This is a genomic window from Streptomyces rugosispiralis (genome assembly GCF_024505145.1).
GTDB lineage: Bacteria > Actinomycetota > Actinomycetes > Streptomycetales > Streptomycetaceae > Streptomyces > Streptomyces rugosispiralis.
In genome coordinates this window covers 514,089-742,224 of record NZ_JANIAA010000001.1, presented here as the reverse complement: position 1 = coordinate 742,224, position 228,136 = coordinate 514,089, and the positions used below count along the sequence as shown (strand labels likewise).

Annotated in this window: 209 protein-coding genes and 3 pseudogenes (2 of these 212 only partly in view); 97 read left to right on the top strand and 115 right to left on the bottom strand. The window is 71.6% G+C overall.

Features of this window, described 5'->3' with window-relative positions:
- The 4 genes from NP777_RS03350 to NP777_RS03335 form a co-directional block, all read right to left on the bottom strand.
- Positions 1-1,754, bottom strand: partial view of a glycoside hydrolase family 2 TIM barrel-domain containing protein gene (locus NP777_RS03350; RefSeq protein ID WP_256648475.1) — the 5' portion only. The gene continues 1,363 nt to the left of window position 1, outside the view; 1,754 of the gene's 3,117 nt are visible here — the first part of the coding sequence; it begins with the start codon at positions 1,752-1,754; its stop codon lies off the left edge, out of view.
- A 217-nt stretch (positions 1,755-1,971) separates the two neighbouring features.
- Positions 1,972-2,217, bottom strand: coding sequence for a hypothetical protein (locus tag NP777_RS03345; protein WP_138912926.1), 246 nt, complete (start codon positions 2,215-2,217; stop codon positions 1,972-1,974).
- A gap of 91 nt (positions 2,218-2,308) precedes the next feature.
- Positions 2,309-3,538 (bottom strand): cation diffusion facilitator family transporter, encoded by a 1,230-nt coding sequence (locus tag NP777_RS03340; protein WP_256648474.1) that lies wholly within the window; start codon positions 3,536-3,538, stop codon positions 2,309-2,311.
- Between the two features lie 177 nt (positions 3,539-3,715).
- Positions 3,716-4,315, bottom strand: coding sequence for a hypothetical protein (locus NP777_RS03335; RefSeq protein ID WP_256648473.1), 600 nt, complete (start codon positions 4,313-4,315; stop codon positions 3,716-3,718).
- 159 nt (positions 4,316-4,474) lie between these two features.
- Here NP777_RS03335 and NP777_RS03330 point away from each other — a divergent pair, with 159 nt between their 5' ends.
- Complete coding sequence (locus NP777_RS03330; protein ID WP_256648472.1) at positions 4,475-6,445, top strand: amino acid transporter; 1,971 nt, start codon at positions 4,475-4,477, stop codon at positions 6,443-6,445.
- Positions 6,446-6,526: 81 nt separating this feature from the next.
- On the opposite strand, the gene NP777_RS03325 is transcribed toward NP777_RS03330, so the two are convergent.
- Positions 6,527-7,864: a radical SAM protein gene (locus tag NP777_RS03325; RefSeq protein WP_256648634.1), complete on the bottom strand. Its 1,338-nt coding sequence runs from the start codon at positions 7,862-7,864 to the stop codon at positions 6,527-6,529.
- A 263-nt stretch (positions 7,865-8,127) separates the two neighbouring features.
- On the opposite strand from NP777_RS03325, the gene NP777_RS03320 reads away from it, so the two are divergent.
- From NP777_RS03320 to NP777_RS03305, 4 genes are read left to right on the top strand one after another with little or no spacing between them, the layout of a single operon-like run.
- A complete protein-coding gene (locus NP777_RS03320; RefSeq protein WP_256648471.1) occupies positions 8,128-9,249 on the top strand; it encodes an NAD(+)/NADH kinase in 1,122 nt (373 codons plus the stop codon).
- Between the two features lie 2 nt (positions 9,250-9,251).
- Positions 9,252-9,878, top strand: coding sequence for a 2Fe-2S iron-sulfur cluster-binding protein (locus NP777_RS03315; protein WP_256648470.1), 627 nt, complete (start codon positions 9,252-9,254; stop codon positions 9,876-9,878).
- Positions 9,875-10,873: an FAD binding domain-containing protein gene (locus NP777_RS03310; protein WP_256648469.1), complete on the top strand. Its 999-nt coding sequence runs from the start codon at positions 9,875-9,877 to the stop codon at positions 10,871-10,873. The genes NP777_RS03315 and NP777_RS03310 overlap by 4 nt, the downstream gene beginning before the upstream one ends.
- Positions 10,870-13,008, top strand: coding sequence for a xanthine dehydrogenase family protein molybdopterin-binding subunit (locus tag NP777_RS03305; protein ID WP_256648468.1), 2,139 nt, complete (start codon positions 10,870-10,872; stop codon positions 13,006-13,008). The genes NP777_RS03310 and NP777_RS03305 overlap by 4 nt, the downstream gene beginning before the upstream one ends.
- Before the next feature lie 123 nt (positions 13,009-13,131).
- On the opposite strand, the gene NP777_RS03300 is transcribed toward NP777_RS03305, so the two are convergent.
- The 8 genes from NP777_RS03300 to NP777_RS03265 all read right to left on the bottom strand — a co-directional run bounded on the left by NP777_RS03300 (position 13,132) and on the right by NP777_RS03265 (position 21,791).
- Positions 13,132-14,370 (bottom strand): S1 family peptidase, encoded by a 1,239-nt coding sequence (locus NP777_RS03300; RefSeq protein ID WP_256648467.1) that lies wholly within the window; start codon positions 14,368-14,370, stop codon positions 13,132-13,134.
- Between the two features lie 110 nt (positions 14,371-14,480).
- A complete protein-coding gene (locus NP777_RS03295; RefSeq protein WP_256648466.1) occupies positions 14,481-15,506 on the bottom strand; it encodes an ABC transporter ATP-binding protein in 1,026 nt (341 codons plus the stop codon).
- Positions 15,503-16,561 (bottom strand): ABC transporter ATP-binding protein, encoded by a 1,059-nt coding sequence (locus NP777_RS03290; RefSeq protein WP_256648465.1) that lies wholly within the window; start codon positions 16,559-16,561, stop codon positions 15,503-15,505. Before NP777_RS03290 ends, NP777_RS03295 begins: the two co-directional genes overlap by 4 nt.
- Positions 16,539-17,462: an ABC transporter permease gene (locus tag NP777_RS03285; RefSeq protein ID WP_256648464.1), complete on the bottom strand. Its 924-nt coding sequence runs from the start codon at positions 17,460-17,462 to the stop codon at positions 16,539-16,541. The genes NP777_RS03290 and NP777_RS03285 overlap by 23 nt, the downstream gene beginning before the upstream one ends.
- The gene (locus NP777_RS03280; protein ID WP_256648463.1) at positions 17,459-18,478 is read right to left on the bottom strand and encodes an ABC transporter permease; all 1,020 of its coding nucleotides are present in this window, start codon (positions 18,476-18,478) and stop codon (positions 17,459-17,461) included. The genes NP777_RS03285 and NP777_RS03280 overlap by 4 nt, the downstream gene beginning before the upstream one ends.
- On the bottom strand, positions 18,475-20,064 hold the full coding sequence (locus NP777_RS03275) for an ABC transporter substrate-binding protein (RefSeq protein ID WP_256648462.1): 1,590 nt from the start codon (positions 20,062-20,064) through the stop codon (positions 18,475-18,477). The genes NP777_RS03280 and NP777_RS03275 overlap by 4 nt, the downstream gene beginning before the upstream one ends.
- A 366-nt stretch (positions 20,065-20,430) precedes the next feature.
- Positions 20,431-21,384 (bottom strand): DsbA family oxidoreductase, encoded by a 954-nt coding sequence (locus NP777_RS03270; RefSeq protein ID WP_256648461.1) that lies wholly within the window; start codon positions 21,382-21,384, stop codon positions 20,431-20,433.
- Positions 21,381-21,791, bottom strand: coding sequence for an RrF2 family transcriptional regulator (locus tag NP777_RS03265; protein ID WP_037959306.1), 411 nt, complete (start codon positions 21,789-21,791; stop codon positions 21,381-21,383). The genes NP777_RS03270 and NP777_RS03265 overlap by 4 nt, the downstream gene beginning before the upstream one ends.
- A gap of 96 nt (positions 21,792-21,887) precedes the next feature.
- Here NP777_RS03265 and NP777_RS03260 point away from each other — a divergent pair, with 96 nt between their 5' ends.
- Together NP777_RS03260 and NP777_RS03255 are read left to right on the top strand one after the other, a co-directional pair.
- Positions 21,888-22,394, top strand: coding sequence for a cupin domain-containing protein (locus NP777_RS03260; RefSeq protein ID WP_256648460.1), 507 nt, complete (start codon positions 21,888-21,890; stop codon positions 22,392-22,394).
- Between the two features lie 109 nt (positions 22,395-22,503).
- The gene (locus NP777_RS03255) at positions 22,504-22,740 is read left to right on the top strand and encodes a hypothetical protein (RefSeq protein ID WP_256648459.1); all 237 of its coding nucleotides are present in this window, start codon (positions 22,504-22,506) and stop codon (positions 22,738-22,740) included.
- Positions 22,741-22,765: 25 nt separating this feature from the next.
- On the opposite strand, the gene NP777_RS03250 is transcribed toward NP777_RS03255, so the two are convergent.
- Positions 22,766-23,362 carry a helix-turn-helix domain-containing protein gene (locus NP777_RS03250; RefSeq protein WP_256648458.1) on the bottom strand — a complete coding sequence of 199 codons (597 nt, stop codon included), beginning with the start codon at positions 23,360-23,362 and terminating at the stop codon, positions 22,766-22,768.
- A gap of 88 nt (positions 23,363-23,450) precedes the next feature.
- Between NP777_RS03250 and NP777_RS03245 the strand changes: the two genes are divergently transcribed.
- Entirely contained in the window at positions 23,451-24,098 is a 648-nt protein-coding gene (locus NP777_RS03245) for a class I SAM-dependent methyltransferase (RefSeq protein ID WP_256648457.1), read from the top strand.
- A gap of 44 nt (positions 24,099-24,142) precedes the next feature.
- Here NP777_RS03245 and NP777_RS03240 read toward each other — a convergent pair whose 3' ends face one another.
- The 3 genes from NP777_RS03240 to NP777_RS03230 form a co-directional block, all read right to left on the bottom strand.
- Positions 24,143-25,195: an acyltransferase family protein gene (locus NP777_RS03240; RefSeq protein WP_256648633.1), complete on the bottom strand. Its 1,053-nt coding sequence runs from the start codon at positions 25,193-25,195 to the stop codon at positions 24,143-24,145.
- Positions 25,196-25,409: 214 nt separating this feature from the next.
- A complete protein-coding gene (dhaL, locus tag NP777_RS03235; protein WP_256648456.1) occupies positions 25,410-26,111 on the bottom strand; it encodes a dihydroxyacetone kinase subunit DhaL in 702 nt (233 codons plus the stop codon).
- A 67-nt stretch (positions 26,112-26,178) separates the two neighbouring features.
- A complete protein-coding gene (locus tag NP777_RS03230; RefSeq protein WP_256648455.1) occupies positions 26,179-27,177 on the bottom strand; it encodes a dihydroxyacetone kinase subunit DhaK in 999 nt (332 codons plus the stop codon).
- Positions 27,178-27,491: 314 nt separating this feature from the next.
- On the opposite strand from NP777_RS03230, the gene NP777_RS03225 reads away from it, so the two are divergent.
- From NP777_RS03225 to NP777_RS03215, 3 genes are all read left to right on the top strand, one after another.
- The gene (locus NP777_RS03225; RefSeq protein ID WP_256648454.1) at positions 27,492-28,499 is read left to right on the top strand and encodes a 1-aminocyclopropane-1-carboxylate deaminase; all 1,008 of its coding nucleotides are present in this window, start codon (positions 27,492-27,494) and stop codon (positions 28,497-28,499) included.
- Between the two features lie 207 nt (positions 28,500-28,706).
- Positions 28,707-29,504, top strand: coding sequence for an SDR family oxidoreductase (locus NP777_RS03220; RefSeq protein WP_256648632.1), 798 nt, complete (start codon positions 28,707-28,709; stop codon positions 29,502-29,504).
- A gap of 293 nt (positions 29,505-29,797) precedes the next feature.
- On the top strand, positions 29,798-30,970 hold the full coding sequence (locus NP777_RS03215) for a sialidase family protein (RefSeq protein ID WP_256648453.1): 1,173 nt from the start codon (positions 29,798-29,800) through the stop codon (positions 30,968-30,970).
- A 31-nt stretch (positions 30,971-31,001) separates the two neighbouring features.
- Here the strand turns inward: NP777_RS03215 and NP777_RS03210 are convergent, their stop codons facing one another.
- The gene (locus NP777_RS03210) at positions 31,002-31,619 is read right to left on the bottom strand and encodes a TetR/AcrR family transcriptional regulator (RefSeq protein ID WP_256648452.1); all 618 of its coding nucleotides are present in this window, start codon (positions 31,617-31,619) and stop codon (positions 31,002-31,004) included.
- A 79-nt stretch (positions 31,620-31,698) separates the two neighbouring features.
- Between NP777_RS03210 and NP777_RS03205 the strand changes: the two genes are divergently transcribed.
- Together NP777_RS03205 and NP777_RS03200 are read left to right on the top strand one after the other, a co-directional pair.
- Entirely contained in the window at positions 31,699-33,249 is a 1,551-nt protein-coding gene (locus tag NP777_RS03205) for a nitrilase-related carbon-nitrogen hydrolase (protein ID WP_256648451.1), read from the top strand.
- Positions 33,250-33,570: 321 nt separating this feature from the next.
- Positions 33,571-35,589 (top strand): spermine/spermidine synthase domain-containing protein, encoded by a 2,019-nt coding sequence (locus NP777_RS03200; RefSeq protein ID WP_256648450.1) that lies wholly within the window; start codon positions 33,571-33,573, stop codon positions 35,587-35,589.
- Between the two features lie 94 nt (positions 35,590-35,683).
- Here the strand turns inward: NP777_RS03200 and NP777_RS03195 are convergent, their stop codons facing one another.
- Both NP777_RS03195 and NP777_RS03190 read right to left on the bottom strand, forming a co-directional pair.
- A complete protein-coding gene (locus tag NP777_RS03195; RefSeq protein ID WP_256648449.1) occupies positions 35,684-36,751 on the bottom strand; it encodes a hypothetical protein in 1,068 nt (355 codons plus the stop codon).
- A gap of 261 nt (positions 36,752-37,012) precedes the next feature.
- Positions 37,013-37,990 carry a D-2-hydroxyacid dehydrogenase family protein gene (locus NP777_RS03190; protein WP_256648448.1) on the bottom strand — a complete coding sequence of 326 codons (978 nt, stop codon included), beginning with the start codon at positions 37,988-37,990 and terminating at the stop codon, positions 37,013-37,015.
- Between the two features lie 306 nt (positions 37,991-38,296).
- Here NP777_RS03190 and NP777_RS03185 point away from each other — a divergent pair, with 306 nt between their 5' ends.
- On the top strand, positions 38,297-39,100 hold the full coding sequence (locus NP777_RS03185; protein ID WP_256648447.1) for a prephenate dehydrogenase: 804 nt from the start codon (positions 38,297-38,299) through the stop codon (positions 39,098-39,100).
- An 8-nt stretch (positions 39,101-39,108) separates the two neighbouring features.
- On the opposite strand, the gene NP777_RS03180 is transcribed toward NP777_RS03185, so the two are convergent.
- Together NP777_RS03180 and NP777_RS03175 are read right to left on the bottom strand one after the other, a co-directional pair.
- Positions 39,109-39,801 (bottom strand): response regulator, encoded by a 693-nt coding sequence (locus tag NP777_RS03180; RefSeq protein ID WP_256648446.1) that lies wholly within the window; start codon positions 39,799-39,801, stop codon positions 39,109-39,111.
- Positions 39,798-41,483: a sensor histidine kinase gene (locus NP777_RS03175; protein ID WP_256648445.1), complete on the bottom strand. Its 1,686-nt coding sequence runs from the start codon at positions 41,481-41,483 to the stop codon at positions 39,798-39,800. The genes NP777_RS03180 and NP777_RS03175 overlap by 4 nt, the downstream gene beginning before the upstream one ends.
- Before the next feature lie 240 nt (positions 41,484-41,723).
- On the opposite strand from NP777_RS03175, the gene NP777_RS03170 reads away from it, so the two are divergent.
- From NP777_RS03170 to NP777_RS03160, 3 genes are all read left to right on the top strand, one after another.
- Positions 41,724-42,536 (top strand): ABC transporter ATP-binding protein, encoded by an 813-nt coding sequence (locus NP777_RS03170; RefSeq protein WP_037959268.1) that lies wholly within the window; start codon positions 41,724-41,726, stop codon positions 42,534-42,536.
- Positions 42,529-43,404, top strand: coding sequence for an ABC transporter permease (locus tag NP777_RS03165; RefSeq protein ID WP_256648444.1), 876 nt, complete (start codon positions 42,529-42,531; stop codon positions 43,402-43,404). Before NP777_RS03170 ends, NP777_RS03165 begins: the two co-directional genes overlap by 8 nt.
- Positions 43,405-43,534: 130 nt before the next feature.
- On the top strand, positions 43,535-44,560 hold the full coding sequence (locus NP777_RS03160; RefSeq protein WP_256648443.1) for an ABC transporter substrate-binding protein: 1,026 nt from the start codon (positions 43,535-43,537) through the stop codon (positions 44,558-44,560).
- A 401-nt stretch (positions 44,561-44,961) separates the two neighbouring features.
- On the opposite strand, the gene NP777_RS03155 is transcribed toward NP777_RS03160, so the two are convergent.
- A complete protein-coding gene (locus NP777_RS03155) occupies positions 44,962-46,071 on the bottom strand; it encodes an MGDG synthase family glycosyltransferase (protein ID WP_256648442.1) in 1,110 nt (369 codons plus the stop codon).
- A 135-nt stretch (positions 46,072-46,206) separates the two neighbouring features.
- Here NP777_RS03155 and NP777_RS03150 point away from each other — a divergent pair, with 135 nt between their 5' ends.
- Genes NP777_RS03150 through NP777_RS03140 form a run of 3 tightly spaced genes read left to right on the top strand, consistent with a single transcriptional unit; the run spans position 46,207 to position 48,698 of the window.
- The gene (locus NP777_RS03150; RefSeq protein WP_391858445.1) at positions 46,207-47,025 is read left to right on the top strand and encodes an SDR family NAD(P)-dependent oxidoreductase; all 819 of its coding nucleotides are present in this window, start codon (positions 46,207-46,209) and stop codon (positions 47,023-47,025) included.
- Between the two features lie 6 nt (positions 47,026-47,031).
- Positions 47,032-47,967 carry a DMT family transporter gene (locus NP777_RS03145; RefSeq protein ID WP_256648441.1) on the top strand — a complete coding sequence of 312 codons (936 nt, stop codon included), beginning with the start codon at positions 47,032-47,034 and terminating at the stop codon, positions 47,965-47,967.
- Positions 47,964-48,698, top strand: a complete 735-nt coding sequence (locus tag NP777_RS03140; protein WP_256648440.1) for a polysaccharide deacetylase family protein — start codon at positions 47,964-47,966, stop codon at positions 48,696-48,698. The genes NP777_RS03145 and NP777_RS03140 overlap by 4 nt, the downstream gene beginning before the upstream one ends.
- Before the next feature lie 2 nt (positions 48,699-48,700).
- Here the strand turns inward: NP777_RS03140 and NP777_RS03135 are convergent, their stop codons facing one another.
- The 3 genes and pseudogenes from NP777_RS03135 to NP777_RS03125 form a co-directional block, all read right to left on the bottom strand.
- Positions 48,701-50,173 (bottom strand): class II fumarate hydratase, encoded by a 1,473-nt coding sequence (locus NP777_RS03135; RefSeq protein WP_256648439.1) that lies wholly within the window; start codon positions 50,171-50,173, stop codon positions 48,701-48,703.
- 129 nt (positions 50,174-50,302) lie between these two features.
- Positions 50,303-50,701: pseudogene (locus NP777_RS03130) on the bottom strand (isocitrate/isopropylmalate family dehydrogenase); the annotation flags it as partial.
- A gap of 107 nt (positions 50,702-50,808) precedes the next feature.
- Positions 50,809-51,759, bottom strand: coding sequence for a sensor histidine kinase (locus NP777_RS03125; protein ID WP_256648438.1), 951 nt, complete (start codon positions 51,757-51,759; stop codon positions 50,809-50,811).
- 152 nt (positions 51,760-51,911) lie between these two features.
- Between NP777_RS03125 and NP777_RS03120 the strand changes: the two genes are divergently transcribed.
- From NP777_RS03120 to NP777_RS03110, 3 genes are all read left to right on the top strand, one after another.
- On the top strand, positions 51,912-52,793 hold the full coding sequence (locus tag NP777_RS03120; RefSeq protein WP_256648437.1) for an alpha/beta fold hydrolase: 882 nt from the start codon (positions 51,912-51,914) through the stop codon (positions 52,791-52,793).
- Positions 52,794-53,014: 221 nt separating this feature from the next.
- Positions 53,015-53,338 (top strand): hypothetical protein, encoded by a 324-nt coding sequence (locus tag NP777_RS03115; protein WP_256648436.1) that lies wholly within the window; start codon positions 53,015-53,017, stop codon positions 53,336-53,338.
- 52 nt (positions 53,339-53,390) lie between these two features.
- The gene (locus NP777_RS03110) at positions 53,391-54,224 is read left to right on the top strand and encodes an SAM-dependent methyltransferase (RefSeq protein WP_256648435.1); all 834 of its coding nucleotides are present in this window, start codon (positions 53,391-53,393) and stop codon (positions 54,222-54,224) included.
- 48 nt (positions 54,225-54,272) lie between these two features.
- On the opposite strand, the gene NP777_RS03105 is transcribed toward NP777_RS03110, so the two are convergent.
- From NP777_RS03105 to NP777_RS03095, 3 genes are all read right to left on the bottom strand, one after another.
- The gene (locus tag NP777_RS03105; RefSeq protein WP_256648434.1) at positions 54,273-57,050 is read right to left on the bottom strand and encodes an AfsR/SARP family transcriptional regulator; all 2,778 of its coding nucleotides are present in this window, start codon (positions 57,048-57,050) and stop codon (positions 54,273-54,275) included.
- Between the two features lie 169 nt (positions 57,051-57,219).
- Positions 57,220-58,155 carry a TauD/TfdA dioxygenase family protein gene (locus NP777_RS03100; protein WP_256648433.1) on the bottom strand — a complete coding sequence of 312 codons (936 nt, stop codon included), beginning with the start codon at positions 58,153-58,155 and terminating at the stop codon, positions 57,220-57,222.
- Positions 58,156-58,506: 351 nt separating this feature from the next.
- A complete protein-coding gene (locus NP777_RS03095) occupies positions 58,507-59,415 on the bottom strand; it encodes a LysR family transcriptional regulator (protein ID WP_256648432.1) in 909 nt (302 codons plus the stop codon).
- A gap of 88 nt (positions 59,416-59,503) precedes the next feature.
- Between NP777_RS03095 and NP777_RS03090 the strand changes: the two genes are divergently transcribed.
- The 6 genes from NP777_RS03090 to NP777_RS03065 all read left to right on the top strand — a co-directional run bounded on the left by NP777_RS03090 (position 59,504) and on the right by NP777_RS03065 (position 64,908).
- Positions 59,504-59,941, top strand: a complete 438-nt coding sequence (locus NP777_RS03090; protein WP_256648431.1) for a YybH family protein — start codon at positions 59,504-59,506, stop codon at positions 59,939-59,941.
- The gene (locus NP777_RS03085) at positions 59,941-61,152 is read left to right on the top strand and encodes a flavin-dependent oxidoreductase (protein WP_256648430.1); all 1,212 of its coding nucleotides are present in this window, start codon (positions 59,941-59,943) and stop codon (positions 61,150-61,152) included. The genes NP777_RS03090 and NP777_RS03085 overlap by 1 nt, the downstream gene beginning before the upstream one ends.
- A 203-nt stretch (positions 61,153-61,355) precedes the next feature.
- Positions 61,356-62,498: an inorganic phosphate transporter gene (locus tag NP777_RS03080; RefSeq protein WP_256648429.1), complete on the top strand. Its 1,143-nt coding sequence runs from the start codon at positions 61,356-61,358 to the stop codon at positions 62,496-62,498.
- A 33-nt stretch (positions 62,499-62,531) separates the two neighbouring features.
- A complete protein-coding gene (locus NP777_RS03075; RefSeq protein WP_256648428.1) occupies positions 62,532-62,771 on the top strand; it encodes a hypothetical protein in 240 nt (79 codons plus the stop codon).
- A 78-nt stretch (positions 62,772-62,849) separates the two neighbouring features.
- The gene (locus tag NP777_RS03070; protein ID WP_256648427.1) at positions 62,850-63,692 is read left to right on the top strand and encodes a pentapeptide repeat-containing protein; all 843 of its coding nucleotides are present in this window, start codon (positions 62,850-62,852) and stop codon (positions 63,690-63,692) included.
- 40 nt (positions 63,693-63,732) lie between these two features.
- A complete protein-coding gene (locus tag NP777_RS03065; protein WP_256648426.1) occupies positions 63,733-64,908 on the top strand; it encodes a damage-control phosphatase ARMT1 family protein in 1,176 nt (391 codons plus the stop codon).
- Positions 64,909-64,988: 80 nt separating this feature from the next.
- Here NP777_RS03065 and NP777_RS03060 read toward each other — a convergent pair whose 3' ends face one another.
- Together NP777_RS03060 and NP777_RS03055 are read right to left on the bottom strand one after the other, a co-directional pair.
- Positions 64,989-65,234 (bottom strand): hypothetical protein, encoded by a 246-nt coding sequence (locus NP777_RS03060; protein ID WP_256648425.1) that lies wholly within the window; start codon positions 65,232-65,234, stop codon positions 64,989-64,991.
- A gap of 207 nt (positions 65,235-65,441) precedes the next feature.
- Positions 65,442-65,705, bottom strand: coding sequence for a hypothetical protein (locus tag NP777_RS03055; RefSeq protein ID WP_256648424.1), 264 nt, complete (start codon positions 65,703-65,705; stop codon positions 65,442-65,444).
- Positions 65,706-65,942: 237 nt separating this feature from the next.
- Here NP777_RS03055 and NP777_RS03050 point away from each other — a divergent pair, with 237 nt between their 5' ends.
- Positions 65,943-66,611 (top strand): pentapeptide repeat-containing protein, encoded by a 669-nt coding sequence (locus NP777_RS03050; protein WP_256648423.1) that lies wholly within the window; start codon positions 65,943-65,945, stop codon positions 66,609-66,611.
- A 37-nt stretch (positions 66,612-66,648) separates the two neighbouring features.
- On the opposite strand, the gene NP777_RS03045 is transcribed toward NP777_RS03050, so the two are convergent.
- From NP777_RS03045 to NP777_RS03035, 3 genes are all read right to left on the bottom strand, one after another.
- A complete protein-coding gene (locus NP777_RS03045; protein ID WP_256648630.1) occupies positions 66,649-67,410 on the bottom strand; it encodes an ArsR/SmtB family transcription factor in 762 nt (253 codons plus the stop codon).
- An 87-nt stretch (positions 67,411-67,497) separates the two neighbouring features.
- Entirely contained in the window at positions 67,498-68,004 is a 507-nt protein-coding gene (locus NP777_RS03040) for a mycothiol transferase (RefSeq protein ID WP_256648422.1), read from the bottom strand.
- Positions 68,005-68,091: 87 nt separating this feature from the next.
- The gene (locus tag NP777_RS03035) at positions 68,092-68,913 is read right to left on the bottom strand and encodes a maleylpyruvate isomerase family mycothiol-dependent enzyme (protein WP_256648421.1); all 822 of its coding nucleotides are present in this window, start codon (positions 68,911-68,913) and stop codon (positions 68,092-68,094) included.
- Positions 68,914-69,091: 178 nt separating this feature from the next.
- Between NP777_RS03035 and NP777_RS03030 the strand changes: the two genes are divergently transcribed.
- The 5 genes from NP777_RS03030 to NP777_RS03010 all read left to right on the top strand — a co-directional run bounded on the left by NP777_RS03030 (position 69,092) and on the right by NP777_RS03010 (position 74,194).
- Positions 69,092-70,075 carry an ABC transporter substrate-binding protein gene (locus NP777_RS03030; protein ID WP_256648420.1) on the top strand — a complete coding sequence of 328 codons (984 nt, stop codon included), beginning with the start codon at positions 69,092-69,094 and terminating at the stop codon, positions 70,073-70,075.
- A complete protein-coding gene (locus NP777_RS03025) occupies positions 70,072-70,881 on the top strand; it encodes an ABC transporter permease (RefSeq protein WP_256648419.1) in 810 nt (269 codons plus the stop codon). The genes NP777_RS03030 and NP777_RS03025 overlap by 4 nt, the downstream gene beginning before the upstream one ends.
- Positions 70,878-71,702, top strand: a complete 825-nt coding sequence (locus NP777_RS03020; protein WP_256648418.1) for an ABC transporter permease — start codon at positions 70,878-70,880, stop codon at positions 71,700-71,702. Before NP777_RS03025 ends, NP777_RS03020 begins: the two co-directional genes overlap by 4 nt.
- A gap of 73 nt (positions 71,703-71,775) precedes the next feature.
- The gene (gene mdlC, locus NP777_RS03015; RefSeq protein ID WP_256648417.1) at positions 71,776-73,410 is read left to right on the top strand and encodes a benzoylformate decarboxylase; all 1,635 of its coding nucleotides are present in this window, start codon (positions 71,776-71,778) and stop codon (positions 73,408-73,410) included.
- 7 nt (positions 73,411-73,417) lie between these two features.
- Entirely contained in the window at positions 73,418-74,194 is a 777-nt protein-coding gene (locus NP777_RS03010) for an ABC transporter ATP-binding protein (protein WP_256648416.1), read from the top strand.
- Here the strand turns inward: NP777_RS03010 and NP777_RS03005 are convergent.
- On the bottom strand, positions 74,191-76,875 hold the full coding sequence (locus NP777_RS03005) for a carbohydrate-binding protein (protein WP_256648415.1): 2,685 nt from the start codon (positions 76,873-76,875) through the stop codon (positions 74,191-74,193). The two genes, NP777_RS03010 and NP777_RS03005, sit on opposite strands and share 4 nt — an antisense overlap.
- A 287-nt stretch (positions 76,876-77,162) precedes the next feature.
- Here NP777_RS03005 and NP777_RS03000 point away from each other — a divergent pair, with 287 nt between their 5' ends.
- From NP777_RS03000 to NP777_RS02985, 4 genes are all read left to right on the top strand, one after another.
- Complete coding sequence (locus tag NP777_RS03000) at positions 77,163-77,780, top strand: TetR/AcrR family transcriptional regulator (RefSeq protein ID WP_256648629.1); 618 nt, start codon at positions 77,163-77,165, stop codon at positions 77,778-77,780.
- Positions 77,777-77,977, top strand: coding sequence for a ferredoxin (locus tag NP777_RS02995; RefSeq protein ID WP_256648414.1), 201 nt, complete (start codon positions 77,777-77,779; stop codon positions 77,975-77,977). Before NP777_RS03000 ends, NP777_RS02995 begins: the two co-directional genes overlap by 4 nt.
- The gene (locus NP777_RS02990; RefSeq protein ID WP_256648413.1) at positions 77,974-79,164 is read left to right on the top strand and encodes an NAD(P)/FAD-dependent oxidoreductase; all 1,191 of its coding nucleotides are present in this window, start codon (positions 77,974-77,976) and stop codon (positions 79,162-79,164) included. The genes NP777_RS02995 and NP777_RS02990 overlap by 4 nt, the downstream gene beginning before the upstream one ends.
- An 81-nt stretch (positions 79,165-79,245) precedes the next feature.
- Positions 79,246-80,481 (top strand): cytochrome P450, encoded by a 1,236-nt coding sequence (locus tag NP777_RS02985; protein ID WP_256648412.1) that lies wholly within the window; start codon positions 79,246-79,248, stop codon positions 80,479-80,481.
- Here NP777_RS02985 and NP777_RS02980 read toward each other — a convergent pair.
- Genes NP777_RS02980 through NP777_RS02970 form a run of 3 tightly spaced genes read right to left on the bottom strand, consistent with a single transcriptional unit; the run spans position 80,448 to position 82,855 of the window.
- Entirely contained in the window at positions 80,448-80,750 is a 303-nt protein-coding gene (locus NP777_RS02980) for a non-oxidative hydroxyarylic acid decarboxylases subunit D (RefSeq protein WP_256648411.1), read from the bottom strand. The two genes, NP777_RS02985 and NP777_RS02980, sit on opposite strands and share 34 nt — an antisense overlap.
- 55 nt (positions 80,751-80,805) lie before the next feature.
- Positions 80,806-82,230, bottom strand: coding sequence for a non-oxidative hydroxyarylic acid decarboxylases subunit C (locus NP777_RS02975; RefSeq protein ID WP_256648410.1), 1,425 nt, complete (start codon positions 82,228-82,230; stop codon positions 80,806-80,808).
- Between the two features lie 31 nt (positions 82,231-82,261).
- Entirely contained in the window at positions 82,262-82,855 is a 594-nt protein-coding gene (locus NP777_RS02970) for a non-oxidative hydroxyarylic acid decarboxylases subunit B (protein ID WP_308404993.1), read from the bottom strand.
- A gap of 151 nt (positions 82,856-83,006) precedes the next feature.
- Here NP777_RS02970 and NP777_RS02965 point away from each other — a divergent pair, with 151 nt between their 5' ends.
- Positions 83,007-83,897: a helix-turn-helix transcriptional regulator gene (locus NP777_RS02965; protein WP_256648408.1), complete on the top strand. Its 891-nt coding sequence runs from the start codon at positions 83,007-83,009 to the stop codon at positions 83,895-83,897.
- A 94-nt stretch (positions 83,898-83,991) separates the two neighbouring features.
- On the opposite strand, the gene NP777_RS02960 is transcribed toward NP777_RS02965, so the two are convergent.
- Complete coding sequence (locus NP777_RS02960) at positions 83,992-86,052, bottom strand: phosphocholine-specific phospholipase C (protein ID WP_256648407.1); 2,061 nt, start codon at positions 86,050-86,052, stop codon at positions 83,992-83,994.
- Positions 86,053-86,444: 392 nt separating this feature from the next.
- On the opposite strand from NP777_RS02960, the gene NP777_RS02955 reads away from it, so the two are divergent.
- Both NP777_RS02955 and NP777_RS02950 read left to right on the top strand, forming a co-directional pair.
- Entirely contained in the window at positions 86,445-87,251 is an 807-nt protein-coding gene (locus tag NP777_RS02955) for a SigB/SigF/SigG family RNA polymerase sigma factor (RefSeq protein WP_256648406.1), read from the top strand.
- Between the two features lie 81 nt (positions 87,252-87,332).
- Complete coding sequence (locus NP777_RS02950; protein WP_256648405.1) at positions 87,333-88,445, top strand: CapA family protein; 1,113 nt, start codon at positions 87,333-87,335, stop codon at positions 88,443-88,445.
- A gap of 59 nt (positions 88,446-88,504) precedes the next feature.
- Here NP777_RS02950 and NP777_RS02945 read toward each other — a convergent pair whose 3' ends face one another.
- Genes NP777_RS02945 through NP777_RS02925 form a run of 5 tightly spaced genes read right to left on the bottom strand, consistent with a single transcriptional unit; the run spans position 88,505 to position 93,695 of the window.
- Positions 88,505-89,512: a lysylphosphatidylglycerol synthase transmembrane domain-containing protein gene (locus tag NP777_RS02945; RefSeq protein WP_256648404.1), complete on the bottom strand. Its 1,008-nt coding sequence runs from the start codon at positions 89,510-89,512 to the stop codon at positions 88,505-88,507.
- A 21-nt stretch (positions 89,513-89,533) separates the two neighbouring features.
- Positions 89,534-90,751, bottom strand: a complete 1,218-nt coding sequence (locus tag NP777_RS02940; protein WP_256648403.1) for a glycosyltransferase 87 family protein — start codon at positions 90,749-90,751, stop codon at positions 89,534-89,536.
- A complete protein-coding gene (mptB, locus tag NP777_RS02935; protein ID WP_256648402.1) occupies positions 90,748-92,238 on the bottom strand; it encodes a polyprenol phosphomannose-dependent alpha 1,6 mannosyltransferase MptB in 1,491 nt (496 codons plus the stop codon). The genes NP777_RS02940 and mptB overlap by 4 nt, the downstream gene beginning before the upstream one ends.
- 21 nt (positions 92,239-92,259) lie before the next feature.
- Positions 92,260-93,501 (bottom strand): NAD(P)/FAD-dependent oxidoreductase, encoded by a 1,242-nt coding sequence (locus tag NP777_RS02930; protein ID WP_256648401.1) that lies wholly within the window; start codon positions 93,499-93,501, stop codon positions 92,260-92,262.
- A complete protein-coding gene (locus NP777_RS02925; protein ID WP_256648400.1) occupies positions 93,498-93,695 on the bottom strand; it encodes a ferredoxin in 198 nt (65 codons plus the stop codon). The genes NP777_RS02930 and NP777_RS02925 overlap by 4 nt, the downstream gene beginning before the upstream one ends.
- Positions 93,696-94,044: 349 nt before the next feature.
- Between NP777_RS02925 and NP777_RS02920 the strand changes: the two genes are divergently transcribed.
- Positions 94,045-95,973, top strand: coding sequence for an FUSC family protein (locus NP777_RS02920; RefSeq protein WP_256648399.1), 1,929 nt, complete (start codon positions 94,045-94,047; stop codon positions 95,971-95,973).
- Positions 95,974-95,979: 6 nt separating this feature from the next.
- On the opposite strand, the gene NP777_RS02915 is transcribed toward NP777_RS02920, so the two are convergent.
- Together NP777_RS02915 and NP777_RS02910 are read right to left on the bottom strand one after the other, a co-directional pair.
- Entirely contained in the window at positions 95,980-98,355 is a 2,376-nt protein-coding gene (locus NP777_RS02915; RefSeq protein ID WP_256648398.1) for an NlpC/P60 family protein, read from the bottom strand.
- Between the two features lie 163 nt (positions 98,356-98,518).
- Complete coding sequence (locus NP777_RS02910) at positions 98,519-100,030, bottom strand: AlkA N-terminal domain-containing protein (RefSeq protein WP_256648397.1); 1,512 nt, start codon at positions 100,028-100,030, stop codon at positions 98,519-98,521.
- 359 nt (positions 100,031-100,389) lie between these two features.
- On the opposite strand from NP777_RS02910, the gene NP777_RS02905 reads away from it, so the two are divergent.
- Positions 100,390-100,815 carry a VOC family protein gene (locus NP777_RS02905; RefSeq protein WP_256648396.1) on the top strand — a complete coding sequence of 142 codons (426 nt, stop codon included), beginning with the start codon at positions 100,390-100,392 and terminating at the stop codon, positions 100,813-100,815.
- 171 nt (positions 100,816-100,986) lie between these two features.
- The gene (locus NP777_RS02900; RefSeq protein WP_086885525.1) at positions 100,987-101,223 is read left to right on the top strand and encodes a hypothetical protein; all 237 of its coding nucleotides are present in this window, start codon (positions 100,987-100,989) and stop codon (positions 101,221-101,223) included.
- Between the two features lie 70 nt (positions 101,224-101,293).
- Here the strand turns inward: NP777_RS02900 and NP777_RS02895 are convergent, their stop codons facing one another.
- The gene (locus tag NP777_RS02895; RefSeq protein ID WP_391858444.1) at positions 101,294-101,620 is read right to left on the bottom strand and encodes a LysR substrate-binding domain-containing protein; all 327 of its coding nucleotides are present in this window, start codon (positions 101,618-101,620) and stop codon (positions 101,294-101,296) included.
- Positions 101,621-101,722: 102 nt separating this feature from the next.
- Between NP777_RS02895 and NP777_RS02890 the strand changes: the two genes are divergently transcribed.
- A complete protein-coding gene (locus NP777_RS02890) occupies positions 101,723-102,709 on the top strand; it encodes a diaminopropionate ammonia-lyase (protein WP_256648627.1) in 987 nt (328 codons plus the stop codon).
- 36 nt (positions 102,710-102,745) lie between these two features.
- Positions 102,746-104,026 (top strand): M20 family metallo-hydrolase, encoded by a 1,281-nt coding sequence (locus NP777_RS02885; RefSeq protein ID WP_256648395.1) that lies wholly within the window; start codon positions 102,746-102,748, stop codon positions 104,024-104,026.
- 12 nt (positions 104,027-104,038) lie between these two features.
- On the opposite strand, the gene NP777_RS02880 is transcribed toward NP777_RS02885, so the two are convergent.
- The gene (locus NP777_RS02880; RefSeq protein WP_256648394.1) at positions 104,039-104,779 is read right to left on the bottom strand and encodes a type 1 glutamine amidotransferase domain-containing protein; all 741 of its coding nucleotides are present in this window, start codon (positions 104,777-104,779) and stop codon (positions 104,039-104,041) included.
- Positions 104,780-104,870: 91 nt separating this feature from the next.
- A complete protein-coding gene (locus tag NP777_RS02875) occupies positions 104,871-105,698 on the bottom strand; it encodes an endonuclease I family protein (protein WP_256648393.1) in 828 nt (275 codons plus the stop codon).
- A 226-nt stretch (positions 105,699-105,924) separates the two neighbouring features.
- Here NP777_RS02875 and NP777_RS02870 point away from each other — a divergent pair, with 226 nt between their 5' ends.
- Positions 105,925-106,632, top strand: a complete 708-nt coding sequence (locus tag NP777_RS02870; protein WP_256648392.1) for a ribonuclease H family protein — start codon at positions 105,925-105,927, stop codon at positions 106,630-106,632.
- A 13-nt stretch (positions 106,633-106,645) separates the two neighbouring features.
- On the opposite strand, the gene NP777_RS02865 is transcribed toward NP777_RS02870, so the two are convergent.
- Together NP777_RS02865 and NP777_RS02860 are read right to left on the bottom strand one after the other, a co-directional pair.
- Complete coding sequence (locus NP777_RS02865; RefSeq protein WP_256648391.1) at positions 106,646-107,539, bottom strand: maleylpyruvate isomerase family mycothiol-dependent enzyme; 894 nt, start codon at positions 107,537-107,539, stop codon at positions 106,646-106,648.
- A gap of 85 nt (positions 107,540-107,624) precedes the next feature.
- The gene (locus NP777_RS02860) at positions 107,625-108,587 is read right to left on the bottom strand and encodes a zinc-dependent alcohol dehydrogenase family protein (protein WP_256648390.1); all 963 of its coding nucleotides are present in this window, start codon (positions 108,585-108,587) and stop codon (positions 107,625-107,627) included.
- Between the two features lie 167 nt (positions 108,588-108,754).
- Between NP777_RS02860 and NP777_RS02855 the strand changes: the two genes are divergently transcribed.
- A complete protein-coding gene (locus NP777_RS02855; protein WP_256648389.1) occupies positions 108,755-109,390 on the top strand; it encodes a TetR/AcrR family transcriptional regulator in 636 nt (211 codons plus the stop codon).
- An 81-nt stretch (positions 109,391-109,471) separates the two neighbouring features.
- Positions 109,472-110,380: a phytoene/squalene synthase family protein gene (locus tag NP777_RS02850; protein WP_256648388.1), complete on the top strand. Its 909-nt coding sequence runs from the start codon at positions 109,472-109,474 to the stop codon at positions 110,378-110,380.
- 27 nt (positions 110,381-110,407) lie between these two features.
- Here NP777_RS02850 and NP777_RS02845 read toward each other — a convergent pair whose 3' ends face one another.
- Entirely contained in the window at positions 110,408-111,082 is a 675-nt protein-coding gene (locus NP777_RS02845) for a hypothetical protein (protein WP_256648387.1), read from the bottom strand.
- Between the two features lie 126 nt (positions 111,083-111,208).
- Positions 111,209-111,865, bottom strand: a complete 657-nt coding sequence (locus NP777_RS47995; RefSeq protein WP_256648386.1) for a TetR/AcrR family transcriptional regulator — start codon at positions 111,863-111,865, stop codon at positions 111,209-111,211.
- Between the two features lie 111 nt (positions 111,866-111,976).
- Here NP777_RS47995 and NP777_RS02835 point away from each other — a divergent pair, with 111 nt between their 5' ends.
- From NP777_RS02835 to NP777_RS02820, 4 genes are all read left to right on the top strand, one after another.
- Entirely contained in the window at positions 111,977-113,488 is a 1,512-nt protein-coding gene (locus NP777_RS02835) for a serine hydrolase domain-containing protein (RefSeq protein WP_256648385.1), read from the top strand.
- Positions 113,489-113,648: 160 nt separating this feature from the next.
- Positions 113,649-114,884, top strand: coding sequence for a cytochrome P450 (locus tag NP777_RS02830; protein WP_256648384.1), 1,236 nt, complete (start codon positions 113,649-113,651; stop codon positions 114,882-114,884).
- Between the two features lie 80 nt (positions 114,885-114,964).
- A complete protein-coding gene (locus tag NP777_RS02825; RefSeq protein WP_256648383.1) occupies positions 114,965-115,615 on the top strand; it encodes a TetR/AcrR family transcriptional regulator in 651 nt (216 codons plus the stop codon).
- Positions 115,616-115,796: 181 nt separating this feature from the next.
- Entirely contained in the window at positions 115,797-116,942 is a 1,146-nt protein-coding gene (locus NP777_RS02820; protein ID WP_256648382.1) for a zinc-binding dehydrogenase, read from the top strand.
- 84 nt (positions 116,943-117,026) lie between these two features.
- On the opposite strand, the gene NP777_RS02815 is transcribed toward NP777_RS02820, so the two are convergent.
- Positions 117,027-117,827: an aminoglycoside adenylyltransferase domain-containing protein gene (locus NP777_RS02815; RefSeq protein ID WP_256648381.1), complete on the bottom strand. Its 801-nt coding sequence runs from the start codon at positions 117,825-117,827 to the stop codon at positions 117,027-117,029.
- 107 nt (positions 117,828-117,934) lie between these two features.
- On the opposite strand from NP777_RS02815, the gene NP777_RS02810 reads away from it, so the two are divergent.
- Entirely contained in the window at positions 117,935-119,311 is a 1,377-nt protein-coding gene (locus NP777_RS02810; protein ID WP_256648626.1) for an MFS transporter, read from the top strand.
- A 22-nt stretch (positions 119,312-119,333) separates the two neighbouring features.
- Here the strand turns inward: NP777_RS02810 and NP777_RS02805 are convergent, their stop codons facing one another.
- The 4 genes from NP777_RS02805 to NP777_RS02790 form a co-directional block, all read right to left on the bottom strand.
- On the bottom strand, positions 119,334-119,840 hold the full coding sequence (locus NP777_RS02805) for a hypothetical protein (protein WP_256648380.1): 507 nt from the start codon (positions 119,838-119,840) through the stop codon (positions 119,334-119,336).
- Between the two features lie 102 nt (positions 119,841-119,942).
- Positions 119,943-122,174, bottom strand: a complete 2,232-nt coding sequence (locus NP777_RS02800) for a xanthine dehydrogenase family protein molybdopterin-binding subunit (protein WP_256648379.1) — start codon at positions 122,172-122,174, stop codon at positions 119,943-119,945.
- A 127-nt stretch (positions 122,175-122,301) separates the two neighbouring features.
- Positions 122,302-123,285 (bottom strand): FAD binding domain-containing protein, encoded by a 984-nt coding sequence (locus tag NP777_RS02795; protein WP_256648378.1) that lies wholly within the window; start codon positions 123,283-123,285, stop codon positions 122,302-122,304.
- Positions 123,282-123,851, bottom strand: coding sequence for a 2Fe-2S iron-sulfur cluster-binding protein (locus NP777_RS02790; RefSeq protein ID WP_256648377.1), 570 nt, complete (start codon positions 123,849-123,851; stop codon positions 123,282-123,284). Before NP777_RS02790 ends, NP777_RS02795 begins: the two co-directional genes overlap by 4 nt.
- Before the next feature lie 287 nt (positions 123,852-124,138).
- Between NP777_RS02790 and NP777_RS02785 the strand changes: the two genes are divergently transcribed.
- The 4 genes from NP777_RS02785 to NP777_RS02770 all read left to right on the top strand — a co-directional run bounded on the left by NP777_RS02785 (position 124,139) and on the right by NP777_RS02770 (position 129,099).
- On the top strand, positions 124,139-126,691 hold the full coding sequence (locus NP777_RS02785) for an ATP-dependent Clp protease ATP-binding subunit (protein ID WP_256648376.1): 2,553 nt from the start codon (positions 124,139-124,141) through the stop codon (positions 126,689-126,691).
- Positions 126,692-126,835: 144 nt separating this feature from the next.
- A complete protein-coding gene (locus NP777_RS47590) occupies positions 126,836-127,189 on the top strand; it encodes a DUF6480 family protein (protein ID WP_305889226.1) in 354 nt (117 codons plus the stop codon).
- A gap of 99 nt (positions 127,190-127,288) precedes the next feature.
- Positions 127,289-127,807 carry a DUF6328 family protein gene (locus NP777_RS02775; protein ID WP_256648374.1) on the top strand — a complete coding sequence of 173 codons (519 nt, stop codon included), beginning with the start codon at positions 127,289-127,291 and terminating at the stop codon, positions 127,805-127,807.
- Between the two features lie 278 nt (positions 127,808-128,085).
- Positions 128,086-129,099: an iron-containing redox enzyme family protein gene (locus NP777_RS02770; protein ID WP_256648373.1), complete on the top strand. Its 1,014-nt coding sequence runs from the start codon at positions 128,086-128,088 to the stop codon at positions 129,097-129,099.
- On the opposite strand, the gene NP777_RS02765 is transcribed toward NP777_RS02770, so the two are convergent.
- Positions 129,079-130,635: an MFS transporter gene (locus tag NP777_RS02765; protein ID WP_256648372.1), complete on the bottom strand. Its 1,557-nt coding sequence runs from the start codon at positions 130,633-130,635 to the stop codon at positions 129,079-129,081. The genes NP777_RS02770 and NP777_RS02765 overlap by 21 nt on opposite strands.
- Before the next feature lie 86 nt (positions 130,636-130,721).
- Here NP777_RS02765 and NP777_RS02760 point away from each other — a divergent pair, with 86 nt between their 5' ends.
- Both NP777_RS02760 and NP777_RS02755 read left to right on the top strand, forming a co-directional pair.
- Complete coding sequence (locus tag NP777_RS02760; protein ID WP_256648371.1) at positions 130,722-131,474, top strand: TetR/AcrR family transcriptional regulator; 753 nt, start codon at positions 130,722-130,724, stop codon at positions 131,472-131,474.
- Positions 131,471-132,520, top strand: a complete 1,050-nt coding sequence (locus NP777_RS02755; protein WP_256648370.1) for an acyl-CoA dehydrogenase family protein — start codon at positions 131,471-131,473, stop codon at positions 132,518-132,520. Before NP777_RS02760 ends, NP777_RS02755 begins: the two co-directional genes overlap by 4 nt.
- Positions 132,521-132,591: 71 nt before the next feature.
- On the opposite strand, the gene NP777_RS02750 is transcribed toward NP777_RS02755, so the two are convergent.
- The 4 genes and pseudogenes from NP777_RS02750 to NP777_RS02735 all read right to left on the bottom strand — a co-directional run bounded on the left by NP777_RS02750 (position 132,592) and on the right by NP777_RS02735 (position 136,102).
- Entirely contained in the window at positions 132,592-133,458 is an 867-nt protein-coding gene (locus tag NP777_RS02750; protein WP_256648625.1) for a sugar phosphate isomerase/epimerase family protein, read from the bottom strand.
- An 87-nt stretch (positions 133,459-133,545) separates the two neighbouring features.
- Positions 133,546-133,886: pseudogene (locus NP777_RS02745) on the bottom strand (Gfo/Idh/MocA family protein); the annotation flags it as partial.
- 23 nt (positions 133,887-133,909) lie between these two features.
- The gene (locus NP777_RS02740) at positions 133,910-135,142 is read right to left on the bottom strand and encodes a sugar porter family MFS transporter (protein ID WP_256648369.1); all 1,233 of its coding nucleotides are present in this window, start codon (positions 135,140-135,142) and stop codon (positions 133,910-133,912) included.
- A gap of 9 nt (positions 135,143-135,151) precedes the next feature.
- On the bottom strand, positions 135,152-136,102 hold the full coding sequence (locus NP777_RS02735; RefSeq protein ID WP_256648368.1) for a TIM barrel protein: 951 nt from the start codon (positions 136,100-136,102) through the stop codon (positions 135,152-135,154).
- A gap of 219 nt (positions 136,103-136,321) precedes the next feature.
- Between NP777_RS02735 and NP777_RS02730 the strand changes: the two genes are divergently transcribed.
- Positions 136,322-137,317, top strand: a complete 996-nt coding sequence (locus NP777_RS02730) for a LacI family DNA-binding transcriptional regulator (protein WP_256648624.1) — start codon at positions 136,322-136,324, stop codon at positions 137,315-137,317.
- A 115-nt stretch (positions 137,318-137,432) separates the two neighbouring features.
- Positions 137,433-138,149 (top strand): aminotransferase class I/II-fold pyridoxal phosphate-dependent enzyme, encoded by a 717-nt coding sequence (locus NP777_RS02725; protein WP_256648367.1) that lies wholly within the window; start codon positions 137,433-137,435, stop codon positions 138,147-138,149.
- Positions 138,150-138,414: 265 nt separating this feature from the next.
- Here NP777_RS02725 and NP777_RS02720 read toward each other — a convergent pair whose 3' ends face one another.
- Complete coding sequence (locus NP777_RS02720) at positions 138,415-138,702, bottom strand: YiaA/YiaB family inner membrane protein (protein WP_256648366.1); 288 nt, start codon at positions 138,700-138,702, stop codon at positions 138,415-138,417.
- A 77-nt stretch (positions 138,703-138,779) separates the two neighbouring features.
- Positions 138,780-139,370: a TetR/AcrR family transcriptional regulator gene (locus tag NP777_RS02715; RefSeq protein ID WP_256648365.1), complete on the bottom strand. Its 591-nt coding sequence runs from the start codon at positions 139,368-139,370 to the stop codon at positions 138,780-138,782.
- A gap of 166 nt (positions 139,371-139,536) precedes the next feature.
- On the opposite strand from NP777_RS02715, the pseudogene NP777_RS02710 reads away from it, so the two are divergent.
- Positions 139,537-140,555: pseudogene (locus tag NP777_RS02710) on the top strand (aldo/keto reductase).
- Here NP777_RS02710 and NP777_RS02705 read toward each other — a convergent pair.
- The 3 genes from NP777_RS02705 to NP777_RS02695 all read right to left on the bottom strand — a co-directional run bounded on the left by NP777_RS02705 (position 140,538) and on the right by NP777_RS02695 (position 142,872).
- Positions 140,538-141,221: a hypothetical protein gene (locus NP777_RS02705; protein WP_256648364.1), complete on the bottom strand. Its 684-nt coding sequence runs from the start codon at positions 141,219-141,221 to the stop codon at positions 140,538-140,540. The pseudogene NP777_RS02710 and the gene NP777_RS02705 sit on opposite strands and share 18 nt — an antisense overlap.
- Complete coding sequence (locus NP777_RS02700; RefSeq protein WP_256648363.1) at positions 141,218-141,958, bottom strand: MerR family transcriptional regulator; 741 nt, start codon at positions 141,956-141,958, stop codon at positions 141,218-141,220. The genes NP777_RS02705 and NP777_RS02700 overlap by 4 nt, the downstream gene beginning before the upstream one ends.
- Before the next feature lie 548 nt (positions 141,959-142,506).
- Positions 142,507-142,872: a hypothetical protein gene (locus NP777_RS02695; RefSeq protein ID WP_256648362.1), complete on the bottom strand. Its 366-nt coding sequence runs from the start codon at positions 142,870-142,872 to the stop codon at positions 142,507-142,509.
- Positions 142,873-143,037: 165 nt separating this feature from the next.
- On the opposite strand from NP777_RS02695, the gene NP777_RS02690 reads away from it, so the two are divergent.
- On the top strand, positions 143,038-144,048 hold the full coding sequence (locus NP777_RS02690; protein ID WP_256648361.1) for an acetylserotonin O-methyltransferase: 1,011 nt from the start codon (positions 143,038-143,040) through the stop codon (positions 144,046-144,048).
- 53 nt (positions 144,049-144,101) lie between these two features.
- Here NP777_RS02690 and NP777_RS02685 read toward each other — a convergent pair whose 3' ends face one another.
- The 4 genes from NP777_RS02685 to NP777_RS02670 all read right to left on the bottom strand — a co-directional run bounded on the left by NP777_RS02685 (position 144,102) and on the right by NP777_RS02670 (position 148,217).
- Complete coding sequence (locus tag NP777_RS02685; protein WP_256648360.1) at positions 144,102-144,920, bottom strand: class I SAM-dependent methyltransferase; 819 nt, start codon at positions 144,918-144,920, stop codon at positions 144,102-144,104.
- Between the two features lie 168 nt (positions 144,921-145,088).
- On the bottom strand, positions 145,089-146,300 hold the full coding sequence (locus tag NP777_RS02680; RefSeq protein WP_256648359.1) for a globin domain-containing protein: 1,212 nt from the start codon (positions 146,298-146,300) through the stop codon (positions 145,089-145,091).
- 122 nt (positions 146,301-146,422) lie between these two features.
- Positions 146,423-146,872 (bottom strand): RrF2 family transcriptional regulator, encoded by a 450-nt coding sequence (locus NP777_RS02675; RefSeq protein WP_256648358.1) that lies wholly within the window; start codon positions 146,870-146,872, stop codon positions 146,423-146,425.
- A gap of 130 nt (positions 146,873-147,002) precedes the next feature.
- Positions 147,003-148,217, bottom strand: coding sequence for an AI-2E family transporter (locus NP777_RS02670; protein ID WP_391858443.1), 1,215 nt, complete (start codon positions 148,215-148,217; stop codon positions 147,003-147,005).
- Positions 148,218-148,455: 238 nt separating this feature from the next.
- Here NP777_RS02670 and NP777_RS02665 point away from each other — a divergent pair, with 238 nt between their 5' ends.
- A complete protein-coding gene (locus NP777_RS02665; RefSeq protein WP_256648357.1) occupies positions 148,456-149,676 on the top strand; it encodes a cysteine desulfurase-like protein in 1,221 nt (406 codons plus the stop codon).
- A gap of 28 nt (positions 149,677-149,704) precedes the next feature.
- Here NP777_RS02665 and NP777_RS02660 read toward each other — a convergent pair whose 3' ends face one another.
- The 3 genes from NP777_RS02660 to NP777_RS02650 all read right to left on the bottom strand — a co-directional run bounded on the left by NP777_RS02660 (position 149,705) and on the right by NP777_RS02650 (position 151,932).
- Positions 149,705-150,274 (bottom strand): TetR/AcrR family transcriptional regulator, encoded by a 570-nt coding sequence (locus NP777_RS02660; RefSeq protein ID WP_256648356.1) that lies wholly within the window; start codon positions 150,272-150,274, stop codon positions 149,705-149,707.
- A gap of 70 nt (positions 150,275-150,344) precedes the next feature.
- Positions 150,345-151,736 carry an amidase gene (locus NP777_RS02655; RefSeq protein ID WP_256648355.1) on the bottom strand — a complete coding sequence of 464 codons (1,392 nt, stop codon included), beginning with the start codon at positions 151,734-151,736 and terminating at the stop codon, positions 150,345-150,347.
- Complete coding sequence (locus tag NP777_RS02650) at positions 151,723-151,932, bottom strand: hypothetical protein (RefSeq protein ID WP_256648354.1); 210 nt, start codon at positions 151,930-151,932, stop codon at positions 151,723-151,725. The genes NP777_RS02655 and NP777_RS02650 overlap by 14 nt, the downstream gene beginning before the upstream one ends.
- A 112-nt stretch (positions 151,933-152,044) precedes the next feature.
- Here NP777_RS02650 and NP777_RS02645 point away from each other — a divergent pair, with 112 nt between their 5' ends.
- Both NP777_RS02645 and NP777_RS02640 read left to right on the top strand, forming a co-directional pair.
- Positions 152,045-152,950 (top strand): MBL fold metallo-hydrolase, encoded by a 906-nt coding sequence (locus NP777_RS02645; protein ID WP_256648353.1) that lies wholly within the window; start codon positions 152,045-152,047, stop codon positions 152,948-152,950.
- Positions 152,951-153,112: 162 nt separating this feature from the next.
- A complete protein-coding gene (locus NP777_RS02640) occupies positions 153,113-154,267 on the top strand; it encodes an acyltransferase family protein (RefSeq protein ID WP_256648352.1) in 1,155 nt (384 codons plus the stop codon).
- 23 nt (positions 154,268-154,290) lie between these two features.
- Here the strand turns inward: NP777_RS02640 and NP777_RS02635 are convergent, their stop codons facing one another.
- From NP777_RS02635 to NP777_RS02625, 3 genes are all read right to left on the bottom strand, one after another.
- The gene (locus NP777_RS02635; RefSeq protein ID WP_256648351.1) at positions 154,291-155,391 is read right to left on the bottom strand and encodes a winged helix DNA-binding domain-containing protein; all 1,101 of its coding nucleotides are present in this window, start codon (positions 155,389-155,391) and stop codon (positions 154,291-154,293) included.
- Complete coding sequence (locus tag NP777_RS02630) at positions 155,388-156,428, bottom strand: aldo/keto reductase (protein WP_256648350.1); 1,041 nt, start codon at positions 156,426-156,428, stop codon at positions 155,388-155,390. The genes NP777_RS02635 and NP777_RS02630 overlap by 4 nt, the downstream gene beginning before the upstream one ends.
- A gap of 97 nt (positions 156,429-156,525) precedes the next feature.
- Positions 156,526-157,104: a DinB family protein gene (locus NP777_RS02625; RefSeq protein ID WP_256648349.1), complete on the bottom strand. Its 579-nt coding sequence runs from the start codon at positions 157,102-157,104 to the stop codon at positions 156,526-156,528.
- 98 nt (positions 157,105-157,202) lie between these two features.
- On the opposite strand from NP777_RS02625, the gene NP777_RS02620 reads away from it, so the two are divergent.
- Positions 157,203-158,294 (top strand): helix-turn-helix transcriptional regulator, encoded by a 1,092-nt coding sequence (locus NP777_RS02620; RefSeq protein ID WP_256648348.1) that lies wholly within the window; start codon positions 157,203-157,205, stop codon positions 158,292-158,294.
- 75 nt (positions 158,295-158,369) lie between these two features.
- Here the strand turns inward: NP777_RS02620 and NP777_RS02615 are convergent, their stop codons facing one another.
- From NP777_RS02615 to NP777_RS02580, 8 genes are all read right to left on the bottom strand, one after another.
- Complete coding sequence (locus tag NP777_RS02615) at positions 158,370-159,125, bottom strand: FadR/GntR family transcriptional regulator (RefSeq protein ID WP_256648347.1); 756 nt, start codon at positions 159,123-159,125, stop codon at positions 158,370-158,372.
- Positions 159,126-159,281: 156 nt separating this feature from the next.
- On the bottom strand, positions 159,282-160,298 hold the full coding sequence (gene denD / locus NP777_RS02610; protein WP_256648346.1) for a D-erythronate dehydrogenase: 1,017 nt from the start codon (positions 160,296-160,298) through the stop codon (positions 159,282-159,284).
- Entirely contained in the window at positions 160,295-161,086 is a 792-nt protein-coding gene (gene otnI / locus NP777_RS02605; RefSeq protein WP_256648345.1) for a 2-oxo-tetronate isomerase, read from the bottom strand. Before otnI ends, denD begins: the two co-directional genes overlap by 4 nt.
- 33 nt (positions 161,087-161,119) lie before the next feature.
- Positions 161,120-162,427: an MFS transporter gene (locus NP777_RS02600; RefSeq protein WP_256648344.1), complete on the bottom strand. Its 1,308-nt coding sequence runs from the start codon at positions 162,425-162,427 to the stop codon at positions 161,120-161,122.
- Between the two features lie 99 nt (positions 162,428-162,526).
- Positions 162,527-163,201: a class II aldolase/adducin family protein gene (locus NP777_RS02595; protein ID WP_256648343.1), complete on the bottom strand. Its 675-nt coding sequence runs from the start codon at positions 163,199-163,201 to the stop codon at positions 162,527-162,529.
- Entirely contained in the window at positions 163,198-164,478 is a 1,281-nt protein-coding gene (otnK, locus tag NP777_RS02590) for a 3-oxo-tetronate kinase (protein ID WP_256648342.1), read from the bottom strand. Before otnK ends, NP777_RS02595 begins: the two co-directional genes overlap by 4 nt.
- Position 164,479: 1 nt before the next feature.
- The gene (ltnD, locus tag NP777_RS02585) at positions 164,480-165,397 is read right to left on the bottom strand and encodes an L-threonate dehydrogenase (protein WP_256648341.1); all 918 of its coding nucleotides are present in this window, start codon (positions 165,395-165,397) and stop codon (positions 164,480-164,482) included.
- A 362-nt stretch (positions 165,398-165,759) separates the two neighbouring features.
- Positions 165,760-166,401: an MBL fold metallo-hydrolase gene (locus tag NP777_RS02580; protein WP_256648340.1), complete on the bottom strand. Its 642-nt coding sequence runs from the start codon at positions 166,399-166,401 to the stop codon at positions 165,760-165,762.
- Positions 166,402-166,506: 105 nt separating this feature from the next.
- On the opposite strand from NP777_RS02580, the gene NP777_RS02575 reads away from it, so the two are divergent.
- Both NP777_RS02575 and NP777_RS02570 read left to right on the top strand, forming a co-directional pair.
- A complete protein-coding gene (locus NP777_RS02575; protein ID WP_256648339.1) occupies positions 166,507-166,932 on the top strand; it encodes a MarR family winged helix-turn-helix transcriptional regulator in 426 nt (141 codons plus the stop codon).
- Between the two features lie 134 nt (positions 166,933-167,066).
- Entirely contained in the window at positions 167,067-168,461 is a 1,395-nt protein-coding gene (locus NP777_RS02570; protein ID WP_308404992.1) for a 3-phosphoshikimate 1-carboxyvinyltransferase, read from the top strand.
- On the opposite strand, the gene NP777_RS02565 is transcribed toward NP777_RS02570, so the two are convergent.
- The 3 genes from NP777_RS02565 to NP777_RS02555 all read right to left on the bottom strand — a co-directional run bounded on the left by NP777_RS02565 (position 168,462) and on the right by NP777_RS02555 (position 170,202).
- Complete coding sequence (locus tag NP777_RS02565; RefSeq protein WP_256648337.1) at positions 168,462-169,430, bottom strand: LysR family transcriptional regulator; 969 nt, start codon at positions 169,428-169,430, stop codon at positions 168,462-168,464.
- Between the two features lie 167 nt (positions 169,431-169,597).
- Entirely contained in the window at positions 169,598-169,963 is a 366-nt protein-coding gene (locus NP777_RS02560) for a hypothetical protein (protein ID WP_256648336.1), read from the bottom strand.
- 95 nt (positions 169,964-170,058) lie between these two features.
- Complete coding sequence (locus NP777_RS02555; protein WP_256648335.1) at positions 170,059-170,202, bottom strand: hypothetical protein; 144 nt, start codon at positions 170,200-170,202, stop codon at positions 170,059-170,061.
- Positions 170,203-170,316: 114 nt separating this feature from the next.
- On the opposite strand from NP777_RS02555, the gene NP777_RS02550 reads away from it, so the two are divergent.
- A complete protein-coding gene (locus tag NP777_RS02550; protein ID WP_256648334.1) occupies positions 170,317-171,267 on the top strand; it encodes an aminoglycoside phosphotransferase in 951 nt (316 codons plus the stop codon).
- On the opposite strand, the gene NP777_RS02545 is transcribed toward NP777_RS02550, so the two are convergent.
- The 5 genes from NP777_RS02545 to NP777_RS02525 all read right to left on the bottom strand — a co-directional run bounded on the left by NP777_RS02545 (position 171,236) and on the right by NP777_RS02525 (position 174,928).
- On the bottom strand, positions 171,236-172,117 hold the full coding sequence (locus NP777_RS02545) for a fructosamine kinase family protein (RefSeq protein WP_256648333.1): 882 nt from the start codon (positions 172,115-172,117) through the stop codon (positions 171,236-171,238). The genes NP777_RS02550 and NP777_RS02545 overlap by 32 nt on opposite strands.
- Positions 172,114-172,578, bottom strand: coding sequence for a low molecular weight protein-tyrosine-phosphatase (locus NP777_RS02540; RefSeq protein ID WP_256648332.1), 465 nt, complete (start codon positions 172,576-172,578; stop codon positions 172,114-172,116). Before NP777_RS02540 ends, NP777_RS02545 begins: the two co-directional genes overlap by 4 nt.
- 65 nt (positions 172,579-172,643) lie before the next feature.
- A complete protein-coding gene (locus NP777_RS02535; protein WP_256648331.1) occupies positions 172,644-172,985 on the bottom strand; it encodes a hypothetical protein in 342 nt (113 codons plus the stop codon).
- Positions 172,986-173,056: 71 nt separating this feature from the next.
- Positions 173,057-174,244: a GDSL-type esterase/lipase family protein gene (locus tag NP777_RS02530; RefSeq protein WP_256648330.1), complete on the bottom strand. Its 1,188-nt coding sequence runs from the start codon at positions 174,242-174,244 to the stop codon at positions 173,057-173,059.
- Between the two features lie 114 nt (positions 174,245-174,358).
- Complete coding sequence (locus NP777_RS02525) at positions 174,359-174,928, bottom strand: TetR/AcrR family transcriptional regulator (protein ID WP_256648329.1); 570 nt, start codon at positions 174,926-174,928, stop codon at positions 174,359-174,361.
- Positions 174,929-174,999: 71 nt separating this feature from the next.
- On the opposite strand from NP777_RS02525, the gene NP777_RS02520 reads away from it, so the two are divergent.
- On the top strand, positions 175,000-175,491 hold the full coding sequence (locus tag NP777_RS02520; RefSeq protein WP_256648328.1) for an FBP domain-containing protein: 492 nt from the start codon (positions 175,000-175,002) through the stop codon (positions 175,489-175,491).
- An 84-nt stretch (positions 175,492-175,575) separates the two neighbouring features.
- Here NP777_RS02520 and NP777_RS02515 read toward each other — a convergent pair whose 3' ends face one another.
- A complete protein-coding gene (locus NP777_RS02515) occupies positions 175,576-175,989 on the bottom strand; it encodes a spore-associated protein A (RefSeq protein WP_391858453.1) in 414 nt (137 codons plus the stop codon).
- A 388-nt stretch (positions 175,990-176,377) separates the two neighbouring features.
- Here NP777_RS02515 and NP777_RS02510 point away from each other — a divergent pair, with 388 nt between their 5' ends.
- Positions 176,378-176,620 (top strand): hypothetical protein, encoded by a 243-nt coding sequence (locus tag NP777_RS02510; protein WP_256648326.1) that lies wholly within the window; start codon positions 176,378-176,380, stop codon positions 176,618-176,620.
- Between the two features lie 90 nt (positions 176,621-176,710).
- Here the strand turns inward: NP777_RS02510 and NP777_RS02505 are convergent, their stop codons facing one another.
- Positions 176,711-177,232: a YceI family protein gene (locus NP777_RS02505; protein WP_256648325.1), complete on the bottom strand. Its 522-nt coding sequence runs from the start codon at positions 177,230-177,232 to the stop codon at positions 176,711-176,713.
- Between the two features lie 132 nt (positions 177,233-177,364).
- Positions 177,365-178,252: an NAD(P)-dependent oxidoreductase gene (locus NP777_RS02500; RefSeq protein ID WP_256648324.1), complete on the bottom strand. Its 888-nt coding sequence runs from the start codon at positions 178,250-178,252 to the stop codon at positions 177,365-177,367.
- 55 nt (positions 178,253-178,307) lie between these two features.
- Here NP777_RS02500 and NP777_RS02495 point away from each other — a divergent pair, with 55 nt between their 5' ends.
- The 3 genes from NP777_RS02495 (at position 178,308) to NP777_RS02485 (ending at position 180,687) form a co-directional block, all read left to right on the top strand.
- Positions 178,308-178,658 carry a winged helix-turn-helix transcriptional regulator gene (locus tag NP777_RS02495; protein WP_210946670.1) on the top strand — a complete coding sequence of 117 codons (351 nt, stop codon included), beginning with the start codon at positions 178,308-178,310 and terminating at the stop codon, positions 178,656-178,658.
- A 410-nt stretch (positions 178,659-179,068) separates the two neighbouring features.
- The gene (locus NP777_RS02490) at positions 179,069-180,118 is read left to right on the top strand and encodes an MFS transporter (protein ID WP_391858442.1); all 1,050 of its coding nucleotides are present in this window, start codon (positions 179,069-179,071) and stop codon (positions 180,116-180,118) included.
- Positions 180,119-180,201: 83 nt separating this feature from the next.
- The gene (locus NP777_RS02485; protein WP_256648323.1) at positions 180,202-180,687 is read left to right on the top strand and encodes a MarR family winged helix-turn-helix transcriptional regulator; all 486 of its coding nucleotides are present in this window, start codon (positions 180,202-180,204) and stop codon (positions 180,685-180,687) included.
- 105 nt (positions 180,688-180,792) lie between these two features.
- Here the strand turns inward: NP777_RS02485 and NP777_RS02480 are convergent, their stop codons facing one another.
- Positions 180,793-181,536: a class I SAM-dependent methyltransferase gene (locus NP777_RS02480; RefSeq protein WP_256648322.1), complete on the bottom strand. Its 744-nt coding sequence runs from the start codon at positions 181,534-181,536 to the stop codon at positions 180,793-180,795.
- Between the two features lie 213 nt (positions 181,537-181,749).
- Here NP777_RS02480 and NP777_RS02475 point away from each other — a divergent pair, with 213 nt between their 5' ends.
- Positions 181,750-181,956 (top strand): hypothetical protein, encoded by a 207-nt coding sequence (locus NP777_RS02475; protein ID WP_256648321.1) that lies wholly within the window; start codon positions 181,750-181,752, stop codon positions 181,954-181,956.
- Positions 181,957-182,024: 68 nt separating this feature from the next.
- Here the strand turns inward: NP777_RS02475 and NP777_RS02470 are convergent, their stop codons facing one another.
- The gene (locus tag NP777_RS02470) at positions 182,025-183,026 is read right to left on the bottom strand and encodes an alpha/beta hydrolase (RefSeq protein WP_256648320.1); all 1,002 of its coding nucleotides are present in this window, start codon (positions 183,024-183,026) and stop codon (positions 182,025-182,027) included.
- Positions 183,027-183,229: 203 nt separating this feature from the next.
- On the opposite strand from NP777_RS02470, the gene NP777_RS02465 reads away from it, so the two are divergent.
- The 3 genes from NP777_RS02465 (at position 183,230) to gap (ending at position 189,922) form a co-directional block, all read left to right on the top strand.
- Positions 183,230-187,783, top strand: coding sequence for a 5'-methylthioadenosine/S-adenosylhomocysteine nucleosidase (locus tag NP777_RS02465; protein ID WP_256648319.1), 4,554 nt, complete (start codon positions 183,230-183,232; stop codon positions 187,781-187,783).
- Positions 187,784-187,844: 61 nt separating this feature from the next.
- Positions 187,845-188,792 carry a GlxA family transcriptional regulator gene (locus tag NP777_RS02460; RefSeq protein ID WP_256648318.1) on the top strand — a complete coding sequence of 316 codons (948 nt, stop codon included), beginning with the start codon at positions 187,845-187,847 and terminating at the stop codon, positions 188,790-188,792.
- A gap of 131 nt (positions 188,793-188,923) precedes the next feature.
- The gene (gene gap, locus NP777_RS02455; RefSeq protein WP_256648317.1) at positions 188,924-189,922 is read left to right on the top strand and encodes a type I glyceraldehyde-3-phosphate dehydrogenase; all 999 of its coding nucleotides are present in this window, start codon (positions 188,924-188,926) and stop codon (positions 189,920-189,922) included.
- A gap of 109 nt (positions 189,923-190,031) precedes the next feature.
- Here gap and NP777_RS02450 read toward each other — a convergent pair whose 3' ends face one another.
- Positions 190,032-190,883, bottom strand: a complete 852-nt coding sequence (locus NP777_RS02450) for a helix-turn-helix transcriptional regulator (RefSeq protein WP_256648316.1) — start codon at positions 190,881-190,883, stop codon at positions 190,032-190,034.
- A gap of 460 nt (positions 190,884-191,343) precedes the next feature.
- Between NP777_RS02450 and NP777_RS02445 the strand changes: the two genes are divergently transcribed.
- The 5 genes from NP777_RS02445 to NP777_RS02425 all read left to right on the top strand — a co-directional run bounded on the left by NP777_RS02445 (position 191,344) and on the right by NP777_RS02425 (position 198,960).
- A complete protein-coding gene (locus NP777_RS02445) occupies positions 191,344-192,516 on the top strand; it encodes an ATP-grasp domain-containing protein (RefSeq protein ID WP_256648315.1) in 1,173 nt (390 codons plus the stop codon).
- 247 nt (positions 192,517-192,763) lie between these two features.
- Positions 192,764-195,502: a non-ribosomal peptide synthetase gene (locus NP777_RS02440; protein ID WP_256648314.1), complete on the top strand. Its 2,739-nt coding sequence runs from the start codon at positions 192,764-192,766 to the stop codon at positions 195,500-195,502.
- Positions 195,503-195,545: 43 nt separating this feature from the next.
- Positions 195,546-196,502, top strand: a complete 957-nt coding sequence (locus NP777_RS02435; RefSeq protein ID WP_256648313.1) for an NAD-dependent epimerase/dehydratase family protein — start codon at positions 195,546-195,548, stop codon at positions 196,500-196,502.
- A gap of 22 nt (positions 196,503-196,524) precedes the next feature.
- On the top strand, positions 196,525-198,492 hold the full coding sequence (locus tag NP777_RS02430; RefSeq protein WP_256648312.1) for a pyridoxal phosphate-dependent aminotransferase: 1,968 nt from the start codon (positions 196,525-196,527) through the stop codon (positions 198,490-198,492).
- A 30-nt stretch (positions 198,493-198,522) separates the two neighbouring features.
- A complete protein-coding gene (locus NP777_RS02425) occupies positions 198,523-198,960 on the top strand; it encodes a hypothetical protein (RefSeq protein ID WP_256648311.1) in 438 nt (145 codons plus the stop codon).
- A 40-nt stretch (positions 198,961-199,000) separates the two neighbouring features.
- On the opposite strand, the gene NP777_RS02420 is transcribed toward NP777_RS02425, so the two are convergent.
- Entirely contained in the window at positions 199,001-200,782 is a 1,782-nt protein-coding gene (locus NP777_RS02420) for a carbamoyltransferase family protein (RefSeq protein ID WP_256648310.1), read from the bottom strand.
- Positions 200,783-201,013: 231 nt separating this feature from the next.
- Between NP777_RS02420 and NP777_RS02415 the strand changes: the two genes are divergently transcribed.
- Positions 201,014-201,514, top strand: coding sequence for a GNAT family N-acetyltransferase (locus NP777_RS02415; protein WP_256648309.1), 501 nt, complete (start codon positions 201,014-201,016; stop codon positions 201,512-201,514).
- Positions 201,515-201,545: 31 nt separating this feature from the next.
- Here the strand turns inward: NP777_RS02415 and NP777_RS02410 are convergent, their stop codons facing one another.
- Complete coding sequence (locus NP777_RS02410) at positions 201,546-202,235, bottom strand: flavin reductase family protein (RefSeq protein WP_256648308.1); 690 nt, start codon at positions 202,233-202,235, stop codon at positions 201,546-201,548.
- Between the two features lie 376 nt (positions 202,236-202,611).
- Between NP777_RS02410 and NP777_RS02405 the strand changes: the two genes are divergently transcribed.
- Positions 202,612-203,703: an HAD-IIIC family phosphatase gene (locus NP777_RS02405; RefSeq protein WP_256648307.1), complete on the top strand. Its 1,092-nt coding sequence runs from the start codon at positions 202,612-202,614 to the stop codon at positions 203,701-203,703.
- A 184-nt stretch (positions 203,704-203,887) separates the two neighbouring features.
- Here the strand turns inward: NP777_RS02405 and NP777_RS02400 are convergent, their stop codons facing one another.
- The 7 genes from NP777_RS02400 to NP777_RS02370 all read right to left on the bottom strand — a co-directional run bounded on the left by NP777_RS02400 (position 203,888) and on the right by NP777_RS02370 (position 212,985).
- Positions 203,888-204,913, bottom strand: coding sequence for a Leu/Phe/Val dehydrogenase (locus NP777_RS02400; RefSeq protein ID WP_256648306.1), 1,026 nt, complete (start codon positions 204,911-204,913; stop codon positions 203,888-203,890).
- Between the two features lie 108 nt (positions 204,914-205,021).
- Entirely contained in the window at positions 205,022-206,578 is a 1,557-nt protein-coding gene (locus NP777_RS02395; RefSeq protein WP_256648305.1) for an amidohydrolase, read from the bottom strand.
- A 101-nt stretch (positions 206,579-206,679) separates the two neighbouring features.
- Positions 206,680-207,522: a mycofactocin-coupled SDR family oxidoreductase gene (locus NP777_RS02390; RefSeq protein WP_256648304.1), complete on the bottom strand. Its 843-nt coding sequence runs from the start codon at positions 207,520-207,522 to the stop codon at positions 206,680-206,682.
- Between the two features lie 19 nt (positions 207,523-207,541).
- The gene (locus NP777_RS02385) at positions 207,542-209,146 is read right to left on the bottom strand and encodes an APC family permease (RefSeq protein WP_256648303.1); all 1,605 of its coding nucleotides are present in this window, start codon (positions 209,144-209,146) and stop codon (positions 207,542-207,544) included.
- A 97-nt stretch (positions 209,147-209,243) separates the two neighbouring features.
- Positions 209,244-210,107, bottom strand: coding sequence for an amidohydrolase family protein (locus NP777_RS02380; RefSeq protein ID WP_256648302.1), 864 nt, complete (start codon positions 210,105-210,107; stop codon positions 209,244-209,246).
- 210 nt (positions 210,108-210,317) lie between these two features.
- Complete coding sequence (locus tag NP777_RS02375) at positions 210,318-211,610, bottom strand: cytochrome P450 (RefSeq protein ID WP_256648301.1); 1,293 nt, start codon at positions 211,608-211,610, stop codon at positions 210,318-210,320.
- 19 nt (positions 211,611-211,629) lie between these two features.
- Entirely contained in the window at positions 211,630-212,985 is a 1,356-nt protein-coding gene (locus NP777_RS02370; protein WP_256648300.1) for a glutamine synthetase family protein, read from the bottom strand.
- Positions 212,986-213,314: 329 nt separating this feature from the next.
- On the opposite strand from NP777_RS02370, the gene NP777_RS02365 reads away from it, so the two are divergent.
- The 9 genes from NP777_RS02365 (at position 213,315) to NP777_RS02325 (ending at position 221,879) form a co-directional block, all read left to right on the top strand.
- A complete protein-coding gene (locus NP777_RS02365) occupies positions 213,315-213,503 on the top strand; it encodes a ferredoxin (RefSeq protein WP_256648299.1) in 189 nt (62 codons plus the stop codon).
- A gap of 4 nt (positions 213,504-213,507) precedes the next feature.
- Positions 213,508-214,716: an NAD(P)/FAD-dependent oxidoreductase gene (locus NP777_RS02360; protein ID WP_256648298.1), complete on the top strand. Its 1,209-nt coding sequence runs from the start codon at positions 213,508-213,510 to the stop codon at positions 214,714-214,716.
- 12 nt (positions 214,717-214,728) lie between these two features.
- On the top strand, positions 214,729-215,535 hold the full coding sequence (locus NP777_RS02355; protein ID WP_256648297.1) for an acetoacetate decarboxylase family protein: 807 nt from the start codon (positions 214,729-214,731) through the stop codon (positions 215,533-215,535).
- Positions 215,536-215,570: 35 nt separating this feature from the next.
- A complete protein-coding gene (locus NP777_RS02350; RefSeq protein WP_256648296.1) occupies positions 215,571-217,034 on the top strand; it encodes an aldehyde dehydrogenase in 1,464 nt (487 codons plus the stop codon).
- On the top strand, positions 217,027-217,953 hold the full coding sequence (locus NP777_RS02345) for a 3,4-dihydroxyphenylacetate 2,3-dioxygenase (RefSeq protein WP_256648295.1): 927 nt from the start codon (positions 217,027-217,029) through the stop codon (positions 217,951-217,953). Before NP777_RS02350 ends, NP777_RS02345 begins: the two co-directional genes overlap by 8 nt.
- A 10-nt stretch (positions 217,954-217,963) precedes the next feature.
- Positions 217,964-218,809, top strand: coding sequence for a fumarylacetoacetate hydrolase family protein (locus NP777_RS02340; RefSeq protein WP_256648294.1), 846 nt, complete (start codon positions 217,964-217,966; stop codon positions 218,807-218,809).
- 28 nt (positions 218,810-218,837) lie between these two features.
- Positions 218,838-219,452, top strand: coding sequence for a TetR/AcrR family transcriptional regulator (locus NP777_RS02335; RefSeq protein WP_256648293.1), 615 nt, complete (start codon positions 218,838-218,840; stop codon positions 219,450-219,452).
- Between the two features lie 220 nt (positions 219,453-219,672).
- Complete coding sequence (locus NP777_RS02330) at positions 219,673-221,163, top strand: aldehyde dehydrogenase (protein WP_256648292.1); 1,491 nt, start codon at positions 219,673-219,675, stop codon at positions 221,161-221,163.
- Positions 221,160-221,879: a gamma-glutamyl-gamma-aminobutyrate hydrolase family protein gene (locus tag NP777_RS02325; protein ID WP_256648291.1), complete on the top strand. Its 720-nt coding sequence runs from the start codon at positions 221,160-221,162 to the stop codon at positions 221,877-221,879. Before NP777_RS02330 ends, NP777_RS02325 begins: the two co-directional genes overlap by 4 nt.
- 68 nt (positions 221,880-221,947) lie before the next feature.
- Here the strand turns inward: NP777_RS02325 and NP777_RS02320 are convergent, their stop codons facing one another.
- The 6 genes from NP777_RS02320 to NP777_RS48415 all read right to left on the bottom strand — a co-directional run.
- On the bottom strand, positions 221,948-223,483 hold the full coding sequence (locus tag NP777_RS02320; RefSeq protein ID WP_256648290.1) for an MFS transporter: 1,536 nt from the start codon (positions 223,481-223,483) through the stop codon (positions 221,948-221,950).
- Positions 223,480-224,034: a TetR/AcrR family transcriptional regulator gene (locus NP777_RS02315; RefSeq protein WP_256648289.1), complete on the bottom strand. Its 555-nt coding sequence runs from the start codon at positions 224,032-224,034 to the stop codon at positions 223,480-223,482. Before NP777_RS02315 ends, NP777_RS02320 begins: the two co-directional genes overlap by 4 nt.
- Positions 224,035-224,082: 48 nt before the next feature.
- The gene (locus NP777_RS02310; protein ID WP_256648288.1) at positions 224,083-224,637 is read right to left on the bottom strand and encodes a cation:dicarboxylate symporter family transporter; all 555 of its coding nucleotides are present in this window, start codon (positions 224,635-224,637) and stop codon (positions 224,083-224,085) included.
- A gap of 27 nt (positions 224,638-224,664) precedes the next feature.
- A complete protein-coding gene (locus NP777_RS02305) occupies positions 224,665-225,639 on the bottom strand; it encodes an Lrp/AsnC family transcriptional regulator (RefSeq protein ID WP_256648287.1) in 975 nt (324 codons plus the stop codon).
- A gap of 219 nt (positions 225,640-225,858) precedes the next feature.
- Positions 225,859-227,430: an MFS transporter gene (locus NP777_RS48420; RefSeq protein WP_391858441.1), complete on the bottom strand. Its 1,572-nt coding sequence runs from the start codon at positions 227,428-227,430 to the stop codon at positions 225,859-225,861.
- A gap of 7 nt (positions 227,431-227,437) precedes the next feature.
- Positions 227,438-228,136: the 3' portion of an MFS transporter gene (locus tag NP777_RS48415; RefSeq protein WP_391858440.1), read on the bottom strand. The gene runs 186 nt beyond the window's last position; only the last 699 of its 885 coding nucleotides appear in the window; the start codon falls outside the window, past its right edge; its stop codon occupies positions 227,438-227,440.

Genomic DNA, 228,136 nt, shown 5'->3' with positions numbered 1-228,136 from the left:
CTCCGGTCCCGGTCCTTCTTCAGCCCGTACTCGCCGCTCATCGTCCAGGAGGCGAGGTTGTTGTCGTAGCTGGAGGTCTCGCGCCTGCCGGGGGTGTGGTTCTCGCCCGTGTTGAGGTGCTCGGGCTCCTGATAGGCGCCGCGGGTGGAGGTTTCCGAGGACGACTCGGACTCGAAGAGGAACAGATGCGGATAGCGGGCGTGCAGCGCGTCCACCGAGGCGGCGGTGTTGTAGTTGAGGCCGAGTCCGTCCAGCTTGGCCAGCATCAGATCGGCGGGGGAGCCCTCGGCGGGCAGCGCGCGGTACTTGTCCGAGCCGATCACCACGGGCCTGGTGTCATCGGCCGCGCGCACGGCCTCGATGAGCCGCTGGGCCATCCCCAGCCCCGGGGCGCTGGTGGAGTCGGGGATCTCATTGCCGATGGACCACATGACGACGGCGGTGGAGTTGCGGGCGGCGCGCACCATCTCGGTGATGTCCGCGTCGCAGTGCTCGTCGAAGAAGCGCCCGTAGTCATAGGTGTTCTTGCCGGTGTGCCAGCAGTCGAACGCCTCCACCAGCATCACGATGCCGAGCCGTTCGCAGATCTCGATCAGCTCCGGCGCGGGCGGATTGTGCGAGGTGCGCAGGGCGTTGACGCCCATGCTCTTCATGATGGTGAGCTGGCGCAGCACGGCGTCGGCGTTGACGGCGGCGCCGAGCGCGCCCAGGTCGTGGTGGAGATCGACGCCCTGGAGCTTGGCGTACCGGCCGTTCAGCGAGAATCCGTGGTCGGGGTCGAAGGTGGCGTGGCGGAGCCCGAAGGGGGTGCGGTACCGGTCGGTGGTGTCCTGGCCGACCCGCAGTTCGGTCTCCAGGACATAGCGCCGCGGCGTGTCGAACGACCACAGCAGCGGCCGGTCGACCCTGAGCTCCTGGGTTGCGGTACGGGTGTCACCCGCCCCGACGGTGAGGGTGGAGTGCGCCTGGACCACCATGTGCCCATCGGGGTCCTTGACGGTGGAGACCACGGTCACCGGCTTCCGGCCGTCGGAGTCGTTGACCACGAGGGTCCGCGCCCGCACGGTGGCATGGCCGGCCCGCAGGGTGGTGGCCAGGCCGGGGGTGGTGACGTACGTACCCCACCGGGCCACATGGACCGGGTCGGTGACCACGAGCCGGGCGTGGCGGTAGATGCCGCTGCCCGAGTACCAGCGGCTGCTGGGGAGCCGGTTGCGCACCTTGACGGCGAGGACGTTGGGGGTGGCGCCGTCGGTGTGGGCCACCTCGGTGAGGTCGAGGGCGAAGCCGGTGTATCCATAGGGGTGTTCGCCGATGAGCCGTCCGTTGCAGTACACGGACGAGTCCATGTACACGCCGTCGAATTCGACGGAGATCCGCTTGCCCGCGAGGGCGCGGGGCAGGGTGAACGTGGTGCGGTACCAGCCGAGGCCGCCGGGCAGGAAGCCGGTGCCACCGCTGGTGCCGTGGTCGGTGGTGGGGGTGAGCTCGATGCTCCAGTCGTGCGGAACCGCGACCTCACGCCAGGCCGAGTCGTCGTACGCCGGGTCATGGGCGTGTCCGTACGCGCCGGTCGGGTCGGTGATGCCGCCGGGGTTGACGAGGGCGAAGCGCCAGCCGTCCGTGAGCGGGACGGTCCGGCCTCCCATGGCGCGGGACGCGGCGGCGGCCTGGGCGGGAGCGGCCGTGACGAGTGCCCCGGCCATCGGGGCGGCGGTGCCTGCGATCAGTAACGATCTGCGAGTGACCGCCATCGCGATCCCCTTCTCTTCGATTGTGTGGTGTGCAAGAGCTTGCATGGCACTAGGGCCGTTGACCGACCACAACAGCCCTTTGCGCAACAGATTCTGACAGTTTCAAACAGGGAACTGTCAAGGGTCCCGCAGGGGCCGGGAGTTCGGCGTCCTGGCGCGCAGAGTGGCCCCCACCCGTGGTGGGGGCCACCTCGCCGGAAAGGGGACTGGCCGGCGCTCAGTAGTCGTAGTGGTGGTGGTGCCGGTGATGGTCGGGTTCCTCGACCACCGGGGGTGCCACGGCGCCCGGCTCGACGACGCGCCGGCGCTTGTAGACGCTCACATACGCGCATGTGCCGATGATGCCGACTGCCATCAGAATCAGGCCGACCAAGTGGACGTTGAAGCCGTTGGCGTTCCAGTCGGTGGCGAAGGTGAGAATCCCTCCCACCGCGATCATCAAAATGCAACCGCCGAGGCCCATCAGTTCTGCCTCCGTACATGAGTTCGCTGTTGTGGGCTGGTTTTCACCGAGTACCCAAGCCCGCCGGGGCCAATCTCACGCCCCGTCGTCCTCACGCCCCGTCGTCCTCGCGCTCCACGGCCGCCACCGTCTCCTCCAGCGCCTGGCGGTCCGCACGCGCTTTCGCCCGGTCCTTGGCCGAGGCGTCGGTGACATCGAGGAAGATCTGGTCGGCGTGCGGCCAGAGCTCCGCCATCGCCGTCTTGACGCGTACCAGGACCTCCTCGACCTCCTCGCTGTCGAGTCCGGGGACGAGGTCGACCCGGGCCGCCACCAGCGTCGAGTCATTGCCCAGACGCATCGTCAGCAGCGTGGTCACGGTGTCGATATGCGGCCGCGCCTCGAGGAACCGGCGGAGCTCCCGGCGCTGGACCGGGTCGATCGCCTCACCGATGAGCCGCCCGCGCGACTCCCTGGCCAGCCGGTAGGCCACATAGACCAGCAGCGCCCCGATCAGGAAGGAGGCCGTGGCCTCGTAGACCACCTGGCCGGTGACCATGTGCAGCCACATGCCGAGCAGCGCGAACACCACACCGAGACAGGCGGTGGAGTCCTCGGCCAGAACGGTGCGCAGTGTGGGGTCGTCCCCCCTGCGCAACTCGGCCATCATGCCGCGGCGCGCCTCCCGGGCGTGCCCGCGCACCTGGACCAGCGCCCGGACCAGCGAGGAGCCCTCGGCGATGAGCGCCACGCCCAGGACCGCGAGGCCCACCAGATAGCCGCTGTGGTCCTCGGAGCTGCCCGCGCTCAGCGCCTCGGCGCCCTGGAAGAAGGAGAAGCAGCCGCCCATGACGAAGATGCCGACGGCGGCCAGCAGCGCCCAGAAGTAGCGCTCCTTGCCGTAGCCGAACGGGTGCCGGTCGTCGGGGGCCCGCCTGCTGCGTTTGAGGGAGGCGAGCAGGAACACCTCGTTGAGGCTGTCCGCGACGGAGTGAGCGGCCTCCGAGAGCAGCGCGGGGGAGCCGGCGAAGATCCCGCCGACGGCCTTGGCCAGCGCGATCACCAGATTGGCGCCGAGGGCGACGAAGACGGTGACGGCGGTCCGGGAGTCCTGGCCCTGGCCCTGCCGGGCGCCGGATCCGTCCGGCTCGTGGTCGCTGCCCGGGGTGTCCGGCGCGTCCGGGGTGTCCGGCGCGTGCGGGGTGTCCTGCGCGTCCTGCGCGTCTGGTGTTTCCTGCGCGTCCGGCGCACGCGAGGTCTCCGGCGGGTCCGGCGGGTCCGGCGTATGCGGCGTACGCGGTGTTCCGTGCCGGTCGGAGGAGTGCGTGGTGGAACGGCTCATCGGCGGGAAACTCCCTAGGGGAAGTCCGTGCCGTCCTGATGGCCCTCTGCGCCGGGGCGGCCGGACGGCCTGTCCCCTTCGCGGGTGTCCCGATGTCGGGACCTCAATCGTGACACGCCCGCCGAGGGAGCGCGCCCCGCCCGATCCATCCGGGTCCCGGGGCGCGCTCGGATGGGGTCAGCCGGCGGGGGCGTTCGGGGATGCGGGCACCTTCGGCAGGTCGCTGAAGATGTCGAGCCCCATGGCGGCGGCGATCAGCAGACCGATCACGCCCAGCGCCACCGCTCCCCAGGCCACCGCGGTCACCCAGGGTGCCCCGGTCGCGACGGGCCGCCGCTGCCGCAGCAGCACCACGGCGGCGATCACCACGGCGGCCAGCGCGAACAGCCCGTTGACGAGGGCCGTGGTGTGCCACGGAGTGCCGTACACCGCGGAGATCTGATCGGCGGCCGCCCCGGACTGGGCCTTGATCTGGCCGGTCAGCTGCTTGCGCTCCTGGAGCATGGTGCCCAGCCAGGTGCCGGAGAGCGAGGCGAGCCCGAGGCCCGCGGCGACGACCGAGGCGGCGCCGGGGAGGACGCCCGGTGTGGTGGCCGGGGGAGGGGCCGCGATGTCGTCGGTGGGGTCGTGTGCTTCCAGCGAGTCCGGGGCTTCCTTCGGGTCCGGGGTTTCCTGCTGGTCCGAAACAGCGTTCGGGACACCCTCCGCCGTGGCTTCCTCGGCTTCTGCGGGCTGCGCTGCGGTGTCGGTCGGTTGGTCGGTCTTGGTGGTGTCCATGTGCCGCAACCGTACGGACCGAAGATGAAAACCCACTGAGAAAGCGATGTCCTTCGGCCGGCGGCTCCGGCCGGGTGGTGGCCGGCCGCGCCGCATACGCTGACCGAAGGGTCTCACCGATGGCCGGGGACCCCTCTCGCCGTACGACGGGAGTACCCCGTGGTCTCCTCCACCTCTGGCGGTGCCGCCTCCGACGGCGGGGCACGGCACCGGCTGCGCGCATGGCTGCTGGAGGGCCTGACCGACATCGCCAAGCGGCAGCCCGGCCCGCACGCCGAACCGGAGGGCGCGCACCTGGGCCGGCCGTGGTGGCGGGTGATGTGTCTGACCGGTCTGGACTACTTCTCCACCCTCGGCTACCAGCCCGGAATCGCCGCCCTGGCGGCCGGGCTGCTCTCCCCCGTGGCCACCGTGGTGCTGGTGGTGGTGACCCTGGTGGGCGCGCTGCCGGTGTACCGCAGGGTGGCCGAGGAGAGCCCGCACGGCCAGGGCTCGATCGCGATGCTGGAGCGGCTGCTGACCTTCTGGAAGGGCAAGCTGTTCGTCCTCACCCTGCTGGGCTTCGCGGCCACCGACTTCCTCATCACCATCACCCTCTCCGCCGCCGACGCCACCGCCCATCTGGTGGAGAACCCGCATTTCACCGCGGCCCTGCGCGGCCATGAGGTGGCCATCACCCTGATCCTGGTGGGAATGCTCGGGGCGGTGTTCCTCAAGGGGTTCACCGAGGCCATCGGGATCGCGGTGGCGCTGGTCGCCGTCTATCTGCTGCTCAACGCCGTCGTGGTGGTGGTCGGGCTGTGGCATGTGTGCACCGCGCCCCATGTGATCCCCGACTGGACCCGGGCGCTGGTGGCCGAGCGCGGCAGTCCGCTGGTGATGGTCGGCGTGGCGCTGGTGATCTTTCCGAAGCTGGCCCTCGGGCTGTCCGGGTTCGAGACGGGCGTGGCCGTCATGCCGCATATCGAGGGCAGACCGGGCGACACCGAGGAGCGCCCCGCCGGACGTATCAAGGGCGCCCGGAAGCTGCTGACCACCGCCGCGGTGATCATGAGCGTCTTCCTCATCACCTCCAGCTTCATCACGACCCTGCTGATCCCGCAGCGGGCGTTCGAACCGGGCGGCGAGGCCAATGGGCGCGCCCTCGCCTATCTCGCCCATGAGTATCTGGGCTCGGCGTTCGGCAGCGTCTATGACGCCTCCACCATCGCCATCCTCTGGTTCGCCGGGGCCTCGGCCATGGCCGGACTGCTCAATCTGATGCCGCGCTATCTGCCGCGCTACGGCATGGCACCCCACTGGGCCCGCGCGGTCCGCCCCATGGTGCTGGTGTTCATCGTCATCGCGTTCCTGGTGACCTGGATCTTCAAGGCGGACGTGGACGCCCAGGGCGGCGCCTACGCCACCGGGGTGCTCGTGCTCATCACCTCGGCCGCCATCGCCGTCACCATCGCCGCCCGGCGGGCCCGGCAGCGCGGCTGGACCCTCGGCTTCGGTGTCATCTCGCTGATCTTCCTGTACACCACCGCGGTCAACGTCATCGAGCGGCCCGACGGCGTCAAGATCGGCGCCTGCTTCATCGCGGGCATCATGGCCGTATCGCTGCTGTCCCGGGCGGCCAGGGCGTTCGAGCTGCGGGTCACCAGCGTGACCTTCGACGCGCTGGCCGAGCGGTTCGTCCGCGACACCGCCCACCGCAGGATCCGCCTCATCGCCAACAAACCGGAACGCCGCGACCTGGCCGAATACCGCGAGAAGCAGCAGCAGATCAGGGCGGACAACGACATCCCGCCCGAGGACGACATCATCTTCGTCGAGGTCACGGTGGCCGATCCGTCCGAGTTCGAGAGCGACCTGCGGGTGTGCGGCGAGGTGGTGCACGGCCGCTACCGGGTGCTGACCCTGCAGAGCGCCACCATCCCGAACGCGCTGGCGGCGCTGCTGCTGCGGGTGCGGGACATGACCGGGCAGCGTCCGCACATCTACTTCGAGTGGACGGAGGGCCATCCGCTGGCCCACTTCCTGCGCTTCTTCCTCTTCGGCCAGGGAGAGGTCGCCCCCGTCACCCGCGAGGTGCTCCGCGAGGCGGAACCCGACCGCGGCCACCGCCCCCACGTCCACGTCGGCTGAACGGGTCCCGCCGAGCCGGGGCGGCCGCCGCGTCAGGGGGCCGTCAGGGCGCCGTCGGTGTCAGCGCGCCGTCGATGACGGTCAGGGCGCCACCGGCGCCGGGTCCGGATCGGTGGCGGGCAGGCTGTCCATGAACGAGCTCACCGAGAACACCGCCCGCCCCGGCCCCGGTGGGCCGTAGCCGGGCGGCGAGGACAGCCCGAAGTCCTCGAGCGTCGCCCGGTAGGTCTCCAGCAGCCGGATGTGGTACTCCAGCGGGGCGCCCTGCGGGTTCTCCTTGCCCAGCGGTGTCGTCGGCTCGGGGCACCAGGTGGTGAACCGGGGCACGACCCCGTGCGACATGAAGAACCGCAGCCCCTCGGCGGTCGAGTCGATCGCCTCGGCCACGGTCGCGAAGCCGAGCGGCTGGGCCATCTCCACGCCCGCCACGAAGTTGGGGATCACATTCCGGGCGCCGAACACCTCGGCCGAGTCCAGGATCCGGCGGTGCCACTCGTCCCGGCCGATGTAGCGCTCCTTGCCCGGGCAGTACAGCTCGAACAGCCGCCGGTCCCACACCTCGAAGTTGGGGTGGTAGATCCGCACCCCGTAGTCGTGGAACCGCTGTACATCGGCCTTGGGCAGCGCCTGCGCCACCACCTTGCCGATCCACCGGCCCGGGAAGCGCTCCTCGATGGCCTTCGCGTACTGGCCGTAGAAGTCGGCCTCGTCACGGCCGCCCACATGCGAGGTGATCGCGCCACCGGTCAGGGTGTACGCCTGGGAGGTGCGGGCGGTGTCATGGCGGTCGATGATCTCCAGCGCCTCCAGCACCTCCTCGACCGGCTTCACCCCGGTGTACGGGCGGCCCGCCGCCTTGTGCTGACGCCAGTTGTGATTGATGTCGCAGTACTGGCACTCCTCCTTGGCGCCGAAGTACTGGCACACCCGGAAGACCGTCAGATAGACCAGATAGCCCCACTGGATGGTCGGCGCGACCTCCATCACCGACTTGCCGTTCGACAGCGTGTGGCGGTAGTAGTCCGGCATCGGCGGCAGCCCCACGTCGGCGATGCGCGCACCGTCCAGAAACAGCCCCAGCGCACCGTCCTCCCCGGCCCGGACCACATACGGCGAGGCGGGGTTGACGCGGACGGACACCACGGTGCGGCGCAGGTCGTACGGCCCGCCGGTGAGCACGATCTCCTCGGGCGGCCGGTTGAGGGCCGCGGCGCCCAGCTCCGGCAGGGTGCGGTGGTCGAACGAGAAGATGAAGTACGACTTCGGCTTGACGTCGCCGTCCTCGTTGCCGCTGAGCGCGGACTCGTCGAAGGCCATGCCGCCGCGCAGCAGGTCCTCCTTGAGCACGGCCTCCCGGGGCACCTGGGGGAAACGCCCCATCAGCCCCTCGACCAGCGCGGTTCGTCTCTCGCTCGTCATCTGCTGCACCATCCCCCTGGCTCCATACGGACGTGGTGTGGTTCCCACGTGGGTCTCTGTGCCGCCGAACACCATAGATCAGGACGGATATTCGACTCCAGGGCACCCGGCCCGTGTCCGCCCGCGCCCGGCCCGCGCCCGGCCCGTGTCCGCCCGTGTCCGCCCCGCGCCCGCCCCGCGCCGGCTTCGCGCCCGCCCCGATGTGGCGCCTCCCGTCCGCCCGATGGGCGCTTCGGGGCCGGCCGATCTACGGTGGAATGGCCATGGCTGTCAACCGGCTCGGCATGGTCGTCCACCAGGCCCGCCCCACCGCCGTCGCGGCGGCGCGCACCGCCCGCGCATGGGCCGCTGCCCATGGCATCTCCTGCTTCGAGCTGGACGTCTGGCGCGGCGATCAGCCCCGGCGCAGCGCCCAGGAGGAGTCCGCGGCCGCCGGCCACCCCGATCTGATCGTCACCTTCGGCGGCGACGGCACCTTTCTGCGCGGCGCCCGGCTCGCCGCCAGGAACGGGGCCGCGGCGCTGGGAGTGAACGTGGGGCGGGTCGGCTTCCTCACCGAGATCAGCGTCGACCAGGTGGAGGACGCGCTGAACGCCGTCCACGAGGGCCGTGCCACGATCGAGGAGCGCATGCTGCTCACCCTGCGGGCGTCCCGGCCGCTGGAGATGCCCGAGGGCATGGAGGCGCTGCTGCGCTACGGGCGGGGCCCGGTACCGCCCCCGCCCAAGGTCCGCCCCGGCCGCGGCGCCGAGGAGGTCGGCTGGGGCATTCCGCTGGATGTCAACGCCGTCAACGACGTGGTCTTCGAAAAGCTCGCCCGCGACCGCCAGGCCGGTCTCGGCGTGTATGTGTCCGCTCAGCTGCTCGCCTCGTACTCGGCGGACGCGGTCGTCGTGGCCACTCCGACCGGCTCCACCGCCTACAGCTTCGCCGCCGGCGGGCCGGTGGTCTCCCCGTACCTGGACGCGGTGGTCTTCACCCCGGTCGCCCCGCACATCGCCTTCGACCGCACCGTGGTGGCCGCGGTGGACGAACCCGTCGCCGTACGGGTGCTGCCGACCTCGGGGCAGGTGGCGGTCAGCCTCGACGGGCAGCTGCGCGGGGTGCTTAATCCGGGCGACTGGGTGGCGGCCTACCGGGCACCGGCCCGGCTGCGGCTGGTACGGCTCGCGCCGACGCAGTTCTACCACCGGCTGCGGGAGCGCTTCCGGCTGGCCGACTCGCCCGCCGCCGACCCGGCCCCGCCGTTCTACCGCCCCAGCGCCCCGATCCCGCCGGACCTGGCGCATCTGCGGTTCCCCCCGGCGCCCGACGACCCGCCGGGGCCGGACTCCGACGACCCGCCGGGGCCGGACTCGGACCGGGGGTCGGACGACCGGCGCTGAAGATGCGGGGCGCCCGCCCCGATGCCAGGCTGACGGGTGTGACAGCTCACGCGTTTCACAGCGACTTCGCGCTGCGTGTCAACGGTGCCGACCGCCCCCTCACCCTCGACCACCGGGTGACCCTGCTGGACGCCCTCCGCGAACACCTGGCGCTGACCGGGGTCAAGAAGGGGTGCGACCACGGGCAGTGCGGGGCCTGCACCGTCCTGATCGACGGGGAGCGCGTCAACAGCTGCCTGGTGTTCGCCGTGGCCGCCCAGGGGCGGGACATCACCACCATCGAGGGCGTGGCCGGGCTCGCCGCCCCGGAGGAACTCCACCCGCTGCAGCGGGCGTTCCTGGAGCACGACGGCTTCCAGTGCGGCTACTGCACACCGGGCCAGATCTGCTCCGCCCTCGGCGTGCTCGCCGAGGCCGCGCGCGGCTGGCCCAGCCATGTCACGGAGGACCTGGCGGCCGGGGTCGGCGCGCCGGGTGAGCTGGACGCCGACGAGATCCGGGAGCGGATGAGCGGCAACCTGTGCCGCTGCGGGGCGTACCCCGGCATCGTGGCCGCCATCCGCGAGGTCGCCGGGGCCGACGGGGGCGGGGCGCCCGCCACCACCGGCGTGGCGGGAGGGACGCGATGAAGCCCTTCGGCTACGAGCGCGCCACCGACCCCCAGGCCGCCGCCACGCTCGTGGCCGACTCCACCGGGGCGGTGTACCTGGCCGGGGGCACCAACCTGGTGGACCTGATGAAGCTCGGGGTGACCGAGCCCGCCCTGCTCGTCGACATCACCGGGCTCCCGTACGACTCCGTGGAGCACCGCCCGGACGGCGGGGTGCTCATCGGCGCGCTGGTCCCGGGCAGCCGCCTCGCCGGGGACCCCGGCATCCGCGAACGGTTCCCGGCGCTTGCCGAGGCGCTGCTGTCGGGGGCCTCCGGACAGCTGAGGACCGTGGCCACCACCGGTGGCAATCTGCTGCAGCGCACCCGGTGTGTGTACTTCCAGGACGTGACCAAGCCCTGCAACAAGCGGCGGCCGGAGACCGGCTGTTCGGCCGTCCAGGGCCTCCACCGCGACCTGGCCGTGCTCGGCACCTCCGACTTCTGCGTGGCCGGCCACCCCTCGGACATGGCGGTGGCGTTGGCCGCGCTCGACGCGGTCGTCCATCTGCGGCGGGTGAAGGGCAGCGCCCGTACGGTGCCGCTGAACGGCTTCTATCTGCTGCCCGGCGACACCCCGCACCGCGAGACGGTGCTGCAGCCCGGCGATCTGATCACCGGTGTCGAGCTGCCACCGCCGCCCGAGGGCGCCGCCATGTCCTACCGCAAGGTCCGCGACCGCTGGTCCTACGCGTTCGCCCTGGTGTCGGTGGCCGCCGTCGTGGCCACCGAGGCCGACGGCACGCTGCGGGAGATCCGGCTGGGGCTCGGCGGAGTGGGCGCCCGCCCCTGGCGGGCCCGCGAGGCCGAGCGGCTGCTGACCGGCCGGCAGCCGACCGAGGAGCGCCTGCGGGAGGCGGCACGGGCCGAGTTCGCCTCGGCGCGCCCGCTCCCGCAGAACGCGTTCAAGATCGATCTCGCCGTGGATGTCATCACCGCGGCCGTGCGCGACCTCGTGGGAGGGCAGCGGCGATGACCACGCTCCAGCGGACCGTGGGCGCGGAGGTGACCCGCGTCGAAGGGCGCGAGAAGGTCACCGGCGCGGCGCTCTACGCGTACGAGTACCCGGTGCCCGACGCCCTGTACGCGTGGGCGGTGCAGTCCACCGTTCCGCGCGGCACGGTGCGCGCCGTCGACACCGTCGCGGCGCTGTCCCTGCCGGGCGTGGTGGCCGTGCTCGACAGCCGTAATGTGACCCGGCTGCGCCCGACCGACACCCCCGAACTCGCCGTTCTGCAGTCCCCCGAGGTCGCCTACCGGGGGCAGATCGTCGCGGCCGTGGTGGCCGACACCTTCGAGACGGCCCGTCAGGCGGCGGCCGCCGTGCGGGTCGAGTACGACGTGGACGACCACGACGCCGAGCTGATGGACGGCGATCCGCGCATCTTCGTCCCCGAGACGGTCAACGGCGGCTACCCGGGGCATGCGGAGACCGGCGACGTGGAGGCCGCCCTCGCCGCGGCGCCGGTCGTCCTCGACGCCACGTACACCACGCCCCCCGAGCACACGGCCACGATGGAACCGCATGCCACCATCGCCGTCTGGGACGGGGACACGCTGACTCTCTACAACGGCGACCAGGCCCCCTGGATGACGGCCGCCAGGGTGGCGGAGCTGTTCGGCCTGCCCGAGGGCGCCGTCCGCATCGTGGCCGACCACACCGGCGGCGGGTTCGGCTCCAAGGCGATTCCCCGCCCGCCCACGGTGCTCGCCGCGCTGGCCGCCCGCGCCGTGGGCCGCCCGGTCAAGGTGGCGGCCACCCGGCAGCAGATGTTCACCATGGTCTCGTACCGCACGCCCACCCTGCAGCGCATCCGGCTCGGCGCCGAACGGGACGGCAGGCTCACCGCCATCTGGCACGACGCGCTGCAGCAGAGCTCCACGCTCACCCCGTACTGCGAGCAGACGGTCACCTGCACCCGCGTCATGTACGCGGCCCGCCACCGCCGGACCACCCACCGGCTGGCGCAGCTGGATGTGCCGACGCCCTCGTGGATGCGCGCCCCCGGCGAGGCGCCCGGGATGTTCGCGCTGGAGAGCGCGATGGACGAGCTCGCCGTGGCGCTTGGCATGGACCCCATCGATCTGCGGGTGGCCAACGAACCGTCCGTGGACCCCGGGACCGGCCATCCCTTCAGCAGCCGCAATCTGGTGGCCTGTCTGCGGGAGGGCGCGGCGCGCTTCGGCTGGGCGGGCCGCGACCCCGCGCCGGGCCGCCGCCGGGAGGGGGAGTGGCTGCTCGGCACCGGAGTGGCGGCGTGCAACTACCCCGCCCTCACCTGGCCCTCCACCGCGAACGCCCGCGTCGAGCCCGGCGGAGGCTTCACCGTACGGATCGCCGCGGCCGACATGGGCACCGGCGCCCGCACCGCGCTGACCCAGGTGGCGGCGGACGAACTCGGTGTGGAGATCGACCGGGTCACCCTCGACATCGGCCGCAGCGCCTACGGCCAGGCACCGTGGGCGGGCGGCTCGATGGGCCTCAGCTCGTGGGGCTGGGCGGTGTCCAAGGCATGCCGGGCGCTGACCAAACGGCTGGACGAGGTCTCCGGCGCGATCCCGCCCGGTGGACTGGAGGAGCGGGCGGACACCGCCGAGGACGTCGAGGCGCGCCGGGCGTTCTCGCGCCACGCCTACGGCGCCCAGTTCGCGGAGGTGCGGGTGGACGCCGTCACCGGCCAGGTGCGGGTCGACCGGCTGCTGGGAATGTTCGCCGCCGGACGCGTCATCAACCCCCGGACCGCGGGCTCGCAGCTGCGCGGCGGTATGTGCATGGGGCTGTCGATGGCGCTGCACGAAAACCTGGAGCCGGACCCGCGGTTCGGCGACTTCGCCAACCACGACCTCGCCACGTATCACATCGCGGCCAGCGCGGATGTGCGCGATGTCCAGGCGCACTGGCTCGAGGAGACCGACGACGAGCTCAACCCGATGGGCAGCAAGGGCATCGGGGAGCTGGGCATCGTCGGCACGGCGGCGGCGATCGCCAACGCGGTGTACCACGCCACGGGGGTGCGGGTCCGCGATCTGCCGATCACGGTGGAGCGGGTGCGCGCGGGGCCCCCCGCGGGGCCGTCCGCCGGGCTCTCCGCGGGGCCGTCCGCCCGCTGAGCGTCCGCCCGGCCGTCGCGGCTCCAGGCTCCGGCGCGGCTCCCGGCTCCGGCACGGCTCCCGGCCCGTCGCGGCTCCCGGGGTGTCCCGCGGTGACGGCGCGGGACACCCGGTCGCGTGGGATCAGCCCTTGTCGGCCGCCCCACCGGCGCCGTCCGCGCCCGCGCCGTCACCGGCGGCCCCGGAGCCGTCAGCGGCGCCGCCGTCCGCCGCGCCACCATCGTCCGCCGCGCCGCCGCCTCCGGCCGCGCCGCCGTCCCCGATCTTCGCGCCGACCGCCTCCAGCGCGGTCGTCACCGGCTGGAAGAAGGTCTCACCGCCGGAGGTGCAGTCACCGCTGCCGCCGGAGGTCAGGCCGATGGCCTGGCCGTCCGCGCTGAACAGCGGGCCGCCGCTGTCGCCGGGCTCCGCGCAGACATCGGTCTGGATGAGCCCGCTGACCGTGCCCTCGGGGTAGTTGACCGTCGCGTCGAGACCGGTGACCGAGCCGTCGTTCAGCCCGGTGGTGCTGCCCATGCGCTGCACCTGCTGGCCCACCGTGGCCTCGCCCGCCCCGACAATGTCCACGGTCTGGTCGCCGGTGTTCACCGTGCTGGGGGCCTCGGTGTTGGCGTCGTCGTAGGTGACCAGCGCGAAGTCCCCGTCACCGGGGAAGGTGGCGTCCTGCACGGTGCCGATCGCCGCGCCGTTCTGCGCGTCCGACCACTGCTCGGCGGCCACGCCGCAGTGACCGGCGGTGAGGAACGCCGGGGCGCCGCTGTCCGTGGTGACGTTGAAGCCGAGCGAGCAGCGTGCGCCGCCGCCGAAGATGGCGTCGCCGCCCGCGACGAAGGGCTTGAACTCGCCCGTGGACTTCTTCAGGGTGGCCATGCCCTCGCCCAGCGACTTCACGGTGGACTCGAGAGTGTCCCACTTCGCCCCGGTGACCGTGGAGTCCGCGGTGACCCGCAGTTCATTGGTCTTGGGGTCCACCGACCAGGAGGTGCCCGGGATGGTCGCCTCGGTCTTGAGGGTCTTGGCGGCGGTCTGCAGCGCCTTGGTGCTGTTGTCGACCTTTCTGGCCACCGCCCCGGCGCTCTTGACCTGGACGTTCACATTGTTGTTGTCGCCCACGACATTGACGATGACCTGCTGCTTGTCCTTGTCGTAGTAGGCCCCGCCGAACGCCTCGCCCAGCCGTGAGGCGAGCTCCGCGGCGATGTCCGCCGCCGACGCGGCGTCCACCTTCTTGGGCTGGGCCGCCTCGGCCTTGTCGTCCTGTGAGGCGTTGGCGTTGGGCAGGATGATCGCGGCTGCCGCCACGGCGGCGGCCCCGGCCCCCGCGAACACGATCTTTCGCTTGGGTACCCGTTTATGGCTCAACTCATGACCTCCTGTTGGGGGGTTACGGGATCCGCTCATCCATGACGAGCACGACCCGGCAGTGGATACGGGCGGGGCATGAGTTGCGTTCAGCGCGATTTAGGAGATCTTTACGGGGCCGCCTTCAGCAGCCCGGTCTCCGGCGCCCCCTGTGCGATGACCGGGTCGGCGATCAGCTCACGCCACTCGGGCGCCCGGTGGCAGGCGGCCGTGCGCCCCCGGCCCACCGGGGCGGGTGCGGGCGCGGTGCGGCAGGCGTCGGTGACGAACGGGCAGCGGTGGGCGAAGACACAGCCCTCCCGTGCCGTCCAGCCGGGCGGTTCGGCCGACGGGCGCAGCGCCGCCGCGCCCGGCCCGCCCTCGGCCCGTACGCTCGGCGCGGAGGCGATGAGCAGCGCGGTGTACGGATGCAGGGGCCGGCCGAACACCTCCCGTACGGGCCCCTGTTCCACCACCCGGCCGCGGTAGAGCACCGCCACCCGGTCGGCGATGCCCGCCAGCGAGCTGAGGTCGTGCGAGATGACCACGACGGCCATCCCGCGCTCGGCGCGCAGCCGGTCCAGCAGCCGCAGCACCCGATTGCGGTTGGAGGCGTCCAGAGCGCTCACCGGTTCATCGGCGATCAGCACCCGGGGCCGGGTGACGATCGCCCGCGCGAGCAGCACCCGCTGGCGCTGACCGCCCGAGATGGCGCCCGGCAGCCGGTCGCCGAGGCGCGCCGCGTCCAGGCCCACCGTCTCCAGCGCCTCGTCCACGCGGGCGGCGATCTCCGTGTCGCCGATGTCCCCGGCCACGGTCAGCGGCTCGGCCACGGCCCGCCGCACCGTCAGCTCCGGGTCCAGCGCCCGCAGCGGATCCTGGAACGCGTAACTCAGCTGCCCCGAACGGCGGAACGCGCGCAGCGCCCGCCCCCGCAGCCCGGAGATCTCGCGCCCGTCGAAGACCACCCGGCCCGAGCGCGGAGGGACGAGGCCCACGGCCGTACGGGCCAGGGTGGTCTTGCCGGAGCCGGTCTCCCCGATGACCCCGACGATCTCCCCCTCGCCCACGGACAGCTCCACGCCATCGAGCACCGGCCGCGCGCCCCGCCGGCCGAAGGCCACGGTCAGCCCCGAGAGCTCCAGCAGCCCGCTCATACCGCCACCTCCCGGGTGCCGTGCGCACCGGCCCGCGACAGATCGAGCTCCTCGCCGCGGACACATCGCACCCGCCGCCCGTCGGCGGTCTGCCGCAGTGGCACCGGACCGCTGAGGCACTCGGGCGCGGCGAACGCGCAGCGGTCGGCGAACCGGCAGCCCGGCAGCCGCGCGCCCACCTCGGGCGGCGCGCCGGGAATCACCTCCAGCTCGCGCCGCTCCCAGTCGCCGACCGTGGCCACGCGCAACAGCGCCTCGGTGTACGGATGCAGGGGGTCGTTCAGCACCCGATCGGCCGGGCCGTCCTCGACCAGCTCCCCGGCGTAGGCCACCAGAACGCGGTCGCACACCTCGGCGATCACCGCCAGGTCATGGCTGACCAGCAGCAGCGCCAGATCCTGCTCGGCGCGCATCCGGGCCAGCAGCTCCAGGACCTCGGCCTGGACCACCACATCCAGCGCGGTGGTCGCCTCGTCGGCCACCAGCAGATCCGGTGCGCAGGCCACCGCCACGGCGATCAGCACCCGCTGCAGCATTCCGCCGGACAGCTCGTGCGGATGGCGCCGGGCCACCTCGGCGGGGTCGTGCAGCCCGACGGCGGCGAACAGCTCGACGGCCCGCGCGTCGGCCCGCGCCCGGTCAAGACCCAGCTTCACCCGCAGCACCTCGGTCAGCTGACGGCCCACGGTCAGCGAGGGGTTGAGATACGAGGCGGGGTCCTGGAAGACGGCGCCCACCCGGGTGCCCCGTACGCGGTCCCACTCCCGGCGGGACAGCCCGGTCAGCGCCTCACCGGCCAGTGTGATCTCGCCCTCGGACACCGCGCAGCCCGGCGGCAGCAGCCCGAGCACCGACCGGCAGATGAGGGTCTTGCCGCTGCCGGACTCGCCGACCAGGCCGACGGCCTCACCGCGGCCCACGGTGAACGACACATCGCGTACGGCCGTCAGCCGCCCGGACGAGACGGTGACGCCGAGCCCCTCGACCGACAGCGCGGCCGACGGATCAGTGGGCGCGCCGGGCGCGGCGGGGTCAGACGACGGGGAGTGCGGCATCGGCCCGCTCCTTGGTGGTGTCGGGGGAGTCCGAGATGGCGCCGGGGGAGCCTGTGGCCGGGTCCGGAGCGCCACCGGGCAGCAACTCCTCCGCCCCGGCGTCCCGTACGGCGTCGGCCAGCAGATTGAGCGCCCCGGCGGTGATGACGATCAGCGCGGCCGGGAACACCGGCGCCCAGATCTGCTGGGTGAGGAAGCCCAGATCGGTGGCGAGCATGCCGCCCCAGGTGGCGGCGGGCGGCTGCACACCGACCCCGAGGAAGGTCAGCGAGGAGACCACCAGCAGACAGGTGGCCAGCGCGTGGGCGGCCGTGACGATGACCGTCGGCAGGACCTTGCTCCAGATGTGGGTGCGCAGCACCCGCCCCACCGAGGCGCCGAACAGCTCGGCCGACTCCACGTACTGGGCGTGCCGCAGGCTCAAGGCGGCGGCGCGGGTCATCCGGAAGAACAGCGGGGCGTAGAGCACCCCGAGCGCCAGCATGGCCTGGTGCATCCCGTTGCCCAGCGCCCCCACCACCGCGATGGCGAACACGGTGAACGGGAGCGTCATCAGCGCGTCGACGGCGCGCTGCGCGAGCCACTCGCCCACCCGCCCCATCCACAGCGAGGCCAGCCCGGTCGGCACCCCGACCACCATCGCGGCGGCCACCGCCTCCACGGCGCCCGCCACCGAGCGGCCACTGCCCTCCAGCAGCCGGCTGAGCACATCACGGCCCAGATAGTCGGTGCCCAGCAGGTGGCCTGGGCCGGGGCCGCGCAGCATGTTCCGGGGGTTCTGGGCCAGCGGGTCATGGGGGGCGAGCCAGCCGCCGAACACCGCCAGCAGCGCGATGGCCAGCAGCACCAGCAGCGCCACCTTGGCGGAGGCCGGCCGCCACGCCCGTCGCAGGGTCCTCATCCGCGCGTCACCTCCCGGCGCCGGGCGGCCGGATTCAGCGCGAGCAGCGCCGCGTTGACGGCCACATTGACCACCAGCACCACCGCGATGGTCACCAGCAGCGTCCCCTGGATCACCGGGATGTCGTGCTGCTCCGCCGACTGCAGGGTGAGCTGGGCGAGTCCGGGCAGCGCGAAGATCTGCTGGGTGACCACCGCACCGCCGAGCAGCATCGGCACGCTCATCCCGAGCGCCGTCAGCGCGGGTCCGGCGGCGTTGCGCAGAGCGTGGCCGAACACCACCCGCCGGGCGGGCAGTCCGCGCATCACCGCGCCCGTCACATAGTTCTCCCGCAACGTCCCCACCAGCGAGGTGCGCAGCTGACGGGCGATGGCGGCGGCGGCCTCCAGGCTCAGCGCGAACGCGGGCATCACGGTGTACCGCAGCCACTGCGCGGGGTCCATGTCCAGCGGCACATAGCCACCGGACGGCAGCCACCCCAGCTTCAGCGAGAACACCGTGACCAGCGCGATGGCCACGACGAAACCGGGCAGGGTGCCGAGCAGCGCGCACAGCGCGGTGACCGCGCGGTCCAGCCGTCCGCCCGCCCTGAGCGCGGCGGCGACACCGGCGGCCCCGCCCAGCACCACGGCCATCAGCAGCGCGAGCCCGGCGATGGACAGATCCACCGGAATGGCCTGCCGGATGCTCGTGGTCACCGGGACCGTGGTGAACCACGAGCGGCCCAGGTCCCCGGTGAAGGCATGCGCGAGCCAGGACACGTACTGCTCCCACAGCGGCCGGTCGAGGCCGAACTCGTGGTTCATCCGGGCGATGTCGGCGGGCGTCGCCGTCTCGCCGAGCACGGCCGCCGCCGGATTGGCCCCGGAGAGCGCGCCGAGACCGAAGGTCAGCGCGGAGGACAGCAGGAACACCGTGCCCGCCGTGGCCAGGACCCGGCCGAGCGAGCGCGGCAGCCGGGCCGGGCGTACCGCCTTTCGGCGCGTGCGCGCGAGGTGCGTGGCCAGCGTGGTCATCCGGCCGTCACCCCCTCGAACCGCTGCACCACCGGGAGCGAGGGGATGGCGGAGACGGACGACGTACGGGCGAGGGCGCGCGGCACCGTATAGAGGAACACATTCGGCATCGTGCGCACCGCCATCGCGGTGGCCGCCCGCAGCACCTCCGGATAGCGCGGTGACTCCAGCGGGGTGCGGCGCACCGCGGCCACGGCCGCGTCCAGTTCGGGCGTGGTACGGCGGGAGGGGTTCATCAGACCCTCCGCGCCGAAGAGCACCTGCATCGCCTGTACCGGTGACTCCCGCCCGGCGAACTGGTCGATGTACAGGGCGCGGGAGTGCTGGACGTACACCACCTGCGACGTCCGCCCCTCGGGGATGACCTCGATCCGGGCCCGGAACCCGACGCGGTTCAGCTGAGCCTGCAACTGCTCGGGCGCGCCCTGCGGCTGGGCGGTGGTGATGGTCACCTGGACGCCGTCGTGGTATCCGGCCTCGCGGAGCAGCGCGCGTGCCCGCTCCGGATCGTGCCGGTACACCGCGCCGAGCGACGGGTCGAAGCCCGTGTAGCCCGGCGGGAAGGGCTGATGGTCCACCTCGCCATGGCCGAACTGCTCACTGTCCAGCAGGGCTTGGCGGTCCACCGCGTACTTCAGGGCCTTGAGGACGGCGGGGTCGTCGAAGGGCTTCATGGCGGTGTTCACATCCAGGACGCGCACCACCATCGACGGGATGAGCTGCACCGTGAAACCGGCCTCCCGCGCCGCCTCGACCTGGCTGAACGGGATCTGGGCCACATTGAGCCGCCCGGACTGGAGCGCGGCGAGCGCCGTGGTCTCATCGGGCTTGGGAAACGCCTCGAACCGCTCGACGGCGATGTGCCCGGCGTTCCAGTAGCCGGGGTCGCGGCGCAGGCTCGCCATGGAGTTCTGGGTGTACGACACCAGCCGGAACGGACCGTGGCCGACCGGCCTGGTGGCCAGCCGCGCCTCGTCCTTCCCGAACGCGGTGGGGCTCACCACCATGCCGGTCTTCCCGGCCAGCAGCGCGGGCAACTGGTAGTCGGCCTCGGTGAGTTCGAGGACCACGGTGTGCGGGTCGGTGGCCCGTACCGTGTCGATGGTGGTCAGCTGGGAGGCGATCAGGGACTTGGGGTGGTTCTTGCCGCGTTCGAGGCTCTTCTTGACGGCTTCGGCGTTCACCGGTGTGCCGTCGGAGAACCGCAGGCCCCGGCGGAGGGCGAAGGTGAGCCGCCGGCCGTCGTGGGAGTAGCGCCAGGAGGAGGCGAGCGCGGGCTTGGCGCCGCCCTCGGCGTCGAGTTGGGTCAGCCCGGAGTAGACGAGCGAGAGCAGATGGACATCCCAGCCCTTGGAGGAGAACACCGGGTCCCAGGTGGAGGGCAGGTCCCAGCCCCAGCGCAGGGTCTCGCCCCCGCCGCCCGCGCCGGTGGTCGCCACCCCGCCGCAGGCGGCCAGCAGCAGGGAGCCACCCGCCCCCAGGGCCAGCCCGAGCACGGAGCGCCGGTCCGGTGCGGGGACCGGTGCGGGGCCCGGTGGCGGATCGGGCGGACGGCGGACGGGAGGTGGCGGGGCGGCGGGAGTCATGGCTGGACGTCGCCTTTCGTGGTGTCAACTGCCCCCGGACGGCCAGGATTTACGGCCCAGCACGGCAGCGAGGGCGCGCGGACGGGCAGCGGTCCTGAAGGCCGGAAGCGATGAGGTCCGGGGAGGAAACGAGGAAAACCAGGGGATACGAGCGGCATGGGGCGCTCGGGACGCGGCGGATCGTGGCGGAACGCGGCGATCGCGGAACGGGAAAGAGGCGATCAGCGACAGATGGCGCTGGCGGTGCGCCGGAAGTCCACGTATCGGCACACCACACCGGGGTGCGTCGTCAGCATGTGTCCATGGTGAGGGGCGAGGACCGGCGAAGTCAATGGACACCTTTTTGTGTCTCATTCGCCAAGACGGCTACGACCTGGGACTTTTCGGCTCCGCGGCGGCGATGAGCGCCGGATGGCCGGCGGCCTCGTCCGGGTGCAGCCACAGCGGCCCGCCCGCCGTGTCGACCCGTACGGCCGTGCGCGGGGGAGTGGACCCGCCCGTCAGCAGCGACAGATCGGGCCCGGTCAGGCTGCGGTACGCGACCAGGGCCGCCTCGGGGCCGATCGGTGCCGCCTCCCAGAGCTGACGGGGAGCCACCGTGCGCAGCGCCGTCAGATACTCGGTCATGCTCCGCCACCCCGGCGCGGCCACGCGCCCGCCGGGGCCGGAGAACACCAGCGTGGGCAGCGCGTAGCGCACCCCGTCGTCGGTTTCCTTCACCCCCGTGCCATGCGGCCCCGGGGCGTGGAAGGCGCACGCCTCCGGGATGGGGTCGCGGGCCTCGGCGTGGTCCCGCCGGACCGCCGCCACCACCTCCGGGTCGCCCATCTCCGCGCCCAGCCGCCCCACATCGACACCGTCGAGTCCGGCCAGGGCGCCGAGCGCCCGCTCCGCCGTATCGGCCGGAGTGCCCAGCACGAAGGTGGTCTCGCGCAGCCGCCGCAGCACCCGCTCCGCGGCCGTCGCGCCCTGCCGCTCGGCCGCCTTCGCGGCGAGCGAGGCCGGCCGGCTGGTGGCCGCCACCCAGTGCAGCCGGTGGGCGCAGGGCGCCCGGGTATGGCGGGCGATATCGGCGACATAGCGGCCGTACCAGGCGGTCTCCGCGGCCGGATCCGGTGCCGGATCGTCGTCCTCGTCGAAGAGGATGCCGAACACCCGGCGCCAGCGGGCCCGCCCCGCGGTGAGCGCCCGCAGCAGGCGGAACGCGGGCTCGGAACCCCATGCCCACGGGCAGGCCGGATCGGTGTACTCCACGATCTCGACGACCCCGTCGCCGTCCGCCTCGGGGCTCCGGGGCGGGTCGGGGCGTACGGACGTCATGCGGCCAGCCGTTCGCGGACCAGATCGCTCAGGGCGGTGGAGGTCAGCACCTGGCGCACATGGTCCTCCATCCCGCGCCACACCCCGGGCAGCCCGGCCGCCGGGCCGCGGTAGCCGAGGTCGTCCAGCCGCTCGCCGCGCAGCGTCAGGAACGCCCCGTCCACCGCGAGCACGATGTCCGCGAGCGTGGTCTCGGCGGGGTCGCGGGCGAGCCAGTAGCCACCCTCGCAGCCACGCTGGCTGCGCACCAGACCGGCCTGGCGCAGATCGCGGAAGACGGCCTTGAGGAACCGGAAGGGGATGTCCTGGGAGGTCGCTATCGCCTCGCAGGTGAGCGGCCTGCCGGTGTCCGCGGCCAGCTCCGCCAGCGCCCGGACCGCGTAGTCCGCCTTCGCCGAGATCTGCATACGGCCATTATGCAGGGTGGATTTCGCGGTGTTGTGCCTGGTGAGCGAAAGGACACCTGTTGACATCCATTGCCGGTGCTTTCTACGGTCGATGGCATGACGACGCCCGGCGGCGAACCCGCTCAGCAGCACGACGCGTTCCATCCGCATCTGAACGCCACCGCCCCCGACGGCCCGTTGCGGTCGCGTCTGCACCACATCCGCACCGAGGACGTCGACCCCGGCACCGCCCAGACCGAGGGCATGCGGCGGTTCGCCGCGATCAGCGGCCAGTCGGTGGGGTCCGAGCGGCTCTGGATGGGCCAGACCCATGTGGCGCCGGACACCGCCTCCGCCAACCACCACCACGGCGAGTCCGAGACGGCCATCTTCGTGGTGCGGGGCCACCCCGAGTTCGTCTTCGCCGAGGAGCGGGACGGACACGTCGAGGAGGTCCGGCTGCGCACCCGGCCGGGCGACTACATCTTCGTACCGCCCTATGTGCCGCACCGGGAGGAGAACCCGGACCCCGACGACGAGGCGGTGGTGGTCATCGCCCGCAGCACCCAGGAGGCCATCGTGGTCAACCTGCCGGAGCTGTATGTGCTGGAGGGCGGGGAGTAACCGGCCGCCCGCGCGGATGACCGATCGGACCGGCCGACCATGCATCCACCCGGCGCTCGTGGGTAATCGCCTCTGCTGTGCCCCCTCCATCGACGAAAGGAGCGGCATCGTGAGCGACGACCGGCGACCGGAGGAACGCGAGGAGCGGGGCGGGATCCCCAGGGACCTCCCCGACCAGCAGGCGCAGGAGGGGCCCGACCACCTGGACGTGGCGGGCGCCGGGCACGAACCGGACGATGTGGACGACATCCCCGAGACGGACGAGTCCGGCACCGGACGGCGGGGCAGGCCGCAGACCGGGAGCGTGCACCCCGAGCAGCCCGTCCCGGACGAGCCCTCGGGGTGAGCGCCCCGGGCGCGACGGGGGCGGGTCAGGTACCGGCGGGGCGGGCGCGGACATGGATGCGCTCGCCCTGCGCCCCGAACAGGGAGAGGAACTCCACCGGCTGGTCCCCGGCGTTGGCGAAGCCATGGGGGGTGCGGGTGTCGAATTCGGCGGCCTCACCGGCCGCGAGCACCAGATCGTGCTCGCCCAGCGCCAGCCGTAGCCGCCCGGAGAGCACATAGAGCCACTCATAGCCCTCGTGCACCCGCTGCTCCAGCGGTTCATCGCTCCTGCCTTGCGGCCGGGGCGGCATGATCTGCTTGTACGCGTGCAGCCCGCCCAGATAGCGGGTCAGCGGAATGAATGTCTGGCCGTGCCGGGTGAACGGCCGCGGATGGACCCGGGGGTCCCCGGTGGCCGGCGCCCCCACCAGCTCGTCCAGCTGCACTCCGTACGCCTTGGCCAGCGGCAGCAGCAGCTCCAGGGTCGGCTTGCGCTGCCCCGACTCCAGCCGGGACAGGGTGCTCAGCGAGATGCCCGTCGTCTCGCTGAGCTGGGCGAGGGTGGTGCCGCGGGTGCGCCGCAGCGCCCGCAGCCGGGGACCTACGGCGGTCAGCACCTCGGTGAGGTCTTCGTCAGCCATGCCTTCATTTGCCACCCCGGCAAAGAAGTTTGTCAAGTGGCCACGGCCGGACGCACTCTCTTGACCCAACGAAGGGAGCACATCCGACATGGCCACCAAGCCGCACGACATCTCGCCCGACACCACGCCCGGGGAGTTCTGGGACAACTTCTACGGCGCCGAGGACCGCGTCTGGAGCGGCCGGCCCAACGCCGCCCTGGTGCGCGAGGCCGCCGGGCTGACCCCCGGCCACGCACTGGACCTGGGCTGCGGCGAGGGCGCCGACGCCATCTGGCTCGCCCGGCAGGGCTGGCGGGTCACCGCCGTCGACGTCTCCCAGGTGGCCCTGGACCGCGGCGCCGGACACGCGGCGTCGGAAGGCGTCGGCGACCGCGTCGAATGGCAGCCGCACGACCTGTCCGTATCCTTCCCGGCCGGCACCTTCGACCTGGTCTCCACCCACTTCCTGCACTCCTGGCTCGAGCTGCCCCGGGAGCGGATCCTGCGCAGCGCCGCGGCCGCCGTCGCACCGGGCGGAGTGCTGCTGATCACCGGACACGCCGGATTCCCGTCCTGGGTGACGGACCCCGATCCGGACGTCCACTTCCCCACCCCCGAGGAGGTGCTCACCGGGCTGGACCTCGCGGACGGGGAGTGGGACGTCCTCGTCAGCGGGGTGCACGAGGAGAAGGTGACCGACCCCGAAGGAAATCCGGCCACCCGCACCGACAACACCGTGGAGGTCCGCCGCCGCTGACGGCGATGCCCGTTCGCCGACGAGGAAGCGCCTCGCCGCCCCTCTCAGGAAGTGGCTGACGAACCGGTGCGCCGGAACGCCCAGTCCATGCGTGGCTCCACCAGAGGGCGCAGGACCCGTCGCACCGGTTCCGTGCACAGTGCGGTGATCATGAGCACCGCGGCCGCCGTGACGGTGAGCTCCCCGAGCGGGGTGTGCAGCCACGGATGGTCGTACCAGTCCCAGAAGCGGGACGACTTGATGATGAAGCCGTGCAGCAGATAGCCGTACAGCGTCCCGGAGCCGAGCGTGGTGAACCAGGTCCTGCGCCCCGGCACCCAGGCCAGGAAGCAGGCCGTCAGCACCAGCGCCAGACCGAAGAGGGCGGGCGTGGTGAGCAGACCGGCCCAGGACGGTACGCCGTCCAGCTTGGCGACGCTCTTGCGGTGGTAGAACCACTCCGCGTCCATCCAGGGCGCCACCGCGTACGCCGTGCACAGGGCGAAGGCCGCCACCGGCAGGGCGACCAGCCGGGCCCGCCGGGTCCGCAGCCGGGTGAAGTGGTCGGGGCGCAGGGTGAGCCCGGCCACGAAGAAGGGGAGGAACGCCAGCACCCGCTGGAGGCCGAGATCCCCGCCGGCCTCCGGCGAGATCGAGGCCAGCGCCGCCACCGCGAGCGCGACCGGCACCGGATGGCGCAGCGCGAGCCACAGCGGGGTGGTGATCCGCCAGATGAACAGCGCGGCCAGGAACCACATCACATACCAGGGGTCGAGCAGGCTGATCGGATAGCCCGGATCGTCCTGCGCCCAGCGGTAGAAGAGCGTGTACGCCACCTCGAACACCACGTACGGCACCACGACGCCCGTGAGCAGCCGCTTCACCCGCCCCGGCGCCATGTCGAAACTCCGCGAGAAGTAGCCCGATATGAGGGCGAACGCGGGCATGTGGAACGCGTACACCGTCAGATAGATCGCGGTGGCCGCCCGGCTGCCGTAGGTGAGTGGCTCCCACGCGTGGCCACATGCCACCAGCACGATGGTGAGGTACTTCGCGTTGTCGAAGTACGGGTCGCGCGTCCGGCCTCCGGACGCGCCGCCATCGCGCGGCCGTGGCATGGCCGGTGGCGTGGTCACACGGGCGGCGGTCTCCTGCTGCACAGATTCTCCCGGACACCTTCGATCGAGCCGACAGTCGAATCCTGGTCGTCTGCCCCGCTCTGCTCCTCTCATGCGACCAGGATCCGGATCCCAGTACGTGCGGACCGGCCGCGGCGTTCACCGGCGGGCGGCACCTCCCGGGGATCCCCGGCCGGCCTCGGCCTTCCTGCCTTCAGGACACGGGGAGCCGGCTGAGCGAGGTGAGCTCGGCGTGTGCGGAGGCGAACAGCAGGGCCACGGCCAGGGCGCCCGGGTCGGGGACGCCGCGCGAGTGGTCGCCGGTGTAACTGGCCCGCCCGCGGCGGGCGCGCAGATCGGTCGTGGAACGGGCACCCCGGTGGGCCGCCACCGCGGCCACATGGAGCGCGTGCGCGGGGTCGGCGGTGGGTTCGCAGGAGGCGAGGGCCCGCGCGGCGGGGACGAGGGCGTCCACCATCGTCTTGTCGCCCACCTCGGCCTCGCCGACCCGCTGGATCGCGGCCGCGCCCGCGGCGGTGCCGAGGGCCAGCGCCGAGGTCCCCGGCGGGTCCGCGGCCATCCCCAGCGCGTCCGCGAGCTCCTGGAAGAGCAGCCCGAACAGGGGGCCGCTGGTGCCGCCCACGTCGTCGAGGAAGACCCGCGCGGCAGCGTCCAGCGGTGCGTCCGGGCCCCGCCGGTCCCGCTCGCCGTTCCCCGCGCCCGCCGCCAGGGCGTCCAGCGCGCGGCGGACACCGTCCATCCCGGTGACGAGATTGGCGCCGAAGTCCCCGTCGCCCGCCTTCTGGTCGAGCGCGGTGAGCTCGGGCTCCACGGAACGTACGGTGGCGGCGAACCGCGTCATCCAGTCCATGACGGCGGTGTGGGTGAGGCCCTTGGGGCCGGGCTGGTCGGGCATGGGCGGGGCAACTCCTCGGGGCGGTGGCGGGGTCACAGGGGCCGGCGGGGGAGAGGGGCCGGACGGATCACAGGGGCCAGGCGGGGGTGCGGGCGGGGGCGTCCCACAGCCGCAGCGCCTCCGCGTCGGTGGCGAACAGGGTCAGCGAGAAGCCCCGCATGTCCAGGGCGCTCACGAAGGTGCCGGTCAGGGAGCGGTCGAGGCCGACACCGCGGTCGTCCAGGGCCTTGGCGACCGCGTGGCGGATGCCGTACAGCTCCAGCGAGGTGATCGAGCCCAGCCCGTTGACCAGGGCGAGCACCCGTGTCCCGGTGCTGTCCGGCAGCGCGGCCAGCAACTGGTCGGTCATGGTCTCGATCAGCTTGCCGAGCGGTGCGTGCGGGGTGGTCCCCTCGGCCCGCTCGCCGTGGATGCCGACCCCGAACTCCAGGACGTTGTCGGGCAGGGTGAAGGCCGGTGTCCCGGACTGGGGCGTGGTGTGGGCGGCCGCGGCGACGGCGAGACTGCGGGCCCGCCGGGTCACATCGGTACCGAGCGCGACCAGGTCCTCCAGGCCCCGCCCCTCGTCGGCCGCGGCGCCGAGGATCTTCTCGACGATCAGGGTGGCGCCGGTGCCGCGGCGGCCGACCGCGATGTCGTCGGAGTCGGTGGCGAGGTCGTCGTCGATGAGGACCCGGGCGCAGCGGATGCCCTCGTGGGCGAGGCGCTCGGCGGCGATGCCGAAGTTGATGCGGTCGCCGGTGTAGTTCTTGACGATGTGCAGCACCCCGTCGGCCCGGGCGACCGCCCGGCTGGCCTCGAAGATCTGCCGGTTGTGGGGCGAGGCGAAGATCCGGCCGGGGCAGGCGGCGTCCAGCATCCCCGTACCGAGGAAACCGGAGTGCAGCGGTTCATGGCCGGAGCCGCCGCCCGAGACCAGCCCGACGCGGCGGGCGGGCGCGATGTGGCGGGTGTGGAAGTACCCGTGGTCGGGGTTGTAGGCGACGAGATCGGCATGGGCGGCGGCGAAGCCCGCGAGCGCGTCGGGAACGAGAGACTCGGGCGAGTCGCGGAAGTACTGGGGCATGGTCTCGGCTCCCTGGGCGAGTGGGGCGGACGGGTGGGCTCGGCGGTCGAGCGCCGTCTCGGCGGTACGAGGGCTCAGGCACAGATAGTCGCCGCGTCCCGGCGGCAGGGTGCTCAGGCTGGACAGCAGCGGGACTCCAACGGCCTACTGGCATACGCCGGTCGGGTACTGACGGGGGCGGCCGGGGAGGGTTCGGCGCGTGTCCCGACGGGACGCGCGTGTCCCGACGGGACGGTGGAGCGGAATCGTGTGCCGAGGGGGAGGGGCGGGGTAGGGATCGGCGGACATCCGGCACCACCCACAAGGAGTCACCCATGTCCCTCGATGACTTCGAGCGCCACCCCCTGCTGTTCGGCCCCAGCCCGATCCACCCCCTGGACCGGCTGAGCGAGCGTCTCGGCGGGGCGCGCGTCTGGGCCAAGCGCGAGGACTGCAACAGCGGACTGGCCTTCGGCGGCAACAAGACCCGCAAGCTGGAGTACCTCGTGCCCGACGCGCTCCGGAAGGGCGCGGACACCCTGGTGAGCATCGGGGGTGTGCAGTCCAACCACACCCGCCAGGTCGCCGCGGTGGCGGCGAAGCTGGGGCTGAAGGCCGTCCTGGTGCAGGAGAGCTGGGTGGACTGGCCCGACTCCGTCAATGACAAGGTGGGCAACATCCTGCTCTCCCGGCTCATGGGCGCGCGGGTGAAGCTGGTCGACGCCGGATTCGGCATCGGCTTCAAGGACAGCTGGAGCCAGGCCCTGGAGGACGTCCGGGCCGCGGGCGGCACGCCGTATCCGATCCCCGCCGGGGCCTCGGACCATCCGCTGGGCGGTCTGGGCTTCGCCAACTGGGCGCGGGAGGTCCAGGAGCAGGAGCGGGAGCTGGGGGTCTTCTTCGACACCATCGTGGTGTGCAGCGTCACCGGCTCCACCCAGGCGGGCATGATCGCGGGCTTCGCGGGCCAGGACCGCCCCCGCCGGATCCTGGGCATCGACGCCTCCGCGAAACTGGCCGAGACCCGTGCCCAGGTGGAGAAGATCGCACGCGAGACCGCCGGTCTGATCGGCCTCGGCCGGGAGCTGCGCGATGCGGAGATCACCGTGCTGGAGGGCTGGGCCGGGGACCTCTACGGCATCCCGGTCGATTCCACCATCGAGGCGATCCGGCTCACCGGAAGCCTGGAAGGGGTGATCCTCGACCCGGTCTACGAGGGCAAGTCCATGGCCGGGCTCATCGACCTCGTCCGCGACGGCGACATACCCAAGGACTCCAACGTGCTCTACGCCCACCTCGGCGGCCAGCCCGCGCTCAACGCCTACAGCGGCGCCTTCCACTGAGAAGTCCGCCGAGAGGTCCAGTGAGAAGCCCACTGAGAAGTCCGCCGAGAAACCCACTGAGCACTGAGAAGTCCGCCGAGAAGTCCGCCGAGAAGGAAGGACGGGGGCGATAGGCGGCCTCCGCCGGGGTACCCGATCCACACCCCGGGCCACGCGACCCCGTGGCCTCCCCACCCCACGTAAGACCAGGGAGCCTGGGTGACGGATATGAACACCGGGAACGACCGGCACACCGGAGACACCGCGCCCTCCTACGGCCCGCTGTCGGGCTGCGTGGCGCTGGTGACCGGCGCGTCCAGCGGTATCGGAGCGGCCACCGCCGTGGCGCTGGCCCGGCAGGGAGCCGATCTCGCACTGGTGGCCCGCCGTACCGAACGGCTGGAGGACCTGGCCGCCACCGTCCGGAAGGAGGGCCGCTCCTGCGCCGTCCTCACCGCCGATCTGCGGGACACGGCGCGGGCCCGCCAGTGTGTCGAGGACGCCGTCGAGCAGTGCGGACGGCTCGACGTGCTGGTGAACAACGCCGGCTTCGCGGTGCCCGGCAAGGTCGAGGAGAGCGACCCCGAGGGCTGGGAGCGGATGCTCGACCTCAACGTCAGGGCCGTGCTGCACATCTCCCAGCAGGCGCTGCCGCATCTGCTGCGGACGGCGTCCGACGGCCCGCGCGGGGTGGCGGACCTGGTGAACGTCAGCTCGGTGGCCGGCCGGCTGGTACGGCCCGGCAACGGCGTCTACTCGGCATCCAAACACGCGGTGGGCGCCTTGAGCGAGGCGATGCGCCATGAGGTGACCGCCCGCGGTGTCCGGGTGGGGCTGGTCGAGCCGGGCGTGGTCGCCACGGAGCTGACGGCCGACAGCGCGGTCGCCACCGCCGCGCGCGGCATGCCGCGCGAGTCCTGGCTGCACCCCGAGGACATCGCCCGCGCGATCGCCTTCATGGTGACCCAGCCCTCGCACGCCGCCGTCAACGAGATCATGGTGCGCCCCACCGCCCAGGAGCACTGACCACCCCGCCCCGACCGCCCCGTTACACCACGGCGTAACGGAGCGCAGGCGTGCGCCGCCCTCGGCCCGGTGCCCCGGCCGAGGGCGGTACCGGTCCTGGGCACTTCGTGGAAGCGCGGGCCCCGTCCCGTCCCCGCCCCGGCCCGCGCGGAAGCCTGCGCGAGGGATTTACAACGTTGGAAATTCTCTCTAGCGTTGCGCCACGCAGGGCCCGGGGCGCCACGCAGGGCCCGGGGCGCCACGCAGGGCCCGGGCCCCTCTCCCCCTTCACCACTCCTCCCGAGGGAGCGTGCATGACCACGCCGTACCGAAGACACCTCCTGCCCACCCTGCTGACCCTCCTGGCCGTCCTGGGCGCGCTCCTGGCCGTGCAGGCGCCCCCGGCCGCGGCCGCCTCCGGGACCCTGCTGCGCGACGGCACCGGCCTCTACCCCCGCGCCCTGCGCCTCCAGCACAACGGCGCCGCCAACGGCCGCGTCCTCGCCTCGGTGGTCACCTTCCGTGGCTCGGACGGGCTCGGTGCCATCTACGAGAGCACCGACGACGGCGCCACCTTCCGGCAGGTGGGCGAGGTGGCCGACCCCGAGGCGTCCGGTGGACAGGGCGAATGCTGCGCCACCCTGTACGAACTGCCGCGGGCCGTCGGATCCATGCCCGCCGGGACCCTGCTGTGGGCGGCCTCCATCGGTCAGGACGAGCCGGACCGCCGGATGGCCATCCGGGTCTTCCGCAGCAACAACCAGGGCCGCACCTGGTCCTATCTGTCCACCGTGGCCACCGCCCCCAACACCAGGGGGCTGTGGGAGCCCGAGTTCTCCATCGACTCCAGCGGACGGTTGGTGGCCCACTACTCGGACGAGACCGACCCCGCGCACAGCCAGAAGCTGGTCGCCGCCCGCAGCGCGGACGGGATCACCTGGACGGGCCACCACGCCACCGTCGCCAGCAACCTCGCCTCCGACCGGCCCGGTATGCCCATCGTGCGCAAACTGCCCGACGGCCAGTACTTCATGGCATACGAGATCTGCGCCGCCCAGGGGCAGTACTCATGCGTGGTCCACTACCGGACCTCGTGGGACGGCTGGAACTGGGGCGACCCCGCGCACCTCGGCTACCGTCCCGAGACCGCCGACGGGAAGTACTTCACCCATACGCCGAACCTCGCCTGGGCCCCTGAACCCGGAAACCCCCGGGGCAAGCTGTTCCTCGTCGGCCAGGTCCTGAACAACGCCGACGGCACCACCGCCGCCGGCAGCGGTGCCACCGTCTGGACCAACAGCAACGGCGGCACCGGAGCCTGGCGTTCGATCTCCGCGCCGGTGCGGGTGGATTCCAAGGTGGTCGACTGGTGCCCCAACTACAGCTCGGCGCTGCTGCCCTCGGCGGACGGCAGCCGGGTGCTGGAGATCGCCACGGACTACGTGGGCACCGTGTGCAAGCCGTTCTACGCCACCGGGAGGAGCTGACCCGGTGAACGCCCGCTGAGCGGCGCGGCGTTCACCCGGCCGGGGATCCCCCGTCCGGCCGTTCGGGGCCGGCGCCCAGCATGGTGCGTACGACTGTCTCCACCAGGGCGTCGGCCTCGGCGCGCGTCGGTGTGCCGAGCTGTTCGTCGAGCAGCAGTGTGCTCAGCCCGTGGACGAGGGCCCAGAGCCCGACCCGCAGTGGCTTGCGCCGCTCCGGTTCCGCGACGACCGCGATGCGCTCCGCCACGATGGCGATCGCGGCGTCGGAGGCGGCGATGGTGTCGGGGTGGCTGCTGCACGCCTGCCCGAACATCAGGCGGTACACCCCGGGGTGGTCCAGCGCGTAGTCCACCGCCGCGCACGCCATGGCGATGACCTCGGCGTCGGGGTGCTCCCCGGGGGCGACCCCGGCGAGGCGTTCGCCCAGTTCCGTGAAGCCCCGGGTGGCGAGGGCGGCGAGCAGCGCCTCCTTGTCGCGGTAGTGGCGGTAGGGGGCGTTCGGGGAGACCCCGGCGTGCCGGGCGACCGCGCGCAGCGACAGCTCACCCGGGCCCTCGGTGTCGAGGAGCGCCAGAGCGGAGTCGAGCAGGGCCGCCCGCAGATCCCCGTGGTGGTATCCCGAACCAGTGGATGTTGACAGTGTCCACACCTCCATCCTTCAATGTGGGCATCGTACACATCGATGCGGGCCGGTCCATGGGGACGCGGCCCGCGCACAGGAGTGCCCGATGACCGAACGACTCGCCCCGCCCGCTCAACGCCCCTGGCTGTGCCTGTGGGCCGGCGCCGCGGCGTCCCTGCTGTCGGTCGGCGGCCGGTTCGACGTGCCCCTGGCCGCATGGGTGGCGCCGCTGCTCCTCCTCCGCTTCCTGCGCCACACCCGCCCGCTCGTGGCCCTGCCCGCGGTGTTCGCCGTGACGGTGGCCTCGGCCGCGGTGTGGATGGCCGAACTCGCCGTGCCCATCACCTGGCTCACCTTCCTGGGCGACGTGGCCTTCGGAGTGGCCTACGGGCTGCCGTATGTGGTCGACCGGCTGCTCGGCCCGCGCGCCGGCACCCTCGGCCGGGTGCTGCTGTTCCCGGCCGCGGCCATGTCCGTGGAATTCCTCCTCGGCACCTACGGCCCGTTCGGCACCGCGTACGGCATGCGGGCCGCGTCCCAGCACACGAGTACCGCACTGCTGCAGATCACCGCGCTGACCGGGCCGTATGTCATCGCCTTCGTCATCGGGGCGGGAGCGACGGTCGGCAATCTGGTCTGGGAGCGGGGGCCGCACCGGTCCGCGCCGCGCTGGGCCGCCGCCTACGCCACGGCCGTCGCGCTGATCGTCGTCGGCGGTCAGCTCCGCACGATGTCCACGGACGCGGGCGGCGCCACCGTCAAAGTGGCCGGCGTCAATCCGAGCCACGCGGCCATCGACGCCGAGACGGCGGTGCACGGCGCCTCCCGGCTCGCCGTCACCGACCCGCGCCGCGTCGACCGGGCCGATGTGCGCCGGGCCATGCGGCCGCTCCTCGACGACCTCTTCCGCCAGACCGCGCGGGCGGCCGCGGCCGGTGCGCGGATCGTCGTCTGGTCGGAGAACGCCGCGCGGGTGGCCGACGAGGACCACCGCGCGTTCCTGCGGCAGGCATCGGCGACCGCGGACGCGCACGACGTCTATCTCCTGGTGGCCGACCTGACCTATCTGCCGGACGCGCCCCACGGCAGGGACGAGACCCATCTCTTCGGCCCCGACGGCAGGAAGCTGTGGGACTACGAGAAGGCCCGGCCCATCCCCGGGCTCGAGATCTACACCCCCGGCGACGGCCATGTGCCCGTCGTCGACACCCCGTACGGCCGGCTGGCGAACGTCATCTGCTACGACGCCGACTTCCCGGCGGGCAACCACATCGACGCCGACATCGTCTTGGTCCCCGGCGGCGACTGGCCCGAGATGGGGCGCACCCACACCGCCATGGCCGGACTGCGCGCGATCGAGAACGGCTACGCGCTGGTCCGGCAGGACTTCAACGGTCAGTCCAGCGCCTACGACGCCACCGGACGGCTGCTGTCCACGCAGGACACCACCACCGACGCGGGCGTCTGGTACGCCGACGTTCCCGTCCACGGCTCGCGCACTTTGTACTCCCGCACCGGCGACATCGTCTCCTGGAGCGTGCTCGCCGGCACCGTGGCCGCGGCGGTGGTTCTCGCCAGGCGCACCCGGCGCCACCCCGCTCCGCCATCCGGGTCCGCCTCCGCCGCGCGGGCGTCCGCCGTTGGCCCGAGCAGGTGACGGACACCGGCCGGGCCATGACTCGAACGCCGTACGGCGGTGGCCGGGGGAGCGGACCCCGGACACCTGGCACGGTGTGACCACCCCACCCCGTACGGCCGTCGCACCGCACCCCGAGCCACGCCGCTGACCTGCACCGACGGCCGCGGCGGTGGTGCGGTGGCGGGGCATCGCGCGGCCGGAAGACGAGCGGCCGGGGCCACTTTCCGATGCGCCGGACGCCCGCCATCCGGCCGACGGCACGGGCCGTGCGGGTGCTCGACCTGCCCCGTCCCGGATGACAGCGTGGCCGTCATGGAGCACAGCCCAGGACCGCAAAACGTGCGCGCGAGGCTGCTGCTGGCCAGCGCCACCATGCTCTTCGTCGAGCTGGCGCTGATCCGGTGGACCGGCGCCAATATCGTCCATCTGAGCTATTTCTCGAACTTCATCCTCTTGGGCTCGTTCCTCGGGATCGGCCTGGGATTCCTGCTGCCCGCCGACCGTGGGCAGTGGCTGACCCGCTGGACGCCCGTCCCGCTCGCCGTTCTCGTCGTGCTGGTGCGCGAGTTCCCCGTGCAGGTGCGGCAGACCAGCGGCGAGGTCATCTACTTCACCGCCGTGAAGACCACCGGTCTGCCCCAGTGGGTGACCCTGCCGGTGCTCTTCGGGCTGACCGCGCTGATCATGATGGCCATCGGCAAGATGACGGCCGATCAGTTCCGTCGGCTGCCCTCGCTGGAGGCGTACCGCTTCGACCTGCTGGGCTCGCTCACCGGCTCGGTGTCCTTCGCGCTGCTGTCCTGGCTGCGCGCACCGTCGGTGGTGTGGGGGGTGATCGCCGCGGTGGCGCTGCTGACCCTCGGCGGCCGCCGCAACACCATCAGGTACTCGGTGCCGCTCGCGCTGATGGTGGCCATCCTCGCGCTGGAGACGGCGGCCAGCGGCATCTCCTGGTCCCCGTACTACAAGATCGAGGTCACCAGGCCGACCTCCGGCAGCCGCGACTACAAGATCTCCGCCAATGGCGTACCGCACCAGTCCATCGCCCCGCTGAAGGTGCTCAGACGCCCCGACTCCCCGTACGAGCAGCCCTACCGCGAGACCCCGCGCAACTCCCACCGCCGGGTGCTGGTCATCGGGGCGGGCAACGGCAACGACGTGGCGATGGCGCTCGCCCACGGTGCCCAGTCGGTGGACGCCGTGGAGATCGACCCCCGGCTCCAGGAGATCGGCGCGTCCCTGCACCCGGCCCGGCCCTACGCCAACCCCCGGGTACACGTGCACATCAACGACGGCCGGGCCTTCCTCGAGCGCACCAAGACCCGCTACGACCTGGTCGTCCTCGCCCTGCCGGACTCCCTGACCCTGGTGTCGGGCGCGAGCAACCTGCGCCTGGAGAGCTATCTGTTCACCCGGCAGGCGTTCGAGGCGGCACACCGCCACCTCGCCCCCGGCGGCGCGTTCGCCATGTACAACTACTACCGGCAGAACTGGCTGATCGACCGGTTCGGCTCCACGCTCACCTCCGTCTTCGGCCACGCCCCCTGCATCACCCACTACGGAGGCAAGAAGGCGGCCATCCTGGTGGCCGGTGTCACCTCCGGCGACCAGTCCTGCACCGCCTCCGTGTGGCGCCCCTCCGGCCCGGTGCCCGCGGCCGCCAGCGACGACCATCCCTTCCCGTATCTGCTGCACCGCACCATCCCCACCCTCTACATCGGGGTGCTCGGCGCGATCCTGCTGGTGACGCTGGTGTCGGTTCGGCTGACCGGGGTCCGGCTGAGGCGCACCGCCCGATACGTGGACATGTTCCTGCTCGGCGCGGCGTTCATGCTGCTGGAGACCAAGAACGTGATCGGGTTCGCCCTCTACTTCGGCACCACCTGGCTGGTCAACGCGATGGTTTTCGCGGGGGTGCTGCTCGCCGTGCTGTGCGCGGTGGAGGTCCGCCGCAGGCTGCGCCGGGTCAATCAGCTGGTGCTGCAACTGATGCTCTTCTCCAGCCTCGCCATCGCCTGGCTGGTCCCGTCCCATGTGGTGCTGGGGCTGCCCTTCGCCCCCCGGCTGGCCGCCGCGATCGCGCTGGCCTTCGCCCCCATCTTCTGCGCCAACCTCATCTTCTCCGACCGGCTGGCGGCGGCCGCCGACCCCACGTCGGCGTTCGGCGCCAACCTGCTGGGCTCCCTGTTCGGCGGCACCCTGGAGTATCTGGCCCTGCTCACGGGCTATCAGGCGCTGCTGCTGGTGGTGGCGGTGCTGTACGCGGGTGCCTGTGTGGCCATGCGCTTCACCCGCCGCGGTCCCGGCGACGTCGCCACCCAGGAACCCCTCAGCGTGCAGACGGCACCACGCCCCTGAGCGTTCCCTCCCCAGCCGCCCCCGGCCGCCCTCCGGCCGGGGGCGGCCGCGCGCGTGGCGCGAGCCGCCGGATGCGTGGCGCGGGCCGCCGCGGTCACTCGAACATGACGTAGTCCGGGCGCGGCCGCAGGGCCAGCACCTCCTCCGGCGTCATCAGCCGGCTCCCCTCGGTGTCCTCCTCGTAGAAGAGCTTGAAGCCGGTGCGCACCCCCTCGGGCTGGTTCCTGACCAGCTGCCGCCAGGTGTCCCGCTTCATCCCCGGCGAACCTATGCCGTCCGCGCTCTTGATGAGCACCACACCGGGCTGCGGGCGCAGCGCGGACTGGTCGCGGACGACGGAGACGGCCACCTGGTGGAAGACGAGCGGCTTCTGCGGCAGGTCGTGTTCGTCGACGATCCCGGAGAGATAGCGGGCCACGTCGGTGAGCTCCTGGCCGCTGGTGTGGCCGTAGGTGTTGCCCGGCACCTCGCCCGGACCCATCTCCCACTCCGGGTCCAGGGCTATGCCGACATCGGGGTGGACCAGCCATTCGCGCAGTGCCTTGACCTCGCCCAGGACCGGGGCCCGGCCCGGCTGGATGTTCAGCAGCAGCAGGGCACGGTGGCGCTTGGCCGCGTCGTGGAAGCGGCGGATCGTGTCGGGGGAGGTGCGTGAGCGGTAGGTGCCGTCGGGGCCCGCGCTGCTGTTGGCGACGGTCGCGAGGAGTTCGAGCACCGGCTGCGGTTCACGGTCCGAGGCGTAGGCGCGGGCGGTCTTCTCGATCTGCCGCACCTGGTCGTCGAGGTCCCCGATGCCGAGCCGGCCGAGCGCGGCGGCGCCGGGCAGCCCGCAGTAGCCCACCAGCCGGTAGCGGGACAGCTCCCGGCCGCCCCGCGGCAACTCGGGCCGCGGTTTGGGGGTGGGGGAGGGCTTGGACGGGGTGGCGGACGGTGAGCGCTCCGCCTTCGCGGACCCCTGCGGGTCAGCTCCGGAGGTGGAGCCGGCCGACTCCTCGCCGCAGCCGGCGAGCAGGCCGAGCCCGGCCGCCGCGGCCACCGAGAGCATGCCGCGCCGGGTCGGTGGCGGGGTTCCCGAACCTCCGCCGCCGTCGCCGTGCCGCAGGGCGTCCCGCCCGGCCGATGCCCCGTCGGTCGTCGGCTTTCCGGATGTGCTGTGAGCCACGTTCCCTCCGTCCGCGGTGCCGGGTCGGTGGACCGGGCACCGGTCTGTTGTGCGGGCCGATGGGTTGTCCGTGCCAGGCAGCCTGTCCGGTATGACGAAGGCGAAACGGAATAGTGTCCACCGGGCGGAGGGCATGCGTCGCTTTCAGTCCGGGCAGACGAAACAGTGGTGGGTACGGGACGTTCGAACGAGGTCGGCGAGGTCGCCGACCGGCTTCAACGCGTCCCCGAAAAGGCCCCGTTGGCGCTTCTCGGGGTCGAGTCAGCCGGCCGGAGCGGGCGGGCTCAGCCGGCGGATCGGCGCGCCCTGAAGATAGGCGCTGATGTCCTCCACCACTTCCCGGTAGAACCGCTCGTAGTTGGCCCGGGTGACATAGCCGAGATGCGGAGTGGCCAGCAGATTCGGCAGCGTACGGAACGGATCGCCCGGCGGCAGCGGCTCCCGCTCGAACACATCGACCCCCGCGCCCGCGATCCAGCCGTCCCGCAGCGCCCGCGCGAGCGCGGCCTGGTCCACGATGGCGGCGCGGGAGGTGTTCACCAGGAGCGCCGTGGGACGCATCCGCCGCAGCTCCGGCGCGCCCAGCAGCCCCCGGGTGCGGTCGCTGAGCACCAGATGCACCGAGACGATGTCACTGGTCTCCAGCAGTTCCTCCTTGGAGTCCGCCGCCCGGACCCCCTCCGCCTCCGCGCGCCCGGCCGTCAGGTTCTCGCTCCAGGCGGCCACCTCCATGCCGAAGGCCCGGCCGACCCGTGCCACCTGGGTGCCGATCTTGCCGAGACCCAGCAACCCCAGACGGCGGCCGTGCAGATCGGTGCCGACGGTGCTCTGCCACGGTCCGCCGTCCCGCAGCGCCGTGCTCTCCGGCACCAGATGGCGGGCGAGCCCCAGGATCAGCGCCCAGGTGAGCTCGGCGGGTGATTGCGAGCCGCTGCCCGTGCCGCACACGGTGACGCCGTGGCGGGCGGCGGCCTCCAGGTCCACCGACGCATTGCGCATCCCCGTGGTGACCAGCAGCTTCAGCCGTGGCAGCCGGGCGAACAGCGACGCGGGGAAGGGGGTGCGCTCCCGCATGATGACCACGATCTCGCAGTCCCCGACCGCCTCGGCCACCGCGTCCTCACCGGCGATGTACTCATGGACCGGCACCACGTCCACCGCGTCGAGCACCCCCGACCAGTCGGCCGCCGACAGCGCCACGTCCTGATAGTCGTCGAGCACGGCGCAGCGCAATTTCATGGGGCTACCTCGACTACCTCGGTTTCCTCGGACAGGTACGGTGTTTCTACCACCCGTGTGAAGCCACCGCGGAAACGGGGGCCTGACACGTCGTCACCGCGTTTGCGGCGCCACCCTTCCGGATGACATCCGCCGCGCGGGCGTGGTGGCGCAGACGTGTTTTTTCACCGAAAGTTGGCCTCTCATGGGGTGCTGAGACATGTGTGGTTGTTTTGCGTAGTGGCACACAGGGCACCGCACACCACTGACAGCAGGCATAATCGCTGCTGCGATGGGCGCAGACGCCCAGAAAGGGGACGAAGTGAAGTGAACGCGTTGAGCGCGGACAGCAGTGTCGGTTCGACCATCGAGGTACTCGAGGCCGAACTCCCTCAGCTGCAGAAGCAACAGGAGGCACTCAAGGGTGATTTGGAGGCCGTCACCAAGCGGCTGGAGGCGGTCAGCACCGCCCTGAGCAGCCTTCAGACGCTCTCCACCTCGGCGGTGCCCGAGCAGGGCGGCAACGGCGCCCCGGTGGCGGTGGCGCAGTCCGTGGCCCCGGCCACCGACGCCAAGCCGGCCGCGGAGCCGGCCGCCGAGGCCACGACCGAGGCCGCCGAGCCGGAGTCCGCCGAGGACACGGCCACCACCGGCCGTACCTCCGCCGCCACCCGCAAGGCCGCCATCGGCCGTCAGCGCAGTGGTGGCAAGGCGGGCAAGGCACCGGCCACCGGACGGGCCACCAAGGCCGCGGCCAAGAAGACCGCCGCCAAGAAGACCGCCACCAAGGCCGTGGCGAAGGCTCCCAAGTCCGCCAAGGCCACGGTGAAGGCCACCAAGGCCACGGCCAAGACCGCCAAGAGCACCAAGGCCGCGGAGAAGCCGGCGGAGAAGGCCACCAAGGAGACGGCCACCGCCTCCGAGCGCTCCACCGGGCTCGCCGACAGCGTGCTGACCGCGCTGCGGAAGGCCGGCCGCCCCATGCGGGCCTCCGAGGTCAACGAGGCCCTGGGCCGCGAGGAGTCCCGCACCAATGTGAACTCGGTGCGCAACACTCTCGAGCGGCTGCGCTCCTCGGACCGGGCCCAGCGCTCCGGCCGTGGCCTGTACGAGGCCACGGCCACCAGCTGAGGGTGCCGTCAGTTCACCGCCACCCATGTGTAGCGGTGTTCGGGGCGGCCGGTGTCGCCGTACTTGAGCGTGAGGCTGATACGGCCCGCATGCTCGAGGTACTTCAGATAGCGCTGGGCCGTGGAGCGGCTGATGCCGGTGCGCTCCGCCACTTCGTGGGCGGAGAGCGGGTGGTCGGCCTGGTCCAGGACCCGGCGTATGAGGTCGACGGTGGGCGCGGAGTGGCCCTTGGGGAGGGTGGGACCGGAGGTGTCGGCGGCCGCGAAGGCGCCGAAGATCCGGTCCACCCTCTCCTGGCCGGTCTCGCCGCGCCCGCCGACGCCCTCGAGGGTGCGGCGCAGTCCCGCGTAGCCGTCCAGCTTGGCCCGCAGCCCGGCGAAGCTGAACGGTTTGACCAGGTACTGCAGTGCGCCATGGCGCATGGCGGCCTGCACGGTGGCCACATCACACGCCGCCGTCACCATGATGACGTCGGCGTGGTGGCCGAGCTGGCGCATCCGGCGCACCAGTGTCAGCCCGGTCTCGTCCGGCAGGTAGTGGTCGAGCAGGACCAGGTCGACCGGGGTGCGTTCGAGGGTCGCGAGGGCCTGGGCGGCGGTATGGGCGCGGGCGGTGACCCGGTAGCCGGGCACCTGGGCCACATACGCAGCGTTGATCTCGGCGACGTGGAAGTCGTCGTCCACGACAAGAACGTCGATCATCGTGACTCTCCTGCTGCGATGAACTCATGAGTGGGTGTGTCGTCCTCGGTGAGGGCCTCGGGCAGGACGACGGTGAACACCGCCCCGCCACCCGCCCGGGCGGTGACCCGGGCCATGCCTCCGTATCGCTCGGCCAGCCGCCGTACCAGGGCCAGTCCGATGCCCCGGCCGCGCGGCGACACCGCGGCGGACCCCTCGTGGGCGTCGGGGCCGTCCGGGGAGCCGGGAGGGGCGGGCCGTTTGGTGGACCAGCCCTCGGTGAAGATCTGTTCGCGCATCCCCGGTGGCACCCCCGGACCGGTGTCGCTCACCCGCAGCACGGCGGTGGTGCCCTCGGCCCTCAGCTCGACCTCGATGAACGGGGTGGGCGGGCGGTGTGCGGCCACCGCGTCCAGCGCGTTGTCGATGAGGTTGCCGAGCACGGTCACCAGATCGCGCGGATCGACCACCCGCCCCGGCAGCAGCGTGGCGGGGGAGATCCGCAGGGCGACCCCGCGCTCGGCCACGATGGCCGACTTGCCGACCAGCAGCGCCGACAGCATCGGATCGTGCACCCGTTCGGAGATCTGCTCGGCCGAGGCGCGCCGGGCGTTGGTCAGCTCGCCCACGAACTGCGCCGCCCGTTCGTGCAGTCCGAGTTCCAGCAGCCCCAGCAGGGTGTGCAACCGGTTGGCGTGTTCGTGGTCCTGGGCGCGCAGCGCGTCCAGCAGGCCGCGGGTGCTGTCCAGCTCGCGGCCCAGCAACTCCAGCTCGGTGCGGTCCCGCAGCGTCGCCACCGCCCCGCCGTCCTTGGTCGGCATGCGGTTGGCCACCAGCACCCGGCCGCCGCTGACGGTCAGCAGATCCGCCCCGTCCACCCGCCCGGCCAGCACATCGGTGGTACGGCCCGGGGGCAGCGACTCCTCCAGGGTACGGCCGGTGGCGTCCGGCTGGATCCCGAGCAGCCGTCCGGCCTCGTCGTTGACCAGGCGGATCCGGCCCCGCCGGTCGAAGGCCACCACCCCTTCGCGGATGCCGTGCAGCATCGCCTCCCGCTCGTCGAGCAGCGCCGAGATGTCCGCGAACGCCACACCGTGGGTGCGGCGGCGCAGGCGGCGCGAGACGGCGATCGCCGCGAGGACACCCACCGCGAGTGCCGCCCCCGCGTACAGCAGCAACCGGGGCACCGCCGCCAGCAACTGGTCGCGCACGCTGCCGTAGCCGATGCCCACCGACACCGCCCCGATGATCCGGCCGTCCCTGGTCCGCAGCGGCACCTTGGCGCGGGCCGAGCGGCCGAGCGTCCCCACGTCGATCTGCAGCACCTCCCGGCCGGAGAGCGCCTCGCGCGGATCGGTGGAGACGTGTTCGCCGATCCGCGCGGTGGTGGTGTGCGACCAGCGCACCCCCCGGGAGTCCATCACCACGATGTACAGCGCCCCGGTGGACCGGCGGATCCGCTCCGCCGCCCGCTGCACCGGACCCGACGGGGTGGGCTTCGTGGCGGCGAGGTCCCGGGCGATGTCCGGATCCGCCGCGGTGGTCTGGGCGATGGCGAGCGCCTGGTGCATCGCCTGGTTGTCGATCTCGGAGCTGAGCGGGGCCAGGAACAGCGCGGTCGCCAGCACCATCACCCCGGCGGTGATGGACAACTGCGCGGCGAGTACCTGACCGGAGACACGCCGGGGCCCTCGGATACGCATGATGGGCCCCCTGTCTCCCGTCTCGAGGTCCCGTGTGGTCCCGTACGCGAGCGGTAGTACTTCATCCGTTTACGGTGCTGTGAAGGCACCGTAAATGCGCCCGGGGCGTATGCCCAGTCTCCGTAGCGTTTTCGTTGTGCGGGCGCGAGCAAAACGAGCAGAACGCGGTTTGTGAGCGCAAGGGCGCGTTGTGCTCACAAGGCTGCCGCTGTGGTGCGGGTCACTCCTAGCCTCCCGGCCATGAGCAGCCACACCAGCCCCGCCATCGAGCTGCGGGGAACGAGCAAGGCGTTCCGGACACCGTCCGGGGCCCTCCATACCGCGGTCAGGGATCTGGACCTGACCGTCGGACACGGTGAGTTCGTCGCCGTCGTCGGGCCCACCGGCTGCGGCAAGTCCACGACACTGACGCTGGTCAGCGGGTTGGAGGAGCCCACCGAGGGCGATGTGCTGGTGGCCGGTGAGCCGGTGCGCGGCATCGCCTCCAACGTCGGCTTCGTCTTCCAGCAGGACGCGGTGTTCCCCTGGCGCAGCGTGCTGTCGAACGTGATGGCCGGCCCGCGCTTCCGCGGTGTGCCCAAGGCGGAGGCGAAGGAGCGGGCCCGTGAGTGGCTGGCCCGGGTCGGCCTCACCTCCTTCGAGGACCGCTATCCGCACCAGCTCTCGGGCGGCCAGCGCAAGCGCGTGGCGCTCGCCTCCACCTTCGTCAACGACCCCGAGATCCTGCTCATGGACGAGCCGTTCTCGGCGCTCGACGTCCAGACCCGCGCGCTGATGTCGGACGAACTCCTGGAGCTGTGGGCGGGGACCGGCGCATGCGTCGTCTTCGTCACCCACGACCTCGAGGAATCCATCGCCCTGGCCGACAAGGTCGTGGTGATGACGGCCGGACCGGCCACCGTCAAGGAGGTCTTCGAGATCGATCTGCCCCGGCCCCGCAAGGTGGAGTCGGTACGGCTGGAACCGCGGTTCGTGGAGATCTACCGGGAGATCTGGTCCTCGCTCGGCGAAGAGGTCCGCATCACCCGTGAGAGGGGTGCCGTCGATGCCTGAGACCATCTCCGCCACGGCCGCCCCTGCCGTCGGCAAGACACCCGGTACGGAGCGCTCCAAGGCCCGGGCACGCGCCGCGCGCAACCGCGCCATCCTCGTCCAGAGCACCCGCGCCCTGGTGCTCCTCGGAGTCATCGGGCTGTGGGAATGGCTGGCCCGCACCTCCGTCATCGACCCGTTCAACTTCTCGATGCCCTCGAAGATCTGGGAGCAGCTCAAGCAGTGGGCGCTGCACGGCACCGCGCAGGGCTCGCTGTGGGAGCAGATCTGGTACACGCTCTACGAGGCGCTCCTGGGCTGGGGCATCGGCGTCGTGGCCGGTGTGGTCCTGGGGATCGCGTTCGGCCGGATCGCCTTCCTCGCCGATGTGCTCGGCCCGTACATCAAGGTGCTCAACGCGCTGCCGCGGATCGTGCTCGCGCCCATCTTCCTCATCTGGTTCGGCCTCGGACCGGCCTCGAAGGTGGCCTCGGCCGTCGTCCTGGTCTTCTTCCCCGTCTTCTTCAACGCCTTCCAGGGCGCCCGGGAGGTCGACCGCAACCTGGTGGCCAACTCCCGGATCCTCGGCGCCAGCAACCGCCAGGTCACCCTCCAGGTGGTGATTCCCTCCGCCACCTCATGGATCTTCACCAGCCTCCATGTCAGCTTCGGCTTCGCCCTCATCGGCGCCATCGTCGGCGAGTACATCGGCGCCACCAAGGGGCTCGGGCTGCTGGTGTCCTCCTCGCAGGGCACCTTCAACGCCGCCGGTGTGTACGCCGCCATGGTGATCCTCGCCGTGGTGGCCCTGCTCGCCGAGGGGCTGCTGACCTTCCTGGAGAAGCGGCTCTTCCGCTGGAAGCCCGCCCAGCCCGGCGAGGACCGCTGAGCCCCGGCTCCTGCCTCCCGGCTCCTGCCTCCCGCCGGCGCCGGCCGAGCCCTCGCCCTCTGCTTCCCCGGCTCCCGCTGAGCCCCGCCCCCTTCTCCCAGCTCATCACCGCTCACAAGGACGTGACCTCATGCGCAGCAGTGCCAAGTTCTCCGCGGCCGCGGTCGCCGCGGCGCTCGCTCTGACCACCCTCACCGCCTGCGGCGGCGACTCCAGCGCCTCCGGGGACGGCAAGGTCAAGATCATGGTGGGTGGCCTGGACAAGGTCATCTACATGCCCGCGATGCTCACCCAGCGGCTCGGCTACTTCAAAACGGAGGGCCTGAAGGTCCAGCTGCTCACCGAGCCCGCCGGGGTGCAGGCCACCACCTCGCTGGTCGCGGGCGACGTCCAGGGTGTCGTCGGCTTCTACGACCACACCCTCGATCTGCAGGTCAAGGGCAAGCAGGTGGAGTCCGTCGTCCAGCTCGCCCAGGCCCCCGGTGAGGTGGAGGTGGTCTCCAACAAGGCGGCCGGCGAGCTGAAGTCGCCCAAGGACTTCAAGGGCAAGAAGCTCGGTGTCACCGGTCTGGGCTCCTCCACGGACTTCCTGACCAAGTACCTCGCGGTCGACAGCGGCGTGCAGACCAGCGAGTTCACCCCGGTGGCGGTCGGCGCCGGCCAGACCTTCATCTCGGCCCTCAAGCAGGGCTCCATCCAGGGCGGTATGACCACCGATCCGACGGTCGCCCAGATCGTGGAGCAGAAGATCGGCAAGGTCCTGATCGACATGCGCACACCGGAGGGCTCCAAGCAGGCGCTCGGCGGTCTGTACCCCTCCTCCTCGCTCTACATGAACACCGACTGGGTGAACGGCCACAAGGACACGGTGCAGAAGCTGGCCAACGCCTTCGTGAAGACCCTCAAGTGGATGTCCACCCACTCGGCCGAGGACATCGCCGCCAAGATGCCGAGCGACTACGCGCAGGGCGGCGCCAAGCTCTACGCGGAGGCCATCAAGAGCACCCTGCCGATGTTCACCAAGGACGGGGTGATGCCGGCGGACGGCCCGGCGACCGTCGAGCGCGTCCTCAAGGCGTTCAATCCCAATCTGAAGAACGCCACGGTGGATCTGAAGAAGACCTACACCACCGAGTTCGTCAAGAAGGCGGGCTAGGTCCCGGGGCCGGTCGCGCGGATCGACAGTCCCGCGCCCGTGGCGGGCGGGTGTTTTCTCCCTGGTCACGAAGATGTGCCGGGTGGCCGGACGGAAGGCCGGTGCGGCGCCACTCCGCATCCCTTCCGGGGAGGAACACCGCATGGCCCGACGCGGAAGCAGACGCGTCACCGCGCCGCCGGCCTGTACCGCGGCCTCACCGGTGCCGACCTCAGCACCGGTGAGGCCGCGCAGGCGACGGCACCGACGGCCACCACCTGCACCGACCCCGAGACCGGCGTCCCGTTCACCGCCACCATCGCGGGGGACAAGAACGCCAACGCCATCTGGGGTAATCATCGCGTGCGCGGAAATTCACCCCGCGGCCGTCCGGGCGACTGACCTCGCCGCCGTTCGGGAGCTCACGTCGCCGCCGTTCGGGCGGCCGCGTCGGTCAGCCGGACGGCGGCGTCGTCGGCGAACAGCCGGCGGCCCGCCGCGATACGGCGCTCCCGCCACGCGGAGGGCTCGGTGAGCGCGTCGAGCAGCCGCAGCAGCTCCCACGAGTCCCGCGCGTGGTCCGAGAGCCCCAGCGCGGCCATCCGCCGGACGCCCTCGCGGCCATGGCCCGGGATGGGGCGGTAGCCGATCACGGGCACCCCGGTGGCCAGCGCCTCCAGCGCGGTCTGCCCGGCCGCGTTGTCCACCACGGCCCGTACGGCGCCCAGCAGACCCGGCATGTCCGGCTCCCAGCCGAGGGCCGCCACCTCCGGGCGGCGCGACAGCTCGGCGCGCAGCCGTTCGTCCCGGCCGCACAGCACCACCGGCAGATACCCCGCCCCGGACACCAGCCGCGCGGTGTCCGCCACCCGTGTGCCCGCGCCCCACGCCCCCACGGACAGCAGTACCGGCGGCCTCCCGGGCGCGAGCGCGCCCAGGCGCCGCCGCCACCGCGCCGCCCCCCGCGCCGGGCCGAAGAAGCGCGCCGCCACCACCGGTCCGGTGGCCACCGACGGGCGGCCCAGCGCCCGGCGCACCGTGTCCGCGGCATCCGGGGTGACACACAGATGCAGATCGTTGCCCGGGTGCAGCCACTGGCGGTGCACCGCGAAATCGGTCACCACCACAGCGCTGGGCACCCGCAGGGCCCCGCGCGCCCGCAGCCTGCCGGTCAGCTGCGCGGCCAGATGGAACACCGGGACGACGACATCCGGCCGCTCCCGTTCCACCAGGGCCAGCAGCCGGTCCTCGGCGAGCGCGGCCAGCGGGGCGCTGCCCGGCCGGGGACCCCTGCCGGGGCGGAAGAACGCCCGGTAGATGCCCTCGTACAGCACCGGGGCGCGGCGGATGGTCGTCCGATAGAACGAACGCAGCCCCGCCCCGATCCGGTGCGGCAACAACTCCAGCACATCCACCCGGCCGGCCCCCTGCCCACGGTCCTCCAGCCTGCGGACCAGCTCGGCGGCGACCGCGTCATGCCCGGCTCCCATCCCGGCGCTGACAACGAGAAAGTGTGCCGACAGCGGGTGCATGACCACCTCCGATGGTGCGAGGCGCGGCTCCTCATGGCTCACTGGAGGTATCCGCTCCGCATGCCGTCAAACCGCGCGCTCGACGGCCGGTGACCCAGGACCAGCGGCCGGTCGGCGGCGAGACAGGGAGATGCCATGATCCGCCCCCTCCCGGACACCCCCCTGGACCGCGGCCGGATGCGGGACACCGGGCATCCGGCAGCCACCGGGACGCGGGTCGCGCTGGTGACCGGCGCCTCCTCGGGCATCGGGGCCGCCATCGCCGACCGGATCGCGGCCGAGGGCGGATGGCGGCTGCTGGTCAGCGGCCGCCACCGGGAACGGCTCGACCACGTGGCCGCCCGGACGTCGGCCCTCGCCCTCCCCGTCGACCTGGCCGCGCCGGAGGGCCCGGAGGCGCTCGTCCAAGACGCCCTCCGTGCCGCCGGACGGGTGGATCTGCTGGTCGCGGGGGCGGGCGTGGGCTGGGCGGGTCCCTTCGCCACCATGCCGCCCGCCGCCATCGACCAGGTGGTCCGCGTCGATCTGCTCGCCGCGATGCGCCTGGTCCGCATGGTCGTTCCCCGGATGGAGGCCGAGCGGCGCGGACACATCGTGCTGATCGGCTCGGTGGCCGGGACCGTCGGGGTGCGCGGCGAGGCGGTGTACTCCGCGGCCAAGGCCGCGCTCGGCGTCTTCGCCGACGCCCTGCGCCACGAGCTGAGCCGGGCCGGGGTACGTGTCACCCATGTGGTCCCCGGTGTGGTGGACACTCCGTTCTTCGCCCGGCGCGGTGCCCCGTACACCCGTCGGCTGCCCCGCCCGCTGCCGCCCGAGCGGATCGCCGACGCGGTCTGGGACGCGGTCGAGCGCGGGCGGGACGAGGTGTACGTACCGGCCTGGATGCGGCTGCCCGCGGTGGTCCGGGCCCTGACCCCCCGGCTGTACCACCGGTTGGCCACACGCTTCGGGTGACCCCCGGTGAGCGCCCTGACCGTCGTGCTGGCCCTGCTGTCCGCCCTGGGCAACGGCGCGGCCTCGGTACTGCAGCGGCGGGCCGCGATGGACCAGGTCCGGGAGGAGCGGGGCGACGGCGGGCCGATGCGGAGCCTGCTGCGGCTGGCGCGGCTGCTGCGCCGGCCGTTCTGGCTGGCCGGGTTTGCCGCGATGGTGGTGTCGGCGGTGGCGCAGGTGGGCGCGCTGGCGGTCGGGCGGCTCTCGGTGGTCCAGCCGCTGCTGGTCAGCGAGCTGCTGTTCACCCTGGTGGTCGGCAGTCTGGTGTTCCGCCACCGCCCGGACGGCCGGACCTGGCTGTCGTTCGTGATGCTGGCCGCCGGGCTCGCGCTCTTCCTGGTGGCGGCGGACCCCTCCAGCGGCTCGCCCACGTCGCGCAACGGCCGCTGGCTGCCCGTGGGCGTGGTGGTGGCCATCGCCGTGGGCTCCCTGATCGCGGTGGGCCGGGTGCTGCGCGGGGCCACGCGCGCCGTCGCCCTGGGCAGCGCCACCGCCGTCTGCTTCGCCTGTACGGCGGCGCTGATCAAGGAGTTGACCGGCCGGTTCGTCGGTGGAGTGGTGGCGGTGCTCACCGACTGGCCGCTGTACGCGGTGTGCGCCGTGGGGTTGTTGAGCTTCCTGCTGCTGCAGGGCACCCTGCGCGCGGGCACCCTGGCCGCCTCGCAGCCCGCGCTCACCCTCGGCGACGCCCTGGTCAGCATCGCGCTGGGCTGGGTGCTGTTCGGGGAGCGCATCGACCTGGGGCTGCGCATCGTGCCCGAGGTGGCCGGAATCCTGCTGATGGCGGCCGGCATCGTGGGCCTGACCCGCTCGCCCGCCATGTGCGGCGGCTGGGACCAGGCCGTCCCCCAACCGTCGCGTAACACCGGGACACCGCTTCCCGGTGGCGAGGGAGCACCATGAGCGTCCGCCACCGCTCCGGTGTCCTGGTGCGCAACGCCGCGCTGCTCGCGGCGGCCGCCCACATCGCACCCGCCGGTACCTGGCTGTCCGGGCCCCGGCGCGCCCTGTTCCCCGCCCTGGCGGGCCGTGGGCGGCGCGACCACGTGGCCCTCACCTTCGACGACGGACCCGATCCACGCACCACCCCGCGCTTCCTCCAGGTGCTCGACGAGCTCGGTGTCCGCGCCACCTTCTTCGTCCTCGGGGACGGCGTGACGCGCTTCCCGCACACCACCCTGGAGATCGTCCGCCGGGGCCATGAGCTCGCCGTCCACGGCTGGACCCACAGCCGTCCCTGGCTGCCCACGGTGTCCCGGGACGCCCATGAGGTGGCCCGGACCGCCCGCGCGATCCGGCTGGCCACCGGCGCGGTGCCGCGGTGGTACCGGCCGCCGTACGGCATCCTCACCGGCGGCCGCTGGCTGGCGGCGGCCCGTGCCGGGCTCACCCCCGTCCTCTGGTCGGCCTGGGGGCGCGACTGGACCGAGGGCGCCACACCGGGTTCGGTGGCCGCCGCCGTACGGCGCGATCTGCGCGGCGGGGCCACCGTTCTGCTGCACGACACCGACCGCGCCGCGGCCACGGGCTGCTGGCGCGCCACGCTGGCCGCGCTGCCCGTGGTGGTGGCGGAGTGCCGGACCGCGGGTCTGGAGGTGGGACCGCTGGCCGAGCACGGGGTACGGCGCCGATGAGTTCAGCCGTCGCGCAGGCGGGCCATCTTCCGGGGGTCCACGATCCGGTCGAAGTCCTCGGCACCGATGTGGCCGCTGGCGATGGCCGCCTCGCGCAGGGTCGTTCCCTCGGCGGCGGCCTTACGGGCGATCTCGGCGGCCTTGTCGTGGCCGATCCGCGGGGACAGCGCGGTGACCAGCATCAGCGAACGGGCCAGATGCTCGTCGATCCGCTCGCGGTTCAGCTCGATGCCCTCCACGCAGTACGCGCGCAGCTTCTCGCAGGCGTCGGCGAGGATGCCCGCGGAGTGCAGGAAGCCGCTGATGACCAGCGGCCGTGCCGCGTTGAGCTGGAAGTTTCCCCGGGTGCCCGCGTGTGCCACGGTGGCGTCGTCGGAGAGCACCTGGGTGCACACCATCATCATGGCCTCGCACTGGGTCGGGTTGACCTTGCCGGGCATGCTGGAGCTGCCGGGCTCGTTCGCGGGCAGCTCCAGCTCCCCGATCCCGCCGTGCGGGCCGGAGGCGAGCCAGCGGATATCGTCGGCGATCTTCATCAGGGGGACGGCGAGGCCCCGCAGCCCGGCGGAGGCGGCCACCATGGTGTCCACACCGCTCTGCGCCGCGAAGGAGTTGGACGCCACCTTGAACGGATGGCCGGTGGCCACGGCGATCTCCCGCGCCACCGCGGGTCCGAAGCCCTCCGGGGCGCCCAGACCGGTGCCGACCGCGGTGCCGCCGATGGCGAGCTGGTACAGATCCGGCAGGGTGGCCCGCAGCCGCTCCAGCGCATCGGAGAGCTGGGCGGCGTAGCCGGACCACTCCTGCCCCACCGAGAGGGGGACCGCGTCCCGCAGATGGGTCCGGCCGGTCTTGACGATGTCGTACCAGGCCCGGGACTTGGCGGCGATGGCCTCCTGGAGCAGGCTGACCTGCGGCAGCAGTGGGTCGTGCAGGAAGCGCACCGCGGCGATGTGCATGGCGGTGGGGAAGGTGTCGTTGGAGGACTGGCCCAGATTGACGTGGTCGTTGGGGTGCACCGGCTCCTTGCTGCCCACGACACCGCCGACCAGCTGGATCGCGCGATTGCTGATGACCTCGTTGACGTTCATGTTCGTCTGGGTGCCGGAACCCGCCTGCCACACATACAGCGGGAAGTGGTCGTCCAGGGCGCCCGAGACCACCTCGTCGGCCACATGCGCGATCAGATCCGCCTGCCACCCGGCCAGCCGCCCCTCCCGGCCGTTGACCAGCGCGGCGGCCTTCTTCACATAGCCGTACGCGTGGTAGACCGCCGTGGGCATACGGTCGTCACCGATCGCGAAGTGGACCAGGGCCCGCTGGGTCTGGGCGCCCCAGTACCGGTCGGCCGGGACCTCGACGGTCCCCAGCGCGTCCGTCTCCCGTCGGGTGCCGGTGGCGTCGATGCGGGTGGGCAGGTCCCGCCGCACCCTCGGGGTGCCCTGGGCGCCCCGGCGCCGGTGGGGCGTGTTCATCGCGTGCTCTCCCAGACGGATGGCAGCCCATCCATACGCACACTCCGCATCACGGCTGTTGCCCTCCCCAGCCAGTGTCGCCCCGCACCGCCCCGGCCGCATCCGGCGGATGCGACCGTCAGGCGGACATCAGCTCCGGCCCGCGTCGCCGTGGCGTGCGCCGAGCCACTCGAAGAGCATCGCCCCGGAGAGGATCATGGCGACCGGGTTGGCGAGGTTCCGCCCGGCGATATCGGGGGCGGAGCCGTGCGACGCCTGGGCCATGGCGGTGGTGGCGGAGGCGTTGATGGAGGGGGCGGTGCCCAGCGAGCCGGACAGCTCACCGGCGAGGTCGGAGAGGATGTCGCCGAACATGTTCTCGGTGACGATGACGTCGAAGTCCTGGGCGCGGCGCACCAGATGGACGGTCATGGCGTCGATGTGGAAGTCGTCCACCGCCACGTCCGGGTACTCCTGGGCGACCTCCTGGCACACCGTGCGGAACAGCCCGGTGGTGAGCTTGAGGACATTGGCCTTGTGGACGATGGTGAGCTGCGCTGGGGCGTGCCCGTCCCCTCGGCTACATCGCCTTCGCCGTCCTCACCGGGGCCATCACCGTCATCTGACCCCGGCCATCGGCCCAGCCCTCCGGGAGGTCAGATCCGGGTGCGCAGCCGGATGAGGGTGCCGTCCGCGTCGGCCTGCATCTGCACCACGTCGCACAGCATGCGCACGCCCCACAGCCCGAACCCGGGCTCGCTGTCGGCGGGCGGGGTGAAGCCCCACAGCGCGTCCGGGTACCAGTGGCCGGGCCCGGAGATCTCGCAGACCAGATCGCCGTCGTGGACCCAGGTGCCCAGCCGCGCCGGGGCCCCGCCGTGCCGGATCGCGGTGGTGGACACCTCGCTCACGGCCGCGACCATGTTGCGCAGCGCGTCATGGGCCATGCCGTGCCGGCTCCCCCGCTCGGCGACGAAGGTGCGCACGGCGTCCAGATCGGTCGAGACGATCGACACGGACTCGGCCGTGCGCGGGGCGGACGGCAGGGGGCGCCGGTCGCAGGTGGCGCTGAACGGGCCGGGGTCGGTGTAGGCGTCGCTCTTCTCCGGCCCGTGGCCGTCGATGATCTCGGGGTGGGTCTGGCGCGCGTAGGCGAGGATCTCGGGGTGCAGCAGGCGGCGGTCGTAGCAGCAGATGGCGCGGGCGCCGGAGTGGGCGAAGGCCGCGTTGACGATCGACTCGTAGCGCGCCCACTCCACCACCTCGAGCGGGGTGCGGCCCTGCCACACCGGTTCGGCGATCACCCGGACCCGGCGCGGCTTCTCGGCCTTCACGAAGGAGTCGTAGGCGGCGATGGTCTTGACCGGGTGCTGGTACCAGCTGAGCGCCTCCTCGAACTGCACCGCCTTGGCGTCCTGCCCGAGCGCGTCCCGCAGCGCGTCGATGTTGGAGGTGGCCGCGACGACGGCCACGGCGTCGTCCGCCGCCAGGCCCTCGCGGAGGAACGGGACGCAGATATCGACCACTTCCTCCTCGTCGCGGTAGAGGAATCCGCGGTGCATCATCGCATCGCGGTGGTCCGCGACGGGGCTGCTCGGGCTGGTCATCGGGCCTCCCTGGGGCTCGGCCGGCGAAAACACGCGGTGCGTCATCGAATTTCCGGACGGTATAGCGCAGTCTGCCACTTCTCCGGCCCGGCGCGCAGCCCGTTCCGGCCATACATGGACGCCATCCTGACGGTGCATTAGCATCCTCGGGCGTGACAGAGCTGAAGAACATCAACGCAAATGGACTTGATTTCGGGTATTTCGAAGCGGGCCCGGCGGACGCCCCATTGGCGCTCTGCTTGCACGGCTTCCCGGACTCCGCACACTCCTGGCGTCATCTGCTGCCCGCGCTCGCGGACGCGGGCTACCACGCCGTGGCGCCCTTCATGAGGGGCTACGCGCCCAGCGGCATACCCGCCGACGGCGCGTACCAGGCCGGTGCGATCGCCGCCGACGCCAACGCGCTCCACGAGGCGTTCGGCGGCGACGGCGACGCCGTGCTCATCGGCCACGACTGGGGCGCCATCGCCGCGTATGGCGCCACCGGCAGCGCCCCCGAGCGCTGGCGGCGCGCGGTCACGATGTCGGTGCCCCCGCTGGGCGGGGTGCTGGCCGACTTCTTCAACTATGACTACGGCCAGTTCAAGCGCTCCTTCTACATCTTCCTGTTCCAGACGCCGCTGGCCGAGGCCGGGGCGGCGGCGCACGACATGGCCCTGATCGACGGCCTGTGGCGCGACTGGTCGCCCGGGTACAAGGACGCCGCCGAGGACATCGCGCACGTCAAGGAGAGCCTGCGGGACCCGGCCCACCTCGCTGCCGCGATCGGCTACTACCGGGCGCTGTTCGACCCGTCGCGCCATGTGGCGGCGTACGCGGCCGAGCAGGAGGCCATTACCGCGACCGGGGAGGTCCCCATCCTCTACCTCCACGGCGGCGACGACGGCTGCATCGGCGCCGATGTCGTCCAGGGGGCCGAGGACCACCTCCCCGCGGGCTCGCGCATGGAACTGATCGACGGCACCGGGCACTTCCTCCACCTGGAGCAGCCCGAGCGGATCAACCGGGAGGTCCTGGCCTGGCTCGCCGGGTGACCGGGCGGCCCTGGACCGGCGCCATGCCGTCATATGGTGCGTGACCAGGGCCCTTTCCAGCGCGGAACGCGATGCGGCCGCGGCGGTGCCCCGACCGGGGCGGACCCGGTCGAGCCGCCGCGGCCGTCGCTTTACCGCCGGTATACCGCCGCTGATCCGCCCTCTTCCATGCTGGACGCATCGCTACAGCCGCCCGGTAGGGACGCGTCTGGAGAGGGCCTGTGAACGTCGACCAGCAGCATCAGCCTCAAGTCGAGGACGAACCCCTCTACGCCTGGAGCACCTTTCAGCTCTGCGGCGGGGTGGAGGGGTCCGGCCCGAGCGGCACCTGCCGGGCCGAACGTACCGCCCGTGCCTGTCTCGAGGCGGCGCTCCAGGCCACCGCGGCCCACTCCGGGGCGTACTCCTGGGGCCAGCTCAGCCGGGTCTCCGCGGATGTCGAGCTGCCCTTCCACCTATGGGCGCGGGATCCGGTGGCCTGGGCGGAACCGGGGCCGAGGAAGACGGTCACGTGGCGTCCGGGCGCGGCTCCGCACCCGCAGTGATCCGGAACCGTCGGGGGTGAGGCGAGGCAGTGCTAGTGGTAAGGGAATCACCATGAAGAGCAGCGGACCCGGCATCGGGCTCAGGACGAGGGAGTGGCGGCCGGCCGACCACGGACGTCTTGCGGTCAGCGAGGCGAACCCGGCCAGGGTCTACAACTATCTCGTCGGCGGCAAGGACAATTACCTCGCCGATTACGAGCAGGCCCAGCGATTTCTCGGTGTCGCCCCGGAAGTCCGCGACACCGCGCTCTCCAATCGGAGATTTCTGCACCGGGCCGTCCGCCATCTCGCCGCCAATGGCATCAGCCAATTCCTGGATATCGGCGCTGGATTGCCGGCGACCCCGAATGTGCATGAAATCGCCCAGGCCGTGAATCCCCGGGCCCGGGTGGTCTACGCCGACAACGACCCCATCGTGGCGAGCCACGGCCAGGCCCGGCTCTCCGTCTCCGGCACCACGATGATCAAGACTGACATCCGCTCGCCCGAGGACCTCCTGGGCCATGAGGAGCTGCGGCGGCTGCTCGACCCCGCACAGCCGGTCGCCATCCTGCTGACGCTCGTCCTCGACTACATCGAGGACCTGGCGAACCCCGTCGGCATCGTCCGCCGGCTCATGGACTGGGCCGCGCCGGGCAGCTGTCTGGTCCTCTCCCACGCCACCGGCGACTTCACCCTGGACACCGACCGGGACTGGGAGGTCATCAGCTTCGAGGGCCCGGTGTCCCTGGTCGCCCGCGACCATGCCGGGATCATGGAGTTCTTCACCGGGCTCGACCTGCTCGCCCCGGGCCTGGTGCAACTGCCCTCCTGGCGTCCCGGCATCGGCGCCGAGTCCGACCCGAGCCGGGTGTGGGCCTACGGCGGGGTGGCCCGCAAGCCGTAGCCCCGACCGCGCCCTCGCCCGGCGTCCACATGCGCCCCGGATCCCGCCTCAGCGCGGGCCGGGGCCGATCTGCAGGGTCATACAGGCGGGGAAGAGCCCGCTCCAGGTGTGCCCGCGCCAGCTCTCGTACGTACCGGGGCGCTTCCACACCGGCAGGGCCTGGTCCATATGGGCCCGGCCCTCGGGGAACCTGCCCTGCTCCATATAGGTGATGCCGATCTCGTAGAGGGCGAAGCCCTCATGGTGGATGTTGCCCGTCCGGCGGGCCTGCTCCAGGCTCTCCTTGAAACAGGTCAGGGCGTCCTCGGGACGGCTCAGGCCCCGGTGGGCCCGGCCGAGGTTGCCCAGGCCGATCACCTCGGCCGGCAGATCCCCGGCCTCCCGGGCGAGGGCGAGCTGCCGCTCCTGCACCGTGATGGCCTCCTCGTACAGGCCCAGTTCGCACAGCGCGTCCGCGAGATTGCACGCGGTGCGCAACTCGCCCTCCCGGTGGTCCAGTTCGCGCCAGATCTCCAGCGCCGACTCCAGGGTGGTGCGTACCTCGTCGTAGCTGTGCTGCAGCCAGTACGCGGCGGAGAGGCCGTCCAGCGCCCATGCCTCGCTCACCGGGTCGCCCAGGTGGCGGGCGGTCTCGAGGGCCAGCTCGTTGACCGTCTGGAGATCCTGGGCGTGGGCCCGGGGGAAGAGGAACCACTGGAGCGCCCGCGCCAGCCGCAACCCCAGGCGCGCTATCGCCTCGGGCTGGGTGGGCTCGGCCGCCTGGGCGACGGCGGCCAGCAGATTGGGCAACTCGTCCTTCAGCCAGCTCTCCGCCTCGTCCTGGCCGCTCAGCGGCACCGTCGGGCCCTCGACCGGGTGCCGGGGCCAGGGGCGGAGCGGGCCGAGCAGGGTGACCGCCCGCTGGGCGGTGGCCGCGTAGCAGGTCAGCGCCCGCTCCAGCGCCGCCGCGCGCTCCGCCTCGGGCTCCTCCTGCTGCGCCTGCTCCGACGCGAACAGCCGCAGCAGATCGTGCATGTGGTAGCGGACGGAGTCCCGGCTCTCCAGGAGCTGGGCGTCGACCAGCCGCTCCAGCGCGTTCTCGGTGCGGTCGGCGGGCAGGTCCAGCAGCGCGGCGGCCACCGGCAGGCTCACATCGTGTCCGTGCACCACGCTGAGCAGCCGGAAGGCGCGGACCGCGTCCAGGTCGTCGGAGCGCCGGCCGAGCCGGAAACCCTCGTAGCTCACCTGGAAGCTGACGCGGACGGCCAGATCGCCGAAGCGCAGCTCGTCCAGCCGGCCCCGGGCGTCGGTCAGCTTGGTCACCAGGGTGCGCAGCGGCCACGCGGGGCGGGCGGCCAGCCGGGCACCGGCGATCCGCAGCGCCAGCGGCAGCCAGCCGCACAGCCGGGTGATCTCCTCCGCCTCGGCGGGCTCCGCCCGCACCCGCTCCGCGCCCACGACCCGTTCCAGCAGCGCCACCGCCTGGTCCTGCGGGAGCACATCCAGATGCAGATGGGTGGCGCCCTCCAGAGTGGTCAGCATCTCGCGGCTGGTGATCAGCGCGGCGCAGCCCGGCCCGGCGGGGATCAGCGGCCGCACCTGGTCCACACTGGCGGCGTTGTCGAGGATCACCAGCAGTCTCCGGCCCGCCGCCAGCGAACGGAACTGCGCGGACGCCTCGTCGGTGTCGCTCGGCACGTTGGAGCCGTCCACGCCGAGGGCGCGCAGAAACCGGCCGAGCACCTCGCCGGGGTCCAGGGCCGACTGCCCGGCGGTCGCCCCGTACAGATCCACATAGAGCTGACCGTCGGGGAAGCGGTCGGCGAGCTGGTGGGCGGTGTGGATGGCCAGGGTCGACTTGCCGACCCCGCCGGTGCCGTCGATGGCGGCGAGCACCACCGACCGCCCGCCCTCGCCCGCCTCCGGGTCCCCGGCCGTGTCCATCAGCGCCCGGATCACCGCGACCTCGCCGTGGCGGCCGGTGAACGCGGGGCTGGCGGGCGGCAGTTGGCGGGGCCCCCGGTGGGCCTTGCGGGCAGCGGCGGCGGGGTCGGGCCGGTCCGCCTCCAGGGCGGGCGCGGCCATCAGGGAGGCGTCGGCGTTCAGGATCCGCTCGTGGAGGTCGCGCAGCGGCGGGGTCGGCTCGACCCCCAGCTCCTCGCTCAGCAGCCGGCGCAGCTCGCGGTAGGCGGCCAGGGCGTCGGCCTGCCGCCCGGACCGGTACAGCGCCAGCATCAATCGGCCGCGCAACTCCTCGCGGAACGGATGCTCGGCGGTCAGTGCCTCCAGCTCGCGCAGTACGGCCGTATGGCGCCCGCACCGCAGGTCCGCGTCGATCCGGGCGTCCACGGCCTGCAGCCGGCACTCCTCGAGCCGGGTGGCCTCCGCCGTCACCGCCGGGGTCGGGGGCACATCGGCGAACGGGGTGCCGCGCCACATCGCCAGCGCCTCGCGCAGCCGCTCAGCCGCGGCCTCGGGCGCCTCCCGGTCGAGCGCCCGCCGCCCCTCCTCGACCAGCTGCTCGAAGCGGTGGGCGTCGAACTCGGCGGCCTCCACCGCCAGTCGGTAGCCCTGCGCCTTGTAGCCCTGCTTCTCGGTGATCAGGGTCTGCCCGGCCTCGTCGCCCATGGTCTGGCGGAGCCGGGAGACATAGGTCTGCAGCAGCTTGGTGGCGCTCTGGGGCGCCCGGTCCTCGCCCCAGAGCTCGTCCAGGAGCCGTTCGGTGGAGACGGTCTGGTTGGCGTGGCACAGCAGCACCGCGAGCAGCGTCCGCCACTTCGCCGGCCCCAGGGAGGCCCACCCCTCGCCGGTGCGCAGCTCAAGCGCCCCCAGGACCCGGTATCGCACCCGTCCCCTTCCATCGGCTCGTCAACTGACCACTCCGCAATGGTTATACCTCCGATGTGGCCGCTGCCGCGCATCGTTTCATCCGCCGGGAACAAGCCCGCGCCGGGTACGGGCCCCGCCCGGATGGCCGAAAATCGTCATATCGGAGGTCGTGGCGGAGCGGCCGGGGTCAGAACGGCCGGTCGCCCTCGATGGCGACGCGCTCGGCGACCCTGCGGTGCGGGGCGTAGTCGTTGACCGCGTAGTGCTGTGTGGCGCGGTTGTCCCAGAACGCGATGTCGCCCGGCTGCCAGTGGAACCGCACCTGGTACTCCGGGACGTGCGCCTGACGGCACAGGAAGCTCAGCAGCCGGTCGCTCTCCTCCCGCTCCAGCCCGGTGATCCGGGTGGTGAAGGAGGTGTTGACGAACAGCATCCGCCGGCCGGTCTCCGGATGGCTGCGCACCACCGGATGCTCCACCGGCGGGAACATCTCCTGGAACGGGGCCAGCCGCTCCGGTCCGTAGAAGCGGACGAAGCCGGGGATGACGTCGTGGACGGCGGTGGCGCCGTCGATGCGCTCCTTCACCTCCGCCGGGAGGTTGTCGTACGCCGCCGCCATGTCGGCCCACATGGTGTCCCCGCCCACCGGCGGCACCTCGCGCAGCTGGAGTACGGCGCCGAGCGCGGGCCGGGCGCGGAAGGTGACGTCGGTGTGCCAGATGTTCTCGAAGGTCGGGGTGGCGCCGGACGCCTTGTCGAAGCGGACCACATCCTCGCTGGACCCGGCGGCGAGCAGTGGATTGGTCTCCAACTCGCCCCAGTTCCGGGCGAATCCGCGCTGCTGCTCCGAAGTGAGGTGCTGACCGCGGAAGAAGATCACCTTCCACTCCAGCAGGGCACGGTTCAGCTCCTCGCGCAGCGCGGGCTCCAGTGGCCGGGAGAGGTCCAGGCCGCGGATCTCGGCGCCGATGACACGTCCGAGTGGCACGATCTCGAACCGCTCGTACGGACGCTCCTCCCATCCCTCGGGCAGCCGCCGCAGAACGCGCTCGCCCTCGTACATGCCGTCCGGCGGGATGGCGGCTTCGCGCAGAGTCGTGGGTGGGGTGTCGACGACGGTCATGGCATCTCCTCGTGCGTGACGGCGGACAGGGGGGCAGGCGGGGGGTGGGGAGGTGCCCTCGTGCCGCGGGGGAGACCACGGAAGTGTTGTCCGGAGCGTCGCGATGTGCGGGTCGTCAGGGGCTGACCGGCGATCGCGGGAGGAATGACCGGCGTGGCTTCGGGGCGCGGGGGCGGTGGCCGCGGGACGCGGAGAATCCCGGTTAGAGGCCCGAGCGCTCACACCCGGTCCGGTCCGGGGCGCGTAGGAGTCCCGTCGCGTCGAACCGGTGCCTGATCATGAGCGCAATTGTGGGATCCGCCCTGGTGAGCTGTCAACGGGGGGTGCGGTGTGGGTACGGAGGACCAGCGCTCACCCGGTGGCGCGCTCGGGGGCCGAGGCGGCCGCCAGGGCGGTGCGGGCGCGCTCGACCAGGGCCCGGCCGGCCGGGCCGCTCGGGCCGTCCGCCCGCCAGGCGAAGGCCAGCCGCCCCCGCAGGGCCGGCCGGTCGATGCGGACCGACCGCAGCCGGTCCGACCGCGCCTCGGCGAACGCCCCGGGCAGGATCGCCGCGCCCAGCCCCCGCTCGGCGAGCTGCGCCAGCACCTCCGGATCGCTGGCCTCGAAGGCGATGTGCGGGGTGAAACCGGCGGCCGCGCACGCCTCGTCGATCCGGGTGCGCAGCCCCGTGCCGCGCGGCAGGCTGATCAGCGCGCGGCCCCGCAGGGTGTCCAGCGAGATGGCCGAGTGCACGGCGAGCTCATGGTCGGGGCTGACCGCGGCCACGATCGGCTGATCCGTGATCACCTCCAACTCGACCCCGGCCGGGGTCGTGGCGCCCACGCTGACGATCGCCGCGTCGAGCCGTCCCGTGCGCAGACCCTCCAGCAGTTCGTCCGACGTGGCCTCGATGAGGGTGATCTCCACCGCCGGATGGGCGTCGTGGAACTCCGCCAGCAGCCCCGGCAGATCCACGCTGTGCGAGGTGACCGTCCCGACCGCCACATGCCCGCGCAGCAGTCCGGTCAGCTCGTCCACCGCGAGCCGGGCGCCCGCCACCGCCGCGAGCGCGGCCCGCGCGTAGGGCAGCACGGCCGCCCCCGCCTCGGTCAGCCGCACCGAGCGGCCCGAGCGGTCCAGCAGCTGCTCGCCCAGCTCGCGCTCCAGCCGGCGGATCTGAGCGCTGACCCCCGGCTGGGCCACCCGCACCTTCTCCGCGGCCCGGGTGAAGTTCCGCTCCTCGGCCACCGCCACGAAGTACTCAAGCTGCCGCAGTTCCATAAGCGATGATTCTAGCAACCAGACCAACCATCTCTTGGACTTCTGATCGCGCCCGCTGGAGGGTGGAGGCGGACGAAAGGAGTCGACCATGACCGAGACCCGTGCCCGCGCCACCACCCCCGAGGATCTGGCCCGGCTGTTCGTGGAGCGTGCCAACGCCGGGGACGCCGAGGGGCTGGCCGAGCTCTACGAGCCCGACGCGGTGCTCGCCTACCCGCCGGGTGCCACGACCGTCGGCCGCGAGGCGATCCGCGCCGTCTGCGAGCGGATGCTGGCGCACGCCCCGCGCCCGTTCCGGGTGGAGGAGGCGCTGCCGACCGTCCGCTACGGCGAGCTGGCCCTCACCTCGACCCGCCCCGCCGACAACACCGGCGGCCGGGTGCAGGTGGCCCGCCGCCAGCCGGACGGCACCTGGCTGCGCATCATCGACCGCCCCGAGATCCGTCCCGGGGTTCCCTCCGGGGACCACCCCGAGGTCCGTTCCGAGGCCCCCTCCGAGATCCGTCCCGGGGCCGGAGCCGAGTGATGCGTGTGCTCATCGCCGGGGGCGGGATCGGCGGGCCGGCCACCGCCCTGAGCCTCCACGCGGCCGGGGTCGAGGCGGCGGTCGTCGAGAGCGCCCGCGAGATCCGGCCGCTCGGCGTCGGGATCAATCTGCTGCCACACGCCGTGCGCGAGCTCGTCGAACTCGGCCTCGGCGACGAGCTCGCCGCCATCGGCGTGGCCACCGCCGAGAACGTGTACTGCGACCGGTTCGGCACGCGGATCTTCACCGAGCCGCGTGGCCTGGCCCAGGGCTACCGCTGGCCGCAGTACTCGGTGCACCGCGGGGAGCTCCAGCGACTGCTCCTCGCGGCGGTCCGCGAGCGCCTGGGCGCGGACGCGGTCCGCACCGGGGCGCGGGTGGTGGGATTCGACGACTCGGGGCAGCGCGAGAGCGTACGCGTCCGCATCCTCGACCGGGCGACGGGGACGGTCGAGGAGACGGCCGCGCGGGCGCTCATCGGCGCCGACGGGCTGCACTCCGCGGTCCGCGCCGCGCTGCATCCGCAGGACGGCCCGCCGCTCTGGTCGGGGATCCGGATGTGGCGCGGCACGACACCGGCCGAGCCGTTTCTGACCGGGCGCTCGATGGTGATCGTGCGCGACGGGGACGCCGAGCTGGTCGCGTATCCGATCGGCGGCGGCCGGGTCAATTGGGTCTGCCAGGTGCGGATGTCCGAACCCGGGCCGCTCACCGGGGACGCGGCCTGGAACCGGCCGGGGCGGCTCGCCGATGTGCTGCCGTACTTCGAGGACTGGCGGCTCGGCTGGCTCGATGTGCCCGGTCTGCTGACCGGCTGCGCGGAGATCCTCGAATACCCGATGGCCGACCGGGAGCCGCTGCCGTGGTGGGGGAGCGGCCGGGTGACCCTGCTCGGCGACGCCGCGCATCCGATGTATCCGGTGGGGGCCAACGGCGCGTCCCAGGCGGTCGTGGACGCCCGCGTCCTCGCCCGCGAACTCGCGCGGGCGGACGATGTGCCCACCGCGCTGGCCCGTTACGAGACCGAGCGCCGCGAGGCGACGGCGGCCGTCGTACGGGCGAACCGGGCCATGAACCGGGACGGTGCGCGGACCCCCGAGGAGCTCGCCCGCGTCACCGACACCTACCGGGACACCACGGGGGGCGATGTGCGCACGCTCAACGCCCGCGCCTCCCTCAGCGCCGGTGAGCCGTCCGACAGCCGCCGGTGAGCCGTCCGGCCGGCGGGAGCGGTACGGCGCCCGAACCGGGCCGGGCCGTGTGCCACGGCGCCGAACCGGCCCGGCCGTTGGGCCGGGCGCCAGCGTTGGCGCCCGCCTGACACCGCGCTTAGCGTGGACATCAGACAGCGGTCTTCACGAGACGGTCCGACGCGAACGATGTGCCGGACCACTCCTGGTGCGGGAGGTCGGGAATGGACTCCGTCTCCTTCCTTCTGGTGGCCGTCATCCTCACGGCACTGGCCTTCGACTTCACCAACGGCTTCCACGACACCGCCAATTCGATGGCCACGTCCATCGCCACGGGGGCGCTGTCGCCCCGGCTCGCCGTCCTCGTCGCCGCGGTGCTCAATCTGGCCGGGGCCTTCCTCTCCACGGAAGTGGCCAAGACGATCTCCAACGGCATCGTCGACGACGCCAAGGTCTCCCCGGTCATGATTTTCGCGGGGCTGATCGGGGCGATCCTTTGGAATATGATCACCTGGCTCGCCGGGCTGCCGTCGAGTTCCTCGCACGCCCTGTTCGGCGGGCTGATCGGCGCGGTGTGGGTGGGCGCCGGGGAATCCGCGGTGCGCTTCACCGCGATCGTCGAGAAGATCGTGATCCCGGCGGTCGCCTCACCGGTGGTGGCCTGTGTGGTGGCCATGCTGGCCACCTATCTCGCGTATGTGATCACCCACCGCGCGGCCGCCCGCGTGGCGCGGAAGGGCTTCCGCGCGGGCCAGGTGGGATCCGCGTCCCTGGTGGCCCTCGCCCACGGCACCAACGACGCGCAGAAGACGATGGGGGTCATCACCCTCACCCTCATCGCCGGTGGCGTGCTCGGCCACGGCTCAGGGCCCCCGTGGTGGGTGGTGCTCAGCGCCGGTCTGTCGATCTCGCTGGGCACCTATGTCGGCGGGTGGCGGATCATCCGGACCATGGGCAAGGGGCTGACCGACATCCAGCCCCCCCAGGGCTTCGCCGCCGAGACCAGCGCCACCGCGGTGATCCTGGCCTCCTCACACCTGGGCTTCCCGCTGTCCACCACCCAGGTGTGCACGGGCAGCATCCTGGGCGCCGGGCTCGGCCGCAGGCTGGCCCATGTGCGGTGGGGGATCGCCGGACGGATCGCGGTGTCCTGGCTGCTGACCCTGCCCGCGGCGGCGGCCGTGGGAGGGGTGGCGGCCTGGGTGGCGGGCCAGGGCAACGCGGGGGTGGCCCTGGTGGCGTGCGTCGCCGTCGCGGCGGCGGCGGGCTTCTACGTGCTCTCCCGCCGGCGCCCGGTGAACCCGGACAACGTCAACGAGCCGCGCGTCCCCGAGCCCGCCGAGCGCACCCTGGACACGACCGCCTGACCCGGCCACGACCCCGTCGAGGAGCTGATCCGTATGGGCACCACCTGGGGCACGATCGGCGGGGTCTTCGGGGTCAGCCTCGGGGTCACCGTCCTGGTGGTCGTCATGTTCTCGCTCGGCGTCGCCGCCTGGCCTCGCGCCGGCGGCGGCACATCGCGCCACGGGGCGCGCCGCGGCCGTCTCGACACGGTGGCGGCGGCCGCGGCGGTGGTGTGTTTCGCCGCGTGCCTGGCGATCGCCGCCTATGGAATCGAGCTGATCATTCCCGGTTGAGCCCGCTTGCGACAATGGAACGCCACCGAGCACCGCCCCGCACCGCGGTGCTCCTGTCCACGCGGGAGACCACGCACGGTGTCAGATACGACCGAAACCCCCTCCGCCGGCCCGGCCGCCGCGGACCGCCCCGCCCTGCGGGCCGACTGCGGCAACTGCTTCGGGCTGTGCTGTGTCGCCCTGCCCTTCACGGCCTCCACGGACTTCGCGCTCAGCAAGGCCGCGGGGGAGCCCTGCCGCAACCTCCGGGCCGACTTCCGCTGCGGTATCCACTCCCGGCTGCGCGAGGAGGGCTTCCCGGGCTGCACGGTCTACGACTGCTTCGGCGCCGGTCAGAAGGTCTCCCAGCTCACCTTCGAGGGCCGGGACTGGCGGCGGCACCCCGGGACGGCCTCCGAGATGTTCGCCGTCTTCCCCGTCATGCGCCATCTGCACGAACTGCTCTGGTACCTCACCGAGGCGCTGGCCCGGCCCGCCGCCCGGCCCGTCCACGGTGCCCTGCGCGAGGCGCTGCGGGAGACCGAGCGGCTCACCCTCGGGAGCGCGGCCGAGCTGAGGGAGCTCGATGTGGCGGCCCACCGGGATCGGGTCAACCAGCTGCTGCTGCGGACGAGCGAGCTGGTACGGGCCCGGATCCCGGGCAGGAAGAAGAACCGCAGGGGAGCCGATCTCATCGGCGCCGACCTGGGGGGAGCCGATCTGCGGGGCGCCAACCTCCGCGGTGCCCGTCTCATCGCGGCGAACCTCACCCGGGCCGATCTGACGGCGGCCGATCTGATCGGCGCCGACTTCCGGGATGCCGACCTGAGCGCGGCCGACCTGCGGGAAGCCGTCTTCCTCACCCAGGCCCAGCTGAACGCGGCCAAGGGCGACGCCGCCACCCGGCTGCCGCCGTCCCTCACCCGCCCCGCCCACTGGTGATCCCCGCCGCGCCACCGCGCGGTGTGCGACCCTGGCTGCCATGTCCGACACCGCCGACGCGCCCGTGATCCGCAGCGATGAGCCCGGATCGTTCGCCCGGAGTGTGCTGGCCGAGCGCCATCCCGCACTGATCGAGAAGGTGCGCGCCGCCTTCCCGTACGGCCCCGGGCAGCACCGCGCCCTCGACGCGCTGCGCGACAACGCCGCCGAGGGCACCATCGCCCCGCTCCCGCCCACCGCGTACGACCACGACCGGTGGGCGGTGTGGGGCCGGGAGCACTTCGGCCGGTCCTGGTTCGACGTGCCGTTCCTGTGGGCGGAGAGCTACTTCTACCGGCGGCTCCTGGAGGCCGTGGGCTACTTCGCGGACGGCCCCTGGCGGGGTGTCGACCCGTTCCGCCCCTTCAAACAGGCCGAGCTGGACACCCCCGATACCGAGGCCGAACTGGCCACGCTCGACGACATCCTGCGCGGGCCCGCCGGGGAGCAGGCGGACGCGCTGGTGCACGGCTCACTCTGGGGCAACCGCGCGGACCTGGGCTTCCGCATCTCCTCATCGGCCGCGGACGCGCCGGGCGCCGACACTCCGCCGCTGGTCGCGGACGACTCGGGGGCGCTGTGGTCGCTGCTGCCCGCCGGCTCCCCGGGCACGCTGTGCGTGGTGGCGGACAACGCCGGGCGGGAACTGCTCCCCGACCTCGTCCTCATCGACCATGTGCTTCACCACGGGCGCGCCGAGCGGGTGGTGCTCCAGGTGAAGCCGTATCCGTACTACGTCTCCGACGCCACCACCGAGGATGTCGTGGACTGTCTGCGCCGTCTGGCGCGGGCGGAGGGCGCGGCGGCCGGGACCGGCGGACGGCTGTGGGCCGCCATGGGCGACGGCCGGCTCACGGTGCGGGCGCACGACTTCTTCCGCGCCCCGCTGCCGTACGAGGAGATGCCGGGCGATCTGCGGAGCGAGTTCGCCGGGGCCACGCTCACCGTCATGAAGGGCGATCTGAACTACCGCCGCCTCGTCGGCGACCGGCTGTGGACCCCGACCACCTCCTTCGCCGACCGCACCGGGTACTTCCCCGGCCCGGTGGCCGCGCTGCGCACCCTGAAGTCGGATGTCGTCGTCGGGCTCGACGAGCGGACCGTGGCCGCGCTGGACGCGAACGAGGACCACTGGCGCACCAGCGGTGCCCATGCGCTGATCCAGGTACGGCGGTGAGACACGCGCTCCCCCCGACCCGGTGGGCCGGGGGGAGCGCGGTGGGCCGGTGACCGTGGTCGTCGGCCCCTGCCCCTGCGTCAGCCGCCGATGAAGTTGACGCAGTTGCTGCCGATGGTCATGTCACCGCTCGGGCCGACGCCGCCGATGGAGCTGGTGGTGCCAGTGGAGGTGTTGCAGTGGTTGTCCTGGAAGATGACGCTGGACAGCTTGAAGCTGGTGGGAACGTCGGAGCCGTAGCCGTCGGCGGCCGCGGTGCCGGTGCCGAGGAGCGCAAAGGCGCCGGCGGTCGCGGCCAGCAGGGCGGCCTTCTTCGCGATCTGCATGGATTCCTCCGTGTCGGGTCGCAGAACGAATAATCTGACGGTCCGATTTAACGGAGGAATACCGGGAGAAGTCGGGTAAGCGCACCGGAGAGTGGCCCGTTCGGCGTACCAAGCCGTCGAGCCGGAACGGGCGCGCTCCCCCCGCCCGGTAGGAGCGGGAGGAGCGCGGTGGGCCGGTGACGGTGGTCGCCGGCCGCTGTCCCTGCGTCAGCCGCCGATGATGTTGGCGCAGGTGCTGCCGATCTTCATCTCGCCCGTCGGACCGGCGGTGGCGGTGGAGAGGGTGGTGCCGGTGCTGGTGTTGCAGTGGTTGCTCTGGAAGATGAAGCTGCTGATGTCGAAGCTGGTGGGGGTGGAGGTGTTTCTTTCGGAGCCGCCGCCGTAGCCGTTGGCGGCCGCGGTGCCGGTGCCGAGGAGCGCAAGGGCGCCCGCGGTCGCGGCTACCAGGGCGGCCTTCTTCGCGATCTGCATGGATTCCTCCGTGTCGGGTCGCAGAACGAATAAAACTGACGGTCCGATTTAACGGAGAGAGTTCCGGGGAAATGCGCTCAGCACACCGGAGAGTGGGCCATCCGGCGTACGTAATCGCCCTCTGGTGAGCGTACGGCGGTCCGGGGGGCGTCCCTCCGGCGCTCCCGGCGGGGCTGTCGGTGGCGGATGGCAGTATCGGCCCCGTACGCGGTCCGTCCCCAGGAAAGTGAGCCTCGCATGGTGCCGTCCCCCCGTGAACTCGCCGATCTGCCCTTCGCGGACCATCTGCGGCCGTTCGACGGGGAGCTGACGGAGGAAGGCGACTACGACACCGTTCATCTGGACGGGGACTCCTTCGACGGGGTCGTGTGCGACCACGCCCGGTTCCTCGAGTCCGCGTTCTCCTCGGTGACCTTCACCGGGGGCCGTGGCCGTGGGGCCCGGTTCAACGAGGTGTGGCTGGACGGGGTGCGATGGGTGGGCACCGACCTGGCGGACACCGACTGGCTCGACGGTGAGCTGGGTGGCTGTGTGCTGGCCGGTCTGGAGATGTTCTCCGCGCGGCTGCGCCGGGTGACCTTCCACCGGTGCAAGCTGGAATCGGTGAACCTCCGCACCGCCACGCTGCGGAACGTCACCTTCGTGGACTGTCTGCTGCGCGATGTGGACCTCGGTGGCGCGGGGCTGACGGAGGTGGCGTTTCCGGGGTCGGCGCTGGAGGGCGTGCGATTCGGCAACGCGCGGCTGGCGAAGGTCGATCTGCGCGGGGCCACCCGGCTGGAGATCACCGACGGTTATGACGCGCTGGGCGGCGCCACCATCGGCAGCGGTCAGTTGATGGAGCTCGCGCCGATGCTCGCCGACGCCTTGGGGATCGCGGTACGGGACGATGGGGCCGCGCGGTGAGCCACGGTGAGCCCCCACGTCGCACGGTGGCCGAGGATCACTGAGGGATCGACCAGGGCTGCTGCGGCAGCGGGCTCCCCGTCTCGATCAGCGACTTCAGATTGGACAGCACCGCGGCCCAGCCACCGGCCGCCGCGGTCCGCTCGGCCTCGTCGGCCAGGTTCTCATGGGTCACGGTCAGCCGGACGATGTCGCCGTGCGGCTGGATGTCGAAGGTGACCCGGGAGGGCTCGGCGGTGGCGTCGGCGTCGGGCGCGGCCCAGGTGGTCACCAGCCGGGTGGGCGGTGAGCTCTCCACGACCGTGCCGACGACATCGGCGGTGCCGGAGCCGTCCGTCCGCCGATGCTCCCACGGGGAGCCGACCCGCCAGTCCGACACATTGCGGTGGCCCCAGTACTCGGCCGTGACGTCGGCGTCGGTCAGCGCGTGCCAGACCTTCTCCGGGGTGGACTCGATGTAGATGACGTACACGAACGCCGGCTTGTCGGCCATCGCTTCCTCCGCTTGTCGCTTCACCAGGCTCAGCGCACGCAGCCGCGGGCGCTCGAACTTGTCGATCCAGCGCTCCTGGATCTCGTTGAGGGGGACGGGGTTGAGGTAGTGGAGTTTCTCGCGGCCCCGCCGCACCGTGCTGACCAGATTGGCCGCCTCGAGAACGGCCAGATGCTGGGTCGCCGACTGGCGGGTCATCTCCAGCCGTCGGCACAACTCGCCCAGTGTCTGGCCGTTGTGCTCATGCAGCCGGTCCAGCAGATACCGCCGGGTCTGGTCGGCCAGCGCCTTGAAGACCTTGTCCATCTCTGAGCTCACACCGAACGTTATGCAGGCAATTGCCTGCATGTCAATGCGCGCGATGCGAAGGCCTCCGTTCCCGGTGATGTCGCGCTATCGCCTGCGGACCGCGCCGCGGATGAACGCCGCCTGCCCGGTGTGCTGCAGATCGTCCGCGACCACACTGACCAGCCGGACACCGAGGGTCACCGCCGGGGTCCACCGCTCGTCCACGATCCGGTCGAGATCGGAGTCGCGCAGGCCGCGCACGAACGCCAGGGTGTTCTCATGGACGGCGTCGTAGTACCCGGTGAGCAGCTCGGCGTCCGCCCGCACCGCCGCCACGTCCTTGCTCCGGTGGCCGTAGCCGGTGGCCTCGGGCGGGAACGGCAGGCCGAACCGCTCGGCCCAGCCCTCGGACGTCCACAGCTGCTCGGTGCCCGCGGCGTCGGCGATGTGGTCGTCCTGGACCCGGGTCAGATGCCACACCAGCCAGGCGATCGAGTTGGCCCCGCTGTCGAGCCGTACGGCCAACTCGTCCTCCGAGAGCCCGTCCACGGCCGACCGCACCTCCTCGCGCACCCGCTCGAAGGCGTCGGCCAGCAGATCGGCGCTGTTCATTCGCGGCTCCCTCGCTCGTGGTCAGCTCCCGGCCAATGGTCGCACCCCGCGGCCCCGGCCGCGGGGCGCCGACTCGCCGGACGCGGTTCACACGGGCGGGACGAGGGTGAAGTAGCGGTCGAGCACCGCCTGGTCGCCGGTCACCTTGTCGAGCCGGTCCGCGGGGAGCCGCTGCCACAGGAACAGCATCAGGTCCGACGCGGTCCCGGCCAGCTCGACATCGCGGGACGCCTCGTCGGCGTCCTCGTCCGCGGCGCCGGTGGTGAGCCGTACGTCGCCGCCGTCGAAGCGGACCGTCCACAGGTCCGGACCGTCGGTCCGGCGGAACCGGAACGACTCGCCCGCCCCGGGCGGGGCCTCCCGCCACGCCCGCCGGGCCGGGGCCATCACCTCGAAGGTCTGGGCCACGGCGTCCACCGCGAGGTCGGGCTCCACCGGCCGGGCCGGTCCGCCGAGCGCCCGCTCGGCGTCCCAGCGGTGCAGGGCCGCCTCGATGGTCTGCATCCGCAGCCAGAAGCCAGCGGTCCGCTCCGCCGACCACGTCCACACCGCCAGCCCCGGACCCTCGCTCCGGAACAGCGCCTCCAGCCGCGCGGCCCCCTCGGCGAACCAGTCGACGAGACTCACCGGCACCGGCCCGTGATGCGGCCCGCCCGTGGGCGCGGGCCAGCCCGCGCGGTCCTCGGGAAGTTCGAAGAGGGCGGGGTCCGTGATGTCCGGCTGCCGGTCGAGCCGCTCCCGGACGACACGGGCGACCAGGCGATGCACCCCGCCCAGGTGCAGCACCAGATCCGACATCGTCCACTCGGGGCAGGAGGGGATCAGCGGCGCGTCCGCCCCGTCGGCGGCGCGGCGGGCCGCCTGCTCGAACGCCACGATCTCACGGTGGAAATGGGCTGAATAGTCCATGGACCGCACTCTGCCAGGCGCCGACCGCCGCTGTCAGCTTCCCCCATCCCCCCCGGTCGAGCGGCGTCTGCCACCACCGGCCCTCCGCCGAACGGGCCTGGTGGGCCATGCTCGACCTGTTCGACGAGGCGTTCCCGGCCATGGTGTGAACCGCGCACGGCCCCTATCGTGAAATGCCATGAGAGACCAACTGCGCTTCCCCCCGGCAAAGTTGGCCGCGGCCGCCACGGTCACCGCCGTGCTTCTCGCCGGATGCGGCGGCTCGGACGAGGGCTCCGGCGGCGGGCGCGGGCCGGAGAAGAAGACGATCACGGTGGCCGGACTGCCGCTCGCCGATGTGGCCGCCCTGCACATCGCCATGGACCGCAAGCTCTTCGCGAAGGAAGGGCTGAACGTCCGCGTGCAGCCGGTCCAGCAGAGTGTCCAGGCGCTGCCCGCGCTCGCCCACGGCCAGGTGGACGTCATCGGCGGCGCCAACTTCGTGACGTTCCTCCAGGCCCATGAGAAGGGCACCCTGGCCACCCGGGTGCTGGCCGAGGGCGCACGCAACGCCCCGCACATGATGGATGTGCTGGTGCCCGCCGACTCCAAGATCAAGACGCCGCGGGACCTCGAGGGCAAGAAGGTCGCGGTCAACATCCTCAACAACATCCAGTCACTCACCCTCAACGCCACCCTCGGCAAGGCCGGGGCCGGTCGGCCCGAGTACCGGCAGGTGCCGTTCCCGCAGATGGGCTCGGTGCTGGAGCGGGGCCAGGTGGACGCCGTGCATGCCGCCGAGCCGTTCGTCACCGCGCTCAAGCGCGAGCTGAAGGCCCGTACGGTGGTCGACGGCAACGCGGCGCCCGTCGCCGGACTGCCGCTCAGCGGCTATGTCACCACCGACACCTTCATCGACAAGTACCCCAAGACCGCCGCCGCCTTCCAGCGAGCCATCTCCGCCGCCCAGGCCGTGGCAGCCAGGGACCGCGGCGCCGTGGAGAAGGCGCTGCCCGGCTATACCAAGATCAAGCCGGAGGAGGCCGCCGCCATCGGCCTGCCCGAGTATCCGGCCACCTCCAGCGCCGCCCAGCTGAAGCGGCTCATCTCGCTGATGCGGGCGCAGAAGCTGCTCACCAAGGACCTCGACTCCGCCGCCGTCCTCTACCAGCCCGCCGAGTGAGCCCCGCGACGGCCGGGCGGAAGCGCACCGGGCGGGCCAGGAGCGCGCTGCTCGGCGCCGTCGGCGTGCTCCTGGCCTTCGCCGCCTGCGAGGCCCTGGGCCGCTCCGGGCTGGTGCGGAGCGCCTTCCTGCCGCCCGCCTCCGAGGTGCTGGTACGTGCCGTCGAACTCGGCGGCGACACCGCCTTCCTGAACGGCGTCGGCGCCACCCTCGAGGCATGGGCCACCGGGCTCGCCCTCGCCTGCGCCCTCGCGATCCCGCTCGGGCTGCTGCTGGGCAGTGTGCCGACGGCCGCGCAGGCCGCGCGGGTGCTGATCGAATTCCTGCGCCCGATGCCGTCGGTGGCGCTCATCCCCCTGGTGTCGCTGCTGCTCGGCGCCGGCAGCGAGACCACGGTCGCCCTCGTCACCTACGCGTGTGTCTGGCCCGTGCTGTTCAACACCGTCTACGGGCTCGGCGAGACCGATCCGCTGGCCAAGGACACGCTGCGCGCGTTCGGCTTCGGTCGGCTCGCCGTCCTGCTGAGGGCCGGTCTGCCGTCGGCCGCCCCGTTCATCGCCGCCGGGGTGCGCATCGCGGCGGCCACCGCCCTGATCCTCGCCGTGGCCAGCGAGATCCTCGCCGGATTCGGCGAGGGGCTCGGCACCTTCATCGCCCAGGCGGGCATGGCCACCGACGGCACCCGCGACGTGCTGGCCGGAGTGGTGTGGGCGGGAGCGCTCGGCCTCGTCATCAACCTGGCGCTCACCGCGGTCGAACGGCGGCTGTTCCCCTGGGCGCCCGAGCACCGCGGGAGCCGCGCATGACCGCGCAAGCCACCCCGCTCGGGGCCGCACGGCGGCTGCCCCGGACCCTCGCGCTGCGGCTCGGCGTCCCGGTGGTGGCGGTGGCGCTGTGGCAGCTCGCCGCCCGGGCCCACGGCAGCGTCTTCTTCCCGCCCCCCGCCCGGATCGTGGAGCACGGCTACCACCTGTGGTTCTCCGGCCCCGCCGAACGGGCGTTCCTCACCGACGCGGCGGTCCGCGATCTGCTGCCCAGCCTCGGCCGGGTGCTCGCCGGATTCGCCCTCGCCGCGGCCGGTGGCATCGTGCTGGGGCTCGTCCTGGGCCGCTCGCGCACCGTGTACGCGCTGTGCGATCCGGTGCTGCAGTTCGCCCGCGCCGTGCCCCCGCCCGCGCTGGTGCCCGTCTTCGTCGTGGTCTTCGACCTCGGCACGCCGATGCAGCTCGCCTCCATCGTCTTCGGCGCCATCTGGCCCGTACTGATCAACACGGCCGAGGGGGTCCGCGGCATCGACCCGCTGCGGCTGGACGTCGCCGCCACCGTACGGATGCGGCCGGCCGAGCGGATCGTGCTGCTGTATCTGCCCGCCGCGCTGCCGCGCATCTTCGCCGGACTGCGGCTGAGCCTGTCGCTCTCGCTCATCCTGATGGTCTTCTCCGAGCTGCTGCCCGGTACCGCCGACGGCATAGGCTTCTCGCTCACCGACGCGCAGACCCGCTCCGATCTGCTCACGGTGTGGGCGGTGATGGTGCTGCTCGGCGCGCTCGGGCAGCTGCTCAACAGCGCGCTGCTCGCCGTCGAGCGCCTGGCCCTCGGCAGACACCGTGCGGCCCACCGCACCTGACCACCCGTACGCGGGACACGCCCCATCCGGCAGAAGCAGGACCCGCCCCCACACCAGCAGAGGAGGTGGCCCCATGGCCGAGCCCACCGCCCACCCCCCGACCACCACGGTCCGCGAGGCGGTGCTGGCACTGTGCCGCGCCACCGGGATGACGACCGTCTTCGGCAACCCCGGCTCCACCGAACTGCGGATGTTCCGCGACTGGCCCGAGGACTTCCGCTATGTGCTCGGCCTTCAGGAGTCCACCGCCGTCGCGATGGCCGCGGGCCACGCCCTGGGCACCGGGCGGGCGGCGCTGGTCAGCCTGCACTCCGCCGGGGGATTGGGCCACTCCCTGGGAGCGGTGTTCAACGCCTACCGGGACCGGGTGCCGGTGGTGATCATCGCGGGGCAGCAGTCCCGTGCGCTGCTGCCGCTGCGGCCCTTCCTCGGCGCCGACGAACCGGCCCGCTTCCCGCGCCCGTACGTGAAGTTCAGCAGGCAGCCGGAGCGGGCCGCCGATGTGCCCGCCGCGCTCGCCGAGGCCCACCGCGTCGCCATGAGCCACCCCCGGGGCCCGGTCTTCCTCTCCGTACCGGAGGACGACTGGGACCGCCCCGCCGGGCCGGTCGCCCCGCGCACCGTCCACGGCGGCTACACCGCCGACCCCGCCGCGCTCACCGGCCTCGCGCGGGCACTCGACGCCTCGGCGCGCCCCGCGCTGGTCGTCGGGCCGGGCGTGGACGACGAGCGCGCCGTACGGGACGTGGCCGAACTGGCCGAACGGCTGCGGGCCGCGGTGTGGATCAGCCCCCTCTCCGGACGCTCCGGCTTCGACGAACGCCACCCGCTCTTCCAGGGCTTTCTGCCGCCCGTCGCCGACCAGCTGGCGGAGCGGCTGGCCGGCCACGATGTGGTGGTCGCGCTCGGCGCCCCGCTGTTCACCTACCACGTGCACACCGAGGCCCCGCCGCTCGCCGACGGCACCGAGCTGTACCACCTCGACTGCGACCCCGCGCAGGCCGCGTGGCTTCCGGTGGGCACCAGCATCGTCACCACCCTCCGCCCGGCCCTGCGCACCCTCACCGATCTCGTCCGGCCCGCCGACCGGCCCGCGCCACCGCCGCGGCCCGCCCCCGAGCCGCTGCCGGCCACTTCGGCGGAGGAGATCTCCCCCGAGCTGGTGATGGACCTGCTGCGCGAGCGGCTGCCCCGGGACACCGTGCTGGTCGAGGAGACCCCCAGCCACCGCGACGCCCTCCACGCCCGCCTCCCCATCAGCGGCGAGGGCCGCTTCCTCACCACCGGCAGCGGCGCGCTGGGCTGGGGGCTGCCGCTCGCGGTCGGACGCGCTCTCGCGGACGGCGAACGCGTGGTGTGCGTCGTCGGCGACGGCTCGGCGCTCTACTCGGTGCAGGCCCTGTGGACCGCGGCCCGGCACCGCGCCCCGGTGAGCTACGTCCTGCTCGACAACGGCGGCTACAGCGCGGTCAAGGCGCTGGGCCACCGCATCGGCATCGCCCCCGTGCCGGGCACCGACATCGGCGGCATCGACTTCGCCGCGCTCGCCGGGTCCTTCGGCTGCCCGGCCGAACGGGTCGAGCACCCCGACCGCCTCCCCAAGGCGCTCGACCGGGCCCTCGCCCTCGGCCGTGACGACGGCCCGCTGCTGCTCCAGGTCCGGGTCCCCGCCGACGACTCCCCGGCGTACGAGCCCTGGGCCCGGTGAGGCGGACATGCTGCGGATCAACCGGCTCAGCCATCGCTACGGCGACGGCCCCGAGGTGCTCCTGGACATCGAACTCACCGTCCCCGACGGGCAGTTGCTCACCCTGGTCGGCCCCTCCGGCTGTGGCAAGTCCACCCTGCTGCGCTGTGTCGCGGGCCTCCTCCGCCCCTCCGCCGGGCGGATCACCCTGGACGGGGAGGTGGTGGACGGCGTCCCGGACCGGCTCGGAGTGGTCTTCCAGGACTACAGCCGCTCGCTCTTCCCCTGGCTCTCGGTGCGGGAGAACGTCGCCCTTCCGCTGCGGCGGCGCGGACTGCCCCGCGCGGAACGCCATGCGGCGGCGGTGGCCATGCTGGAGCAGGTGGGCCTGGCCGACGCCGCTCGCCGCCATCCCTGGCAGCTGTCCGGCGGCATGCAGCAGCGTGTCGCGCTCGCCCGCGCCCTGGCCGCCCGGCCCGCGCTGCTGCTGATGGACGAGCCGTTCGGTGCCCTGGACGCCCAGACCCGGGAGGACCTGGAGGATCTGCTGCTGCGGCTGCACCGGGCCGAGGGGATGACGATTCTGCTGGTCACCCATGACATCGACGAGAGCGTCTATGTGGCGGACCGGGTGGTGGTGCTGGCTCCGGAGCCGGGCCGGGTGCGGGCGGATCTGCCGGTGGCGCTGCCCGCCGAACGCGACCAGATCGCCACCCGGGCACTGCCGGAGTTCATCGCGCTGCGGACGGAGGTGGGGCGCGCGGTACGCCAGGGCGCGGCCGCGCACCCACCTCCTGGTGCCTAACGCAACGTCAGCCAGTCCACGGCGGCCACCCGGTGGCCGCCCGTGGCGACGAGATGGACATCGTGGAAGCCGGTCACCGTACGGGGGAGGCGCACCGAACGCACCCGCCACCGGTCGGTGCCACCGGTCCCGCGCACCGGAAGCGTGGCCACCACCGGTCCCTCGGGTGAGTCCAGGCGCAGTCGCAGGGCGCAGTCCCCGCAGCCGCCGGACGCCAGCCGTACCGTCAGTGTGTCCGCGCCCGCGCCGAACCGCACGCCCCGGAAGCCGATCGCGTCCCCCATACCGAGGACCGAGGTGGCCGCCTCGCCGCGCTCGACGCCCCGGACCACCTCGGCGCGCTCCGCCTGCAGGGTGGCGGCCGCGTCGGGGCCGTCGGCGTAGAGCCGGATCTCGTTCACCGCCCAGGGGTTCTCGCCCGGCCGGGTCAGCTCGATCCGCAGATAGCGGGCGGTGCGCTGCCCGAAGACCGCGTCCTGGGTGAAGGAGCGGCCGCTGACCCGGGCCACCGGCGTCCCCCAGTGCTCACCGTCGCGGCTGACCGAGACGGTGAAGCCATAGGGGTGTCCGGTGGCGTCAAGACCCGCGTCGATCGCCAGCCGCCCGAAGGTCTTCGCGGTGCCGAGATCGACGGTGAGCGACTGACCGGCGGCCTGGGGAGCGTCGCCCTTCCACTGGGTGGTCTGCACCCCGTCCACGGCCGCCGAGGCATCGGCGCCACCGGAGGCGGTCGCCTTCCAGCCGTCGTTGCGGACCCGGGTCTCACAGCCCGCCAGCCGGCAGCCGGACGACCAGATGGGCTCGCCGTACTCGTACGCGCCCTGGTCCGGCCCGTCGCCCCGGACCTCGCCGGTCACCCCGTCGACCCTCTCGCCCGCGTCGATGGCGGGGGAGTCCGGGCGCGGCCACAGCTCGCCGTTGCGCGCGTCGGTGTAGCGCGGATCGGTGGGCGGCAGCAGGTTGTCCCGTACCACGGGGGCGGGGTCGCCGGGGCCGGAGATCTCCATCGGGGTGAGCGCCACGTCGTTGCTCACATACGTCCCCGTGGCGTCGGTGGCGCCGCTCAGCCGGACGGCGGCGGTGGAAATCCCCGTGCCGTACGAGGAGTTGTGGTCGCGGTTGCCGAGGCTGACACCGCTGTGGCCGTTGAAGAAGGTGCCGCGGGTACCGGTGTTGTACGCCACGTTGTGGTGCAGCAGGAAGTTGCTGGAGGAGTTGTCGATGTAGTAGCCCACCTGGCCGTCCGCGTCGTGCACGGTGTTGTGGTCCACGCTGGTGCCCGTGGCGTCCAGGTTGCAGCACACATAGAACGGGCTGCCGTCACGTGAGGTGCGCATCGCCTCGGAGAGGTCGTTGTAGGCGATCCGGTTGTCGTGGAACGGCACACCGTTCAGCTGCCAGGCGGTGTCGATGCTCGCCCGGCCGGTGCGCCGGATGGTGTTGTGGGTGACGGTCTGGCCGCTGCCGTTGACCTCGATACCGGGGGTGTAGCTGCCCATCCAGCCCACGTCGTGGATGTAGTTGCCGGTGACGGTGTTGCCACTGCCGCGCAGCAGCACACCCGTGCCCGCGGAGTAGCCGATGTCGCTGTCGCGCAGGGTGTTGCCGTGGCCGAGGATCTGGACACCGGAGTTCAGCACCCGCGAGGCGACGATGTGGCCCTCGCCGGGCGGGATGGCCAGTTCGTCGTCGCGTGGCATGGGGAGCGTGGAGAACTCCGAGATGTAGCGTGCCCGGACCCGCTCGACCAGCACGCCGGTGCTGTCGGCGCCGGTGCGCAGCGAGGTGCCCCACAGATCGAGACCGCGCACGGTGACATGGGAGCTGTGCGAGAGGTCCACGCCCCAGCTCTCGTACTTCGCGGTCACGGTGTGGCCCGTGACACCGCCCTTGGGCGGGACCAGATAGAGGCGGCGCGCGTCCTTGTCGTAGTACCACTCACCGGGCTGGTCCAGCGTGGCCTTGGCGCCGACCAGGTAGTAGTTGCGGTAGTTCTGGTCGCCCATGCACAGCGGGGTGCAGCGGTAGTTGCCACCCTTGAAGTCCAGGGCGCCGTCCGACGTGGCGGTCACGGTGCCGGTCTGCTGGCTCCACGGATTGGAACCCGCCCACAGATGGACGGTGGCGCCGGTGAAGTCGCCGTCCGGCAGATCCGGGTCGTCGATGTGCTGATCGGTCGAGGAGCGCTCGGCCACCGCCCAGGACGGATTGAGCGGATCGGAGCCGGAGTTGGGCCAGCGGCCCTCCATGGCGCGCTCGCCGTCCAGGAACAGCGCGTTCTCGCCGCGGTCGAGCGGAAGGTCCACATCGGCGGCCACCAGACCGCCGCCCGCGTCCTTCCACCCGGTCACCGCCCGCGTCCCGTCGACGGTGACCGGCCCGTCCCCGTACGCCGCCAGGGTGATCGGGGCGTCGGCGCGGCCCGAGGGCGGGGCGACCCGCTCGGGGTAGTTCCCACGGTGGATCAGACAGGTGTCCCCGGGCCCGACCCGCTCGGTGCAGCGGCCGATGGTGCGGAACGGATGGCGCGAGTCGCCGCTGTCGCGGTCGGTGCCCCAGGTGGCGACGTGATACGTACGCCCCTGGGGCCCCTGGGCCGTCGCGGTGCCCGGTAATGCCGCGGTGAGGACGGCCATCGCCGCGACGGCGGCCAGGGATATGCGCCTGAGCGTGGATCTCATCTACCGCCTCCAGTGTTCAGGGTCGACCGAAACCTAGGAGAGACATCGGATGTTGTCAACGGAAGGGGGTAAACCACAGCTCTGAGTGCGAAAGTTCCGCAAGATAGATCCGATGTATCTTCCGTCAGTCGCCCATTGAACTCTTCAAACAGTTGCTTTATTTAATTCACGCGTTTTAGAGTGGCGGCGACAGCTCACAGGAGCCACGGAGACAGGAACCACGGAGACTGGAGGCCACGGTGACCGACGCACGCACCGTCCGCTCCGCCGGGACCCGCGAGGCCATCATGGCCGCCGCGGAGCGGCTCTACGCCGAGCACGGCCTGGTCGCGGTGTCGAACCGGCAGATCAGCGAGGCGGCCGGGCAGGGCAATGTCGCGGCGGTCGGCTATCACTTCGGCACCAGGGCCGATCTGGTGCGCGCCATCATGCGCAAGCACTCCGCGGCGATCGAGGAGATCCGGCTGCGGATGGTGGAGGAGACCCATGGCAGCGAGGAGGTCCGGGACTGGGTCGGCTGCCTGGTGCGGCCCGCCACCGAGCACCTGGCCACGCTGGGCGTCCCCTCCTGGTACGCCCGGTTCGCCGTCCAGGTGATGACCGATCCCGTGCTGCGGGCGATCGTCACCGACGAGGCCCTCACCCGGGAACCGCTGCGGGAGACCCTCTACGGCCTGGGCGGCTGCCTGGACGCCCTGCCCGCCGAGGTACGGGCCGAACGCGGCGACATGGCCCGCCAGTTGATCACCCACACCTGTGCCGAACGGGAGCGCGCCCTCGCCGCGGGGACCAGTACCCGCCAGCCGTCCTGGGACGACACGGGAGGCGCGCTCACCGACGCCATCACCGGTCTGCTCCTCGCCCCCGTCACCCGCCGTTCCCCAGCCAAGGAGGCCCGGACATGAAGATCACCGTCGACGAGGAGAAGTGCTGCGGCGCGGGCCAGTGCGTGCTCATCGCGCCCGAGGTGTTCGACCAGCGCGAGGAGGACGGCATCGTCGTGCTGCTCGACGCCGAGCCCGCCGACGGGCACCACACGGCCGTCCGGGAGGCCGCGAGCGTCTGCCCGGCCGCCGCGATCCGGCTGAGCGAGTCCACGTGACCACGCCCTCGAGCGTGGTGGTGGCCGGTGCCTCCGCCGCCGGGCTCGGCACCGCCGAGGCGCTGCGGCGCAAGGGCTATCGGGGGCGGCTCACCGTGCTGGGCGCCGAACCGCATCCGCCCTACGACCGGCCGCCGCTGTCCAAGCAGGTGCTCGCCGGTACCTGGACGCCCGAGCGGGCCCGGCTGCGGACCCGGGAAGCCCTGGACGCGCTGGACGCCGAGTTCCTGCTCGGCGATCCGGCCGTCGCCCTGGACGTGGCGGCACGCACCGTCCGCACCGCGTCCGGGCGCACGGTCCACGGGGGTGCCGTGGTCATCGCCACCGGGCTGCGTCCCCGCACGCTGCCCGGACCGGACGGCCTGGCCGGGGTGCATGTGCTGCGCTCACTGGACGACGCCCGCGCGCTGCGGGCGGAACTGCGGTCCGCGGAACGGGCCGTGGTCGTCGGCGACGGTGTGCTCGGCGCCGAGATCGCCGCCACCGCGCACACCATGGGCGTGGCCGTCACCCTGGTCGGCCCCCAACCCGCGCCCATGGCACGCCAGTTGGGGCCCACGGTCGCCGAGCTGCTCGCCGCGCTCCACCGCGAGCACGGTGTACGCCTGCGGCTCGGCGCGGCGGTCGACGCGCTGACGGGCCACGGGGGCCGGGTCGACGGTGTGCGCCTGGGCGATGGTGAGGTGCTGCCCGCCGAGGTGGTCGTGGTCGCGGTCGGCGCCGTACCGGACACCGCATGGCTCACCGGCAGCGGTCTGACGCTGGACGACGGTGTGGTGTGCGACGCGTACTGCCGGGCGGCGGACGGGATCTACGCCGCGGGCGATGTGGCGCGCTGGCACCATCCGGGCCTCGGCGAACCGCTGCGGCTGGAGAACCGGACCAACGCCGTGGAGCAGTCGGCCGCCGTCGCCGGGAACATCCTCGGCGAGGCGAGGCCGTACGCCCCGATCCCGTACTTCTGGACCGACCAGTTCGACGCCAGGATCCATGTGCACGGCAGACCGCTGCCCGGCGCCGAGATGACCGTCGTGGACGGGGCCGTGGCGGACCGCCGCTTCGTGGCCCAGTACCGCCATCGGGGCCGGGTCGTCGCCGTCCTCGGCTGGAACATGCCCAAACAGGCCCGCGCGCACCGCCAGGCCCTGCTCGCCGAGCCCATGGACGCATTCGCCGTCCCCTCGTGACGGACCGCTCCGGACCGGTCGAAGGCTCACGCCCGACCGATCAACGGGGACCCACTCCCGACCGACCCTCGGAGGAAGACCATGACCACCTCGCCCGTGGCCGACGACGCGTCGGCCGAGATCCCCGCCTTCCCGCAGCCGCGCGCCGCGGTCTGCCCCTTCGACCCGTCCCCGGAACTGCGCGGGCTGGCGAGCCGGGGCCCGCTGACCCGGGTCCGGTCCTGGAACGACAGCACCCCCTGGGTGGTGACCGGCCACGCCGAGCAGAAGACCCTGCTCTCCGACCCCCGGCTGAGCGCCGACTTCTCCCATCCCGGCTTCCCGAGCCCCGTTCCCCACACCGGCGGCGAACGGCAGTCCACCGACCTGAGCTTCGTCGGCATGGACGATCCGGAGCACGCCCGGCTGCGCCGCATGGTCAGCGGCGCCTTCACCATCAAGCGGGTCGAGGCGATGCGCCCGGTCGTGCGGGAGATGGTGGACGACTTCATCCCCCGCATGCTGGCCGGGCCCAAACCGGCCGACCTGGTGCAGGCACTCGCGCTGCCGCTTCCGTCGCTGGTGATCGCCGAGCTGCTGGGCGTCCCGTACGAGGACCATGAGTTCTTCCAGACCAACAGCAAGGTCCTCGTGTCCGCCGTGGCCACGCCCGAGGAGCGGGCCGCCGCGCACACCAACCTGTACGGATATCTGGACCAGTTGGTGGGGGAGAAGCTCGCCCGGCCCGGTGAGGATCTGCTCTCCGGGCTCGCCCGGCAGATCACGGCCGGCGAGCTGACCCGCCGGGAGGCCGCGGCGATGGGGGTGTTGCTGCTGCTCGGCGGCCATGAGACCACGGCCAACATGATCACCATGGGGACGCTGCTGCTGCTCCAGCACCCCGAACAGCTCGCCCGCGTCCGCGAGGCCGACGACCCCAAGGTGATCGTCTCCGCGGTGGAGGAACTCCTGCGTTACCTCAGCGTCGTCCACCTCGGACGCCGCCGGACGGCCCTGGAGGACATCGAGATCGAGGGCCGGACCATCCGGGCCGGTGAGGGGGTGATCCTCCTCGGCGAACTGGCCAACCGGGACCCGGCCGTCTTCCCGGACCCGGACCGGCTGGACATCGGCCGGGACGCCCGCCACCACCAGGCGTTCGGCGCGGGCACCCACCACTGCCTCGGCCAGCCGCTGGCCCGGATGGAGCTCCAGGTGGTCTACCCCGCCCTGTTCCGCCGCGTCCCCACCCTGCGGATGGCGGCGGACCTGGCGGACATCCCCTTCAAGTACGACGCGGTGATCTACGGGGTGTACGAACTCCCCGTCACCTGGTAGCCGTTCCGGCCTCGGGCCTTGAGCAGCGGCGGAACGGCCGGGACCTCCGGCGCGGTGCCGATGTCCTCGGGCGTCAGCATGAACTCCTCGGGGTAGGCGTCGCGCCGGGTGCGCCGTGCGGGCTCGCTGGTGCGCCACATGTACAGGCACCGCGCGCACTGGAGCACCTCCCAGACGCCGGGGACGGGGGAGCCGGTGATGTGCTCGATCGTCTCGTGGGCACAGCGCGGGCACAGGGCGGCCGGGCACGGGGGAGTGGTGTCGGACATTCGAAGTCCTTCCGTGAGGTGAGGTGGGATAGGGCGGCGGGGTGGGGTGGGGTGGTCAGCCCGCGGCGGCGAGCTGCCGCAGCCGGGCCAGCCACCCGGCCGTCTCGGGCAGATCGCGCACCTGGGTGCCGTAGGTGCCGCGGTTGTCGGGGGCGACGGGGGTGGTGGCGTCGATGATGAGCTTGTCGGTGATACCGGGCGTGATCGCCTGCGGGGCCAGCTCCAGCACCGACAGATTGGGGATCCGCACCAGATCGCCCGCCGGGTTCATCTTCGTGGACAGCGCCCACATCACCTGGGGGAGGTCGAACGGGTCGACGTCCTCGTCCACCACGATCACGGTGGCGGCGTAACCGAGGCCGTGCGGCGTGGTCAGCACCCGCATGCCGACGGCCTTGGCGAAGCCGCCGTAGCGCTTCTTGGTGGAGACGATGACCACCAGCCCGTGGGTGTACATCGCGTTGACCGCCTGGACCTCGGGGAAGTCGCGGCGCAGTTGCTTGTACAGCGGCACACAGGTGTTGGCGGCGATCAGATAGTCCACCTCGGTCCACGGCATGCCGAGGTAGAGGTGCTCGAAGATCGGGGCCGAGCGGTGGGAAATCCGGTCGATGCGGATGACCGGCATGTTCCGGCCGCCGGAGTAGTGGCCGGTGAACTCGCCGAACGGCCCCTCGATCTCCCGCTTGCGGCCCTCGATGACACCCTCGACGACCACCTCGCTGCCCCACGGCACGGGCAGTCCGGTGAGCGGGGCCCGGGAGATCGGGGCGGGGGCGCCGCGCAACGCGCCGGCCAGCTCGTACTCGTTCTGCTCGTACTCCATGGGGGTGGAGGCCACGATGGAGATCACCGGCTCGTTGCCGAGCGCGATGGCCACGGGCAGGTCCTCGCCCCGCTCCTCGGCGGTGTGCAGATGCTGGGCGATGTCATGCATCGGCACCGGCTGGATGGCGAGTGTGCGCCTGCCCTTGACCTCGATGCGGTAGATGCCGACGTTCTGCTTGCCGCTGTGCTCGGGGTCGGCCGGGTCCTTGGAGATCACGGCCGCCTTGTCGATGTAGAAGCCGCCGTCGCCGTCGTTGAGCCGGATCAGCGGGAGCACCCGGAAGATGTCGGCGTCCTCGCCCTCCAGGGTGTTCTCCGCCCAGACCGGGTTCTCGCGCCATTCGGGGGCCACCGGGAAGGCGTCCCAGCGGCGGATGAACTCCTCCACCTGTTCCTTGGTGCCGGTCTCCTTGGGCAGGCCGAGCGCGAGCGCGTGATTGGCCCATGAGCCGTGCACATTGAGCGCGATCCGCGCGTCGGTGAAGCCCTTGACGCGGTCGAAGTACAGGGCGGGGGCGTGGCCCCCCAGGCGCGGGGCGGCGTTCGCGGCGGCGGCGATGTCCGGCTCCGGCATCACCTCGTCCTCGATGTGCAGCAGTTGCCCCTCCTTCCGGAGGGCGTCGAGGAAACCGCGGAAGTCGTCGTAGACCATGGAAACTCCAAGTGGGGGAGGGGTGGGGGAATCAGGCGGCGGTCGGCTTCGGGCCGCGGGCGGCGCGCATGCCCTCCCACCGCCTGGCGGCGGGCGCGGGCAGGTCGAACTGGTCGAGGAGGCGGGCCGTGAGGTGGTCGACGATGTCGTCCACCGACTGGGGGTGGTTGTAGAAGGCGGGCATGGGCGGGACCATCCGCACGCCCATCCGGGAGAGCGCCAGCATGTTCTCGAGGTGGATCTCGCTGAGCGGGGTCTCCCTCGGTACGAGGACGAGCCGGCGCCGCTCCTTGAGGACGACGTCCGCGGCGCGGCCCACCAGTCCGTCGGCGTATCCGGCGCGGATCCCGGCGAGGGTCTTCATCGAGCACGGCGCGATGATCATGCCGTCGGTGCGGAAGGAGCCGGAGGAGATGGTGGCGCCCTGGTCCTCGGGGGAGTGGGTCACATCGGCGAGTCCGGCCACCTCACGGGCGGACCGGCCGGTCTCCAGCTCGATCGTGGTGCGCGCCCAGCGGCTGAGCACCAGATGGGTCTCCACCTCCGGCAGCTCGGCCAGCGTCTCCAGCAGCCGGACGCCGAACACGGCACCCGTTGCTCCTGTCATGCCCACGATCAATCGCACGTCGGCGCGCTCCCTCGGCTGCTTCGGATGGAATGTTCTCGGTGGAAGGGGAAGCGGTGATCATGGGGACTCTTTCGGTCACCCGTTCACCACAACGCACTCCACGCTAGATGCGGACCAGCACACACCAGCCGTACACTGAAGACGCGCTATGGACAGAAACGGACACCGTGATGTCACCGAGGTTCCGTTCCGGCCCTCCGTGGGAGCCCCGCCGGGAGCGGCCGTCCTGGACTTCCCCGGACTCGCCGCCCGCGCCCGGAGCCATGGCCTCGATGTCCACGCCCCGATGCGGCTCGCCTTCCACCAGCTGATCACCGTGCGCTCCGGGACGCTGCGCTGCTCGGTGGACTTCACCGAGCACGAGCTGACCGAGGGCGGCTGGATGTGGGTGCGCCCCGGGCAGATCCACCAGTTCCGGTCCGCCCTCGGCGCGGCGGACGGCGCCGCCGTGCTCTTCCCGCCCGGCTATCTCGGCGCCGCCACGGCGGCGGTCGCCCGGCTGGACCGGCCCGCGTCGCGGTCCCCGCTGGTGGTGCCCGAGGGCGCCGACGCCGAGGCCGTGCGTGGCGTCCTGGACCTGCTGGAGAGCGAGTACCGGACGGTGGCCGGGCCGCTGGAGGCGCATGTCGAGGTGGTGCGCCACCTCGTCGCCGTCCTCGTGCTGCGGCTGGCCCATCTGCCCGGCGCCCGGAGCGGGGACACGGCGGGCAGCGAGGCGTTCCGCCGCTTCCAGCAGGCCGTGGAGCGCGACTACACCCGCACCCACCGGGTCGAGGACTACGCGGACCGGCTGGGCTACAGCGTCCGCACGCTGACCCGGGCCACCCGCGCCGCCGTCGGATGCGGCGCCAAGCGGTTCATCGACGACCGGGTGCTGCTCGAGGCCAAGCGGCTGCTGGTGCACACCGATCTGTCCGCCACGGCCATCGGCGAGCGGCTCGGCTTCCCGGACGCCACCGTCTTCACCAAGTTCTTCCGGCGGCGCTCGGGCGAGACCCCGGCCGGGTTCCGCGTCCGCGCCTCGGGCGCCCGGCGCTGACGGCCCGAGCGCCACATGTGAGGCGGGGGAACGCGCCGCGCGCCCGCCCGGCGGGGAGCCGGACGGGCGCGCGACGAGAGGCGGTGGCGGAGGCTCAGTCCGCCGAGAGCGCGGGGTCGCTCATCCCCGCCCGGCCGGTCTCCACATGCCCGGTCAGCCGGCGCAGATAGCCGCTGTCGTGGTCGGAGGCCACCGACAGGTCGTACCACTGGTGGCTGCGCCCGGTCCGCGCGGTGTGCACCACCCGCGCGCCCGGCCGGAGCCGGTAGTTCGCCGGCTTCTCCTTGTGGTAGCCGTCCGTGACGGTGAGCCGCACCGTCGCGTCGCCCCGGTTGACGAGGGTCAGCTTGACCTCCCCGGTGGCCCGGTCGTGACGGGCGGTCACCTCGGGGCCCTCACTCGCGGCGTGGCCGGTGAAGTGGCGCAGGAAACCGGCCGGACCGTGCACCTGGAGGTCATAGGCGCCGTTGTCCGCCGAGGAGCGCTGCCAGCTGCCGGACAGCCGCTTGCCCGCCTCGACGGTGTAGCCCCACGGCCCGCCCTGATGGCTCGCGGAGGTCACGTGGAAGTGCGCGGCGGTGCCCTTGCCGTGGTGGACGAAGTCGACCCGCAGAGCGCCGTCGGCGCCGGTCGTGGCGTCGGCCGACAGGTCGTACGGCAGCGGCCTGGCCGGGCGCAGCCCGGACTCCTGCCGGGGCAGCGAGGGGTTCGCCGGGAGCGCCGGCACGTAGTCCGGGTGCCGGTCGTTGTCCTTGGGCCGGTAGCCGCTGGTGTCCGGCAGGGCGGGGACCTTCACATCGGTCCGGGAGAAGTCGAAGGCCTCGGTCAGGTCGCCGCACACCGCCCGCCGCCACGGCGAGATGTTCGGCTCCTCGACCCCGAAGCGCCGCTCCATGAGCCGGATGACCGAGGTGTGGTCCAGCGTCTGCGAGCACACCCAGCCGCCCTTGCTCCACGGCGACACCACCAGCATCGGCACCCGCTGCCCCAGCCCGTACGGGCCCGCGGGCTGCGAGGATGAACCGGCGTACAGCTCCCCGGTGGTGTCCACGGTCGAGGCGCCCCGCTTGGCGGCGGGCGCGTACGGCGGCACCACGTGGTCGAAGAAGCCGTCGTTCTCGTCGTAGGTGATGAGCAGCGCGGTCTTGCTCCACACCTCGGGGTTGGAGGTGAGCGCGTCCAGCACCTGGGCGATGTACCAGGCGCCGTAGTTGGCCGGCCAGTTGGGGTGCTCGGTGAAGGCTTCGGGCGCCGCGATCCAGGAGATCTGCGGCAGCTTCCCGGCCTTCACATCGGCCCGCAGCACGTCGAAGAAGCCGTCGCCGTGCTTGGCGTCGGTACCGGTGCGGGCCTTGTCGTACAGCGGGTCGCCGGGCTTGGCATCGCGGTACTGGTTGAAGTACAGCAGCGAGTTGTCGCCGTAGTTGCCGCGGTAGGCGTCGTCGATCCAGCCCCAGCCGCCCTTGGCGTCGAGCCCGTCGCCGATGTCCTGGTAGATCTTCCAGGAGATCCCGGCCTTCTCCAGGCGCTCGGGGTACGTGGTCCAGCCGTAGCCGGCCTCCGCGTTGTCCAGCACCGGGCCGCCGCCCTTGCCGTCGTTCCCGGTGTAACCGGACCACAGGTAGTAGCGGTTGGGGTCCGTGGAGCCGATGAACGAGCAGTGGTAGGCGTCGCAGATGGTGAAGGCGTCGGCCAGCGCGTAGTGGAACGGAATGTCCTCGCGGGTCAGATACGCCATGGTGGTGGCCGACTTCGAGGGCACCCACTTGTCGTACGCGCCGTCGTTGAACGCCACATGGCCGTCACCCCAGCCGTGCGGCAGGTCCTGGAGGAACTGCAGCCCGAGGTCGTTCACCTCGGGGCGGAACGGCAGGACCTCCTTGGAGCCGTCGGACTGGTGCCACACCGGCTTGCCGTTGGGCAGCCGCACCGGCCGCGGATCGCCGAATCCCCGTACCCCGCGCAGGGAGCCGAAGTAGTGGTCGAAGGAGCGGTTCTCCTGCATCAGCACGACGATGTGCTCGATGTCGCGCAGGCTTCCGGTCCGGCGGTTCGCCGGGATCTCCGCGGCGCGGGCGATGCTGGCGGAGAGGAGGGACATGGCCGTGCCGGTGCCGGCAAGTTGCATGAATCTTCGACGGTCTATGGAGGTCATGGCGCTCCGGTCTCCTGTGGCGTTCGAAGGGAAGCGGGGGAACCGGTGCAGTCTCGTCCGCCAAGGCGGTACGGACAACGGCACATAGGCGAAACGGCGGGAAAGCCTCCGTAAATCTTGATCGTGGGCCGAATCCTTGTCGCTCCCCTCCCACATGCCCATACGGGTCACGCAGCGGGCCGATGTGACGCACGACGCACCGGACGGACCGCCATCCGTGGAGATGAACTCCGTTTCGCCACGCCGAGGACGGGCACGCGGACAGTGTGCTTCGGACCGGAGGCACGCCAGGGGAGCAGCCCGGCTGCGGAAGGCGTGTTCACGGTCGCCCGAGTTGTCCGGATTGCCAGAACCTGTGGTGACACTGATGACAGCACAAGGGAGACCGGCCCATGACGTCCGCACGAGCACACCCCCGAACACACCCCAAGCACGCACACGACGACGCCCCCGACACCTCCGCCGACTTCCGCCGGATCGCCGATCTGCCGGACGGTCAGGAGAAGGAGATCCTGCGGCAGGATGTCGTCCGGGCCTGGATGCCGATGGCCGAGCGCATCGCCTCGCAGTTCCGCAACCGCGGTGAAAGCTCCGAGGATCTGCGGCAGGTGGCCATGGTCGGCCTGGTCAAGGCGGTCAAGCGCTATGAGCCGGACCGGGGTTCGGCCTTCGAGAGCTACGCCGTCCCGACCGTGGTCGGGGAGGTCAAGCGGCACTTCCGCGACCATATGTGGGGCCTGCACGTCCCGCGCCGGGTCCAGGAGCTGCGCAACCGGGTCCGCACCGCCATCCAGGAGCTGACCCGTTCACCGGACGACCGTTCGCCCAGCGTCAAGGACATCGCCCGGCACACCGGAATGACCGAGGAGGACGTCCTCGTCGGCATGGAGGCGCTGGACAGCTTCCGCACGCTGTCGCTGGACGCCGCGCTGCGTGGTGCGGACGACGGCTACGCGCTGGTGGACACCCTCGGCTCGACCGAGTCCTCCTACGAGCGGGTGGTCCAGCGCGAATCCCTCAAGCCGTGCCTGCGCAGGCTTCCCGCGCGCGAGCGGGAGATCCTCTACCTGCGGTTCTTCTGCGACGAGACCCAGAGCCGGATCGCCGATCGGCTCGGCATCTCCCAGATGCATGTCTCCCGGCTCATCAACCGCACCTGCGCCCGCCTGGGGCAGGAGGTCGGCGCCCGTGCCGCGTGACGCCCACGCCCCCGGCGGCCGCCCCCGCGGGTCCCGGCCCGGCCACGGCCGCTCATGGCGACGCACGCCTATCGTTGAGGTATGCACGACACGGCGGTGACGCTGTTCCTCTGCGGCGATGTGATGCTCGCCCGCGGGGTCGACCAGATCCTGCCGCATCCGGGCGATCCGGAGCTCCACGAGCCCTACATCCGCGACTCCCGGGCCTATGTCGAGCTGGCGGAGCAGGCGAACGGCCCGATCCCGCGCCCGGTGGACTTCTCCTGGCCCTGGGGCGACGCCCTGGCGGTGCTGGACGAGGAGGCGCCCGAGGTGCGGGTGCTCAACCTGGAGACGAGCGTCACCCGCAGTGATGAGTTCGCCCCGGGGAAGGACGTCCACTACCGGATGAGCCCGGACAACCTCCCCTGTCTGACCGCGGTCCGGCCGGATGTCTGCGTGCTGGCCAACAACCATGTGCTCGACGGCGGCCGGCGCGGGCTCGACGAGACGCTCGACTCCCTGGCCGCCGCCGGGCTCCGGGTGGCCGGAGCGGGCCATGACGCGGCCGCCGCGCGGCGCCCCGCCGCCGTCCCGGCCGGGGACCGGCGCCGGGTGCTGGTCTTCTCGTTCGGCGCGGCCTCCAGCGGCATCCCGGGCCGGTGGGCCGCGGCCGAGAACCGGTCCGGGGTCGACTTCCTGCCCGAGCTGTCGGACGCCCGCGCGTACGCGATCACCGTCCGCGTACGGCAGCTCAAGCGCCCCGGCGACCTCGCCGTCGCCTCGGTCCACTGGGGCGGCAACTGGGGGTACGGCGTCTCCCCGGACCAGATCCACTTCGCCCACGCCCTGATCGACGGCGGTGTGGACCTCGTCCACGGCCACTCCTCCCACCACCCCCGCCCCCTCGAGGTGTACCGCGGCAAGCTGGTCATCTACGGCTGCGGCGACATGGTCGACGACTACGAGGGCATCGGCGGCTACGAGCGGTACCGCGACGATCTGCGGCTGCTCTACTTCCCCGAGCTGGACCCGGACACCGGTCGCCTGATGAGCCTGCGCATGGTGCCCCTGCGGTCACGGCGGATGCGGCTGGAGCGCACCGGCCACGAGGACGCCGCCTGGCTGGGCGGAACCCTCGACCGGGTCGGGGCCTTCCTCGGCTCGCACATCGACGTCCGGCCCGACGACGTCCTCACCCTGCGCGGGCCCTGACCCGGCCGGGTGCCCCGATCCGCCGGGTACCGATCCGCCGGGTACTCCGATCCGCCAGGTCAGACGATCTTCCAGCGCACCAGCCCGCCCAGCACCAGCGCTCCGGGGATCAGCGGCAGCCACACCGTGATGAAGCGGTACGCCAGCACCGTGGACGTGGCCGACTCGACCGGCGCCCCCGCCGCCACCAGCGCGATGACCAGCGCCGCGTCGACCGAGCCGATACCACCGGGGGCGGGGACGACGGCGGCCACCGCCGTGGCGGCCAGATACGCGAGCATCACATGCGCCGGCCGCACCTCGAGCTCAAGCGCCAGCGCGACCGCCACCAGCCCCGCCGCCTGCAGCAGCGGAAACGCCAGCGAACCACCCCACAGCGCCAGCGCCCTGGACGGCCGCATATGCAGCGAACGGGCGTCGGCCAGCGCGGTGCGCAGGAACGTCACCACGAGCCGGCGCACCGGACGGATCAGCGCCACCCCGGCCACCAGCACCCCGGCCGCCGCCACCACCCCGGTCACCACCATCCCGCTCACCGAGTCCGGGAGCAGCGGGCCCAGCCGCAGCGCCTCGGGGAACGCCATGAGCAGCACCAGCAGCAGCCCCACCCGGGCCGTGGCCTCGGCCAGGAAGTACAGGGCCAGCGCCGCCGAGGAGCGGGCGGGCGGCAGCCCGCAGCCCGTCATGAACCGGATGTTGACCGCGCCGGCACCGATCCCCGACGGCAGCAGATGATTGGCCGCCCCCGCGGCGAACTGGGTGGCGAACAGCCGTCTGGCCGGCAGCCGCTCCAGCACCGTGCCCTGCCGGGCGAACGACACCGCCACCCAGCCGAGGCCGGTCGTCGCCACCGCCGTCAGCAGCCAGTACGGATTGGCGGTGAACATCTGACGGGCACCGGAGCCGATCAGCGACCGGTGCTGGACCACCCAGACACCCACGACGAGCAGCGGCAGCAGACACAGGATCTGGCGCAGCGGCAGCCGCCGGTACAGGGGCCGGCGCTCCGCCCGCTCCGCGGGCCGGTCCAGGGGCTGCTCCGCGGGGCGCGGCATCGCTTCGGGCATCGGTCCGGACACTCCTGTCGGTCATGGGATACGTGCCGGATACGGCTCTTGGCTCAGCATCGTCGCGGAACGCGCACCGCGCAGCGGGAGCGCGATCAGCAGGCCGAGGCAGATCCACACGTAGGTGTTGCTGCCGAGGAAGCCGTCCACCCCGGTGGAGTCGAACCGCCACAGCCACACCACACTGCTGCACAGCAGCACGTACACCAGCGCTCCGACCTGGAGCAGCAGCCTGCGCCGGGCCGGTGGGGCGTCCGGCCGCAGCCCGCTGTCGACCAGCACCGCCAGCGCCGGAATCAGCCACACCAGATGGTGCACCCAGGTGATCGGGCTGATCAGACAGGCCGCCACCCCGGTCAGCGCGAACCCGGCCCGCTCGTCCCCCACGGCCACCGCGCAGCGCACCCGGTGCGCCCAGACGGCCAGCACGGCGAGCACCCCGAGCGCCCACACCATCCCGCTCGGCGGCACCGGATCGACCAGCCGGGCCAGCACCCCTTCCCACGACTGGTTGGAGACGTAGGAGAGCACCCCGATCCGGTCGGTGTCCCACAGCGCCTCGGTCCAGTAGACCCGCGAGGCTCCCGGGGCCACCGCCAGGGCCAGCAGGGTGGCGGCCGCGGCGGTGCCCGTGGCGGTCGCCGCGGCGCGCCACCGCCGGGTGATCAGCAGATAGCCGATGAAGATCGCCGGGGTGAGCTTGATGGCGGCGGCGAGCCCGATACCGCAGCCGGCGAACCGGCCGCGCCCCGTGGACAGCAGCCAGGCGTCGAAGAACACCAGCACCAGCAGCAGCAGATTGACCTGCCCGAAGCTGAAGGTGTCCCGCACCGGCTCCAGCAGGACGAACAGACAGGCCGCCACCACGAAGGCGAACCACTTGTTCCAGCCGTGCCGCTGGACGATCGGCCCGATCAGCCAGATGAGCAGGGTGGCCGAGGCGGCCACGTTGAGCACCATGCTGAGAGTGATCGCGGCCGGCCAGGTGAACAGGGCCATCGGCAGCATGCACAGCGCGGCGAAGGGCGGATAGGTGAAGCCGTAGTCCGCCCCGTCCGCGCCGGGGATGGTGAAGTCGTAGATGCGGCCGTCCCGCACCCAGTGGCCCACGGCGTCGTAGTAGACGTTGAGGTCGAACCAGTGCCGGTGCAGCGGGACGAAGGCCAGGAACAGCGCCACCGCCACGGTGAGGGTGAGCGCCAGCGCCAGCCGGCCGCGCGATGTGGTGGGCCCCGTCATGCCGAACGCTCCGATCGATGGCCGCCGGAAACGGCGGGCAGCGCGTTGCCGGTGGCGAACCCCGGCGCATGCCGTACGCACCACAGCGCGCAGACCGCCAGCGCGCCCCCGCACACGGCGTATGTCAGCTGCCGCGAATCCGGCGCGAACCCGTTGGGCAGCACGGCCAGCGCGAGCACCCCGCTCCCGGCCACCACCGCCTTGCGCACCGTTCCGCCCGGACCGGCCGCCGCGATCACGAACAGCCCCCACAGCACATACCAGGGCCGGATCGCCGGGCCGAGCACGGCCACCGCGATCAGGCTCAGCCCCAGCGCGTACACCGGCCGGGGGCGGGGCCGGCGCAGCCAGGCGACCCCGATGGCCACGGCGGTGGCCAGCAGCCCAAGACCGTGCCACGCGGGCGCGGCCAGCGGGGCCAGACCGCTGCCGACGGCCTCCAGCAGGGCGCCGGTGGCGCGGCCGAGGGTGCTGGTCAGCGCCCAGTTGTCCGGTGAGGCCGGGGTGGTGAGCGCGGAGATCCAGCCGTAGCCGGTGCCGGTCACGGCCGTCGCCACTCCGGTGGCGGCCAGGGACAGCGCGGCGGTGGCCGCCACGGCGCCGACGCGGCGCCTGCGGCCCTCCACCCGGCGCGCCCACAGTGTGGCGACCGCGAGCAGCCCCAGCGCCGCCGGGGCCTTGACCAGGGCGGCGAGCGTGACCAGCACCGCGCCACAGGCCGGCCAACGACCCGTCGCGGCCACCAGTCCGGCCCCGAGCAGCCCAAGCATCACGGCATCATTGTGCGCCCCACCCACCAGATGCAGCAGCAGGAGCGGGTTGAGGCCGCCCAGCCACAGGGCGGCGCTCGGGTCGGTGCCGCAGCGGCGGGCCAGAACGGGCAGCGCGAGCACCATCAGCGCCACCCCGAGCAGCGCGATCAGCCGCAGCCCGATCACCCCGAGCGACGGCTCGGCGCGCGAGGCGTGGGCGATGGCCGATTCGAAGGCCAGCGAGACCGGGCCGTACGGCGTCGGGGTGTGCTGCCACACCGGCGCCACTTCGTCGGCCAGCGGTCCGCCGAGGCGGACGGGGCCGTGGGTGTAGACGTCGATGCGGGCGTGCACCATCGCGCCCTGGGCGAGATAGCTGTACACATCCCGGCTGAACAGCGGCGGTCCGGGCAGCAGGGGAGCCGCCCAGGTGGCGAGCGTGATCAGCAGGGAGCGGGGGCCGGGCGGTTTCGGTCCGCGCACCTCGCGCCCCAGCAGCCACCACGCCGCGATCAGCAGCACCAGCCCGAAGTAGGTGCTGATCAGCCCGAGCGCCTCTCTCCCGGAGTCAGGGGTGAGGGCGTCCCCCACCGGTAGCGCTCCGGCCGTCGCCCCACCCGCTGCCAGGGCCACCGACCCGGCGAGCCCTAGGAGCCGACAGTGACCAGGAGCGACGGCGACACGTTGCGGGAGAAGACGTCGGACCAGCACCCGGCCAGCCTCGCGAGAGCGCATGGCCGGAAATTGACGTCGCGGTCACCGGAGACTGGCCGAGAGGTGTCGGCCGGGCCACACTGCCCGGGGAGCGGGCAGGATCGCTGCCCACGGTGCCCGGTCAACCACGAGTTGACGCAGTTTGCGCAGCTCGCACGGGCTGTTCCAGCCGAGCACCCCGACCACCCGGCCCCGGTGTCCGTAGGCGACGACGAAATGGCCGCCCTCGAGCTCGCCATGGAGCACGGCGAGCTCGGCGTCGGCGGGAAAGATGCCGTACGCCTGGATATGGGCGTCGTACTGATCGGTCCAGAAGTACGGCACGGGGGCGAACGGCTCGTTCTCGCCGAGCACATTGTGGGCGACGGCCCGCGCCTGTTCCGTGGCGTTCAGCCGGTGTTCCAGCCGCATCCGGCAGCCGAAGTGGTTGTTGTGCCACGACGCGACATCACCGGCCGCGTAGACGCCGGGCGCCGCTCGGCAGGTGGGATCGCATTCGACCCCGTTGCCCAGCTCGAGGCCGGACCCGGCCAGCCAGCCGACCGCCGGGGCGGCGCCGATGGCGACCACCACGACATCGGCGTCCAGCAGTGTGCCGTCCGTGAGTTCGAGCCCGGTCACCCGGCCGCGGGACTCGAAGAACCGCCGCACCCCGGTGCCACAGCGCATGGACACCCCGTTCTTCTTGTGCAACCGCCCGACCAGGCCGGCTATCCGATCGCCGAACTGCCGTCGCATCGGCACCGGCCGGGGGTCGATCATGGTGACGTCCAGCCGCATCCTGCGGGCCGCCGCCGCGGCCTCCGAGCCGAGGAAGCCCGCGCCGACCACCGCCACCTTCACACCGGGCTCGCGGCGCAGATCGGCGCGCAGGGCGAGGGCGTCGTCGAGGGTGCGCAGCAGATGCACCCCGGCCAGATGGTGGGCGCCGGGCAGGCTGTTGGGGGTGACACCGGTGGCGATGACCAGGGTGTCGTAGGAGACGCTGTCGCCGCCGTCCAGCACCACCCGGCGGGCGCCGGTGTCCAGACCGGTGGCGGATCTGCCGAACAGCAGCCGCGCGTCGAGGGCGGACAGCTCCTCGTTGGTGCGCAGCTTGATCCGGTCCGGCTCCCAGGTGCCCGCCAGGATCTGCTTGGACAACGGCGGCCGGTTGTAGGGGGTGTGGGGCTCGTCGCCGATGAGGGTGAGCCTTCCGTCGTACCCCTTGCCGCGCAGTGTGACGGCCGCGGTGAGCCCCGCGACCGAGGCACCCACGATCACGACGTTCCGCGGTGCGCTCACGAGTCGGCCAGTGCGATCGCCAGGGCGGGGCAGACGGCGGCCGCGTGACGGACGTCCTCGTGCAGCTCGGCCGGCGGGCGGTCGTCGAGGAGTACGGCGACGCCGTCCTCGTTCCGCTGGTCGAACACCTCCTGGGCGGCGAGGACACACTGCCCCGAGGCGACGCATTTGTCCTGATGCAAGGTCACCTGCATGGCGTTCTCCGGCACTGGGGATCAACGGAAGGCGGTTACCAGACGAATGTTCGGTAACGGGCGGAAGGGAGGCTAGTTCTCCCGCGTATCCAGCACAACACGCTCCGCACGAAGCTGGCCACGGAGCGAGACATATGAGCCTGGCATGTGCGCCCTGAACAGGCCGACCGGCCGGTCCGGGAAGACTGTACAAAACACCAGGTCACACCCGGGTCCGCGGACCGACGGCCGGTTGTGCGCGGGATGGGGCATCAGCGGCTCACATGGCGGAAATACGCAGGTTACGAAAGTTCCGCATTGCTCACGTACGGTTCGAAGAGGCCCACGATTTCCACCGCACGGAGGATCCTTGCGCGCGTTTCGCACACCGCCCGACTGGCTGACGCACCCCCTGCGCGGGGTGCGGGCGCTGCGGGGTCCAGTGCCGTGGGCGGCGATGGTCCGCGGAGCCCTCGGCGTGGGACCGGTGGTGGCCGTCGGCGTGGCGTCGGGACACACCCCGTTCGGGATGCTCACCGGGCTGGGCGCGATGTTCGCTCATATCAACGACCGCCCGGCCACCCGCGCCACCCGTGTCGTGCGCATCGGGCTGCCCGCCCTCGCCGGGGCCGTCGGGCTGCTGACCGGGGCCTGGCTGGGCACGCTCGGCCTCGGGACGTGGATCGCGCTCGCCCTCGCCGCCGTCGGCCTGGTCTCCGGCGCGATCAGCGCCATCGGCCCGGTCTGCTCCTCCGCCGGGGTGCAGCTCATGGTGCTCGCCGTGGTCGGCGCGGGCATGCCCCTCCCGGTGTCCCCGCCGGCTCGGGCGGGCCTGCTGCTCATCGGCGCCGCATGGGTGATCGCCATGGCCGCGCTGCTGCCACGCGTCATCCCCTCGCGCCAGGCCGCGCCCTCCGGTGAACGGGAGGCGGTGGCCGCCGTGTACGACGCCCTGGCCGATCTGATGACGGCGGTCGGCACCGACGGCGGCCAGGCCGCCCGGCGCAAGCTGTCCGCCGCCTACGACGCGGCGTACGAAGCCCTCTACGCCCATCGGCTCCCCCTGCACCGCGTCGACGAGGAGGAGCGGCGGTCGCGCGACCGGCTGGCGGTGGCCGGAGCGCTCAGCGAGGGCATCCTGACCCTCCTGTGGGAGGACGAACCCGTCCCCGAGCGCATCGCCCGCACCCCCGCCCAACTGGCCCGCTCGGTACGGACCGGACTGCCACCGGGCCGGCTGCCCGCCCCCGTACCCGACACCGCGGGCAATGTGGCCATGCACCGGGCGGTGCTGCTCGCCGCGCGGGTCTTCGACGGCGAACCGGCGCCGCCCGTCGGCGCGGTCGTCCCCGGCCACCGGCAGCGGCTGCGCCGCGCGCTCGGCCCGGCGGGCCGGGAGTACGCCGCCCGGGTGGCCCTGTGCGTGGGCGCCAGCACCGCCCTCGCCCAGCAACTCCCGGGCGACCACTGGTACTGGCTTCCCGCCACGGCCGCCTTCCTGGTCAAGCCCGACATGGGCCCGCTGGTCTCGCGGGCCCTCTCCCGCGCCCTCGGCACCGCCGTGGGAGTGGCCGTCTTCGGCGCCCTCGCCACGCTGCTCGCCCCCGGCGCGGGCGACCCCGGCACCTGGCCGGTGGCCGTCGCGGCGGTCTGCTCCGCGCTGATCCCCGTCTCGGTACGCCACTTCGCCCTGCAGACCGCCGTGCTCACCCCGCTGCTGCTCTCCCTGGTCTACCTCGGCGGCGACACCGACCCCGGGTTCACCCGGCTCACCGACACCCTCCTGGCCTGCGGTGTGGTGCTGGCCGCCGGGGCGCTGCCCGGGCTCGGCGGCCCGCGCGCCCAGGTGTCGGTGCGGCTGTCGCTCGCGGTCCGCGCCACCCGCGACCACCTCGACCGGGTGCTCACCGCCGAGGCGCCGTACGCCACCCGGCTGCGGCTGCGCCGCGAGGCCTACCGCGCGCTCGCCGACGCGCGCCGGGCGGTGGAGGTGGCCAGTGCCGAACACCCGCCGTTCGGCCGGGACCTGGCGGCCTGGGGGCCGGTGGTGCTGGCGCTGGAGAAGATCGTGGACGCGGTCACGGCCTGCGGTGTACGGCTCGACCAGGGCGCCCCACAGCCCGACCCGGCCCTCGCGGCCCGGCTGCGGGCCGCGCTGTCGGACCTGGCCGACGCCGTCGCCACCCGCCGGCCCCCGACGGACCTCGTCCTGCCCGCGAGGGCGGCGGTGGGCGACTGCGCGACCATCGCCGATGTCACCGCCGGGCTGCGCACGGTACGCGACCTGGCGGCCCGCTGACCCCGGTCACCTCCCCGGCGGCGGATTGCCCGGCGCGCAGAGCGGCACCCCGTCCTGCCACGCACCGCCCTTGAGATAGATGTTGCTGATCCATCCCTGGCGGTCGGACAGGTAGCTCCAGGCGTCATTGGTATAGCCCTCGGCCGTCACCCGCTCCGCGTGGACCTGGCAGTGGACCCGCACCTGGCCGGGACCCTGGAGCGTGGTCACCGCCGGTGAGCCCTGCGCGGGGTCCCGGTGGACGCGTACGTCATCGCCCCACGTGTCACGGAAGTCGACATTGTCGCCGTAGCCCCCGCCCTGGTTGGTGTCGCATTCGGGAACGCCCTCGAGCCAGGCGCCGCCCCGGACGTAGATGTTGGACACCCACGCGTTGCGGTCCGGCAGATGGGCCCACGCGTCGTTGGTGACGCCGTCCGCGGTGACCTCCTCGCCCCGCGCCTGGCAGTCGACGCGCACCGTCGTCGGCTTCGGCAGCACGTCCGTCGCCTGGGCCTTCGAGGACGGGCCGCCGCGCAGGGCGACATCGGTGCCCCAGGTCTCGCGCCGCGATCCGGCGCCGTCACCGGGCGGACCGCCCTGGCCCGGATCGCCGTCACACGCCGGGACACCCGGAATCCACTCCGGCCCCTTCACATAGATGTTGCTGACCCAACTGCCGCCGTCGTCCGGCAGATGCGACCACACATCGCTGGTGTAGCCCTCGGAGGTGACCCGCTCGGCACGCCGCTGGCAGTCGACCCGGATCCCCGTCGGCCCGGGGAAGGTGGAGTGCACCGCCGACCCGGCGGACGGCTCGGTGTGGGTGCGCACATTGGTGCCCCAGGTGGAATGGGGCGCGTCACCACCGCCGCCACCCCCCGCGCCACTGATCCGCACGGCACCGGTGTAGTCGTCGTGGCCGCGCAGCGGGGCCACCCGGATCTTCTCATCGGACTGCGGGGCCTCGGCGATCTGCCCGTTGCCCAGATAGATCGCGGTGTGGTGGATATTGCCCGAGGTGCCGAAGAACACCAGATCGCCGGGGCGCAGCGCGCCCTCGCCCTGCCCCGCCGTCATCCGCACCGGCCACGAGGCGTTGTACATCTGCTCCGCCGTGCGGTCGCCCAGCACGTCATAGCCGGTGGCCTTGTAGAACGCGTAGCGGACGAACCCCGAGCAGTCGAAGCCCTTGCGGTCGGGGTCGTTCCGGCTCCGCTCCGGGTCCGAGGAGTCCACATGGCCGAAGGTGGCCCCCGGCGGATTCACCCCGTGGCCGCCGCCCCAGGTGTACCAGGTGTCGGCCCCGACCACCGCGCACGCCTCCCTGATGGCCGCGGCGCCCGTCGCGTCGGTGTCGCCGTGCGGTGCGCAGGACTTGTCGTTCGGGTCGTTCGGCGGCGCCGGAGGGTCGTCCGGCCGCCCCTGCGGGGGCGGTGGAATGTCCGGCGGGTTGGAGTCACCGGTCCCGGGGGCCGGTGGCGGTCCCGGTGGCACGGTGTTCCGTTCCGCCTGGTGCGTCAGCGCGGATTCCACCGCCTGGGCGCCGGTGGAGTCGGCGCCGCGTGCGTAGTCGCCGTGCGGCCCCTGGCTGTCCGCGGCCCGTTTGGCGATGTCCACCCAGTCCCCGGGCAGGGTCTGACCGGGGCGGTTGCAGAACTGGTCGTCCGTGCGGCAGATGTCGTGGTAACGGCCGTCACCGAGGAAGCCCGAGAAGGTCTCCGGCACCGTGGCCCGCTGCAACAGTCCGCCGTCGGCCGCCTGGGCCTCCGCCGGGGCGAAGTCCGGCGTCACCGTCCGCGTCTGACCGCTCTGCGCCATCCCCGGCTGGCCGTTGCTCCGGCTGGGGTCGGCGACGTTCACCACGGCGGCCACGGCCTCCTGATTGGCCTGGAGCAGCGGATCCTGCATCGCCCGCTTCATCAGATGGGCACCCATGGAGTACCCGAGCAGAATGAGGTTGGTGCCCTTGCCGCAGGTGGTGTTGTACCAGCTCACCTCGCGGGCGAGCTGCTCCGTCCCCAGCTTCAGCGACTCGTTGTAGCCGGGCTCCCAGGGCCAGTACTGCAACGCGTTCGCGGGGTAGGAGAGGTTGCGGATGTCCACGGCGTCGTCCGCCCGCGGATTGCCGTCCGGATCACGAGCGGCGGTGCCGATGCCCTTCGCCTTCAGGGCGTTGGTGATCCCGCCGATGTACTGGCTGTTGACCGGGCTGCCCCAGGGGGCACCCGGCCCGACCGAGGCGTCCGCGCCATAGGCGGAGATGACCACCCACGGTTTGCAGACGGTCGGCTGAGGCGGCGCCGGATCGGCGTGGGCCTGCTGCGGGATCCCGAGCAGCGCGCCCAGCAGGGCCCCGGCACCGAGGATCCCTTGGACAACGCGCCCTCTTCTGTGTCCCATTGACGACCTCCCCCAGTTCGCGCTCGTCGCGAGTGCTCGCTGCGCACGCTCTCAGCGGCATAAAGGGGCCGTAAAGCGGCGGCGGACCGGGGTTTCAGAATGGGCCGTCGTTCTTCACGCCGGGGTCATCGATCTCACCGCGCCGTCATCGGGACGTTCCCGGTCATGCGGTCGCGGGCCGGGGTCGCGGGGCGTTCCAGAGGTGGTGCATGGCGTACGAGCGCCAGGGGCGCCAGCCCTCGGAGTCCTCCAGCTGCGCCCCGGCACCGCGGGCCCCGGCCCGTACGGCGACATCCGACTCCAGCAGCACATCGGGGTCGCTCAGCGCCCGCATCCGGATGTAACCGGACGTCCAGGGGCCGATGCCGCGCAGCCCCAGCAGCTCCTTCTCGGTCCGGTCGCGGTCGGCGCCCGCGTCCAGCCGCACGGTGCCGTCCGCGAGCGCCGCGGCGAGCGTGCGCAGCGTGGCGCGCCGGCTCTCGGGCATGCCGAGCTCGGCGAGTGGCGCCTCGGCCAGGTCCTCCGCGCCCGGGAAGAGATGGGTGAGCCCGCCGTCCGGCCGCTCCAGGGGCTTGCCGTACGCGGCGATCAGCCCATCGCCCAGCACCCGCCCGGCGGCCACCGAGACCTGCTGGCCGAGCACGGCGCGGAGGGCGAGCTCATGCGGGTCGGCGGTGCCCGGCGAACGCAGCCCCGGCCGCGCGGCCACCAGGGGCGCGAGCGCGGCATCGGTGCCGAGGCGCTCGGCGACCGCGTACGGATCGGCGTCCAGGTCGAACAGGCGCCGGATCCGCTGGATGGCGGTGGTCAGATCGCGCAGCTCGGTCAGGCGCAGCCGGCACTCCAGCCAGCCGTCACCGGGCCGTTCGTCGACCTCGACGATGGCGCAGGCGTGCGGCAGCCGCAGGGTGCGGCGGTAGGTGCGGGCGCCCGGCGCGCCCACCATCTCCTCCAGGCCGGTGAGGGCACGCCGGGCGAGAAAGTCGAAGACCCGCGCGGTGTCGTACGGGCCGCGGTAGGCGAGCCGCAGCGGCACCCCGGCCGTTGCGCCACGCGTCCCGCCGTTGGTCCCCAGCACCCCGCCGGGCGCCGCCGCGGACCCGGACAGGGCGGACTTCTCCGGCCGGGCGGCGCGCAGTTCGGTGGGGGTGGCGGCGTAGATCTCGCGCAGGGTGTCGTTGAACTGCCGGACGCTGGAGAACCCGGCCGCGAACGCGATCTCCGAGGCCCGCAGCGCGGTGGTCTGCAGCAGGATCCGCGCGGTGTGGGCGCGCTGGGCGCGGGCGAGCGCCACCGGCCCGGCGCCGAGCTCGGCGGTCAGCTGCCGCTGCACCTGCCGGGAGCTGTACCCGAGCCGTGCGGCGAGCCCGGCCACCCCCTCCCGGTCCACCACTCCGTCCCCGATCATCCGCATGGCACGGCCGACGGCGTCCGCCCGCGCGTTCCAGTCGGCGGAGCCGGGCACGGCGTCCGGCCGGCAGCGACGGCAGGCCCGGAACCCCGCGCCCTGCGCGGCGGCGGAGGTCGGGAAGAACCGGACGTTCTTGCGCCGGGGCGTGGTGGCGGGGCAGCTCGGCCGGCAGTAGATCCCGGTCGTGGCGACACCGAAGAAGAACTCGCCGTCGAACCGCGCGTCGCGGCTGCACACCGCCTCGTACCTGCTGTCGTCGCTCATCACACCTCCACTGTGCGCCCTGGGAGGGAAGGTGTGCTGGCGGAAATCGGACATGGCGCTCGCCAGGCGGACGCGCCCGGGTCGGCTCCATCCCATCTCGGTGTGGCGGGTGCCACGTGGACGGCGCGTACGCCGAGTCGGGGTGCATCCCCGGGATCCCAGGGCCGGATCCGCGGGCGCTGCTAGAGTCGGTGACGTGACTGCCGGGTCGGCCATGGGCCACGCACGAGTGAGGCGCCCGGCCTCGGCGTGAGCCCGAGGCGGGCCAGAGGCCCGCCATTTCCTCCGTGTCCTTCCTCCGGGCGCCCGTATGTGGCGCCTGTTCCAGCGGATTCCACGATGCGGAGACACCACCACAGATGCCACACCACGCCCGGCCCAAGCACGACTCCGAGCCCCCGGCCACCGCTGTCCAGCTGAATCACACGGCCGTCTACGCCCATGACCGGTACCTGTCCGCCGAGTTCATCGCCGCGATTCTGGGAGTGGAGGTCGGAGCCCCGTTCGGCCCGTTTCTGCCCGTCGATCTCGGCGGCGTGACGCTCGACTACTACGAGAAGCGCGACGAGCCCATACAGCCGCAGCACTACGCGTTCCTCGTGCCCGATGAGCAGTTCGACGCCATGATCGCCCGCCTGGTAGCGGTCGGCGTCACCTACTACGCCGACCCCCACCACACCGACCCCGGCCGGATCAACCGTCTCTTCGGCGGCCGTGGCGCGTACTTCGACGACCCCGGCGGACACAACATGGAGATCATCACCCGGCCCTACGCCCGCCCCTAGCCACCGGCCCGGTGAGCATCGTCCTGGCCGCCTGGCCAGGTTCGGCGCGTGGCTTTCCCACCGCCGTCCATCAGGCGTTTTCCCGCGTATGGGCGAACGCCACCCCTGGCCGGGCCATGATCCGATGCCCCCTAGACTGTCTCGCAATCCTCACGTTGATCGGAGCACGACATGCGTCGCCTTGCCCTCGCCCTCCTGGCATGTTCAGCCCTCACACTCGCCGGGTGCGCGCAGGACTTTGACCGGGGTCCTGATGGGACAGTCACCGACAAGGTCAAGGACGGGAAGAAGTTCTACCTGGTCGTTGATCCTGCCAAGGGCGGCGAGGAGAAGAAGTTCCGGGTCAGCAAGTACGACTACCACGACTGCAACCGTGGTTCGAAGTACCCCAAGTGCGTTGACGACTAAGGGTAGTTGAGCCTAAGCGCACTCATCGTCGGCCCCGACCGTCCGCGGTCGGGGCCGACGATGTTTCGATTCACACGTCGGCCGAGTCGGCCACGTCCGTGGCCACCTGCCGCAGGGCTTGGCGGCAGGCCGCGATCGCGGGGTGGCGGCTGCGGCCCCGGCGCACCGCGGTGAAGACACGGCGGGCGCGCCGGCCGCGGGGGAGTTGCCGCACCGCGACGGTCGGGGGCGCTCCGTTCCATACGAGGCTGGGGAGCAGGGCGGCGGCGTGGCCCTGCTCGGCGAGGCGGAGGTGGATCAGGAGGTCCGTGGTCTCGAACCGTACATCGGGCTCGAAACCGGCGTTCCGGCACAGGGTCATGGCCCAGTGGCGGGCGGCCGTGCCCTCGGGCTCCATGGCCCAGGGGTGGCCGGCGAGCGAGCGCAACGACGCCGTGGGGCCGCCCTTGGAGTCGGGCCCGGTGCCGTTCCGCTCACCGGCCGGTGCGGGCAGCCCCCGCTGACCGAACTCCCCCCAATCGCAGCCGAGTTGAGTGTAGGGCGGGTCTTCGTCAAGGACGAGTCATGGCGTCTGGGCCTGCCCGCCTTCAAGGCCCTGGGCGCGTCCTGGGCCGTGCACCGCGCCCTCGCCGCACGGGCCGTGCAGGGCGATGCCACCGCGCCCGTCACCCTGGTGAGCGCGACCGACGGCAACCATGGCCGCGCCGTGGCCCGGACGGCACGCCTGCTCGGCCACCGCGTCCGGATCTTCGTCCCGCGAGGTGTCCATCCGGCGGCCGTGGCGGCCATCGCCGCGGAGGAGGCGGAGGTCGCCCAGGTCACGGGCGCGTACGACGAGGCCGTGCGCCAGGCGGCCGAGGCGGCCGCCGCACCGGGCGCGCTCCTGGTCCAGGACACCGCCTGGCCCGGCTATGAACGGATACCGGGCTGGATCGTCGAGGGCTACTCCACGCTCTGCGCGGAAATCGACGAGCAACTCGCGGTCGCCGGAGCGGGGGCGCCCGACCTCATCGCCATCCCGGTGGGCGTGGGTTCGCTGGCCCACGCCGTCGTCACCCACTACCGCGGCCGCCCGGCCGGGCCGCCCACGGCGCTGCTTTCGGTGGAACCCACGGCCGCCCCGTGCGTCATCGAGAGCCTCATGCGTGGCGAGCCGGTCAGCGTCGCCACCGGCGAGACCATCATGGCCGGATTGAACTGCGGCACCCCCTCCAGCATCGCCTGGCCTCATCTGCGCGACGGGCTCGACGCGGCCATCGCCATCCCTGACGCCGCGAGCGCCCGCGCGGTCGGTGACCTCGCCCGGCTCGGCATCTCCAGCGGCCCCTGCGGCGCCGCCTCACTCGCCGGGCTGCGCGCCGCGCTCACCGGCGACGGCGCCGATGGCCGCCGCGCCGCACTGGGCCTCGGCCCCGCCTCGACCGTCGTGCTGCTGAGCACGGAGGGCAGCGCCGCCAACCCCGCCGCCACCACAGCGGACAGCTGAACCCATCCGCATCCGATCACCTTCGGGAGACGCGATATGACAGGCCCCACCCCCGACACGATCACCGTCGACGGCCACCGGCTGTGGCAGTCACTGATGGACCTCGCCGAGATCGGCGCGTACGACGACGAGCACACCGGTCTGCGCGGGGTGAACCGCCTGGCCCTCACCGACGCCGACGCCGCCGGGCGGCGTCAGGTCATCGCATGGATGGAGCGGGCCGGGCTGACGGTCCGGGTCGACCGGATGGGCAACATCTACGGCCGCCGCGAAGGCACCGACCCCACGGCGGCCCCCGTGCTGACCGGGTCGCATATCGACAGCGTGGCCACCGCCGGTGCCTTCGACAGCTGTCTCGGAGTCCTGGGCGGCATCGAAGTCGTACGGACCCTCGACGAGCGGGGCATCAGCACCCGCCGCCCCATCGAGATCGGTGTCTTCACGGAGGAAGAAGGTGTCCGCTTCGGCACCGACATGCTCGGCAGCGCGGTCGCCGCGGGGCGCCTCTCCCTGGAGTACGCCCACGCACTGACCGATCGCGACGGCCGTACCCTCGGCGGCGAACTGACCCGCACCGGCTTCCACGGCCCCGCCGATGTCCGTCTCGACCCGCCGTACGCCTACGTCGAGTGCCACATCGAACAGGGCCCCGTGCTCGCCGAGAACGATGTCCAGGTCGGCGTCGTCACCGGCGTTCAGGGCATCTCCTGGCAGGAGATCACCATCCACGGCCGCGCCGCGCACGCCGGTACCCCCCCGACCCATCTGCGCGCCGACGCCGGCCTCGCCGCCGCCCGGATCGGCGTCCAGCTGCGGACCATGGTCGACTCCGGCGCCTACGGCGAGCTGCGCGCCACCGTCGGCCACCTCGCCGTCCACCCGGACCTGACCAACATCGTCCCGGCCCGCGCCGAGCTCACCGTCGATCTGCGCAACCCGGACGACGCCCGGATGGCCCGCGCCGAGGAGGACCTCGCGGCCTTCCTGCGCACCCTGGAGGACGGCACGCCGGGGCTCACGTTCACCACCCGGCGTATGGCCAAGACCGCGTATGTCCCCTTCGACGAGCGCGTCCGGAAGGTCATCGCGCAGGCCGCCGACGACCACGGTCTGGCACACATCCCCCTGCTCTCCGGCGCCGGACACGACGCCCAGGAGATCGCCGCGCTCTGCCCCACGGCGATGGTCTTCGTGCGTGGTGAGTACCACGGCATCAGCCACAACCCCCGCGAGTACTCCACCCCCGAAGCGTGCACCCACGGTGTCGACGTCCTCGCGACCACTCTCCTCCGGCTGGCCACGCAAGGCCCGTCGTGATGGGCGTGCCGGTCAGGTGAGCATCGTGGCGAAGCGCCGTGCGAAGAGATAGGCGTCGCCGGGCCAGCGGGCGGAGAGGTAGTTGCCGTCCTGGACGACGAACGCGGGGGTGTCATCGGTGGCCGTGCCGCGGCGCCGCAGCTCGACGGGGCCGCGTTCGAACTGGGCGGGGTCGGCCAGGGCGGCGACGACCTCGTCCTGGACGTAGGCCGGGTAGGTGCGGTAGTAGCGGCCGCGGCGCCAGGCCGTGAGGTAGTACGCGGTCCGCTCCATATAGCCGGGCAGGCAGGTGGTGCGCCGGCCGGCGAGGAGGCTGCGGCCGGTGGCCGGGTCGCGGGTGCGGGCCAGGGCGAGGACGCCGTGGCATATGGCGCCCACCGGGCGGTCCAGCCGCCAGAACTCCGCGATCTTCTCGCGCAGCAGGCCGGAGCCGAGGTATTGGCGCATCCCGGGCGCGTGGCCGCCGGGCAGGATCAGCCCGTCGTACGCCTCGGGCCGGAGGTCCGCCCACGCGACGGGGTGGCGGAAGGCGGCCTCGCCGGTCAGTCGCTCGTAGAACTCCTTGGGCTCGGGCTCCGCGCCGAGCTGCCCGAAGAGCACTCCGGTGAGCAGTAGCGGATCGGCGGCGGGTGGACCGTCGCCGCCCTCGGTGGCGAACACCACCTCATGGCCGAGGCCGGTCAGCAGCTTCCAGGGCACGGCCACCTCGGTGACGTCGAAGTCCCGGTCGGGCAGGGGGAGGAGGATACGCACGAGGACTGCCTACCACAGGACCGGCGCCCCTGCCCCGGCGCGTCTTCGTGCCGGGGCCGGGGCCGGGGCAGGAGCAGGGTCGGGAGCTGGATTACTTCCAGATGGAGTCCACCCACTCCGGGTGGTCGATGAACGGGTTCCGGTTGTGCTGGAACTTGTCGTAGATGACCTCGTTACGGTTCTTCTCGAAGTCGTCGGGCGGGTCCTCGGCGCTCCACGTCTTCAGCACGGACAGCCGGCCGATGTTGGGCGCGGAGCCGTTGTCGACCTTGTCGTTGGGCTCGAGGTCGGCGAAGCCGTCGTCTCCGTCGTAGCGGACGGCCATGTAGAGGATCATCCGGGCGATATCGCCCTTGACCTGGTCGCGCGGTTCGAAGGAGTCGTCGTCGGTGCGGTTGCCCGGGGCGTCGGGCACCTCCTCGCCGCCGTTGTCGAAGTCCTTGTTGCCGCGGGTGCTGTTGACCTTCACATTGGCCGGGCGCAGGTGGTGCAGATCGGTGCCGGGCCCGGTGGCCGTGCCGAAGTCGCCGTGCGACTTCGCCCAGACGTGCTCGCGGTTCCAGTCGTCGGGGTCGCCGCCGTTGGCGTCCTTGGACTGGGAGCGGCCGGAGTAGAGGAGGATGACGTTCGACGGGTTGTCCGGGTCCTCGTCCGTGGACTTCAGCGCGTCCCACACCTCGTCGTAGGACAGCTTGGTCTGCTCGCTGATGATCGTGTGCAGCGCCGCCTTCAGCTCCGGGCCGCTCTTGCCCGCCGCGTCCTGGTAGTAGTCGTCGGGTGCCTGCACGGCCGTGGGCCGGGTGGTGTCCGCCGTGGCCGGTGTGTTGGCGGCGGCGACCGAAGGGGCGGCCACACCGGCCGCGGCAATGATGGCCAGCAGAGGAAGGCGCCGTGACCGGCGCACGCGATGAGTGGACATGATGTGGGGGGTGTCCTCTCCGAGACGAGTACCCGGACCGCCAACTGACGGCGTGGGTACGGACGTTCAAGGCACAAGCTCTCGGAGACTCGCATGTGTGACGCCCGAACGCGTGTACATGATGTGCCCGTTCCGCGTGAATCCGGTGAACGCCCCGGGGGCGGGGAGAGGGCCGACCGACGGGTCTGCCGTCGGGCCGGGTCGGCGGAGCTGGCAGTATCGGCGTATGGCTGAACAGATCATCGCCGCGTGTGACGGGGCATCGAAGGGAAACCCCGGGCCCGCGGCCTGGGCATGGGTCATCGCGGGCACCGACGGTGAGGTGGAGCGCTGGGAGGCCGGGCCGCTGGGCACCGCGACCAACAATGTCGCCGAGCTGACCGCGCTGCGAGAGCTGCTGGAGTCCACCGACGCGGGCGTGCCGCTGGAGGTGCGGATGGACTCCCAGTACGCGATGAAGGCGGTCACCACATGGCTGCCCGGGTGGCGGAGGAAGGGGTGGAAGACCGCCTCGGGGTCGCCGGTGGCCAACCGCGAGCTGGTGATGCGCATCGACGAGCTGCTGGACGGCCGTACGGTGGAGTTCGTCTACGTTCCGGCGCACCAGATCGACGGTGACCCGTTCAACGCGGCCGCCGACCAGGCGGCCAGCCACACGGCCCGTACCCAGCAGCCCGCGGGCACCTCGCTGGGCTCCGCCCTGCCACCGCCCGAGGACCGGACGGCGACCCGCTCGGCCGGTCGCGGTGGCGCGGCGCGCCCGCGTACGGCGGCGGCACAGGGGCGGGGCACCGGCTCGAAGCGGAGCACCGGTGCGAAGGGGTCCATCAAGGCGAAGTTCCCCGGCCGGTGCCGCTGCGGTACGCCCTATGCCAAGGGCGAGAGCATCAGCAAGAACTCCGACGGCTGGGGCCATCCGTCCTGTGCCACCTGAGCCACGGGGTGGGTCAGGGCGGGGAGAAGAGCGTGGGGAAGCGGGGCGCGAGCCAGGGCTTGCGGCCCCAGGTGAGGACGCGGCCCCTGGCGACGGCGCTCCACGGTCCGAGGCGGCCGAGCGCCATGAGGAGGAAGGCCACGGGCTCGGTGAGGATGGTGCAGTCCGGGCGGCTCGGCGGGCGCGGTGTGACGGTCACCGCGCCGTCGGTGAAGGTGGCGCCGAAGCAGGCGCCACCCCTCAGATGGATGGCGTAGCGGGCGGTGAGCCCGGCGGCGACCGTGGTGTCGAGCACCCGTGGCATGGCCGTGATCAGGAAGGGCAGGGTCAGCTCGACCCGGGCCCGGTTGAGCATATGCGGGCTGCCCAGCGCACGGGCGAGGTCATAGCCGTGGCCGAGCATATGGGTCAGCAGATACGACCCCAGTACCTCGAGGCTCATCGGGCCCATCGGCGTCTTGAGTTCGCCGTGTGACGCGGGGCGCGCGGGTGACGTGTGTGGCGCGGGTGGCGCGGGTGGCGCGGGTGGCGCGGATGATGCGGGTGGCGCGGGCCGGGCCGCCGACTGGAGGAAGGCTTCGGCCTGCTCCACGATCATGGCGGCCAGCGGCTCGGCCCGGCGCTCGGCGAACGCGGCGAGCGCGTGCTGGTTCGCCTCCGCCAGCCCCCGCGGTGTGCCGTCCCCGTAGCCGCGTTCCTTCCCGTCCGCGAGGTGTGCCATCAGCTCATTGGCCTGCGCCAGGTGTGCCGCCGCCTCCCCGACCGTCCACCGCGACCCGGGCACCGGAGCCCCGGTGTCGGACGCGCCGCGCAGCGTGGCGGCGATGTCGGCCGCGGTGGCGCGTATCGCCTCGGCCAGTCCCGTGGGCCACGTGCCGCCGTCGCCCTGCCCCTTCACCGATTCCACGCACGCTCCCTCCGCCTGGCCGGGAAGATCCCCCGGGGTACGTACGGTGCCACGTGTCCCACGGCCGCCGGTATCGCATCGCGGGTTACGGTGTCAGCACGATCCTGCCGAACACCTCGCCGCTGTCCATCTTGCGGTGCGCCAGTACGGCTTGCTCCAACGGCAGCAACTCGTGCACCACCGTCCGCAGTTCGCCTCGGCTCGCGGCCTCGAATTGCCCGGTCCGCACGGCGCGTCGATCGGGCTCGGCCACGGTGGCGGCGCTGAAGGCGGCGAACGACATCGACTTCTGGAACGCCGCCATAATCGCCATACCGAAGTCCGCCGGTGGCATGCCGCCGACCGCGCCGACGGCCACCATCCGACCGTTCGGGTTGAGCTTGGCGAAGAAGGCCGGCATGTCCGCACCGGCGATGATGTCGATGATGACGTCGTAGCCGGAGGGAGCGTCGTCGCCTCCCTCGCCCGAGCGGTCCAGCACATGGGTGGCGCCGAGCTTGCCCAGCCGATCGCCACGCTCGGCCGACGACGTCGTGACCGCCACCGCCCCGGCACCGCCACGCGCCGCGAGCTGGACCGTCATGATGCCGAGGCTGCCGGCCGCGCCCCGCACCAGCACCGACTCGCCGGGAGCGAAGTGGGCATGGGACAGGGCGAAGTGGGCCACGATGCCGGAGCTCCCCAGCGTCACCGCGTCGACGGCGGAGAGGCCCGCGGGGAGGGGGAGGATTTCCTCGACCGCGGCGATCGCCTCTTCGACGTAGCCGCCGTGCACACCGGTGAACGCCCACACGCGCTGACCGACCCATGATGTGTCGACGCCGTCGCCGACCGCGGTCACGGTGCCCGCCACCTCGCTGCCGGGGATATGGCCTTCCTTGAAGCCGTAGCCGGCGAGGGTCCCGCGGCGGATCACGGCGTCGGAGCCGCCGACGCCGATCGCCTCATTGGCGATCAGCACCTGTCCGGCGCCGGGAGTCGGGACGGGGATGTCGATCAGTGCCAGACCTTCGGGAGATCCGAACGCCTGGATGGCGACTGCCTTCAAGGTCGTCTCCTTGCTCTGGGTTCGATGAGGCCGGTGGGATCGATGGGTTCAACGAGGTCGGTGGAATCGACGGGATCGGTGAGATCGACGGGACCGACGGGATCGATCGGAGCCGGCCCGAAGGACGATAACGGACGCCCCCGTCCACTTTGGCTAAAGTGAGAGCGGTGACCGACCGTTTGCCTCACCCCCTGCGCTCCGACGCCTCGGACAACCGGGAGCGCATCCTCGACGCGGCCCGCGCGCTGTTCGCCACCGAAGGGCTGAAGGTGCCGATGCGGGAGATCGCCCGGCACGCCGGGGTCGGCCCCGCCACGCTGTACCGCCGTTTCCCGACCAAGCAGACGCTGGCCACCGAAGCCTTCACGGACGAGATGCGCGCATGCCGCGCCATCGTCGACGAGGGGCGTGCCGAGCCGGATCCGTGGCGCGGCTTCTGCCTCGTGATCGAGCGGACCTGTGAGCTGCACGCCCGCAGCCGGGGCTTCACCGAAGCCTTCATGTCGACCTTCCCCGATGCGATGGACTTCGTCGCCGAGCGCGAATACGCGCTGAGGTCGATCGCCGAACTGGCCCACCGCGCCAAGGACACCGGCCATCTGCGCCCCGACTTCGTCCTGGACGACCTGGTCATGATGCTGATGGCGAACAGGGGCATCCACACCGCGTCGAAGGCCGGCCGGGTGGCGGCATCCCGGCGCTTCGCCGCGCTCGTGATCCAGGCGTTCCAAGCCTCGCCGCAACACTCACCGCTGCCGCCGGTGGCACGCCTGGCGTCCGCGGCACCAGGCAAGATCACATGAAGACACCAGTCGGGGCCGACCGGCCCGCGTAGTGTTCTGGCGGTCGGCCGCCGGAGGACCGAGGAATCTGGAGGGTTGGGCGTGGGCCTGTGGGACAGGGCGCTGGATGCCGCGGGGGTCGGCGATCCCGGGCTGCGGGAGGACTATACGCGGCAGCGGAAAATCGTCGCGGGCTACCGGCGCAGCTCCTACCTCGCCGCGCGCCTGCTGCTGCCTCCGCCGTTGCTGCCACATCTGATCGCGGCGACCGCCTTCATGCACCGCACCGACACCCTCCTCGACAGCGGTCCCGTGGCGGAGCGCGCCGGGGCCTGCGCGGAGTGGGTGAAGGAGGTACGTGACGGCCTGGCCGGTGGCGAAAGCGACCACGCCGCCGTACGGCCGCTGCTGCACACCGTCTCCGCGCACCCCGGGATGCGCGGCCGGGTCGAGGACTTCCTCGACGCGGCCGCCATGGAGCTGGAGTTCACCGGCTTCGACACCGAAGCGGACTACCAACGCTACGTCGACGCGTATGCGCTCCCGGCGTTCATGCTGATCGCGGGCCTGGTGGCCGGGGAGGAGCCTGCGACGGACTACCGCGAGGCATGCCGTACGTACATCGACGGCAGCCAGCGCCTGGACTTCGTCAACGACCTGGCCGAAGACCTCGCCGACGGGCGCCTGAACGTGGTGCGGGAGACGCTCGACGCCCACGGTGTCACCCGCGCCGACCTGGAGAACGCCCGGGACACCCCCGCGATCCGGAGCCTGCTGGCGCATCTGCTCGGTGAGGCCCGCGAGTGCCTGGCCACCAGCCGAAGCCTGGTCGGCCTCGCACCGCCCGAGGGCCGCCCGCTCTTCCGCGCCATGATCGAGATCGAGCTCCTCACGACCACGGCAGCCGCCACCAAGGGCCCCGGCATCCTCCGCGCCCCCGCCCGTCCGCCCCTACCGGCCACCGCGCGGGTACTGCTCCGGGAGCGCCGCAGCGCCCGTCATCTGCGCTGAACACCGCACCTCGTCGGCCATGGCGGCTCAGGAAGCGCGGGCCTCGCCGGGCTCGCCGGCATCGGAGGACGCATCGGAGGCCACTTCGACGGCCGCTTCGGAGACCGCATCCGTGGTGGCAGCCGAATAGAAGACGGCCTTCTTCTGCTTGGTGCGGTGTGCTTGCCCCTTGGCCACAAGTGATTCGAGAGTGCTGCGCACGACCGTGGGCTTGATCTCGCGCTCCGGAAGAGCCTGGCTCAGTGCGGCGGTCACTTCGGCCGCCGAACGGGGCTCACCGTGCTGGGCGAGGTCATCACGTACCAACTCCCGAAGCGTGGGCACCCCCGCTTCCCGCACCCGCTGACGACGCGGACGGCTCCCACCCGCATCCGCCCCCTTCCGCTTGCCACCGGCCGCGTCGGCCTTCTTCCTCGCCTTGCGCGTGACGGACAGTGCCGCGACCTCTCGTCGCGCGGACGAACCGTCCCCCGGACCACTGACGCCACCGTTCTCCGTCGCGCCACCAGCGGCGTCGCCACCAAGCGTCTGCCGCATGCTGAGCAGAAGCGCCCGGTTGTCATCCAGCACGGCCAACTGCTCTCGCAGCGCCGCGATTTCGGCGCTGAGACGTTCACGTTCGGCGGAGTTGCGTTCCAGATCGGCCGCGACCTGAGCCGCGTACTGGGACTTCAGACTGGCGCTCTCGGCAGGAGTGTCCACTACGAGCTCCCTCATCTGGGCACGTTGCACGTTGGTGCTGGATGGTACATCCGTGTGAATGCCACGTGGGGTTGATCCCGCTGCTGAGCCGGGCCGGTCACTCGCCGGCCGGGCCCTGACAAGCTGTCAGCCGGACGCCGCGGCGTTGGCGTATTGGCGACACTCCCCAGTGAAGACGGTGGCCAACTCTGAGGTGATAACCGACGCCGAGAGCACAGCCGGGGACACCCCGTTCACGCCGGCGGGGTCGCGGAAAACCTGAAGCGCAAGCCCTTCGGTCACCGCGGCGAGCCGAACGGCCACGGGCCATGGATCCAGGTCCGCCGCGACCTCGCCGCACTCCTTGCCGTTGTGGACGGCCCGGGCGATGTCCTCGCGCAGTCGCCGACCCGTCGCGACGTCGACCTCGGCGAGGGCGGGGGCGTCCAGTGCGCGGCCGGCGAACGCCCTGGTGACCCTGAATTCGGTGCGGCGTGTCTCGTCCAGGGGGATGAACTCGGCCATGGCCTCGGCCAGTACGTGTGAAATGGGCCGCTGGTGCTCGACCCCGGCCCGGATCCGCTCGTCGGCCCGGCTCCGGATGGCGGCACTGACCTCCTGAAAGGCGTGCAGCAGCATCTCGTCCTTGCTGCGGAAGTAGTGCTGCACCAGCCCGACCGACATCCCGGCCGCGGTGGCGGTGCGGGCAATGGTGACGGCGTCGAGCCCTTGTTCCGAGATGAGCCCACAGACGCTACGGGCGATCTGGCGTCGGCGTTCGTCATGGTCGGCGGTCCTCGGCACTTGATAACCGTATCACCGTACGGTAATAACCGTATGGCCATACGGTTATTCGTCCCGCCTCTGGAGGAAACGGTGAGGAACCCCATGCGCCTCCGCTTACGGCGCGCAGCCGTGAGCGCCGTGGTCCTGGTACTCGGGCTGCTGCTGTCCATGCCCGCTGCCCCTGCCGCCGAGGCTTCCGGTCACCCGGCCTCGGGCCGGCCCGGCAGTTACGCCGCCATCGACCACTACATCCGTGACCGGATGAAGGCCACCCACGCGCCAGGGATCTCATACGCCGTGGTCGGCCCCGACGGGCCGGTCCATCGGCGATCCTGGGGAACCGACGGGCGCGGCCGGCGCGTCACGGCCGAAACGCCTTTCCTATGGGGCTCGGTCGCCAAGCCGATCGCCGCCACCAGTGTGATGGTCCTCGTGCAGAACGGGCGGCTCCGCCTTGACGACCGGGTCGTGGACCACCTCGCGGACTTCCGGTTCGGGGGCGCCGCGCACGCCTCCAGGGTCACGGTCCGCCACCTCCTCAACCAGACCTCCGGCATACCTGAGTCGGCCACCCTCGAAGTCACCGACTGCTTCGACGCCGACTGCCCCCGCCCGGCGGAGCGCATACGCGCCCTCAACGGCGTGCGGCCGATCGGCCCGCCCGGCGCCAAGTACGCCTACAGCAGCGCCAATTACCTCGTCCTGACCGCCGTGGTCGAGGCCGTGACCGGACGCTCCTTCGCCGACCACCTCAGACAGGCCGTGCTCGACCCGGCGGGCATGGACGATGCCATCGCCGACCAGGCATCGGCTCGCAACCAGAACCTGCCCCCGGGGCACCAGCTCCTGTGGGGTGTGCCGACCGCGATCGCGGACGGCGTGGACGACCACGGCGCGGGCTACGGCTACCTGGGTGGGGACCTGCACGACCTGGCCGCCTTCGCCGCGTTGCAGCTCCGCGGCGGGAGGGCCGCCGACGGTGACACCGTCCTCACTCCCGAATCCGTAAGGCTGATGCGTGAGGAAGGCAGGCCCCGGCCCACCGGCGCCGCGACGGGCTACGGTTTGGGCTGGCGGGTCGGCGGCCTGGACGCGCCACTCGAGGACGCCATCTGGCACACGGGCGCCACTCCCGGCTACTCGGCGATGCTCTTCCTCTTGCCGAAGCGCAACATCGCGCTCGTCCTTCAGCAGAACCTCTACGGGCTCCTCCATGACGAGGCGGTCATGCAGGTCGGCTTCGGTGCCGCACGGATCCTCGGGGGTGGCCGGGCGCCCACGAGCACCACATTCGCGTCCCCCTACTACTGGGCCGTTTTCGGCGCCACCGCGTGCGCCATGGCCCTGGTTCTGGCGACCGTCCGCTCGGCCCTGCTCCTCCGCCGTCCTGTCACGCCCGGTTCCGGGCCGCCCCGCACCCTCCTGACCGCCGTGTGGTGCGTGGTGGGCGGGCTGCCGTGCGCCGCCCTGGCCTGGGCCGTGGACCGGATGAGCCCGGGGCAGCTCATCAACTGGCTGCCCGACATCTTCATCTCCGTATGTGCCGCGGCGGCCGCCGGTGCCGCGACCCTCATCCTCCGTCTTGCCCTTGCGATCCGTGCCACCCGCTCGCAGCCCTCAACGCCCCCGCGAACACGATGAGTACAGCCTGTCGGGTCGCGTCGCACGGCCTCTTGTGGCGGAAAGGTGACGTTCGTAAGGTGACAGTTGTCAGGCTGGCAGGAGGCAGGGGCAGGCCCGGAGCGGGGGAGTGGCGGTGAGGTGCCGCCGGGGCCTCAACTCCGCAACCGAGGAAGGCGAGATGACGACCACCGCATCCGGGACCGCTATCACCGAGGAAGCACCGTTCTTCCCCGCTCCGCGCAGCTGTCCGTTCAGCGCGCCTCCGCAGCACACCGCGTTCCGGGAAGCGGGTGGGCTGCACAAGGTCACCATCTGGGACGGCTCGACGCATTGGCTGGCCACGCGGCACGCGGACATCCGGGCCGTTCTCTCCTCCCCGTCCTTCAGCGCCGACGTACGCAACCCGGACTTCCCGCTGGTCCACTCCAACCAGCCCGAACACGAGGGTGGTCTGTTTCTGCGGCTGGACGACCCCGAGCACGCCCGGCTCCGGCAGATGCTCACCAAGGAGTTCAGCGTCAGGCGCACTCAAGCGATGCGCGAGGAGCTGTCGCGGATCACGGATGAGCTGATCGACGCCATGCTCGCCAAGGGCGGTCCGGTCGACTTCGTCCAGGACTTCGCGCTGCCCCTGCCCTCCCGGGCCATCTGTCTCATCCTCGGTGTCCCTTATGAGGACCACGCCCTTTTCGAGCGGCACGCCAACGCCGGGACGGACCTGGATGTCAGCCATGAGGAGCGTGCCCGTACGCAGCGGGAGGCGTTCGCGTACTACGAGGCCCTCGTGGAGCGGAAGCGCCGTGAGCCCTCGGACGACATGATCAGTCGGTTGCTGACGCAGCACACCGGGCCGGACGGGTTCGCGCCCGAGATGTTGCCGGTCCTGGTGGGGATTCTGGTCGGGGCCGGGCATGAGACCACCGCCAACATGCTGGGCCTGGGCACGGTGGCGCTCCTGGTCAACCCCGATCAGCGGGACCGGCTGCGGGACCGCCCCGAGTTGGCGCCGAGCGTCGCGGAGGAGATGTTGCGCTACTGGAGCATCGTCTCCACCGATCCGCGGCGTGTGGCCCTCGAGGACGTCGAGGTGGGCGGGCAGCTTGTCCGCGAGGGGGAAGGAGTCATCGTCTCGCTGATCGCGGGGAACCGGGATCCGCGTGCCTTCGGCGCCAACGGGGGTGAGTGCCCCGCGGACACGCTCGACATCGGGCGCAACGCCCGCCGCCACGTGGCGTTCGGGTTCGGCTCCCACCAGTGCCTGGGGCAGAATCTGGCGCGGGTGGAGATGCAGGTCGCCTGGCCACGGCTCTTCGAACGCATCCCCGGGCTGCGGCTCGCCATCGCCGAGGACGAGCTGCCCTTCAAGAAGAACTCCATCGTCTACGGCCTCACATCCCTTCCGGTCACCTGGTGAGTGGCGTACGGAAGCGCGCTGGATCACCGGCCCTCCGGGGTCGGCCGGGCAACGCATCGGCGTACCGCAGAATGTGACGCATGAACGAGGACACCGCCACCGACACCACCCGTAGGCGCAATCCCCGTGGCCAGGGGGATCGGCTCCGTGCGGAGATTCTGGCCGCCGTGGCGCGGCTCCTCGACCAGAAGCTCACCGGAAACCCCCTGCCGGTGTCCCTCCGGGAGGTGGCACGCGAAGTCGGCATCGCCGCGCAGAGCATGTATCTGCACTTCGCCGACAAGGATCAGCTCGCCCGTGCCGTCGCCGAGGACGGCTACCAGCGTGTCGTCGCGGCCATGCGCGACGCCGACGCCCAGGCGGCCGCCCGGGGAGCCGACGCAGGCGAGCGCCTCCGCGCCCAGGCCAACGCCTTCTGCACCTTCGCCCGCACCGAGCGCGGCGTCATCCGCCTGATGTTCGGCCATAACTCGTCCAGCTTCGGCGCACCCGGCCAGACCACCCACCCGGCCCGTCTGCTGTGGCTGCAGTGGGTCGATGCCATCCGCACCTGCGAAGCGGAAGGGCTGCGCCGGCCGGACGGCACCGAACAGACCGCGATGCTCCTGTGGTCCGCCCTCTTCGGCCGTTTCGCCCTGTGGACCTCCAGCTTCGGACGGCAGGACGCGCAGGAGCTCGCCACCTTCGTCGACCGCGTCGTCGACACGCTGCTGCGCGACGCGCATCGCTGACCGGGTAGTGGCACGCGGCGTGTGCCGCATACGGCAGACTGCGTGCGGCATCATGATCACTCGCCGTTCCCGGACCGGCGGGGTGATCTGTGCGCCGCCAACCGGCCAAGGCCGCCAACCGGCCAAGGCCGCCAACCCGCCAAGGCCGCCGGCCCGGCCAAGCACGTGAGAGGAACCACGGATGACCTTGGACGCACGACCGATACGCACCGGCGCGGACTCAGCGGACTCAGCGGACTCGACGGACTCGGCGGCCTCAGCGGCAGGCGCGGTGGCGGACGGCCTCCCGGCCACGATGCGCGCGGCGCGGTTCGACACGGCGGCGGGCACGCTGAAGGTCGAGGATGTGCCGGTGCCCCGGCCCGGAGCGGGCGAGGTCGTGGTCAAGGTGGCCGCGTGTGGCATCTGCCAGTCGGACCTGAGCCAGCTCGACGGCCATATCCCGCCCAGGCTGCCGGTGGTCACCCCCGGACACGAGGCATCGGGCGTGGTGGCGGCGGTCGGCGACGGCGCCGGGCACTGGAAGGCGGGCGACCGGGTGGTCCTGGGCGCGGGGAAGGCGTGCGGTACGTGTCCCGCCTGCCGGTTCGGCGGTGGCACGAACACCTGTGAGGACCTCCAGGTGATGGCCTTCCACTACGACGGGGCCTGGGCCGAGTACGTGCTGACCGACGCCACCACGCTCATCGCCGTGCCCGACTCCGTACCCCTGGAACACGCCGCCGTGCTCGCGGACGCCGTCTCCACCCCGTACGGCGCCATCGACACCGCCCAGCTGCGGTCCGCCGAATCCGTGGGCGTCTGGGGGCTGGGCGGTCTGGGCACCCATCTCGTGCAGCTCACCCGCGTCTGCGGAGCCTCCCCGATCGTCGCCCTCGACCCCCTGCCCGCCGCCCGCGAGCGCGCCCTCGCCCTGGGTGCCGACTTCGCGCTCGACCCGACGGACGGTTACACGAAGGCCAGGCTGAAGGAGATCACGGGCGGCAAGGGCCTGGACGTCGCCTTCGACTGCGTCGGCCGTACGCCCTCCTTCACCCAGGCGGAGCGTGCCCTCGGCCACCGGGGCCGCCTGGTGCTCGTCGGCATCTCGCCCGACCCGCTGGCCGTGGGCCCGGAGCTCCACTTCGTGCGCAACCGCCATACGGTGATCGGACACACCGGCTACCGCATGGAGCATCTGGAGGACCTGGTCGAGCTCACCGCCCGGGGCCGTCTGGACATCTCCGGGTCGGTCAGCGCGATCCTGCCCCTGGAGGAAGTGAACGAGGGCATCCGCCGGTTGCGTGAACGGGAGGGCAACCCGATCCGCATCCTGCTGCGGCCCTGACCGCGAGGTTCGGGCCACCGGCCGGCCTCGGCCGTGGGCGAGGCCGGTCGTTGGCCTCAGCCGTGGCGAGGCCGCGGACCCCGCTCAGCTCCCGGCCGCGCGGGCGGTTTGCTCGACCCGTTCGCGTACCCAGGTCAGGAAGGCCCGCACCTCGGCGGTGGGCAGCGGGACCGCGGAGGATCGGGGGCGCTCGAAGCTGTGCACCGCGGCCTCGACGAGTGGCCGGAACTCCTCCTCGGCCAGGGCGACTTCACGAGCCGCCGAGCGCTTGGCCAGCCAGCGGCCCGTACGGCAGAACACCACCGAGCGGCAGCCGTTGAGTACCCGGTTGTCGGCGAGGTGGCCTTCGCCGTCGCTGTGCTCACGGACGGAGGCGCGGATCGCGGCGAGCAGATCCGGGCGGTCCGGTGCGGCGATCACCTCCCGGGCCGGGCGGCCGAACAGCGTCAGCCCGGCCTGATGGGCCACGGAGCGATCGATGACGTACCAGAACGCCGGGGACCGCGACGCGTCGGCGTCGGCCCGGTTGGGCAGCAACGGGCCGGTGTTGAGGTCCAGGAGGTACCCGGCGGCACCGGAGGGCCGGCCGGCGAAATCCGTTCCGTAGACCACCAGTTCCAGCCCCGCCGCCGGGCATCGCAGCCCAGGGTGGGCGAGGGCCCCGGCCAGGTCGTGCAGGGCCGAACCGGGCAGTGAGGGTTCCACGACGACCGTCACATCGACGTCGCTGCGCCCGTGCCGGTAGTCCCCGAGCGCGAGGGAACCGACGGCGAGGACGCTCACCAGACGGGCCGCGCACACCGTGCGGGTGCGCCGGACGAGTTCTTCCAGATAGGGCCGCAGTTCGGTGGGGAGGGACCGCGGATCCTCGCGCGTATGGGCCATGTGCCCAGTATCCCTTCCCGCCACCCGGGCCATTGATCCCCTATTGTTCCTTTTGTTGTAGATCCTCGTGAGCGGGACGGAGTCGGGACGTGGCCTTCGTGTCCGGCATGGGGTCCCTGGTACCGCTGCTGGCCGTATGCGCCGGGTACTTCATGGTCATTCTGGACGTGACGGTCATCAACGTGGCCGTGCCCGTGATCGGCCGGGAGCTGTCGGCCTCGCTCACCGGCATCCAGTGGATCACCGACGGGTACACCCTGGTCTTCGCCGGGTTCCTGCTGAGCGGTGGGGCGCTGGGGGACAGGCTGGGAAACCGCCGGATCTTCTGCACCGGCGTGGTGGTGTTCACCGTGTCCTCGGCCGCGTGCGCCTTCGCGCCGAGTGCCCCCTTCCTCGTCGCCGCCCGGGTGGTGGAGGGCCTCGGCGCGGCGCTGATCGTGCCCGGCTCACTGGCCCTTCTCCAGCAGGCGTATCCGGCTCCGGGCGCCCGCTCCCGGGCCTTCGGGGTATGGGGCTCCATCGCGGGGATCGCGGCCTCGGCGGGGCCGCTGCTGGGCGGGCTGCTGGTCTCCACGGTGGGCTGGCGGTGGGTGTTCCTCATCAATCTGCCCGTGGGCGTCGGCTGTCTGGTGCTGACGCTGCGTCGCGTGGCCCCCTCCGACCGGCTCACCACCCGGCCTCCGGACTGGCCGGCGCAGTGCGCGGTCGTGGCGGCAGTGGCCTTGCTGACCGCCGCGCTCAACGAGGCGGGCCGGCGCGGATGGTCCGATCCGGCCGTTCTCGCCGGGGTGTGCCTGTCCGTACTGGCCGGCACGGCGTTCGTGGTGCGCGAGCGACTGGCCCGCTTCCCCGCTCTGCCGACGGGACTGCTGCGCTCCCGTGCGCTGGGCGGCGGAGCCGTCATCGGCCTGCTGTTCAATTTCGGCTTCTACGGCATGGTGTTCACCGCCAGCCTGGACTTCCAGCACCAGCGCGGCTACAGCGCCCTCGTCACCGGTCTGGCGCTGTTCCCCGCGGTGGCGATGACCATGTTCGCGTCCATCCTGTCCGGGCGGCTGGCCCGCAGGACCGGCGATCGTCCGCTGGTGTGCACCGGCATGCTGCTGGCGGCCCTGGGGCTGGCGGGCTGGGTCGCGACGGGAGCCGAGCCCGCCTACCCGCTGCTGGTGGTCCCGATGATGGCGGCGGGATTCGGCACCTCCTTCGCGCTCACCGGCTCCGCCTCCACCGTCATGGGCGCCGCGCCCCCGGCGTACTCGGGGACCGCCTCCGCGCTGTTCAACACCACCCGTCAACTCGGCAGCGCCACCGGCGTGGCGCTCGGCGGCACCCTCCTCGCCACGGCCGCCGACTACGGTGAGGGGCTGCGCACCAGCATGGCCATCGGAGCCCTCGCCTATCTGACCGCCGCGGCCCTGGCATGGTTCTGCGTACCGCCCAAGCCCCGGAGCGAGGCGCCTGACACGGAGGCCCACGCGGGCTGAACGAGGCGTTCGCGGTGGGTCGTTACGGGACGTCGCCCGCGGCGTCGGGCTCCCACGCGTACACGGCGGTGACGGCCTCGACAAAGGCGCTGTGCCGCTCCTCGATCCTTTGCGCCATCCACGACTTGATCGGCTCACCGTCGTCGAGGACACGTTGCACGTTGATGAGGGTGACCGACAGCTCATGGGCCGCGTTTCGGACCGCCTCCGGGCCCACCACCTTGACCCGTAACTCGGCCGAGTGGAACCGCTGCTTCGCCGCCTCCGTGGCCGTCGCTTCCGCCGTGGGCAGGATCAGCGCACCCGCGTACGCCTGGATGGTACCCAAGATCTCCTGGTAGGCGTCGTGGCGGGCCTGCATGAGCCATCGCTCCGACTCCGCCCGCGCTTGGTCCCTCACCTGCTGGCGCGCCGCCTCCACGGTCTTCTCGCCGCCGATGCGCGCGGCCCGCGCCGAGAAGCCGCCACCGATGAGGGCGCCGGCAAGGGCCGCCGCACTGGCTAAGAACGCCGCGAGTCCTTGGTCCATAAAGTCTCCCCCGCCTCATCGACTTGCTACCCGATTCCCCCGGCAAAGCCATGATGAGGCCCCCGGCCCGGGACCGGCAGTCCCGTTTCCGGACACAGCGGGTCAGGCGGCCATGGCAGGCAATCCGGGCAACAGCTTCTCGATCGTGATGGGGAAGTCCCGCACGCGCACTCCCGTGGCGTTGAACACCGCGTTCGCCACCGCCGCACCGGATCCGCAGATGCCCACCTCGCCGATGCCCTTCGCGCCGAGGACGTTGGCCTTGTCGTCGTACCCCTCGAGAACGACGGCTTCGATATCGGGAGGGATGTCACCGTGGACCGGCACCAGATACCCCGCGAAGTCCCGGTTGACGAAGGCGCCGGACCGCGGGTCGACGACGGCCTCTTCCTCGAGGGCCGCGCCGACGCCCCAGATCATGCCGCCGATCAGCTGCGAACGGGCCGTCTTCGGGTTGAACACGCGGCCCACCGAGAACACGCTGAGCATCCGCCGCAGGCGGACCTCGGCGGTGTCCGCGTCGACGCCCACTTCGGCGAAATGGGCCCCGTAGGTGTTGATCGAGTAGTCCGAGTAGTTCGGATCGTCGCCCATGAAGCGGGTCTTGCCCTCCGCCTCCACACCGTCGGGGTGGTGGCGCGCGACGATCTCGCGCAGTGCCTCGGACGCGCCGCCGATGGCCACGTCGCCGTCGGAGAACACGGCCGCCGCCGGGTCCAGGCCGTGCAGCGGGGAGCGTGTGTCGCCGCAGGCCGCGTCCAGCAGCTTCGTGCGCAGGGCCGCGCACGCCCGGTGCGCCGCGGTGGACGAATTGGTGGCACCCCACGAGCCGCCGGACCCCCAGCTGGAGGGGTGATCGGAGCGCCCGAGGTCGATCCGCACCCGTTCCAGCGGGAGTCCGAGTCCCTCGGCCCCGACCTGGGTCAGGATGGTGTACGTGCCCGTGCCGATGTCGGTCATGTCGGTCTGGATGACGGCGGTGCCGTCCGGCTCCAACCGCACCCGCACGGTCGTCGGCCCCTGGAAGTGTCCCCGGATGGCGGCCGACATGCCGTAGCCGATCAGCCACCGTCCCTCGCGCACGCTCGCGGGCGGGGCCGGGCGGTTCTGCCAGCCGAACCGGCGCGCACCTTCGCGCAGGCACTCCACCAGGTGCCGGTCGCTGTACGGCACGTTCCGCTCGGGATCGACGGTGGGCTCGTTGCGGATCCGCAGTTCGACCGGGTCCATCCCGAGCGCGTCGGCCAGCTCGTCCATCGCCGACTCGACCGAGAGCATGCCCGGCGCCTCGCCCGGCGCGCGGACGTCCGTCCCGCGCGGCAGGTCGAGCGCCGTCAGCCGGTGGCTGGTCAGCCGGTGGGGCGCCGCGTACAGGCTGCGGACGGTGGCGGCGGTCTGCTCGGCGTACTCGACGTCGGGATTGGTGTGCATGGTGACGTCGTGGGCGATCGCGGCCAGCCGTCCATCGCGCCCCGCGCCCAGCCGGACCCGCTGGTTCGACGTGGGGCGCATGCCCACGAGCTGGAAGACCTGCTGCCGGGTCAGCGTGACCTTGACCGGCCGGCCCAGAGCGCGGGCGGCGAGCGCCGCCAGGATCGTCTCGGAATGGATGCCCAGCTTGGAGCCGAAGCCGCCGCCGACGAAGGGGGTGACGATGTGCACCCGCTCCGGGTCCATCATCAGCGTGCCGGCGACCGAGTCCCGCGCCGCGTCGGTGATCTGGCAGCTGGCGTAGACGACCAGGTCCTCGCCGCGCGGTGCCACCATGGACGCGTTCGGTTCGATCGGCAGCGAGAACTCGTACGGCGTCGTGTACTGCTGGTCGACCTTGACCTCCGCACCGGCGAACCCGGCGTCGAAGTCGCCGACCGCGGTGTCGGTGGGGAGACCGGCGTTGACCGTCTTCGGGATGTAGGTGTCGTCCTCGAACTCGCCGAAGTCGAAACGGCCCCGCCCGGCGCGGTATTCGACCTCGACCAGGTCGGCCGCGTCCCGGGCCTGCTCGAACGTCTCGGCGACGACCAGCGCCACCGGCTCGCCGTAGAAGTGGATGTCCGGGCCGGTCAACATCGGCTGGGCGCGCCAGTATTCGAAGGGAATGGACTCGTCGCGGGGGCCTTGCGCCGGGGCGTTGAGGTAGGTCATCACCAGCTGGACACCGGGCGCGCCTTCCGCGTCCCCGGTGTCGATCCGGGTGATGCGGCCCTTGCCGATCGTCGCGCCGACGATGAAGCCGTAGAGCGGCTGACCGGCCTCCCAGTGCTCGTAGGCGTAGGTGGCCCGGCCGGTGGCCTTCAGCGGGCCGTCGACACGGTTCACAGCTTGCCCGATCATCTCGCCTCCTCAGAGCCTGTGTCATATTCCCGGCCGGGCGTGCGGCGTCTGGCACGCGCCCCCAGCTACCGCTGGGAGGTGCCCCTGACGCCGCACGCTGATCCGACCGGGGATATGACACAGGCTCTCAGCTCGCCCCGGCCGCTTGCGCCAGCGTGCGGCACAGGGCGCGCTTGGCCAGCTCGATCTTGAAGTCGTTGTCCCCCCGCCCGACCGCGCCGCGCAGCGCCGCCTCTGCGGCGGCCCGATAGGTGTCCATCCTGGCCGGACGGTCGGTCAGCGCGTCCTCCGCCTCGACGGACCGCCACGGCTTGTGCGCCACACCGCCGAACGCCACCCGCGCCTCCCGGATCGTTCCCTGGACGACCGAGACGACGGCCGCCACCGAGACCAGCGCGAACTCGTACGACGCCCGGTCCCGCACCTTGCGGTAGATCTGCCGGCCCGGCAGGGGCGGGGGCAGGAGCACGCCCGTGATCATCTCGTCGCCACCCAGCACGTTCTCGATGTGCGGGGTGTCGCCCGGCAGCCGGTAGAAGTCCGTGATGGCGACGCGGCGCGCCGACCCATCGGCCCTCAGCAGCTCGACCTCCGCGTCGAGCGCGGTCATCGCGACGGCCATGTCCGAGGGGTGGGTGGCGATGCAGGACTCGCTCGCGCCGAGGATCGCGTGGATCCGGTTGAATCCGCCGATCGCCGCGCAACCCGATCCGGGGTCGCGCTTGTTGCAGTCCGCGGCCGTGTCGTAGAAGTACGGACAGCGCGTGCGCTGCACCAGATTTCCCCCGGTGGAGGCCTTGTTGCGCAGCTGGCCCGAGGCGCCCGACACCAGCGCCTCCGACAGCACCGGATAGCGGGTGCGCACGCGGCGGTCGGCCGCCACATCGGAGTTGCGCGCCTGGGCGCCGATGCGCAGTCCACCGTCCGGCAGCTCCTCGATGTCCCGCAGCGGAAGCCGGCTGATGTCCACCAGATGGCTGGGGTATTCGATGTCGAGCTTCATCAGGTCGAGCAGATTGGTGCCGCCGCTGATGAACTTCGCGCCCGGCCGGGTCACCGCGGCGACGGCGGCCCGGGTGTCCGTCGCCCGCTCATAGGTGAAGGACTTCATATGGCGCCTCCCTCCGCGCTGCCGCGGATGGCCGCGACGATGTTCGGATAGGCGGCGCACCGGCAGATGTTGCCGCTCATCCGCTCGCGGATCTCGTCATCGGTCAACGCGACCCGCGGCGAGGACACATCGGTGGTGACATGGCTGGGCCAGCCCGCCTTCACCTCGGCGAGCATGCCGACGGCCGAACAGATCTGGCCGGGGGTGCAGTAGCCACATTGGAAGCCGTCGCACTCGACGAAGGCCCGTTGCATGGGGTGCATATGGTCGGGATCGCCCAGGCCCTCGATCGTCATGATCTCGTCGTCCTCGTGCATCACGGCGAGGGTCAGGCAGGACAGGACGCGTCGGCCGTTGATCAGCACCGTACAGGCGCCGCACTGCCCGTGATCGCACCCCTTCTTGGTCCCGCTCAGGCGCAGATGTTCACGCAGCGCGTCGAGCAGCGAGGTCCGCGGATCCACCTCGAGCTGCCGCACCTGATCGTTGATGTTCAGCTTGATCGCCGAGGGCGGGGCCATCTCGCCCTGGCCCCGCCTCATGGCGTGGGTATCCGAAGCGCTCATCACGGCCCGCCTTCCTCGCTAGGTGCAGGTGTCACCCCGGATGTGCGGCGCGACTGCCGGGCACGCTCCCTGCCCCCAGGCTCTCGCAAGACGGCGGACGTCGCACCGCGAGCTGTTGGTGACGGTGTGTCGCCGAGTGGTGACTTCATGTGTCGTGGTCGTCCGCGCCCCGGCGACCGCAGGTGTAATACGGGCGCCTCTCGGGCACCCGCGCCCGGAAAGGATCAAGCCTGTCAACAGAGCGGGCCCGGTCCGGACACCTGGCCGGGACCGCGGAACGGAAGGCCATGAGCAGCGGTTTCATGGGTCCGGGGGACTTCGGTCCAGACCCGTTCGAGGAATTCATGGCGCGATTCCTCGGCGGCGGACCGCGCCCCGGCCTCCGCCATATCGACATCGGCCGCCTGATGAGCGACCCCGCCCGGCAACTCGTCGCCGACGCGGCCACCTACGCCGCCGAGCACGGCAGTGCCGATCTGGACACCAAGCATCTGCTGCGTGCGGCGCTGGCCACCGAGCCGACCCGGGGGCTGCTGGCGGGGGCGGGCGCCGACACCGACGCGCTGGCCGCGGAGATCGACCGGATGAGCGGCGCGGGGCCGCGGCGCACCCAGCTGTCCATCACCCCCGCGGTCAAGCGCGCCCTGCTGGACGCACACGAACTGGCCCGTGCGAGCGGCGCCTCCTACATCGGCCCCGAGCACATGCTCGGGGCGCTGGCCGCCAACCACGACTCCACGGCCGGGCGCATCCTCAACTCCCTGCCCTTCGACCCGGCCGCGGGCCAGGGCGGACCGCAGAGCGCACCGGGCCGCCCGCCGGTGAGCATGGCGACCGGGCAGCAGCCCGGCCGACGGCAGCAGAACACGCCCACCCTCGACAAGTTCAGCCGCGATCTGACCGACCTCGCCCACGCGGGGCGGATCGACCCGGTCATCGGCCGCGAGCAGGAGATCGAGCAGACCGTCGAGGTGCTGTCCCGCCGGGGCAAGAACAACCCCGTGCTGATCGGCGACGCCGGTGTCGGCAAGACCGCCATCGTGGAAGGGCTCGCCCAGCGCGTCGCCGAGGGAGACGTCCCCGACATCCTGCTGGGCCGCCGGGTGGTCGCCCTGGACATGTCCGCGGTCGTCGCCGGCACCCGCTACCGCGGTGACTTCGAGGAGCGGCTGAGCGGCATCATCGACGAGATCCGCACCCACTCCGAGGAGCTGATCGTCTTCATCGACGAGCTGCACACCGTGGTCGGCGCGGGCGCGACCGGCGCCGAGGGCGGTTCCATGGACGCGGGCAACATGCTCAAGCCCGCCCTGGCCCGGGGCGAACTCCATGTCATCGGCGCCACCACGCTGGAGGAGTACCGCCGCCACATCGAGAAGGACGCGGCGCTGGCCCGGCGCTTCCAGCCCGTCCTGGTCCCGGAGCCCTCCGCCGCCGACGCGGTGGAGATCCTGCGCGGTCTGCGCGACCGCTACGAGGCCCATCACCAGGTCCGCTTCACCGATGAGGCGCTGCTCGCCGCCGTGGAGCTGTCCGACCGCTATCTCACCGACCGGTTCCTGCCCGACAAGGCCATCGACCTGGTGGACCAGGCCGGTGCCCGGGTGCGGCTGCGCTCGCGTACCAAGGGCACCGACACCCGCACCCTGGAACGCGAGGTCGAGCGGCTGACCCGGGACAAGGACCAGGCGGTGGCGGCGGAGGAGTACGAGCGCGCCACCGAACTGCGCGACCACATCGGCGAGTTGAACCGCCGGATCGAGGCCGACGGCCCCACCGAGCCCGACGACGGGCAGAGCCTCGAGGTCACCGCCGAGAACATCGCCGAGGTGGTCTCCCGCCAGACCGGGATCCCGGTCAGCAGCCTCACCCAGGAGGAGAAGGCCCGCCTGCTCGGCCTGGAGGAACACCTGCGCGAGCGGGTCATCGGGCAGGACGAGGCCGTGGGCGCCGTCGCCGAGGCGGTGCTGCGCTCCCGGGCCGGTCTCGCCGACCCCGGCCGCCCCATCGGCAGCTTCCTCTTCCTCGGCCCGACCGGCGTCGGCAAGACCGAGCTGGCACGGGCGCTGGCCGAGGCGCTGTTCGGCAGCGAGGACCTGATGGTCCGCCTGGACATGAGCGAGTACCAGGAGCGGCACACCGTCAGCCGGCTGGTCGGCGCGCCACCCGGATACGTCGGCCACGAGGAGGCCGGACAGCTCACCGAGGCGGTGCGCCGCCGCCCCTACGCGCTGCTCCTGTTCGACGAGATCGAGAAGGCGCATCCGGACGTGTTCAACACACTGCTCCAGGTGCTCGACGACGGCCGGCTCACCGACGCCCACGGCCGTACGGTCGACTTCCGCAACACGGTCGTCGTGATGACCAGCAACCTCGGCTCCGAGGCCATCGGCGGCCGCGGTGCCCTCGGCTTCGGTACCGCGGACGCCGAGACCGACGAGCAGGCCAGGCGCGAGCGCGTCCTGCGACCGCTGCGCGAGCACTTCCGGCCCGAGTTCCTCAACCGCATCGACGAGATCGTGGTCTTCCGGCAGCTCACGGACGAGCATCTGCGCCAGATCACCGATCTGCTGCTGGAGGAGACCCGCCGTCGGCTGCACGCCCAGGGCGTCACCGTCGCATTCGCCCCGGAGGCCGTCGACTGGATCGCGCGGCGCGGCCATGAACCCGCGTACGGTGCCCGGCCGCTGCGCCGCACCATCCAGCGGGAGGTGGACAACCGGCTGTCGCGACTGCTGCTGGACGGCGAGATCGCGTCCGGCGACCGGGCCCGGGTGGAGGTCGCGGACGGACACCTGGTGTTCCACACCGACGCCGCCACGAACGCCGAGCGACTGTGACGCTCACGGTGTGCCGCGAACGCCGGGCCGTGCCCGGTCTCTCTTCCGCCGTATGGTGGGAAGAGTCCACCGGGGACGGCGCCTCGAACGGGGTGGCGGACCGGGGGAGCCGGCGCGCCGCAGGCGGAAAGGAGCGCATCGGACATGGACCAGAACCCGCATCCCGACCGCACTCCCGGGCCTGCCGGGCCTCCCGGGGCAACCGGAAGTCCCGGGCCTCCCGGAAGTCATGCAACCACCCCCGGACCGCCCGGACCGCCCGGACCGCCCGGACCGCCCGCACCGCCCGCACCTCCCGGACCTCCCGGACTTCGGCCGAGTGTGGGCGTGCCCCCGGGCGAGACCCCACCGGCCGAGGGCGGCCTCTCGGAGGCGGGACCCCGCGAGACGTACAACCCCACGAAGGGCTGGTCGAAGGGCCCCACGATCGTCATTTGGCTCTTTGTGGCGCTGTTCGTGACCTTCTGCATCGCGTTCGCGGTCGCCGTGCTGAGGTGATCCGAGGCGGGCCGGGGCGAAGGCGACCGGCGGCCTCCTTCGTGGCATGTGCCTTTCCCAGCGGCTGGGAACCCGGGGGTGGACGCTAAGGAGGTCACGTTGACGCACGACGACCACGAAGGGCCGGGGAACGGCGGCCGTGCGGCTCGGTCCGGCCGTGTGGAGACCCGCGAGGAGCGGGCCGACCGCAAGTGGACCGAGTTGCTGCAGGAGGTGAGGGTGACGCAGACGGGCGTGCAGATTCTGTTCGCGTTCCTGCTCACGGTCGCCTTCACCCCGCGCTTCCACGAGCTGGGCCAGGTGGACCGGGGCATCTACGTCGTGACCGTACTTCTGGGGGCGGCGGCCACCGGCGCGTTGATCGCACCGGTCTCCCTGCACCGGATCGTCACCGGACGCCGGGTGAAGCCGGAAACGGTGGACTGGGCCTCTCGCTTCACCGTGGCCGGGCTGGTGCTGTTGCTGTGCACGGTGGCGTCGGCGCTGCTGCTGATCCTGCGTGTCGTCGTGGCCGACACCACCGCGTTCTGGCTGGCGGCCGCGGCCCTGCTCTGGTTTGTGAGCTGCTGGTTCGTACCCGCGGCGTGGCTTTTCCACCGCTCGCGCAAGGAGCGCTGAGCAGCGGTTTCCTCCGCAGGCGGAGGGGCACTCGTCCGCCGACCCGGAGGTCGTCGAGGTCCTGGGGGACGAGGTGTTCCGCACCGACCTCCTCGCCTTCGGCGGGCCTCGACGACCGGCTGGGGTCGGGCCGTGTGCAATGCGGCTGACGCTCGGGTGCCGGCCGATGTACGGCACGGGTCAGCTCGAGGTGGGGGTGACCAGGACGTAGCCGGAGGGGAACCCGGTCCGCGAGGCCACGGCCCACCACGACAGCGGCGGACGGAGCGGAAGGAACGGTGAACGACACACGGCCCGCGACGACGACCCGGCCGGCGCCCTTGCCCGCGGCGCGGGGAGAGGTGTCCGGCGCGCTCGTCCGTGCCCTCGTACGCGAGCCCAACAGGCCGACGCTGCCCGGTGGCCGGTCGCTCCGGGAGGCCGATCCGTACGGCGACGATCTGCAGCTCGCGCTGTACATGTGCTACGAACTCCACTACCAGGGCTTCTCCGGTGTGGACGACGCATGGGAGTGGGATCCGGAGCTGCTCCGGATGCGGCAGGCGCTTGAGCGGCGCTTCCTGGACGCGCTGCGCTCGGATGCCACCACGCACGACGACCCGGCCGCCGCCGTGTCCGGGCTGCTGGTGGAGCCCGCCGAGGGGACGGGCGTATCGCACTTTCTCCGGGACCAGGGCGAGCTGTGGCAGATGCGTGAGTACATCGCGCATCGGTCGCTCTACCAGCTCAAGGAGGCCGACCCGCATGTGTGGGTCCTGCCACGGCTGCGGGGCCGGGCCAAGGCGGCGATGGCGGCCGTGGAGTACGACGAGTTCGGGGCCGGGCACGGGGACCGGGTGCATGCGGAGCTGTTCGCCGATCTCATGGCCGACCTGGATCTGGACCCCACGTACGACCACTATCTGGATGCCACGTCGGCGCGGATGCTGGCGGTGGTCAACATGATGTCGCTGCTGGGGCTGCACAGGGCGCTGCGCGGCGCCCTGGTGGGCCACTTCGCCACCGTCGAGATCACCTCCTCGCCCGCCTCCGACCGGCTGGCCCAGGCGCTGCGACGGCTGGGCGCGGGCGAGGCGGCGGTGTTCTTCTACACCGAGCACGTGGAGGCCGACGCCGTCCACGAGCAGGTCGTACGCCACGGGGTGATCGACGGCCTGCTGAAGCGCGAACCGGGGCTCGCCGCGGACGTGGCGTTCGGCGTCGATGCCACCGTGTTCCTGGAGGACCGCTTCGCCGACGAGGTCCTGGACAGCTGGCGGAAGGGCCGGTCCTCACTGCGTGTCCCGCTGTGATCCCGGCTGTGCCATCTCCTCGGATACGGGCTCGGGTGCCGCCCGGGTGGTGTGCCCCGGCAGGGCGAGCAGCGCCACCGCCGCGCCGATCAGGGCGGCCGCCACCCCGACGCTCATCGTGACGGACTGGGCGTCGGTGAAGGCCGAGCGGGCCGCCTCGGCCAGTGCCCCGCCGTCCCCGCCGTCCGCGCCGTCCGCGCGGTCCCGGGCGTACGACAGGGTGGCGCCGAGCGAGGACTTCGCGTCCTCGGGCAGACCGTCCGGCAACTTGCCCCGGTAGACGGTGGCGAGCAGGCTGCCCAGCCCGGCCACGCCCAGGGCGATGCCCAGTTGCTGGTGGGTGTCGTTGAGCGCGGAGCCCATACCGGCCCGCTCGGGCGGCACCGCGCCCAGGACCGTGCTGGTCGCCGAGGGCCCCGCGATACCGGATCCGAGGCCCGCCAGCCCCAGCCCGACGGACACCGCCGCGGAGCCGCCGCTCCCGGAGAGCGAGGCCAGCACCGCGAATCCGGCCGCGGTGACGGTGAATCCGGCGACGACGCAGGCCCGCGCCCCGAATCTGGCCGGGGCCCGGCCGCCCACGGCCGAGCCCGCGACGACCCCGGCCGCGAGTGGCACCGCGGCGAGCCCGGTCCCGAACGCGCTGTGGCCGAGCACCAGTTGCAGATACTGGCTCAGTACGAAGAGGGTGCTGCCCGTGGCGATCGTCATCACCGCCACCGCGAAACCGGCCCCGGAGAACCGCCGGTCGCGGTAGAGCCGCAGATCGACCATCGGCGTCGCGGAGCGGCTCTGCCGTACGCCGAAGCCGACCAGCGCCGGCACCGCCACCGCCGCCCCGGCCACCACCGCGGGCGCGGTGTATCCGTGCGCCGGGGCCTCGATCAGGGCCCACACCAGGCCGGTCACGCCCGCGGTGACCAGGACGGCGCCGTACGGATCCAGCCCCCGGCCGTCGGGCGCCCGGCTCTCGGGCACCAGCCGTACGACCCCGAACAGGGCCACCGCCACCACGGGTACGTTGATCAGGAAGACCCCCGCCCAGCTCCACGCGTCCACCAGGGCGCCCCCGAGCAGGGGTCCCGCCGCCATGCCGACGGAGGCGACCGCGCTCCACACCGCGAAGGCCCGCGGGCGCTCCCGGTCGGGGAAGACCACGACGAGCACCGCGAGCGTCGCGGGCATCACCAGCGCCGCACCCACCCCCATGAACGCCCGCGCCGCGATCAGCCACCACACCGACGGGGCCGCCGCGGCCAGCGCCGACGCCGCCCCGAAGACCAGCAGCCCCACGACGAGGGTGCGCCGCCTGCCGTAGCGGTCGGAGAGCACCCCGGCGGTGAGGAGGAGCCCGGCGAAGACCACGACATAGGCGTCGATCACCGCCTGGAGCTGGTCCGTCGAGGCATCGAAGGCTTCGCCGACGGCGGGCACCGCGACATGCAGGACGGTGTTGTCGATGACGATCACGAGCAGGGCGGCACACAGGGCCACCAGGATCGCCCACCGGCGCGGATGGCCTTCCTCGTCGCTCATGACTCTCCGTTCTCCTACACTGTTGGATTCTCCGAGTACTGTAGGAGCGATCGAGCGGTGACGGCAACGGGGTAGGCTGCGGACTCGTGAGCGCGAAGCCGGACGGGAACAAGGGAACGCACGCGGAGCAGGGGAAGAAGGTGCTGGACAACGCGCCGGGAGCGGTGTGGTTCCGGCCCGGGAAGACCCCCCGCCCACGGCCTCAGCTGTCACATGAGCGAATCACCGCCACCGCCGTCGAGCTGCTGGACCGCGACGGTGTGCAGAAACTGAGCATGCGCCGGCTGGCCGAGCGGCTCGGCGCCCACGCGACCAGCCTCTACTGGCATGTGGCCACCAAGGACGACGTCCTGGACCTGGCTCTCGACGCGGTCTTCGCCGAACTCGACCTCCCCGAGCGGCACAGCGCCTCATGGCAGGAGGACATCGAGGCGTTCATGACCGGCCTGCGCTCGGTCCTGCTGCGCCACCCATGGGCCGCGCCCCTGGCCAACTCCCGCCCCCTCATGGGGCCCAACGCGCTGCGCCGCTCGGAGTTCGCCTACACCGCGCTCACCACCGGCGGCTTCGAAGGGGTCCATCTGTCCTCCGCCGCGGCCACCATCACCCACTATGTGATCGGCTCCGCCTCCTCCGAAGCGGTGTGGCGGCAGCGCTCCGACGAGGCGGCGACCCGCTCGGCCGTGGACGCCCACATCCGCGCCCACATCGACGAATACCCCACCCTCGCCGGACACTTCCCGCTCCTGGAGGAGGACGACTGGGACTCCCACTTCCACCGCGGCATGCGCCTGCTGCTGGCCGGTCTGGCGTCCCCCGGCGCCCAGGAGCGGTCATGACCGCCCCGGCCCCCACACTGATCGAGGTGGCCCGGCGCCTCGCCCATGAGGTGCTGGCGCCCGGCGCCGAGGCCGCCGACCGCGAGGGCGTCTCCCCGGCCGCGATCGCCGAGGTCAAGAGGTCCGGAGTGCTCGGGGTGAGCGGGCCGGCGGCGTACGGCGGGGCGCAGGCACCGGACGCGGTGGCCCGCGAGATCGCCGAAATCCTCGCCGGGGCGTGCTGCTCCACCTACTTCGTCCAGACCCAGCACCACAGCCCGGTCAGGATGCTCGCCGCGTCCGGCTCCCCGGCGCGCGAGTGGCTGCTGCGCCCGCTGTGCGACGGCACGCTGCTGTCCGGTGTCGCCTTCTCCCATTTGCGGGCCTTCCCGCGCACACCGGTGCGGGTCACCCGGGTCCCGGGCGGCAGGCGCTTCGACGGCCGGGTGCCGTGGTACACCGGCTGGGGCCTGAACGAGGTGATGCTGCTCGCCGGGGTCACCGACGACGGCGAGGCGCTGTTCGCCTTCGCGGACGCCCGTGAGCAGCCCGGTCTGCGGCCCACACCGCGGCTCGAACTCGCCGCGCTGACCGGCACCCGCACGGTCGGCCTGGAGCTGGACGGCCTGGTGGTGCCCGAGGACGCGGTGGTCTGGCGCGGCCCCTACGAGGAGTGGGCGGTCGCGGACCGGCCGAAGAACACCAACCCCAACCCGGCCGTGTTCGGCGTGGCCGGCGCCGCCCTGGATCTGCTGGAGGCCGCCGGGGACGCGGAGGCGAAGGAGACGGCGCAGGTGCTGGGCGAACGGCTGCGCGCGGTGCGCCGGGAGGCGTACGCGCTGGTGGACGAGGTACCGCCGGGCGAGCGCCTGGCGGACCGGCTCGCGGTGAAGACCCGGGCCTATGACGTGCTGCGCGCCACCACCGCGGCGATCGTGGCGGGCGGCGGCCGGGCCTTCGGCCTCGGCAGCCCCGCCCAGCGGCTGGCCCGCGAGGGCCTGTTCCTGGTGGTGCAGGGCCAGACCGCCGACGTCCGCAGCGCCCATCTGCGGGCGCTGCGCGACTGACCCGCCCGCCTGCTCCAGACCGGTGGCGGCCGGGCCCGGGTGGCGGTCCACCCGGGCCCGGCCGCCGTGTCTCACGCGGCGAGCTCCTTGCGGATGCGGTTCAGCATGAAGGCGGAGGACTCCCGGGCCCGCTCCTCCCAGGCGAAGACGCAGGACGTGGCGACACCGTCGAAGTTCAGCTCGCGGAGGGTGCCGAAGAAGGTGTCCCAGTCGACCTCGCCCTGGCCGATGTCCAGGTGCTGATGGATGCGGGCGGGGGTGCCGGGCGGGTTGAGGATGTAGCGCAGCCCGGACGAACCCTTGTGGTTGAAGGAGTCCGCGATGTGCACATGCTGGAGCTTGTCGCCCGCGTAAGCCATCATCGCCGCGATGTCCGCCGCCGGCTCCGCACCCGAGAGGTGGAAGGTGTGCGGAGCGCAGTAGAGGTAGTTCACCCACGGCTTGTTGATGGCGCGGACCAGGTCGACCGCGGGGGTGTTCTCCTCGCAGAAGTCGTCCGGGTGGGCCTCGAGGTTGAGCGCGATGCCCTCGCGTTCGAAGACCGGCAGCAGCTCCTCGAGCGAGCGCCAGAAGGCGGCCTCGCTCTCGGCGGCGCGCTCGGGGCGGCCGTTGAACTCCGAGTTCATCAGCGGGCAGCCGAGGTCGGCGGTGATCTCGATCATCCGCTTCCAGTAGCGGACGGCGGTCTGCCGCTCGGTCTCGTCGGGCGAGGACCACTTGTACAGCGGCAGTACGGAGGAGAGCTGGACACCGTGTGCGCGCAGGGCCCGCTTCAGCTCCGCGACGCGCTCGTCGTCCGCCCGCGGGTGGCGGAAGAACGGCATGAAGTCGTCGCGCGGGGACAACTCGATGTATTCGTAGCCGAGTTCGGCGACCGTGCGCACCATCTCGTCGAGCGGCAGCGCGCGGAGCATATAGGGGTCGAGTGCGATCTTCACGAGGTGGCTCCGTAGAAGGCGGGTCGGGGCTTCATGTCGACGGTGATGATCTGGCCGCCCGACTCCAGGGACTGGACGGCGGCATCGGTGATGACGGTGGCGGCGTACGATGCGCAGACAGTCCTCGGCGGTGGTGGCGAGTGGCTTCTCGCAGAACACCGGCTTGCCCACCGCGATGGCGCCGAGAACGTGCTCCGCGTGGGTGGGGCCCCAGGAGGTGACGAGGACGGCGTCCACGTCGGGGAGCGGACCAGGTCGCTGCCGGTGGGCAGCGCGGCGGCACCGATACGGGAGGCCGCCTCGGCGGCGCGGGCCTGGTCGATATCGGTCACGGCGGTGACCGCGGCACCGGTGATGACCTCGGTGAGCCGCCGGATGTGGTCCTGGCCGATCATTCCGGCGCCGATCACACCTATATGTACGGTCATGGTGGATTCCTTGGAGAGCGGGGTCAGGAGTAGCGCGTCCGGAGTTCGGCTTCGAGCACTTCGAGCGTGCGGCCCTTGGTCTCGGGGACATGGAGCTTGACGAAGGTGAGCGAGAGCAGGCTCGCCACCACGAAGAGGAAGAAGGTGTTGGAGATCCCGATCCCGGAGACCAGGGACGGGAAGACCAGCCCGATCAGCAACAGGGCGGTGGTGGTGCCGAGTTGCCCGGTCATCAGCATCGGGCGGCGGTTGACGCGGCCCAGCAGCCAGATGCCCACGAAGGTGGCCAGCACCGAGATCACGCCGTTGGCGATGTTCGCCGTCAGCGCGCTGTCCGAGGCGAACCCGGCGTCGGTGAGGATCTGGGTGCCGTAGTACATGATCGTGTTGACGCCGGTGATCTGCTGCACGATCGCGATGCCGAAGCCGACGAACATCAGCTTGCGCACCCATGGGGTGGCCTTCATGTCCTGCCAGCCACCGAGCTTCTCCCGCTCCTCCCTGATGGCGAGCGCGGACACCTCGCTCAGCTCGGCCTCGGCCCGCTGCCGGGAGCGGACCTGCTCGAGCACATCGAGCGCGTCGGCGAACCGGCTCTGGGAGGCCAGCCAGCGCGGGCTCTCCGGCATCACCAGCATGCCGAACCACAGCACGACGGCCGGAAGCGTGGCCAGGACCAGCATCCAGCGCCAGATGCCGCCCGACTCGCCGCCCACCTGGGCGATGATCGCGTTGGAGGTGAAGGCCAGCAGCTGACCGCTCACGATCATCAGCTCATTGCGGGTGACCAGGGCACCACGCCGCTCGGCGGGTGAGATCTCCGCGAGGTAGACCGGCACGGTCACCGACGCCCCGCCGACCGCGAGACCGAGGACGAACCGCGCCACGATCATGACCGCGGTGGTCGGGGCCAGGGTGCAGCCGAGCGCGCCGATGAAGAACAGCACGGCCAGGGTGAGGACGGTGCGCCGCCGTCCGCGCGCGTCCGACAGCCGTCCGCCGGTGATCGCGCCGAGCGCGGCACCGAGGAGCAGCGAGCTGGTGACCATGCCCTCGGTGACCGCGGTGAGGCCCAGGTCGTCGGTCATGTACGGCAGCGCGCCGTTGATGACGCCGGTGTCGTAGCCGAAGAGCAGACCGCCGAAGGTGGCGACGACGGTGATGATGCGCAGCCGCCGGGAGACCCCCGGCGGGGCGGGGTCGGTGATGGCGGTGGCCGGGGCGGGGACCTGTGCCGCGTCGTTCCTGACGTCCATGGCCGCCTCCTACCGGTCGAGGGTCGGGCGTCGGGTTCCGGTGAGGCCGCAGCCGGCCAGGTGCTCACGGGTGCTGACGGCGATGGGCAACGGCACATCGGGCGCGCACGGATACAGATCCTGCTCGACGATGACGAACAACTCGGCGTCGAGAGCGGTGAGTTCGGCCACCACATCGGCCGGGTTCGGCACACCGGCGGGTGGGGAGACACATACGCCGCGCTTGACGGCCTCGCCGAAGGAGAGGTTCTCGGCGGCCACCTGGGCGAGCACGGTGGGATCCATCTGTTTGATGTGGACGTAGCCGACACGCTCGCCGAAGCGGCGGATCAGATCGAGGTTGTCACCGCCGCCGTACGCCACGTGTCCGGTGTCCAGACAGAGGTTGGTGTAACGGCTGTCGGACTCGTTGAGCAGTCGCTCGATCTCCGGCTGGGTCTGGATGTGGCTGTCGGCGTGCGGGTGGATGACCAGACGTATGCCGTACTCGTCCAGCAGGAGCTTGCCCAGCCGGTCGGCGGACCGGCCGAAGCCCGCCCACTGCTCGGCGGTCAGCTCGGGCGGCTCGGTGTAGTCGCCGGTCTTCTCGTCCCGGAACATGGGCGGGATCAGGACCAGGTGGTGAGCCCCCGCGGCGGCGGTCAGCTCGGCCACGTCACGCACATGGGCGAGCGTCTCGTCCCAGGCGCCGGGGCGGTGCAGCGCCCCGAACGCGGTGCCGCCGGAGACCCGCAGACCGCGCGCGTCGAGCTCGGCCTTCAGCCGCGGCGGGTCGGTGGGCAGATAGCCGTACGGACCGAGCTCCAGCCACTGGTAGCCGGCCGCTGCCAGCTCGTCGAGGAATCGGGTGTACGCCACCTGGTGCTCGTCCTCGGGGAACCAGACCCCCCAGGAGTCGGGGGCGGAACCCAGGCACAGGTTGCCCGCGGTGGTGCGGAGGGGGGATGGCGCCGTTGCCATGGCGTGTCCTTCGGTGGAGGGGGACGAGGACGGGGTCGCGGATCGAGGGGAACGGGGTCGACTAGCGCGCTCTAGTAGCGCGCTCCAGGCGAGTACGATGGCCGCTGTCCGAATGTCATGTCAATAGCTTGTTGCCGGAGGATTTCACGACTGCCCGTAAGGTTGGGCTGCGTCGGAGGGTGGTCACAGGTGGAAACATCGGGCAAGCAGCGGCCCACCATGGCGGACGTCGCCGAGCAGGCGGGCGTGTCCCGGGCACTGGTCTCGATCGTCTTCCGCGATCAGCCGGGGGCGAGCCCGCGGACCCGCGACCGGGTGCTGCGCGTCGCCGACGAGATCGGATACCGGCCCGACAGCGCGGCCCGGCTGCTGGCCCGCGGCCGCAGCCGCACCCTCGGCGTGATGTTCACCGTGCACCAGCCCTTCCAGGCCGACCTCGTCGAGGGCATCTACCCCGAGGCCGAGCGGCTCGGCTATGACGTCCTGCTCTCCGCGACCACTCGGGGGCGTGGCGAGGCCAGGGCCGTCGAGGCGCTCCTCGGCCACCGCTGCGAGGCGGTGATCCTGCTCGGCCCCGACGCACAGCCCGCCGACCTCGACGCCCTGGGACACCGCACGGTCGCCGTCTCCGTCGGCCGCCGAGTGCCCCACGCCCGCGTCGACAGCGTGCACACGGCCGAGGGCAAGGGCGTACGGCAGGCCATGGAGCACCTCGTCGAACTGGGCCACCGCGGGATCGTGCACATCGACGGCGGCCGCGGACCGGGCTCGGCCGAGCGCCGCCGCGCCTACCGGACCGCGATGCGCCGCCACGGCCTGGAGCGGGAGCTACGGGTGATCCCGGGCGAGCACACCGAGCAGTCGGGCATCGACGCGGGGCGGCTGCTGCTGGCCGAGCGCGACCACGGCCGGCCCCTGCCGACGGCGGTCCTCGCGGGCAACGACCGTTGTGCGATGGGGCTGTTGATGACCCTGGCGCGGGCGGGTGTCGAGGTTCCGCGCGATCTGTCGGTCGTGGGCTATGACGACAGCCACCTCTCCCATCTGATGCCGATCGGCCTGACCACCGTCCGCCAGGACGCGGTGCTCATGGCCGAGTACGCGGTGCGGTTCGCCGTGGAGCGGCTGGAGAACGCGGTGTCGGAGCCGAGGGAGGCGGTACTGGATCCCAAGCTGACGGTACGGGGCACCAGCGGACCGCCCCCGGGTGGGTGAACGCGCGACGGGCTGGCCGAAGTCGGTGATCAGCTCGTGGAACAGGTCGTGCACGGCATGGGCGGGCTCCGGCAGCGGCTGATGGCCGGAGGCGCAGAGGGAGAGCTTGACCTGGATGGCCGGCTCGACGATCCGCCGTACCTCCAGGAGCAACCCGACGGGCGCGGCCTGCACCGCCGGGGAGCTGGGTGCGCTCGCCGAGGTGCTGCTCGACCACCCCCACGTCCAGGTGCTCACCGACGAGATCTACGACGAGATCTGGTACGAGCCGGGCCGCGTCCCCAGCGTGGCGGGTGTCGAACCGCGCCTGACCGACCGGGTGTTCCTCACCAACGGCGTCTCCAAGACCTATGCGATGACCGGCTGGCGGATCGGATACGGCGCGGGCAACGCCGAACTCGTCGGCGCCATCAACACCCTGCAGTCCCAGATCTCCTCGTGCCCCTCGTCCATCGGCCAGGCCGCCGCCACCGCCGCGCTCACCGGCGACCAGAGCTTCGTCCGCGACTGCGTGTCCGTCTACCGCGGGCGCCGCGACGAGGCGGTCAAACGGATCAATGACACCCCCGGTCTCTCCTGCACCCCGCCCAGCGGTGGCTTCTACGCCTTCGTCAACTGCGCCGGGGTCATCGGCGGGCGCACCCCGTCCGGCGACGAGATCCGCCCCGACGAGGAGTTCGCCGCCCATCTGCTGGAGTCACGGCGGGTGGCGGTGATCCACGGTGCCGCGTACGGCGCACCGCGGTACTTCCGGATCGCCTTCGCCACCTCCCACGACATCCTCACCGCGGCCTGCGAGGGCATCGCCCGCGCCGGTGCGGACCTTTCCTGAACACCTGAAGGAGCCACATGCTGCGCGTCACCACCCGGTGCTCCAGGTGGCTATCGCCCACGCCCGCCCCGGCGATGTCATCGTGGTCTCCGCCGGCCAGTACGCGGAGGCGGGCTCCTTCGGCGATGTGCTGGCGACGCGGAAGACGCGTATATCGCCGCCTACCGGGCGGGGAAGAGCGTGATCGAGGTCAGCCGGCCGGCCGCGGTGCTCGAGGCCAAGGGGCTCGTCATCGACGAGTAGCGCCGGGCGGCGCGCGGCGGGTCTACAGCTTCTCGAACGGGTCGTGGTTCGCGAGCAGCTTCTCCACCCGCGCCTGATCGACCCGGCTGACGATCTGCCCGGCCTCCTGCCGGTCCCGGATCACCTTGGCCAGGGTGAAGGCCGAGGTCACCAGGTAGAGCACGGAGATGGCGAGGAAGCCGCGCACCCAGGCGTCGGCGCTCAGCCGGAAGATGCCGATGGCGGTGGCGGCCATGGCGACGGCGAAGGAGGCGATCGCCTGACCGTAGAACGCGGCCGTGCTCTGCTGCTTGACCGGTGTCTCACTCATGCGGACAAGGATGGGCGGATGCGGTCGGCTCCGTATCCGTCCGGATACTCAGGTACGTACTCAGAAATCGGTCGCGGTCACCGCGGTTGGCGCAGCCCCGCGATGAGGAGTGCGACCAGCCGGCGAGCGTCGTAACTCGGGTCGTGCTCGGCGCCGATGCAGAGGTTCCCGACGCCGCGCATGAGCTCGTACGCCTTCAGGTCGGGCCGGATCTCCCCGGCGTCGGCCGCCGCGTCGAGCAGTTGGGTGCACACGGGCAGGAGGCGGTCGATGAAGTACGAGTGCAGCGTGTCGAAGCTCGTGTTGTCGGACCGCAGCACGGCGGCGAGGCCGTGCTTGGTGACCAGGAAGTCGACAAAGAGATTGATCCACTGCCCCAGTGCGGCATGCGGTGTCGCGCTGCTCGCCAGCAGGGCCGGACCGGCCTCGGCGCAGGCCTCGACCTGGTGCCGGTAGACGGCGATGATCAGGTCCGCCCGGGTCGGGAAGTGGCGGTAGATCGTGCCCACGCCGACACCGGCCTCGGCCGCGATGTCGCGCACCGGCGCTTCCACGCCCGAGGTGACGAACACCGAGGCGGCCGCGTCGAGCAGGTTCTCCTGATTGCGCCGGGCGTCCGCCCGCTTGGACCGGGCCGAGGGCCCCGCGCCCTTGTTGCCGTCGCTCACCGCGCCGCTCCCTCCGCTGTCGCGCTTGCAAAGCGGAACGACGTTCCGTATCGTTACCGGAGCCAGGTTCCGTTTGCCCATGATGTCAGAGCGGGGGCCCGGCGACCAAACCACGCATCGCGCTCCGCGATGCCACCACGCTTTCCCGCAGTGGAGGAACACGCTCATGCAGTACCGCACCTTGGGCCGCACCGGTGTGCAGGTCAGCTCCCTCGCGCTCGGCGCGATGAACTTCGGCAGGATCGGGCGCACCACCCAGGACGAGGCCACCGCCCTCGTCGATGCCGCCCTCGAGGCCGGGATCAACCTCATCGACACCGCCGACATGTACAGCGCCGGTGAGTCGGAGGAGATGGTCGGCAAGGCCATCGCCGGCCGCCGCGACGACATCGTGCTGGCCACGAAGGCGGGGCTGCCCATGGGCGACGAGCCCAACCACCGGGGCAGCTCACGCCGCTGGCTGGTCACCGAGCTGGACAACAGCCTGCGCCGGCTCGGCGTCGACCACGTCGATCTCTACCAGATCCACCGATGGGACCCGGCCACCAGCGACGAGGAGACGCTGTCGGCGCTCACCGACCTGCGGCGCGCGGGGAAGATCCGCTACTTCGGCTCCTCGACGTTCCCGCCCACCGCGTCGTCCAGGCCCAGTGGGCCGCCCAGGAACACCGCCTGAGCCGCTATGTCACCGAACAGCCCAGCTACTCGATCCTGCAGCGCGGGATCGAGCGCGACGTACTGCCCGTCACCGAGGAGTACGGGCTCGGCGTGCTGGTGTGGAGCCCGCTGGCCTCGGGCTGGCTGTCGGGCGCCATCCGCGAGGGCCGGTCCATCAGCACCAGCCGCTCGGCGATGATGCCGGAGCGCTTCGATGTCACCACCCCCTCGAACCGGGCCCGGCTCGACGCCGTCGAGCGGCTGGCCAAGGTCGCCGACGAGGCCGGTCTGACCATGATCCAGCTCGCGCTCGGATTCGTCACCGCGCATCCCGCCGTGACCAGCGCCCTCGTCGGCCCGCGCACACTGGACCATCTGCACACGCAGCTCGCCGCCGCCGACACCGTGCTCTCCGCCGATGTGCTGGACGCGATCGACGCGATCGTGGCCCCCGGCACCGACCTCGCCGCGCACGAGAAGCACGACACTCCGCCCGCGCTGCTCGACCCGTCACTGCGGCGCCGCTGACGGATCCGGCGCCACCCCGGTCCGGGCCCGGGTGAGCGCGGCGACCGCCGCCCGCGGGTCGTCCGCGTGGAACCGGAGCGTACGGGCGACGCCCCGGCGCCCGAGGGGCCGTACGAACGGCACCGGCTCCGTCAGCTCCACCGTCACCGTGGTCTGGCTGCCCACCGCGAGGTCGAGCACCCCGTCCGGGCTCAGCCGCACCAGCCGTCCGTCCGGATAGCGCCGGTCGACCCGGGCGCCGGCGATGGTGGCGGCCGGGACCCGCAGGTCGAACAGTGCGCCGTAGCGGACCCGCAGCGAGCCGTCGGACCCCACGACATGCGGCCGGACCACACAGGACGCGTGCAGAGCGAGGATCAGCACCACCCCGTACAGATCGATGACGAGCAGGATCGCGTGCACCACCGGCCAGGGGATCACCAGGGCCAGCGCCACCGTCTCGATGACGGACACGAAGATCATCCCGTACATCATGGCCGTCTGGGGTCCGGTGTAGGCGACGGCCAGCGCCCCCTCGGGGACCTGGTGGCGGCGGCGCAGCACCCACAGCCCGAGGCTGTGCAGGGCCCGGACCTCGTGCCGCACGAGCCGGCGCGCGACCAGCGGGACCAGGGCCTCCGCCACGCCTTTCGCCCACACCGCCGCCCGTGCGGATGGCCGGTTCATGACGTGTTCCTGCTGAGCCGGGCGGTCAGCTGCCGCATCACCCGGCGCACCACCTCGGCCTGGGCGGGCGAGTAGTCGTCGAGCAGCGCCTGCTCGAAGCCGGTCGCCGTCGGGCCGCTGTCCGGGATGGCCGCCAGCACCTCGTCCGGTACGGCGGCGAACAACTCCTCGGCCAGCGGCGCGATCCGCGGATCGTCCGCCGCGGCCCCCTCCAGTTCGTCCAGCCGCTCGTACAGCGGGAGCACGGCGGGGTCCCCGGCCAGCGGCCGCAGCGCCGCGTACACCGCGTCCGCGCCGATCATCCCCTCCAGCAGCATCAGGTGCTCGCGGTCCTTGGCGGCGGACGGCGAGGAGGTGGCGGGCGCCGCCTTCAGGAGCTCGATGAGCGCGGGGGAGAGCGGCGCGTCCGGTGTGAGCGGGCCGTCCAGCAGCGTCGCCAGCACCTTGCGGCGCTGCTGGATCTCGTGTTCCTGACGGGCGAGATCGGCGTCCAGCTCGCCCAGCACCTCGGTCAGCTCACGCCCGGCGTCGTCCGCGAGGACGTCCCGCACCTCGTCCAGTGCGAGCCCGAGTTCGGTCAGCCGCCGGATCCGGGCCAGCAGGACGGCGTCCCGGAGGGTGTAGACCCGGTATCCGTTGGCGCGCCGCTGGGGCTCGGGCAGCAGACCGATGTGGTGGTAGTGCCGCACGGTCCGGGAGGTGACTCCGACGAGCGCGGCGATTTCTCCGATGCGCATGTGGCCAGTAGAAACCCTGCCGCTGCGACAAGGTCAAGCGCGGCCGGCCGGCGCCCCCTCGACGGCGCCGATATCGGGGCGGCCACGGTAGAGCGGGGCGCCACGGTAGTCGCGGCCGCCGTTGTCCGGGATGACGGTGCCGTTGCCGATCAGTGGTGAGCCCGTTGCAGCCGTGGCGCGTCCCGCCCTGGGAGATGAAGTCGTTCCGGATCGTGATGTCCGTGTGCGGGGCGAAGGCGGTGTCATCGGGTGAGGTCCGAGGGCCCCAGCCGGTCGGGACCGCGACGGGGGCGCCATCCGCGTCCTTCGCGTCGCCGGTGTACTGCTTGACGACGATGCCCGCGAACGAGGTGTCGCGCACCGTGGAGTTCCGCACCTGGAGGTCGTGGAGCACGGTCGCGGTGGACGGCGGTGCGGTGATGTCGGGGACGGTCGTGTCGAACACGATGCCCCCGGTGCGCTTCGACCGGTCCCATCCGGTCTTGAACCGCACCCCAGGGGCGTTGCCGGAGACATCGCCGCTGATCCAGTTGACCTCGCCGGTCACATCATGGACATCGACAGCTGCCGATGACGATCGGACGGTTCCTCGCACCCGAGCCCTTCGGCCACAGCCGGCCCTTCCAGGAGCCACCGGCCTTCAGCAGGATCCGGTCCCCGGCCCGGAAGGTGGTCCGGCCGACGCGGTCGAGGCTGCGCCAGGCCCTGGCGGCGCTGGTGCCCGGGGCCCCGTCGTCCCCGGACCGGGAGTCGACGTAGTAGGTGGTGCCCTTGGCCGCCGGGACGGTCCGCGTGGTCTGTGCGGTGTGTGCGGCGGCGGGGTGCGCGATCAGCGCGGTCGCGCCGAGGGCGGCGGCCGCGAGAAGGCCGCGTGGCCGTCGGCCGCGTCCGACGGATCGTCGTCCAGATGTCATTCGTCGAATAGAAAGCACTGTCACGCGGGGTGTCAACGGGCCGTCGCACCCGTCGCGGCCGTCCGGCGGCGACCCGTGTAAGGGGCAACGGGACGATAGCGTAAGGAGGTCCACATGCGGTCTGGTGCGGCGAGAGCGCACAACCGGGAACAGTGAGGGAGCCTTATGCGGCACGAGATCAGCCCGGAGTCCATACTCGAGGTCGGGCTCGGCTTCATGGCGTCGAAGGCGCTGCTCACCGCGGTGGAACTGGATCTCTTCTCCCGGCTCGCCGAAGGCCCCCGCACCGGCGGCGACCTGGCCGAGGCGCTCGGACTGCACCCGCGCGGCGCCGCCGACTTCCTCGACGCGCTGGTGGCCCTCGGATTCCTGGAGCGTTCCGGGGGCGTGTACCGCAACAGCCCGTCCGCCGACACCTTTCTCGACCGCGAGAAGGCCACCTATGCGGGCGGCATCCTGGAAATGGCCAACAGCCGGCTGTACCCCTTCTGGGGGTCGCTCACCGAGGCGCTGCACACCGGGAAACCGCAGAACGAGCACAAGCACGGCGGTGACGTGTTCGACGCCATCTACCACGACCAGGAGGGCCTCGAGCGATTCCTGCACGGAATGACCGGGCTCAGCATGGGCAAGGCGATGGTGATAGCCGAGCGGTTCCCCTGGGCCGACTACCGGACCGTGCTGGACGTCGGCGGCGCGGTGGGCTGCGTCCCGGTGGCGGTGGCCCAGCGCCACCCCCATATGAGCGGCGGCGTCTTCGAGTTGCCCCGGGTGCGGCCCGTCTTCGAGAAGTACGTGGCGTCGTTCGGCCTGGAGGACCGGCTCACCTTCCACGGCGGCGACTTCTTCACCGATGACCTGCCCGGCGCCGATGTGATCGTGCTGGGCCAGATCCTGCACGGCTGGGGCCTGGAGGAGAAGCGGCTGCTGCTGAAGAAGGCGTACGACGCGCTGCCCGACGGGGGAGCGGTCCTCGTCTACGACGCCATCATCGACGACGACCGCAAGGAGAACACCTTCGGTCTGCTGGCCAGCCTGAACATGCTCATCGAGACCCGGTCCGGCTTCGAGTACACGGCCGCCGACGGCCGCGCCTGGCTGGCGGAGACGGGGTTCAGCGGCAGCCGGATCGAACCGCTGACGGACGGCTACTCCATGCTGGTGGGGATCAAATAGCCGGCCGGCCGCGCGGCCCGGCGCCGGGACCACCCGGCGCCGGGCCGGAGCCGCTAGAAGCGGTAGCGCAGGATCCGGCCCACATCCCGGAAACCGGGCAGACGCGCCATCACCCGCATGCTCATCCGGCCGGAGGCCGGCATCTTCTCCACCCCCGGCATGTCCACGCTGCGCACCGCGTCGAGGCAGGTCAGTCCCGGGTGCCAGGTCTCGACCTCATGGGGGTCGTCCAGACCCCAGTGGAGCGTGGCGCCCGCGTTGCGCACCGCGGGGACCATCTTCTGGAGCCGGATGCCCAGCGGCCCGTAGACATCGAAGAGCAGCTGGCCGCTGGGGAACCGCTCGGTGATCCGCTGGATCAGCCGCTTGCCGTCCTCCTTGCGCAGATACATCGTCAGGCCCTCGGCGACGACCACCGTGGGCCGGTCATCGGGCACCTCGCGCAGCCAGGCCTCATCGGTCACCGAGGCGCCGACCATCTCGTAGTTCCCCGGCGGCTCGGGAAGCAGCCGCCGGCGCAGATCGATCACCTCGGGGTAGTCGACGTCGAGCCAGCGCACCGACGACGGCGGGTCGAGGCGCTGCACCCGGGTGTCGAGACCGCACGCGAGATGGAGCACGGTCGCCTTCTGATGCTCGGCCAGGAACTCCATGGCCCAGTCGTCGAGCTGTTTCGCCCGCAGGGCGATGCCGACCGCCGTCGTGTCCGTCATCCCCGTTTTGCCGAAGTCGTAGGCCACGCGCTCCACGGCCTCCCGGGCCGCGTGGTCGTGCAGGATGGAGTCCGGCGATCGGCTGTCCACCGCCCTGCCGTACAGCGTGGCGAGCAAGGTCTCCTGAGCGCCGCTGAGAGTGATCTTTTCGCGATCCATGGTTCCTCGTCGATGTGGGGGTACCGGACGGACCGTTCCGTACGGTTGTGCACGGAATGGGCAGAACCCGTGTCCGTACGGTCCCACGTTCTCCCCGGCAAAAGCGACCGGCCTCTGGGCCATTCGAGTTCATCCGGCCAACATCGGGTGGACGGGCGCCGGTGAGTGTCAGTGGCCCTCGCCGTCGTCCCGCGTCAGCCACAGATCGGGGCCGAAGACCTCGTAGTGGATCGCGGACGGGTGCACACCGCGCTCCAGCAGTTGGGTCCGCACCGACCGCATGAAGGGCATCGGCCCGCACAGATACGCCTGGACGCCGTCCGGGATCTCGATGCCGGACAGGTCGGCGTGGCCGGTGCGCTCGGCTGGCCAGTCGCCCTCGGGCCGCTCGTACCACGTGTGGGCGGTGCCCCGCGCCAACTTGGTGACCAGCCGTTCCTGGTCGGCGCGCAGGGCGTGGTCGGCGGGGGAGCGGTCGGCGTGGACGGCGATGACCGGGGCCTGGTGCCCGCCCGCCGTCAGTTCCTCCAGCATGGCCACCATCGGGGTGCAGCCGATTCCGGCGGAGGCGAGCAGCAGCGGTGTGTCCGTGGTGCCGAGCACGACGTCGCCGTAGGGCGCGGAGACGGCCAGCTCATCGCCCTCGTGGAGGCGGTCGTGGAGATGGCCGGAGACCTCACCGGCCGGGCCCTCGCCCGCGTCCTCGCGCTTGACGGAGAAGGAGCGCACGGTGGCACCGGGGGCGTTGGTCAGGCTGTACTGGCGGATCTGCCGTGCCCCGTCGGCCAGTTCCACCTGCACCGAGACATACTGGCCCGCCTTGAACGCCGGGGCGGGGCGGCCGTCCGCCGGCCGGATCCGGAAGGTGACCACATCCGCCGTCTCCCGGACCCGCTCGACCACCTCCCACTGCCGCCAGGTCCCGCCGGCCAGCACGCCCTGCTCCGCGTACAGCCGCCGCTCGATCTCGATCAGGGCGTTGGCCATCAGCCAGTAGACCTCGTCCCAGGCGGCGGTCACCTCCTCGGTGGCCGCGTCGCCGAGCACCTCCGCGATGGCGGCGGACAGCTGACGGTGCACCACCGGATACTGCGCGGCGCTCACCCCGAGCGAGGCGTGCTTATGGGCGATCCGGCTCAGCAGGGCGTCGGGGCGGGTGCCCGGCCGCTCCACCAGGGCGGTGGCGAACGCGGCGATGGCGCCCGCGAGGGCCTGCCGTTGGGTGCCCGCGGCCTGGTTGGCCCGGTTGAACATGTTCCTCAGCAGTTCGGGGTGGGCCGTGAAGAGCTTCCGGTAGAACAGCTCGGTGATGGTGCCGATGGCCTCGCCGACGGCGGGAAGCGTGGCGCGGACGGTCTCGGCGGACTTCTGGGAGAGCATGAGCGGGCCTAACTGGTATCTCAGATTCGTATTCAACGGCATGGCTGAACCGGGCATGGTGACCTCCGCGTCAGCATGGCTCGGCGGGGTGGGATCCGGACTCCGTGACCCGGACGGCGGCCTCATGGGGACAGTCCGGGCGCGCGTCCGACCAGCCCCAGCAGCACCGGACCGGTCGGGGACGCCACCAGATCGTCGACCGTGAGGGGATCGAGCGAGGCGAGGAACGCCTCCTGCGCCCGGCGCAGCGCCATCCGCAGCCGGCAGCCCTGCCGCAGTGGGCACGGCGCGTCCCCCTCGCAGTCGACGACATCGCCGACCCCCTCGAATTCCCGGACCAGCTGGCCGACCGAGGCGGTGCGCCCGGTCGCGGTGAGCGTCAGCCCGCCGCCGCGTCCGCGCCGTGTCTCGATCAGGCCCAGGTGCTGCAGCCGGGCCGCCACCTTGGCCAGATGGCTGTAGGGCACCTGCATCTCCCCGGCGACCTGCCGGGCGGTGCAGGGCTCGGCGCCGGTGACCGCCAGCCGCATGATCGTGCGGAGCGCCAGGTCCGTTGACTTCGTCAGCCGCATGGCGGCAGATTACGATAATACGAATCTGAGATGCAATTTATAGAGATGTGTTCCGGTCGCCGGCGTACGGGCGTTTCCGCCGCTGACGAGATGTCCCGGCGGCTTCCACCCGGGTGTTCCGGGTCGCCGGTCAGGCTTCGCCGGGCGGCCGCCCGCGCAGCGCCCGCGTCACCGACCACGCGACGGACACCATGGGCACGGCCACCACGGCCCCGACCACCCCCGCCACGATGGTCCCGGCGATGACCGAGATCGCCACCACCACCGGATGGAGCCGCACCGCCCAGCTCATCACCAGCGGATGCAGGACATGCCCCTCGAACTGGCCGACCGCCACGATCAGCAACAGCACGACGGCCGCGATGGCCGGACCCCGCCCGGCCAGGGCCACCACCGTCGCCACCGCCAGCGCGATCGGCGAACCGATCAGCGGGACGAACGTCGCGAAGAAGACCAGCAGCGTCAGCGGCAGGGCCAGCGGCACCCGCAGCAGGAACAGCGCGATGCCGACCAGGGCCGCGTTGGAGGCCGCCACGACGATGATGCCCCGGGTGTACCCGGCGAAGGTGGTCCACGCCGCCCGCGCGGCCCGGTCCCACGGGGACCGGGCGCGCTCGGGGAGCTGGCCCCGGAACCACTGCCACATCCGGTCGCCGGAATGGATGAAGAAGATCGAACAGAACAGGGCCAGGAACGCCGCCGTGCCCGCCTCCACGACCCGCCCCGCACTGCTGAGCGCCCTGCTGATCAGCGCCGCGCGATGCTGTGACACAAAGGCGGTGACCTTGTCGTGGGCCCCCGACAGCACACCGTGCCGCACATGGAACGGCGGCCCCTCCAGCCACCGCTCGATCCGGCCGATCCCGCCGCGCAACTCACCCAGCAGCCGGCCCGCCTCCGCGGCCGCCGCGCTCCCCACCAGCGCCAGCAGCCCCAACACCGCGAACAGCGTGCCGAACACCGCCAGCGCCACCGCCAGCGGCCTGGGGCACACCCGCGCCAGCAGATCGGCCAGCGGCCGCAGCAGGGCGGTGGCCACCAGCGCCAGGAACACCGCGATCGCGACCAGCTGGAACCGTCCCAGCACCGTGAAGGCCAGATAGACGGCCACTCCGATGACCGTCAGACGCCATGCGTACGCGGCGGCCAGCCGCAGCCCGGGATGGACCCATCCGTTCTCGTCCCCCGCCCGGCGCACCGCCGCCTCCAGGGCCGCGGAGCCGGAGCGGCGGGCCCGCGCCACCGCCCGCGAGGCCCGGCCCGCCCGTCCGCCGGCCGCGCCACGCCGAAGGCGTACGCCCCGCCCTCCCGGCCGCTCGGGCGGGGGAGGAGAGTCGCTGCTCACGTCGGCGCCACCGCCTTCTGCGTCCCGGTCCCGCGTGACGGAGGAAAATGGTGATTCATTCCGCTACGTACAGATTCAATCAGGGCGGCCGTCCGGGCGCCGGACACCTCTGCCCGGCGCGGCGGCCCGTCCTCTCCCCGGCGCGGCGGCCTTCCCCGCCCCCTGCCGTTGCGCACCCGTGGCTGCCTAAGATCGCCCTGGTCACCCGCTCGCCAAGGCACTCTGCAAGGAGCCGCTCGTGACATACGACATCACCGCCGTCCGCGCACAGTTCCCCGCGCTGAAGGCCGGGTCGGCCCACTTCGACGGCCCGGGAGGCACCCAGACCCCGCTCCCCGTCATCGAGGCCATCTCCGACGCGCTGGCCAACCCCCTGGCCAACCGCGGCCACCTCACCGCGGGGGAGCGCAACTCCGAGGCCCTCGTCCAGTCGGCCCGGCAGGCAATGGCCGATCTGCTCGGCGCCGACCCGGCCGGGATCGTCTTCGGGCGCAGCGCCACCGCCCTCATCTACGACTTCTCCCGCACTCTCGCCAAGACCTGGTCACCGGGGGACGAGGTGGTGGTGTCCCGGCTGGACCACGACTCCAACATCCGCCCCTGGGTCCAGGCCGCCGAAGCCGCCGGGGCCACCGTGCGCTGGGCCGACTTCGACCCCGCCACCGGCGAGCTGACCCCCGATGACATCAGCGCCCAGCTCGGCGACCGCACCCGGCTGGTGGCGGTCACCGCCGCCTCGAACCTGATCGGCACCCGCCCGGACATCCCGGAGATCTCCCGGCGGGCGCACGCGGCCGGTGCACTGGTCCACGTCGACGGCGTGCACTACGCCGCCCACGCCCACGTCGACATCCGGCGGCTCGGAGCGGACTTCTTCGTCTGCTCCCCCTACAAGTTCCTCGGTCCCCACCTCGGTGTGCTGGCGGGCAGCCCCGGGCTCCTGGAGACCCTGACCCCGGACAAGCTGCTCCCGTCGACCAACGCCGTTCCCGAGCGCTTCGAATTCGGCACCCTGCCCTATGAATTCCTCGCCGGCACCCGCGCCGCCGTCGACTTCCTCGCCACCCTGGATCCCGGCGCCGAAGGCAGCCGCAGGGAACGGCTGGCGTCGGCGTTCGCGGCCCTCGAAGAGCACGAGGCCACGCTGCGCGGACGCATCGACGAGGGGCTGGCCGCCCTGGACCCGATCACCATTCACTCCCGGGCCGTGGACCGCACCCCGACCGTGCTGCTGACCATTGACGGCCACGACACCACCGACGCCTACCGCTACCTCGCCGGCCGTGGCGTGGACGCCCCCTCCGGCTCGTTCTACGCGGTGGAGGCATCGCGCAGGCTGGGCCTGGGCGACACCGGAGGGCTGCGCATCGGCCTGGCCCCGTACACCAGCACCGAGGACGTGGACCGGCTGCTGGAGGCGCTCTCCGACTTCCTGCGCGCTCCGGCCCCGCGCGGCTGACACGCCATCCGGCGCTCAGCGGGCGGTCTCACTTCCCGGCGGCGTTCCCCTCGAGGAGCCCCGCCACGAGTTCGCGGGCATGCGCGGAGTCGAGCCCGGCCGGGCGGAAGAGGATGCGGTACATCAGAGGCGCCACGACATGGTCGACGACCGTCTCGACGCCGGGGGTGTCCTCCCCGCGCTCGGCCGCGCGGGTCAGGATGACATCGACCTGGTCGGCGGCGTAGGCCGAGCACTGGCCGGCATTGCTGCCGTCCGGGTCGCCGAGCAGGGCGTCGCGGATGTAGGCGCGCCCGGCCGGGGAGGCCATCTCGTCCAGGAACTGCTCGGCCCAGGCCGTCAGATCGGTCTCCAGACCACCGTGGTCCCGGGGTGTGGTGTCGGGCCGCAGACGCTCGACCGCCACGTCCGACAGCAGTTGGGCGAGGTCTCCCCAGCGGCGGTAGATGGTGGAGGGGGTGACGCCCGCGCGCTGGGCGATCAGCGGCACCGTCAGACCGTCGCGGCCCACCTCCGCCTCGAGTTCGCGCACGGCGGTGTGCACCGATGCCTGGACCCGGGCGCTGCGCCCCCCGGGGCGCACCATCTGCCTGCTCATTCATCCCACCTTAAAGCAAATCTGTTGCTTCTGGGGAAGGGGTGCACCCCGGGACCGCCGGGGGGACGCGTCAGGCCGCCGTCGCCGGCTCGCGGGCGGGCCGCGTCCGCTCGTAGGCGTGGCCGACCCGCAGGAGCACGCTCTCCCCGAGCGGCCGCCCGAGGAGCTGCATACCGATCGGCAGGCCCGCCGTGTCGTGGCCGACCGGGACGGACAGCGACGGCACCCCGGTGAGGTTGGCGGGGGCCGAGAGGCGCACATAGGCGTCGGAGACGGCTTCGACGGTGCCGTCCGGCCAGGTGATCGTCTCCTGGTCGGCCTTCACCGCGGTGGCCGGGACCGTGGGGGCGGCGATCACATCGACGTCCTCCAGCATGCGCGCCCACTCCCGCCGCATCAGGGTCCGGGAGCGCTGGGCGCGCAGATAGTCCCCGGCGGGCATCAGCTCGCCCGCCTCCAGCAGGGTGCGCACATCCGCCTGGTACAGCTCGGGTGCCGCGCGCAGGGTGCGCTCGTGGTAGGCGGTGGCCTCCGGCACCATCAGGCCCCACTGGGTGGCCTGGATGTAGCGGGTCATGGGGATCTCGACCTCGACGAGGCGGGCGCCGAGGGCCTCGAGCCCGTCGACGGCCCGCCGGACCGCGGCCTCCACCTCCGTGTCGACGCGCTCGAAGTAGTAGTTGCGCGGCACGCCGACGCGCAGCCCCGTCAGGTCCTCGGCCGCGCCCGGCCGGTGGTCCCGCGCGGGGACGGCGAGGGAGGCGGGGTCGCGGGGGTCGTGCCCGGCCAGGACCGCCAGGACCAGGGCCTGGTCCTCGACGGTGCGGGTGAGCGGGCCGACGTGGTCCAGCGACCACGACAGGGAGGTGACGCCGTGGCGGGGGACGAGGCCGTACGTCGGCTTGAGACCGACGACCCCGTTGAGCGCGGCGGGGACGCGGATGGATCCGCCGGTGTCGGTGCCCAGGGTGAAGACCGCGGTGCCCGCGGCGACGGCCACGGCGGATCCGCCGCTGGAGCCGCCCGCGACCCGGCCGGTGTCCCAGGCGTTGTGGGTCTGCGGGGTGGTCAGCCCGTAGGCGAACTCATGGGTGTGGGTCTTGCCGATCAGGACCGCGCCGGACGCGCTCAGGCGGGCGGCGACCGTGCTGTCCGCCTGGGCGCGGTGGTCGGCGCGGACCCGGGAACTCGCGGTGGTGGCCACGCCCGCGACGTCGATCAGGTCCTTGAGGCCCATCGGGATCCCGTGCAGCGGGCCGCGGAGACGGCCGGCCGCGACGTCGTCCGCGGCCTCGCGCGCCGCCCGGCGCGCCCGCTCGGCCGTCACCGTGGCGTAGGCGTTCAGCTGGGGCTCCAGCCGCTCGACGCGGTCCAGGACGGAGTCCACCAGCTCGACGGGGGAGAGCCGGCCGGTCCGGATCGCGTCGGCGGCCGCGGTGAGGGACAGCTCATACGGCCGCATCGTGCTGCTCCTCTCCCGCGCGGTAGGCGGGGGCGGGCGGGGTGTCGCCGAAGTCCAGCTCGCGCAGGACGGCGACGACGGAGTGGATGTGGTTGGCGGTGGCCGCCGCGGCGGCGTGGCGCTCGGCCGGCAGTGGGAGCCCGGCGCGTGCGGCCCAGCGGGCCGCCTCCGAAGGGGTGAGTTCAGCGGCGGACAAGGTGTCTCCCTCGGTGAGATCTCAACGAGATAAAAGCTAACTGTTTGCGTTAGTCGACTGTAGGGCCTACGGTGGCTTAAGGCAAACGGATTGCGTTTAGAGAGGGCGGGCCATGCACACACCCCAGGCCATCGACATCCCCTTCTGGACAGTGGGCGACATCGCCGTCCACCGCATCGACGAGGTGCTGCTGCCACCGCAGACCGGGCCGTGGCTGCTGCCCGACGCCACCGGGGACGTGGTCTCGCGGCAGGCCTGGCTGCGCCCCGACTTCGCGGACCAGGACGGCACCCTGCGCATCGCCAGCCACAGCTTCGCCTTCGAGGTGGGCGGGGCGCGGGTCCTGGTCGACACCGGCATCGGCAACGGCAAGACGCGGGCCAATCCGGCCTGGCACGATCTGCGGACCGACTACCTGGAGCGCCTGGCCGCCGCCGGGTTCCCCCGGGAATCCATCGACCTGGTGATCCTCACCCATCTGCACACCGACCATGTCGGCTGGAACACCCATGCGGTGGACGGCGCATGGGTGCCCACCTTTCCGCACGCGCGCTACCTCACCTCCCGCGCCGAGCGGGAGTTCTGGGCGGCCTACGACATGGACCAGCCGCGGGCCCAGATGTTCCTCGACTCCGTGATCCCGGTCGAGGACGCGGGACGGCTCGATCTGGCCGACGTCCCGGACGAGGGCGCCGAGGTCATCCCCGGACTGCGGCTGATCCCCACGCCCGGGCACACCCCCGGCCATATCGCCCTCCAGCTCGACAGCCGCGACGAGCGGGCGCTGATCACCGGTGACTGCGTCCACCACCCGGTCCAGCTCGCCCACCCCGCCATCGGGTCGTGCGTCGACATCGCCCCCGAGCAGTCCGAGGCCACCCGCCACAAGCTCTTCGGCGCCCTCGCCGACACGGACACCCTCCTGCTCGGCACCCACTTCCCGCCGCCCACCGCAGGACGCGTGATCAGCCACGGGAACGCCTACCGGCTCTCGCCCGTGCTCCCGGGCGCACGCTGACGCGCCCCTCCGGGGGTGGTGGTGTTCGCCTGGATGTTCCCGTAGGGGCGGTATTGGGACCGGGACGGTGCGACGGGCAGGCTCGTGGGTGCTGTGCCTGCTTCGTATGGAGAGGGGTCTCCTTTGGCCGGGGTGTTGCCGCGTGGCGATCGGCTGCCGTCGTTGACCGGGCTTCGCTTTCTGCTGGCCGGTGTGGTGTTGGCGGGCCATGTGCTGACGCTGGGCAGATTCTTCGAGGACCAGGGGGTCTATGAGGCCGCCGACGCCTCGTCCATGGCGAGCGCGGCGGCGGTCTCCTCGTTCTTCCTGCTCAGCGGTTTCGTACTGGCGTGGAACGCCTCTCCGGCCGACACCGCCGTCCGGTTCTGGCGCCGCCGGCTGGTGAAGATCTTCCCCAACCATGTGGTGACCTGGTCACTGATGCTGGGCCTGCTGATGGCGACGGGCACCGCCGCGCTGCTTCCGGTGCCGGACCCGCGGCCGGGGGAGGCGGTCCGGAATCTGCTGCTGGTGCACGCCTGGGTGCCGGACATGGCCGATTTCAGCAGCGTCAATCCGGTGACCTGGTCCATCTCCTGCGAGGCGTTCTTCTACCTCCTCTTCCCCCTGCTGATCCGGCCGGTGCGCGCACTCCCGGCACGGCTGCTCTGGCCGGTCATCGCCCTGGTGGCGGGGCTGGTGCTGACGATGCCGCTGGTGGCGACGGCCGTGACCGACGAGGCGGCGCCCGGGAGTTGGTCGCCGCTCTCGACGGAGCGCTGGTGGCTGATCTACTTCTTCCCGCCGGTGCGGCTGCTGGAGTTCGTCCTCGGACTGGTGCTCGCCCGGGTGGTCCAGCTCGACCGCTGGCCGACGCTGCGTCGGCGGTGGCCGCTGCTCGCCCTGGCGGGAGTCTTCGCGGCGCGGACGCAGCTGCCCGAGGAGTACCTGTGGGGAGCCGCGACCTGTCTGCCGATGGCCGCCCTCATCCCGGCCATCGCCGCCCGCGATATCGAGGGGCGGGAGAGCCGGCTGGGCCGTCGTGGCCTGGTGCTGCTGGGCGAGGCGTCGTTCGCGCTGTACATGGTCCACTTCCCGCTGCTGTACGAGATCCGGGTGCTGCTGGACCGGCGGACGTTCGACACGGTGACCGCCGCGCTGTTGTCCGTGGTGGTGTCGGCGTTCTGCGTGGCGGTGTCGCTGCTGCTGTGGCGCGGTGTCGAGGTGCCGATGATGCGCCACTTCGCCCGCCCCCGTGGGCGTTCCGCATCGGCCGCGAGCCCCGCAGCGCCGGGCGACCGGACCGCGTCTCTGCGCCAGGAGGACCCCGCCCCATGACGCGGGCGGCCCGTTCGCGTCGCTCAGTCCGGCGAGGTGGCGACGCGCACGCGGTGGCTCTCGCCGTCGGAGAGGAACGACGCCAGCTCCCGGCCCTCCTCTCCGACGGCCGTGCGGTCGGCTGAGGAGAGGCGGCCCAGCGGGCTGACGACCACGGTGGCGGCGTCCACCCTCCAGGTCGCGGCGACACGGCCGTCCACCAGCACCACGCGCTCCCCGGCGACCGACAGGCCGCGGTGGGCGTCGTCGATGATCCGGCCGCGGTCGTGGTAACCGAGGATCGCGTTGTCGAACGCGGGCAGGAACCGCACCGGCGCGGGGGTATCGGGGTCGGGACGTGGCGCGTCGGGGAGGTCGAACAGCTCCCGGCCGCGTTCATCGCGGAAGGTGACCAGCTCCTCCCGGATCGCGGCCACCGCGGCCGGCAGCCCGGCCAGACCGCACCAGGCGCGCAGATCGGCCGAGGCCGCGGGGCCGAAGGCGGCCAGATAGCGGCGTACCAGCGCCTGGCCGACCGGGTCGGCGCCGTCGGGGGCGGGCGGGTCCACCTCCCGCCCCAGCCAGGAGGAGAGCAGGACGTTACGCACCCCTCCCCTGGCGCGCCACAGCCCCCGGGGCGGGGCCTGCGCCACCGGGACGAGGGCGGCGATCAGCATCTCGCCCAGCGCCCGCGGCGCCGGGCCCGGCCAGCGCGCGGCGAGCGCCCCGACCAGCTCGGCCATCGAGCGCGGCTCGCCGTCAGCCATCACCGCCCGGCCCGCGGTGGCGAGTTCGTCCAGCTCCATCCCCGCCAGCTCGCGGCGGTAGGTCCCGAGCACCCGCTGGCGCAGCATGGCGTCGTGGCGGGCTCGCCAGGCCACGATGTCCTCGGCGGTGAGGAGATGGACGGTGCGGCGCATGAGGTGGGTCCGTACCACGCTTCGCTGCATCAGCAGGTCCGAGAGGGCCGCGGGGTCGAACGCGCGCAGCCGCGACCAGAGCCCGGTGAACGGCTCCTGCGGTTCCTGCGCCTGCATGCCGCACAGCTGCGCGACGGCGTCGTGGACCGGCAGGTCGGCCCGATCGAGCAGCAACTGCCGGGCGAGCGCCGCCCGGCCCAGCGCCCGGTTGCCGAGAACGGTCATCGTGCCACCGCGGCCCGTTCGTCGGCCGATCGCCGCCGGAGCGCCGGGAGCTGGACGGACGGCGGGGTGTAGGACACATCGAGCGGGCCGATGTCGGTCCCGGGGGCCACGATCCGGTCGATCCGGTCGAGGACCTCGTCGTCGAGGGCGACCGCGGCCCCGGCCAGGAGATCCTCCAGATGCTCCATGGTGCGTGGCCCGATGATGGCGGAGGTGACGCCGGGGTGGGTGATGGCGAAGGCCATCGCCAGGTGGGTCAGCGACAGTCCGGCCTCCTCGGCCAGCGGGATGAGCCGCTCCACGGCGTCGAGTTTGCGCTCGTCGGTCAGATGCCGGGGCACCCACTTCATCCGCGCGTTCCGCACCGTGGGCCCGCCCTTGCGGTAGCGGCCGGTGAGCAGGCCCATCGCCAGCGGACTCCACACCAGCACGCCCATGCCGTAGCGCCCGCAGACCGGCAGGATCTCCCGCTCGACGGCGCGGCTGAGGATGGAGTACGCGGGCTGCTCGGTGCGGAAGCGGTGCAGTCCGCGCCGGTCGGCGACCCACTGCGCCTCGACGATCTCCGAGGCCGGGAGGTTGGAGGAGCCGATGGCGCGCACCTTGCCGCTGCGCACCAGATCGGTCAGGGCGGAGAGCGTCTCCTCGATATCGGTGTGCGGGTCGGGATGGTGGACCTGATAGAGGTCGATGTGGTCGGTCCCCAGACGCCGCAGCGACTGCTCGACCTCGGTGATGATCCAGCGCCGGGAGCTGCCGCCACGGTTGGGGTCCGCCCCCATCGTGCCGTTGACCTTGGTGGCCAGCACGATGTCGGCACGCCGGCCCTTCAGCGCCTTGCCCACGATGTCCTCGGACTCCCCGTGGGGGCCGTACACATCGGCGGTGTCGATGAAGTTGATCCCCGAGTCCAGCGCCCGGTGGATGATCCGGACACAGTCGTCGTGATCGGGGTTGCCCGCCTGGCCGAACATCATCGTGCCCAGGCAGTAGGGGCTGACCCGGATACCGGTCCGCCCCAGCTCACGCGTCTTCACTGTCGCGCCGTTCCCTTCGGTTCCTTGGCTCTTGGGTTCCGGAGCCGTGCCGGTGACGGCCGTCACCGGCACGGCTCCGGGGAGATCGGGTCGGCGGTCAGCCGGCCTTCTGCCCGTCGAGCGACTCGCGGATGATGTCCGCGTGCCCGGCGTGCTGGGCGGTCTCGGCGATGACGTGCATCAGCACCCGGCGCACGCTGTGCGCCGCGCCCGGCTCGTTCCAGGGCGCCTCGGGCAGCGGGTGTGTCGCCGACAGGTCGGGGACGGCGGTGATGATCTCCTCGCTCCGGGCGGCGACCTCCGCGTAGCGCTGGAGGACCCCGGCCAGCGTCTCACCGGGCAGCATCTGGAAGTTGTTCTGGTTGTCGATCGCCCACTGCGGGATCTCCCGTGCGGTACCGGCCGCGAGGTCGGCCCAGGTGACACCGTCGGGCAGGTCGTAACGCATCGCCGACGGGCCTTCGAGGACGAAACGCAGCCAGCTCTCCTCGATGGCCGCGACGTGCTTGATCAGCCCGCCCAGGCACAGCGCGCTGGCCGTCGGACGCTGGTCGGCCTGCTCGTCGCCGAGCCCGCGCACCGTGGTGGTGAGGGCGGAGCGCGCGGCGGCGAGTTCGGCGAGCAGGTCGGCCCGCTCGCCGTCGAGGGTGGTGGCGGGAGTGGTGGTGGCGGTCACGGTGATGGGTCCTTCGGTCGTTCTCATCGTCTGACGAGGACAACCGTCGCAGGGGTAGCGGACAGGTTGTGGCCGCTTCTCCGGGCAGAATCGATGTCATGCCGAAGACCTCAGCGCGACTGCTGTCACTGCTCTCGCTGCTCCAGGCGCGCCGGGACTGGCCCGGGCAGCTGCTGGCCGAGCGGCTGGACGTCAGCCCGCGCACCGTGCGCCGCGATGTCGACCGCCTGCGCGAGCTCGGCTACCCCATCGTGGCCGCCAAGGGTCCCGACGGGGGCTATCGGCTCGGCGCCGGTTCGGACCTGCCGCCGCTGCTGTTCGACGACGACCAGGCCGTGGCCCTCGCCGTGGCGCTGCAGACCGCCACCGTCACCGGGGCGGGGATCGAGGAAGCGGCCGCGCGTGCGCTGAGCACCGTCCGGCAGGTGATGCCCGCGCGGTTGCGCCATCGCGTCGACGCCCTTCAGGTGACCGCCGTGCGAGGTGCCGGAGCCGCGCCGAATCCGCAGGTCGGCCCGCGGGTGCTCATGGCCCTCGGCACGGCCGTCCGCGCCCGCGAGGTGCTGCGCTTCGACTACGTACCCGTGTCCGCACCGGGTGCCTTCGATGCCGACCCCACCGCCACTCCGCCGCGACGGGTGGAGCCACACCACCTCGTCACCCGGGGCGGGCGCTGGTATCTCGTGGCCTGGGACCTCGACCGCGCCGACTGGCGCACCTTCCGCGTCGACCGGATCACCCCGCGCACCCCCACCGGGCCGCGCTTCACCCCGCGCGATGTGCCCGGAGGGGAGGTGGCCGCCTTCGTCGCGAGCAGGTTCCAGGGCTCTGACGGCTCGGGTGGCTGGCCATGCCGAGGTGAGGTCATCCTCGACCTGCCCGCGTCCGTCGTGTCCACCTACACCCGGGACGGAGTCGTCGAGGAACTCGGCCCGGACCGTTGCCGGCTCGTCCTGGGCGCGTGGTCATGGCCCGGACTGGCCGCCACCCTCGGCCGGTTCGACGCCGACATCGAGGTCGTCGGGCCGCCCGAGCTGAGGGAAGCCTTCGCCCATCTGGCCCGCCGCTTCGCCGAGGCCGCCGCGGAGGCGCCCACCGGGTCCACCGAGGCACCTACCGGGTCCACCGAGGCACCCACCGGGTCCACCGAGGCACCCACCGGGTCCACGATGCCGCCCCCGGGCCGCTGAGCGAGACACGGCCCATCCGCTGAGCGACGAGCGCCGCCCATCCGCTGAGCGACCCGCGCCGCCCATCGCGCCTCATCAGGGCGCGGCGTCGAGATCCACCTCGAGGTTCCCGGTCTCGGTCCAGAACCCCTCGTCCGCGTCCTGCAGCCGGGACGCCGCGTGTCTCAGGTGGAGCAGTGCCGCGTCGCGGGCCGCCTCGGTGTCGCGGGCCTCGATGGCGGCCAGGATGGCGTGGTGCTCCTGCCGGACCGCTTCGAGGAAGTCGCCGCGCCGCGCCTCGTTCGCACGCGTGACGCGGATTCCGCTGCGCAGCACCTCGCCGAGGTAGCGCAGCGTCGAGAGCATCACCGGGTTCCCGGTCGATTCGGCGATGGAGCGGTGGAAGACGAGATCCTCGTCCACGCCGTCGCCACCGGCCGCCACCGCCGCGTCGATGGCCTCCAGGGCCTGACGCATCCGGACGAGATCGGCCGGGGTGGCCCGGGTGGCCGCGAGGTACGCGGCCTCGCCCTCGATGGGGCGGCGCACCTCCACGATCTGCCGCACCTTGGACTTGGTGTCCTCGGCGGTCTCGGCCTCCAGATCCAGCGGCCGGGTGCGGCGCGGCATCACGAACACGCCGAGCCCTTGGCGCGGTTCGACCAGGCCCGCGTTGCGCAGCCTGGACACGGCCTCGCGTACGACGGTCCGGCTGACGCCCAGCTGCTTGACCAGCTCCACTTCGGTCGGGAGCTTGTCGCCCTCGGCCAGCCGTCCGGACTCGATCTCTTCCGAGAGTATCGCCGCGACCCGATCCGCGAGCCGCACGGGACCGCTCACCTTGGAGAACATGGTCTTCAGTTTATCGGCACCGCCCCGGTCGCCCCGGCCGCCGCGGGGTGTCCGGCCGACCACTCGGCGGACCACCCGGCGGAGCCGCATATCGATGCCGCCGGGGAGGGGCGGGTGGGGGAGCGGCCCGCCACAGGCGTCACCATCCGTCGGACACTAAGAGCGCGCACCGTCCACGACCGCGTCGGCGTGGTCTTCGGTGTAGGCGCGCACCACCGAGGCGAAATCCGGGTCGGGGGTCAGCCCGAGCGCGGCGGCGCGTGCGTTGTCGAACACGGCGGGCCAGGAGCCGACGATGGCCTCGACGTCGGGGTCGGGCGCGATCGTCACCAGGTCGGCGACCGCGGCACCGGCCACCTGCCGCAGCGTGCTCAGCATGTCGGCCACCGAGACCGTGAGCGCCGGAAGGTTGACCGGCACCCCGCCGTCGATCCGGCCCGGCCCGGCACCGCGCTCGGCCTCCGCGACGCGGAGGATGCCCTCGACGGTGCGCCGTGGGGAGGCCAGTGCCACCTTCAGGCCGGGGTGGACCGGGCAGGTGGCCGGGCGGCCCGCGAGCGGCTCGCGGATGATGCCGGACAGAAAGCCGGAGGCGGCCGCGTTCGGCTTGCCCGGCCGTACCGACACGGTCATCAGACGGGCGACGCGCCCGTCCAGGAAGCCGCGGCGGGTGTAGTCCGCGATCAGCTGCTCGCAGACGAGCTTCTGGATCCCGTAGCTCGACCGCGGTGTGGGCAGGGTCGACTCGCTGACGACCGGCGGCAGCGGCAGCGCGGGATCGGAGCCGTAGACGGCGACGCTGCTGGAGAACACCACCCGCGGCACCGGCCCGCCGGCGGCCGACTGGGCCCGCGCGGCCTCCAGCACCGCGCGGGTGGTGTCCACATTGGCGCTCATCCCGAGGTCGAAGTCGGCCTCGCACTCGGCCGAGACCGCGGAGGCGAGATGGATCAGGACATCCACCGGTTCCGCGAACACCTCGTCCAGCCGGTCGGCCAGATCGCCCTGGACGATGTCCAGGAGAGGGTCGTCGGCCACCGCGCCGGGCGGCACCACGCGGTCGGCGAGCACCAGCCGGTCGATCGGCGCACCGCGGAACGTCCGTGACGTGAGCAGTGCGGCGGCGACCCGCCGGCCCAGGAAGCCGAAGCCACCCGTGATGACGATCCTCATGCGTTGTCTCCTCGGTAGTCGTGGCGCCAGCCGAGCCCCTCGCTCGTACCGGCGCGGGGGATGTACTCACAGCCGATCCACCCGTCGAAGCCCAGGTCGTCGATGACACCGAACAGATGGCGGATGTCGAGCTCGCCCCGGTCGGGCTCATGGCGATCGGGTACGCCCGCGATCTGCAGATGGCCGACCCGGCCGGTCGGCAGGTCACGGCGCAGGGTCGTGGTGAGGTCGCCCTCGACGATCTGGCAGTGGTAGAGGTCGAGCTGCACCTTGAGGTTCGGGGCCCCCACCTCCCGTACCACGGTGTGCGCTTCGGACTGCCGGTTCAGGAAGTAGCCGGGCATGTCACGGCCGTTGATGGGCTCGATCAGGATGTCGACGCCCGCCGCGGCGGCCCGTTCCGCGGCCCGGGTGAGATTGGCCAGATAGGTGTCGCGGTGCTTGGCCGAATCGCCCGGCCCCACCAGACCGGCCATCACATGCACTCGCGGGCAGCCGAGCTCCGCCGCGTACTCCAGGGCCCGGCCGATCCCGGAGCGCACCTCCGCCTCGCGTCCGGGCAGTGCCGCGATCCCGCGTTCCCCGGACTCCCAGGCGCCGGGGGGCGCGTTGAAGAGGACCTGCCGCAGGCCGTGGTCGTCGAGCCTGCGGCGCAGCTCGGCGGCGTCGTACGCGTAGGGGAAGAGGTACTCGACGGCCTCGAAGCCGTCCGCCGCCGCGGCGGCGAAGCGGTCGAGGAAGTCGTGTTCGGTGTACATCATGGACAGGTTCGCGGCGAACCTCGGCATGCTGGCTCCTGCGTTCGGGCCGGGACGTCCCGGTCAGCGGTTGACGACCTGCTTCTTGGTGGTGAGCACCGCGGCGGCGCCCACGACCAGGGTGAGGGCCAGGACGTACATCGGGATCGACGCCGAGCCGGTGGCGTCCTTGAGCGCGCCGATCATGTAGGGGCTGACGAAACCGGCGAGGTTGCCCACCGAGTTGATGATGGCAAGGCCCGCCGCGGCCGCGGTGCCGCCCAGGAACGCGGTGGGGAGCGACCAGAACAGCGGAGCGCAGGTCAGCACCCCGGCCGCGGCGACGGACAGCGCGGTCAGCGACAGCGCGGTCGACCCGTTCCACACGGCGGCCAGCGAGAAGCCGACGGCGCCCATCAGGCTCGGGACGACCAGGTGCCAGCGGCGCTCGCGGCGCTTGTCCGCCGAGCGGCCGAACAGGTTCATCGCGACGAGCGCGGCCAGGAACGGCACGGCGCTGAGCACGCCGATCGCGAGGTTGCCGTCGATGCCGGTGGACTCGACGAACGTGGGCATCCAGAAGGTCAGGGCGTACTGGCCCATCACGAAGCAGAAGTAGATGAGGCACATCAGCCACACCCTGGGCTCACGGAAGGCGTCCAGGCTCCGGCCGTGCACGGTCCGGTGCGCGCTGTCCTCGGCGACCGCTCGCTCGACGACGGCCTTCTCCTCATCGGTCAGCCACTTCGCGTCCCGCACGCCGTCGTCCAGGTAGCAGAGGGTCATGACACCGACGAGGAGCGCGGGGACCGCCTCCAGCAGGAACATCCACTGCCACCCCTGCCAGCCGTTCACGCCCTGGAAGCTGTCCATGATCCAGCCGGAGAGCGGATTGCCGAAGATGCCCGCCACCGGGATGGCCGACATGAACATCGCGATCACCCGGGCCCGGCGGTGCGAGGGGAACCAGTAGGTGCAGTAGAGGATCACCCCGGGGTAGAACCCCGCCTCCGCGGCACCGAGCAGAAATCTCAGCACATAGAAGGTCGCCTCGTTGGTGACGAACATGAACGCCGCCGAGACCAGGCCCCAGCTGATCATGATGCGGGCGATCCAGGTGCGGGCTCCGACGCGTTGCAGCATCAGGTTCGAGGGCACCTCCAGGAGGAAGTACCCGATGAAGAACAGGCCCGCCCCGAGGCCGTACGCCGCCTCGCTGAACCCGAGGTCGTCGGACATCTGGAGCTTCGCGAAGCCGACGTTGACCCGGTCCAGGTAGGAGGCCACATAGCAGAGGATGAGGAAGGGGACGATGCGGCGTACGACCTTGCGGTAGACGGTGTTCTCGCGGGCAAGCGCGGGCGTCTCGGCCGCCACTGCGGGCATGGGCATGACGGAATCCTTTTGCGGCTCAGGGATTCTGCGACGGGGACGAGGAGGGGGACGGGGGAGGGGGGGGAGGGGAGGGAGCGTGGAGGGCGGAGCGGCAGGTCACCAAGCGGCGCCGAACGTGACCCTCAGCTCGTCGATCGCGTCGATGGTGAGCGGCTCCGGCCGACGGTCGGTCAGGAGCCAGAGACGCGCCGTCTCCTCGAGTTCTTCGAGGACGGCGAGGGCGGCGGCCGGGTTCGGGCCCCAGACCACGGGGCCGAGCCGGTCGAGCAGGACGGCCCTGATCGGCGTGTGGCTCGCCAGACGGCCGGCGATCCGGGCGGTCACCAGGTCGGCCACGCGCGGGTCGCCGGGCCGGTGGTAGGGGATGAGCGGAACGTGCCCCACCTTCATCACGAAGTACGGCGTGATGGGCGGGAGTACGTCGTCCTGGCTCCACACCCCGGCCAGGGTGAGCGCGACCAGGTGGGTGGAGTGGGTGTGGATGACGAACCGGGCCGTGGGGTCGGCCGCGTAGATACGCCGATGGAGCGTCAGGGTCTTGCTCGCGCGGTCGCCCGCGCGCTGCTCGCCCCGGGCGTCGACCAGCGCGAGGCGGTCGCGCTCGAGAAAGCCCAGGGCGGCGTCGGTGGGCGTGATCAGATGGCCGTCGCCGACCCGGGCGCTGATATTCCCGGCGCTGGCGTGCACATAGCCCCGGTTGAACAGGCTGGTGCCCACCCGGACGATCTCGTCACGTGCCTCGTCCACGGCGGTGTCGAGGAGCCCGGTCATGAGACCTCCCGGTCGAGCAGGGCGAAGGAGTCGGTGAAGAACGCGGGGCCTCCGAAGTTGCCGGACTTCAGCGTGATGTGGAGCGTGTCCCCGCCGGGGAGTTCCGCCGCGCACCAGGGCACACCGGGGTCGATCTGCGGCCCGATGCGCAGCGCGGTGATGCCGAGCGCCCGGACGACCGCTCCGGAGGTCTCGCCGCCCGCGACGACGAGTTGGCGCACACCGCGCTCCACCAGGCCCTCGGCCACCCGGGCCAGGGTCCGCTCCACCAGCTCGCCGGCCTCGGCGGCGCCCAGCCGGGTCTGTACGGTACGCACCGCCTCGGGCGCCTCGGTGGAGTAGAAGAGGACGGGCCCGTCGGCCAGATGGGATTCGGCGAAGGCGAGCGCTTCGCCGGACACGTCCGCACCGGCCGCGACCCGCAGCGGAGCCACGCTGAACGCCGGTCGGCCGGTCCGCAGGAACTCCTGGACCTGCTGGTTGGTGGCGGCGGAGACCGATCCGGAGATGACGGCCCGGTGGCCGCCGGGCGGCGGCAGCCGTGCGGCGGCGTGGGACGGTGCGAACCCCCAGTTCGCGGGCAGCCCGATGGCCAGGCCCGAACCGGCGGTCACCAGGGGCATCCCCCGGACCGCCGCGCCGAGGCGCACCAGATCGTCGTTGGAGACGGCGTCGGCGATGGCGATTCCGGCACCCTGCGCCCGCAGTTCGTCGATCCGGGCGCGGACCGCCGTGGCATCGCGGCCGACCACCGTGTGGTCGATCAGGCCGACCGCCCGGGTGGTCTGCGCGCCGAGGACCGAGACCAGATCGGGGTCGGTCATCGGGGTGAGCGGGTGATGGCGCATACCGCTCTCGCTGAGCAGCACATCGCCGACGAAGAGATGGCCCTTGAAGACCGTGCGCCCGTTGTCGGGGAACGCGGGCGTGGCGATGGTGAAGTCGGTGCCGAGCGCGTCCATCAGGGCCTCGGTGACCGGCCCGATGTTGCCGGCCGGTGTCGAGTCGAAGGTGGAGCAGTACTTGAAGTAGATCTGCTCGGCGCCCGCGGACCGCAGCCAGGCGAGGGCCCGCAGCGACGCGTCGACCGCGTCGGCGGCCGGAACGGTCCGCGACTTGAGCGCGATGACCACGGCGTCCGCGTCCACCGGCCGTTCGGCGCCGGGCGGCGGTACGTCGATCAGCTGGACCACGCGCATGCCCGCCCGTACCAGATTGTTGGCCAGGTCTGTGGCGCCGGTGAAGTCGTCGGCGACGCAGCCGAGTCGGATGGCCATATCAGGCCCCCGCCGGCTGGGGCAGCTCGATCCCGGGGAAGATCTTGATGACCGCGCTGTCGTCCTCGGCGCCCAGACCGGACGCCGACGCCTGGAGGAACATCTGGTGAGCGGTGGCGGCCAGGGGGAGCGGGAACCGCTCCGGCCGCGCCGAATCCAGGACGAGCCCCAGGTCCTTGACGAAGATGTCGACCGCGGAGAGCGGCGTGTAATCACCGGCCAGCACATGCGCCATCCGGTTCTCGAACATCCACGAGTTGCCCGCGCTGTGCGTGACGACCTCGTAGAGCGCCTCGGCCGGGACACCGGCCTTCAGACCCAGGGCCATCGCCTCGGCCGCCGCGGCGATGTGCACCCCCGCGAGCAACTGGTTCACGATCTTGACCTTCGAGCCCAGGCCGGGCTGCTCGCCCAGCCGGTAGACCGTGCCGCTCATGGCCTCGAGCACCGGGTCGGCGACCGCGTACGCCGCGGCGGGGCCCGACGTCATCATGGTCAGCTCACCGGTCGCCGCGCGCCGGGCGCCACCGGAGATGGGGGCGTCCAGGTAGAGCGCGCCGCGCTCGGCCAGACGTCCCCCTAGCTCCGCCGAGCAGCCCGGGTCGACCGTGGAGCACATCACGAAGACGGCCCCCGGGCGGAGCCGGCCGGCGGCCCCGTCGGCTCCGAACAGCACCGACTCGACCTGCGCCGCGTTGACCACGACACTGACCACGACGTCCACCGCGGCCGCCAGGTCGCCGGGGGAGGCGTACGCCGTCCCGCCGTCGCGGGCGAAGCTCTCGGCCGCCTCCGGCCGCAGATCGTGGACCCCGACGTCGTAGCCCGCCCTGCGCAGGCTGCGCGCCATGCCGAGTCCCATGGAACCGAGGCCCACCACGCCCACGCGCGGCCGCGCCGGTCCGTCCTGGTCGCTCATGCCCCTCCTCGTCCTTGCTGTGCTTATGAGGGAGTGCCGCCGCCCTTGTCGTGGCGGCCGGGGCGTCATCGGCCCCGGTCACCGGCGGCGATCGGGTCATATGATGACCTGAAGACAAGGCCCCCGCATACTGTGACGTCCGTCACATGAGGTGGGGTGAGGAGGGGTGGAGTCGGGTGGGACGCGGCGCGGCGGGGTGTGGTGTGTCCGGTTCGGCCCGGGGCGAGCGGCCCGAGATCGTCCACACCGCTCGTGATGGGCCGACTGGCCGAGCTCGGCCCGGTCGGTGCGGCATCGACCGCGCGGTCGGCCCCCGCGCCGACGTGAGCGGCCGATGGCCGTGCCGCGCCGAGGACGTGAACTCAGCCGATGTCGACGGAGGTGCCCGCCGCCAGCCCGTGGTAGCGGGCGCCCGTGCCGGGGCCGTTGTCGCCCAGGAACCCGCCGAGCATCGCGATGCCGACATCGTTGAGGGCGCCGTCGTGGATGGCGTAGGCGTCCCGCGGGGCCACCTCCCGCACATAGTCGATCAGCTGCCCGGTGGTGGACCAGGGGCCGTGCACGGGCAGCAGTAGGGTGTCGACGGTGGCATCGGGGACGGTGAGCGCGTCTCCGGGGTGGAAGAGGGTGTCGTCGACGAGGAAGCCGACGTTGCCGACCGGCGGGATGTCGGGGTGGATGGGCGCGTGCCAGGTGCCGTAGACCTTCACCTCGAAACCGGCCGTGGTGAAGGACTCGCCCGCGCCGACGGTGGTGACCCGGGTGCCGAGGCCGTCCAGCTGCTTGGCGACTGAGGCGTTGGTCCAGATGCGCAGGGCCGGATTGTTCTCCGCGGCCTTGCGGAGCACCTCCTCGGAGAAGTGGTCGAAGTGTTCGTGGGTGACCAGGACCGCGTCCGCGTCGTCCAGCGCGTGCGGTTCGGTGAGGCCACCCGGGTCCACGACCAGGCGGCGGTCGTCCTTGTCGATACGGACGCAGGCATGGCCGAACTTGGTGAGCTGCATGGCGGGTCTCCTTGATCCCTGGCAAAACTATACAACTGCATTGCGCAACTAAACTGTACAACATGGTTGTACAACCTGCCTTCATGACCTGGATAGGGTGGGGCCATGGAAGACGACGCACTGGCTGAAGACCTGCGGCAAGCGGTCGGCGAACTCGTCCGCGCCGTACGGGCCGCCGACACCATGCCCTCCGGAGGGGCCGCCATCCTCGGCCACCTCGACCGCGGTGGCCCGCAGACCACGGCCGACCTCGCGCACCGGCGCGGAGTGACCCACCAGTCGGCCGCCAAATCCGTCAAGGAACTGCTCGGCGACGGCCTGGTGCGCACCGAACCCCACCCCAGCGACGGCCGCAAACTCCTGCTGCACATCACCGACGCAGGCCGCGCCCGGCTTCAGCGGGAGCGCGCCCAGCGCGCCGGCTGGCTGGGCACCGCCATCCGCGACGCGCTCAGCCCCGACGAGCAGCGGCGACTGCGGGACTGCGTACCCCTGCTGACCCGTCTGACCGCTCGCATCACCGAAAAGTGACCGCGGAGGCGATGTGCCGGGTTCGGCGGCTTCTGTGGGCGGATGGGTTATATCCCGGAGGGCGATGCCAGTCATAAGCACATCGGGATTTCCGGCGCGCCGCGCGATGGCTAGCGTGAACCTCGACGCCGCGAATGCTGGATTCGGGTAAGCGGGTGGATCGGGGGAGTGGAATGCGACTGCTCGTGAAGCGGCCATCCGATCGGGTCAAAGGGCAGATTTCCGTTCCGACCTCGAAATATCACGCGCATCGGGCTTTGATACTGGCGTCGCTCGCCCCCGGGACCAGCCGCATCGTGGGGCGGTCGAACGCGCAGCACGTCCGGCAGACCATCACCGCGCTGCGCGGTCTCGGTACGCGGATCGAGGTGGACGGGGACGACTTCCTCGTGCACGGGGGGCCGTACCGTCCGCTGCGCTCACAGGTCCCGGTGGGCAGTGCGGGCACGGCGCTCTATTTCCTCACCGGGCTCGCCTCTCTCGCGAGCGCGCCGGTGACCATCGTGGGGCAGAAGTCTTTCCCCCGGCGTCTGATCGGCCCGCAGCTACAGGCCCTGTCAGATCTCGGCATCGACCTCGATTCGCCCACCGGCGGCCCGCCGATTTCCGTACGGCCGCGCCGTCCGAAAGGCGGCCACGCGCGTATCGAGGGCATTCTCTCGCAGTGGATTTCCGGATTGCTCATGGTGGCGCCGTTCGGGACCGGGCCGAGCACCATCACGGTGGAGGGCGAGTTCAACGAACGCTCCTATGTGGATCTGACGGTCCGGATGATGCGGCGGTTCGGACTGCGGGTCGATGTCTCCGAGAACGGGCGGCGGTTCGACATCGAGCCGGGTCAATGCCCCGCTCCGGCAACGGTGGTGCTGCCGCCCGACGTCGGCGCGGCGGCCTTCGGCCTGGCCGCGGCGGCGCTGCACCCGGCCGATGTGCTGTTCCGGGGGCTGCCCGCGCTCCCCGTGGACCAGGTGGACCACCCCGAGGCGGAGCTGCTGAACCTCGTCGCCGGGATGGGCCTGCCGATGACGGCCGACCCGGCGACCGGCATGGTGCGGGTCCGCCACGACGGGATCAGGCTGCGCCCCGCCCGGATCGACTGCCGGGCGACGCCCGACCTGCTGCCCGCGCTGTCCGTGCTCGGGGCACTGGCGGACGGCACCACCGTGCTGGACAACGTGGCCCACGTCAGGCTCAAGGAGTCGGACCGGGTGGCGTCGATGCTGCAGCTCACCAGGATGGGCGCCCGGATCGAGCAGCGCGGGCAGCGACTGCTGTGCCACGGTGTGGAGCGGCTGACCGGCGCCGAACTGTCCTCGTTCAACGACCACCGGGTGCTGATGTCGCTGGCCGTCGCGGGCACGGCGGCCGACGGTGAGACCCGGCTCACCTACCCGAACGCCTACCGCGGTTCCTATCCGCGCTTCCTCGAGGAGATGAACGGCATCGGCCTGAGCATGTCGGTGGAACGGGACCGGACGCCGGACCGGAGCCCCGCCCGGCCCCCCGCCCTCGCCGGGCCCGTGAAGTGATCATCCGTCGGAACGCGCGCCCCGCGAAGGACCGGTGTCGTCGTGCGGCAGGTCCCGAAGGTCGGTGGCGCACAGGCGCAGGACCCGCTCGCGCAGCCATCGGTGGGCGGGATCGACGGTGTTCCTGGGATGCCAGTACATCGACTCCACGAGCCGTGGCAGCGGCACATCGAGCGCCACGGTCCGAAGGCCGATCCGCGGGCCGAGCTGGTCGAACAGGCGCCGCTGTATCACCGTGACCATGCGGGTGCCGGGGAGCAGACAGGCCGCGTTGGTGAAGTTGTCGGTGGCGGCGACGGCCCGGAGGGGCAGGCCGAGTTGAGCGAGTGCGGTGTCCGCGATCGTGGGCTGCGGCCCCCCGATCTGGACGTACGGCAGAGTGCACAGCTGATCGGCCGTCAGGACGTCACCGACCTCGGGGTGGTCCTGGTCCACCACGGCCACGAACTCATCGGTGAACAGCGTGGCGCTGGAGAACGTCTCCAGCTCCTTGTCCTGGATCATGGGCGGCCAGATGACCAGATCGCACTGGCCTCTGCGGAGCTGGTCGACCATGCCGTGGTTCAGCGGGGCGACCTTGATCTGCACATGGGGGTAGGCGGTGTCGATCTCCCGCAGCAGCGGCCGCAGCAGAACGATGGCCACGTAGTCGCTGGCGGTCACGGTGAACACCCGGCGGTCGGTGGTCGGGTCGAAGGCCGCGTTGGCGCCGACCACCCCCCTGATCGCCTCCAGCATCTCCGTGACCGGCTGGACCAGCGACTCCGCGAAGGGCGTCAGCACCATCCGGCGGCCGTCCCTGACCAGCAGCGGCTCGTTGAAGTGGCGGCGGAGCTTGGCGAGCGAGGTGCTCATCGAGGGCTGGGTGACCTCCACGCGCTCCGCCGCCTTGGTCACGCTCCGTTCCATCAGCAGGGCGTGCAGCGGGACCAGGAGGTCCATGTTGAAGTTGCTGAGGGAGGGTGGCATCGCTCTGAGTCCTCGTCATGATCGGGCCGTAATGGGCAGCCGAGGCGAGTCCTGTCTGAGCAGGATTCCGGTTCGCGGCGCGTGACGACGGAACCGTACTACGGATGGCACCCCGGCGCAGACGTGTGCGCCGGGGTGCCATGGGGAGCCGACGAGGCATCAGGACATCAGGACGACAGGACCAGCTTGGCCTTGTGGCCGCTGACCGACCGCACGCCGATGCTCAGGTTGTTGAGCCTGACGGCGCCGCCCGGACTGGTGCTGCCGCTCAGGTGCGCGCCGCCCGTAGTGGTGGCCGCCATCTTCACGGACCGGGAGCTGATGTGGGTGATCCGCAGCTTCCCGAACCCGAACCGATGGCTGTCGACCTTGATGCTCGTGGGCCTCGACACGGTGACCGTGCACCGCCCGTCGTAGCAGGGCCCGTGGGCGGCGGCCCGCGCCACCGGCGACATCAGGCCGAGCCCCAGCGTGCCCGCCAGAGTCGTGGTCACCGCGGCCGTCGCGGTCCTCCAGCGCGTACCGGTACTCATCAGTGGAACCTCCTGGGTCGGGAATGCGTGCGCGGCATTTCTAACCCGCGGGTCCCGGGACCCCTCCCGGGGAGACCCCCGCGACGTGGCGGCGGCTACCGGGTGCGGACGAGGACGGTGCCGACCTTGCCGGGCCGCACCGCGTGCTCCACGGCGTCGGCCAGCTCGCCGAGGCCGTATGTGGCGGCCACGTCGAACTGGTCCGTGAGCCCCAGCGCGATCTGCTGCGCGGTGGCCACGTCGGACGCCCGCCGCTCGGCGGACGCCTCGGACAGCCACCGGCCGGGGGTGGCGGCACGGTCCGCCGGAAAATCCGGTGACGGTGGCCCGCCCGCTCCCTAGGATCGGGCCCTGTGCTCACCCGTCCCTCCTTCATCGGCGACGAAGCGATCGCGTGCGCCGTCGCCGCGCACTGGCTGCCGGAACTCGCCGAGGTCGCGTATCTGCCCTGGGGTTTCGGCGCACACCACTGGCGGGCGGCCGGTGGTGGCACGACCCTGTTCGTGACGCTGGACCAACTGGAGCCGCGGCACACCGAGGCGACGCTGGAGGCCGCCTACGCGGGGGCGGCGGCGCTCGCCGCCGCCGGTGTGGACGTGGTGTGCGCGCCGTTGCCGGCCCGGTCGTCCGGCCGGTTCACCGTCGGCGTCGAGGCGGGCGCGCTCAGCGTGACACCGTGGCTGGACGGGCGCAGCCCCACCGAGGAGGAGGCGCGCCGGCCACCGCACGTCCGCGAGGTCGAGGCCGCGCTGGCCACGCTGCACCGCGCCACCCCGCCACCCGGTCTGCGGCACTGGGCTCCCCGGGTCGGCCCCGAGTTCCCGGGCGAGCTACGGGCCAGGACCGCCCGGCCCTGGACGTCCGGCCCGATGGCGGAGGAGGCGCGGGCCGCGATCGCCGCACACGGTGCCGCGATCACCCGCTGGACGGGCCGCTACCTCGAACTCGCGGACCTCGCCCACTCCCGCCGGGACCAGTGGGTGACAACCCACGGCGAGCCGCACAACGACAACCAGGTCGTGGGCGGGTGCGGGCTGAAGCTGGTCGACTGGGAGTCGCTGGCCCTCGCGCCACGCGAGCGGGACTACGCCGATCTGCTCGCGGCCGGCGCGGGTCACCGGCTGCGCCCCGACCCGGCGATGGCCGAGCTGTTCGCCCTCGACTGGCGCCTCTCCGAGATCGCCGAGTACGCGCGCTGGTTCGCCGCCCCGCACACCGGCACGGACGACGACCACACCGCCCTGGAAGGGCTGTACGAGGAATTGCGGCAGGTCACCGCGCCAGGGCCGCCCGCGCCACCGTGACCGCCTGCCCGGCGTAGCCACGGCCGAACAGCACGGTGTGCACCAGCAGCGGGAAGAGCTGGTGGAGTCCGACGCGGTCGGCCCAGCCCTCGGCGAGCGGCGCCACCTCCTGATAGCCGTCCAGCACCTGGTCGAGATGCGGGCAGCCGAACAGGTGGAGCATCGCCAGGTCGGTCTCGCGGTGGCCACCGTGCGCCGCCGGGTCGATCAGCCACGCCTGCCCGTCCGCGCCCCACAGGACGTTCCCGTTCCACAGGTCGCCGTGCAACCGGGCCGGTGGCTCGGCGGGCCCGGCCAGCTCCGGCAGCCGCTCACATGCGCGTTCGATCACCTCGGCCTCGCCTCGGCGCACCGTGCCGTCGTCGACGGCGCGCCGCAGATAGGGCAGTACCCGGTGTTCGGCGTACCAGCGCGGCCAGTCGGTGCCCGTGACGTTGCGCATCGGGGCCATGCCGATGTACGCGTCCGCCGGGCCGTCGGGCGGCGGGGCGCCGAACGCGGGCGCGCCGACGGCGTGCAGGGCGGCCAGGTCGCGGCCGAACCGGGCCGCCGCCCGGGTGCTCGGGTGGCCGGTTGGCACCTGCTCGGTGACCAGCCAGTGCCGGTCGTGGCCGTGCACCGCCGGGACGCGGACCGTACCGGCGTCGGCCAGCCAGCGCAGCCCCGCCGCCTCGGCCGCCACCACGCCGGGATCGTCACCCCGTTTGACCATCACCGTCTGTCCGCCGTCGAGCGTGACCTCGGTGAGCATGGCGGACAGTGGCCGTCGGCGGGTCGCCGGACGGCCGGTGAGGCGGGCCGCCGCGGCACCGGGGTCCTCGCCCGTCCCGGCCCCGGCACGGGCGCTCATGAACCGAGGCGCTCGCGTACCCAGGCCAGCAGGCCGGGCACCGAGGCTTCGATCATGGCCAGCACCTCGTCGAACCCTTCCGGGCCGCCGTAGTACGGGTCGGGTACGTCCAGGTCACCGGTGGCGTGCGGGTCGAAGGACCGCAACATCCTGACCCGGGACGGATCGTCGACCAGCCGCCGCAGCGCCTTCTCGTGGCCGCGGTCCATCGCCAGCAGCAGCTCGGCGTCCCGGTGCTCGGCACCGATCTGGGCCGCGACATGCTCGACCGGATAGCCGTGCCGTGCCAGCAGTTCGCCGGCCCGTTCGTCGATGGGCTCACCGGCGTGCCAGGGGCCGATACCGGCGCTGCTGACCCGTACCGCGCCGTCGAGCCCCGCCCGGCGCAGCCGCTCGGCGAAGACCAGCGCGGCGGACGGCGACCGGCAGATGTTCCCGCTGCAGACAAAGCAGATGTGCACGGCCACCAGGGTAGGGCCTGGCTCCGCGGTGGCGCAGGGGGCGGGCCGCCCGGGGAGACCCCGGCTCACCCCGCCCAGGGCTTGTCCACCAGTGGCGTCCGGAGCCACCCCACGCCCCCGGCGCTCTCATCGGGCGTCAGCTCCAGCATGTGGCCACCGGGCCGGTCCGAGGCCCGCGCGATCGCGCTCACCAGCCGCTCGGCGAGGTCGGGGCCCTCGGTGTCGTCCATGTCGTCGACCGGCGCGCCGGCCCGTACGTCCTGGCGGACCTCTTCCCCGCCGTGGAGGGTCAGGATCAGGTGCTGGGGCGTCTTCTTGTCCCATCTGACCTGCTCGATGATGTCGGCGCGCACCATGCGGCCGCCGAACGTCGCGCTGTTGACCCGCACCCACACATCGGGCGTCATCGCGGCCCTCCCTCGCACCGGCGCCGATGGCCGTTCTCGTTCCTTCCCGTTGTACCGGACGGAGCCCGGCGTCAGACGCCGTGGTCCGCGAACGGACCATCGGCGGCGAAGGCCAGCGTGGCGAAGCGTTCCCCGATACGGCGGTGGGTGGCGGCGTCCGGGTGGAGCTCGTCGGGCAGCGGCAGCTCGGCGGCGTCGGCCTCGCCGTAGAGTTCGCGGCCGTCGAGGTAGTGGAGGTGGGGATCGTCGGCCGCCCGCTGCTTGACGATCCGGGACAGCTCATCCCGGATGACGCCCAGCGTCAGCTTCCCGGCGGCGCGCTCGGCGGGGTCGCCGGTGGCCAGGAACCGCAGCCTTCCGGCGCTGAGCGCGGCGAAGTCGAAGGACGCGGGGCCGGGCGTGTCCTCGTGGATGGGGCACAGGATGGGGGAGACGACCAGCAGCGGCGTGGTGGGATGCCCCTCGCGGATCGTGTCGAGGAAGCCGTGCACCGCCGGTCCGAAGGCGCGCAGCCGCATCAGATCGGCGTTGACCAGATTGATGCCGATCTTGATGCTGATCAGGTCGGCGGGGGTGTCGCGCATCGTCCGTGCGGTGAACGGGTCGAGCAGGGCGCTGCCGCCCAGGCCCAGGTTGATCAGTTCCACGCCGCCGAGGGAGGCGGTGAGCGCGGGCCAGATGGCGGTGGGACTCGCGGCGTCGGAGCCATGGCTGATCGAACTGCCGTGGTGCAGCCACACCCTGCGGCCCCGGTCCGGTACGGGCTCGAGGGGGGCGTCGGTGCGCAGGGCGACGAGTTCGGTGGTCTCGTTGTGCGGCAGCCAGATCTCGACGTCCTTGACGCCGTCGGGCAGATCGGCGAAGCGGACGGTGCCGGCCGGGCCGGGGTGGCTCTCGGCGGTGCCGGTGGCCAGGTCGATGGCCAGGGTGTTGCCGCCGGTCACCGTCGACTGGGCGGTCAGACGGCCGTCGATCAGCAGGTCGTAGACGCCGTCCGGGCGTGGCGGGGCACCCGCGTAGACCCGCTTGGTGGGCAGCGTGTCCAGCTCGACGGCGGTGGCTCCGGTCCGGAAGACCAGTCGTACGCCGGACGGCTGGGCCTCCGCCATGGCGAGCTGCCCATCGGCGCACTGGGCGCGGGCCCAGGCGGGCAGCCGGTGCGGCAGCAGCCCGTGCGCGGTGCGCTCCAGGTCGAGGGCGCCCCGCAGGATGTCGGCGGTGATGGGTGTGGTGATCCAGTCGTGCTCGGTGGTGTGCATCGTTCCAGCCTGTTGATCAGGGATGTATGCGGGGATGTATGGATCGCGCGGATACGCGACGAGCGAGCGGACACGCGATGGGCGAGCCGATACGCGATGGGCGATACGCGTCCGTCAGGGCGCGGGCCAGTTCCGCAGCAGGGCGTCGAGGGCGTCCAGGGTCCGCGACCAGCTCTCCTGGCTGTCGGGGGCGCTGTGGCTGAACCCGCCCGCCATCTCGAGGCTGACGTAGCCGTGGAAGACGCTGCCCAGCAGCCGGACCGCATGCGTCTGGTCCGGTTCCTCCAGGTCGTAGCCGCGCAGGATCGCCCGGGTCATCTGTGAGTGCCGGACCCCGGCGCTGGCGGCCGCCGTCTCCGGGTCGAGCCTGAGCCGGGCCGCGGTGTAGCGGCCGGGGTGCTCGTGGGCGTAGTCGCGGTAGACGTCGGCGAAGGCGGTCAGGGCGTCCTTCCCGGCCCGTCCCGCCAGCGCGTCGGCGGCCCGGTCGGCGAGCTCCTCCAGGGCGAGCAGGGCGATCCTGGTCTTGAGGTCCTGGGAGTTCTTCAGGTGTGAGTACAGACTCGCGACCTTGACGTCGAACCGTCTGGCCAGCGCCGAGACGGTCACCTGGTCGAAGCCGACCTCATCGGCGAGCTCCGCCCCCGCCTGGGTCAGGCGTTCCGTGGTCAGTCCTGCCCGTGCCATGCCTGTCCTCTCCTCGGCCAGAACCGATTATGCATTTGCCTAAACCCTTTAGGCAAATTAGCGTGCGGTTTATGAAGCCGATGACTGAGCAAGAGATCCGTGCCGCGTTCGTGAACTGCACCAAGGGCGAGACGAAGCGCCTGTCCGTCCCCCGCGACCTGGCCGATCGGCCCTGGGGCGACCTGGACTACCTCGGCTGGCGCGATCCGCAGGCCCCCGACCGTGCCTATCTGGTCACCGTGCTGGACGGCGGCCCGATCGCCCTCGCGCTGCGCTGTCCGGGCCCCGCTTCCTGGCAGGCGCGGCGCAGCATGTGCTCGATGTGCCTGACGGCCCATACGGGCGGTGTGTCCCTGATGGTGGCGCCGAAGGCGGGGAAGGCCAGGCAGCAGGGCAACTCGGTGGGCGCCTACATATGCAGCGACCTCGCCTGCTCGCTGTATGTGCGGGGTAAGAAGGACGCGGGCGCCGGTTCACGCCCGCAGGAGTCGCTCACCCTGGAGGAGAAGATCGAGCGGACCGTGGCGAACGTGGCCGCGTTCCTCGCCAAGGTGACCGCGTAGCTCATGTCGCCGGGCGGCGTCACGGCTCGTTCGACGGCGGTGCCCCGCACGCCGCGGCGTGCGGGGCACCGAGTGGGACGGACGTCAGCCGCAGTTGGTGTTGGCCTTCCCGAAGCGCGCACCGTCGATCCAGCCCCACCAGTCCACGCAGGTGCCCCGTGCGTTGGTGTAGATGGGCCCGGCGTAGGAGCGGTAGTCGCCGCTGTCGTAGATGTTGTGGATCTCCGTGTCGCTCCGCGAGAGGTAGATGGTCATCGGAACCGGCTCACCGGCGACGTTCCGGATCGCGACCAGGCAGTTCTTGCCCGTGGCGGAGCTGTAGGTGAGGTACGCCGTGCCCTTGTCCCCGACCTCGGTGGAGTTGACGACCGTGTAGCCGGAGCCGCAGGCGCCGTTGTACGCCGCGTGCGAGGGCGCCGCGGAGGCCGCGGGCGCGGCCACCATGAGGGCGGCCGCGCCGGCGCCGGTCACTGCCGCGACGGCCAGGGCGCGCTTGATGTGCGTCATGGATGGGTCCCCGTTCGTGTGGTGTCGGTGCTGTCGGTTGACGTGCCGTGGGTGGATTTCCCGGACACTACGACCCGCCGCCCGGCCCTTGAGTTGTCCTCGTGCGCCGTTACGGCTTTGTCCCCACTGTCACCAACGTGTAACGGGCGGCTCGCACAAGAAACGCAGGCTGAAAAGACTCTGACGGCCACCGGGCCACCAGTGGAAGGGATATCGAATGTTGTGATGTTTCGGTGGAGAGGATGGGGGTGTTTTCTGGTCCTCCTTCGGTGCTTTCGCCGGATGGGCTGTCGTTGCCGGATGTTGGCATCCCCGGCGGTGCTGCCGATGACGCGTCTCTCCTAGACTGTGCCGGTCCCCAAGTTGATCGGAGCACCCTATGCGTCGCCTTGCCGCCGCCCTTTTGGTAATGACCGCTTTTGCCTCGCTCGCCGGCTGCGCGCAGGATTTCGACCGGGGCCCTGACGGGCAGGTGACCGACAAGGTCAAGGACGGGAAGAAGTTCTACTTGGTCGTCAAGCCGACCAAGAAGGGGGACGGGGAGAAGAAGTTCCGCGTCAGTAAGTACGACTATCACGATTGCAATCGGGGCTCGAAGTACCCCAAGTGCGTTGACGATTAATCAGTTCGCCGTCACCGGCGAGTTCGTCGTCCCCACCGATCGCCGGGTCGGCCGTCCCTTTCGGCCGAATTCGATCCGAGGCCGCGCGGCTCAGCGGCTGGCCACGATGTCCAAGGTGATCTCGAGGCGGCGAGCCGCCATGCCCCTGGCCTTCTTGACACCAAAGGCGTAGCGGTCGATCGAGGCGGTGCCGCCCGCGGTGATCCGCTCACCTTCGCCGACCACGCTGCCGATCGTCACGACGACCGGCCGGGTCACTCCGCACACGGTCAACTCCCCGTGCAGCGTGGCACCTTCGGCGGACCGCTCCAGACCCCGGCTCCGGAAGTGGATCGTGGGGTGCCGTGCCACGTCCAGGAAGTCGGACGACCGGACGTGGTTGTCGCGCCGCGGATTGCCGGACGTGAAGCTGGCCGCGTCCAGCTCGACGTCCACCGACGACGCTTCCGAAGTCTCGGCAACGGTGATCCGGCCTTGGGTGATGGTGAACGTCCCCCGTACCCGGAGCAGCCCCAAGGCACGGGTGCCGAAGCGAACGGCCGATGCCGCCGGATCGATCTCGTAGGTGCCCGCCGCCGGTAAGGACAGCTCCGCGGCGCTTGATATCGCCATGCTCGTAGCCTCCGTTCGCTGAAGACCCTCTTGAGTGGCTCAGAATCTCGCACACCGCGGCAGCCGCACCAGACCCGAACGTCAACTATCGGCAGCGGGACCACCTTTGGCGAATCCCCGGCCTGACGAGTGTCAGCGGCGGCCCAGCACCTCGGCCACGCGGATGAACCCGTCCGCGCCATGCCCCAGCCCGATGGCGCGGCGGGTCATGCCCTCGGCCGCGCGCATCACCCCCGCGTCGATGCCGTGCGCCTCGGAGGTGTGGACGATATGGGCCATGGTCGATACGCCCGAGGTCATCGGGTTGCCCTCGCCGGAGAAGGTGCCGCGGTCCAACTCCTCGGCGTTCTCTTCGAAGAGCGGCGGAAGGATCGCGCCGATGCCCTTGGCGAAGGGCGCCAACTCCCGGGCGCTGATCCCCTCCGCCCGCGCCACCGCCAGGGCGTGCGCATAGCCCGCCATCGCCGTCCAGAAGATGTCGAGCAGCGCGATGTCGTACGCCGCCGCCCGGCCGATCTCCTCGCCGAGGTGGGTATGGGTACCGGCCAGCGCCTCCAGCACGGGCCGGTGCTCCTGGTAGAGCTCCGCCGGGCCGCTGTGGATGAACACCGAGGCGGGCGTTCCCATGGTGGTGGTCGGCGTCATGATCGCACCGTCGAGGTAGCGGATGCCATGGCCGGCCGCCCATTCCGCGGTGTCCCGGGCCCGGTCCGGAGTGTCCGCGCTCAGGTTCACCACGGTGCGTCCCTTGAGCGCGTCGGTGACCGCGTCCTGCCGCAGGATCGCGTCCGACGCGTCGTAGTTCACCACGCACACCACCGTCAACGCGCTCGCGGCGACGGCCTCTTCGGCCGAGGACGCACCCACCGCGCCCCGCTCGATCAGCTCCCGATCCCTGCCCGGCGTCCGGTTCCAGACCGTGATCCGCAACCCGGCGTCCAGGAACGCACCGGCCAGCGCGCGGCCCATCGGCCCCAGCCCGAGCACGGTGACGGCAGACTGTTCGGAGTACATGGACATGATTCAACCCCCATATGGATATACGCGTACACAGCGCAAGGGAAATAGAGCGAAGATGACACGCAGCCGTGCTCAGGACACCAATGTCTGCGGAGTGACCGCCGCGATCTCCGTGATCGACGGCAAGTGGAAGACCGCCCTGCTCTGGGCGCTGGAGTCCGGCCCGTATCGCCCCGGTGAGCTACGCCGGCGGCTGCCGGGTCTCAGCGAGAAGGTTCTGACTCAGGCGCTCCGTGAGATGGAGACGGACGGGCTGGTGCACCGGGAAGTCCACGATGTGCTGCCACTGAAGACCGTGTACTCCCTCACCGCGTTCGGCCGCGACCTCTCCGAGGCGTTGGCCCCCCTGTCCGATTGGGGACACCGTCGCCTGGAGAAGCTGGCCGAGGCCCAGTCGGCACCCTGACGCAACGCCACCTCCGTGTCATCCGATCCGGCGGCCCTCCGACCGCCCACCACCAGATTCGCCCGGCCGCCCGTCGGTGCCAAGTACCCACAAATAAGTGGGTACCGCGGATGACACGGGACCGGTGGGACCGGTGGTCCTCCGCGACGGGCCCTGTGCCCGGCGGGTCGGATGTCGTGCGGTCGGGCGGCGATGTCCCGGTCCGTGCGGGCAGCGCCTTGACGCGGTCCTGGCCACACCGCACGAGGAAGGGTTCCTGGCTTACGCCGAACCCCTCGACGATCGCCGTTTCGCGGGCATGACCAGCGACCCGGCGTCCTCCCGGCCATGCGGTGCCACTTGGCACTGGGACATATCGGGATTAAGTTGGTTGATGTCAAGCAACCAACTCCCGACGGGAGTGATGCTCGGTGGGCTGGACGACCGAGCGGCGTACGTCCGGAGCCAAGGGGGCCGTACGGCCCTATGGCGACCGTGGCCCGGGGCCGCGGTACAAGTGGATCGCGCTGTCCAACACCACGCTGGGCGTCCTGATCGCGACGATCAACATCTCGATCATGCTGATCGCGCTGCCGGACATCTTCCGTGGTATCGGGGTGGATCCGCTGCGCCCGGGGAACACCAGCCTGCTGCTGTGGCTGATCATGAGCTACATGGTGGTCACCGCCGTGCTCGTGGTGAGCTTCGGGCGGCTGGGGGACATGTTCGGCCGGGTGCGGATGTACAACCTGGGGTTCGCGGTCTTCACCGTGTTCTCCGTGCTGCTCTCCGTGACCTGGATGCACGGCACGTCCGCCGCGCTATGGCTGATCGGGATGCGGGTGCTGCAGGGCGTGGGCGGCGCCATGCTGATGGCCAACTCCAACGCCATCCTCACCGACGCCTTCCCCGCCGATCAGCGCGGGGTCGGCGCCGGGATCAGCACCACGTTCCAGAACTCGGCCACCGTCCTGTCCATCGGCATCTTCTTCTCCCTGATGATCGCCGGGCTCGCCGGTTCGCTCCCCGGTGCCCTCACCCACGGCCTGACCGCGGAGGGGGTCCCGGCCGGGGCCGCGGCGAGGGTCGCCGCCCTGCCACCGGTCGGAGTGCTGTTCGCCTCGCTGCTCGGCTACAACCCGGTGAAAACCCTGCTCGGGCCGCAGGTGCTCGACCGTCTGCCCGCCCATCACGCCGGTTATCTCACCGGGCGCGGCTTCTTCCCGGTGCTGATCTCCCCGCCGTTCTCCCAGGGCCTGTCCGCCGCGTTCGACTTCGCCATCGCGGCGTGTCTGGTGGCCGCCGTGGCGTCGCTGCTGCGGGGCGGGCGGTATGTGCACGGGGGCGGGTCGAAGGCGGGCGCCGGCGCCCCGGCGGTGATGGCGGCCGTGGCGGGCGGCAGTGCGGGCACGCGGAACACCGAGAACATCACCGGGGACATGTCCCACCCCGCGGCGCCCGCGCCCCGGCGGGCACCCTAGGCGGAGTCCGGGCCACCGCCCCCGTCGCCGCCACCATCGTCACCCGGCCAAGGACCGGGACCACCCTCAGAGGAGGAGCCGAGATGACCGCGCTCGACCCCACCACCCCGGGGCCCGTCACCCCGGAATCCGTAACCCCGAGTCCAACCACCCCGGACTCGGCAGAGCTGGCCGAACGGCTCCGTACCGCCCTCCAGCATCTGCTCCCCGCCCTGCGGAGCGCCCGGGGCGAGCACGGTGACCTCACCCCCAGCCGGCAGGCGGCCCTGGCGGCGCTCGCCGCCCATGGCTCGATGCGCATCAGCACCCTCGCGACCCGGCTGGGCATCGCCCTGCCGACCACGTCCCGCATGGTCGAACTGCTCGACGCCGCCGGCTGGATCGAGCGCACCCCCGACCCCGAGGACCGCCGCGCCAGCCTGATCGCCCTCACCGACATTGGCCGTGAACTCCTCCGCGCCGCACGTCGCGAGGCCGCCGCCCGGCTCGCCACGCGAATCGACGCGCTGAGCCCCGAGGAACGACAGACGCTGTCCGCCGCGCTGCCCGCCTTGGAGTCCCTGGCATGAGTGCCGGCAGCGCCGGCATTTCCAGTGCCGGCACCCCGTCGCAGTGCAGGGCCGCCCTGGTGACCGGAGCCACCTCGGGCAGCCGATCGGCGCCCGCGCGAGGGGCTACCGGTTCGGCGGGATTCGGTAGACGGAGACGTGGGAGCGCGACTCGGCGGTGAATTCGGCGCCGGACCAGTCCGCGTGCCTGCTCTCCAACTCGAACCCCGCCAACTGGGCCATCAGATCGAGTTCGGCGGGCCAGATGTATCGGTGCGGGCTGCGGGTCAGCCGGGCCTGCTTGGTGTCGTCGAACCGGAAGTGGTGTGAGACGACGTGCTGGCGCAGTATGTCGTAGGTGTCCAAGCCGATGTAGCCGGGCTCGGATTGCCAGACGGTGGCCGTCTGACCGGGCGGGAGCTTGCGCAGCTCGGGCACCCAGAGCTCGATCACGAACCTGCCACCGGGCCCGAGGTGGCGGGCGGCGTTGCGGAAGCACTCGACCTGCTCGGCCTGGGTGAGCAGGTTGGAGATGGTGTTGTAGACGAGATAGACGAGCGTGAACTCCCCGGGGGCCACGGTCGTCGCCATATCGCCCACGATCACCGGGACCGTCGCCTCGTCGGCCCTGGTGCGCAGTTGCCGGACCATCGGACGCGACAGCTCGATACCGGTGACGGGGACCCCTCGTTCGGCGAGCGGGACGGCCACCCGGCCGGTGCCGACGGCGAACTCGAGCGCCGCTCCGCCGCCCGCGAGCTCGGCCAGGCGGTCCACGGTCGGCCCCAGGATCTCGGGCGCGAACATGCCCGTGCCGGGCGTGTCATAGCGCTGCGCGGCGTCGACGTCCCAGATCTCCTCCTGATTCATGGCGTCACCCTTCACCGCTGGGGCACGCGATGTCCACTGATTTTGCTTCCGGGGGCCCGAGGGCCCCAGAGCCCGGGAGCCCCGGAGTCCGGGCTCGCCCATGCGGCAGGCACCGCGCTCGACCTTCACATGATCCCCACGCAACATCGTTGACGCGCTGGGCTGTCGCGGGCACCCGGCCGGGGTCGCCTGCTGAGGAAGGGGCCATTCGTCGTGATCGTTGTAGCGGTCCTCGTGCTGCCCACCCTGGTTCTGCTGCTGCTCGTCATGGACCGTGTCGAGGACTGGCTGTCCGGGCCGTCCGCGCCCCCGCGACATGCCGGTGAGCGGCGTCATCTGCGGTTGATTCCCGGCGGGGCGAGGGAATCGGGCTCCCGCCCGACGGCCACGTCGTCCAGGCGGCGGTCGAAGGCTGCCTGAAGCCGGTGGTCGCGGGCGCGCGTGGCGGGCCTCACCGGCTTACCTGCCGTGGCCCCGACCCGCCCGCCTCATCCGGCGGGCCTCCGCTCGGTGTTCCCGGAGTGTGCGAGGAGCCGCCGCAGCCAGCGAGTGCGCGCGTGGCGTGCGTCCTTGCTGATGGCCGCCTGCGGTGCCATGCCGTCGAAGCCGTGGTACGCGCCGGGCCATACGTGCAGCTCGGCCTGGCCCCCGGCCTGCCAGATCCCGTTCGCGTACGCCACGTCCTCGTCGCGGAACATCTCCGCCGATCCGACGTCTATGAACGCCGGAGGAAGACCGGAGAGGTCCGTGCTGCGGGCGGGCGCCGCGTAGGGTGGCACGTCCGCCGCGCCGTAGCGGTCACCCAGCAGCGCCTTCCAGGCGGTCTCGCCGGAGATGAGGTCCCACATACCGAGGCCCGACATCTGGTGGCTGGAGAAGGTGTGTGCGCGGTCGTCGAGCATCGGGCACAGCAGGAGCTGCCCGAGGACGCCGGGGCCGCCGCGGTCGCGGATCAGCAGGGCCAGGGCCGCGGCGAGGCCGCCGCCCGCGCTCTTACCGCCGAGGATGACCCGGTCCGCGTCGATGCCCAGTTCGGCCGCGTGCCCGGCGGCCCAGAGGAGCCCCGCGTAGCAGTCCTCCAGCGCTCCGGGGTACCGCGTCCGCGGCGCCAGCCGGTACTCGACCGAGATGACGGCCATGTCCAGCGGGAGGACCCACTCGCGAAGGATGCGCGGAAGCACCGACCACGCGTTGCCCATGATCATCGCGCCGCCGTGCATGTAGTACAGCAGCGGCAGCGGCCCTTCACGCCCGGCGGGCCGCACGCTCACCAGCGTGACATCGGGCCCGTCCCGCAGCCCCGGGACGGACAGCTCCGCCACCTCGAAACGGCCATCGGCCCGTAGCTCCTCGGCCGTCGGCCTGGGCCGGGTCGCTGCGTCCCGCTTCTGCCGGGCCGCGAGATTTCCCGGAGTGACCGGCTCTCTCGGCCCGTTGCCCAAGGATTCCAGCGCCACGCTCAGCTCGGGGTCGAACGGAGGCACCGGCATCGGCCTCGGGGCAGAAGGGCCTGTGTGGGGGAGATCCATACCGCGCATCCAAGCATCCGGCGCCGCTTGGCGATACCGACGGCTACGGCGGCTCGTCCGTCCGTCGCGCGTTCGGATCGCGCGCTGGTCCCGGCCCCAGGAGATCGCGGACGGTAGCATTTCGCCCGCGGGCCGCACGAGGGCCGACCGTGGCGGGGGGAGATGTGGAGAGCACCGGGCATCACAGCGACTCACTCGTCGTGCTGACCGCGCTGGACGTGGAGTACGAGGCGGTCCGGGCGCACCTGGTCGATCCGCGGCCGCAACTCCACCCGGCGGGCACCCTGTTCGAAGTGGGCCGGCTCGACGGTACGCCGTGGCGGGTGGCGCTCGCCGAGCTGGGCGACGGCAACCAGGGGGCGGCCGTGCTGACCGAGCGGGCGATCACCATGTTCCGCCCGCGCGCCGTGGCATTCGTCGGAGTGGCGGGAGCCCTCAAGGGCGACATCCAGCTCGGGGACGTCGTCATGGCCACGCATGTGTACGCCTACCACGGCGGCAAGGACGAGGACGGTGAGTTCCACTCCCGCCCGAGGGTCTGGCCGGTGCGCCAGGAACTCGACCAGCTGGCCCGCATGGCCCGCAGGACCGGTGCGTGGACCGAACTGCTCCGGGAACGCCCGCCCGGCGCCGCCCGCCCGGCCGTCCACCTCAAGCCCGTGGCCGCCGGTGAGGTCGTCCTCAACTCCGCGGACTCGCCCCTGAGACGGCAACTGCGCCGTAACTACCAGGACGCCGCCGCCATCGAGATGGAGGGCGCGGGCGTGGCGCAGGCCGCCCACCTCAACGCCGCGTTACCCGCCCTGATCGTCCGCGGGATCAGCGACCGGGCCGACGGGAAGAAGTACGACGCCGACGCCGAGGGGTGGCAGTCCCGCGCGGCCCGCCACGCGGCCGCCTTCGCCTTCTCCGTCCTCCGTGAACTGCCGCCCGGCGGTGGCCGGCCCGCCACACCTGGGCCGGTGACGCCCACGGGCCCGGCACCCGAACCATTCCCGGAAGGCCCGACGACCCCGCCCCCGGACGCGGGAACCCCACCGGACACCGGACCGGCCGCACACCGCCAACTCCTCCGCTGGGCGGGGCGGTTCTCCGACGACCTGGACCTGGTGGACTCCCCACGGCCGGACGCCGCCACCGGCTCCCCACCGCAGCTCAGCGGCGGGCTGTATGTGCGGCGGGCCATCCAGGACCGGGTGGTGGAGGCCCTCTACGACGATGATCCGAAGGCGGTCCTGGTGACCGGGGACGCCGGAAACGGCAAGAGCAGCCTGCTGTGGGGCCTCGCCCGGGACCTGACCGCCCTGGAGGACGCCGAGGTCTTCCTCGTGAACGCCGCCTGGCTGCTGCGCCCCCTGAGCGGCACCTCCGCGGTGCCCATGCTGACCCCCGCGACCGTCGTGTCCGGGGCCACTCACGCCCGGACGCGGGGCCGCACACCCGTCGTGCTCCTCGACACCGCCGATCTGCTGCTGCACGACGACCACCATGAGATGACGCTGCTCGACCTGTGCGAGGACCTCGCCACCGCCGGTGTCCGGCTGGTGCTGACCTCCCGTCCGGAGGAGGCGAACCGGCTGCGCACCGGCTTCCTCCGGATGTCGCTCGGCCCCTACGACGACGGCGAGATCCCGCACGCCATCCGCGGCCACGCCGCGCTCTACTGCCCCGACGCCGTCCCCCGTGACGACGGGGCACGGGTGCGGAGGCTGATGGAGCCCGTGGCCCGCGGACTGCCGGTGCGCGAGGTGTGCCGGTCCCCCCTCCAGCTGCGGCTGCTGTTCGAACTCGCCCGGGACGACGGCGCGTTCCCCAGTGCCGAGATCGACGCCACCGGTCTCTACCGCCGCTACTGGGACCACCGGGTCGTCACCGACCGGCGCCATCACGGCAACCAGAGTGCCACGGCGCCGGAGGACCTCTCCTCGATCACCGGTGCCATCGCCGTCGTACTGATGTCGGCGGGCCGTACCGAGCTGTCACGCGAGGACCTGGTCGAGCGGCTCACCTCGCCGCACGGCGCCCCTCGCCCCGCGTGGCATTACGAACCCGCCCGCGTCCGGTCGGCCCTGGACCTGCTGATCGACCGGGGTGTGCTGGGCCGGGGAGCCTCGGACGGCATCCACTTCTTCCACCAGACCATGTTCGAGTACGCGGCCGCGCGCGGCCTGCTGAACCTCACCGGGGCACCGGCGCTGCTGTCGCTGTGCGAGTGGATCGGATCCCATCCCCGTGACTTCTTCGTCGGGGCGATCCTCGAGCAGCTCCTCATGCTCGCCGCGGGGTCCGAACGGTATCGCGGCCCGGTGCGGGACACGCTGATCCGCATGGCGGCGCATGAGGACGCCATGATCCTGCACACCGTCGCCGTGGCCGTCGCGGCCCGGAACCCGGCCGTGGGCGTGCCCGTCGAGCCCCTGCTCGCGACGGCGCCGCACGGGGTCGCCCGACGGTACGCGGTGCTGGCCCCGACCGTACGCGACACGGACGTGGACGCCCTGCTGCCACAGCTCCGCGGCCTGTGGGAGCGGCAGGAGCCCAGCTTGCAGGAGGCCGTGCTCGAAGCGCTGGAGCGGCTGGCCGCCCAGGACTCGCTCGCCGTTCACGCCGCCCTCGCCGGCTGGGGCTGCGTACGGGAGCTGACCGGGCGCCGTACCGCCGGTGCGGGCCTCGATGTCCTGCCTCGGCTGATCGTGCTGACATCACACGTCGATGTGGCGTCAGCACGCACGGGCCTCATGGACATGCTCGACTTCGCCCTGACCCGGGGACTGGCGGAGCTGGCGGCCGGCGTGCTGACCCTATGGGCCCGGCACTGGGAGACACTGGGCTCGGCGGAGTGGGCCGCCGCCGTCCAGGAGCGCCTCCAGCGGGTGCGCCTCGCGCGTAAGTCGTACGACGTCGGGCTCTTCCAAACGGCCCTGGCCAGGGTGCTGGCCGCCTCCTGGACCCACGATCACGGCCTCCCGGGCGACCAGGAATGGCCCGGTGACCACGGACTCCCGGGCGACCACGGACTCCTCGTCGGCGACCCCGACAACCCCGACGGCGGTCCGGCCACCGCACCCCACCCCTGGACGCACCGCCTCGACGCCGCGGTGGCGCTCCTCGAGGCGGATGACCACGACACCGCGGGCAACGCCGGACTCATCGCCGCCACAGCCGTCCTGGCCACTCTGCCGCACGGCCACTGGGCCATCGAGGCCACCCTCGACCGGTGTCTGGCGATGACCGGGCCGGGAGCGCCGCACGCGCTGCAGCACCGGATGGTCTTCCCCCTGCTGCTCAGCGCCGACTGCGCCGCCGCGGAACGCCTCGTCCACCGGCTCGCCGCCATGCTCAAGGCGTTGCCCTGTCCCGAGAACCAGCCGGTCACGCCCTCGCAGCGGCTCGCGCTTGTGGCCCGTCGCGTCCTCGCCCACCGGGACGTTCCCCCGCGGCGCGTGCGGGAGGTGCTGGAACACTCCGGCTGGGAGGCCGACTCCGAGCTGTGGCTGTCCCGGGACGGCCTGGCCACGCTCCTCCTGCCGGCCGCGCTCGGCGGCCACCCCACCGCGGTGAGCAGGCTCGAGAAGGCGACGACCGCCCCGGCCGCCGCCCGGAGCCTCGTCCGCCAATCCCTCCACCGGGCGGTCACGGACGCCGGGCTCCACACCGAGCGCCATATCGGCCTGCTGGTGAGCCTGTCGCTCATGGACGCCGACACCGTGCTCCTGGAGGCCATCACCACCGGCCGGGCCAAGAAGGGCACGGGTCCGCTGCCGCCTCTCGCCCATGAGCGGGTGCTGGCCGCGCTACGGGCATCGGCCCCGGCCCTCACCGGGCTGATCGCGGACGAGATCGCCGAGGGCAACAGCGGAAAGCGGCAGCGTCAGGCACTGACACTCTGGGAATGCTCGGTGTCCGCCGGTGTCCTCCCCGCGCCCGGCCTGGCCGAACTCCTGCCCCGGTACGGCACCTTCTCCGACCAGAAGACCAGGGCGGCCTTCCTCGGGCTGGTGGGAACCATCGCGGCGCGCGAACCCGCCGAGTACACCACGGCACACACCTTCCTTTCGGAGCTGGTGTTCGACGCCGCGGGAGGCATCCCCGTTCTCGACGACGCGTCGGCCGCCACCCGGAACGCCGCCCGCAAGGCCCTGCTCCACGCCGCCTGCGAGTCCGGCCCGCTCACCCCCGCGGCCCTCACCACGGCCCTCGACCTGGCCTTCGCCCCGCCGACCGACGCCGGGCTGATCAGCGGGCTCGGCCAGCTGGTGCGGCGGCTCAGCGCCGCACACGGCGCGGCACCCGCCGCCGGGCTGCTGATCCGTGTCATCGGCGCGGCCGTGGCCTCGCGACAGGGCCGCGCCGCGGAGAACCACCTCGCCAAGTCCCTCCGCGGCGCTATGGACAGCATCTTCGACCACGGTTCCCCGGCCGTGTACCGGAGACTGTGGGAGCACCTCAAGGAGCGCGGCCCGGAGGACGACGCCGATCGCGTGGTCTTTCCGGAGCGGTACGCCCTGGCGCTGGTGAGCTGCGCTATCCGCCGCTCGTACCCGGCAACGCGCCAGGACCTGGAAGCACTTGTCGCCCATCCGCGGGTGCCGCGGCCCACCAAGATGTGGATCGGCGACCAGCTCAGCGCCCGCTCGCGGGAGCACACCGAACACGACCTCAGCTGGGTGCTGGATGGCCGGACGGCCTGGCAGCCAGTGGCAGGATGCTCGCGATAGTCGTCATCGAGGTCACGGGTGCGCGGGGCCCCGTTCGATCGCGGGAAGCCGAAGGAGCCCGATGAGCCGGAAGAACCACCATGTCGTCGTGCTCGTGCTCGACGGTGCGAAGCCACTCGACGTCGGCATCCCCGCGCAGGTGTTCTCCAACCGGCCGAGCATGCCCTACGAGCTGCGGGTGTGCGGCGCCGCGCCCGGACCGGTGACCGGTGGCGAAGGACTTTCGTACCACGTGGCCGAGGGGCTCGAGGCGTTCGAGCACGCCGACACCATCTTCATCCCCGGCTATCGGGAGCCGGCGACCACGGAACCACCGGCGGCGGTCGTCAGCGCGCTCATGGCCGCCCATGAGCGCGGCACCCGGCTCGCGGCCATCTCCACCGGGGCGTTCGCGCTGGCGGCCACGGGCCTGCTCGACGGCAAGCGGGCGACGACCCACTGGCACTACACGAAGGCTCTCGCCGAGCGCCATCCGCTGGTGCGGGTGGACGAGAACGTGCTGTTCGTGGACGAGGGCGACGTGCTCACCTCGGCGGGCGCGGCATCCGGTATCGACCTGTGCCTGCACCTGGTGCGGCGCGACCACGGCGTGGGGCTCTCCAACCATGTGGCGAGACGGCTGGTGGCGGCGCCGTACCGCAGCGGGGGACAGGCGCAGTACGTGCCCCGGAGCGTGCCCGAGCCGCTCGGCGACCTGTTCGCGAGCACGCGGGAGTGGGCCCTGGCACACCTCGGCGAACCGCTGACCCTCGAAGCGCTGGCCCGCAACGCGCGGGTGTCGGCGCGCACCTTCTCCCGGCGGTTCGTGGAGGACACCGGCTACACGCCGATGCAGTGGGTGCTCAGGGCGCGTGTGGACCTGGCGCGTGAGCTGCTCGAACGCAGCGATCTGAGCGTGGAGCAGATCGCCGACCGGGTCGGGCTCGGCACCGGGGCGAATCTGCGTCTGCACTTCCACCGCATTCTCGGCACCTCCCCGACGGAGTACCGCCACACCTTCTCGGCCTGAGACCCCTTCCGGGCGCCGTTCCGGTGAAGGGCGCGATGACCTGGCGAGATCCTTGCGTGTGGTGGCGTTCATGCCGCTGTCGGCCGGGGGTCCGGATACCGAACGATGGGGGCGGAACGAAAGGAACCTCCATGACGCGCATCGCCATCAACGGATTCGGCCGCATCGGACGCAACACCCTCCGCGCCCTGCTCGAGCGGGACAGCGACCTCGAGGTGGTTGCCGTCAACGACCTCACCGCCCCCGAGTCCCTCGCCCATCTGCTCAAGTACGACAGCGCGCTCGGCCCCCTCGGCCGTTCCGTCGAGGTCGACGGGACCGACCTGATCGTCGACGGCCGCCGCGTCAAGGTGCTCGCCGAGCGCGAGCCCGCCGAGCTGCCGTGGGCCGAGCTCGGCGTCGACATCGTGCTGGAGTCCACCGGCCGCTTCACCGCGGCGGACGCCGCCCGCGCGCACATCCGTGCCGGTGCCCGGCGGGTACTGGTGAGCGCCCCCTCCGCCGGTGCCGATGTCACGCTCGCCTACGGCGTGAACACCGACGCCTACGACCCCGCCGAGCATGTGATCGTCTCGAACGCCTCGTGCACCACGAACGCGCTGGCCCCGCTGGCAGCGGTACTGGACGACCTGGCCGGTATCGAGCACGGCTTCATGACCACGGTGCACGCCTACACCCAGGAGCAGAACCTCCAGGACGGCCCCCACCGCGACCTGCGCCGCGCCCGCGCCGCCGGGGTGAACATCGTGCCCACCACCACCGGGGCCGCCAAGGCCATCGGCCTGGTGCTGCCGAACCTGGACGGCAAGCTGTCGGGCGACTCGATCCGCGTACCGGTGCCGGTGGGCTCGATCGTGGAGCTGAACACGGCGGTCTCCCGGGAGGTCAGCCGCGACGAGGTGCTCGCGGCCTACCGTGCCGCCGCCGACGGCAGGCTCAAGGGCATCCTCGACTACTCCGACGAGCCGCTGGTCTCCAGCGACATCACCCGCCGGCCGGCGTCGTCCATCTTCGACGCCGCCCTCACCCGCGTCGACGGCAAGCACATCAAGGTGGTGGCCTGGTACGACAACGAGTGGGGCTTCTCGAACCGCGTCATCGACACGCTCGAACTGCTCGCGCGCGACTGAGCGCGACGGCTGACCGACCGTCGGCCGAGCGCCGCCGACTGACCGACCGTGAGGGGCCGGAGTCCACCGGCCCCTCGCCGCTGTCCGGCGGCGCGCCCGAGCCACGTGGTCAGGTGCGGTCCGCGCCGCGCGGGGAGGGCCGGACGCGTGTCGCGTGGATGGAGCCGAGCAGCCGCAGCGCCTCCGCGCTGCCGCTGCCGGGATCCGCGTGGTAGATGACGAGTTGCCGGCCCGGGGCTTCCCGTACGTCGAACGCCTGGTAGCTGAGCGTGAGGGGGCCGACGTCGGGGTGGCGAAACCGCTTGGCCTCCTGGGTCTTGCCGCGCACGGTGTGGCTGTCCCACAGCCGCGCGAAGTCCGGGCTGTCCTCGCCGAGGGTGTCCACGAGCCCGCGCAGGCGCGGGTTGCCGGGCTCGTAGCCCGCCGCTTGGCGCAGATTCGCGACGGTGGCCTGGGCCGCCCGGTCCCAGTCCTGGTAGAAGGCGCGGCCCGCGGGGTCCGCGAACACCATGCGGGCCAGGTTGTCCGCCGGGTGGAACGGCGAGTAGAGGGCGTCGGCCAGCGCGTTGGTGGCGAGGATGTCCAGGGTCCGGTTGAGCACGAAGGCGGGCGTGTGCGAATAGCCGTCCATGAGCTGCCGCAATCCGGGGCTGACCTGGTCGGACGCATGGACGGCGGGGTCGCCTGGCATCGTGCCGCCGAGTCGGAACAGATGGTCCCGGGCGTCGCCGTCGAGGCGCAGCGCGCGGCTGAGCGCGTCGAGCACCTGCGCGGAGGGATGGCGCTCCCGGCCTTGTTCCAGGCGGGTGTAGTAGTCGGCGTTGACACCGGCCAGCACCGCGACCTCCTCACGGCGCAGCCCGGGAACGCGGCGGGTGCCGTGGCTCGCCATCCCGACCTCTTCGGGCCGAAGTCCTGACCTGCGGCTTCGCAGGAATTCTCCCAGGTCGTTGTCACCCATGCCGCCAGGCTACGAAACGCCGCGACCGGTTGCCTGGGTGTGTCCCACCCAGGCAGCGGACGTCCTGGCCGGCCCGTGGCGCACTGCCGGGGCGCCCGGATGGCGGGTGCCCTGGCCCAGTTGACGAAGGTCCTCGCCACCGCGGTCTGATCGGCGGACCCCGCGCCATTTTCTCCATGTAGTGCTATACGAGATATGACCGGAATGGCGAATACACTCCATGAGCACGAATGGAATGGGCAATTCCATTCGTGCTCATTGGCCAGCTTGTGACTTGCGTCACAAGCCCATCCTCAATGGATCACATTTTCGTATCCCTGTGAAACGATGCCTCGGTGCTGGCCTCGAAGTAGCTCATCGCGAGACTTCACCGATCCACCGGTCCACCCGAATCCACATCGGGCGGCAGTACGGCAAATGACTTCTTCAAGTTTTGGCTAGCCGTAACGGGGAGGCGAGAATGCCGACGATGATTGTTATCGGGTACAGAGGCGATCTCGATCAGGCACTGCAGCGCCGCGGCGTTGATCCTTACTACATTGTCCAGGCGCCGGCGGGCCCGCCGAAGAGTCGGAGATTCACATGGGTCGCCGACATGGAGAACGCCCAGGAAATTTTCCGAGCAGTGCTGGCCGCGGGCATTATTGACGATGTGGCGGGTGTGCTGAGCGTCCATGAGATGGGCGTATTCGGGGCGACCTACTTACGGCAGCAGCTGAACCTCCCCGGGAACGCCGATTCCAGGACGGCTCTCCACTTCCGGGACAAGCACCTCCAGAAGAGGATGCTGCCGCCCCAGGTCAGGCGGGCGCGGTGCCGTCATGTGCCCATGGGCACGCCGTTCGCGGATCTCGCCGCCGACCTGGGAGAGGTCTTCGTGGTCAAGCCGGCGACCGGGGCCGGCGCTCTCCGTACGAACGTCGTCCGCACCCCGGAAGAGTACGCACAGGCCCTGACGCCCTTCACCGGTCAGTCGGATGTCGAGATCGTCGCCGAGTCCTTCATGGACGCTCCGGAGGTCTATCTCGACGGCGTCTGGGAAAAGGGAGCCCTTCAGTGGTCGTCCATGAGCGGCTACCACACCTCACCGCTCAGTGCCGTACAGGGCGGCATTCTTTCCGCGTACGTCCTGGACCGGCGGCGGCATTCCGTCCTGTGCCATGAGATGGAGACGCTCGCCGGGCAAGCGCTCACCAGTCTGAACGCGCCTGATTGCGTATTCCATATGGAAGCGTTCACCACAGAAGAGGGGCTGACTTTCGGCGAGTGCGCCATCCGTCTCCCCGGGGCGCTGTCCCCCCAGGTCAATCGGCTGACATACGGCGTCGATCTCTTTGACGTCGAAATCAGTCTCGCGCTGGGGGAGGGGGCGACTCGGGCCCTGGAGGGCCGGCACACGCCGGAGCGCTTCCACGGATACATTCTTCTGCGTCGCCCCGACGGCCGCAATTTAACCCAGGGCGACTTTGAGCGAAACTTCCTTTTCGATGAGATCGTCTACGACTCATCGCCCGATGCGCCGGTCGGGCCGTATGGCCGCGTGGGACAGGCCATCGTCTCCGACCCGGATGAGCTGAAACTGCGGAAGACGATCGAGGACGTCGTGCGATTCAACGAGGCCGGATCCACCTGATCTGACGGCCGGCCCGACCGGGTCGCCGGCCCGGGAAACCCCGGCGCCGACACCGTCGCGTCATCTCGATCACACCTGCCGCGGGTGCCAAGCTCCGCCCGCCCCAGCCGCGTTCAGCCGCGCCCCCACGATCCGCGCCACCGCCGACGGCGATCTCAGAGCCCTGGTGCCCTTCTCCGGCGCGGCGTCGCGCCTCCAGCCCCGCTCGTCATGGTTTTCCGTCCCTTCTGATCGGAGGACTTCCCCCATGCCGGATCAACGTCCTGCTTCGACACTTCCGCAGCTGCTCGAGCGTGCGGCCCGCGACACGACGCAAGGCATCGCGTTCATCGGCGGCCCGTTCCTCTCCTACGCCGAGCTGCGGGAGTGCGCCTGCCGGATCGCGCGAGGGCTGCGGGCGCGCGGCACCGCCCAGGGCGATCGGGTGCTCATCGCGGCCAGTGATCCGGAGACCTTCTTCCGCGCCTTCTGGGGATGCGTGCTCACCGGTGCCGTGCCGTGCCCGGTCGCACCGCCGGCCGACCCTTCCCGGTGGCGTGCCCAGCTGGAGCATCTGCGTACACTCCTGGGCGACCCGTTGGTGATCGTGTCCAAGACGGCTCATGGAGACCTGCCCGAGGCCGGGCTGCGGTCCGTGACGGTCGAGGAGCTGAGCCATGCCGCGGCCGAGCCCGATCAGCTCCATGTGCCGGCGCCGGACGATCTCACCCTGCTGATGCTCACCTCCGGATCCACCGGATCGAGCAAGGCGGTCAGACTCACCCACGCCAATCTGCTGGCGGCACAGGCCGGTAAGGCGGGGGCGCTCGGACTCGGGCCCGGCGACACCTCGTTGAACTGGATCTCGGTCGATCACATCGCCGCGATCGAGGCGCATCTGCTGCCGATGTTCAACGGCGCCGCCCAGGTCATGACGACACCGGCCACCGTGCTGGCGGATCCCGTGGAATTTCTCAGGCTGCTCACGGCCCACCGGGCCAGAGTGACGTTCACCCCCAACTTCCTGTTCGGGCAGATCAACCAGGCACTCGCCGGGCGGCCCCCGTCGCGGCGGGAGGTGGACCTGTCGCAGGTGCGGCACATCATCTCCGGCGGTGAGGCCACCGTGACCACCACCGTAAGGGCGTTCCTGGACACGCTCGCGCCCTATGGGCTGCGCGGAGATGTGATCGTGCCCGCGTTCGGGATGACCGAGACCTGCGCGGGCAGCGTGTTCAACCGCGACTTCGCCACCCGCGACCTGGAGACGGAGTTCCCTCCGCTGGGCCGCCCGGTGCGGGGCCTGCGGATACGCGTCACCGACGACGACGGCACGGTGCTGGCCTCCACCGACCGGCCCGGAGCGGCCGGGCCGGGGGAGGTGCAGCTGCACGGCCCGATGGTCTCCGACGGCTACTTCGGCGATGAGCGGGCCACCGCACGGGCGTTCACCGCCGACGGCTGGTTCCGCACCGGAGACCTGGGCCACCTCGACTCCGACGGCCGGTTGACGCTGGTCGGGCGTACCAAGGACTCCATCATCGTCAGCGGTGTCAACTACCACAGCCACGACCTGGAAGCCGTCCTTGACGAGCTGGACGGGGTCAAACGCGGCCACGTCGCCGCGTTCCCGATACGGCCCGAGGGGGCCGACACCGAACAGCTCGCCATCGTGTTCGTCCCGGCGGGTGACCCCGCCGACGAGATCGCGGTGTACCGGGCCATCGTGGCGATCCGCAGTTCCACGGTGATGCACTGGGGGTTCCGTCCTCAGCTGATCCTCCCCGTCGCCGAGGACGAGATCCCCCGTGGCAACCTCGGCAAGGTCCAGCGATCGCGGCTGCGCGCGGCCGTCGAGAACGGGAGCCTGGACGCGGCGGCCCGCCGGTCGGACGAGATCAGCACCCGGTTCCTCGGCGGCCATGTGGCGCCGGCGGGCGAGGTGGAGACCGCACTGGCCGAGATCTACGCCCGCGTCCTGGACACCAGGGCGGTGTCCGCCACGGCCGGCTTCTTCGACCTGGGCGGTACCTCGCTGGACGTATTGCGGCTCAAGCTGGAGATCCAGGCCGCGTTCGGCATCGAGGACGTGCCGATGTCCACGCTCCTCCAGGCCCCGACCGTACGAGCGCTGGCCGGCCGCCTGACCGCCGGGCAGGGCGCCGGCGGCGACGCCACCTACGATCCGCTGGTGCCACTGCAGATCACCGGGGACGGGACGCCGCTCTTCTGCGTCCACCCCGGTCTGGGGGAGGTGCTGGTGTTCGTCAACCTCGCCAAGTACTTCACCGGCGAGCGGCCCTTCTACGCGCTGCGGGCCCGTGGATTCGGGCAGGCGGAGAGCCACTTCGGGTCGTTCGACGACATGGTGTCCACCTACGTCGAGGCCATCCGGCGGGCGCAGCCCGGCGGCCCCTACGCCGTCGCGGGGTACTCCTACGGCGGGGCGGTGGCATTCGAGATCGCCAAGCGGCTGGAAGCGGACGGCGACAAGGTCGACTTCGTGGGCATCTTCAATCTGCCACCGCGCATCTCCGATCGCATGAACGAGATCACCTTCACCGATGGCGCGATCAACCTGGCGCTGTTCCTCGAACTCATCGACGCCACCGACATCGAGCGGCTGACCACCACCCTCCGGCCACTGCCCGAGGCCGATCAGCTGGCGCACCTGATCGACCACGCCCCGAAGCGGCGGCTGACCGAACTCGACCTCACCCTCGACCGGTTCGCCGACTGGGTGCGCCTCGCACAGAGCATGGTGCACCTGGGCCGCACCTACGAACCGTCGGGATCGGTCGGGCGGGTGAAGGTCTTCTACTGCACTCCGCTGCGCGGCACCAAGGAGGAGTGGCTGGACGGCCAGCTCAGCCACTGGGACGAGTTCACCCGCGACCCCAACACCTATATCGAGGTCGACGGGGAGCACTACACCCTGATGAGCCCGCAGCATGTGCACACCTTCCAGGCGACCCTGCGGCACGAACTGGCCCGCGCGCTCGGCTGAGGACCGGCAAGGCAACCGTTGACACCACCAGGAGCCGCCGATCATGCAAGGCAAGAAGATACTCATCACGGGTGGGACCGGACAGGTCGCGAGGCCCGTCGCCGAATCGCTCGCCGTCGACAACGAGGTGTGGTGCCTGGGCCGGTTCGGTGACCAAGACGCCCGCGAGGCGCTGGAGGACGTGGGCGCCCACACCGCCAGCTGGGACATGGCCACCGATGACCTGGAGGGCCTGCCGCGCGACTTCACCCATGTGCTGCACTCGGCGGTGCACCGGGGCGACGGCAAGGACTTCGAGGACACCGCCCGCGTCAACGCGGTCGGCACCGCACGCCTGATGACCCACTGCTCCGCCGCCGAGTCGTTCCTGTACGTCTCGTCCGGCGTGGTCTACAACCGCGCCGATCGGACACACCGCTACCGGGAGAGCGATCCGCTGGGCGGGACCGCGCCATGGCTGCCGACCTACCCGGTCGCCAAGATCACCGCCGAAGGCGTGGCACGCGGTCTGGCCGAAACACTCGGGCTGCCGACGGTGATCGCCCGCCTCAACATCGCCTACGGCCCGTACGGCCACGGCGGCGTGCCCATGATCCTGTTCAACCAGATGCGCGCGGGGCGGCCCTGCGCGGTGCCCCGCGAAGGCCAGAACTACTGCAATCTGCTGCACACCGATGACGTCGTGCGCCAGGTACCGCTGCTGTGGGACGTGGCGCGGGCGCCCGCGCGGGTCGTGAACTGGGGCGGGGACGACGAGGTCGGCATCACCGATCTGCTGGAGTACCTGTCCGCGCTCACCGGAGTGCCGGTCCAACTGGACCGCGGCGACTTCAGCCGGGAAACGGCCATCTTCGACCACGACATCCGCCGCGGCCTGATCGGCGACTGCGCCATCGGCTGGCGAGCCGGTATCGCCCGCACCGTGGCCGACCTGTTCGAGGAGTACCGCCACCGCATCGACGCGTACCTGGACGCGCACGGAGCCGGGACACCCCAGTGACCACGAGGAGTGGAGAACGAGCATGCGCAGGTCCGCAGATATCGACGCGCTTCAGCAGGTGCTGTCCGCCGCCCTCGGGTCCCCGGACCCGGTGTGCTCATTGAGCCGACTGGACCAGGGCGCGGGCGCGTTCGCCGCCGTGGACCCCGCGGTGCTCGAGCGCCCCACCCTGGTGGGCGGCGGGTCCCCGTACCACCCGACCAGCCCCGCCCCCACCCGCCACGCCCTCGATGAACTGGTCCGCCGCGCCGAGGCACTGGGCACGCCCCAGATCCTGGTGCCCAATGTGCGCCGCGGCGACGACACCGGCGCGCTGCGGGCGGCAGGGCTCGTTCCGATCGCCACCGAGAGCGAGTGCGTCGTCCGGCTGACCGGGGAGGTGGACGAGGTTCTGCGGACCCGCGTCGGCGCCGCGCGACTCGACGACCTCCGCCGCCGCGACCGCGAGATCTCCCTCGACGTGACCTGGGAGCGGATCCGGCTGAGCGAGCTCGACAGGAGTCCCTGGGCACGAGACGCCTTCGTCACGCTCCACCGGCGTCAGGCCGAGCGCCACGGCGGCCACGGCAACCTGTACGACGCCGCCGCCCTCGACGCCCTGGCGCACGGCCCGTTGGCGGACCGCACCGAGATGCTCGTACGCCGCGAACAGAGCGCCGTGGTCCAGGCCGGGCTTCTCACCACGTCCCACAACGGCCGCGGGATCTACTCCCTCACACAGGCCATTGACCACGACGACCCCGCCGCACGGGACGACCTCTTCGCCGCGTCGATGTACCGGCTGTACCTCCACGCCCGGCGCTCCGGGCTGGAGTGGGTCCACCTCGGCCGGGGAGATGTCCCCCGCATGCGCCGCCTCGGAGCCGATCTGTTCGTGCCACTCGACCACTGGCTGCGCGCTCCCGGCCTCGTGTCCCCGGAGGGAGGGGGAGCGGAACACCCGCTGTCGGAGTACGCGGCCCCGCCCGTCACGGGGGTGCCGGTCCCGGGTCCGGCCCGCTTCCGCCAGGTGCCCCGGTTCGACACGATCGACCTGTCCAGCAACACCAATCCGTTCCTGGGCGCCACGGGCGAGTACCCCCACCTCGACACGACAGAGCTGGCCGACACCTACCTGGCCACGATCGCGACATTGCCCGGCCACGAGGGCGTGGCCGCGCTGAGCGCGGACCACCTGCTGTTCAGCAGCGGCTCGGTGGACGGCGTCATGCTGCTCCTGGCGGCGCTTGCCTCGCCCGGCGAGCGCGTCTGCGTCACGCCACCCACCTTCCCGCTCTACGGCCACTTCGCCCACCTCCTGCGCCTGCCCGTCGTCGAGGTGCCGCTGCACGGCGACGACCTGTCCCGGCTCGACACCGAGCGCATCCTGGCGGCCGATCCACGGGTGACCATCCTGTGCGACCCCAACAACCCCGTCGGGACCAGGCTCGACCCGGAGCAGGTCCATGACCTGGTGGTTCGCGGCCGGGGGCTGGTGGTGATCGACGAAGCCTATGTCGAGTTCAGCGAACAGCCCTCGTACGCCCGGCTGATCGCCCAGCACGACAACCTCATCGTGCTCAGGACACTCTCCAAGGCATGGGGACTCGCCGGCGCACGCTGCGGAATCGCCCTGGCCCAGCCCGGCATCATCGAGGCGCTGCGCCGGGTGCAGGTGCCCTTCGGATTCACCGACGCCTCCCAGCACGCCGTGCGGGACCGGCTGACCGATGTGCGGCGGGTGGTCGCCGGGATCCAGCGCATCCGTGCCGAGCGTGACCGGATGGCCGCCGCGCTGACCGAGCATCCCGCGGTGGCCCGGGTGTTCCCCTCGGAGACCAACTTCCTCTTCGTCCGACTGCACAAGCACGAGCGCGTGATGGATCAGCTTCGGGGCGCGGGGATCGTCGTCGCCGACACCGGGCGGGTGATCCCGGACACCTGCCGCATCACGATCGGCGATCGGCGCGCGAACGCCGCCCTCCTCGAAGCACTCTCCGCCGCTCTGTGAGCCATATCGTTCAGCGAAAGGACACCGCTCGTGGGTAAGGATTCCCGCTCCGATATACCGCTGTCCAGCACCGTCGTCGCGGAGGGTTATGCGCGCTGGAGCCCGCAGCTGCACAAGGAATTCGACACCAACGCCCAGCACGGGTGGATCGGCCAGACGCTGGTGAAAGAGACCGATTCCCTGCGCATCTGGGAGACCCACCTTCAGCCGGGAGAGCGAATTCCCGTCCATCGGCATGTGCTGGACTACTTCTGGATAGCCCTCACAAACGGCCGGGCCCGCCAGCATTCGAGCGATGGCAGCACGCGCGAGATCTCTTATGCCCGTGGCCAGTCTCGGCATTTCCGCTGCCCCGCGGGGCAACACCACTTGCACGACCTGAAGAATATCGGCGATGACGTGCTGTCGTTCCTGACCATCGAGACAAAGGGCGGGCCGAACGAGCCCATTCAGCTCCCCAAGAATTGAGGACCGTCGGCCCGCGGGGCGCGCCCCGCGGGCCGACGGCTCAGCTCCCCTTCTTGGTGATCACGAACCGGTCGATGACCAGATAGTCGATCTCGGTGGCCAGGAAGCACTCCAACGCGTCTCGCGGCGAGCTCACGATGGGCTCACCGGCCACGTTGAAGGACGTGTTGAGCAGGCAGGGCACATCCGTCCGTGCCGTGAAGGCGCGCAACAGCCCGGCGAGGGCGGGGTTCTGCCGCTCGTTCACCGTCTGGGCCCGCGCCGTGCCGTCCACATGGCAGGCGCCGGGGATCCGCTCCTGGTACTCCTTCCGCACCGGGAAGACGAAGGTCATATACGGGGACGAGGTCTTCTTGCCCATCGAGAAGACGCGGGGGGCCTCCGACTCGAGGATGACGGGCGCGAACGGCCGGAAGGGCTCCCGGTGTTTCACCCGGAGATTGATGATGTCCTTGATGTTGGGGAAGGCCGGGTTGGCGAGGATGCTGCGGTTGCCCAGGGCGCGCGGTCCGAACTCGGTCCGGCCCTGGAACCAGCCCACGACGTTCTTCCCGGCCAGCAGCTCCGCCGTCCGGTCGGCGGTCGAGGCGGAGTCGGGCTCCTCCTGCCACTCGACGCGGTCCGCGTACTCCGCGAGCGTGTCCCTGATCTGCCGCTCGTCGTACGAAGGCCCCAGATAGGGGGTGGTGACCGCGTCGGCCGGCCGATTCCTGAGACCGGCGGCGTACACGGCCGCGCCAATGGCGACCCCGGGATCGCTGGCCCCGAAGCTGACCTCCATACCGGTGAACGGCGATCTCTCCAGCATCTTGGTGTTGGCCACGCAGTTCAGCGCCAGCCCGCCCTCGAAGAACAGGGTGTCCAGGCCGGAGGCCGCGGTCAGCGCCCGCACCTGATGCGCGGTGACGGCCTCGACCATGTGCTGTGCCAGCCCGGCGACCCGGACACGGAAATCGAACTGCTCGCGCTTCTCGCTGTCACCGCCGAACAGGTCGTCGAAGAGCGCGTAGTAGGCCCCTATGTCCCGGGGGATGGAGATGGTGTACGAGCCGTTCTCGTACAACCGCACAACGCGTTCGAGCAGCGGGTTGTGCCGCGGCGGCGGGCCGTACGCGGCCAGGCCCATCACCTTGTACTCGTCGTTGTTCGGCACGAACCCCAGGTAGCGGGTGATCCGCCCGAACGCCACCCCGAGCGAGCTGGTCATGGGGACCGCGCTCTCGTCGAACTGGCGGACCACGCCGTTCCGCACCTCGCCCATGACGGAGGACAGGGTCTCCGCCCGGCCGTCGCTCACCAGGAAGGCGGCGTCGCCCCCGCCGGCCAGGTAGGCCCCGCACATGAGATGGGCCAGGTGATGGGGCACCAGGGTGAGCTTGTTGGGATCCAGCTCGTAGCCGGTGCGCTCGACGAAGTCGTGGTACACCGCGTCGGGGCTGAGCATGCCGGTGTAGAGCTCACCCGTGCTGCGCAGGGCGTCGAACTTGGCCGTGACCGGCATGTCCGAGTCGCATATCCCCGAAATCATCTCCTCGGCCACCGTCGCCGAAAACCGCCAGGGGAAAGCGAAAACGTCGACCTGGTCGAGGTCGACACCGACGGAGTTCAGACACCAGGTGATTGCCTGCGCCGGGAAATCGGAGGTCTTCTTGACCCGGCTCAGCCGCTCTTCCTCGACCGCCGCCACCAACTCGCCGTCGATCACCAGAGCCGCCGCGGCGTCATGACCCACCAAGAGATTACGTCCGACACCAGTCGCCCCGTAGAGACGCCCGAAAAGCTCCGCACCTCTGCTGAATCCGTTGTAACCGAGTACGATCACTGGCTCTCAGCCTCCCAAGCACGACGGTATCGGCGGAAGAACAGGCTACTCGGGCCGGATACTTGAGGGATAGGCATGATGCACAAGCAGAGTGTGGATTTCTTTCCGGGATACGGCGGGCTGGGGGATACGGCGGGCCGGGGAAACGGTGGACCGGGGAGAATTCCGCACCGAATGCTTGGTTCGCCGGGCCGTGGGCGGGCGCGGTCCTCGTTACGTATGCTTTTGGGCATGTTGAGGTTGGAACGGCTCCGGGCCGACCACGCGCCCGCCCTGCTGGCGTTCGAGCGCGAGAACCGGGAGTACTTCGCTCGGACGATCTCGGACCGGGGGGACGCCTACTTCGCGGAGTTCGCGTCCCTGCACCGTGCCCGGCTCGCCGAACAGGACGCCGGTGTGTGCCACTTCCATGTCGTCGTGGACGACCGGGGTGAGTTGGTCGGCCGCGTCAATCTCGTGGACGTCGAGGAGGGAGACGCCGAACTCGGCTACCGGATCGGCGAGCGCGCCGCGGGCCGGGGGATGGCGACCGCCGCGGTGGAAGAGGTGTGCCGCCTGGCAGCCACGGCGTACGGGCTCTCCACCCTCACCGCGTACACCACCCTCGACAACGTGGCCTCCAGGACCGTGCTCGGCCGCAATGGATTCACCGTCGTGGCGGACGCCACCGTTGGCGGACGCCCCGGCCTGCGGCACAGCCGCCGACTCGGCGCGGAGCCCGGGGACCGTTGACTTGGCATGCCACGGGCCGGTGCCGCCGGCTTCACCTCGCTGCGCGACCAGGACCGGCTGTGGCAGGCTCCTCGACGTTGCGGGGTGTCTGGGTCCGGTAGGAGTGGCCGAGTTCCGGGCCCAGTCCGAAGTAGTGGCGGAAGTTGTAAATGAGCGGGCTCCAGGCGGCCGGGTCGATGTGGTGGGTGCCCGGAACGACGATGCGGGAGTCGGCGTGCACCATGCACACGGCGGCCTCGACGATGACGAAGTCCCCGGACACGTCCGGCCGCACCCGCTCGGCGCGGGCCTCGAGGTGGATCGGGCATCCGGCGACGCGGGGCGGCCGGACCAGCTGGGAGGGCTCGCTGGTCAGGCCTGCTGCGGCGAACTTGTCCGGCTCGAAGCGGCAGCCCTTGGGCTTGCTGGAGGGCACTGGATTCCGGCCGGTCAGTGGCGCCAGCCGCTCCACGGCCGGCCACTGGGCGGGGGACGGCAGGCTGATGACCAGGTCGGGACGGCTGCCGAGGTTGTACGCGGTCTGCCCCTCACGGCCCAGTCCGATCACAACCGTCTGCCCGAGAGCCCATGCGGATGATATCGGGGCGAGGTTGAACGAGCCGTCCTGATTCTCTGTCGACAGGAGTACCACTGGCGTCCCGAAGTACAGGATGCTCGGCTCGATCTCCAGATGGGTGGCGACTGCCTGTGCGAGCAGGGTGCCGGTAGGTGCCGTGTTCATGATGAGCAGCCTAGAGTCCGGTTGTTTCGGCCGGAGCCGAAATGTCGCAGGTGAGACCGCATGGACATGCAGCGCGTGCAGCTGCGGCCGCGAGGCGCAGAGCCGACCGGTGAACAGTGGTGGACACGAGAGGAGGCCAATGAACGCGTAGACCGCGTAGCACCGCGCTGGTCGCGGAACGCCCGGACAAGTACCTGATCCCAGCCCTTGTCCGGCGTCTCCTCACGGCCGTCGAGGCCGGCGTCGAACGGACACGTGGTGGCCCGTACGTACCGGGACGCCGAGTTGATCGAGGTCAAACGAGGGCAGCAATGAGTTGTGCCGGTTGATGCCGGCCCAGCGAGCGCTGTCGGTCTCGGGCTGAGGGGAGAACACGGTGGACGGGCAGGTCATCATCGTCAAGTGCGTGGTGTGGGACCTCGACAACACGTTGTGGAAGGGGACACTCCTGGAGGACGGCGACGTCGGGCTCTTCGACGGATTGCGCCAGGTCATCGAGGAGCTGGACCGCAGGGGCATCCTCCAGTCGATCGCCAGCAAGAACGACCACGACCACGCCTGGGCCAAGCTGGAGGCGCTCGGAGTGGCCGAGTACTTCCTGCTGCCCAGGATCGGCTGGGGGCCGAAATCCGACTCTGTCCGGGAGATCGCCGAACGGCTCAACTTCGCGCACAGCACCATCGCCTTCATCGACGACCAGCCCGCCGAACGGGCCGAGGTCACCTACCACCTCCCCGAAGTGCGGACCTACGACGCCGGGCAGGCGCTGGCCCTTCCCGGCCTGCCGGAGTTCTCCCCGGCCGCCTCCACCGTGGATTCCCGCCGTCGCCGGGAGATGTACCGTGCCGGCTTCGAGCGGGACGCGGCGCGCACCGAGTACGCCGGGCCGGACGAGAACTTCCTGCGTTCACTGCAACTCGTCATGACCATCGGCAAGGCCAGTGAGGAGGAGCTCACCCGGGTCGAGGAACTGACCCTGCGCACCAGCCAGATGAACGCCACCGGTGTGCACTACTCGGACGCCGCGTTACGCGGTCTGCTCGGCGACCCGGCCCACGAGGTGCTGGTGGTCACCATGTCCGACCGGTTCGGCACGCACGGCGCCGTCGGCATCGTGTTGCTGGAGAAGCTGGCCGAGGTCTGGCACCTGAAGCTGATGGCGACATCCTGCCGAGTGGTCAGCTGGGGCGCCGGTGCCACCATCCTGAACTGGCTGTGCGACCAGGCGGCCCGTGGCGGCGTGCACTTGGTCGCCGACTTCCGCCGCACCGACCGCAACCGGATGATGGAGATCGCCTACCGATTCGCCGGCTTCTCCGAGCAGGACTGCGCCTGCCGGTCCACCTTCACCCACGCCCCGGAGATCGAGGGCACCCAACGCCTCCACCTGGAGCCGGTCCGGCAGCCTGCGTCGTCGACGGTGACGGTGACCGCCAAGGACATCGAGGGACCGGTGGCGAGGGCCTGATACCTGTGCCGCTCAGGTCTACCGCCCGCACCGCAGGGTCGACGACCACTCGAACGTCATCCCCCTGCCCGCTGTCACGGGCAGGCGCCGACAGGTACTTGGCGGACTGCTCGACGAGTACCACACCACATCACACCACTCCGACTGCCGCACCATCCACCGGAAACGCCTGAGACAGGGCGCGTCAGTGAGGGCGGAGCCGTGCCCTGGCCAGCGAGAGCGCGGCCTCCGTCGGGGACACACCGGAGCGACGGGCATGCTCGATGACCGTCGCCACGCGCTCGCCGACCTGACGGACCCGGTGCTCCGCCCGAGCGTTGTCATGGCCGAGGAGCCGCTCCTCGAGGAAGATCAAGCCGCCCGCGTTGACGCAGAAGTCGGGTGCGTAGAGGATTCCGCGGGCCTCGAGCGCGGCGGCGTGCCCGGGGGCGGCGAGCACATTGTTCGCGCCGCCCGCGATGATCCGGCAGCGCAGCTCCTGCAGCGTGCGGTCGTCGACGACGCCTCCGAGGGCACAGGGAGCGAGAACATCGCACTCGGCGACGACCGCGGTCGCGGGGTCGATGACGCGCGCTCCAACGGTTTGGGCGACGGCATCGGCTCGTCGAGCGTTGGTGTCGGACACCAGCAGTTCCGCGGACTCCGCCGCCAGAAGACGGGCGAGCGCGGCGCCCACGTTGCCCGCGCCTTGTACGCACACCCGCACGCCCCGCAGATCCCCGTCGCCACCGGTGGCGCGCAGACACGCCCGTATCCCTTCGAGGACACCGAGCGCCGTCATGGGAGAGGGGTCGCCGTCGGCGCAGACCGGTGCGGCTTCGGTGCCGATCACCTTCAGGTCGGCCTGCGTGGTGCCGACGTCGTTGACGGGGATGAAACGCCCGCCGAGGGTGGCGATGAAGCGGCCGTGGGCACGCAGCAGTGCCTCGGTCTTGTCACGTGCCGGATCACCGATGATGACGCTCCAGCCGCCGCCGAGATCGAGGCCCGCGGCCGCGGCTTTGAGGGTCATGGCCTGCGCGAGGCGCAGGCCGTCTTCGAGAGCGGCGGTCTCGTCCTCGTACGGGTACATGCGGACGCCGCCCAGCGCGGGGCCGAGCGTGGTGTCGTGGCTGACAACAAGGGATCGCAGCCCGGTCTCGGTGTCGTGGCTGAACAGCGCCTGCTCGAAGCCGCCGGATCGGAGCCGCTCAAAGATCGTGGAGGTCATCCGGCCATCGTCGCAGCGACCACTGACAACTGGGGTCGGGCCGCGGCTTCGCGGGTACCGCAGGGGTCCGAAGTGGGCCTCGATCGGCTGATCCGGCGGTCAGGAAGCTCAGGCAGGGCGCCGGTCGAACACGATCTCGCCCTCGACCAGCGTCAGCTTCACCTCGGTCGCATGCACCTGGGTGATGGGCACCTCGAACGGGTTCTGGTCGACCACGATGATGTCGGCGAGCAGGCCGGGCTCGATGGTGCCGATGCGGTCGGCCGCTCCTTCCTGCCGGGCGGCGTTGACGGTGAAGATCTCGAGTGCCTGCTCGAGAGTGATCCCCTGAGACGGACCGAAGGACTCGGCGCTCCCACCCGGCTCTTGGCGAGTGACGAGTGTCTCGATGGCCGCCCAGGGATTCACTGATGGCACCACCGACCAGTCCGATCCCGGCACGACCAGTGCGTGGGCGTCGAGCATCTCGCGGATCGGCCACACTCGTTCAATGGTTTCCGGCCCGACAGCGGAGGCGATGTCGGAGCAGATGGGCGCGGGCTGCCACAGATACGGCGAGACCTCGAATGTCGCGCCGATGCGGGACGCACGCTCGATGTCCGTCTTCGCGACGAACGTGCAGTGGCCGACGTTGTGCATCTGCGGACCGAATCCGTTCCGCTCACGAGCGACGCCGATGGCGTCGAGGGCAGCTCTCACGGCGGCGTCGCCGGCCGCGTGGAACTTCACCGTCAGGCCCATGCGATCGAAACGGGCGACGGCATCGTTCAGGACCTCGGCCGGGATCTGCAGCATTCCGTGTCGGCTGGCGTGGTCGTCGCGGCCCTTCACGGTGTCGGCATAGGGTTCGATCATCGCGGCGGTGTGGCCGTCGGTGGGCACACCGTCGAGGAAGATCTTGATCCCGTCGGGCACGAGCCGTTCGAACGCGAAGAAATTACGCCTCTCGATCATCTCGTTGGCTTCGGCGTCGTCCGGCGACCAGGTCGTACACACGCGTACGCGTTGCTTGATCTCCGCCCGACGAGCGAGCGCCGCGTAGGCTGCCATCTCGATCCGTGAGCCGGCTGTGAAGCCGAGCGCCGCTTCGGTGAACGAGGTGATTCCGAAGGACAGCATCTCATTGAGCGACCATACGAGAGCCGACTCGACCTCGGGACCGTTCGGCTTCGGGGCTGCCTCCGCAAGGAGGTGGGCCGCCGTCTCCCGCTGGATCCCGGTCGGCTCACCGGCCGCGTCCCGCTCGAAGATGCCGCCCTCGGGGTCAGGCGTCTCCGCGGAGATGCCGGCCCTCGCGAGCGCGGCACTGTTGGCCCAGGAGCTGTGCCCGCTGGTGTCCTCCAGCTGAACGGGGACGTCCGGCGCGACGGAGTCGAGCATGTGCCGGTTCGGGACGCATCCGAGAGCGTGCACGTCCCACTGCCCACCGAGAGCCCATTCGCCAGGCTCGGCGGCGTCCGCGTACTCCTTGACGATGCGCAGGGTCTCTTCCAGGTTCGAGCCCTGTGGGATTCGGCATCGCCGCTGCCTGATACCGGCATAGATCGGGTGGACGTGGAGATCGTGCAGACCGGGCAGGACGACGTCTCCGGCCAGATGGATCACCTGGGTGTCGGTGCCGCGGTCGCGGAGAACTTCCTCGTCGCATCCGACCCGGTCGATCACTCCGCCGGTGACGGACAGCGCCTGAGCCCAGCCCGAGGGGGTCTTGACCCGCCCCGAGTGCAGGATCAGATCCGGGTGGCTTTGAGTCATGGCATATCTCCTCATTTACGGTTGATGAAGCCGGCGTCCACGGGGAGGGTCACCCCGGTCACGTAGCGGGCCTCATCGGAAGCGAGCCACAGAACCGCGTTCGAGACGTCAACCGGTTCGATCGTGTCGACGTCGAGTGCGTTCGGCGCCTCGTGCGACAGGGAAGGGTCCTGTGCCACGAACTCCAGGATGGCCGGGTCGGCGATCATCCGCGTGGCCACACCCGTCGGATGCACCGAATTGACGCGGATGCCGTCATGCGCCAGGTTGTTCGCGTAGGACCGCATCAGACCGACGACGCCGTGCTTCGACGCCGCATAGCCGAGGCCACCGTTACTGGCTCCGCCGATCCCGGCCAGACCCGCGGTCGAGCTGATGATGACGATGGAGCCGCCTTGCCCGGCCGCCACCATGCTCGGAATCGCCACCTCGACCGTGTTGAACGTGCCGGTGAGGTTGACATCGATCACGTCCTGCCACGCCTCGGCGCGGTCCTGGACCAGCATCGGTGCGATCCCGGCGTTCGCCACGACGACGTCGATGTGCCCGAACTCCGCCAGACCGGTGTCAAAAGCGGCCTGCAGCGCCTCTCGGTCCCGGACATCCGACTGCCTCGCGACAACGCGGCGTCCCAGCGCCTCAGCCTCACTGACCGCCTCCGTCAGCTCGGCCGGGGTCGAGAGCGGATAGGGCACCGTGTCGATCGGCCGGCAGATGTCCACGATGACCAGGTCGGCGCCTTCCTCCGCCAACCGCCGAATGTGGCTTCGGCCGAGGCCCCCGGCCGCGCCGGTGACAAAGGCGACCTTGCCATCAAGGCGGCCCTTCGCTGTTCTGGTTCCCGCACCACGCATGTCGCTTCTCCTTGCCATGTCACACATCCCTGCCACCGAGTGCGCCGTCGAAGGCGACTGCGGATGGGGGGTTCTTGACCGAACTCGTCGTCCCGTTGTCATCCGGCCGGCCGGATCCCCCAGCCTTCTGCCGGCCGATGCGCGCGTATACGTCCGGTCGCCTGGATCGGTACACCGCGGCCAGGGCCATTCCAGTGAGGAAGACAGCCCAGATCACCACCTGAAGTGCGATCGCGGTGCCCATGGAACCGCCGGTCATGGTCGTGAAGTTGGCCAGGGAGAGCCACAGGACCACCCCCAGGCCCACGCCGCTCAGGACCGGAGCGATCAGCCTGTGCCAAGCCGGGGCATCCGCGATATCCCGATTCTTCTTGAAGAAGAAGACGACGGACAGATTGGTCAGGAACATGAGCACGACCACGGCGAAGGCGGCCGCACCGGCCAGTTGACTGTAGGCAGCCGTGATGTCACTGGTCGAGAGGGCGGAGATCGACAACGCGACCGCCATGACTGCCGTGATCGTGAGTGAGCTGGTGCAGGGAGACCCGTGTCGCGGGTGGACCTTGCTCAGACCTGGCGGAAGCACTCGGTCGACACTCAGGGAGTGGCAGTACCTGGCCAGGATGTTCTGCCCCGCGAGGATGGCCGCGAAGGCCGATGTGACCACCAGAGCCGTAACGGCGTCGCTCGCCCATGTGCCGAGATAGGTCGCGGCCGCGCTGGAGAACATGCCGGCGAAGTTGGACTCCGCCACCGCCCTGGCGCGGTCGGTGCCGTAGGCCAGGATGAGACACCACGCGGCAACGACATAGAAGACGCCGATGGACACCACCGAAAGGTACGTAGCTCGAGGGACCGTTCGCTGCGGGTCTCTGGTCTCCTCCCGGAACACCGCGGTCGCTTCGAACCCCACAAAGCACATGACGGCGAACAGCACGGCCAGACCCACCGACCCAGAGGTCAGCGCATGCCAGGTGAAGGGTGTCAGCGACGGCCCGTCAGCGCCGCCCTTCCAGAGGACGGCGCCGTCGAAGACTCCGACGAGGAGCACCTCGCACGCCATCACGACCGACAGCACCTTTGCCGACAGATCGACGCGGAAGTAGCCCAGGACGCCTGTCGCGGCGATACCTCCCAGTCCGTAGACGTACCACGGGATCGCCGGCCCGTGGAGAACCGTCTCCACGAGATCCTGGCCGACCACCGCGAAGAAGGCGTAGGTGCTCACGCCGAACGCGAGGTAGGCGAACAGGGCGAGGAAACTGGAACCGAGGCCAACGATCTTGCCGAGGCCCGCTGTTATATAGGCGTAGAACGCGCCCGGATTGGGCAGGTAGCGCGTCATCGCGGTGTAGCCGACGGTGAACAGCAGCAGCACGGCCATGGCGAGCACGAAGGCCAGAGGCGCGCCGGCACCCCCGAAGATGATGACGAACGGTGTCGGGCCGGTGACGACCACCATGGGCGCCGAGAACGCCAGCACTGTCAACGTCAGTTCCAGCACACCGATTCGTCCCCGAAGCCGGCCGTCATCCGGTGCGGTGGCGGTCGAGCGGGCCGGATCCCCCTCGATGAGCTGGGCACGCTCAGCCCCTGGAGCGGTGGAGCCTACCTGATCGCTCATGGGGTCCTCCTTGCTGATCGAAAGTTCGAGCCCCCGGTGTGAGACTGGATGTCCCATGTCCGCCGACGGGAAGATCGCTGGGAATGGGCACTTCCGGTCAGCGCCCTGAACTGCCGATTCCCGGGAAGAACAGCCGCTCGGCATTGTCGTGCAGCACCTTGGCGAGAAGGTCGTCGGAAAGGCCGAAGTCGTGATAGCGGTCGACTATCTGGTCCAACGGGCAGTACGGGTAGTTGCTGGCGAACAAGAACCGGTCCTGCAGAAACGTTTTCATCGCCAGCAGGTAGTCCTGTTCTCCGGGCAGTCCGGGGAAGTACACGTCCGGCATCATCCACACGTTGGGCCGGCGAAACGCGACCCCCGACGCGGCCTGTACGAACGGCCACCCTCCGTGCATGTAGACGATCTGGAGGCGTGGGAAGCGGATGGCCACCCGCTCGTGCCGCAGCGGGTCGCTGTAGCTCAGATCCGGGCCCGTCTCGCCTCCGCCCATCAGCAGCAACGGCAGCCCGGCGGACTGGCACGCGTCATAGACCGGATCGACCGACCGGTCGTCGATGTGCAGGGCGGTACGTGCGAGACCGGGCTCGACGACCACGCCGCGGGCGCCACGGGACTTGAGCTGTCGCACCGCCTCGGCAGGATTGGCTTCCAGCGCGTCGATCGCCCCGTAGGCGAAGAAGAGCTCCGGCCTTTGCGCGACCGTGTCGAAGACGGGAGGGTTCCCCTGGCCGCCCCACAGGTCGTTCGGCACACGCGCGGTGAGGCCCACCCGTGAGATGCCGAGCCGCTCGCAGTCATCGAGATACGTGCTCAGGCTGGGCGAACGCATCGACTCGTCAACTGTCCAGCCGCGGGCCGCCACACCATCGAGGGTGCCTGAAAAATTGGCCCATGTCCGATCCGGCAGAAAAGCCGGAACCGGCGGGCATGCCCGCGCGTCGATGATTGCACTCACCATCGCTGACCTCCTGTGGCGTCCCTGTCTGAAATGCCGGTGAGGCTTTCGAACCCGCTCGTCACCGGTGTCGCTGTTTCGGTCACGGGGCCTCAATCCCTTTCACAAACCGCTCGGATTGAGCGTCGTCCGGGGGCTTGACCTCGGTCTTTGCTCCGTGGATCGCCGACCGCCGGACGGCCCCGTACTCACTCGGCGGCCGGCGAATCACTGTCAGGCCAGAGTGACCTCGACGGGCAGATGCTTGATGCCGTTGACGAAGTTGGAGCGCACCCGCGGGATATCTCCGGCCAGCTTGATGCCTGCCAGGCGCGGGATCAGCTCCTCGAACATGATGCGGATCTCGGTGCGGGCCAGGAGGTTGCCCAGGCACAGGTGGGGGCTGCCCTTGCCGAAGGTGATGTGGTCGTTGTCCTGGCGGGTGACGTCGAAGTCGTACGGGTTGCCGAAGACTTCCTCGTCGCGGTTGCCGGACGCGAACCACATGACGACCTTGTCGCCTTCCTTGATCTGCTTGCCGCCGAGTTCGACGGCGCGCGTGGCGGTGCGACGGAAGTGGTAGAGGGGAGAGGCCCAGCGCAAGAACTCTTCCACCGCGGCGGGAATCAGCGAGGAGTCCTCCTGCAGGCGGGCGAGCTGCTCGGGATGCTGGAGCAGGGCCAGCATGGAGTGGGTGATGGTGTGGCGGGTGGTCTCGTTGCCGGCCACCACCAGCAGCAGGAAGTAATTGTCGAAGTCCTGCGCGGAGAGCGGGACGCCGTCGCGCGGGGTCTCGTTGACCAGCTTGGAGATCAGATCGGTGCCGTTGCCTCCGCGCCGCTGCCGGGCCAGCTCACGCCCGTACTCGAACACTTCGAGCGAGGCGGGGGAGCGGAACGGCAGGTGGCGGTACTTCTCGCTCTCCGCGCTGTTCAGCAGGACGTCGGCGTAGTCGGGGTCGGTGTTGCCGATGATGCGGTTGCCCCAGTCGATGAGCTGCTGGTTGTCCTCCGGCGGCACGTCGAGGAGCCGGGCGAGGACGTTGATGGGAAAGTCGGCGGAGACCTCCTTGACGAAGTCGAAGGTGCCCTTGGCCAGGGCCGCGTCCAGGGTGGTCGCGGTCAGGCCGCGCAGGAAGTCGGCGTAGCTGTTGATGACGCTCGCGCCGAACTGCCTCTGCAGAAGGCTGCGCAGAGCGCGGTGGCGGATGCCGTCGAGTTCGAGGATGGAGGCACGCTTCTTGATCTGGTCGTCGTCGAGCTCCTCCAGATTGACGAACCTGGTCGAGGTGAAGGTCTGCGCGTCCCGGTCGACGCGGACGATGTCGGCGTGACGGGTGACCGACCAGAAGCCGGAGTTGGGGGCCTCCTCGGGCTGCCAAGAGACGGGGTCCTCGTGGCGCAGGGTGTGGAACATGCGCCAGGGGGTCGTGCCGTCGGTGAAGTTGTCGAGGTCGGCGAGGTTGACGTCGGCCAGGGGCAGCGGCTCGCGGATTACCTCGGTCGGGAACTGGGCGGCAGTGGTCATGGGTGTGGGCTCCTTGGCGTCACAGGTGGTAGGCGTACTCGGTGAACTCCCAGTCGGTGACGTGCCGTTGGAAGCGTGCGACCTCGTCGCGCTTGTACGTGAGGTATGAGGTGACGAAGTCCTTGCCCAGCACCTCGGTGAGCGCGGTGTCCGCCTCCAGGGCATCGAGGGCAGTGGGCAGGTCCATCGGGAGGACGGAGGACTTCGTGGTGTCGTAGCCGTATCCCTCGAGCGGTGCGGGAGGCTGTTCGCCGGCGACCACTCCGAGCAGCGCCGCGGCGAGGGTCCCGGCGACGAGCAGGTAGGGGTTGGCGCTCGCGTCGCCCAGGCGCAGCTCGAGACGGGAGCCCGCGCCGCGCTCGGGCGGGATGCGGACCATGGCGCTGCGGTTGTCCAGGCCCCAGTCGATCAGCCAGGGTGCCAGGGTGCCGGGACCGAAGCGCTTGTAGGAGTTCACGGTCGGATTGGCGAGGGCGGCCAGGGCGGGGGCGTGGGCGAGGATACCGGCCACCGCCTGGTGTGCGGCGGCGGACAGGCCGTCCGGGGCGGACGGTGCGGCGAAGGCGTTTGCGCCCTCGTCGTCCACGCAGGACATGTGCAGATGGAAGCCCGAGCCGCCCGCGCCGTTGAAGGGCTTGGCCATGAAGGTGGCGAGCCGCCCTTCCTTGCGGGCGAGTTCCTTGACCGCCACCTTGAAGCGGAAGGCGCGGTCCGCGGCGGTCATGGCGTCCGAGTGGGTCAGGTTGATCTCGAACTGTGAGCCGTCGAACTCGTGGTTGCCGCTGCTGACTCCGATGTTCATGTCGCGCAGCAGGCGGAGGGTGCGCAGCAGGTGGTTGTCGCTGTCCGCACGCAGACCCGCGGTGTAGACGACGCCCTGGACCTCGCTGTAGCGGCGCCAGCCCGAGGGAGTGTCCTGAGCCGCGTCGCACAGGAAGTACTCCAGTTCGGGGCCCACCACCGGGTGGAGCCCCTGCTCATTCCAGCGGTCCAGGACGGAGCGCAGCATGTCGCGTGGGGACTCGGGCGACGGCAGTCCCGTGGACGGGTCGATGACATCGCCGAGACAGGTGGCGACCCCGGGCTCCCACGGCAAGGGGGTCAGGCTGCTGAGGTCGGGGCGCACGCAGATGTCGGGCAGGCCGGCGTCCAAACCGCCGGAGACCGGGACCACGTCGCCCTGGGGGCTGGTGTGGTACACGGCGCGGCAGAAGGCCAGTCCGTGATCCCAGGCCGTGGGCAGGTGGTCGAGCGGAACGTCCCGGCCGCGCTCGGTGCCGATGAGGTCGGGATAGGTCACCCGGACCACGTCGATGCCTTCGGCGGCCAGCCGCTCCATGTGGTGGCGGACGTGCGGATTGTCGGATGCGCTCACCAGGGTCTCCTCTGAGGGAAGGGGGGCGCCTCCCAGACTCAGGGCGCTGGGGGGAGGGGAGGGGCGGCCTCGGACTGCGGATCCGGCAGTGGCGGGAGGCCCCGCTTGTTTGAAGTCAAACGGCATGGAGCCCTTCCCTGCAAGGGGTCTGCCGCGAAAATTTATCCAGATGGATATCTGTTGACTGGGGGCTGGTGTGCTCCTAGTTTATTTGAAGCCAAACGATTTTGGTGAGTAGGCCCTCACCCCTTTGGCTGGGGCGCGGACTCCGCTGCCCGGGCCCCTTCTCCCCCCGCTCCGACGCCCACTCAGCACCAGGAGGACCGGCCATGAAGGTTGTCGTCGACATGAACAAATGCCAGGACCACGGCCAGTGCGTCTTCGCCGCCCCGGACGTCTTCCGCCTCGACGACTCCGGACACCTGGCCTACGTCGCCGACCCCGGTGAAGAGCTGCGAGACGAGATCGAGGAGGCCGCTGACGTATGCCCGCTCCAGGCCATCCGGATCGAGGACTGAAACCATGAGCGCACCCGTCGTCGTGGCCGGCGCCTCCATGGCCGGCCTGCGCGCCGCCGAGCAGTTGCGCGCCACCGGCTGGACCGGGCCGATCACCCTTGTCGGGGACGAGCCCCATATGCCCTACAACCGCCCGCCGCTGTCCAAGGGCGTCCTGGCCGGCCATACACCGTTCGAGTCGCTCGCCTTCCGCCCCAGGGCCGCCGTCACGGACGTGCGGTGGCGCCTGGGCACCAGAGTCGTCGCAGCCGATCTCGACCGCCGCATCGTGGAACTCGACAACGGCGAGGCACTGCCCTACGGCGGCCTTGTCGTGGCCACCGGCATGCGACCCCGGCGCCTGCGCTGCCCCGGCCCCGCCATCGGGCGGCACACCGTCCGTACCCTGGCCGACGCCCAAGGGCTCCGGGAGGCACTGACCCGGCCGGGAGTGCGCGTAGTCGTAGTCGGTGCCGGATTCATCGGCTGCGAGGTGGCCGCGACCGCCGTCACCCTCGGTGCCGCCGAGGTCACCGTCGTCGATCCGCTCCCCCTGCCCATGGTCGGCCCCCTCGGTGAACTGCTCGCCACGGCGCTGCTCGAGCGCCATCAGCGGCGGGGCATCCGCTTCGCCCTCGGTACCGGCGTGACCGGATTCCACGGAAGCGACCACGTGACCGGCGTCGCCCTCTCCGACGGCACCGCCCTTGCCGCGGACGTCGTGGTCGAGTCGGTCGGTTCCCTCGCCAACACCGAATGGCTCGACGGCAACGGTCTCGACCTGACCGACGGCGTCGTCACCGACGATCAGCTGCGGGTCGGTGGCCGCCCCGACGTCGTCGCGGTCGGCGACGTCGCCCGTTTCCCCAACGCACGCTATGACGGCGTCCCCCGGCGCGTCGAGCACTGGTCGATCCCGACCGACACCGCCAAGCACGCCGCCCGAGTGCTCGCGGCCCATCTCCGCGGAGCCGAAGCCGGACTCCCGCCCTTCGCACCACTGCCCACCTTCTGGAGCGACCAGCACGACTTCCGGCTCCAGTCCTTCGGCGCCCCCACCCTCGGCAAGCAGGACGTGCGCGTCCTGGACGGCGACCCCGACGGCGACGTCCTGGTCGGTTACCACACCGACGGCAGGCTGGTCGGGGTCGTCGCCCTCGGTGGCCCGGCAGCCACGGCAGCCGCCGCACGCTATCGCGCCGAACTCCTGCAGCAGCCCGCCCTCACCGCCTGATAAGGAACCCCAGTGGCCAGTGTCCGTGGATACCTCCATCCCAAAACCGCGACGGGCGCCTCGTCGCTGATCCCCTCCCCGCCCTGGCGCTACTCCGGAGACCTCCTCACCGTGGAGTACCGCACCGATCCCGCCCGGGTACGCGAACTGCTGCCCGATCCGCTGGAACTCGCCGCCGACGACCCCGGCGCGGTGGCCCTGATCTGGGCCGACTGGCAGTCCTGCGCCGCCTCCGGAGAGGAACTCCTCGACCCGGTGCGCTCCCAGTACAAGGAGGCGTTCGCGGTCGTCCGCTGCGCATACCAGGGCCGGACCTACACACGCTGCGTCTACATCTGGGTCGACAAGGACTTCGCCGTCGCGCGCGGACTGCACCAGGGCTACCCGAAGAAGCTCGGCTCGATCCACCAGACCCGCCCCCACCCCTACGGCCCCGCTCCCCGCATCGAGGCCGGCGCCCGGTTCGGCGCCACTCTCGCCGCCGCCGACCGACGCCTCGCCCAGGCCGTCGTCACCCTGCGCGGGCCCTCCGAGACCAATGGTTTCGTCAACGGCCACCCGATGGCCCACCACCGCTGGCTTCCCTCCATCGAGAAGGGCAAGGGCCTCGCCCTCGACGAGCTGATCGAGTCCGGCGCCGCGTCCTTCGACGGCGGACAGCCCTGGATCGGCGACGCCGACCTGGAGCTGTTCGACGCGCCCACCGAGGAACTGGCCCGGCTCGAGATCCGGGAGCCCATTGCCGCGTACTACCGGCAGGTCGGCGTGGTGTGGGACGGCGGTCGGCTGCTGGAGTCGAACACCTCCGGCGCCGAGTGAGCCCGTACCAGCACCGATCGTCAGGAGCCCAGGAGATGACCGAACACCTCAGCACCGTCGCCGGAGTCGCCGTCGACACCCGGCACTGGATCGGCGGCGAACGCGTTGCCTCCGCCGAGACCTTCACCGATGTCTCGCCCATCGACGGCAGTACCCTCGCCGAGATCGCCCGGGGCACCGCCATGGACGCCGCGGCCGCCGTCGCCGCTGCCAAGGCCGCCTTCCCCGGCTGGGCCGCCACCCCACGCGCCGAGCGCGCCCGCCTGCTGCATGCCATCGCCGACGGCGTCGAGAAGCGTCTCGAAGACCTGGCCATCGTCGAAACCCACGACAACGGCGCCCTCCTGCGCTCGCACCGCCGCGGCGTCATGCCCCGGGCGGCACACAACTTCCGCTTCTTCGCCGACTGGCTGCTGAAGCTGGACCACGAGGATTTCGACACCCGCGGCCACACCAACACCGTCAGCTGGGATCCGGCAGGTCCCTGTGTGCTGATCACTCCGTGGAACGCCCCGCTGATGCTGGCGACCTGGAAGGTCGCCCCGGCGCTGGCCGCGGGCAACACCGTCATCCTCAAGCCCGCCGAGTGGACCCCGCTCACCGCCTCGCTGCTCGCCGACATCGCCGCCGAGGCCGGGCTTCCGGCCGGTGTCCTCAACGTCGTGCAGGGCTACGGATCCGAGATCGGCGACGTCCTCACCTCCCATCCGGACATCCGCCGGATCAGCTTCACCGGCTCAGTGCCGACCGCGAAGCGCATCTCCGCCTCGGCCGCCGCCAACCTGACACCGCTGAGCCTGGAGCTCGGCGGAAAGTCCCCCCTGCTGGTGTTCGCCGACACCGATCTCGATCTCGCCGTCGACCTGGCGGTGGAACAGTACGACAACGCGGGCCAGGTCTGTCTGGCCGCGACCCGCGTCCTGGTCGAGGAGCCCCTGGTGGACGAGTTCACCCGCCGGTTCGTGGCGAAGGCCGCTGAACTGCGGCAGGGCGACCCGCGGGAGGCGACCACCGACATCGGCCCCAACATCCACCCCCGTCAGCTGGAGAAGATCGACGGGTTCGTACAGCGGGCGATCGCCGCCGGCGCACGGGCGGTGATCGGCGGCCATCGGGGCGCCGGACAGCACTACGCGCCGACCCTGCTCACGGACGTCGCCCAGGATTCCGAGATCGTCCAGGAGGAGGTCTTCGGCCCGGTGCTCACGCTGCAGACCTTCACCACCGAGGACGAGGCCGTCCGGCTCGCCAACGACACCCGTTTCGGGCTGGCCGCCACCGTCGCCACCGGCGACCACGAGCGCGCCGAACGCGTCACCGCTCAGCTGGTGGCCGGCACGGTCTGGGCCAACTGCTTCTTCGTCCGCGACCTCCGGGCACCCTTCGGCGGCAGCCGGCACTCGGGCGTGGGCCGGGAGGGCGGCACCTGGAGCTTCGACTTCTATTGCGATGTGAAGAACACAGTGTCCGCCCCGAAGGGCTGGAGGGGCCATGGGTGAGATCGTCGGGGCGGGGCTGCTCGCCCACGTGCCCACCATCGTGCTGCCGCGGGAGATCCGGTTCGAACTGAACGAGGGGAAGGAGATCACCCTCGTCACGGGCCTGCGCCAGCTGCGCAAGGACGTCTTCGAGCGCCAGGACTACGACACCGTCGTCGTCCTGGACTCTCACTGGGCCACCACCGTCGAGTTCGTCGCCACCGCGCAGCCCCGCCGGGCGGGCCTGTTCACCTCCGAAGAGCTGCCGCGCGGCATGTGCCGGATGCCGTACGACTTCCCCGGTGACCCCGAACTCGCCCACAGCATCGCTTCGTTCGCCGAGCGGCACGGCACCTGGATCACCGCGATCGACGACGAGTACCTGCCCATCTACTACGCCACGATCAATCTGTGGAAGTACCTTGGCGAGGGCCTGCCGGACAAGCGATGGGTCACCATCGGCGTCTGCCAGACCGGCGACATGGAAGACCATCTGCGGCTGGGGCGGGCGCTGGCCGACGGCATCGCCGCCACCCCGGGCCGCCGGGTGCTGCTCATCGCCTCCGGGGCCCTCTCGCACACCTTCTGGCCGCTGCGCGAGCTGCGCATGCACGAGTCCAGCGATCCGGCGCACATTTTCACGCCCGAAGCACGCGAGGCGGACCACGAGCGCATCGCCTGGTTCAAGGAAGGCCGCCACGACAAGATCCTCGACACGATGGACGAGTTCTGGAAGCACAAGCCCGAAGCGAAGTTCTTCCACTACCTGATGATGGCCGGCGCCCTCGGTGAACAGGCCTGTACCGCCAAGGCCCGCCAGTACGGCGAGTACGAGAACTCCATCGGGACCGGTCAGGTGCACCTCTGGTTCGACCGCCCCGCCGACGGCTGGACCGGAACCGGCCCGCCCACCCCCGCAACCCCGCGCAGCCGCAGCTAGGAGTCCCGCCATGCCCGAGCACCGTCGCATCCTCCTCGACGGCGCCGCCGTCCAGGTCACCGTCGACGAAGACGAACTCGTCGCCGGAGACGGCCGCCGCGTCAAGATCGCGGACGCGCATCACCTTCCGCCGGTCGTCCCCTCCAAGGTCATCGCCGTCCACCTCAATCACCGCAGCCGCGTCGACGAGTTCCGGATCGGCCTGCCCGGCACCCCCACGTACTTCCACAAGCCGACCTCCGCACTCAACAGCCACAGGGGCGCCGTCGTCCGCCCCGAGGGTTGCAAGTGGCTCAACTACGAGGGCGAGGTCGCCATCGTCATCGGGAAGCTCGCGCGCAACATCGCCCCCGCCGGCGCGGGGGAGCACATCGCCGGGTACACCATCGCCAACGACTACGGTTTGCACGACTTCCGCGACACCGACGCCGGATCGATGCTTCGGGTCAAGGGCTCCGACACCCTGTGCCCGCTCGGGCCGGGCCTGGTCAGTGACTGGGACTTCCACGGCAAGCGGCTGCGCACCTACGTCAACGGCAAGGTGGTCCAGGACGGTTCGACGGACGAGATGACGTGGGACATGCACTACCTCGTCGCCGACATCGCCCGCACCATCACCCTGTACCCCGGCGACGTGCTGTTGTCGGGTACACCGGCGAACTCCCGGCCCGTACAGCCCGGGGACATCGTTGAAGTGGAGGTCGAGGGGCTCGGCCGCCTCACCAACCACATCGTCACCGGCCCCACGCCGATCCGGACCGACGTCGGCGCCCAGCCCACCGAATCCGAGGAGGTCCTGTCCACTGCCCTCGGCGGCGACTGGGAGTTCCGTGGCATCAGGCCGCCAAAGCGGTGAGCGGAGAGCCGTGGGTAGGGTCGACCGTATGACCGACTCCGTTGAGCACGCAGGCCAGAGCCGCACCCGTAAGCGCGTGAATCACTACGGGACGGGCCGGGTCGCCCTGCTGGAGGCCGCCGTCCGCATCGTGGCGCGCGGCGGCCTGCGCAAGCTCACCTACCGGGCCGTGGCGGAGGAGGCCGGCGTCACCCACGGACTGGTCGTCCACCACTTCGGTTCGCGGGACGCGCTGATCGAGGAGGCAGTCACCCACGCCATCCGCACCTCCCTGAGCAGCAGCGCGCTCGACACCGGTACGGGCAAGGCGGCCGACTTCGTCAGCGGTCTCACCGACATGGTCGAGTCCACCCCGGAGCTGCAGGCCTTCCAGTACGAGTTGCTGCTCGAAGCGCGACGCAGGCCGGAGCTGCTGCCGCAGCTGCGCAGCCTCTACGAGGAGTACTTCGAGGCCAGCCGCCGCGAACTGTCGCGCATCATGCCTCAGCCGGCGAACCGCGGACTGTCCCGGCTGGTGTTCGCCGCGCTGGAGGGACTGGTTCTGCACCAGCTGGTCTTCGGCGAGCGCGATGTCACCGAAGAGGCGCTGTCGGAACTCAGGAACTTGATCGAAGGCTTGGCGGAGGGCCCCGCCGACGACTGACACCCCTCCCGCGAACGGCCACCTTCCCGCACGGATATCACTGTCGGTGACGCCGGAATGACGCATTGGCGCCATCCGCTCATCCTGACCACTTCACCACCCTCCTCGGCGGCGAGACCGGCACGCACTGTGGTTCGGCTTCACGGTGCCCCTCGGCACAGCCCTGAGCGGCCGGAGCCCGTTCTCCGCCAACTACTCACCCATGTGTTCGGGAGGACTCATGACCGCTACCACCCACGAGGAATGGCTCAGCAGGGCGAAGGCGCTGGAGCTGCCCGGGGAGCACCTCATCGACGGCGCCGACGAGGCCGGTGGCGGCGACACCTTCTCCGTGGTCTCGCCCCGCGACGGCCGTGTTCTGACCGAAGTCGCCGACGGCGGAGCGGCCGAGGTCGACGCCGCCGTTGCCGCGGCCCGCAGGGCGTTCGACACCGGCCCCTGGCCGCGAATGGCGCCCGGCGACCGAGGACGACTGCTGGTGCGCATTGCCGACCTCCTTGAAGAGCATCGGTCCGAACTGGCGCTCACCGTCAGCCTGGAGATGGGCAAACCCATCACCGATGCCCACGACATCGAACTCCGCGCCGTCATCAACACCTTCCGCTGGTACGGCCAGCTCGCCGACAAGCTCACCGACGAGTCCCCGCACACCACACCGGACGCCCTTGCCCTCGTAACCCGGGAGCCTGTCGGCGTCGTCGGTGCGGTGGTGCCCTGGAACTTCCCCCTCACGCTCGCCGGCTGGAAGATCGCCCCCGCCCTGGCCGCCGGCTGCACGGTCGTCCTCAAACCCTCGGAGAACTCGCCTTTGTCGGCACTGCTGCTCGCCCGCGTCGCCCTGGAGGCGGGCCTGCCCCCGGGAGTACTCAACGTCGTCAACGGCGACGGCCCGACGGCCGGCCGCGCCCTCGGCCTGCACCCGAACGTCGACGTTCTGGCCTTCACCGGCTCCACCGCCGTGGGGCGCCACTTCCTGCACTACTCCGCCGATTCCAACCTCAAGCGGGTCTGGCTGGAGCTGGGCGGTAAGTCACCCAACATCGTCCTGCCCGATGCCCCCGACCTCGAAAGCGCCGCGGCGACGGCCGCCTGGGGCATCTTCTTCAACCAGGGCGAGATGTGCACCGCCCCCTCGCGGCTTCTGGTGCACACCTCCATCGCGGACAGGGTCACCGAGGCCGTCGTGGAGCGTGCGTGCTCCCTGCGGGTGGGCGATCCCCTCCACCCCGCCACCGAGATGGGCGCACTGGTCCGCGAACACCACCTCGCGCGTGTACTCGACCATGTCCACGCAGGAAGCGAGGGCGGCGCCCGTCTGCGCACAGGAGGCGTGCGCACCCGCACCGAGTCCGGGGGCGTCTACCTCGAACCGACCGTCTTCGACCAGGTCCCCCCGGGCAGCCGCCTGGCGCGTGAGGAAATCTTCGGGCCTGTGCTGTCGGTTCTCACCTTCGACGACGTCGACGAGGCCATCGCCCTCGCCAACGACACGGAGTACGGGCTCGCCGCCGGCCTGTGGACCTCCGACCTGTCCACCGCCCACCGGGTCTCCCGGGCCCTCAAAGCCGGCACAGTCTGGGTCAACTGCTACGAGGAAGGCGACCTGACCGTGCCCTTCGGCGGCATGAAGCAGTCCGGCAACGGACGCGACAAGTCCGTGCACGCCCTGGAGAAGTACACAGAGCTGAAGACCACCTGGATCCAGCTGTGACCCACCACCGCCCCCTCATCGCGATACCCGCCCGCTTCTCCGCCGGTACGACGGCCCTGCGCTACGCCGCGGAAGTCAACGCTCGCGCCCTGACCGAGGCCGTATGGCGCGCGGGCGGCGAGCCCGCAACCATCCACCCGTACGCCCCGGGCGGCACCGCCGACCCAGTGGAGGTCGCCGCTCGCCTCGCCCGCTTCGACGGCGTACTGCTCCCAGGCGGAGGCGACATCGCCCCCCGTCGCTACGGTGCCGGGGAGGCCCATGAGGCCGTCTACGACGTGGACGACGAGCAGGACGCCTTCGACCTGGAAGTCGCCCGGCAGGCACTCGTCGCGGGGCTGCCGCTCCTGGCCATCTGCCGTGGTCTCCAGGTGGTCAACACGGTCCTCGGCGGGACACTGCACCAAGACATGGGCGGCCCGGAACACGAGCACCGCGACATCCGGCACCCCGTCTCCATCACCCCGGACTCGGTGCTGGCCCACATCGCCCGCGTCGACAAGGTTGAGGCGTCCTGTTACCACCATCAGTACGTGGATCAGCTGGGGAAGGGGCTGACCGTCACCGCTCGCGCCACGGACGGGACGACAGAGGCTGTCGAACTCGCCGAGGGCGACGGCTGGTTCCTGGCCGTGCAGTGGCATCCGGAGGACACCGCACACGAGGACCCGGCGCAGCAGCGCGTCTTCGACGGACTGGTGAAGGCCGCGGACTAGGGCCTGTCTGGGGTTGTGATCTGGGCTCGCGGCGCGTCGCCCGTCACCAACGTGCCCGGACAGCACACCTAGTCGGGCAGTCGCTGACGGCGCAGCAGGAACCACGCCGCCGCCGCGGTCGCCAGCAGTACGCCCGCTCCGACGCCGGCCGCGATCCGCAGGCCGTCGACGAACGCGTCCCGGGCCGTGGCCAGCAGGGCCGTGCCCGTCTCGGGCGGCAGCGCGGCGGCCGCCTCGACGGCGCCGCCGATCGAGTCGTCCGCCCGCTCGGCCGCCGGGCCCGGCACCCCCACCGGCGGGGTGAAGCCGCGGTAGGCGCCGGTCACGATGGAGCCGAGCACGGCGATGCCGAGGGCCGCGCCCAGTTCGTACGCGGTCTCCGAAACCGCGGACGCCGCTCCCGCCTGGTTCTTCGGCACGGTGGAGAGGATCACGTCCGCGGTGACGGTGAACGCCAGGCCCGCGCCGACACCGACCACCAGCAGCACCGCTCCGAGGAGCGGGTAACCGGTATCGGCGCGCAGCCAGAGGAGAGCGGCGAGAGCGAGCCCGATCGCCGCCAGACCGCCCGAGACCACCGCCCGCACGGAGAAGCGACGGGCGGCGCGTCCCGCCAGCAGCCCCGCCACCACGGCTCCGGCCGCCGTGGGGAGTTCGGCGAGGCCGGCCTCCAGCGGGTCCCGGCCCTGTACCAGTTGCAGGTACTGCGACAGGAAGAAGACCAGCCCGGAGAGGCCGAGGACGGTGAACAGGTCGGCGAGGACCGCACCCGAAAAACCCCGGTGCCGGAAGAGCCGCATATCGAGCAGTGGGGCGGGGAGCGTCAGCTGCCGCCGCACGAACCACCCCAGGGCCAGTACCCCGACCAGGCCCGTGGCCGCGACGTCCCCGCGCACTCCGTACACCGCCGTCTCCTTGACCGCGTAGACGACGCCGACCATGCCGACGAGGGAGAGCAGCACGCTGGTCAGGTCCCACGGGCCGGGCGCCGGGTCACGCGACTCGGGGAGCAGCTTCACCCCGACGATCACGAGGAGCACCATGACGGGGAGGTTGATCAGGAAGACCGAGCCCCACCAGAAGTGTTCGAGCAGGAAGCCGCCGAGGACCGGACCGACGGCCATGCCCGCCGAGGCCGTCGCACCCCAGATGCCGACGGCGAAGCTGCGCTCCCGGGGGTCCTGGAAGAGGTTGCGGATGAGGGCGAGGGTGGAGGGCATGAGGGTCGCGCCCGCGATACCGAGCAGCGCCCGCGCGCCGATCATCATCTCCGCGCTCTGCGCGTACGCCGTCAGCGCGGACACGGCACCGAAGGCGACCGAGCCGCCGAGCAGCAGCTTCTTGCGGCCGATGCGGTCGCCGAGGCCGCCCATGGAGACCAGCAGGCCCGCGATGACGAAGGAGTATATGTCGCCGATCCACAGCAACTGGGTGCTGGAGGGTCCGAGATCCTCGCTCAGGAACGGGGTCGCCAGCCCCAGGACGGTCGCGTCGACGGCGACCAGGAGGACGGCGAGGACGAGCACGGCGAGCGCCAGCCAGCGGCCGGACCGCGGGTGCGTCGCTGCCGTCTCTTCACCGACCTCGACGGGGATCCCGGTCATACGTCCCCGCTCCTCCGCCGAGCGCCGCCGAGCAGCAGCTCCAGCACCATGTACTCCACGTCCTTGGCGGCGAGCCGCCCGTCGTAGACACCCCACGTGGCCGACGCCATCAGACCGTACAGGGCCTCTGCCAGCCACACGGGTGTCAGGTCGATACGGAAGTTCCCCTGCTCCTGGCCGCGCCGGAAGAGCGCGGTCAGGCGGGTGTCGAGCCGCGCCCAGCCCGCGTTGATCTCCTCGCCCTCGAAGAGCTGGTTCTCGCCGTAGAGAAAGGCGAGGAGGCCGGAGACCGGCTGAAGGGCCGCCACGAGCCGGCGCAGTGCCTCGACCGCGTCGCCCTCCTCGATGCGGGCCGTGTCCAGCGCCGCCTCGGACCGCTCGATGCACAGCTCCTCCAGCGCCCGGATGAGCGCGTCGCGCCCGGCGAAGTGTCGGTGGAGCGTGGCGCGGCTGATCCCCGCCGCCTTGGCGATGTCGTCCATCGAGGCGGTGGCCCTGCGGGTGAGCAGGGCGGCGGCTTCGCGCAACACGTCGTTGCGGTCAAGAGTCATGCGACAACCATAGCTTGCATGAGACAAAAATGTCTCATGCGAAGCTGGCTAGCCACCGCGGAGCCGTCCAGGTTGAAGGAGCATCCGGAGGGGATGACGATGCCGACCACCGGGCGTCCGATGCCAGGGTCTCCAGCTCCGCATAAGGGCGAACAGGCTCAGATGGCAGGCGCGCATGATGGTGCCGAGGACGACCAGCACGTAGACGACGCAGGTCGCGGTGGACAGGACGATCAGGGAGGCACGTTGTTTGAGACTCTCGGCGCCGTAGGGGGCCACCACCGTGGCCAGGGCGCCGAAGGTGCCCAGCGGTGCCAGGCGCATCACCCAGCCGACGATGCGGAACACGACGTCGGTCAGGGCACGGATGCCGCGGACGAGGAGCGCTCCGTCCTCACCGGCCATGTTCAGGGCCACGCCGAAGACGATGGAGACCACCAGCGCGGCCAGGATCGCGTCCCCGGTGATCGCGCCCAGCAGCGAGGTGGGGATGAGTGAGGAGACGAAGCCGGTGAAGGTGGCGTGCTCGGTGGCGGTCTCCGGGACGTCCTCGGCGCGCGACGTGGAGGGATCGACGTTCAGTCCGGTACCGGGGTGGAGCACGAGGCCGAGGGTGCTGTGGCGTTGGAGTCAGCGGCCAGGTTCGTAAGTGAGTTGCTTGACCTCGCGCAAGGTGAGGGCGGTCTCGATGGAGTGGACTCCGTCGAGGGCTCCGATCTTGTTGCTCAGATAGGTGTACAGGCCGCCGGCGTCGGCATGGAGCGTGGCGGCGACGATGTTGGCCTGGCCGGTGGTGGCGGCCGCGAAGCGCACTTCGGGGTGGGTCGCGAGGGCATGGCCGACGTCGGCGAGGGCGGCCGGGGCGACGGTGAGCCAGAGCATGGCGACGACGTCGTTGCCGAGGTGCTCGTGGTCGAACTGCACGTCCAGGTAGAGGACTCCGGATGAGCGCAGGCGGTCCAGGCGCCGTTTGACCGCGGATTCCGGCAGGCCGGTGCCCGCCTGGAGTTCGGTGAGCGGTGCCCGTCCGTCGCGGCTGAGGATGGCGAGCAGCGCTTCGTCGGCGTCCCCCAGGACGGTGGGGGTGGTGGCCGGTTCGGTGGGTGGTGGGCTGAGGGCGGTCCGTTCGCCGGGACTGAGGGCGTTGATCTTGCTGAGCCAGCCGGCGGGGCCTCCGCAGAAGTGGTGCAGCAGGCAGTGGGCGCTTACCGAGGTGACGCGGGGGGTGCGTTGGAGGCGGTCGAGGAGGAGTTCGTCCCTGGCCTGCCGGGTGCGTGGCTTCATCGCGCACATCACTTCCGTGCCGCCCGAGATCACGCTCACGTAGGAGGTGTCCGGGCGCCGGGCGAGTGCGGCCGCGAGCTGTTCGGCGGCGTCCGGTGTGCAGCGCAGGCGGAGGAGCCAGGTGCTGCGACCGAGTCGGCGGTCGTCGGTGATGCCGAGCACGCGCAGCTGAACAGTGGTGCGCAGCCGGCGGAAGCGGCGGGCGACGGTCTGGTCGGAGACCCCCAGGGCGTGCGCGATCCGGTTGAACGGCGCCCGACCGTCGAGCTGCAGCGCCTGCAGCAGCTTCAGATCGAGTGGATCGGGCGCTTGGGACTGCACTGGTTTCTCCTGCTGTTGGGGCGGATGTCGGTGAGGTGATCCGTCCAGAGGGCGCTCCCCCCCCGTGGCCGGAGACCGTCGGGTCTTCGGGGTGGACCTGGACCTCGACCGGGCGCGCTCCCGTCCCACGGGTCGTGCCCTGTTCCGCGCCCGGCCGTCGCATGCCCTGGTGTGACCGTATCCGGTATGTGCGTGAGCGGTCGGTTTGGGGGCGGCGCTTCAGTTGTCCGGGTGAGCCAGCTCCAGGTGGACGTTGTCCAGGCCTTGGCCGTGCAGGGTGACCGTGGTGGCCACGGGCGGGTATCCGGCGGTGATCAGCGAGTAGCTGCCCGCGTCCAGGTCGGTGAAGGAGTAGGCGCCGTCGGAGCCGGTGGTCGTGGTGCCCACCACGTTTCCGGCCGCGTCCACCAGCGTCACCCGCGCGTCGGTGAGGGCTCGGCGGCCCGCTCCCGCTCGCACGACGCCCCGCAGCCGCGCGCCCGACCGCAGTGGCACCTCCAGCGTGGTGGCTCCGGAGCCGGACAGCTGAACCGGGAGGGCGACGGGTCGGAACCCGGGGGCGTTCACCGTGAGGGTGTGGTCGCCGGCCGGCAGCTCACCGAAGCCGAACCCGCCGGAGGCGTCGGTCATGCCGCTGGCCAGTACATCGCCGCGAACGTCCGTGACCATGACCATGACGCTCTCCACGGGCACCCCGTCACCGGCCGAGACCACGTTGCCGTCGAGCCTGCCGGCCCCGGACAGAACCACGTCATGGGGCAGCGGCTCCTCGTGGAGCACGACCGTGGTCGCCTGGGGCTGGTGGCCATCCGCCGCGGCGATCAGCACGTACGACCCCGCTGCCGGGGCGGTCAGCTCGTAGCGGCCGGCGCTGTGGGCCACCGCCCGGCCAACCTGATGCCCGGCCGGCGAGATCAGCGTGAGCGTGGCGCCCGCCATGTCGTCGCCGGCGGCGTCCCGGACCCGGCCGTTCAGCAGTGGTCCGGGACCGGTCTCGGTCGAGACGCCGGTGTTGTCGCTCGCGGAGCCGTGTCCGCCCGGCTGCCGAAGAGATGCCCGCGCCGGACCACCGTGCGCGGCGGCCGCGCCGATCAGCACCGGCTCCGGCTCCACCGCGGGCGACGGCTTCGCCTCCTCGGGTGCCGCGGGGGCCGAGGTCCGCGGGGTGCGCAGCAGCACCGCCCCGACGATGGCGGCGAGCAGCGCGAGGGCCGCGGCCACGATCAGGCACAGGTGAAGGCCGTCGAGGAAGGCCGCGGACAGGGCGTCCAGGGCGCGGCCGGTGTTCGCTCCCAGGTCCATCCGGGCCACTGTCCCCAGCCCGCCGGCGTCCACGGCCGCAGTGATTCGTTGCGCGGTCGCGCCGTCGACGCCGGCGGCCGCAAGATGGCTGGGGAGGGTGTCGGTGGTCCTGGTGGTCAGCAGCACGCCCAGAACGGCCGGGCCGAGGGCGCCGCCGACCTGCCGGAAGGCGTTGTTGCCCGCCGCCGCCATACCGGCCAGATGGTGCGGCACGGAGGCGACGGCGGTGGCGGTCATGGGCGTGACGACCAGGCCCAGGCCGAGGCCCAGCAGGGCCAGCCGCCAGGCCAGCGCACCGAACGGCGTGTGCGCGTCGAGCGCGGTCAGGGACACCAGGGCCCCCGCGGTGAGCAACAGGCCCGTGGTGATCAGGACGCGCGCCGAGATCCGGCGCATCAACGGCCCGACCACCACCCCGACGATCAGGCACACCGCCGTCACCGCCAGCAGCCGGTAGCCCGCGTCGAGGGTGTCGAGCCGCTGCACCATGCCGAAGTTAGAGGCTGAGGACGAAGAAGAAACCGATCAGCCCCAGGAAGCTGATCATCGCGATCAGCGTCGTGGCGCTGAACGCCGGGCTGCGAAAGAGCGCCAGGTCCAGCATCGGGCTGGCACTGCGCCGTTCGGCCAGGATCAAGGCGAGGGCGCTGACGGCCGCGAGCGCCAGCGCGATGATCACCCGGGGCTCGGAGAAGGATTCGGCGCCGCCCTCGATCACGCCGTAGACGAGTGAGGTGATCGCCAACGCGGCGGTGATCTGGCCGGGCCAGTCCAGCCGGCGGGAGCCGGGCGCCCGGGAGTCGGTCACCAGCGGCGCCGCGATCACCATGGTGACGACGGCCACGGGGATGGTCGGCAGGTAGATCCAGCGCCAGGCGGCGTGGTCGAGGATGACCCCCGCCATCAGGGGGCCGACGGCCAGTGCCGTCATGAGGGCCGCCGCCCACAGCCCGACGAACTTCGCGCGCCGGTGCGGATCGGGCACCGCGTGGCTGATCAGCGCCAGCGTGGTGGGCAGCAGCGCGGCCGCGCCCAGCCCGGCCAGAGCCTGCCCGACCCACAGGATCTGGACCGACCGCGCGCTCAGGGCGACGGCGGCCCCGATGACGGCGAACGACAGGCCCGCCTGGAAGACCTTCTTGCGGCCGTGTACGTCTCCAAAGACACCGGCGCTCAGAATGAGGGCCGCCATGGG

Coding starts and splice junctions, on each gene's coding strand:
- NP777_RS03060 (WP_256648425.1), bottom strand. CDS start 65,234: ATGCAGATCGCGAAGAAGGCCGCCCTGCTGGCCGCGACCGCCGGCGCC.
- NP777_RS02740 (WP_256648369.1), bottom strand. CDS start 135,142: ATGGACGTCAGGAACGACGCGGCACAGGTCCCCGCCCCGGCCACCGCC.
- NP777_RS03100 (WP_256648433.1), bottom strand. CDS start 58,155: ATGACCGTCGTCGACACCCCACCCACGACTCTGCGCGAAGCCGCCATC.
- NP777_RS03310 (WP_256648469.1), top strand. CDS start 9,875: ATGAAGCCCTTCGGCTACGAGCGCGCCACCGACCCCCAGGCCGCCGCC.
- NP777_RS02535 (WP_256648331.1), bottom strand. CDS start 172,985: ATGACGCCCGATGTGTGGGTGCGGGTCAACAGCGCGACGTTCGGCGGC.
- NP777_RS02680 (WP_256648359.1), bottom strand. CDS start 146,300: ATGCTCTCCCAGAAGTCCGCCGAGACCGTCCGCGCCACGCTTCCCGCC.
- NP777_RS02530 (WP_256648330.1), bottom strand. CDS start 174,244: ATGCACACCACCGAGCACGACTGGATCACCACACCCATCACCGCCGAC.
- NP777_RS03125 (WP_256648438.1), bottom strand. CDS start 51,759: ATGACCAGCCCGAGCAGCCCCGTCGCGGACCACCGCGATGCGATGATG.
- NP777_RS02675 (WP_256648358.1), bottom strand. CDS start 146,872: ATGCGGCTGACGAAGTCAACGGACCTGGCGCTCCGCACGATCATGCGG.
- NP777_RS02655 (WP_256648355.1), bottom strand. CDS start 151,736: ATGCGGCCGTATGAGCTGTCCCTCACCGCGGCCGCCGACGCGATCCGG.
- NP777_RS02965 (WP_256648408.1), top strand. CDS start 83,007: ATGGACAGAAACGGACACCGTGATGTCACCGAGGTTCCGTTCCGGCCC.
- NP777_RS03250 (WP_256648458.1), bottom strand. CDS start 23,362: ATGGCTGACGAAGACCTCACCGAGGTGCTGACCGCCGTAGGTCCCCGG.
- NP777_RS03010 (WP_256648416.1), top strand. CDS start 73,418: ATGCTGCGGATCAACCGGCTCAGCCATCGCTACGGCGACGGCCCCGAG.
- NP777_RS02570 (WP_308404992.1), top strand. CDS start 167,067: ATGCTGGATTCGGGTAAGCGGGTGGATCGGGGGAGTGGAATGCGACTG.
- NP777_RS02400 (WP_256648306.1), bottom strand. CDS start 204,913: ATGACCTCCACGATCTTTGAGCGGCTCCGATCCGGCGGCTTCGAGCAG.
- NP777_RS02830 (WP_256648384.1), top strand. CDS start 113,649: ATGACGACCACCGCATCCGGGACCGCTATCACCGAGGAAGCACCGTTC.
- NP777_RS02560 (WP_256648336.1), bottom strand. CDS start 169,963: ATGAGTACCGGTACGCGCTGGAGGACCGCGACGGCCGCGGTGACCACG.
- NP777_RS02960 (WP_256648407.1), bottom strand. CDS start 86,052: ATGACCTCCATAGACCGTCGAAGATTCATGCAACTTGCCGGCACCGGC.
- NP777_RS02315 (WP_256648289.1), bottom strand. CDS start 224,034: ATGACTCTTGACCGCAACGACGTGTTGCGCGAAGCCGCCGCCCTGCTC.
- NP777_RS02690 (WP_256648361.1), top strand. CDS start 143,038: ATGCGGCACGAGATCAGCCCGGAGTCCATACTCGAGGTCGGGCTCGGC.
- NP777_RS03280 (WP_256648463.1), bottom strand. CDS start 18,478: ATGACCACGCTGGCCACGCACCTCGCGCGCACGCGCCGAAAGGCGGTA.
- NP777_RS02800 (WP_256648379.1), bottom strand. CDS start 122,174: ATGATCGGGCAAGCTGTGAACCGTGTCGACGGCCCGCTGAAGGCCACC.
- NP777_RS02705 (WP_256648364.1), bottom strand. CDS start 141,221: ATGAACCGGCCATCCGCACGGGCGGCGGTGTGGGCGAAAGGCGTGGCG.
- NP777_RS02980 (WP_256648411.1), bottom strand. CDS start 80,750: ATGTCCGACACCACTCCCCCGTGCCCGGCCGCCCTGTGCCCGCGCTGT.
- NP777_RS02435 (WP_256648313.1), top strand. CDS start 195,546: ATGCAAGGCAAGAAGATACTCATCACGGGTGGGACCGGACAGGTCGCG.
- gap (WP_256648317.1), top strand. CDS start 188,924: ATGACGCGCATCGCCATCAACGGATTCGGCCGCATCGGACGCAACACC.
- NP777_RS03040 (WP_256648422.1), bottom strand. CDS start 68,004: ATGAACAGCGCCGATCTGCTGGCCGACGCCTTCGAGCGGGTGCGCGAG.
- NP777_RS02320 (WP_256648290.1), bottom strand. CDS start 223,483: ATGACCGGGATCCCCGTCGAGGTCGGTGAAGAGACGGCAGCGACGCAC.
- NP777_RS03265 (WP_037959306.1), bottom strand. CDS start 21,791: ATGCAGATCTCGGCGAAGGCGGACTACGCGGTCCGGGCGCTGGCGGAG.
- NP777_RS02615 (WP_256648347.1), bottom strand. CDS start 159,125: ATGTTCTCCAAGGTGAGCGGTCCCGTGCGGCTCGCGGATCGGGTCGCG.
- NP777_RS02450 (WP_256648316.1), bottom strand. CDS start 190,883: ATGGGTGACAACGACCTGGGAGAATTCCTGCGAAGCCGCAGGTCAGGA.
- NP777_RS02565 (WP_256648337.1), bottom strand. CDS start 169,430: ATGCCACCCTCCCTCAGCAACTTCAACATGGACCTCCTGGTCCCGCTG.
- NP777_RS03080 (WP_256648429.1), top strand. CDS start 61,356: ATGGACTCCGTCTCCTTCCTTCTGGTGGCCGTCATCCTCACGGCACTG.
- NP777_RS02975 (WP_256648410.1), bottom strand. CDS start 82,230: ATGGTCTACGACGACTTCCGCGGTTTCCTCGACGCCCTCCGGAAGGAG.
- NP777_RS03035 (WP_256648421.1), bottom strand. CDS start 68,913: ATGGACTATTCAGCCCATTTCCACCGTGAGATCGTGGCGTTCGAGCAG.
- NP777_RS03095 (WP_256648432.1), bottom strand. CDS start 59,415: ATGGAACTGCGGCAGCTTGAGTACTTCGTGGCGGTGGCCGAGGAGCGG.
- NP777_RS02500 (WP_256648324.1), bottom strand. CDS start 178,252: ATGTCCATGTACTCCGAACAGTCTGCCGTCACCGTGCTCGGGCTGGGG.
- NP777_RS02660 (WP_256648356.1), bottom strand. CDS start 150,274: ATGAGCAGGCAGATGGTGCGCCCCGGGGGGCGCAGCGCCCGGGTCCAG.
- NP777_RS02350 (WP_256648296.1), top strand. CDS start 215,571: ATGACCGAACACCTCAGCACCGTCGCCGGAGTCGCCGTCGACACCCGG.
- NP777_RS02410 (WP_256648308.1), bottom strand. CDS start 202,235: ATGAACACGGCACCTACCGGCACCCTGCTCGCACAGGCAGTCGCCACC.
- mdlC (WP_256648417.1), top strand. CDS start 71,776: ATGGCCGAGCCCACCGCCCACCCCCCGACCACCACGGTCCGCGAGGCG.
- NP777_RS03050 (WP_256648423.1), top strand. CDS start 65,943: ATGGTGCCGTCCCCCCGTGAACTCGCCGATCTGCCCTTCGCGGACCAT.
- NP777_RS02755 (WP_256648370.1), top strand. CDS start 131,471: ATGACCGCCCCGGCCCCCACACTGATCGAGGTGGCCCGGCGCCTCGCC.
- NP777_RS03240 (WP_256648633.1), bottom strand. CDS start 25,195: ATGCCACGGCCGCGCGATGGCGGCGCGTCCGGAGGCCGGACGCGCGAC.
- NP777_RS02495 (WP_210946670.1), top strand. CDS start 178,308: ATGACACGCAGCCGTGCTCAGGACACCAATGTCTGCGGAGTGACCGCC.
- NP777_RS02825 (WP_256648383.1), top strand. CDS start 114,965: ATGAACGAGGACACCGCCACCGACACCACCCGTAGGCGCAATCCCCGT.
- NP777_RS03155 (WP_256648442.1), bottom strand. CDS start 46,071: ATGCACCCGCTGTCGGCACACTTTCTCGTTGTCAGCGCCGGGATGGGA.
- NP777_RS02955 (WP_256648406.1), top strand. CDS start 86,445: ATGACGTCCGCACGAGCACACCCCCGAACACACCCCAAGCACGCACAC.
- NP777_RS02365 (WP_256648299.1), top strand. CDS start 213,315: ATGAAGGTTGTCGTCGACATGAACAAATGCCAGGACCACGGCCAGTGC.
- NP777_RS03180 (WP_256648446.1), bottom strand. CDS start 39,801: ATGATCGACGTTCTTGTCGTGGACGACGACTTCCACGTCGCCGAGATC.
- NP777_RS03320 (WP_256648471.1), top strand. CDS start 8,128: ATGGCTGTCAACCGGCTCGGCATGGTCGTCCACCAGGCCCGCCCCACC.
- NP777_RS02905 (WP_256648396.1), top strand. CDS start 100,390: ATGCCACACCACGCCCGGCCCAAGCACGACTCCGAGCCCCCGGCCACC.
- NP777_RS03260 (WP_256648460.1), top strand. CDS start 21,888: ATGACGACGCCCGGCGGCGAACCCGCTCAGCAGCACGACGCGTTCCAT.
- NP777_RS02700 (WP_256648363.1), bottom strand. CDS start 141,958: ATGCGCATCGGAGAAATCGCCGCGCTCGTCGGAGTCACCTCCCGGACC.
- NP777_RS03045 (WP_256648630.1), bottom strand. CDS start 67,410: ATGGACAAGGTCTTCAAGGCGCTGGCCGACCAGACCCGGCGGTATCTG.
- NP777_RS02575 (WP_256648339.1), top strand. CDS start 166,507: ATGGAAGACGACGCACTGGCTGAAGACCTGCGGCAAGCGGTCGGCGAA.
- NP777_RS02440 (WP_256648314.1), top strand. CDS start 192,764: ATGCCGGATCAACGTCCTGCTTCGACACTTCCGCAGCTGCTCGAGCGT.
- NP777_RS03165 (WP_256648444.1), top strand. CDS start 42,529: ATGCCTGAGACCATCTCCGCCACGGCCGCCCCTGCCGTCGGCAAGACA.
- NP777_RS02875 (WP_256648393.1), bottom strand. CDS start 105,698: ATGTCCACTCATCGCGTGCGCCGGTCACGGCGCCTTCCTCTGCTGGCC.
- NP777_RS02815 (WP_256648381.1), bottom strand. CDS start 117,827: ATGGCCCATACGCGCGAGGATCCGCGGTCCCTCCCCACCGAACTGCGG.
- NP777_RS02895 (WP_391858444.1), bottom strand. CDS start 101,620: ATGGAGCCCGAGGGCACGGCCGCCCGCCACTGGGCCATGACCCTGTGC.
- NP777_RS02360 (WP_256648298.1), top strand. CDS start 213,508: ATGAGCGCACCCGTCGTCGTGGCCGGCGCCTCCATGGCCGGCCTGCGC.
- NP777_RS02720 (WP_256648366.1), bottom strand. CDS start 138,702: ATGAGTGAGACACCGGTCAAGCAGCAGAGCACGGCCGCGTTCTACGGT.
- NP777_RS02620 (WP_256648348.1), top strand. CDS start 157,203: ATGCCGAAGACCTCAGCGCGACTGCTGTCACTGCTCTCGCTGCTCCAG.
- NP777_RS02480 (WP_256648322.1), bottom strand. CDS start 181,536: ATGAATCAGGAGGAGATCTGGGACGTCGACGCCGCGCAGCGCTATGAC.
- NP777_RS02460 (WP_256648318.1), top strand. CDS start 187,845: ATGAGCCGGAAGAACCACCATGTCGTCGTGCTCGTGCTCGACGGTGCG.
- NP777_RS03140 (WP_256648440.1), top strand. CDS start 47,964: ATGAGCGTCCGCCACCGCTCCGGTGTCCTGGTGCGCAACGCCGCGCTG.
- NP777_RS03290 (WP_256648465.1), bottom strand. CDS start 16,561: ATGCCGCACTCCCCGTCGTCTGACCCCGCCGCGCCCGGCGCGCCCACT.
- mptB (WP_256648402.1), bottom strand. CDS start 92,238: ATGCGCTCTCGCGAGGCTGGCCGGGTGCTGGTCCGACGTCTTCTCCCG.
- NP777_RS02795 (WP_256648378.1), bottom strand. CDS start 123,285: ATGAAGTCCTTCACCTATGAGCGGGCGACGGACACCCGGGCCGCCGTC.
- NP777_RS02340 (WP_256648294.1), top strand. CDS start 217,964: ATGCCCGAGCACCGTCGCATCCTCCTCGACGGCGCCGCCGTCCAGGTC.
- ltnD (WP_256648341.1), bottom strand. CDS start 165,397: ATGAGCGACCAGGACGGACCGGCGCGGCCGCGCGTGGGCGTGGTGGGC.
- NP777_RS02470 (WP_256648320.1), bottom strand. CDS start 183,026: ATGCCGGTGCCTCCGTTCGACCCCGAGCTGAGCGTGGCGCTGGAATCC.
- NP777_RS03055 (WP_256648424.1), bottom strand. CDS start 65,705: ATGCAGATCGCGAAGAAGGCCGCCCTGGTAGCCGCGACCGCGGGCGCC.
- NP777_RS02595 (WP_256648343.1), bottom strand. CDS start 163,201: ATGACCGGGCTCCTCGACACCGCCGTGGACGAGGCACGTGACGAGATC.
- NP777_RS02545 (WP_256648333.1), bottom strand. CDS start 172,117: ATGAGCGCCCGTGCCGGGGCCGGGACGGGCGAGGACCCCGGTGCCGCG.
- NP777_RS03090 (WP_256648431.1), top strand. CDS start 59,504: ATGACCGAGACCCGTGCCCGCGCCACCACCCCCGAGGATCTGGCCCGG.
- NP777_RS03315 (WP_256648470.1), top strand. CDS start 9,252: ATGCGGGGCGCCCGCCCCGATGCCAGGCTGACGGGTGTGACAGCTCAC.
- NP777_RS02600 (WP_256648344.1), bottom strand. CDS start 162,427: ATGCCCATGCCCGCAGTGGCGGCCGAGACGCCCGCGCTTGCCCGCGAG.
- otnI (WP_256648345.1), bottom strand. CDS start 161,086: ATGCCGAGGTTCGCCGCGAACCTGTCCATGATGTACACCGAACACGAC.
- dhaL (WP_256648456.1), bottom strand. CDS start 26,111: ATGCCCGACCAGCCCGGCCCCAAGGGCCTCACCCACACCGCCGTCATG.
- NP777_RS02870 (WP_256648392.1), top strand. CDS start 105,925: ATGGCTGAACAGATCATCGCCGCGTGTGACGGGGCATCGAAGGGAAAC.
- NP777_RS02765 (WP_256648372.1), bottom strand. CDS start 130,635: ATGAGCGACGAGGAAGGCCATCCGCGCCGGTGGGCGATCCTGGTGGCC.
- NP777_RS02725 (WP_256648367.1), top strand. CDS start 137,433: ATGGCCGGCTCGACGATCCGCCGTACCTCCAGGAGCAACCCGACGGGC.
- NP777_RS03230 (WP_256648455.1), bottom strand. CDS start 27,177: ATGCCCCAGTACTTCCGCGACTCGCCCGAGTCTCTCGTTCCCGACGCG.
- NP777_RS03215 (WP_256648453.1), top strand. CDS start 29,798: ATGACCACGCCGTACCGAAGACACCTCCTGCCCACCCTGCTGACCCTC.
- NP777_RS03005 (WP_256648415.1), bottom strand. CDS start 76,875: ATGAGATCCACGCTCAGGCGCATATCCCTGGCCGCCGTCGCGGCGATG.
- NP777_RS02380 (WP_256648302.1), bottom strand. CDS start 210,107: ATGGTGAGTGCAATCATCGACGCGCGGGCATGCCCGCCGGTTCCGGCT.
- NP777_RS02685 (WP_256648360.1), bottom strand. CDS start 144,920: ATGGATCGCGAAAAGATCACTCTCAGCGGCGCTCAGGAGACCTTGCTC.
- NP777_RS48420 (WP_391858441.1), bottom strand. CDS start 227,430: ATGGTGCAGCGGCTCGACACCCTCGACGCGGGCTACCGGCTGCTGGCG.
- NP777_RS02785 (WP_256648376.1), top strand. CDS start 124,139: ATGAGCAGCGGTTTCATGGGTCCGGGGGACTTCGGTCCAGACCCGTTC.
- NP777_RS02900 (WP_086885525.1), top strand. CDS start 100,987: ATGCGTCGCCTTGCCCTCGCCCTCCTGGCATGTTCAGCCCTCACACTC.
- NP777_RS02330 (WP_256648292.1), top strand. CDS start 219,673: ATGACCGCTACCACCCACGAGGAATGGCTCAGCAGGGCGAAGGCGCTG.
- NP777_RS02510 (WP_256648326.1), top strand. CDS start 176,378: ATGCGTCGCCTTGCCGCCGCCCTTTTGGTAATGACCGCTTTTGCCTCG.
- NP777_RS03270 (WP_256648461.1), bottom strand. CDS start 21,384: ATGACGTCCGTACGCCCCGACCCGCCCCGGAGCCCCGAGGCGGACGGC.
- NP777_RS03205 (WP_256648451.1), top strand. CDS start 31,699: ATGACCGAACGACTCGCCCCGCCCGCTCAACGCCCCTGGCTGTGCCTG.
- NP777_RS02790 (WP_256648377.1), bottom strand. CDS start 123,851: ATGAGCGCTTCGGATACCCACGCCATGAGGCGGGGCCAGGGCGAGATG.
- NP777_RS03220 (WP_256648632.1), top strand. CDS start 28,707: ATGAACACCGGGAACGACCGGCACACCGGAGACACCGCGCCCTCCTAC.
- NP777_RS03160 (WP_256648443.1), top strand. CDS start 43,535: ATGCGCAGCAGTGCCAAGTTCTCCGCGGCCGCGGTCGCCGCGGCGCTC.
- NP777_RS02485 (WP_256648323.1), top strand. CDS start 180,202: ATGACCGCGCTCGACCCCACCACCCCGGGGCCCGTCACCCCGGAATCC.
- NP777_RS03000 (WP_256648629.1), top strand. CDS start 77,163: ATGGCCGCCGCGGAGCGGCTCTACGCCGAGCACGGCCTGGTCGCGGTG.
- NP777_RS02580 (WP_256648340.1), bottom strand. CDS start 166,401: ATGCAGCTCACCAAGTTCGGCCATGCCTGCGTCCGTATCGACAAGGAC.
- NP777_RS02945 (WP_256648404.1), bottom strand. CDS start 89,512: ATGCCCGAAGCGATGCCGCGCCCCGCGGAGCAGCCCCTGGACCGGCCC.
- NP777_RS02995 (WP_256648414.1), top strand. CDS start 77,777: ATGAAGATCACCGTCGACGAGGAGAAGTGCTGCGGCGCGGGCCAGTGC.
- NP777_RS03030 (WP_256648420.1), top strand. CDS start 69,092: ATGAGAGACCAACTGCGCTTCCCCCCGGCAAAGTTGGCCGCGGCCGCC.
- NP777_RS02525 (WP_256648329.1), bottom strand. CDS start 174,928: ATGGCACGGGCAGGACTGACCACGGAACGCCTGACCCAGGCGGGGGCG.
- NP777_RS02430 (WP_256648312.1), top strand. CDS start 196,525: ATGCGCAGGTCCGCAGATATCGACGCGCTTCAGCAGGTGCTGTCCGCC.
- denD (WP_256648346.1), bottom strand. CDS start 160,298: ATGAGGATCGTCATCACGGGTGGCTTCGGCTTCCTGGGCCGGCGGGTC.
- NP777_RS02520 (WP_256648328.1), top strand. CDS start 175,000: ATGAAGCCGATGACTGAGCAAGAGATCCGTGCCGCGTTCGTGAACTGC.
- NP777_RS02335 (WP_256648293.1), top strand. CDS start 218,838: ATGACCGACTCCGTTGAGCACGCAGGCCAGAGCCGCACCCGTAAGCGC.
- NP777_RS02940 (WP_256648403.1), bottom strand. CDS start 90,751: ATGACGGGGCCCACCACATCGCGCGGCCGGCTGGCGCTGGCGCTCACC.
- NP777_RS03225 (WP_256648454.1), top strand. CDS start 27,492: ATGTCCCTCGATGACTTCGAGCGCCACCCCCTGCTGTTCGGCCCCAGC.
- NP777_RS03325 (WP_256648634.1), bottom strand. CDS start 7,864: ATGACGAGCGAGAGACGAACCGCGCTGGTCGAGGGGCTGATGGGGCGT.
- NP777_RS02805 (WP_256648380.1), bottom strand. CDS start 119,840: ATGGACCAAGGACTCGCGGCGTTCTTAGCCAGTGCGGCGGCCCTTGCC.
- NP777_RS03305 (WP_256648468.1), top strand. CDS start 10,870: ATGACCACGCTCCAGCGGACCGTGGGCGCGGAGGTGACCCGCGTCGAA.
- NP777_RS02385 (WP_256648303.1), bottom strand. CDS start 209,146: ATGAGCGATCAGGTAGGCTCCACCGCTCCAGGGGCTGAGCGTGCCCAG.
- NP777_RS02820 (WP_256648382.1), top strand. CDS start 115,797: ATGACCTTGGACGCACGACCGATACGCACCGGCGCGGACTCAGCGGAC.
- NP777_RS03020 (WP_256648418.1), top strand. CDS start 70,878: ATGACCGCGCAAGCCACCCCGCTCGGGGCCGCACGGCGGCTGCCCCGG.
- NP777_RS02910 (WP_256648397.1), bottom strand. CDS start 100,030: ATGAGCGACGACAGCAGGTACGAGGCGGTGTGCAGCCGCGACGCGCGG.
- NP777_RS02985 (WP_256648412.1), top strand. CDS start 79,246: ATGACCACCTCGCCCGTGGCCGACGACGCGTCGGCCGAGATCCCCGCC.
- otnK (WP_256648342.1), bottom strand. CDS start 164,478: ATGGCCATCCGACTCGGCTGCGTCGCCGACGACTTCACCGGCGCCACA.
- NP777_RS02950 (WP_256648405.1), top strand. CDS start 87,333: ATGCACGACACGGCGGTGACGCTGTTCCTCTGCGGCGATGTGATGCTC.
- NP777_RS03335 (WP_256648473.1), bottom strand. CDS start 4,315: ATGGACACCACCAAGACCGACCAACCGACCGACACCGCAGCGCAGCCC.
- NP777_RS02645 (WP_256648353.1), top strand. CDS start 152,045: ATGCACACACCCCAGGCCATCGACATCCCCTTCTGGACAGTGGGCGAC.
- NP777_RS02375 (WP_256648301.1), bottom strand. CDS start 211,610: ATGACCACTGCCGCCCAGTTCCCGACCGAGGTAATCCGCGAGCCGCTG.
- NP777_RS03075 (WP_256648428.1), top strand. CDS start 62,532: ATGGGCACCACCTGGGGCACGATCGGCGGGGTCTTCGGGGTCAGCCTC.
- NP777_RS02915 (WP_256648398.1), bottom strand. CDS start 98,355: ATGGGACACAGAAGAGGGCGCGTTGTCCAAGGGATCCTCGGTGCCGGG.
- NP777_RS02505 (WP_256648325.1), bottom strand. CDS start 177,232: ATGGCGATATCAAGCGCCGCGGAGCTGTCCTTACCGGCGGCGGGCACC.
- NP777_RS02735 (WP_256648368.1), bottom strand. CDS start 136,102: ATGGCAACGGCGCCATCCCCCCTCCGCACCACCGCGGGCAACCTGTGC.
- NP777_RS02415 (WP_256648309.1), top strand. CDS start 201,014: ATGTTGAGGTTGGAACGGCTCCGGGCCGACCACGCGCCCGCCCTGCTG.
- NP777_RS03295 (WP_256648466.1), bottom strand. CDS start 15,506: ATGAGCGGGCTGCTGGAGCTCTCGGGGCTGACCGTGGCCTTCGGCCGG.
- NP777_RS02390 (WP_256648304.1), bottom strand. CDS start 207,522: ATGCGTGGTGCGGGAACCAGAACAGCGAAGGGCCGCCTTGATGGCAAG.
- NP777_RS03340 (WP_256648474.1), bottom strand. CDS start 3,538: ATGAGCCGTTCCACCACGCACTCCTCCGACCGGCACGGAACACCGCGT.
- NP777_RS02695 (WP_256648362.1), bottom strand. CDS start 142,872: ATGACATCTGGACGACGATCCGTCGGACGCGGCCGACGGCCACGCGGC.
- NP777_RS03170 (WP_037959268.1), top strand. CDS start 41,724: ATGAGCAGCCACACCAGCCCCGCCATCGAGCTGCGGGGAACGAGCAAG.
- NP777_RS03345 (WP_138912926.1), bottom strand. CDS start 2,217: ATGGGCCTCGGCGGTTGCATTTTGATGATCGCGGTGGGAGGGATTCTC.
- NP777_RS03285 (WP_256648464.1), bottom strand. CDS start 17,462: ATGAGGACCCTGCGACGGGCGTGGCGGCCGGCCTCCGCCAAGGTGGCG.
- NP777_RS03110 (WP_256648435.1), top strand. CDS start 53,391: ATGAAGAGCAGCGGACCCGGCATCGGGCTCAGGACGAGGGAGTGGCGG.
- NP777_RS02810 (WP_256648626.1), top strand. CDS start 117,935: ATGGGGTCCCTGGTACCGCTGCTGGCCGTATGCGCCGGGTACTTCATG.
- NP777_RS02925 (WP_256648400.1), bottom strand. CDS start 93,695: ATGCAGGTGACCTTGCATCAGGACAAATGCGTCGCCTCGGGGCAGTGT.
- NP777_RS02730 (WP_256648624.1), top strand. CDS start 136,322: ATGGCGGACGTCGCCGAGCAGGCGGGCGTGTCCCGGGCACTGGTCTCG.
- NP777_RS02445 (WP_256648315.1), top strand. CDS start 191,344: ATGCCGACGATGATTGTTATCGGGTACAGAGGCGATCTCGATCAGGCA.
- NP777_RS02885 (WP_256648395.1), top strand. CDS start 102,746: ATGACAGGCCCCACCCCCGACACGATCACCGTCGACGGCCACCGGCTG.
- NP777_RS03135 (WP_256648439.1), bottom strand. CDS start 50,173: ATGAACACGCCCCACCGGCGCCGGGGCGCCCAGGGCACCCCGAGGGTG.
- NP777_RS03275 (WP_256648462.1), bottom strand. CDS start 20,064: ATGACTCCCGCCGCCCCGCCACCTCCCGTCCGCCGTCCGCCCGATCCG.
- NP777_RS02635 (WP_256648351.1), bottom strand. CDS start 155,391: ATGACCGTTCTCGGCAACCGGGCGCTGGGCCGGGCGGCGCTCGCCCGG.
- NP777_RS03065 (WP_256648426.1), top strand. CDS start 63,733: ATGTCCGACACCGCCGACGCGCCCGTGATCCGCAGCGATGAGCCCGGA.
- NP777_RS47590 (WP_305889226.1), top strand. CDS start 126,836: ATGGACCAGAACCCGCATCCCGACCGCACTCCCGGGCCTGCCGGGCCT.
- NP777_RS03190 (WP_256648448.1), bottom strand. CDS start 37,990: ATGAAATTGCGCTGCGCCGTGCTCGACGACTATCAGGACGTGGCGCTG.
- NP777_RS03245 (WP_256648457.1), top strand. CDS start 23,451: ATGGCCACCAAGCCGCACGACATCTCGCCCGACACCACGCCCGGGGAG.
- NP777_RS03175 (WP_256648445.1), bottom strand. CDS start 41,483: ATGCGTATCCGAGGGCCCCGGCGTGTCTCCGGTCAGGTACTCGCCGCG.
- NP777_RS02345 (WP_256648295.1), top strand. CDS start 217,027: ATGGGTGAGATCGTCGGGGCGGGGCTGCTCGCCCACGTGCCCACCATC.
- NP777_RS03085 (WP_256648430.1), top strand. CDS start 59,941: ATGCGTGTGCTCATCGCCGGGGGCGGGATCGGCGGGCCGGCCACCGCC.
- NP777_RS03150 (WP_391858445.1), top strand. CDS start 46,207: ATGATCCGCCCCCTCCCGGACACCCCCCTGGACCGCGGCCGGATGCGG.